212 protein-coding genes, 3 tRNA genes and 5 pseudogenes (1 of these 220 only partly in view) are annotated in these 227,894 nt (G+C 56.3%); 91 read left to right on the top strand and 129 right to left on the bottom strand.

Translation table 11 applies throughout. The features are described from left to right. Positions 1–18: 18 nt before the first annotated feature. Positions 19–864: an N-hydroxyarylamine O-acetyltransferase gene (gene nhoA / locus BN3796_RS14735; protein WP_061709105.1), complete on the bottom strand. Its 846-nt coding sequence runs from the start codon at positions 862–864 to the stop codon at positions 19–21. A gap of 163 nt (positions 865–1,027) precedes the next feature. On the opposite strand from nhoA, the gene BN3796_RS14730 reads away from it, so the two are divergent. Continuing rightward, positions 1,028–1,600: a flavin reductase family protein gene (locus BN3796_RS14730; protein WP_061709104.1), complete on the top strand. Its 573-nt coding sequence runs from the start codon at positions 1,028–1,030 to the stop codon at positions 1,598–1,600. A 41-nt stretch (positions 1,601–1,641) separates the two neighbouring features. On the opposite strand, the gene pptA is transcribed toward BN3796_RS14730, so the two are convergent. The 9 genes and pseudogenes from pptA to BN3796_RS14680 form a co-directional block, all read right to left on the bottom strand. Further along, positions 1,642–1,872, bottom strand: coding sequence for a tautomerase PptA (gene pptA, locus BN3796_RS14725; RefSeq protein ID WP_061709103.1), 231 nt, complete (start codon positions 1,870–1,872; stop codon positions 1,642–1,644). An 82-nt stretch (positions 1,873–1,954) separates the two neighbouring features. After that, positions 1,955–2,836 (bottom strand): transporter substrate-binding domain-containing protein, encoded by an 882-nt coding sequence (locus BN3796_RS14720; protein WP_407681207.1) that lies wholly within the window; start codon positions 2,834–2,836, stop codon positions 1,955–1,957. 15 nt (positions 2,837–2,851) lie between these two features. Beyond that, entirely contained in the window at positions 2,852–3,622 is a 771-nt protein-coding gene (locus tag BN3796_RS14715; RefSeq protein WP_061709101.1) for an amino acid ABC transporter ATP-binding protein, read from the bottom strand. Beyond that, a complete protein-coding gene (locus tag BN3796_RS14710) occupies positions 3,609–4,523 on the bottom strand; it encodes an amino acid ABC transporter permease (protein WP_061709100.1) in 915 nt (304 codons plus the stop codon). Before BN3796_RS14710 ends, BN3796_RS14715 begins: the two co-directional genes overlap by 14 nt. A 9-nt stretch (positions 4,524–4,532) precedes the next feature. After that, complete coding sequence (locus tag BN3796_RS14705; RefSeq protein ID WP_061709099.1) at positions 4,533–5,039, bottom strand: GNAT family N-acetyltransferase; 507 nt, start codon at positions 5,037–5,039, stop codon at positions 4,533–4,535. 9 nt (positions 5,040–5,048) lie between these two features. Continuing rightward, positions 5,049–7,311, bottom strand: a pseudogene (locus BN3796_RS21025) (NtaA/DmoA family FMN-dependent monooxygenase). Between the two features lie 13 nt (positions 7,312–7,324). After that, positions 7,325–8,446 (bottom strand): amidohydrolase, encoded by a 1,122-nt coding sequence (locus tag BN3796_RS14690; RefSeq protein ID WP_061709096.1) that lies wholly within the window; start codon positions 8,444–8,446, stop codon positions 7,325–7,327. Continuing rightward, positions 8,443–9,432 carry an LLM class flavin-dependent oxidoreductase gene (locus BN3796_RS14685; RefSeq protein WP_061709095.1) on the bottom strand — a complete coding sequence of 330 codons (990 nt, stop codon included), beginning with the start codon at positions 9,430–9,432 and terminating at the stop codon, positions 8,443–8,445. The genes BN3796_RS14690 and BN3796_RS14685 overlap by 4 nt, the downstream gene beginning before the upstream one ends. Before the next feature lie 110 nt (positions 9,433–9,542). Beyond that, complete coding sequence (locus tag BN3796_RS14680) at positions 9,543–10,082, bottom strand: shikimate kinase (protein ID WP_061709094.1); 540 nt, start codon at positions 10,080–10,082, stop codon at positions 9,543–9,545. Between the two features lie 171 nt (positions 10,083–10,253). On the opposite strand from BN3796_RS14680, the gene BN3796_RS14675 reads away from it, so the two are divergent. After that, positions 10,254–11,156: a LysR family transcriptional regulator gene (locus BN3796_RS14675; protein WP_061709093.1), complete on the top strand. Its 903-nt coding sequence runs from the start codon at positions 10,254–10,256 to the stop codon at positions 11,154–11,156. A gap of 388 nt (positions 11,157–11,544) precedes the next feature. Continuing rightward, positions 11,545–13,041 carry an L-asparagine permease gene (gene ansP, locus BN3796_RS14670; RefSeq protein WP_061709092.1) on the top strand — a complete coding sequence of 499 codons (1,497 nt, stop codon included), beginning with the start codon at positions 11,545–11,547 and terminating at the stop codon, positions 13,039–13,041. Positions 13,042–13,224: 183 nt separating this feature from the next. Here ansP and yncE read toward each other — a convergent pair whose 3' ends face one another. Beyond that, on the bottom strand, positions 13,225–14,283 hold the full coding sequence (yncE, locus tag BN3796_RS14665; protein WP_061709091.1) for a 7-bladed beta-propeller protein YncE: 1,059 nt from the start codon (positions 14,281–14,283) through the stop codon (positions 13,225–13,227). Positions 14,284–14,543: 260 nt separating this feature from the next. On the opposite strand from yncE, the gene pqqU reads away from it, so the two are divergent. Beyond that, a complete protein-coding gene (gene pqqU, locus BN3796_RS14660) occupies positions 14,544–16,655 on the top strand; it encodes a TonB-dependent receptor PqqU (RefSeq protein ID WP_061709090.1) in 2,112 nt (703 codons plus the stop codon). 79 nt (positions 16,656–16,734) lie between these two features. On the opposite strand, the gene BN3796_RS14655 is transcribed toward pqqU, so the two are convergent. Further along, positions 16,735–17,403, bottom strand: a complete 669-nt coding sequence (locus BN3796_RS14655; protein ID WP_061709089.1) for a GntR family transcriptional regulator — start codon at positions 17,401–17,403, stop codon at positions 16,735–16,737. 298 nt (positions 17,404–17,701) lie between these two features. Further along, positions 17,702–18,739 (bottom strand): NADP-dependent oxidoreductase, encoded by a 1,038-nt coding sequence (locus BN3796_RS14650; RefSeq protein ID WP_061709088.1) that lies wholly within the window; start codon positions 18,737–18,739, stop codon positions 17,702–17,704. Positions 18,740–18,925: 186 nt separating this feature from the next. On the opposite strand from BN3796_RS14650, the gene BN3796_RS14645 reads away from it, so the two are divergent. Together BN3796_RS14645 and BN3796_RS14640 are read left to right on the top strand one after the other, a co-directional pair. Continuing rightward, positions 18,926–19,444, top strand: coding sequence for a GNAT family N-acetyltransferase (locus tag BN3796_RS14645; protein ID WP_061709087.1), 519 nt, complete (start codon positions 18,926–18,928; stop codon positions 19,442–19,444). Further along, entirely contained in the window at positions 19,441–19,890 is a 450-nt protein-coding gene (locus BN3796_RS14640) for a DMT family transporter (RefSeq protein WP_061709086.1), read from the top strand. Before BN3796_RS14645 ends, BN3796_RS14640 begins: the two co-directional genes overlap by 4 nt. 1 nt (position 19,891) lies before the next feature. On the opposite strand, the gene BN3796_RS14635 is transcribed toward BN3796_RS14640, so the two are convergent. Then, positions 19,892–20,125, bottom strand: a complete 234-nt coding sequence (locus BN3796_RS14635; protein WP_061709085.1) for a YdcY family protein — start codon at positions 20,123–20,125, stop codon at positions 19,892–19,894. 271 nt (positions 20,126–20,396) lie between these two features. On the opposite strand from BN3796_RS14635, the gene BN3796_RS14630 reads away from it, so the two are divergent. From BN3796_RS14630 to BN3796_RS14620, 3 genes are read left to right on the top strand one after another with little or no spacing between them, the layout of a single operon-like run. Continuing rightward, positions 20,397–21,695 carry an SrfA family protein gene (locus BN3796_RS14630; RefSeq protein ID WP_061709084.1) on the top strand — a complete coding sequence of 433 codons (1,299 nt, stop codon included), beginning with the start codon at positions 20,397–20,399 and terminating at the stop codon, positions 21,693–21,695. A 4-nt stretch (positions 21,696–21,699) separates the two neighbouring features. Continuing rightward, positions 21,700–24,666 (top strand): virulence factor SrfB, encoded by a 2,967-nt coding sequence (locus BN3796_RS14625; RefSeq protein WP_061709083.1) that lies wholly within the window; start codon positions 21,700–21,702, stop codon positions 24,664–24,666. Further along, positions 24,663–26,816, top strand: a complete 2,154-nt coding sequence (locus BN3796_RS14620) for a virulence factor SrfC family protein (RefSeq protein WP_061709082.1) — start codon at positions 24,663–24,665, stop codon at positions 26,814–26,816. Before BN3796_RS14625 ends, BN3796_RS14620 begins: the two co-directional genes overlap by 4 nt. A gap of 28 nt (positions 26,817–26,844) precedes the next feature. Here the strand turns inward: BN3796_RS14620 and BN3796_RS14615 are convergent, their stop codons facing one another. Further along, a complete protein-coding gene (locus tag BN3796_RS14615; protein ID WP_061709081.1) occupies positions 26,845–27,018 on the bottom strand; it encodes a GhoT/OrtT family toxin in 174 nt (57 codons plus the stop codon). 384 nt (positions 27,019–27,402) lie between these two features. On the opposite strand from BN3796_RS14615, the gene BN3796_RS14610 reads away from it, so the two are divergent. Genes BN3796_RS14610 through BN3796_RS14600 form a run of 3 tightly spaced genes read left to right on the top strand, consistent with a single transcriptional unit; the run spans position 27,403 to position 28,297 of the window. Then, complete coding sequence (locus BN3796_RS14610) at positions 27,403–27,729, top strand: DUF1971 domain-containing protein (protein WP_061709080.1); 327 nt, start codon at positions 27,403–27,405, stop codon at positions 27,727–27,729. A 28-nt stretch (positions 27,730–27,757) separates the two neighbouring features. Beyond that, positions 27,758–28,111 (top strand): DUF1971 domain-containing protein, encoded by a 354-nt coding sequence (locus BN3796_RS14605; protein ID WP_061709079.1) that lies wholly within the window; start codon positions 27,758–27,760, stop codon positions 28,109–28,111. 3 nt (positions 28,112–28,114) lie between these two features. After that, the gene (locus BN3796_RS14600) at positions 28,115–28,297 is read left to right on the top strand and encodes a DUF1869 domain-containing protein (protein WP_061709078.1); all 183 of its coding nucleotides are present in this window, start codon (positions 28,115–28,117) and stop codon (positions 28,295–28,297) included. 48 nt (positions 28,298–28,345) lie between these two features. Here the strand turns inward: BN3796_RS14600 and BN3796_RS21015 are convergent, their stop codons facing one another. Next, a complete protein-coding gene (locus BN3796_RS21015) occupies positions 28,346–28,480 on the bottom strand; it encodes a hypothetical protein (RefSeq protein ID WP_238379231.1) in 135 nt (44 codons plus the stop codon). A 275-nt stretch (positions 28,481–28,755) separates the two neighbouring features. Next, positions 28,756–29,205, bottom strand: coding sequence for a hypothetical protein (locus tag BN3796_RS14590; protein WP_061709076.1), 450 nt, complete (start codon positions 29,203–29,205; stop codon positions 28,756–28,758). 344 nt (positions 29,206–29,549) lie between these two features. Between BN3796_RS14590 and ttcA the strand changes: the two genes are divergently transcribed. Beyond that, positions 29,550–30,485 (top strand): tRNA 2-thiocytidine(32) synthetase TtcA, encoded by a 936-nt coding sequence (ttcA, locus tag BN3796_RS14585; protein WP_061709075.1) that lies wholly within the window; start codon positions 29,550–29,552, stop codon positions 30,483–30,485. Positions 30,486–30,519: 34 nt separating this feature from the next. Here the strand turns inward: ttcA and dbpA are convergent, their stop codons facing one another. The 4 genes from dbpA to BN3796_RS14570 form a co-directional block, all read right to left on the bottom strand. Then, the gene (gene dbpA, locus BN3796_RS14580) at positions 30,520–31,893 is read right to left on the bottom strand and encodes an ATP-dependent RNA helicase DbpA (protein WP_061709074.1); all 1,374 of its coding nucleotides are present in this window, start codon (positions 31,891–31,893) and stop codon (positions 30,520–30,522) included. A 28-nt stretch (positions 31,894–31,921) separates the two neighbouring features. Then, positions 31,922–32,101, bottom strand: a complete 180-nt coding sequence (gene ynaL, locus BN3796_RS21010) for a proline-rich small protein YnaL (protein ID WP_073885233.1) — start codon at positions 32,099–32,101, stop codon at positions 31,922–31,924. A 274-nt stretch (positions 32,102–32,375) separates the two neighbouring features. Continuing rightward, on the bottom strand, positions 32,376–33,359 hold the full coding sequence (gene zntB / locus BN3796_RS14575; protein WP_061709073.1) for a zinc transporter ZntB: 984 nt from the start codon (positions 33,357–33,359) through the stop codon (positions 32,376–32,378). A gap of 121 nt (positions 33,360–33,480) precedes the next feature. After that, positions 33,481–34,608, bottom strand: a complete 1,128-nt coding sequence (locus BN3796_RS14570; RefSeq protein ID WP_061709072.1) for a methyl-accepting chemotaxis protein — start codon at positions 34,606–34,608, stop codon at positions 33,481–33,483. Positions 34,609–35,039: 431 nt separating this feature from the next. Here BN3796_RS14570 and BN3796_RS14565 point away from each other — a divergent pair, with 431 nt between their 5' ends. Next, entirely contained in the window at positions 35,040–37,157 is a 2,118-nt protein-coding gene (locus BN3796_RS14565) for a putative bifunctional diguanylate cyclase/phosphodiesterase (RefSeq protein WP_061709071.1), read from the top strand. Here the strand turns inward: BN3796_RS14565 and BN3796_RS14560 are convergent. The 4 genes from BN3796_RS14560 to BN3796_RS14545 are packed head-to-tail and all read right to left on the bottom strand — an operon-like array spanning position 37,108 to position 40,618. Beyond that, positions 37,108–38,181, bottom strand: a complete 1,074-nt coding sequence (locus BN3796_RS14560; RefSeq protein ID WP_061709070.1) for a DUF2955 domain-containing protein — start codon at positions 38,179–38,181, stop codon at positions 37,108–37,110. The genes BN3796_RS14565 and BN3796_RS14560 overlap by 50 nt on opposite strands. Further along, positions 38,171–39,235: an HlyD family secretion protein gene (locus tag BN3796_RS14555; protein ID WP_061709069.1), complete on the bottom strand. Its 1,065-nt coding sequence runs from the start codon at positions 39,233–39,235 to the stop codon at positions 38,171–38,173. The genes BN3796_RS14560 and BN3796_RS14555 overlap by 11 nt, the downstream gene beginning before the upstream one ends. A gap of 6 nt (positions 39,236–39,241) precedes the next feature. After that, positions 39,242–39,706 (bottom strand): MarR family winged helix-turn-helix transcriptional regulator, encoded by a 465-nt coding sequence (locus BN3796_RS14550; protein ID WP_061709068.1) that lies wholly within the window; start codon positions 39,704–39,706, stop codon positions 39,242–39,244. 51 nt (positions 39,707–39,757) lie between these two features. Next, positions 39,758–40,618, bottom strand: a complete 861-nt coding sequence (locus BN3796_RS14545; RefSeq protein WP_061709067.1) for a helix-turn-helix transcriptional regulator — start codon at positions 40,616–40,618, stop codon at positions 39,758–39,760. Positions 40,619–40,715: 97 nt separating this feature from the next. Between BN3796_RS14545 and BN3796_RS14540 the strand changes: the two genes are divergently transcribed. After that, the gene (locus BN3796_RS14540) at positions 40,716–41,621 is read left to right on the top strand and encodes an SDR family oxidoreductase (RefSeq protein ID WP_061709066.1); all 906 of its coding nucleotides are present in this window, start codon (positions 40,716–40,718) and stop codon (positions 41,619–41,621) included. 184 nt (positions 41,622–41,805) lie between these two features. Here BN3796_RS14540 and BN3796_RS14535 read toward each other — a convergent pair whose 3' ends face one another. Further along, entirely contained in the window at positions 41,806–42,651 is an 846-nt protein-coding gene (locus BN3796_RS14535; protein ID WP_061709247.1) for an MBL fold metallo-hydrolase, read from the bottom strand. Positions 42,652–42,742: 91 nt separating this feature from the next. Between BN3796_RS14535 and BN3796_RS14530 the strand changes: the two genes are divergently transcribed. After that, positions 42,743–43,666: a LysR family transcriptional regulator gene (locus BN3796_RS14530; RefSeq protein WP_061709246.1), complete on the top strand. Its 924-nt coding sequence runs from the start codon at positions 42,743–42,745 to the stop codon at positions 43,664–43,666. Here the strand turns inward: BN3796_RS14530 and BN3796_RS14525 are convergent, their stop codons facing one another. Beyond that, the gene (locus BN3796_RS14525; RefSeq protein ID WP_061709065.1) at positions 43,667–44,569 is read right to left on the bottom strand and encodes a LysR family transcriptional regulator; all 903 of its coding nucleotides are present in this window, start codon (positions 44,567–44,569) and stop codon (positions 43,667–43,669) included. A 128-nt stretch (positions 44,570–44,697) separates the two neighbouring features. On the opposite strand from BN3796_RS14525, the gene BN3796_RS14520 reads away from it, so the two are divergent. After that, entirely contained in the window at positions 44,698–45,630 is a 933-nt protein-coding gene (locus tag BN3796_RS14520; protein WP_061709064.1) for an aromatic alcohol reductase, read from the top strand. 20 nt (positions 45,631–45,650) lie between these two features. Then, positions 45,651–45,857: a YdgH/BhsA/McbA family protein gene (locus BN3796_RS14515; protein ID WP_061709245.1), complete on the top strand. Its 207-nt coding sequence runs from the start codon at positions 45,651–45,653 to the stop codon at positions 45,855–45,857. Between the two features lie 21 nt (positions 45,858–45,878). On the opposite strand, the gene BN3796_RS14510 is transcribed toward BN3796_RS14515, so the two are convergent. Then, positions 45,879–46,757, bottom strand: a complete 879-nt coding sequence (locus BN3796_RS14510; RefSeq protein WP_061709063.1) for an AraC family transcriptional regulator — start codon at positions 46,755–46,757, stop codon at positions 45,879–45,881. A gap of 157 nt (positions 46,758–46,914) precedes the next feature. Between BN3796_RS14510 and BN3796_RS14505 the strand changes: the two genes are divergently transcribed. Further along, a complete protein-coding gene (locus BN3796_RS14505) occupies positions 46,915–47,670 on the top strand; it encodes an SDR family NAD(P)-dependent oxidoreductase (protein ID WP_061709062.1) in 756 nt (251 codons plus the stop codon). A gap of 274 nt (positions 47,671–47,944) precedes the next feature. Here the strand turns inward: BN3796_RS14505 and BN3796_RS14500 are convergent. Next, positions 47,945–48,704, bottom strand: a pseudogene (locus BN3796_RS14500) (SDR family NAD(P)-dependent oxidoreductase). Positions 48,705–48,804: 100 nt separating this feature from the next. Between BN3796_RS14500 and BN3796_RS14495 the strand changes: the two are divergent. Continuing rightward, on the top strand, positions 48,805–49,191 hold the full coding sequence (locus tag BN3796_RS14495) for a VOC family protein (RefSeq protein ID WP_061709061.1): 387 nt from the start codon (positions 48,805–48,807) through the stop codon (positions 49,189–49,191). Positions 49,192–49,194: 3 nt separating this feature from the next. Here BN3796_RS14495 and BN3796_RS14490 read toward each other — a convergent pair. Together BN3796_RS14490 and BN3796_RS14485 are read right to left on the bottom strand one after the other, a co-directional pair. Then, positions 49,195–50,093: pseudogene (locus tag BN3796_RS14490) on the bottom strand (DUF2955 domain-containing protein); the annotation flags it as partial. A 111-nt stretch (positions 50,094–50,204) separates the two neighbouring features. Further along, complete coding sequence (locus BN3796_RS14485) at positions 50,205–51,233, bottom strand: NADP-dependent oxidoreductase (RefSeq protein ID WP_061709060.1); 1,029 nt, start codon at positions 51,231–51,233, stop codon at positions 50,205–50,207. Positions 51,234–51,321: 88 nt separating this feature from the next. On the opposite strand from BN3796_RS14485, the gene BN3796_RS14480 reads away from it, so the two are divergent. Further along, positions 51,322–51,894 (top strand): TetR/AcrR family transcriptional regulator, encoded by a 573-nt coding sequence (locus tag BN3796_RS14480; protein WP_061709059.1) that lies wholly within the window; start codon positions 51,322–51,324, stop codon positions 51,892–51,894. Positions 51,895–52,454: 560 nt separating this feature from the next. Here the strand turns inward: BN3796_RS14480 and BN3796_RS14475 are convergent. From BN3796_RS14475 to BN3796_RS14375, 22 genes and pseudogenes are all read right to left on the bottom strand, one after another. Further along, positions 52,455–53,135: pseudogene (locus BN3796_RS14475) on the bottom strand (contractile injection system protein, VgrG/Pvc8 family); the annotation flags it as partial. A 63-nt stretch (positions 53,136–53,198) separates the two neighbouring features. Continuing rightward, positions 53,199–53,753 (bottom strand): hypothetical protein, encoded by a 555-nt coding sequence (locus tag BN3796_RS14470; RefSeq protein ID WP_061709057.1) that lies wholly within the window; start codon positions 53,751–53,753, stop codon positions 53,199–53,201. Further along, complete coding sequence (locus tag BN3796_RS14465; RefSeq protein ID WP_061709056.1) at positions 53,743–54,627, bottom strand: glycine zipper family protein; 885 nt, start codon at positions 54,625–54,627, stop codon at positions 53,743–53,745. The genes BN3796_RS14470 and BN3796_RS14465 overlap by 11 nt, the downstream gene beginning before the upstream one ends. Then, positions 54,628–57,099 (bottom strand): type VI secretion system Vgr family protein, encoded by a 2,472-nt coding sequence (locus tag BN3796_RS14460; RefSeq protein ID WP_061709055.1) that lies wholly within the window; start codon positions 57,097–57,099, stop codon positions 54,628–54,630. A gap of 4 nt (positions 57,100–57,103) precedes the next feature. Then, complete coding sequence (gene tssJ / locus BN3796_RS14455) at positions 57,104–57,628, bottom strand: type VI secretion system lipoprotein TssJ (protein WP_061709054.1); 525 nt, start codon at positions 57,626–57,628, stop codon at positions 57,104–57,106. 35 nt (positions 57,629–57,663) lie between these two features. Next, positions 57,664–58,746, bottom strand: a complete 1,083-nt coding sequence (gene tssG, locus BN3796_RS14450; RefSeq protein WP_061709053.1) for a type VI secretion system baseplate subunit TssG — start codon at positions 58,744–58,746, stop codon at positions 57,664–57,666. Then, entirely contained in the window at positions 58,710–60,479 is a 1,770-nt protein-coding gene (tssF, locus tag BN3796_RS14445) for a type VI secretion system baseplate subunit TssF (RefSeq protein ID WP_061709052.1), read from the bottom strand. The genes tssG and tssF overlap by 37 nt, the downstream gene beginning before the upstream one ends. Before the next feature lie 33 nt (positions 60,480–60,512). Continuing rightward, positions 60,513–61,437: pseudogene (locus tag BN3796_RS20750) on the bottom strand (type VI secretion system domain-containing protein); the annotation flags it as partial. 239 nt (positions 61,438–61,676) lie between these two features. Then, positions 61,677–65,051 (bottom strand): ImcF-related family protein, encoded by a 3,375-nt coding sequence (locus BN3796_RS14435; RefSeq protein ID WP_061709051.1) that lies wholly within the window; start codon positions 65,049–65,051, stop codon positions 61,677–61,679. Then, positions 65,044–66,252, bottom strand: coding sequence for a hypothetical protein (locus BN3796_RS14430; protein ID WP_061709244.1), 1,209 nt, complete (start codon positions 66,250–66,252; stop codon positions 65,044–65,046). Before BN3796_RS14430 ends, BN3796_RS14435 begins: the two co-directional genes overlap by 8 nt. Positions 66,253–66,254: 2 nt before the next feature. Continuing rightward, on the bottom strand, positions 66,255–66,518 hold the full coding sequence (locus BN3796_RS20255; RefSeq protein ID WP_073885232.1) for a PAAR domain-containing protein: 264 nt from the start codon (positions 66,516–66,518) through the stop codon (positions 66,255–66,257). Between the two features lie 356 nt (positions 66,519–66,874). After that, positions 66,875–67,351, bottom strand: coding sequence for a hypothetical protein (locus BN3796_RS14425; protein WP_073885231.1), 477 nt, complete (start codon positions 67,349–67,351; stop codon positions 66,875–66,877). After that, positions 67,348–70,035, bottom strand: a complete 2,688-nt coding sequence (locus BN3796_RS21000) for a glycoside hydrolase family 19 protein (protein ID WP_061709050.1) — start codon at positions 70,033–70,035, stop codon at positions 67,348–67,350. The genes BN3796_RS14425 and BN3796_RS21000 overlap by 4 nt, the downstream gene beginning before the upstream one ends. Positions 70,036–70,049: 14 nt before the next feature. Then, the gene (locus tag BN3796_RS14415; RefSeq protein ID WP_238379230.1) at positions 70,050–72,491 is read right to left on the bottom strand and encodes a type VI secretion system Vgr family protein; all 2,442 of its coding nucleotides are present in this window, start codon (positions 72,489–72,491) and stop codon (positions 70,050–70,052) included. Next, positions 72,488–75,160, bottom strand: coding sequence for a type VI secretion system ATPase TssH (gene tssH / locus BN3796_RS14410; protein WP_061709049.1), 2,673 nt, complete (start codon positions 75,158–75,160; stop codon positions 72,488–72,490). Before tssH ends, BN3796_RS14415 begins: the two co-directional genes overlap by 4 nt. Before the next feature lie 163 nt (positions 75,161–75,323). Beyond that, a complete protein-coding gene (gene hcp, locus BN3796_RS14405) occupies positions 75,324–75,815 on the bottom strand; it encodes a type VI secretion system effector Hcp (RefSeq protein WP_032611100.1) in 492 nt (163 codons plus the stop codon). Between the two features lie 2 nt (positions 75,816–75,817). Further along, positions 75,818–77,497 (bottom strand): OmpA family protein, encoded by a 1,680-nt coding sequence (locus BN3796_RS14400; RefSeq protein WP_061709048.1) that lies wholly within the window; start codon positions 77,495–77,497, stop codon positions 75,818–75,820. Continuing rightward, complete coding sequence (gene tssL / locus BN3796_RS14395; protein ID WP_061709047.1) at positions 77,497–78,186, bottom strand: type VI secretion system protein TssL, short form; 690 nt, start codon at positions 78,184–78,186, stop codon at positions 77,497–77,499. The genes BN3796_RS14400 and tssL overlap by 1 nt, the downstream gene beginning before the upstream one ends. After that, entirely contained in the window at positions 78,183–79,532 is a 1,350-nt protein-coding gene (gene tssK / locus BN3796_RS14390) for a type VI secretion system baseplate subunit TssK (RefSeq protein ID WP_061709046.1), read from the bottom strand. The genes tssL and tssK overlap by 4 nt, the downstream gene beginning before the upstream one ends. A 12-nt stretch (positions 79,533–79,544) precedes the next feature. After that, positions 79,545–81,086: a type VI secretion system contractile sheath large subunit gene (gene tssC / locus BN3796_RS14385; protein ID WP_073885230.1), complete on the bottom strand. Its 1,542-nt coding sequence runs from the start codon at positions 81,084–81,086 to the stop codon at positions 79,545–79,547. A gap of 33 nt (positions 81,087–81,119) precedes the next feature. Continuing rightward, positions 81,120–81,611, bottom strand: a complete 492-nt coding sequence (tssB, locus tag BN3796_RS14380) for a type VI secretion system contractile sheath small subunit (RefSeq protein WP_061709045.1) — start codon at positions 81,609–81,611, stop codon at positions 81,120–81,122. Between the two features lie 754 nt (positions 81,612–82,365). Then, on the bottom strand, positions 82,366–83,982 hold the full coding sequence (locus tag BN3796_RS14375) for a peptide ABC transporter substrate-binding protein (RefSeq protein WP_061709044.1): 1,617 nt from the start codon (positions 83,980–83,982) through the stop codon (positions 82,366–82,368). A gap of 183 nt (positions 83,983–84,165) precedes the next feature. On the opposite strand from BN3796_RS14375, the gene mpaA reads away from it, so the two are divergent. Then, complete coding sequence (gene mpaA / locus BN3796_RS14370) at positions 84,166–84,879, top strand: murein tripeptide amidase MpaA (protein WP_061709043.1); 714 nt, start codon at positions 84,166–84,168, stop codon at positions 84,877–84,879. On the opposite strand, the gene ycjG is transcribed toward mpaA, so the two are convergent. Beyond that, positions 84,870–85,820, bottom strand: a complete 951-nt coding sequence (gene ycjG / locus BN3796_RS14365) for an L-Ala-D/L-Glu epimerase (protein WP_061709042.1) — start codon at positions 85,818–85,820, stop codon at positions 84,870–84,872. The genes mpaA and ycjG overlap by 10 nt on opposite strands. Before the next feature lie 97 nt (positions 85,821–85,917). On the opposite strand from ycjG, the gene tpx reads away from it, so the two are divergent. Next, entirely contained in the window at positions 85,918–86,424 is a 507-nt protein-coding gene (tpx, locus tag BN3796_RS14360; RefSeq protein WP_061709041.1) for a thiol peroxidase, read from the top strand. 42 nt (positions 86,425–86,466) lie between these two features. On the opposite strand, the gene tyrR is transcribed toward tpx, so the two are convergent. From tyrR to BN3796_RS14345, 3 genes are all read right to left on the bottom strand, one after another. Then, positions 86,467–88,008 (bottom strand): transcriptional regulator TyrR, encoded by a 1,542-nt coding sequence (tyrR, locus tag BN3796_RS14355; protein WP_061709040.1) that lies wholly within the window; start codon positions 88,006–88,008, stop codon positions 86,467–86,469. Between the two features lie 115 nt (positions 88,009–88,123). Further along, the gene (locus BN3796_RS14350; protein WP_061709039.1) at positions 88,124–89,173 is read right to left on the bottom strand and encodes a TIGR01620 family protein; all 1,050 of its coding nucleotides are present in this window, start codon (positions 89,171–89,173) and stop codon (positions 88,124–88,126) included. Then, the gene (locus BN3796_RS14345; protein WP_061709242.1) at positions 89,170–90,567 is read right to left on the bottom strand and encodes a YcjX family GTP-binding protein; all 1,398 of its coding nucleotides are present in this window, start codon (positions 90,565–90,567) and stop codon (positions 89,170–89,172) included. Before BN3796_RS14345 ends, BN3796_RS14350 begins: the two co-directional genes overlap by 4 nt. 151 nt (positions 90,568–90,718) lie before the next feature. On the opposite strand from BN3796_RS14345, the gene BN3796_RS14340 reads away from it, so the two are divergent. Beyond that, the gene (locus BN3796_RS14340; protein WP_061709038.1) at positions 90,719–91,729 is read left to right on the top strand and encodes a LacI family DNA-binding transcriptional regulator; all 1,011 of its coding nucleotides are present in this window, start codon (positions 90,719–90,721) and stop codon (positions 91,727–91,729) included. Positions 91,730–91,758: 29 nt separating this feature from the next. Here BN3796_RS14340 and BN3796_RS14335 read toward each other — a convergent pair whose 3' ends face one another. The 15 genes from BN3796_RS14335 to pspA all read right to left on the bottom strand — a co-directional run bounded on the left by BN3796_RS14335 (position 91,759) and on the right by pspA (position 106,190). Further along, positions 91,759–92,673, bottom strand: coding sequence for an OmpG family monomeric porin (locus tag BN3796_RS14335; protein ID WP_061709037.1), 915 nt, complete (start codon positions 92,671–92,673; stop codon positions 91,759–91,761). A gap of 61 nt (positions 92,674–92,734) precedes the next feature. Next, positions 92,735–93,814 carry an ABC transporter ATP-binding protein gene (locus BN3796_RS14330; protein WP_061709036.1) on the bottom strand — a complete coding sequence of 360 codons (1,080 nt, stop codon included), beginning with the start codon at positions 93,812–93,814 and terminating at the stop codon, positions 92,735–92,737. 10 nt (positions 93,815–93,824) lie between these two features. Next, on the bottom strand, positions 93,825–94,502 hold the full coding sequence (gene pgmB, locus BN3796_RS14325; RefSeq protein ID WP_061709035.1) for a beta-phosphoglucomutase: 678 nt from the start codon (positions 94,500–94,502) through the stop codon (positions 93,825–93,827). After that, on the bottom strand, positions 94,495–96,774 hold the full coding sequence (locus BN3796_RS14320) for a glycoside hydrolase family 65 protein (RefSeq protein WP_061709034.1): 2,280 nt from the start codon (positions 96,772–96,774) through the stop codon (positions 94,495–94,497). The genes pgmB and BN3796_RS14320 overlap by 8 nt, the downstream gene beginning before the upstream one ends. After that, the gene (locus BN3796_RS14315) at positions 96,768–97,826 is read right to left on the bottom strand and encodes a Gfo/Idh/MocA family protein (protein WP_148381807.1); all 1,059 of its coding nucleotides are present in this window, start codon (positions 97,824–97,826) and stop codon (positions 96,768–96,770) included. Before BN3796_RS14315 ends, BN3796_RS14320 begins: the two co-directional genes overlap by 7 nt. Before the next feature lie 11 nt (positions 97,827–97,837). Continuing rightward, positions 97,838–98,626: a sugar phosphate isomerase/epimerase family protein gene (locus tag BN3796_RS14310; protein WP_061709033.1), complete on the bottom strand. Its 789-nt coding sequence runs from the start codon at positions 98,624–98,626 to the stop codon at positions 97,838–97,840. Positions 98,627–98,642: 16 nt separating this feature from the next. After that, complete coding sequence (locus BN3796_RS14305; RefSeq protein WP_061709032.1) at positions 98,643–99,695, bottom strand: zinc-dependent alcohol dehydrogenase; 1,053 nt, start codon at positions 99,693–99,695, stop codon at positions 98,643–98,645. A gap of 29 nt (positions 99,696–99,724) precedes the next feature. Next, a complete protein-coding gene (locus BN3796_RS14300) occupies positions 99,725–100,567 on the bottom strand; it encodes a carbohydrate ABC transporter permease (RefSeq protein WP_061709031.1) in 843 nt (280 codons plus the stop codon). Next, positions 100,554–101,435: a carbohydrate ABC transporter permease gene (locus BN3796_RS14295; protein ID WP_061709030.1), complete on the bottom strand. Its 882-nt coding sequence runs from the start codon at positions 101,433–101,435 to the stop codon at positions 100,554–100,556. Before BN3796_RS14295 ends, BN3796_RS14300 begins: the two co-directional genes overlap by 14 nt. 21 nt (positions 101,436–101,456) lie before the next feature. After that, positions 101,457–102,749: an ABC transporter substrate-binding protein gene (locus BN3796_RS14290; RefSeq protein ID WP_061709029.1), complete on the bottom strand. Its 1,293-nt coding sequence runs from the start codon at positions 102,747–102,749 to the stop codon at positions 101,457–101,459. A gap of 13 nt (positions 102,750–102,762) precedes the next feature. Continuing rightward, positions 102,763–104,448, bottom strand: coding sequence for a sugar phosphorylase (locus tag BN3796_RS14285; RefSeq protein WP_061709028.1), 1,686 nt, complete (start codon positions 104,446–104,448; stop codon positions 102,763–102,765). Between the two features lie 202 nt (positions 104,449–104,650). After that, positions 104,651–104,872, bottom strand: coding sequence for a phage shock protein PspD (pspD, locus tag BN3796_RS14280; protein ID WP_061709027.1), 222 nt, complete (start codon positions 104,870–104,872; stop codon positions 104,651–104,653). A gap of 12 nt (positions 104,873–104,884) precedes the next feature. Then, positions 104,885–105,244 (bottom strand): envelope stress response membrane protein PspC, encoded by a 360-nt coding sequence (pspC, locus tag BN3796_RS14275; RefSeq protein WP_061709026.1) that lies wholly within the window; start codon positions 105,242–105,244, stop codon positions 104,885–104,887. Beyond that, on the bottom strand, positions 105,244–105,468 hold the full coding sequence (pspB, locus tag BN3796_RS14270; protein WP_061709025.1) for an envelope stress response membrane protein PspB: 225 nt from the start codon (positions 105,466–105,468) through the stop codon (positions 105,244–105,246). The genes pspC and pspB overlap by 1 nt, the downstream gene beginning before the upstream one ends. A gap of 53 nt (positions 105,469–105,521) precedes the next feature. Then, positions 105,522–106,190 carry a phage shock protein PspA gene (gene pspA, locus BN3796_RS14265; protein ID WP_061709024.1) on the bottom strand — a complete coding sequence of 223 codons (669 nt, stop codon included), beginning with the start codon at positions 106,188–106,190 and terminating at the stop codon, positions 105,522–105,524. A gap of 166 nt (positions 106,191–106,356) precedes the next feature. On the opposite strand from pspA, the gene pspF reads away from it, so the two are divergent. From pspF to sapF, 6 genes are all read left to right on the top strand, one after another. After that, complete coding sequence (gene pspF, locus BN3796_RS14260; RefSeq protein ID WP_061709023.1) at positions 106,357–107,322, top strand: phage shock protein operon transcriptional activator; 966 nt, start codon at positions 106,357–106,359, stop codon at positions 107,320–107,322. An 87-nt stretch (positions 107,323–107,409) separates the two neighbouring features. Further along, positions 107,410–109,062 carry an ABC transporter substrate-binding protein SapA gene (gene sapA, locus BN3796_RS14255; protein ID WP_061709240.1) on the top strand — a complete coding sequence of 551 codons (1,653 nt, stop codon included), beginning with the start codon at positions 107,410–107,412 and terminating at the stop codon, positions 109,060–109,062. Next, positions 109,059–110,024, top strand: coding sequence for a putrescine export ABC transporter permease SapB (gene sapB / locus BN3796_RS14250; protein ID WP_061709022.1), 966 nt, complete (start codon positions 109,059–109,061; stop codon positions 110,022–110,024). The genes sapA and sapB overlap by 4 nt, the downstream gene beginning before the upstream one ends. Next, on the top strand, positions 110,011–110,901 hold the full coding sequence (gene sapC, locus BN3796_RS14245) for a putrescine export ABC transporter permease SapC (RefSeq protein ID WP_061709021.1): 891 nt from the start codon (positions 110,011–110,013) through the stop codon (positions 110,899–110,901). The genes sapB and sapC overlap by 14 nt, the downstream gene beginning before the upstream one ends. Continuing rightward, positions 110,901–111,893: a putrescine export ABC transporter ATP-binding protein SapD gene (gene sapD / locus BN3796_RS14240; RefSeq protein ID WP_061709020.1), complete on the top strand. Its 993-nt coding sequence runs from the start codon at positions 110,901–110,903 to the stop codon at positions 111,891–111,893. Before sapC ends, sapD begins: the two co-directional genes overlap by 1 nt. Position 111,894: 1 nt before the next feature. Next, positions 111,895–112,701 carry a putrescine export ABC transporter ATP-binding protein SapF gene (gene sapF, locus BN3796_RS14235; protein ID WP_061709019.1) on the top strand — a complete coding sequence of 269 codons (807 nt, stop codon included), beginning with the start codon at positions 111,895–111,897 and terminating at the stop codon, positions 112,699–112,701. 148 nt (positions 112,702–112,849) lie between these two features. Here the strand turns inward: sapF and BN3796_RS14230 are convergent. Both BN3796_RS14230 and BN3796_RS14225 read right to left on the bottom strand, forming a co-directional pair. After that, positions 112,850–112,926 (bottom strand) — tRNA-Lys (locus tag BN3796_RS14230). A gap of 7 nt (positions 112,927–112,933) precedes the next feature. Further along, positions 112,934–113,260: a four-helix bundle copper-binding protein gene (locus BN3796_RS14225; RefSeq protein WP_061709018.1), complete on the bottom strand. Its 327-nt coding sequence runs from the start codon at positions 113,258–113,260 to the stop codon at positions 112,934–112,936. 617 nt (positions 113,261–113,877) lie between these two features. Between BN3796_RS14225 and fabI the strand changes: the two genes are divergently transcribed. The 4 genes from fabI (at position 113,878) to pdeR (ending at position 120,110) form a co-directional block, all read left to right on the top strand. Further along, positions 113,878–114,666 (top strand): enoyl-ACP reductase FabI, encoded by a 789-nt coding sequence (gene fabI / locus BN3796_RS14220; RefSeq protein ID WP_061709017.1) that lies wholly within the window; start codon positions 113,878–113,880, stop codon positions 114,664–114,666. A gap of 147 nt (positions 114,667–114,813) precedes the next feature. Then, a complete protein-coding gene (locus BN3796_RS14215; RefSeq protein WP_061709016.1) occupies positions 114,814–115,794 on the top strand; it encodes a hypothetical protein in 981 nt (326 codons plus the stop codon). An 87-nt stretch (positions 115,795–115,881) separates the two neighbouring features. Then, positions 115,882–117,816: an exoribonuclease II gene (locus tag BN3796_RS14210; RefSeq protein WP_061709015.1), complete on the top strand. Its 1,935-nt coding sequence runs from the start codon at positions 115,882–115,884 to the stop codon at positions 117,814–117,816. 302 nt (positions 117,817–118,118) lie between these two features. Next, the gene (pdeR, locus tag BN3796_RS14205; protein WP_061709014.1) at positions 118,119–120,110 is read left to right on the top strand and encodes a cyclic di-GMP phosphodiesterase; all 1,992 of its coding nucleotides are present in this window, start codon (positions 118,119–118,121) and stop codon (positions 120,108–120,110) included. Here pdeR and BN3796_RS14200 read toward each other — a convergent pair. Continuing rightward, on the bottom strand, positions 120,107–120,976 hold the full coding sequence (locus BN3796_RS14200; protein ID WP_061709013.1) for a crotonase/enoyl-CoA hydratase family protein: 870 nt from the start codon (positions 120,974–120,976) through the stop codon (positions 120,107–120,109). The two genes, pdeR and BN3796_RS14200, sit on opposite strands and share 4 nt — an antisense overlap. Positions 120,977–121,167: 191 nt before the next feature. On the opposite strand from BN3796_RS14200, the gene BN3796_RS14195 reads away from it, so the two are divergent. The 3 genes from BN3796_RS14195 (at position 121,168) to osmB (ending at position 122,651) form a co-directional block, all read left to right on the top strand. Continuing rightward, positions 121,168–121,350: a YciZ family protein gene (locus tag BN3796_RS14195; RefSeq protein WP_061709012.1), complete on the top strand. Its 183-nt coding sequence runs from the start codon at positions 121,168–121,170 to the stop codon at positions 121,348–121,350. Positions 121,351–121,402: 52 nt separating this feature from the next. Continuing rightward, positions 121,403–122,155, top strand: a complete 753-nt coding sequence (gene yciT / locus BN3796_RS14190; RefSeq protein WP_061709011.1) for a DNA-binding transcriptional regulator YciT — start codon at positions 121,403–121,405, stop codon at positions 122,153–122,155. Positions 122,156–122,432: 277 nt separating this feature from the next. Then, complete coding sequence (gene osmB, locus BN3796_RS14185; RefSeq protein WP_061709010.1) at positions 122,433–122,651, top strand: osmotically-inducible lipoprotein OsmB; 219 nt, start codon at positions 122,433–122,435, stop codon at positions 122,649–122,651. A 71-nt stretch (positions 122,652–122,722) separates the two neighbouring features. On the opposite strand, the gene yciH is transcribed toward osmB, so the two are convergent. From yciH to pgpB, 5 genes are all read right to left on the bottom strand, one after another. Next, positions 122,723–123,049 carry a stress response translation initiation inhibitor YciH gene (gene yciH, locus BN3796_RS14180; protein WP_061709009.1) on the bottom strand — a complete coding sequence of 109 codons (327 nt, stop codon included), beginning with the start codon at positions 123,047–123,049 and terminating at the stop codon, positions 122,723–122,725. Beyond that, positions 123,049–123,786: an orotidine-5'-phosphate decarboxylase gene (gene pyrF / locus BN3796_RS14175; protein ID WP_061709008.1), complete on the bottom strand. Its 738-nt coding sequence runs from the start codon at positions 123,784–123,786 to the stop codon at positions 123,049–123,051. The genes yciH and pyrF overlap by 1 nt, the downstream gene beginning before the upstream one ends. Before the next feature lie 185 nt (positions 123,787–123,971). Then, a complete protein-coding gene (gene lapB, locus BN3796_RS14170; protein WP_061709007.1) occupies positions 123,972–125,141 on the bottom strand; it encodes a lipopolysaccharide assembly protein LapB in 1,170 nt (389 codons plus the stop codon). 6 nt (positions 125,142–125,147) lie between these two features. Then, positions 125,148–125,450: a LapA family protein gene (locus tag BN3796_RS14165; RefSeq protein WP_061709006.1), complete on the bottom strand. Its 303-nt coding sequence runs from the start codon at positions 125,448–125,450 to the stop codon at positions 125,148–125,150. A gap of 148 nt (positions 125,451–125,598) precedes the next feature. After that, on the bottom strand, positions 125,599–126,366 hold the full coding sequence (gene pgpB, locus BN3796_RS14160) for a phosphatidylglycerophosphatase B (protein ID WP_061709005.1): 768 nt from the start codon (positions 126,364–126,366) through the stop codon (positions 125,599–125,601). Positions 126,367–126,555: 189 nt separating this feature from the next. On the opposite strand from pgpB, the gene ribA reads away from it, so the two are divergent. Continuing rightward, positions 126,556–127,146: a GTP cyclohydrolase II gene (gene ribA, locus BN3796_RS14155; RefSeq protein WP_061709004.1), complete on the top strand. Its 591-nt coding sequence runs from the start codon at positions 126,556–126,558 to the stop codon at positions 127,144–127,146. 54 nt (positions 127,147–127,200) lie between these two features. Here the strand turns inward: ribA and acnA are convergent, their stop codons facing one another. The 6 genes from acnA to topA form a co-directional block, all read right to left on the bottom strand. Further along, the gene (gene acnA / locus BN3796_RS14150) at positions 127,201–129,876 is read right to left on the bottom strand and encodes an aconitate hydratase AcnA (RefSeq protein WP_061709003.1); all 2,676 of its coding nucleotides are present in this window, start codon (positions 129,874–129,876) and stop codon (positions 127,201–127,203) included. Positions 129,877–130,039: 163 nt separating this feature from the next. Further along, positions 130,040–130,138 (bottom strand): small membrane protein YmiC, encoded by a 99-nt coding sequence (gene ymiC / locus BN3796_RS20995; protein WP_061709002.1) that lies wholly within the window; start codon positions 130,136–130,138, stop codon positions 130,040–130,042. Positions 130,139–130,261: 123 nt separating this feature from the next. After that, a complete protein-coding gene (locus BN3796_RS20745) occupies positions 130,262–130,438 on the bottom strand; it encodes a hypothetical protein (RefSeq protein ID WP_155848010.1) in 177 nt (58 codons plus the stop codon). After that, the gene (locus BN3796_RS14135) at positions 130,435–130,575 is read right to left on the bottom strand and encodes a YmiA family putative membrane protein (protein WP_222860381.1); all 141 of its coding nucleotides are present in this window, start codon (positions 130,573–130,575) and stop codon (positions 130,435–130,437) included. The genes BN3796_RS20745 and BN3796_RS14135 overlap by 4 nt, the downstream gene beginning before the upstream one ends. 330 nt (positions 130,576–130,905) lie before the next feature. Continuing rightward, on the bottom strand, positions 130,906–131,880 hold the full coding sequence (gene cysB / locus BN3796_RS14130) for an HTH-type transcriptional regulator CysB (RefSeq protein ID WP_061709000.1): 975 nt from the start codon (positions 131,878–131,880) through the stop codon (positions 130,906–130,908). 183 nt (positions 131,881–132,063) lie between these two features. Next, positions 132,064–134,661, bottom strand: a complete 2,598-nt coding sequence (gene topA / locus BN3796_RS14125; RefSeq protein WP_061708999.1) for a type I DNA topoisomerase — start codon at positions 134,659–134,661, stop codon at positions 132,064–132,066. 398 nt (positions 134,662–135,059) lie between these two features. On the opposite strand from topA, the gene BN3796_RS14120 reads away from it, so the two are divergent. After that, the gene (locus BN3796_RS14120) at positions 135,060–135,311 is read left to right on the top strand and encodes a YciN family protein (RefSeq protein ID WP_061708998.1); all 252 of its coding nucleotides are present in this window, start codon (positions 135,060–135,062) and stop codon (positions 135,309–135,311) included. Between the two features lie 75 nt (positions 135,312–135,386). Here BN3796_RS14120 and sohB read toward each other — a convergent pair whose 3' ends face one another. After that, a complete protein-coding gene (gene sohB, locus BN3796_RS14115) occupies positions 135,387–136,430 on the bottom strand; it encodes a protease SohB (RefSeq protein WP_073885245.1) in 1,044 nt (347 codons plus the stop codon). 246 nt (positions 136,431–136,676) lie between these two features. Here sohB and BN3796_RS14110 point away from each other — a divergent pair, with 246 nt between their 5' ends. Both BN3796_RS14110 and cobO read left to right on the top strand, forming a co-directional pair. Next, positions 136,677–137,435 carry a YciK family oxidoreductase gene (locus BN3796_RS14110; RefSeq protein WP_061708996.1) on the top strand — a complete coding sequence of 253 codons (759 nt, stop codon included), beginning with the start codon at positions 136,677–136,679 and terminating at the stop codon, positions 137,433–137,435. Further along, positions 137,432–138,019, top strand: a complete 588-nt coding sequence (gene cobO, locus BN3796_RS14105; protein WP_061708995.1) for a cob(I)yrinic acid a,c-diamide adenosyltransferase — start codon at positions 137,432–137,434, stop codon at positions 138,017–138,019. Before BN3796_RS14110 ends, cobO begins: the two co-directional genes overlap by 4 nt. Before the next feature lie 30 nt (positions 138,020–138,049). On the opposite strand, the gene rluB is transcribed toward cobO, so the two are convergent. Beyond that, positions 138,050–138,925 (bottom strand): 23S rRNA pseudouridine(2605) synthase RluB, encoded by an 876-nt coding sequence (gene rluB / locus BN3796_RS14100; protein WP_061708994.1) that lies wholly within the window; start codon positions 138,923–138,925, stop codon positions 138,050–138,052. Positions 138,926–139,180: 255 nt separating this feature from the next. Beyond that, complete coding sequence (smrA, locus tag BN3796_RS14095; protein ID WP_061708993.1) at positions 139,181–139,744, bottom strand: DNA endonuclease SmrA; 564 nt, start codon at positions 139,742–139,744, stop codon at positions 139,181–139,183. A gap of 587 nt (positions 139,745–140,331) precedes the next feature. Here smrA and ogt point away from each other — a divergent pair. The 3 genes from ogt to uspE all read left to right on the top strand — a co-directional run bounded on the left by ogt (position 140,332) and on the right by uspE (position 142,866). Then, complete coding sequence (gene ogt, locus BN3796_RS14090) at positions 140,332–140,847, top strand: methylated-DNA--[protein]-cysteine S-methyltransferase (RefSeq protein ID WP_061708992.1); 516 nt, start codon at positions 140,332–140,334, stop codon at positions 140,845–140,847. A 184-nt stretch (positions 140,848–141,031) separates the two neighbouring features. Further along, a complete protein-coding gene (gene fnr, locus BN3796_RS14085; RefSeq protein ID WP_061708991.1) occupies positions 141,032–141,784 on the top strand; it encodes a fumarate/nitrate reduction transcriptional regulator Fnr in 753 nt (250 codons plus the stop codon). 131 nt (positions 141,785–141,915) lie between these two features. Then, positions 141,916–142,866 carry a universal stress protein UspE gene (gene uspE, locus BN3796_RS14080; protein ID WP_061708990.1) on the top strand — a complete coding sequence of 317 codons (951 nt, stop codon included), beginning with the start codon at positions 141,916–141,918 and terminating at the stop codon, positions 142,864–142,866. Between the two features lie 40 nt (positions 142,867–142,906). Here uspE and BN3796_RS14075 read toward each other — a convergent pair whose 3' ends face one another. The 3 genes from BN3796_RS14075 to pntA all read right to left on the bottom strand — a co-directional run bounded on the left by BN3796_RS14075 (position 142,907) and on the right by pntA (position 147,061). Then, positions 142,907–144,022 (bottom strand): mechanosensitive ion channel family protein, encoded by a 1,116-nt coding sequence (locus BN3796_RS14075; protein ID WP_061708989.1) that lies wholly within the window; start codon positions 144,020–144,022, stop codon positions 142,907–142,909. Positions 144,023–144,131: 109 nt separating this feature from the next. Further along, positions 144,132–145,520, bottom strand: coding sequence for a Re/Si-specific NAD(P)(+) transhydrogenase subunit beta (gene pntB, locus BN3796_RS14070; RefSeq protein WP_061708988.1), 1,389 nt, complete (start codon positions 145,518–145,520; stop codon positions 144,132–144,134). 11 nt (positions 145,521–145,531) lie between these two features. Then, on the bottom strand, positions 145,532–147,061 hold the full coding sequence (gene pntA / locus BN3796_RS14065) for a Re/Si-specific NAD(P)(+) transhydrogenase subunit alpha (RefSeq protein WP_061708987.1): 1,530 nt from the start codon (positions 147,059–147,061) through the stop codon (positions 145,532–145,534). 529 nt (positions 147,062–147,590) lie between these two features. Here pntA and ydgH point away from each other — a divergent pair. The 3 genes from ydgH (at position 147,591) to folM (ending at position 150,862) form a co-directional block, all read left to right on the top strand. After that, positions 147,591–148,535, top strand: a complete 945-nt coding sequence (ydgH, locus tag BN3796_RS14060; RefSeq protein WP_061708986.1) for a DUF1471 family protein YdgH — start codon at positions 147,591–147,593, stop codon at positions 148,533–148,535. A gap of 181 nt (positions 148,536–148,716) precedes the next feature. Continuing rightward, positions 148,717–150,099: an amino acid permease gene (locus BN3796_RS14055; protein WP_061708985.1), complete on the top strand. Its 1,383-nt coding sequence runs from the start codon at positions 148,717–148,719 to the stop codon at positions 150,097–150,099. Positions 150,100–150,139: 40 nt separating this feature from the next. Next, on the top strand, positions 150,140–150,862 hold the full coding sequence (gene folM, locus BN3796_RS14050) for a dihydromonapterin reductase (protein WP_061708984.1): 723 nt from the start codon (positions 150,140–150,142) through the stop codon (positions 150,860–150,862). On the opposite strand, the gene BN3796_RS14045 is transcribed toward folM, so the two are convergent. Then, positions 150,859–151,194 carry a GlpM family protein gene (locus BN3796_RS14045; protein WP_061708983.1) on the bottom strand — a complete coding sequence of 112 codons (336 nt, stop codon included), beginning with the start codon at positions 151,192–151,194 and terminating at the stop codon, positions 150,859–150,861. The genes folM and BN3796_RS14045 overlap by 4 nt on opposite strands. A 129-nt stretch (positions 151,195–151,323) precedes the next feature. Between BN3796_RS14045 and rstA the strand changes: the two genes are divergently transcribed. The 3 genes from rstA (at position 151,324) to tus (ending at position 154,364) form a co-directional block, all read left to right on the top strand. Then, positions 151,324–152,040, top strand: coding sequence for a two-component system response regulator RstA (gene rstA / locus BN3796_RS14040; protein WP_061708982.1), 717 nt, complete (start codon positions 151,324–151,326; stop codon positions 152,038–152,040). Positions 152,041–152,058: 18 nt separating this feature from the next. After that, on the top strand, positions 152,059–153,357 hold the full coding sequence (rstB, locus tag BN3796_RS14035; RefSeq protein ID WP_061708981.1) for a two-component system sensor histidine kinase RstB: 1,299 nt from the start codon (positions 152,059–152,061) through the stop codon (positions 153,355–153,357). A gap of 77 nt (positions 153,358–153,434) precedes the next feature. Beyond that, positions 153,435–154,364, top strand: a complete 930-nt coding sequence (gene tus, locus BN3796_RS14030; protein ID WP_061708980.1) for a DNA replication terminus site-binding protein — start codon at positions 153,435–153,437, stop codon at positions 154,362–154,364. Here tus and fumC read toward each other — a convergent pair whose 3' ends face one another. After that, positions 154,365–155,759 (bottom strand): class II fumarate hydratase, encoded by a 1,395-nt coding sequence (fumC, locus tag BN3796_RS14025; RefSeq protein ID WP_061708979.1) that lies wholly within the window; start codon positions 155,757–155,759, stop codon positions 154,365–154,367. 136 nt (positions 155,760–155,895) lie between these two features. Then, entirely contained in the window at positions 155,896–157,542 is a 1,647-nt protein-coding gene (gene fumA / locus BN3796_RS14020; RefSeq protein WP_061708978.1) for a class I fumarate hydratase FumA, read from the bottom strand. Between the two features lie 199 nt (positions 157,543–157,741). On the opposite strand from fumA, the gene manA reads away from it, so the two are divergent. Then, complete coding sequence (manA, locus tag BN3796_RS14015) at positions 157,742–158,914, top strand: mannose-6-phosphate isomerase (protein ID WP_061708977.1); 1,173 nt, start codon at positions 157,742–157,744, stop codon at positions 158,912–158,914. 99 nt (positions 158,915–159,013) lie between these two features. Continuing rightward, positions 159,014–160,537 carry a YdgA family protein gene (locus BN3796_RS14010; protein ID WP_061708976.1) on the top strand — a complete coding sequence of 508 codons (1,524 nt, stop codon included), beginning with the start codon at positions 159,014–159,016 and terminating at the stop codon, positions 160,535–160,537. 297 nt (positions 160,538–160,834) lie between these two features. Here the strand turns inward: BN3796_RS14010 and BN3796_RS14005 are convergent, their stop codons facing one another. After that, positions 160,835–161,863 carry a Mal regulon transcriptional regulator MalI gene (locus BN3796_RS14005; RefSeq protein WP_061708975.1) on the bottom strand — a complete coding sequence of 343 codons (1,029 nt, stop codon included), beginning with the start codon at positions 161,861–161,863 and terminating at the stop codon, positions 160,835–160,837. Between the two features lie 176 nt (positions 161,864–162,039). Between BN3796_RS14005 and malX the strand changes: the two genes are divergently transcribed. From malX to add, 3 genes are all read left to right on the top strand, one after another. Then, positions 162,040–163,632, top strand: coding sequence for a maltose/glucose-specific PTS transporter subunit IIBC (malX, locus tag BN3796_RS14000; protein WP_061708974.1), 1,593 nt, complete (start codon positions 162,040–162,042; stop codon positions 163,630–163,632). A 48-nt stretch (positions 163,633–163,680) separates the two neighbouring features. Further along, positions 163,681–164,853, top strand: coding sequence for a MalY/PatB family protein (locus tag BN3796_RS13995; RefSeq protein WP_061708973.1), 1,173 nt, complete (start codon positions 163,681–163,683; stop codon positions 164,851–164,853). 96 nt (positions 164,854–164,949) lie between these two features. Further along, positions 164,950–165,951 (top strand): adenosine deaminase, encoded by a 1,002-nt coding sequence (add, locus tag BN3796_RS13990; protein ID WP_061708972.1) that lies wholly within the window; start codon positions 164,950–164,952, stop codon positions 165,949–165,951. A gap of 35 nt (positions 165,952–165,986) precedes the next feature. Here add and BN3796_RS13985 read toward each other — a convergent pair whose 3' ends face one another. Then, complete coding sequence (locus BN3796_RS13985; RefSeq protein WP_061708971.1) at positions 165,987–167,057, bottom strand: oxidoreductase; 1,071 nt, start codon at positions 167,055–167,057, stop codon at positions 165,987–165,989. 234 nt (positions 167,058–167,291) lie between these two features. On the opposite strand from BN3796_RS13985, the gene blr reads away from it, so the two are divergent. The 12 genes from blr to gstA all read left to right on the top strand — a co-directional run bounded on the left by blr (position 167,292) and on the right by gstA (position 177,573). Continuing rightward, complete coding sequence (gene blr / locus BN3796_RS13980; protein WP_187374040.1) at positions 167,292–167,417, top strand: division septum protein Blr; 126 nt, start codon at positions 167,292–167,294, stop codon at positions 167,415–167,417. A 196-nt stretch (positions 167,418–167,613) separates the two neighbouring features. Beyond that, positions 167,614–167,829 carry a transcription modulator YdgT gene (gene ydgT, locus BN3796_RS13975; protein ID WP_061708969.1) on the top strand — a complete coding sequence of 72 codons (216 nt, stop codon included), beginning with the start codon at positions 167,614–167,616 and terminating at the stop codon, positions 167,827–167,829. Positions 167,830–167,914: 85 nt separating this feature from the next. Beyond that, the gene (locus BN3796_RS13970; protein WP_061708968.1) at positions 167,915–168,355 is read left to right on the top strand and encodes a DUF2569 domain-containing protein; all 441 of its coding nucleotides are present in this window, start codon (positions 167,915–167,917) and stop codon (positions 168,353–168,355) included. Between the two features lie 84 nt (positions 168,356–168,439). Further along, complete coding sequence (rsxA, locus tag BN3796_RS13965; protein ID WP_061708967.1) at positions 168,440–169,021, top strand: electron transport complex subunit RsxA; 582 nt, start codon at positions 168,440–168,442, stop codon at positions 169,019–169,021. Then, complete coding sequence (gene rsxB / locus BN3796_RS13960; RefSeq protein ID WP_061708966.1) at positions 169,021–169,599, top strand: electron transport complex subunit RsxB; 579 nt, start codon at positions 169,021–169,023, stop codon at positions 169,597–169,599. Before rsxA ends, rsxB begins: the two co-directional genes overlap by 1 nt. Further along, on the top strand, positions 169,592–171,766 hold the full coding sequence (gene rsxC, locus BN3796_RS13955; protein WP_061708965.1) for an electron transport complex subunit RsxC: 2,175 nt from the start codon (positions 169,592–169,594) through the stop codon (positions 171,764–171,766). Before rsxB ends, rsxC begins: the two co-directional genes overlap by 8 nt. After that, positions 171,767–172,819, top strand: coding sequence for an electron transport complex subunit RsxD (rsxD, locus tag BN3796_RS13950; RefSeq protein WP_061708964.1), 1,053 nt, complete (start codon positions 171,767–171,769; stop codon positions 172,817–172,819). A gap of 9 nt (positions 172,820–172,828) precedes the next feature. Next, positions 172,829–173,449: an electron transport complex subunit RsxG gene (gene rsxG / locus BN3796_RS13945; protein ID WP_061708963.1), complete on the top strand. Its 621-nt coding sequence runs from the start codon at positions 172,829–172,831 to the stop codon at positions 173,447–173,449. Positions 173,450–173,451: 2 nt separating this feature from the next. After that, positions 173,452–174,138 carry an electron transport complex subunit E gene (locus BN3796_RS13940; protein WP_061708962.1) on the top strand — a complete coding sequence of 229 codons (687 nt, stop codon included), beginning with the start codon at positions 173,452–173,454 and terminating at the stop codon, positions 174,136–174,138. Further along, positions 174,135–174,770 carry an endonuclease III gene (gene nth, locus BN3796_RS13935; RefSeq protein ID WP_061708961.1) on the top strand — a complete coding sequence of 212 codons (636 nt, stop codon included), beginning with the start codon at positions 174,135–174,137 and terminating at the stop codon, positions 174,768–174,770. The genes BN3796_RS13940 and nth overlap by 4 nt, the downstream gene beginning before the upstream one ends. Positions 174,771–175,357: 587 nt before the next feature. Beyond that, positions 175,358–176,863 carry a dipeptide/tripeptide permease DtpA gene (gene dtpA, locus BN3796_RS13930; protein WP_061708960.1) on the top strand — a complete coding sequence of 502 codons (1,506 nt, stop codon included), beginning with the start codon at positions 175,358–175,360 and terminating at the stop codon, positions 176,861–176,863. Between the two features lie 104 nt (positions 176,864–176,967). Then, complete coding sequence (gene gstA / locus BN3796_RS13925) at positions 176,968–177,573, top strand: glutathione transferase GstA (protein ID WP_061708959.1); 606 nt, start codon at positions 176,968–176,970, stop codon at positions 177,571–177,573. Between the two features lie 32 nt (positions 177,574–177,605). On the opposite strand, the gene pdxY is transcribed toward gstA, so the two are convergent. The 5 genes from pdxY to anmK form a co-directional block, all read right to left on the bottom strand. After that, a complete protein-coding gene (gene pdxY / locus BN3796_RS13920) occupies positions 177,606–178,466 on the bottom strand; it encodes a pyridoxal kinase PdxY (protein WP_061708958.1) in 861 nt (286 codons plus the stop codon). A 63-nt stretch (positions 178,467–178,529) separates the two neighbouring features. Beyond that, a complete protein-coding gene (gene tyrS / locus BN3796_RS13915) occupies positions 178,530–179,804 on the bottom strand; it encodes a tyrosine--tRNA ligase (RefSeq protein WP_061708957.1) in 1,275 nt (424 codons plus the stop codon). A 125-nt stretch (positions 179,805–179,929) separates the two neighbouring features. Then, entirely contained in the window at positions 179,930–180,586 is a 657-nt protein-coding gene (gene pdxH / locus BN3796_RS13910; RefSeq protein ID WP_061708956.1) for a pyridoxamine 5'-phosphate oxidase, read from the bottom strand. Positions 180,587–180,643: 57 nt separating this feature from the next. Beyond that, the gene (mliC, locus tag BN3796_RS13905; RefSeq protein ID WP_061708955.1) at positions 180,644–180,967 is read right to left on the bottom strand and encodes a C-type lysozyme inhibitor; all 324 of its coding nucleotides are present in this window, start codon (positions 180,965–180,967) and stop codon (positions 180,644–180,646) included. 92 nt (positions 180,968–181,059) lie between these two features. After that, on the bottom strand, positions 181,060–182,184 hold the full coding sequence (gene anmK / locus BN3796_RS13900) for an anhydro-N-acetylmuramic acid kinase (protein WP_061708954.1): 1,125 nt from the start codon (positions 182,182–182,184) through the stop codon (positions 181,060–181,062). Between the two features lie 246 nt (positions 182,185–182,430). On the opposite strand from anmK, the gene slyB reads away from it, so the two are divergent. Beyond that, complete coding sequence (gene slyB, locus BN3796_RS13895; protein ID WP_061708953.1) at positions 182,431–182,898, top strand: outer membrane lipoprotein SlyB; 468 nt, start codon at positions 182,431–182,433, stop codon at positions 182,896–182,898. A 192-nt stretch (positions 182,899–183,090) separates the two neighbouring features. Further along, a complete protein-coding gene (locus BN3796_RS13890; protein ID WP_061708952.1) occupies positions 183,091–184,452 on the top strand; it encodes a sensor domain-containing diguanylate cyclase in 1,362 nt (453 codons plus the stop codon). 30 nt (positions 184,453–184,482) lie between these two features. On the opposite strand, the gene slyA is transcribed toward BN3796_RS13890, so the two are convergent. After that, the gene (gene slyA, locus BN3796_RS13885) at positions 184,483–184,917 is read right to left on the bottom strand and encodes a transcriptional regulator SlyA (protein WP_073885244.1); all 435 of its coding nucleotides are present in this window, start codon (positions 184,915–184,917) and stop codon (positions 184,483–184,485) included. A 186-nt stretch (positions 184,918–185,103) separates the two neighbouring features. Here slyA and BN3796_RS13880 point away from each other — a divergent pair, with 186 nt between their 5' ends. From BN3796_RS13880 to BN3796_RS13870, 3 genes are read left to right on the top strand one after another with little or no spacing between them, the layout of a single operon-like run. Continuing rightward, positions 185,104–185,340 (top strand): DUF1656 domain-containing protein, encoded by a 237-nt coding sequence (locus BN3796_RS13880; RefSeq protein WP_061708950.1) that lies wholly within the window; start codon positions 185,104–185,106, stop codon positions 185,338–185,340. Between the two features lie 2 nt (positions 185,341–185,342). Beyond that, positions 185,343–186,203: an efflux RND transporter periplasmic adaptor subunit gene (locus tag BN3796_RS13875; protein WP_073885227.1), complete on the top strand. Its 861-nt coding sequence runs from the start codon at positions 185,343–185,345 to the stop codon at positions 186,201–186,203. Next, positions 186,203–188,236, top strand: a complete 2,034-nt coding sequence (locus BN3796_RS13870) for an FUSC family protein (RefSeq protein ID WP_061708948.1) — start codon at positions 186,203–186,205, stop codon at positions 188,234–188,236. The genes BN3796_RS13875 and BN3796_RS13870 overlap by 1 nt, the downstream gene beginning before the upstream one ends. On the opposite strand, the gene sodC is transcribed toward BN3796_RS13870, so the two are convergent. From sodC to BN3796_RS13855, 3 genes are all read right to left on the bottom strand, one after another. Next, positions 188,215–188,733: a superoxide dismutase [Cu-Zn] SodC gene (gene sodC, locus BN3796_RS13865; RefSeq protein WP_061708947.1), complete on the bottom strand. Its 519-nt coding sequence runs from the start codon at positions 188,731–188,733 to the stop codon at positions 188,215–188,217. The genes BN3796_RS13870 and sodC overlap by 22 nt on opposite strands. A gap of 79 nt (positions 188,734–188,812) precedes the next feature. Further along, positions 188,813–189,709 carry an aldo/keto reductase gene (locus tag BN3796_RS13860; RefSeq protein ID WP_061708946.1) on the bottom strand — a complete coding sequence of 299 codons (897 nt, stop codon included), beginning with the start codon at positions 189,707–189,709 and terminating at the stop codon, positions 188,813–188,815. A gap of 48 nt (positions 189,710–189,757) precedes the next feature. Further along, positions 189,758–189,997, bottom strand: coding sequence for a DUF1289 domain-containing protein (locus tag BN3796_RS13855; RefSeq protein ID WP_061708945.1), 240 nt, complete (start codon positions 189,995–189,997; stop codon positions 189,758–189,760). 145 nt (positions 189,998–190,142) lie between these two features. Between BN3796_RS13855 and eptA the strand changes: the two genes are divergently transcribed. From eptA to rnt, 5 genes are all read left to right on the top strand, one after another. After that, the gene (eptA, locus tag BN3796_RS13850) at positions 190,143–191,783 is read left to right on the top strand and encodes a phosphoethanolamine transferase EptA (RefSeq protein WP_061708944.1); all 1,641 of its coding nucleotides are present in this window, start codon (positions 190,143–190,145) and stop codon (positions 191,781–191,783) included. 26 nt (positions 191,784–191,809) lie between these two features. Continuing rightward, entirely contained in the window at positions 191,810–192,409 is a 600-nt protein-coding gene (locus tag BN3796_RS13845; protein ID WP_061708943.1) for a TetR/AcrR family transcriptional regulator, read from the top strand. A gap of 54 nt (positions 192,410–192,463) precedes the next feature. Continuing rightward, positions 192,464–193,561 (top strand): alkene reductase, encoded by a 1,098-nt coding sequence (gene nemA, locus BN3796_RS13840; RefSeq protein WP_061708942.1) that lies wholly within the window; start codon positions 192,464–192,466, stop codon positions 193,559–193,561. Between the two features lie 91 nt (positions 193,562–193,652). Next, entirely contained in the window at positions 193,653–194,060 is a 408-nt protein-coding gene (gloA, locus tag BN3796_RS13835) for a lactoylglutathione lyase (RefSeq protein ID WP_061708941.1), read from the top strand. A 94-nt stretch (positions 194,061–194,154) separates the two neighbouring features. Continuing rightward, positions 194,155–194,802: a ribonuclease T gene (gene rnt, locus BN3796_RS13830; protein WP_061708940.1), complete on the top strand. Its 648-nt coding sequence runs from the start codon at positions 194,155–194,157 to the stop codon at positions 194,800–194,802. A 43-nt stretch (positions 194,803–194,845) separates the two neighbouring features. On the opposite strand, the gene grxD is transcribed toward rnt, so the two are convergent. After that, positions 194,846–195,187: a monothiol glutaredoxin 4 gene (grxD, locus tag BN3796_RS13825; RefSeq protein ID WP_061708939.1), complete on the bottom strand. Its 342-nt coding sequence runs from the start codon at positions 195,185–195,187 to the stop codon at positions 194,846–194,848. Between the two features lie 338 nt (positions 195,188–195,525). On the opposite strand from grxD, the gene BN3796_RS13820 reads away from it, so the two are divergent. Together BN3796_RS13820 and sodB are read left to right on the top strand one after the other, a co-directional pair. Continuing rightward, a complete protein-coding gene (locus tag BN3796_RS13820; RefSeq protein ID WP_061708938.1) occupies positions 195,526–196,290 on the top strand; it encodes a C40 family peptidase in 765 nt (254 codons plus the stop codon). Positions 196,291–196,410: 120 nt separating this feature from the next. After that, on the top strand, positions 196,411–196,992 hold the full coding sequence (gene sodB, locus BN3796_RS13815; protein ID WP_061708937.1) for a superoxide dismutase [Fe]: 582 nt from the start codon (positions 196,411–196,413) through the stop codon (positions 196,990–196,992). Between the two features lie 36 nt (positions 196,993–197,028). On the opposite strand, the gene BN3796_RS13810 is transcribed toward sodB, so the two are convergent. Both BN3796_RS13810 and cydH read right to left on the bottom strand, forming a co-directional pair. Further along, the gene (locus BN3796_RS13810; protein ID WP_061708936.1) at positions 197,029–198,192 is read right to left on the bottom strand and encodes an MFS transporter; all 1,164 of its coding nucleotides are present in this window, start codon (positions 198,190–198,192) and stop codon (positions 197,029–197,031) included. Positions 198,193–198,351: 159 nt separating this feature from the next. Further along, complete coding sequence (cydH, locus tag BN3796_RS20740; protein ID WP_061708935.1) at positions 198,352–198,441, bottom strand: cytochrome bd-I oxidase subunit CydH; 90 nt, start codon at positions 198,439–198,441, stop codon at positions 198,352–198,354. A 294-nt stretch (positions 198,442–198,735) separates the two neighbouring features. On the opposite strand from cydH, the gene purR reads away from it, so the two are divergent. Further along, positions 198,736–199,761: an HTH-type transcriptional repressor PurR gene (gene purR / locus BN3796_RS13800; protein WP_061708934.1), complete on the top strand. Its 1,026-nt coding sequence runs from the start codon at positions 198,736–198,738 to the stop codon at positions 199,759–199,761. Between the two features lie 11 nt (positions 199,762–199,772). Here the strand turns inward: purR and punR are convergent, their stop codons facing one another. Next, the gene (gene punR / locus BN3796_RS13795) at positions 199,773–200,684 is read right to left on the bottom strand and encodes a DNA-binding transcriptional activator PunR (protein WP_061708933.1); all 912 of its coding nucleotides are present in this window, start codon (positions 200,682–200,684) and stop codon (positions 199,773–199,775) included. Between the two features lie 116 nt (positions 200,685–200,800). Between punR and punC the strand changes: the two genes are divergently transcribed. After that, positions 200,801–201,994, top strand: a complete 1,194-nt coding sequence (gene punC, locus BN3796_RS13790) for a purine nucleoside transporter PunC (RefSeq protein ID WP_061708932.1) — start codon at positions 200,801–200,803, stop codon at positions 201,992–201,994. Between the two features lie 295 nt (positions 201,995–202,289). Then, positions 202,290–203,438, top strand: a complete 1,149-nt coding sequence (cfa, locus tag BN3796_RS13785) for a cyclopropane fatty acyl phospholipid synthase (RefSeq protein WP_061708931.1) — start codon at positions 202,290–202,292, stop codon at positions 203,436–203,438. Positions 203,439–203,467: 29 nt separating this feature from the next. Here the strand turns inward: cfa and BN3796_RS13780 are convergent, their stop codons facing one another. Then, positions 203,468–204,109: a riboflavin synthase gene (locus BN3796_RS13780; RefSeq protein WP_061708930.1), complete on the bottom strand. Its 642-nt coding sequence runs from the start codon at positions 204,107–204,109 to the stop codon at positions 203,468–203,470. Between the two features lie 225 nt (positions 204,110–204,334). Here BN3796_RS13780 and mdtK point away from each other — a divergent pair, with 225 nt between their 5' ends. Then, a complete protein-coding gene (gene mdtK / locus BN3796_RS13775) occupies positions 204,335–205,711 on the top strand; it encodes an MdtK family multidrug efflux MATE transporter (protein ID WP_061708929.1) in 1,377 nt (458 codons plus the stop codon). A 33-nt stretch (positions 205,712–205,744) separates the two neighbouring features. Here the strand turns inward: mdtK and BN3796_RS20875 are convergent, their stop codons facing one another. Beyond that, positions 205,745–205,885, bottom strand: a complete 141-nt coding sequence (locus tag BN3796_RS20875) for a hypothetical protein (RefSeq protein WP_187374039.1) — start codon at positions 205,883–205,885, stop codon at positions 205,745–205,747. 236 nt (positions 205,886–206,121) lie between these two features. On the opposite strand from BN3796_RS20875, the gene BN3796_RS13770 reads away from it, so the two are divergent. From BN3796_RS13770 to BN3796_RS13760, 3 genes are all read left to right on the top strand, one after another. Beyond that, positions 206,122–206,198 (top strand) — tRNA-Val (locus BN3796_RS13770). Between the two features lie 10 nt (positions 206,199–206,208). Next, positions 206,209–206,285: transfer RNA gene (locus BN3796_RS13765), tRNA-Val, on the top strand. A gap of 194 nt (positions 206,286–206,479) precedes the next feature. Continuing rightward, on the top strand, positions 206,480–208,090 hold the full coding sequence (locus BN3796_RS13760) for an FAD-NAD(P)-binding protein (protein ID WP_061708928.1): 1,611 nt from the start codon (positions 206,480–206,482) through the stop codon (positions 208,088–208,090). Between the two features lie 25 nt (positions 208,091–208,115). Here BN3796_RS13760 and BN3796_RS13755 read toward each other — a convergent pair whose 3' ends face one another. Both BN3796_RS13755 and BN3796_RS13750 read right to left on the bottom strand, forming a co-directional pair. After that, positions 208,116–208,751, bottom strand: a complete 636-nt coding sequence (locus tag BN3796_RS13755; protein WP_061708927.1) for a carbonic anhydrase — start codon at positions 208,749–208,751, stop codon at positions 208,116–208,118. A gap of 71 nt (positions 208,752–208,822) precedes the next feature. Next, the gene (locus BN3796_RS13750; RefSeq protein WP_061708926.1) at positions 208,823–209,605 is read right to left on the bottom strand and encodes an MBL fold metallo-hydrolase; all 783 of its coding nucleotides are present in this window, start codon (positions 209,603–209,605) and stop codon (positions 208,823–208,825) included. Positions 209,606–209,733: 128 nt separating this feature from the next. Here BN3796_RS13750 and BN3796_RS20735 point away from each other — a divergent pair, with 128 nt between their 5' ends. Next, positions 209,734–209,874 carry a hypothetical protein gene (locus tag BN3796_RS20735; RefSeq protein ID WP_061709238.1) on the top strand — a complete coding sequence of 47 codons (141 nt, stop codon included), beginning with the start codon at positions 209,734–209,736 and terminating at the stop codon, positions 209,872–209,874. Between the two features lie 37 nt (positions 209,875–209,911). Here BN3796_RS20735 and BN3796_RS13740 read toward each other — a convergent pair whose 3' ends face one another. From BN3796_RS13740 to BN3796_RS13720, 5 genes are all read right to left on the bottom strand, one after another. Beyond that, on the bottom strand, positions 209,912–211,318 hold the full coding sequence (locus tag BN3796_RS13740; RefSeq protein ID WP_061708925.1) for a DUF1996 domain-containing protein: 1,407 nt from the start codon (positions 211,316–211,318) through the stop codon (positions 209,912–209,914). A gap of 91 nt (positions 211,319–211,409) precedes the next feature. Next, the gene (gene fumD / locus BN3796_RS13735; RefSeq protein WP_061708924.1) at positions 211,410–211,646 is read right to left on the bottom strand and encodes a fumarate hydratase FumD; all 237 of its coding nucleotides are present in this window, start codon (positions 211,644–211,646) and stop codon (positions 211,410–211,412) included. A 106-nt stretch (positions 211,647–211,752) separates the two neighbouring features. Continuing rightward, positions 211,753–212,565 carry a MetQ/NlpA family ABC transporter substrate-binding protein gene (locus BN3796_RS13730; RefSeq protein ID WP_061708923.1) on the bottom strand — a complete coding sequence of 271 codons (813 nt, stop codon included), beginning with the start codon at positions 212,563–212,565 and terminating at the stop codon, positions 211,753–211,755. 26 nt (positions 212,566–212,591) lie between these two features. Next, the gene (locus BN3796_RS13725; RefSeq protein WP_061708922.1) at positions 212,592–213,260 is read right to left on the bottom strand and encodes a methionine ABC transporter permease; all 669 of its coding nucleotides are present in this window, start codon (positions 213,258–213,260) and stop codon (positions 212,592–212,594) included. Continuing rightward, positions 213,253–214,275, bottom strand: coding sequence for a methionine ABC transporter ATP-binding protein (locus BN3796_RS13720; RefSeq protein WP_061708921.1), 1,023 nt, complete (start codon positions 214,273–214,275; stop codon positions 213,253–213,255). The genes BN3796_RS13725 and BN3796_RS13720 overlap by 8 nt, the downstream gene beginning before the upstream one ends. A 229-nt stretch (positions 214,276–214,504) precedes the next feature. On the opposite strand from BN3796_RS13720, the gene ynhH reads away from it, so the two are divergent. The 3 genes from ynhH (at position 214,505) to lpp (ending at position 216,763) form a co-directional block, all read left to right on the top strand. Beyond that, a complete protein-coding gene (ynhH, locus tag BN3796_RS21245; RefSeq protein ID WP_456107076.1) occupies positions 214,505–214,801 on the top strand; it encodes a protein YnhH in 297 nt (98 codons plus the stop codon). Between the two features lie 7 nt (positions 214,802–214,808). Beyond that, positions 214,809–216,221: a pyruvate kinase PykF gene (gene pykF, locus BN3796_RS13715; RefSeq protein ID WP_061708920.1), complete on the top strand. Its 1,413-nt coding sequence runs from the start codon at positions 214,809–214,811 to the stop codon at positions 216,219–216,221. A gap of 305 nt (positions 216,222–216,526) precedes the next feature. Then, the gene (lpp, locus tag BN3796_RS13710) at positions 216,527–216,763 is read left to right on the top strand and encodes a murein lipoprotein Lpp (protein WP_001082307.1); all 237 of its coding nucleotides are present in this window, start codon (positions 216,527–216,529) and stop codon (positions 216,761–216,763) included. A gap of 67 nt (positions 216,764–216,830) precedes the next feature. Here lpp and ldtE read toward each other — a convergent pair whose 3' ends face one another. The 7 genes from ldtE to sufA all read right to left on the bottom strand — a co-directional run bounded on the left by ldtE (position 216,831) and on the right by sufA (position 223,452). Next, positions 216,831–217,841 carry a L,D-transpeptidase LdtE gene (gene ldtE / locus BN3796_RS13705; RefSeq protein ID WP_061708919.1) on the bottom strand — a complete coding sequence of 337 codons (1,011 nt, stop codon included), beginning with the start codon at positions 217,839–217,841 and terminating at the stop codon, positions 216,831–216,833. A 96-nt stretch (positions 217,842–217,937) separates the two neighbouring features. Continuing rightward, positions 217,938–218,354 (bottom strand): cysteine desulfuration protein SufE, encoded by a 417-nt coding sequence (gene sufE, locus BN3796_RS13700; RefSeq protein ID WP_061708918.1) that lies wholly within the window; start codon positions 218,352–218,354, stop codon positions 217,938–217,940. 14 nt (positions 218,355–218,368) lie between these two features. Then, entirely contained in the window at positions 218,369–219,589 is a 1,221-nt protein-coding gene (gene sufS, locus BN3796_RS13695) for a cysteine desulfurase SufS (RefSeq protein WP_061708917.1), read from the bottom strand. Then, positions 219,586–220,857, bottom strand: coding sequence for a Fe-S cluster assembly protein SufD (gene sufD, locus BN3796_RS13690; protein ID WP_061708916.1), 1,272 nt, complete (start codon positions 220,855–220,857; stop codon positions 219,586–219,588). The genes sufS and sufD overlap by 4 nt, the downstream gene beginning before the upstream one ends. Next, positions 220,832–221,578, bottom strand: coding sequence for a Fe-S cluster assembly ATPase SufC (sufC, locus tag BN3796_RS13685; protein WP_061708915.1), 747 nt, complete (start codon positions 221,576–221,578; stop codon positions 220,832–220,834). The genes sufD and sufC overlap by 26 nt, the downstream gene beginning before the upstream one ends. A 9-nt stretch (positions 221,579–221,587) precedes the next feature. Beyond that, positions 221,588–223,075: a Fe-S cluster assembly protein SufB gene (gene sufB, locus BN3796_RS13680; RefSeq protein WP_061708914.1), complete on the bottom strand. Its 1,488-nt coding sequence runs from the start codon at positions 223,073–223,075 to the stop codon at positions 221,588–221,590. An 8-nt stretch (positions 223,076–223,083) separates the two neighbouring features. After that, entirely contained in the window at positions 223,084–223,452 is a 369-nt protein-coding gene (sufA, locus tag BN3796_RS13675) for a Fe-S cluster assembly scaffold SufA (protein WP_061708913.1), read from the bottom strand. Positions 223,453–223,829: 377 nt separating this feature from the next. Here sufA and BN3796_RS13670 point away from each other — a divergent pair, with 377 nt between their 5' ends. Further along, a complete protein-coding gene (locus tag BN3796_RS13670; protein WP_061708912.1) occupies positions 223,830–224,120 on the top strand; it encodes a YdgH/BhsA/McbA family protein in 291 nt (96 codons plus the stop codon). A 228-nt stretch (positions 224,121–224,348) separates the two neighbouring features. Here the strand turns inward: BN3796_RS13670 and BN3796_RS13665 are convergent, their stop codons facing one another. The 3 genes from BN3796_RS13665 to ydiJ all read right to left on the bottom strand — a co-directional run. Beyond that, a complete protein-coding gene (locus BN3796_RS13665) occupies positions 224,349–224,537 on the bottom strand; it encodes a YdiH family protein (protein ID WP_061709237.1) in 189 nt (62 codons plus the stop codon). 83 nt (positions 224,538–224,620) lie between these two features. After that, on the bottom strand, positions 224,621–225,031 hold the full coding sequence (gene menI / locus BN3796_RS13660) for a 1,4-dihydroxy-2-naphthoyl-CoA hydrolase (RefSeq protein WP_061708911.1): 411 nt from the start codon (positions 225,029–225,031) through the stop codon (positions 224,621–224,623). Next, a protein-coding gene (gene ydiJ / locus BN3796_RS20595; protein WP_061708910.1) for a D-2-hydroxyglutarate dehydrogenase YdiJ crosses the window boundary here: on the bottom strand, positions 225,028–227,894 show its 3' portion. Its footprint extends 190 nt past the window's final position; only the last 2,867 of its 3,057 coding nucleotides appear in the window; its start codon lies beyond the right edge, outside the window; its stop codon occupies positions 225,028–225,030. The genes menI and ydiJ overlap by 4 nt, the downstream gene beginning before the upstream one ends.

Genomic DNA, 227,894 nt, shown 5'->3' with positions numbered 1-227,894 from the left:
CGCCCGCCCCTTCCCGTCCTATTTCCCCGCCTGCGGATGGGTTTCGAATCCTGCCATTACCGCCGTCAGTTCCGCCAGCGTAAAGCCGTGTTTCGCATCCTCCACGCCTGTACCAAACCGCTCCTGCATCAGTGCATACAGCGCCGCCGCGTCCGGCAAATTGCTCTGTTCGACCACCTGCGTCCCCTGCCAGTGGGTAAAATGGAAATTGGTTAAGGTCAGCTTGCCGCCGTCCGGCAAATGGCGACACATCAGCAGATGGTGGCGAAAATGAGACTGCGGCCAGTGGGCCGACCAGAAGTTGCCCATTACAAAGTCCGTAAACCAGACGGTGGCGAGGTCGAAACGGTACATGGATTGCCACTGTTCGTGATGGCGGAACTGCAGGATCCAGTCATCCCCCTCGTTCAGCAGGCAATAAAGACCGTGCGGCGTCGCCTGCTCCTCTCGGGCAACCAGCCGGATCGGCGCGGTGAGCGTCTGCCCGCCAAATCCTACGTCAGCGATCCAGTGCTCGTCATTAAGCTCCACCAGCAGCAGCCGGTGGGTGCGCGGCGGCATCTGCGGCGGATTAGCGAGGATCACCCGGCCAAGCAGGCTACGCACCTTAAATCCCACCTCGCGTAGCACGCGCTCAAACAGCCCGTTCTGCTCAAAGCAGTAGCCGCCCCGGCGGGCATCTATCAGCTTGTCGGCCACGCTCTGGTCATCAAGCTGAATCTCACGCGGCAGAACCACATCGATATTTTCAAAAGGGATAGCGCAGTTATGCTGCAGATGCAGCGCCCTGAGCGTAGCGATATCAACCGACAGGGGCAGCGGCCCGCCGGTGCGGGCAAACCAGGCGCTTAACAGAGAGGACATAGCGATTTCCTTAGAGGGTTTTCCTGTTTATACCCCATATTTCTGCCTCCACGTTTCTAAAAGTGCGCTTAAAAGCGCGAGTTAATGCGATCGGCGCGTTGCGTCTTGCTTTCACCCGCCCGTCAGACGTTTAATGCCCTGAATTACCCAAAGAGGACTCTTTATGAGCAGGTTTCGCCCCGTTGAGTTAAAGCACGCCAGCCGCCTGTTGAATCATGGCCCCACCATTCTTATCACCAGCCACGACGCGCGTATCGACCGGCGCAACGTGATGGCCGCCGCCTGGTCAATGCCCGTTGAGTTTGAACCGCCGCGCATCGCCATCGTGGTGGATAAAAGCGCCTGGTCACGGGAACTGATTGAACGCAGCGGCCAGTTTGGCATTGTTATCCCGGGCGTCGCCGCCGCGAACTGGACCTGGGCGGTCGGCAGCGTCAGCGGGCGCGAGGAGGATAAATTCAACTGCTACGGTATCCCGGTAGTAAATGGCCCGACGCTGGGACTCCCGGTGATCGAAGAAAAATGTCTGGCATGGATGGAGTGCCGTCTGCTACCCGTGACCGAAGCCGCAGAAAAATATGACACGCTGTTTGGAGAGGTGGTTTCCGCAGCAGCGGATGAACGCGCGTTCATCGCCGGGCGGTGGCAGTTTGACGACGACAGGCTAAATACCCTGCACCATCTGGGCGCGGGAACTTTTGTGACCAGCGGGAAGATAGTGAAAGCACCGGAATAAGCGACTCAGGCCGGGTAAGCTTCCGCGTTACCCGGCAAAAATTACATCGAATAGCCTGGCTTCTTAATCAGTTCATCCATCTTCGGCGAGATCTCCCGGTCCCAGACCTGCGCTTTCCACTCCGCTTCCGCAACCTCGTTCAGCGCCACGGAAATAGAGCGATCTTTACTGTTCAGATGACGGGTAATCACTTCCGCGATATCCGCCGCGAGGGCGGATTTTTGTTCATCGTTCAGATCGCGGGGAAAACATTTGATATCAATGTGCGGCATGTGCAGGACTCCTGTGATAAGTGAGCGTTTTACACTAGCAGATTATCGCCCCGGCTTTTAGCCTCTTTCACCCGCCGCTGCCTTAGTAGGTGATCCCCGCTGGATTAATCTCCGAATGGGTAACCGCCTCCCCCAGCTCGCCCCAGCGGGCCAGCACCTGCTGATACTCGCCCCGCGCGATGGCGCCGTCGAGCGCCGCCTGGAGCGCATAGACCAGCCCATTGCCCTTTTTGGTGGTCGTGGCGACCCAGGCTTTTTTCGGCCCTAAGCCTACCACCCGGGTTTTACCGGTTAGCGCCGCTTTGTAGGAGGAGACCGCCTGCGGCCCAAAGAAGACATCCGCCCTGCCGGACTGAATATAGAGATTGCCGGAGGCATCGTCGGTCAGATAGACGGGCAGCGCGGTTTCCCGCCCTGCTTTTTTGTTCTCTTCGTTCCAGCCCAGCAGGATGCGCTCCTGGTTCGTGCCGGAGCCGACGATCACTTTTTTGCCCGCCAGATCCTGCGGTCCGGCTATCGCCCTGACCGGGCTGGTGGATTTCACCGAGAACGCCAGGGAATCGACGCGGTAAGTGGCAAAATCAAACTTCTCCTTGCGCTGCTCCGTGACCGCGATATTCACCAGCGCCACGTCGTAACGCCCGGAGGTGATGCCAAGCGGCCAGTCTTCCCACGCCGTCGGCACCAGCTTCAGCTTCAGGCCCAGGCTGCCCGCCAGCAGACGGGCGATATCGGGGTCGCTGCCGATGCGGGTGCGGTTATCGCTGGCGACCAGCGCCAGCGGCGGCGAGTTCAGGGCGGAGATCGCCACCGTCAGCGTACCTGGCTCAACAAACCGATAATCCGTCGGGATCTTCGCCACCGCCTGCGGATCAACCGTCACAGGCAGGGGTTTTTCATTCGCTTTTAAATCCAGACCGGCGTGAGCTGCCGACACGACGCCCAGTAGCGCCAGAAAAGCCATTCTCATGCTTGCTCCTTACAGCACTTTTGACAGAAATTGACGCGTTCGCGCATGGGCTGGGCGATTTAACACCGCGTCACTGCTCCCCTGCTCAACGATTTTGCCATCCACCATAAACACCACCTGATCGGCCACCTCCCGGGCAAAACCGATCTCGTGAGTGACCACCACCAGCGTAGTGCCGGAGCGGGCCAGTTTTTTGATAACGTCCAGTACTTCGCCCACCAGTTCAGGGTCCAGTGCTGAGGTGGGCTCATCGAAAAGCATTACCCTTGGGCGCAGGGCCAGCGCGCGGGCGATGGCGATACGCTGCTGCTGCCCGCCGGAAAGGTGGCGGGACCAGGCATTCGCTTTATCACGCAGCCCTACCACATCAAGAAGCTCCCAGGCGCGCTCGATGGCCGCCTTACGGCTCAGCTTTCTGTGCGCCACCGGCGCTTCGATCAGATTTTCCAGCACCGTAAGGTGCGGGAAGAGGTTAAAGTTCTGAAAGACGTAGCCCACGTTAACCCGCTGGCGGAGGATCTCCCGCTCCTTCAGTTCGTAGAGTTTGTCCCCCTTTCGGCGGTAGCCGATGTAGTCGCCATCGATCTGGATAAACCCTTCATCCACTCGTTCAAGATGGTTAATGGTGCGCAACAGCGTTGACTTACCGGAGCCGGACGGCCCGAGGATCACCGTCACCGTGCCCGGCGGGATCTCCAGCGACACGTTGTCGAGCGCCTTATGGCGACCAAAAAATTTGCTGACGTTGGTGATCGAAATATGTCCTTCAGAGGCTGGCATGGGCAGGCTCCTGTGTGGTGACAGAACGGGTTCGCAGCGTCGCGCGGCGCTGGTTAACCGCCGAGCGGCGCTCGCTGCGGGCAAGCAGACGCTCAACCAGATGCTGAATCACGGAGAGCACGGTGGTGATCACCAGATACCAGACGGCACCCACCATCAGCAGAGGGATCACCTCCTGCGTGCGGTTGTAGATCATCTGGATGGTGTAGAACAGCTCCGGCATCGCCAGTACGTAGACCATCGCGGTGCCCTTGGCGAGGCTAATGATTTCATTGAAGCCCGCCGGCAGGATCGTGCGCAGTGCCTGCGGCAGAATGATGCGCACGGTACGCCGCCAGGCTGGCAGGCCGAGCGCGGCGGCCGCTTCATACTGGCCGTGATCCACCCCTAAAAAACCGCCGCGAATAATCTCCGCTGTGTAAGCGCTCTGTACCAGCGTCAACCCCACCACCGCGGTGGAGAACTGCCCCAGTACGTTGATCGTCTCAAAGCGGCCCCAAGTGATAGTGCTGAACGGCACGCCAAGGGAGAGCGTGTCGTAAAGATAAGAGAAGTTATAGAGTACGATCAGCACGACAATCAGCGGCAGGGAGCGGAAAAGCCAGATGTAGCCAAACGCCATACTGCGCAACAGCCATGAAGACGAGAGGCGAGCCAGCGCCAGCACGCCGCCGAAAAGCACGCTCAGCAGCGTGGCGATAAGCGTCAGCAGCAGGGTCTGCCCCAGCCCCTCCAGAATCACCGGATCAAAGAACCAGCGGGCAAAGACCGCCCACTCCCAGCGGGGATTGAAGGCGACCGATTGCAGCACGACCGCCAGCACAAACAACGCCACGACGCCGCCTGCCGCCCGCAGCGGATAACGGGCCGGGACTACCTTAATGGTTTCCACCGTTTTCATCGTCGCTCCTTATGCCGTTTTGCTGAACGCTTCGCGCACCAGCGTTTTAATAAAGCGCAGCCGTCCGTCAAACGGCGGCTGGCTGTACTCTTCCGGGTCACGCGCGAGATCGAACTGCGCGTCATAGCCCTGGCTCAGGTAGAGCCTGACCGCCTCCGGCTGGCGAAAACCGGTGGTCAGATAGATTTTGCTGTAGCCCGCCAGCACCGCCCGTCGCTCAAGCTCGTGGACCACCCTTCCCGCCAGCCCCTGCTGGCGCAGCGATTTATCGGTCCAGATGCGCTTAATTTCGGCGGTTTCGGCATCAAAGGGTTTATAGGCTCCGGTCGCGATAATGACGCCGTTGCGCTCCAGGACTATAAACAGCCCCTGCGGGGGTAAGTACCACTCGGTCAGCTCCACTTCGGCGTCCCGGGAGAAATAGTCCCCGTAGCGGGCAGCATATTCGCCAAACAACCCGTTTATAATGGGCTGAAGATCGTCATCTTCTGGCGAAACGTCACGAAACAGATCCATATGACCTCCTTAATCGCCAAGCCCGGCCGGGTTGATTTCTGAACCAGGAATACGCTCTACGCTCTCGCCCCAGCGGTTGAGAACCTTGTCGTATGCACCGCTTTTGATCGCACCGTTCAGCGCGGTCTGGACCGGCTCAACCAGCCCGCTTCCCTTCTTCAGCGTGACGGCAATATGCGCCGCTTTCGGCCAGCCTCCATCCACGCTTCCCACCAGGCGAGTTTTGCCGGTCAGCGCCGCTTTCCACGCGCCGATGACGTTCGGGCCAAAAAAGGCATCTGCGCGTCCTGACTGAATAGCCAGGGTCTGCGCCGCATCGTCCTTGGTGTAGATCGGGGTAAACGACTTCAGCCCTTGCTTCACGTTTTGCTCGTTCCAGGCCAGCAGGATCGCCTCCTGATTGGTGCCGGAACCGACAATAATCCGCAGCCCGGCGATATCCGCCGCGCTGGAGATATTCTTGATCGGACTGGTCGATTTCACGTAAAAGCCCAGCGAATCCTTCCGGTAGGTGGCGAAGTCAAACTTCTCTTTGCGCGCTTTGGTGACGGTAATATTGCTGATCGCCGCATCATATTTGCCGGAGGTGACGCCGAGCGGCCAGTCCTCCCACGAGGTAGGTACCACGTTCAGCTCCAGACCCAGGCTGTCGGCCACCAGGCGCGCCACGTCAACCTCGCTGCCGAGCAGGGTTTTGTTGTCATCTGAAAAGAGCGTCAGCGGCGGCGAGTTAAGCGCGGCCACCGCCACGGTAAATTTACCCGGCACCGCAAAGGCGTAATTTTTTGGCAACTGGGCAACCGCTGCCGGGTTTTTAGGGGTATTGATGGGCGCTTTGTTCGCCTCAATGCTGACGCCGGTGCCATTAATGGTGACGCTCTCCGCCCAGACAGCCGGGGTGAACGCCACAGCAAGGGCGAGAAATAACGATCGTTTTTGCATAGCGCGTTCTCTTTTAGGGTTGTGTGAACTGATTAGCAGGAGTCTCTAAACCGAGACTTTCACGCAACGTGGTGCCCGGATATTCGGTCCGGAACAGGCCACGCGCCTGAAGAATGGGCACCACGTGGTCGACAAAGCGCGGGAAGGTATCCGGCGTGCCGCCCTGGATGATAAAACCGTCGGCAGCGCGAGTCTCAAACCACGCCTGCAGACCATCCGCGACCTCGTCCGGCGTACCAGAAAAGCGCGGCCGTGGCGAAGCGGCTTCCAGCGCCGCCTGACGCAGGGTTAAGCCACGCTCGCGGGCGTTGCGCTTGATCTCATCCGTGGTACTGCGGAAGCTGTTGCGCCCGAGGTCGCCCAGCTCCGGGAAAGGTTCGTCGAGCGGATACTGACCAAAGTCATGATGCTCGAAATAGCGCCCCAGATAGTTGAGCGCGTCCTCAATGGAGACCAGCGCGGCGGTGGTCTGGTACTGACGCTCTACATCATCGGCGTCGTCACCCACGATGACGCTCACCCCCTGGAAAATATGCAGCTGGTCGGGCTGGCGGCCGTAGCGCTCCATCTCGTTTTTTACGTCGCGATAGAAGGCCCGGGCCTCATCCTGCGTCTCATGGTGGGTAAAGATGGCGTCGGCATGTTTGGCCGCCAGTTTTTTGCCATCCTCAGACGCCCCCGCCTGAAAGACAATTGGTCGTCCCTGTGGCGTGCGGCCAATGTTTAGCGGCCCGGCGACCTGGAAAAATTCACCCTGATGGTTGAGGGTATGCAGCCTGGCAGGATCGAAAAACTGCCCGGTTTCTTTGTTGCGAATAAAAGCGTCCTCTTCCCACGAATCCCACAGCCCTTTCACTACGTCGAGATATTCATCCGCAATGCGGTAGCGCAGCGAATGCTCGGGGTGCTTATCGCGGGAGAAGTTTTTTGCCGACCCTTCCAGCGGCGAGGTGACCACGTTCCAGCCTGCCCGTCCGTTACTCAGGTGATCGAGGCTGGCGAACTGGCGCGCCACGGTAAAAGGCTCGCTGTAAGAGGTCGATAACGTACCCACCAGGCCGAGGCGCGAGGTGATGCCAGAAAGCGCAGAGAGTACCGTCAACGGCTCAAACCGGTTAAGGAAATGGGGAATCGATTTCTCGTTAATATAGAGACCGTCGGCGACAAACAAAAAATCAAGCTTGCCCGCCTCTGCCTTCAGCGCCGTATCCCTGACGAAGTCAAAATTAATACTGGCATCCGCCCGCGCCGCCGGATGGCGCCACGCGGACATATTGCCGGATGCTCCGTGCAACATGGTTCCCAGCCTCAATTGTCGTAACGCAGACATATTCACCCCTTACTTAAATGTGTTGTAACGCTTCCTCGGCGAGCCGGGCAAAATAGCGTGCCGCTGGCTCAATCAAGGCTTCGTCAGGATTAAAGGCCGGATGGTGCAGACCAAACGGGCTGGCGCTGCCGATACTGACGAACGCGCCGGGAATGTGTTGCAGGTAGACGGCAAAATCTTCTCCGCCCATATGCAGTTCGGCATGTTGCGTTTCATAGCCAGTTTCACGGGCGACCGAGGTGGCAAACGTCGCCCAGCGCTCGTCGTTCACCAGGGCGGTTGGCCCCGCATACCAGGTGATATCGATCTGTGCGTTAAACGCGCTGGCAAATCCGGCGGCAATTTCCCCCACCCGCGCCTTGACGGTCTGCTGGACTTCACCTCGATGGGTACGCAGCGTCCCTTCCAGCTCTACCTGTTCCGGCAGTACGTTCCAGGTATTGCCGCCATCAATGCGCGTGACGCTAAGCACCACGGAATCCAGGGTGTTCACGTTGCGGCTGGCGACGCCATGAAGGGCAGTGACCAGCTGGCTTGAAAGAAGGATGGCGTCGGTGCCTTCATGAGGACGCGCCGCGTGCGCTCCTTTGCCGGTCACCCGGATCACAAAGCGATCGACGTTGGCGTAGAAGGGGCCGCCGCGCGTAGCGAAAGCGCCCACCGGTAAACCAGGCTCATTGTGCATGCCAAAAATGGCGCTGACATTTTCCAGCACGCCCGCCCGAATTAGCCGTTTCGCGCCGCCGAAGTTCTCTTCCGCAGGCTGGAACAGTATACGTACCCGTCCGGGCAGCGAGGCCTCGCGCGCCTTAAGCTGTAGCGCGGCGCCGAGGATGACGCTGGTATGAATATCGTGACCGCAGGCGTGCATAACCCCAGGCGTTTGCGAACTAAACGCCACGCCGCTGCGCTCCTCAATGGGCAGCGCGTCAATATCGGCTCGCAGTGCGATCTGCGGCGCCCCCTGACCGATTTCTGCCACCACGCCGGTCTCCAGATCGTAGGGCAGTAAGGCGATACCCGCCTCCGTCAGCCAGCGGCGCAGGCGGGCGGTGGTAGCCACTTCCTGGCCGGAAAGTTCGGGATACTGATGCAGTTCGCGCCGCCAGGCGATCAGCTGTGTATTAAGGCTCATGCCGTCACCTCCCGTGGCTGTCTGGCTCCGGCCAGCAGGCGCAGGGACTGGCTTCGCAGGTTGCCCTCCGCCACTGGCGTATCAATGATAAATTCATCGATTCCCCAGCGCTGATGCAGCGCCTCAAGCTGCGCCGTTACCAATTCCGGCGTGCCCGCCAGCAGCGACTGGGCGCGGCGAGCGATCCGCAGCGGTTCGCTTCCTGCCTGACGCGCGAAGGCGTAGGCCTGCTCTTCGCTGGCGACCGAGACGCGCTGCCCGTTGACCAGTTCCACGCCCCAGACTTCCACCTTTTGCGCCAGCGCCTCGGCCTGCGCCTGGACCGGCGCGACAATCGCCTGCACCGCCACGATCAGATCGCGCGCGCTATTGGCCCGCCATGCGGTCGCCACGTCGCGCAACAGATCCGTATCGCCGTTTAAATGGGCGGCAAAGACAAAATTCCAGTTAAGCCTCGCCGCCAGCAGCGCGCTCTCCTCGCTCGCGCCCAGCAGAAAACCCTGCGCAGGCGTGGACGGCTGCGGCGTGGCGCGAAGTTCTTCGTCAGCGGCATGAAGCCAGCGGTCAAGCTGCGCTAGCTGTTCCGCGAAGTTGCCCTTCGCCTCCTGATGCAATCCCTGCTGGAGGGCGCGGGTCGCAAGCGGCAGGCCGCCTGGCGCCTTGCCGACGCCTAAATCAACGCGGCCCGGCGCAATGGCGGCCAGCACGTTAAAGTTTTCCGCAACCTTGTAGGGGCTGTAATGCTGAAGCATCACGCCGCCGGAGCCGACGCGGATGCGGGAGGTTTGTCCCAGAATCCAGGCGATGAGCAGTTCCGGCGACGGGCTTGCCAGATGGGGGGTATTGTGATGCTCGGCAATCCAGAAGCGGTGGTAGCCCAGCGCGTCTGCCTCTTTTGCCAGGCTCAGGGTGCGCGCCAGCGCATCGGTGGCGGTATCGTGCTCCGCCACGGGGCTTTTATCCAGAATGCTGATTCGCCAGGACATGTTTTTTTCTCGCTTGACTAAACATGTCGGTATTATTAAAGGGCGATTTCACCACTGAGAAACAATTAATTTACATTTCCATTGCCGGATTTCAGATATAGTGGCGCGGTTCAGAGGGCGGATTTCAGCTCGGCAATCAGCGCCTCGGCCTGCGCGCGGCGGGTAATACGGATAAAGCGGATATGCGCATACCGCGGATCGCGCATATCCGCCTCGTAGCGGGCCCGGTTGCTGCGCCAGGTTTTTATTGTCCAGAGCAGAATGGAGTCGCGGCTGAAAAACGACTGGCGAAAGCTCTCCCGGTTGCCGGTTCCCGGCCATAGTTCCTGCTGCGTCCAGGCGCGTTTGATCGCCCTTCCCACCGCCTGACGGAAGGTGCGCCAAAACCCGTAATCCACCCAGACCACCAGATCCACATCGCGCCATTTCACCGGGCGGGTACGGTTGTAGTTACCGTCCAGCACCCAGCCGGGCGAAGCGTTGAGCGCGGCGTCAACCTTCGCCAAAAACAGATCGTCAGGGGTGCCCTGCCAGCGGGGGCGCCAGAAGAGCGTATCCATCTCGATATAAGGCAGATGGAGTTCTGCCGCAAGCCGTCGGGCAAGCGTCGATTTCCCGCTACCGCTCGTGCCGACGAGGTTAATTTTCATAGTCCGGTTTCGCCTTATTATTCCGGCTGCATCATAACGTTTTATATCGGCCAACGTCATTAGCCGCTTATTCTCCCTGGTGCGCAGCCGGAACAGTAGCGCGGACGGCGCGAGCCGATTAGACTGCAAACGCCGCTTTACTATGAGCCAGATTCATTAATCGGAAATCGCATGCTGAAAGATAATTTTAACGACCTGCTGTCGTTTATGGTGGTCGCCCGCGAGCGCAGCTTTACCCGCGCCGCCGCGCAGCTTGGCGTCTCTCAGTCGGCACTCAGCCACGCCATGCGTAATCTGGAAGCGCGCCTGGGGGTACGGCTGCTGACACGAACCACCCGCAGCGTGGCCCCGACCGAGGCGGGAGAACAGCTCCTTTCGCGGCTCGGCCCGCACCTGCTGGAGATGGAGCAGGAACTTACCGCCCTGCGCGATATGCGTGACAAACCGGCGGGCAATATCCGCCTCACCGCCGGGGAACATGCGGTCAACGCGGTACTGTGGCCGGTGCTGAAGCCGTTCATGGCGCGCTATCCCGATATCAACATTGAGGTGACGGTCGATAATGGCCTGACGGATATCGTGGACGGGCGCTTTGACGCCGGGGTGCGTCTGGGGGAGCAGATCGCCCGGGATATGATCGCGGTCCGCATCGCGCCGGATATGCGCATGGCGGTGGTGGGCTCGCCGGACTATCTGGCTCGCTACGGTGTGCCCGGAACGCCGGAACAGCTGGCGCACCATCGCTGCATCAATATGCGCTTGCCTACCCGGGGCGGGCTTTACGCCTGGGAGTTTGAAAAAGCGGGACGCGAACTGCGTGTCAGGGTGGAGGGACAGCTTACTCTGAACAGCCTGCCTCAGCGCATCGACGCCGCAGAAGCGGGTCTCGGTCTGGCCTACGTGCCGGAGGATTCCGTGGAACACGCCCTGGCAAGCGGGAAGCTGGTGCGGGTGCTGGAGTCCTGGTGCCCCCCGTTTGATGGCTACCATCTCTACTACCCGAGTCGCCGCCAGCATACTACGGCGTTCGCCCTGCTGATTGAGGCGCTGCGGATCGGGCCGGTATCCACTTAATTTTCCCCTGACATCCCTGCTTTTAGTAAGAGGCGCTTAACAGTGCCCTTCCGGTTACCCTCTTCTGCGCCACGGGCCGGTGGCTGAAACCTGCCCATAACGGGGGAAATCCCCTCCGACAACTACAGTTATTCTGGCCAAAAAATCATCAAGCTTCAGCGCGTTATCGCGACCCGATGCAATAACAACAATAAATAGTTCAAAACGCATCACTTTCGCCACGGTTATATTTTGCGTCGCTTATCAATTGCAGGTAGGATGCCTCGCCATGTTTTGCTTTATCCATACGCAGAATGACTGGAAAAGCAGCATGTATTCGCGCAGAGGCAATCGTTTGGTTGGCTGCCTGCCGGGTTAAGATGATTCAGACAGGTAAACAGGTACATTCATGAAAACAAGCAATAAAAGCGCAGCGGAGCACCATGCTGCGAAACGTCGCTGGCTGAATGCCCATGAAGAGGGCTATCACAAGGCGATGGGCAACCGTCAGGTTCAGATGATCGCTATCGGCGGTGCTATCGGTACCGGGCTCTTTTTAGGTGCAGGTGCCCGCCTGCAGATGGCCGGCCCGGCCCTGGCGCTGGTCTATCTGGTATGCGGCATCTTTTCATTCTTTATTTTGCGCGCCCTCGGGGAGCTGGTGCTGCACCGCCCCTCCAGCGGCAGCTTCGTCTCCTACGCCCGTGAATTTCTTGGCGAAAAAGCCGCCTACGTTGCAGGCTGGATGTACTTCGTTAACTGGGCGATGACCGGCATCGTGGATATCACCGCCGTCGCGCTCTATATGCACTACTGGGGCGCGTTTGGCGATGTGCCGCAGTGGGTGTTTGCCCTCGGCGCGCTGGCGATTGTCGGCACCATGAACATGATTGGCGTGAAATGGTTCGCCGAGATGGAGTTCTGGTTTGCGCTGATCAAAGTGCTGGCGATCGTGATCTTTCTGGTAGTCGGCACCGTCTTTTTGGGTACCGGTAAACCGCTGGATGGCAATGCCACCGGCTTCCATCTGATCACCGATAACGGCGGTTTCTTCCCGCACGGCCTGCTGCCGGCGCTGGTGCTGATTCAGGGGGTGGTGTTTGCCTTCGCCTCTATCGAACTGGTCGGTACCGCGGCGGGGGAATGTAAAGATCCGCAGACCATGGTGCCGAAAGCGATCAACAGCGTTATCTGGCGTATCGGCCTGTTCTATGTCGGCTCGGTGGTACTGCTGGTGCTGCTGCTGCCGTGGAACGCCTACCAGGCGGGTCAGAGCCCGTTCGTTACCTTCTTCTCGAAGCTCGGCGTGCCGTACGTGGGCAGCATCATGAATATCGTGGTGCTGACCGCCGCGCTCTCCAGTCTTAACTCGGGCCTCTACTCCACCGGACGTATTCTGCGCTCGATGTCGATGGGCGGCTCCGCGCCGAAGTTTATGTCGAAAATGAGCAAGCAGCAGGTGCCCTATGCGGGTATTCTGGCGACGCTGGTGGTCTATATCTTCGGCGTTTTCCTCAACTATCTGGTGCCGTCGCGGGTGTTTGAGATTGTGCTGAACGTCGCCGCGCTGGGGATTATCGCCTCCTGGGCCTTTATCATGGTCTGCCAGATGCGCCTGCGCAAGGCGATCAAAGAGGGTAAAGCGGCTGAGGTGAGCTTTAAGCTGCCAGGTGCGCCGGTGACCTCCTGGCTGACGCTGCTGTTCCTGTTCAGCGTGCTGGTGCTGATGGCGTTTGATTACCCGAACGGCACCTACACCGTTGCCACCATTCCGCTGCTGGCGGTATTGCTGATTGCAGGCTGGTACGGGGTTCGTAAACGGGTTCACGAAATTCACAGTACCGCGCCGGTGCATCCTGATGATGGAAAGCTGGACGCGCCGCTGGTGGAAGAGACGTCGCGCTAATACGCCGTCAAAAAAAGGGAAGGCATTTAGCCTTCCCTTTTTCTTTTGCCGGGTGGCGGCTTCGCCTTACCCGGCCTACGGTCCTTGGATCGCCACCGTTAGCCTTTCCTTTGCTTTTTGCCGGGTGGCGGCTTCGCCTTACCCGGCCTACGGTTCGCGGGTCGCTACCAGGCAAGACCTGCGTTACAGGGCGATACGGATCACGTCATCCGGCTGGGTGGCTTCCTGCTGACGGGTCGACTTCTGTTTTACGGTGACGTAAAGCGTTTTACCGTCGGCGGAGAGCGCCAGGCTGTTCGGGAAGGTCGGCGTGTCAAAGGTTTTGGTCACCTTATAGGTTTTGGCGTCAATCACGCTCACCTTGCCCGCTTCGCGATGGGTCACGTAAGCTTCGTTACGGGTGGGGTTAAAGAGCACCGCCAGCGATTCCGGCGCGGCCACTTTTTCCAGCACCTTGCCATCCTTCAGGCTGACCACCAGCACAAACGGCTGTTTCGAGTCGGTGATAAAGGCGCGCTGACCGGCGGTGTCGAGGCTCAGGTTAAGGTAAAAGTGCTCCCCCTCCTCCTGCAGCTTTTTACGGCTCAGCACCTTGTTGGTGGCGGTGTCGATGGTGATGAGCTCTCCATCACCGTTGGTGGTGTAAAGGCGTTTAGCCTGCGCGTCCAGCGCCAGACCGGTGCTGAATTTACCCGTACCGGTGATGGTCTCTTTGAGCTTCATCGTATTACCGTCCACCACCCAAATCACGCTCTCTTTGCCAATGCCGGTGATGTAAACCGTATTCGTGGTCTCGTCAGCAACCAGTTCACGCGGCTGCAACGGCTTCACGGTGTCGCTACGCTTGCGATCGTCCAGCACCAGCCGTCCTTTCACCTCGCCGGTTTTCGCGTCAATCGCCGTGACCGCGCTATTAACGGTATTACCGAACCAGAGGGTCTGCGTTGCGTTATTGATTGTTGCGCCAAACGGCTTCAGATCGTTATGAATCGCCTGAGTCACCTCCAGCGTGACCGGATCGAGACGATAAACCACCCCGCCCTTATCCAGCTTACGGCTTTGCGAGGTCGCCACCCACAGGGCATTCTCCTGCTGGCTCACGGCCATCTCATACGCGCCTTTGCCGACCGCCTTGCGCAGCATCTCTTCTGCGGCCTGAGCGTGAAATGCGCCCGCAAACAGCAGGGAACCTAACAGGAGCGAACCGCGCAGGCGCGGCGAGCACAGATGACGTAAAGACATAACAACTCCCTTTCAACTATATGGTGTGGTGCGGACATTGCTTCCGGATGGCGAGGTCCTGGCATCGCCTTTATGGATGAGAATAGTAATCATTATTCATGAGAATGTGGAGTTTTTCTTTTTTGCGTTAACCCTATCCGCCAGTTTTATCTACACTTTTGTTAACGCAACGTGCTGTTAAAGTTTTCAATAAATTTACAAAAGCTTTAACATAGCCCTCCGTATCATTTGGTTCATTTATATTTGATTGGCATACATTCATGAAAATTATTTCCGGAAGCCCGTTGACGCTTCCTTTGTTTGTGGTTCCTTTTGTCTTGTCTCCCGCCGTGCTTGCTGAACAAGAGCAGACAATGATTGTCAGCGCATCGCCACAGACCATCTCTGAACTCGATACGCCTGCCGCCGTCAGCGTGGTGAATGGCGAAGATATGCGCCAGGCGACGCCGCGCATTAACCTCTCGGAATCCCTCGGCAGCGTGCCAGGCCTGCAGATCCAGAACCGCCAGAACTACGCCCAGGATTTACAGCTGTCGATACGCGGCTTTGGCGCCCGCTCCACCTTTGGCGTGCGCGGGATCCGCATGTATGTGGATGGTATCCCGGCCACCATGCCGGATGGTCAGGGCCAGACCTCCAACATCGATCTCACCAGTATTGACAGCGTGGAAGTGCTGCGTGGCCCCTTCTCGGCGCTTTATGGCAACGCCTCCGGCGGAGTTATCAACATTGCCACTGAGACCGGCCAGCAGCCGCCCACTCTTGAGGCAAGCAGCTATTACGGCAGTTACGGCACCTGGCGCTACGGCCTGAAGGCCACCGGCGCCATGGGCGACGGCACCCACGCCGGGGATGTGGATTACACCGTCTCTACCACCCGCTTCACCACCCACGGCTATCGCGACCACAGCGGCGCGCGCAAAAATCTCGCCAACGCGAAGCTCGGCGTACGTATCGATGACGTCAGCAAGCTGACTCTGATTTTCAACAGCGTGGATATGAAAGCGAACGATCCGGGCGGGCTTGACTATCAGGAGTGGCAGAACAATCCGCGTCAGTCGCCCCGCGGCGATCAGTACAATACCCGTAAGACCATCAAACAGACCCAGGCGGGCCTGCGCTATGAGCGTCAGCTCAGCGAGCAGGACGATCTTAGTGTGATGATGTATGCGGGCGAACGGGAAATGACCCAGTACCAGTCGATCCCTTACCAGCCGCAGCTGCGCGAAACCCATGCCGGGGGCGTGATCGACATGCAGCGTCACTACCAGGGGGTGGATACCCGCTGGACCCACCGGGGAGAGCTGCTGGTGCCGGTCACCGTGACCACCGGTCTGAACTACGAGAACATGAGCGAAAATCGTCGCGGTTATGAGAACTTCGTGATGAACAACGGTGCTCCGGAGTATGGCGTGAAGGGCGACAAGCGCCGCGACGAACGTAACCTGATGTGGAACGTCGATCCCTATCTGCAAAGCAGCTGGCAGCTGACGCAGAAGCTCGCTCTGGATGCGGGCGTGCGCTACAGCTCCGTCTGGTTTGACTCAAATGACCACTACGTGCAGGGTGCCAACGGCGACGACAGCGGTGAGGCGAACTACCATAAATGGCTGCCTGCAGGGTCGCTGAAGTATGCCGTTACCGACGGCTGGAACCTTTACGCCGCCGCAGGTCGCGGCTTTGAGACGCCTACCATCAACGAACTCTCCTATCGCTCCGGCGATCAGAGCGGTCTCAACTACGGCCTGAAGCCCTCCACCAACAACACCTATGAGGTGGGCAGCAAGACGCGCATCGGCAATGGCCTGCTGACCGCCGCCCTGTTCCGTACCGACACGGATAACGAAATCGTTGTAGATGCCAGCTCGGGTGGACGCACCAGCTATAAAAATGCCGGGAAAACCCGCCGGGAAGGTTTTGAACTGGCGCTGGATCAGCAATTTGCCGAGAACTGGAAGCTGAAAATGGCCTGGACCTGGCTGGATGCGACCTACCGTACCGACGTCTGTTCAGACGGCGACTGTAAAGGCAATCGCATGCCGGGCATCGCGCGCAATATGGGCTTCGCCTCCTTCGGCTGGGAGCCGGAAGAGGGCTGGTACGCCGGAAGCGATGTGCGTTACATGAGCGATATCATGGCCGATGATGAAAACACGGCGAAAGCGCCCTCCTATACCGTGGTTGGCCTCAATACTGGCTATAAGCTCAACCACGGCAACTGGGGCATGGATATCTTTGGCCGCGTGGATAACCTCTTTGACAAAGAGTATGCCGGATCGGTCATCGTTAACGAATCGAACGGTCGTTATTATGAGCCGGCCCCCGGTCGTAACTACGGCGTAGGCCTCTCGGTCTCATATCGCTTTCAATAAGCGTAAACCCGGCAGTAATTTACTGCCGGGTTTACTTTAAACGTTATTTACCGCAAATTATAAATATATCTCCTGATATTTACTCCCGATATCGCGATAATATTAGCGAGGTCGCCTCATCTATCAGTTTATCTATTTCTTTTTCGCTTGCCGTTGCATCCCGTTTTGCCAGCGCCACAAGTAATGCCTCATAGTGATAACTTCCATCGGGAATATTATCGATCAGTTCATATAAACAGTTAAAGCACGGGCCAATACGTACCCAAAGCTGTTCGATTAATGCCAGCAAGGTGGGCATCTGCGCATAGCCGTACAGGGTAAAACGAAACTGGCGGTTGGCATGTAACGCCCGGGGGACATCGCCCTCGCGCATCGCCTCGTGAAAACGATCCGCCAGCTTATGCAGTTCCTCGAGCCTGCCCGGCGACATATGCTGGCAGGCGACGGCCACCGCCATTGTCTCCAGCCGCTTGCGCAGAAGGGTCACTTCGTGGTAGCGCTCAAGGCTGATTTCCGGTACCAGAAAGGCCTGCGCAGGGGTGGCATGAAGCGCGCCAGCGGAGACCAGACGCAGAAGCGCCTCGCGAACGGGAGTGATACTCGTGCCCAGTTTATTTGCAATTTCTTTTGTAATCAGCCTGGCGCCAGGTTTTAATGCGCCGACGATCAGTGCGCTCTTAAGACTCATCTCAACCTGCATGGTCAGGCTCAATCGTTGCGCCTTTTCCAGATGTTCCAAATCAAGCATGTTTTAATCCTGTAGCTAAAACAAAATGCTGTTCACCTCATCAGCAAAATATGAGCTGACGTTTTCATGATATATCCTGTATTGCATGCCTGGTATCGAGAGTTAAATGATCGATCCATCGCTTCTTTTTGCGTCGTTCCTCACCCCGACGCGGAAGCTTAAGCGCGTAACGCAAAATTTAAGATATTATAGCTAAAGTTACAGAAATAATTATGGCGGGAAACCAAAAGAAAAAAAAATTAAAGATATTATAGATAAAGTAACAGAAATAATTATGGCGGGAAACCCGCCATTATTATCAGGATTCATCGTTCGCGACGCGTATCACGACTTTACCGAAGTTTTTCCCCTCCAGCATCCCTTTAAAGGTGTCAGGCGCATTTTCCAGCCCCTCGGTGACCTGCTCCCGGTAGTGGATTTTACCCTCTTTAACCCACTCTCCCATCTCGCGCTGAAACTCTTCGATACGATGGCCATAATCCTGATTGATGATGAAACCCTGCATGCGAATGCGTTTCTTCAGGATCGTCCCCATCAGCAGCGGCAGGCGATCCGGCCCCGCCGGCAGGTCTGTGGCGTTATAGCCGCTCACCAGGCCGCAAACCGGCACGCGCGCGGAGGTGTTCAGCAGCGGCAGCACCGCGTCGAAAACCGCCCCGCCCACGTTTTCATAATAGATATCGATCCCGTCCGGACAGGCGTTTTTCAGCTGGCTGGCGAAATCGTCCGCGCGGTGATCGATGCAGGCGTCAAACCCCAGCACCTCGACCGCGTGGCGGCACTTCTCCGCGCCGCCCGCCACACCAACGACCCGGCAACCTTTGATTTTGCCGATCTGCCCCACCGTCGCCCCGACCGGGCCAGTTGCGGCGGCAACCACCAGCGTTTCGCCCGCTTTCGGCTGGCCGATATCCAGAAGCCCCATATAGGCGGTGAAGCCGGGCATGCCAAGAATACCGAGCGACCAGGAGGGGTGCTCCGTCTCGCCGAGCTTCACAAGATCCTTGCCGTCCGAGAGCGCATACTCCTGCCAGCCGTTATAGCTTAAAACCCAGTCACCCTCTTTATAATCAGGGTGATTCGATTGCGCCACGCGGCTGACCGTTCCGCCCACCATCACCGCGCCAATCTCCACCGGCGGCGAATAGGAGGGCTCATCGCTCATCCGCCCGCGCATATAGGGATCGAGCGAGAGCCAGATGGTACGCAGCAGGATCTCATTCTGCCCGGGTTGAGGCAGCGGCTGCTCCTCCAGGCGGAAGTTGTCGGCAACCGGCGCGCCCTTCGGGCGGGAGGCCAGCACCCAGCGACGGTTTCGCGTAGTCGATTGGTTCATAGAGAGCTCCTTATAACAAGAATGTCATTAGAGACTAGTCGTTTATGCGCATCTGCGCCTTAACATTACGCGCTCTATACAATTCTGAGACGAAACGTGTTTAGCCGTAGCGGTTTGGCCTCACGCTTGTGTAATATCGGAAAAGATCAGACCCACTGCCGTGAACCAACACAACAAGGTAAAAGCATGCTTATCCGTCACGCCTGTAAAGAGGATTGCGCCGCCATCGGTGAAATTTACAACCACGCGGTTGTTCATACCGCCGCTATCTGGAACGATACCACCGTCGATACGCAAAACCGCATCGCCTGGTTTGAAGCCCGCACCCTGATGGGCTATCCGGTGCTGGTGAGCGATGAGAACGGCGTGGTGACAGGCTACGCCTCCTTTGGCGACTGGCGGGCGTTCGAGGGGTTTCGCCATACGGTGGAACACTCCGTCTACATTCACCCGGACCATCAGGGAAAGGGGCTTGGCCGCCAGCTGATGAAGCAGTTGATCGAAGAGGCGCGCGCCATCGGGAAGCATGTGATGGTGGCGGGCATTGAGGCGCAGAACCACGCGTCCATTCACCTGCATGAGACGCTGGGCTTTACCCTAACCGGCCAGATGCCGCAGGTGGGCACCAAGTTTGGCCGCTGGCTGGATCTCACCTTTATGCAGCTGCAGCTCGATCAGCGCACCGACCCGGACGCCATCGGATGAACCAGGCGCTGACGCTCGCCTTCCTTGTCGCCGCCGGCATTGGCCTGGTGGTGCAGAACACATTGATGGTCCGCATCACCCAGAGCGCCTCCACGATCCTTATCGCCATGCTGCTCAACTCGCTGGTGGGCATCGTGCTGTTTGTCACTATTCTTCTGATTAAACACGGAATGGCCGGGTTTAACGAGCTGGCGACGACCGTCCGCTGGTGGACCCTGATCCCCGGGCTGCTGGGCTCGTTTTTCGTCTTTGCCAGTATCAGCGGCTATCAGTATGTGGGCGCGGCGACCACCATCGCGGTGCTGGTCGCCAGCCAGCTCATCGGCGGGCTGGTGATGGATGTGCTGAAAAGCCAGGGAATACCGCTGCGGGCGCTGATTGGCCCGGTCTGCGGCGCGGTGCTGCTGGTGGTTGGCGCCTGGCTGGTAGCCCGGCGTCAGTTCTGAATTAAAGGATCACGCCGCCTCTGGTCAGATGCTCCTGGCGTGCCTCCAGCTCCTCTTTATGGTGTTTACCATGATGGGAGATGGCGGTGCGCAGGCGCTGCTGTTGGGTATAGCGCTCCTCCCGGCTTAACTCCGCATCGTCGCTCAGTTCAATCAATAGCTCATTCATATGGGCAATCACGCTCTCTTCCAGCGTGGCGTCTACGCGTTTAATAACCTCATCTAAATGTGACACTGTCACTCCTCCTGTCAATCTCCGGCGCAGGCCGGGATAATGTTGAGCTTCGCTTCAGAGAAATCGCCTTCTCTCCCCCCGCATCATAGTCTTTATCGCAAGGTTTTCACACCCGCCTGAAAACGCAGATTTGCCTTAAGTTCCGTTTGCGTCAAGCACAACCGTTCTTCTCAATAGTGCAAGGACTCGCCGCTTTTTACCTCTCTTTCGCCGTTTGGCCTTTTCCGGGTTCATTAGAATAGAGGCGTGAAAAAGTCTACAGGACCAAAACGTGGCAAAAACTCTTTTACGCAGCGGCAATCTTGATGATTATCAGGCCGTGGGCGGCGGCGGTCAGGCCGTTTTTGACTCTGCGCTGCAGATCCGTGAAGCGCTGCGTCTGCGCAGGCAGCAGCCTCTCGTCGACTGCCTGGCGATCCCCCAGATTAACGACAGCGGCGACCGCGTGGACTGGTACTCCCCCCTGGAAGGGGAAGTTGTAAGCTGGAAAGCCGCCGATAAAGAGGCACGACTGCGCGCCCTGCGCTATCTGGAAAATAGCCTCGCCAGCGTGAGTTCCCTGAGCAAAAAAGCGCGCCAGTCGCCCAAAACCGCCCAGCAGCTTTTTGGCTCTTTACTGGCTAAAGCTTTCCAGTTTCCCGGGGAGAACTTTCTTTACCTGGTGGATGGCAAACCGGTTATCACATTCTGGGGCTTTGTTAACCTCAATGAGAACGCGCGCGACGATATCCTCGACTGCCTGCGCGAGTCGCTGCTGCCGGAGCCACCCCCGCGTGTGGAAACCGAGCCGGAACCCCCTGCGCCGGTCATCACCGTTGAGCCACTCGACGCGTTGCCAGAGCCCTCTCCCGCGCTACGCGCCCGGGTGGAAGAGCGCTACCGCCCTGAGCCGCAACCCGAGCCGCAGCCAGCCATGACAGCGCCTGCTCCTGAACCCCTTAAAAAGCGCCGCCTGCCGCGCCGGGCGCTGCTGGGGGCAGCCGCGATAATTATCGCTATCGCCGTGCCGCTGCTGTGGCCAAAAGCCACTCCGGTCGCCGCCGTTGAGCCCGTCGCCCTTCCCCGCGTCGGTAAGCCCCTGCCCGAACTGACCCGCACGCTGCCACTGCGCCACGCGGAGGTGGTGCCGGTTGAGACCGCGACGCCTGCCCCGGCCCCGGAAGCGGAAGCCGTTGCGCCGGTAGCGAAGGATCTGCTGGTGATGGCGGCCAGCCAGGTCAAAGCGGGGTCCACCCGTTTTCTCAACGGCAGCTGGCGCGTCATGCTGGATGTGAAAGATCCGATTACCGGCAAGCCGCCGTCGCTTCGCTATCAGATCCAGAACAACAAAGGTACCGCCCGGGTGGTTCATGGCGACAATATCATCTGCCGCACGGAGATCTTCTCCGGGCTGCACAGCAACGGCGAACTGCTGATTAAAACCCGCGGCAACGCGCGCTGTACGGATGGCTCGCGCTACCCCATGCCGGAGATCGCCTGTAAAGCCGGTAGCAACGACGTGGCGGAGTGTACCGCCCGTTACGATGCCCATACCGTCGTTCCGTTGACGTTCAAAAAAGCAGGTGTCTGATCCTATGCTGGTAACTCTTTGCGACTACAAACAGAGCGTGACGCTTATCGCCAACAGCGGCGTCCAGTTTCTGGACTTTGGTCTCACGCCCCAGGAGTCGGCAAGCCAGGGCCGCTTTGTGCGGAAAACCGCTAACGGCCCCCTGCTGCGGCTCGACTACGATCTGGTGAATGGCCGTTATACCCTGCCCGCAGGACGTGGCGGCCAGCCGGAGGTGGTGAAACCTGAAAGCACCGTGTCGCTCCTCCACTCCCTGGCGGTGCTGGACGGCGTCTGGCTGCCCGTTCCTTTTCTGCGCTTTAATCCACCCCGCACCTTTGTCGAAGGGCCGGATAACTGGGCACGGGTGCAGATACGCAGGCTTCAGAGGCCAGACAGCGCGGGCAACAGCCACCGCATTACCCTGGCGCTCGATAGCCAGATCGCCCCGCACGCTACGCCGGGCCTTTCGCCGGTGGAAAACGATATTCTCAACGGCACCCGTTTTGCGCTGGCGTGGCGGGATGACGAGGTGCAGGATTTTCTCGATCAAACCTGGGTTGACGGCTGGCTGCGCGAGGCGTTTACCACCTGGGCCACCGAGGAGAATCTTGCCGGGCGCGACCTGCAACAGGCGATGCGCAGCTTTGAGTATCAGGCCCACTGGCTGAATTTACTTACGCTGCTGGGCGAGCAGCTCGCCGTCCCGGAGGTGAAATTCGTTACCCATACCCTGAGCACCCCGCCGATTGAGGTGGATCTCGTTCTGGATGTAGGCAATACCCACACCTGCGGCGTAATTATCGAAGATCATGGCGACGCCAATGACGGCCTGCGCCAGACGGCGGAGCTACAGGTGCGCTCGTTAAGCGAGCCGCAATATCTTAATGAGCCGCTCTTTACCAGCCGTCTTGAGTTTTCCGAGGCCCGCTTCGGCAGGCAGCATTTTTCGGTGGAGAGCGGGCGCGAGGATGCGTTTGTCTGGCCCTCCATCGTGCGGGTGGGCGATGAGGCGCGTAAGCTGGCCATGCGGCGGATGGGAACCGAAGGCAACAGCGGCATCTCCAGCCCGCGCCGCTATCTGTGGGATGAGACCCCGGTGGTACAGGACTGGCGTTTCAGCCAGATCAACGCCAAAACCCAGCGCGAACCGCTGGCGACCGCTTTCCCGCTGATGAATCTGATGAATGATGACGGCCAGCCGCTCTTTACCCTGCCGCAGGATGAGCGGCTGCCGGTCTTCTCCCCCCAGTACAGCCGCAGCACGCTGATGACGCATATGCTCTGCGAGCTGTTAGCGCAGGCGCTGGGGCAAATCAACAGCGTCGCCACCCGTTTGCGGCTTGGCTTTCCCGCCTCCCCGCGCCAGCTCCGCACCCTGATCCTGACCCTGCCGTCGGCGATGCCGAAGCAGGAGCGCGAAATTTTCCGTCGCCGCATGTTCGAGGCGATCGCCATCGTCTGGAAGGCGATGGGCTGGCATCCGCAGGACGAGGATTTCACCGGTCGCAAACAGCAGGAAAAGAGCGTGGTGCCGGTGCCCGCTATCCAGATGGATTGGGATGAGGCAAGCTGCGGCCAGCTTGTCTGGCTCTACAACGAAGCCATCGCCCGTTTTGGCGGTCAGACCGACGCCTTTTTCGCCTCCCTCGCCCGTCCCGACCGCGCGGCCAGCCCGGAGCGCGCCCTGCGCGTCGCCTCGGTCGACATCGGCGGCGGAACGACCGATATGGCAATTGTCCACTATCAGCTCGACGACGGCGTGGGCAATAACGTAAAAATCACGCCGCAGCTGCTGTTCCGCGAAGGCTTTAAAGTGGCGGGAGATGACACCCTGCTGGATGTGATCCAGCGCTACGTGCTGCCCGCCCTGGAGACCCGGCTTGAGAAAGCAGGCATCCCTGACGCCTCGCGGCTGTTAGCCTCGCTCTTTGGCGACTCCGGGCGTATCGATACCCAGGCGGTGCTGCGCCAGCAGGCCACTCTGCAGCTCTTTATGCCGATCGGTCACGCTATTCTCTCGGCATGGGAAAGTAGCGATGTCGACGATCCGTTGGCTGGCGTATACGCCACTTTCGGCGATCTGCTGCCGCAAAGGCCGACCCGCAACGTGATGAATTACCTGCAACAGGCCATCGATCATGCGCTGCCTGCAGGGTCGCCCCCGTTCGATCTCTTTGCCGTCCCGCTGCACCTCACCTTCCATGAGATGCAGGAGGCGATGCTGGCGGGCGAGTTTACGCTGGCGGCACCGCTTCACGCGGTCTGCGAGGCGATTTCGCACTACGCCTGCGATGTACTGCTGGTTACCGGCCGTCCCGGCAGCCTGCCCGGTGTACAGGCGCTGATCCGTCATCTGCAGCCAGTACCGGTCAGCCGCATGGTCTGGCTGGATAAGTACAACGTGCACGCGTGGTATCCCTTCAGCCAGCAGGGGTGCATCGGCAATCCAAAATCGACCGCCGCCGTGGGCGCCATGCTCTGCAGCCTGGCGCTCGATCTTCGCCTGCCGCGCTTTAACTTTAAGGCGGCCGATATCGGCGCCTGGTCAACGGTGCGCTATCTGGGCGTGCTCGACAGTACGGTGAATACCCTGCGCGAGGAGAATGTCTGGTATGCCGGAATCGACCTCGATAAGCCTGGCGCGACGCTCGACGCCCGGCTGCACTTTCCTCTGCGCGGTAACGTCACTCTCGGTTTTCGCCAGCTGGAGAACGCCCGCTGGCCCGCCACGCCGCTTTACACCCTGAGCATTAACTCCGCCTGGCTGGCAAAAGCGATCGCGGGCGACGGCGTGCTGAATGTGCGTTTACAGCTCTGCGGGGGGAGCCGTCAGGAGGGGCCTGACGCGTTCGAGCTCAGCGACGCCTGGCTGCAGGACGGTACGCCGGTACCGACGGATGCCTTGACCTTCAAACTTAATACCCTGGCCGACCGCCGTCACAGCGGCAGCCATTACTGGATCGACAGCGGGAGCGTATACCTGAAATGAGAGCGATGACATCCCCCTCCCGGGCCTGTATGGAGTGGATCAACGAGACGCGCGCGCTGTCGCCGATGCTGGATGATGATGCCGACGCGCTGCTGGCGAGACTCAATAGTGTCCAGGCGCGCGAAACCGCCCTCCATCACGCCCGGGCCGCCCGTCGCACCGTCGGTCTGTATGGTCATTCGCAGGCGGCCAAAGCCTGGCTGCTGACCGTGCTGTGCGGGGATGACGCCCGTCTGGAGGTGACCCTCGGGCCACGAACATTTGACTACTTCACCCATATCAATCCGGGCCACGCGCCTGCCCGCATGGCGCTGCGCTTCACCCCGGCGCGTGCGCAGTACGCCGACGACCCCTTTCCTCTGCGTCTGCGGATACTCTCCGAGGCCGAGCTGGTGCAACTTTTTATCGCCTTCGCTGCCCGCAATCCGGCGATTCGCCCGGTGGAGCGTGCGATTATCGACGCGCGGCTGGAAAAGTGGCGCGGGCTCTGTCAGGCGCAACCGGTCGCAGGGATCACCGCCAGCGAAACAGCGGCGATTGCCCGCTTCTGGCAGGCGCAGATGCCCGGCGGCGTTCAAGCTGTTGATGACGCCCTCTGGCATCAGTTCGCCACGCTTGCTCCCTGTCTCGATCTGAGTACCCGCGCCTCGCTCTGGGGTTTGCTCTGGGGAGAACAGCATGAACTTACGCAGCAGTGGCTCCGGCTGGCGCAGGTGCTGCATCAGACCAGTCACGCCCGCGAGCTGGCCGCGCCGCTTAGCCTGCTGGTGGATAATTTTGGCCTGCCGGGGGAATTTCTTACGCGCGGGGAGCTGACCGGCGCAGAGAGCCAGGAGGCAGCGCTGCATCCTCTTACCGCTGACGGCATGCTGAGCGCGGTCAGTATCCCGCTGGATACGCTGGCGCTGTTGACCTGCGAAGTGGTGTTGCCGGTGGAGAATGCCCTTATCGGCGACGTTGATATTATCGATATTCCCGCCCCCGGCGAGGGCCAGTCCATGACCCTCGCCGGAATAAAATACCAGTGGCTGCTGGAACACTATCGTCAGGCGCTGGAGCCTGACGTGCTGGCGATCTGTAACGCCACCACTCGCCACGAGCAAACCGCCGACGCGGCAACGGCGCTGATGCGCTGGGCCAAAGAGACGCAGCCCGCCGCGCCGTCCGCCCTTCCCGGGCTGGTCTGGGCGATCACGCCACACGACGCGAGGCTGGTGACGGGCGTCAATCTGGATGAAGCGGTGCAGCAGCTCCTCAGCCAGGTCGGCCAACGCTGGGGAACGCTGCAGGCGCTGGACGGCCACAGCATTCGTCAGGTGGTGGAGTGGCTTTCGCAGGCAACTCTCCCTGCCCGGCGGCTGGCGCGCCTGCAGGAGGTGGAGGAGCGGCTGCGGGAGACGCGCCGTTCGCTGATGAAGGGATATGGCGCGGCGAAAGGGCTCACGGTCGAGGACGCGCAGACGCTGGTGCGCACCCTGCAGCAGAACGCCGCCCGACACGGGGAACTGCTGTGCGCCCTGCTCCCGCCGCTGACGGCGTTCGAGACGCTGCTGGCGGTGCAGCCGGGTCGCGAGGAGCAGGTCACCACCCTTTTTAGCGAAACCATCGATCTCTTTGCCGATGCCTGCACACAGGGTGCGAAGGCCACACCGACTAAAGATAAGGGACGGCTGGCGCATCGGATCTGGGTTAATCACCTGCGCCAGTGGAGCCGCAGCGAGGCCGCCGCAGCCCGGCTCGGGCTGGATACCATGCTCACGCAACAGCTCGCGGATGTGCTGATTACCACCAGCTATCGTCTCAGGCTGCCGGGGCAGCTTCAGGCTATCGTGGAGGAGGATAACAGCGCCGCCCGACTGCACGCCGCAATGGGTAATTTTATCGGCTGGCTGGGCTACGGGCAGACGCCAGCCGGGGAGCGCCCCGCCAGCCGGGTGCGTAAAGGCGAGGCTATCTTTGCCACTCCGGTCGTCAGCTGTACCGCCCCAAGGCTAACGCGCCTGGGAGAGCAGCCGCTCCACGCCGCAACGACCTATGTCTACGACTGGCTGGTGGCGCTCTATACCCGGGCGACGGAAAATGGCGATGCGCCGGTAACGGGAGAGATACCGCCCGCAGCCCGGCAAACGCTACAGGGGCTACTGACGTAACGCACTGCGCCCGCATCAGCGGGCCAGATCAGAAAAGCGAGATTAACAGCGCGACAGGGAAGCTCATCGGCCAGGTTGAGCCGATCAAAAAGGCGCTCAGAAAACGGATGCGCTTACGATCCCGGGTCAAAAACCAGGTAATAAGCGCGCACAGCAGCGCCATAACGGCGTAAAAAACCAACATTTTTTGGTAGAGTGTCATTTCTCGTTCCCTGACGGCCTGGCATAATCGCGCGCAATATGCGGCAATATTTGATGCAGATCAAGTTTTTTGTTACAAAATAACCACTCAATCTCCGAGGCTAATCCTTAAGTAGAATCTGTTGCTGAATTTAGCGTTTGAAAAAGGCCGCCGCAGCGACCTTGTGTTCCGGCTCTATTTTTTGTCCGGCTGGGGCTTTTTATCACCCGATTCAGGTGCTTCTCGAGGATCGTCTTTATCAATAAAATTCATATTTGCCTCCATATTGCCTCAGGAATTAATAAGTATAGACCATCCTGAAGCTGGCCTTATAAGTTGCATATTAAATGCAACTTATGCATAATGGTTCTGCCCAAACGCGGTTGTATGGCGAGAGGAGAAACGATGTTACGCATTCCACCAGGCTGTATTCATACCCGGTCCACCCCTTTCTGGAACAAAAGCACCGCCCCTGCCGCCATTTTCCAGCGCCATCTGGATAAAGGCACGCGTCAGGGCGTCTATCCCCGGCTCAGCGTGAGTCACGGTGCGGTTCGTTACCTGGGCTACGCCGATGCATCTACGCCGGAGCCAGACAGCGAGATGCTCATTGAGGCGGGCCGCTTCGGCGTATTCCCCCCGGAAAAATGGCATCACATAGAGGTCATGAGTGAGGATACCGTGTTCAGCATCGATTTTTTTGTTGAACCCGAGGTTCTTAGATCACGTTAAGCGCCCGGACGCTTAGGAGAACTCAACTATGCTACGTATTCCTGATAATTTTGTTCATACCCGCTCTACCCCCTTCTGGAATAAAGAAACCGCGCCCAAAGCGCTCTTTACCCATCACAACACTAAAGCACATGTTTATGGCCGCCTGAGCGTAATGCAGGGCGCGGTGCGCTATTTTGGCTTCCCGGACGGCGACGCCACCGAGCCGGATATGGAATGCGTGATTGAAGCCGGATCGTTTGGCATTTCCCCGCCGCAAAAATGGCATCGTATCGAGCTTCTGACCGACGACACTTATTTCAATATTGATTTCTTTGCCGATCCTGAGGCGGAACTGCAGGGTGCCGGTCTTGGAAAAGTGGTCAACACACACAAGGAGTAAAAAATGGGCAAGCCGACCTGGACCCTCTCCGTCACCAATAACAGCAACGGCGTGTCGGTTGATTATGAAACGGAGACGCCCGGTGAATTATTAATTCCCGATGTGGCGACGGACGTTGTTAAAGATCTGGTCAATACCGTGCGTGCTTATGATACTGAAAATGAGCACGACGTCTGTGGCTGGTAATATATCCACAAAACAATAAACCGCCAGCGGCGGTTTATTGTGACTGTGCTACAACGGTTTATTTATTCCGTCAGGATCCTCGGGGGAGAGTGGATCGTTTTCATCAGGAATATCCGGCACGTCATCGCCCGGAAGAGGGTCATTTTCAGGAAGAGGATCAACGACATCAGGACGATCAACCATAAAACCTCCGGCAAACGGGTCTATTTTTTCGGTTTTTGTTTACTTTCATCCCTGGGCATTTTTTGCGGCTGTTTAGGCTGCTCCTTATTGACGCTCAGTATTAAGGATTTCATAAAACGCTCCGCCAGGACAGGCAGCTTGCTGCTGCTTTAAAATTATACGCAGAGGGGTTGATTTACTCGAGCGGGACGGTGTCGCTTTTATCGCAATCGACTCAAAAGACAATGAATTTAGTTTTTGTTTTTTTACCCGCGCATGGATGGCTGCAGCAACTTTTAAAATCGGGGAGCGATGCCAAATTTCGGCGCTTTAATATTCGCCGCCCAGACCTTGATATCATGCTGTAAGAGCAGCGTAAAATCTGACTCAAGGTGCCGGTAGATAGCGTTGACCTCTTTTGCGTCTTTTACTGCGAAATGCTCAATTTTAAATCGTTCGTACTGACTACAGCGGTAGGCTGCCGGCACTTCCCTGCCATTCACGCGCAGCTTCTGCTTCTGCGGCAGACAAGCTCCCTCGGACAGATAGGAAACCAGCATATTGGCTGTATTGCGTCCCGGCTGGGAGAGGCTAAACATCACCGGCAGACCTGCTGCTGTTTGGGTCATATCATAGAGAACGGCGTTTTTGATGTACCAGGTATTGTACTCTCTTTGCTGCAACGCTCCCCAACTGGCTGCAGAAAATAAGGTCAGCGTTATGGATACAATAGCCTGAATATTCATAGGTTTTATTTTTTACCGTTTCGTTTCCTCCATTATGTTGAGCCAGACAAAACACGCAACAGGTTAAGATTAATCCTACTAACTTTGACAGTCTGCATCGCATATGTCGGGCCAGAGTTGCAAATCATGCTGGCATTCGTCGCCGCAATCCGTACCATACACGCACACTTTCGCATGCTGATGACTTCCGCAGGCGCAAACCTGTCTAATCAGATGGGGCACATGAACGCGCCGAGGGTGTATAAATCTATGATTAACGGTGAGCAGGGGTAACGCGCACTCCGTACTGACGCGTTGTAAAGGTTGCCCTCCCGGTGCCCCATTTGAGATTTGAGTAAGAATAAATGTCTACTAATCAAGAAATTACAAAGAAAGAACAGTACAACCTGAACAAGCTGCAGAAACGCCTGCGCCGTAACGTTGGCGAGGCGATTGCGGACTTCAACATGATTGAAGAAGGCGACCGCATTATGGTTTGCCTCTCAGGGGGCAAAGACAGCTACACCATGCTGGAGATCCTGCGCAACCTGCAGCAAAGCGCGCCGGTCAACTTCTCTCTGGTGGCGGTCAACCTTGACCAGAAACAGCCTGGCTTCCCGGAGCACATCCTGCCGGAATATCTGGAGCAACAGGGCGTCGAGTATAAAATCGTGGAAGAGAATACCTACGGCATCGTTAAAGAGAAGATCCCGGAAGGTAAAACCACCTGCTCGCTCTGCTCTCGCCTGCGCCGTGGCATTCTCTATCGTACGGCCACCGAGCTTGGCGCGACCAAAATCGCGCTGGGTCACCACCGCGACGATATCCTGCAGACGCTGTTTTTAAATATGTTTTATGGCGGCAAAATGAAAGGTATGCCACCGAAGCTGATGAGCGATGACGGCAAGCATATCGTTATTCGCCCGCTGGCCTACTGCCGTGAGAAGGACATTGAGCGCTTCGCCGAAGCCCGCCAGTTCCCAATCATTCCGTGCAACCTCTGCGGCTCGCAGCCAAACCTGCAGCGTCAGGTGATTGCCGATATGCTGCGCGACTGGGATAAACGCTACCCCGGGCGTATCGAAACCATGTTCAGCGCGATGGAGAACGTGGTCCCTTCCCACCTCTGCGATACTGAACTGTTCGATTTCAAGGGGATTACCCACGGGTCAGAAGTGGTAGATGGCGGCGACCTGGCGTTCGACCGCGAAGCAATTCCGATGCAGCCCGCAGGCTGGCAGCCAGAAGAAGAAGAGGCGCAGCTAAATGAGATGCGCCTCGACGTGGTGGAAGTAAAATAAAATCTGGCGTCTCAGCAAAAACTGAGACGCTTTTTTATTTCAGCAGCCTTACGCGGCAGGTTTTGCCTTTGATCTTACCGTTTTGCAACCCCTTCCAGGCTTTTTGCGCCACCGACTGACGAACGGCAACGTAAACGTGCGCTGGATGGACGGTGATTTTGCCGATCTCTGCGCCATCCAGACCGATATCACCGGTCAAGGCTCCCAGCACGTCGCCGGGGCGCATTTTGGCTTTTTTGCCGCCGTCGATGCAGAGCGTCGCCATCTCCGCGTCAAGCGGGACCAGGCTGACCGCCCCCGGCGCGCTCACCCAGTTAAGCGTAAGCTGCAGCATCTGTGAAAGAATGTTGGCGCGCTGCGCCTCTTCCGGCGCACAGAGGCTTAACGCCAGCCCGCTGTTGCCCGCCCGCGCGGTACGCCCGATGCGGTGAACATGGACCTCCGGGTCCCAGGCCAGCTCAAAGTTGACCACCATCTCCAGCGATTTGATATCCAGACCACGGGCGGCCACGTCTGTTGCCACCAGCACTCGCGCGCTGCCGTTAGCAAAGCGTACCAGCGTCTGATCGCGATCGCGCTGTTCCAGATCGCCATGCAGCGCCAGAGCGCTCTGTCCGGCGGCATTGAGCGCGTCGCATACCGCCTGGCAATCCTTTTTGGTATTGCAAAAGATGACGCAGGAGGCGGGCTGATATTTGCTGAGCAGTTTTTGCAGCAGCGGAATTTTCCCCTGCTGGCTGACCTCATAAAACTGCTGTTCGATAGCTGGCAGCTCGTCGACCGTGTCTGTCTCCACCGTCTGCGGATTTTTTTGCACCCGCCCGCTCATGGCGGCGATCGCCTCCGGCCAGGTGGCGGAAAAGAGCAGCGTCTGGCGGCTGGCAGGGGCAAAACGGATAATTTCATCGATGGCGTCGCTAAAGCCCATATCGAGCATACGGTCCGCTTCGTCCATCACCAGGGTTTGCAGCGCCTCCAGCGATACCGTCCCTTTCTGCAGATGGTCGACGAGGCGCCCCGGCGTGGCGACGATGATATGCGGCGCATGCTGCAAAGAGTCACGCTGCGCGCCAAAAGGCTGGCCGCCACAGAGGGTCAGAATTTTGGTGTTCGGCAGAAAGCGCGCCAGACGTCTTAACTCCCCCGCGACCTGGTCCGCCAGCTCTCGCGTCGGGCAGAGAACCAGGGACTGCGTCTGGAAGCGAGAAGCATCAAGATGCTGCAACAGCCCGATTCCGAACGCGGCGGTTTTTCCGCTGCCGGTTTTGGCCTGGACGCGAAGATCGCGCCCTTCCAGGATGGCCGGTAGCGCCGCAGCTTGTACCGGGGTCATCGCCAGATAGCCCAGCTCGTTAAGGTTGGCGAGCTGAGCATCGGGCAGTGCGTTCAGAGTTGAAAAAGCGGTCACAGTCTATTCTCGGGGTCAAAAGTCACAGTCAGGCGCGTATCCTCGCAGATCTCGCCTGCCGATGCGACAACTTAATCGGCTCCTCATCCGGCGGCGGGTCGGGCATAGGCTGCGGACGTGGGATCGGGTCAGGAATCGGGTTGGGATCGGTTGGGACCGGATCGGAAAAGCGCGTGGAAAGCGCCGTTAATGTAGAAAAATTGCGCATATTGCCCTCCATTTTCTGGGTGTACACTTTTTAGGGTAGACGCTGAGGCTCTGCAGGCAAAAAAAAAGCCGACTTATTCAGTCGGCGTCGTACGAATCAATTGTGCTATGCAGTAATTCAAAAAAGGAAGTAAGACAATATGGAGCGCAACGCCCATCGCTTGACGTTGCATTCACCTGCGGGAGTAATCATGCACCTAACGGGGTAGACGTTTATTGACTTCGCTCAAATAAAAACGCGTTTTAAAAACTTAAAAAACGTAAAAAGCGTAAATTTACAGCCATTTACTCCGATGCAACCACCATGTAACACCGCCAATGACAACCACTAACATGATGCAAAAGAGGGAGAAACCGAAGCGATATTCGCCGCCCGGGATCCCCCCCAGATTGACGCCGAAAAGCCCGGTCAGAAAAGTGCTGGGCAGAAAAACCATCGCCATCAGCGACATGGTATAACTGCGCCGCGCCAGCGACTCCTGGGTGACCTGCGCGATTTCGTCCGCCATCACCGCCGTACGGGCTATACAGGAGTCGATCTCATCCAGCCCGCGGCCCATACGGTCGGCGATATCCTGCATACGGCGGCGCTGATCGTCATTCATCCAGTTCAGCCGTTCGCTGGCCAGCCGGGCGTAGACATCCCGCTGAGGCGTCATATAACGGCGCATTACGATAAGCTGTTTGCGCAGCAGCGCCAGAAAGCCGCGCGGCGGGATCTGCTGATCGAGCAGATTATCTTCCAGGTCGATAATTTTATCGTGCAGCTCTTCGATAAATTCGCTGGCATGATCGGTTAACGCATCGCAGACATCCACCAGCCAGGAGCCACAGTCGGTGGGCCCGGTCCCCTCTTTCAGATCGTTGACCACATCGTCCAGCGCCAGTACCTTTCGCTGGCGCGTCGAGATGATAAGCTCCTCGTTCATAAAAAGGCGCATCGCCACCAGCTGATCGGGACGCTCATCGGTGCTGCCGTTTATGCAGCGCAGCGTTATCAGCGTCCCCTCCCCAAGCCTGCTGACGCGCGGGCGCACGCTATCGCCCGCCAGCGCATCCCGCACGCTGTTGGGCAAAAGCGGTGTGGTCGCCAGCCATTGCGCGCTGTCAGGATGGGTATAGTTAAGATGCAGCCAGCAGGGATTCGTCGCGTCGATAACGTCGCTGTCCTGCAGCGACCGCGCCCTGCCTTTACCGTCCAGCACCCATGCAAAAACCGCATCCGGTACGTTAATATCGGCCCCGTTAATGGCTTCCACAGCGTCTCCCTTTGTTTCGCTTAGACGTTGTCAGTCTAGCGGGCCTTAAAGGGGAATCAATAGTTATCAGCGGGATAAAGGTGAATTTCAGAAACGGCGCCAGTCACTCCCGACGCCTCTTTCAGAGAGGATGAGCCGTCAACGCCTGCCGCTCACCGGTAAGGGTCGCTCCGCCCTCGAGCCGGAAGTTGCGGGTGCGCGCCTGAAGTTCGGTGACCTGGTTTTTCAGTACGTCGGACGACCCCGATAGCTCGTCCACCATCGCCACGTTACTTTGAGTGAGGCGCTCTAATTCGGAAAGCGCCTGAGTGATCTGGTAGATGCCCTTCTCCTGTTCGGCGGTGGAGACCGTGATCTCATCCATCAGCTTGCTCACCTGGCCGGAGCCGTTAACGATCTCCTGCATGTTGTTTTCCGCTTCCGCCACAATATTCACCCCCTGGGTGACATTATTGCTGGTGACGTCGATGAGCGACTTGATGCTTTTCGCCGCTTCCGCGCTGCGATGCGCCAGGTTGCGCACCTCTCCTGCCACCACAGAGAACCCTTTGCCGTGATCCCCCGCCCTCGCCGCTTCTACCGCCGCGTTGAGCGCCAGGATATTGGTCTGGAAGGCGATACCGTCGATAAGGGTGATGATTTCCGTCATCTTCTGTGCGCAGTCGGTAATGGACTGCATATTGTTTGCGACCTCTCCCATCAGTTCGCCGCCCTTGCGCGCATGTCGCGTCGCGATGGCGGCGCGCTCGCTGGCGAGGCGCGTGTTGTCGGCATTATTTTTCGTGCTGACAGCCATCTGCTCCATGCTGGCCGCCGTTTGAATCAGCGAAGCGGACTGTTGCTCCGTCTTTACCGTCAGCTCTGCGCTGCGGTTAGAGAGCTTTTCCGAGAGCGACATTGCCGTATGGGCGGAAGCGCGAATTTCCCGTACCAGTGACGCGATATTCGCCGATAAGCTGTTGATACCCGGAATGAGTCGTCCTGCGCAATTATTGCCAAATTCCGAAATAGTGAGCGCAAGATTACCCGCCGTGACCTCTTCAATACTGTTTTTCACCGTATTGATCGGCGTCACAAGATATTTGGTCATATATAACCACAGAATGATAAGCGCCAGCGCGTTAATACTATTTACCGCGATAAAAAGCGGAATATTTTTCGATATCGCAATCATCACCCCGGCATTTAAAACAAGTACAACAAGAAGAAAACCAATAATAAAGCTTCTTACGCTGATATTTCTGAACATAATTTATTCCAGACGATATTGTGCAGGGGACACTCTATTTATATCACCCGCCATCTCTTTTTCCATCACAATTTACGCGTGTAACTTTCTTCGCTCGCAGCGGCCAATAATTTACATTAAGGGAAAACAGATACGCTGCAATACAACATTTGCAGTATAAAACCCCAGAACCTCCGAATTTTTCGCTGTTAAGCAACAGAAACAATGAGTTTACTGATGCTTTATAGTGGTTAATAGTAAAGCAGCTTTAAGTCAGTCGCTGGCATCGATTTAGCATGGCTTAAACCTTTGGCACTATTGCTGAGGTAAGCGCTTTCTATAATGCTAAACATAGCCTTTTGACATAATTATTGCTTAACTCTGTATGGCTCATTATTGTTAAACAGATTCTGCCGTTCTACTCAACTACGCAATATGCGTTGGATCACAGTATGCTGACTGTCACCTGGCACCCTTTACTTATTGCGACCTCGTACCTGGTTGCTTTTATTGCCTCTTTTGTCGCATTAGAGAGTGCAGCTAAGATGACGATGGTGACCCGCAGGGCAGCGCTGTTCTGGCGTCTCGCCGGAGGGGTGACGCTGGGGATTGGGATCTGGTCCATGCATTTTATCGGGATGCTGTCGATGAACATGCCGATACCGATGAGCTACCATCTGACGCTGACCATCGCTTCATTGCTGATCGCTATTTTCGCGGCGACGCTGGGGCTGAATATTGCGGTCTCCGGGAACCGGCGCTCTCCGCTTCGGCTGGCGATTGCGACGCTGATTCTGGGATCGGGCGTGGTGGCGATGCACTACACCGGCATGGCCGCCCTTATGCTTAGCGAGCCTGTCCGCTGGAATAGTACTCTCGTGGCGCTCTCGATCGTCATCGCCATGCTGGCCGCAGGGGTGGCGCTCTGGCTCGCCTTTCATTTACGTAACCAGCATAGAGGGGTCGTGATAAACCGCATCGGCGCTGCCGCGGTGATGGGGCTGGCGATTTGCGCGATGCACTACACCGGCATGCATGCCGCCCATTTTCCTCATGAGAGCCAGCCCCTGCCGGGCGGTATCGGTGAAACCGGCCTCGCGATGTGGGTTAGCGTCACCACCCTGACGCTGCTCGGAATAATGCTCGTGGTATCGATGGTCGACTCTCATTTTCGGGCGCTACGCTTAATGGAAAATCTGCGGCAGTTAAATAAACAGTTGGAGCAGCAGGCACGTTTTGATCCGCTGACCGGGCTGGCTAACCGTTATCAAATGGATCTCTCCATGCAGGCCTGTCTGCGTGACGCGCTGCAAAAGCGCACCTCGTTTGCGGTGCTCTTTATCAACGTCGACCGTTTCAAAGAGGTGAACGATGTGTGGGGCCATTATGTAGGAGACGCGCTGCTGCTGGGCATCGCGCAGCGGATCGCCGCCAGACTCACCCCTGAAATGACCCTTGCAAGGCTTGGTGGCGATGCGTTTATTCTCCTGCTGCCCGACAGCGACGCCGAAAAAGCAACTGCGCTGGCCGCCGCCCTGCTGGAGGCGATGCGCCCTTCTCTTACGATCGGGAATCATCAGATTAACGTCACCCTGAGCATGGGCATCAGCGTCTGGCCGGAGCATGGAGAGACTCTGCACGAACTGACATTTAAAGCCGACGCGGCGATGAGCCATGTCAAGCAGGAGGGGCGCAACGGCTGGGCGGTATGGCGCCCTGAGATGTCAGGCATTTTCACCACCGACCCTGGCTTTCATAAAGATTTAAATCTGGCGCTTGAGCGCCAGCAGTTCGAACTCTGGTATCAGCCTCTCTATCTGGCTGAGCGGCATGAAATACACGGTTTTGAAGCCCTGTTGCGCTGGAACCATCCGGAAAAAGGCGTGCTGGCGCCGGACGCCTTTTTGCCGACGCTGGAAAAAACCGGGCTGATTATACCGGTTGGCGTATGGGCGATTGAGCAGGCCTGCCGCCAGCTTCGCTTCTGGACCGATCAGGGTTTTCACCACTGGACGCTCTCGTATAATTTATCCGCCGTTCAGTTTGAGCAGCCCGATATTTTCGAGGTTATTACCCGTACGCTGGCGAAATATGATCTTGCCCCCTCCCGCCTTATTCTTGAAGTGACCGAAAGCACAGCGCTGAAAAATCTTGAACGCAGCATCGAACTGCTTAACGCATTTAGCCACGCCGGATTTACCATCTCGCTTGATGATTTTGGTACCGGCTATTCGAACCTGCTGATGCTCAGCGTATTGCCCGCCCGCGAGCTAAAAATTGATAAAAGCTTTATCGCCAGCATGCCCGAGAATGATAAAAGCCGCAAAATTGTGCTGACCATTATTAACGTTGCCCGTTCGCTGGAGATGAAAGTGGTGGCCGAAGGCATTGAGAACGAAGATCAAAAAGCGATGCTGATTGAGATGGATTGCGACTACCTGCAGGGCTATCTTTTTTCCCGCCCCATTCCCGCAAGTCAGGTGCCGTGGCGGGTATTACAGGATAAGTCAGATCGGCAGATTATTGCCCCGGCGGTGACGGAATATAGCGCGTCGCCGCAAAGCGATTAAGCAGCAGATGAATTATAAATACCAGCGTCAGCGTGATCAAAATACTTCCCACAACCGAAATTATTCGCCAGAGGTCGCTGAATACCAGGTCGTTCCCCGGATGCAGGCTTTGACCAAACATAATGGCGATGGTGGTAAAGCAGGAGAAGCCCACTCCTGCCCCCACTTTTTCAATAACATGCAATCGCACGCTAAACGCCAGCCCGATAGCCACCAGCGGCATCATCAATAAGAGATGACCGTCGTTACTGTAGAGTAGCAGTTGCGCCAGCAGAACATACATGCCGCCAAGCGTCGCGCCCACGACCCGCCAGAGTGAACTCAGCACCGCCCCGCGATAGTGCATTGGAAAGAGAACCAATACGCCGGCCATCAGCGCAGCCAGGGAATCGCTAAGATCGCATATCTGAAAAACAATAAAGATAAGCGTGGCCACCGTCGCGGCCAGCAGCGATTCGTGGCGCACGCGCGCGGGATCTTTCACGATGAGCGGCGGACGCCCCCGCGGCTCAACATCCGGCAGCACGGTATACATCACCGCGCTCAGGCCAAGCGCCATCACGCTCGCTTCGATAATGGAAAAGATCAGCGTGTGCCAGTCGGTTGTGGGGTAACTCATAAAATTGAGCAGCGCGCTCTGGCACACCACCCCGATAGAGCCTAACAGAAACAGCGTGCCCTGGCTCATCAGGCGGAAAAAGAGAACGTACAGGCTGAACACCGCCAGCGTCATGATTAGCGGCCACTGAGACAGACAGCCGACAAACAGCATGGTCATCATGCAGCTCAGCATAGCGCCACAAAGAAACTGTTTTACCACAAAGCGGTTAAACACCGGCACCAGGGAGAGCAGCATCATCGGATAGATGACATAAAAAACGGTATAGGTGGTGTTATAAAAACAGGAGATGCCAAGGGCGATCATTCCTGCCAGCACGATCCGCAGCGTCTGGCGAAAATCATTCGCCGTATAGAGGCGCTGACCATGGAGAGTCAGCGCCTGCCTCAGGGTATCAATAAACATAATGTAACCAGCTCACCAGGTGGATTTGCACTCCGGAGAAGAAACGCGCCAGCATCCCTTCGCTGTTGTAAAGCTGGACCGTGGCGCGTGCGCCGGTTGGCAGATGCTGTGGCAACGGATCATCCAGCGTTACGTGAATCCGCATCCGCTGCGCGTCTCTTACCCAGCGGCTGGAGCTTTCCGGCTGGGATAACTGACCATTAACCGCCTGCTGCCCCGCGAGGATACCCGCATCGCTGCTGACAACATGGGCGTGAAAAACCTTGCCCGGTAAAGCATCGAAGACCACCGAGGCATCGGTGCCCTCACGGGTATGGCGCAGGCTTTTTTCCCGGAAATCGGCGACGATATCGGTCTGATTATTGACCAGCGCCAGCGCTGCCGAGCCGGAGAGCGCATAAAAGCCCGAGCTGAGCTGCAGGTTACTGACCGTGCCGTCCGTCTGCGCGTAGACCTTTGTCCATGCCAGGTTAAGCTGCGCCTCTTCCAGCGCATTGCGGTATTTTTGCAACGTAACGTTGCGTTTCTCGTCGCGTTCGCCGCGCTGAATCAGCAAATTATCGATTGTCGCATTCAGTGAACTGACCGTCTGCTCGCTGCTCTGCCAGGCGGTGCGGACCTGATCGAGTTCCTGCTGCGAGACGTTCTGCATAGCGCTGAGCCGTTGATAACGGTCGAACGTTACCCTGTCGTTGCGGGTGGTGATTTGCGCTGTTTTCAGATTGGCCCGCGCGGCGGCGATCTGCGCGTCGAGCTGTTGATTAGCCAGCCGCGCCTGCTCAAGTGCGATCTGCGCCGCCTGAACCTTATTAATAAAGGGGGTCGGGTCCAGTTCAAACAGCAAATCGCCTTTTTTAACCTGGCTGTTGTTATGGACATACACTGACGACACGTAGCCGGAGACGCGCGCCGAGACCGGTGTAACCACGCGCATTACGGTGGAATCAGGCGTCAGCGGGATCCAGAGATCGGCAAAAATAAAATAGAGAAAAAGCAGCAGAAAAAAGGCAATAGTGGCCCTTACCCAATGGGCAAATTTTTGTTCGGCGGTCATGGTTAATTACCCCTGGCGATCGTCTTCGCGCATTTTCCGTAAATTGCGGGCGATGTGGTTTAACGTCGTGCTAAATACCGCAAGGTTATCTGCAGGAATATCCTGCGTTACGCGAGTCTGGCAATTTTCAATCACCGTCCTTACTCGTTGCAGTACCGCATTTCCCTCTGGTGTTAGCGTGAGCAGCCGGATGCGTTTGTCATATGGGGAGATGACGCGCAGCAGATAGCCCTGCTTTTCCAGCTGTGCGAGCGTGCGCATCAGCGGCGGCAGCTCAATACCCTGCACCTCCGCCAGTTCGCTGACCGAGACGTTATCCCCTAGTTGACTAAGCTGCATCATGACCGTCCAGCTCGACTGGGTTAACCCCGTGTCGGAAATGGTCTCGTCAATGACCGCGCGAAACTGCCGCACCACCATTGCCATCCGCATCCCCATCGGCCTGCGGGCAAACAGCGCTTCTTCATCCATAGGATCTCCTCTTCTCGCTCACCAGTAAGATAATAGTTATCAGGGTAAGTATCAAAGAACGGATGGTTTAAAAGCAGGAATTGCCAAATGCGAGAACTGATGGATCTGCTGTTCCATTTTGCTGCGGCTTTCTTCATTCGCCGGGTTAAAAACCAGCATCTGCAAATCGCTCCGCCCCTCTATCGCAAGGGTGGAGAACTCCAGATCGATTGCGCCTGCCTGAGGATGCCAGATGCGCTTGACCCCTTCGCCGTGGCTGGCGACATCATTGCTGCGCCACCACGCCTCAAATTCGGGACTAATACGGGAAAGTTCGACAATCAGGCTGTCGGTTTGCGCCGATTTTTCCGTCCGGGCCATATCGGCACGAAACGTATTGACCACCAGCCGCGCCACGGTTTGCCAGTCTTCCTGGGCGTGGCGAACCGCCGGATCGGTAAAGAGCAGGCGCAGCACGTTACGCTCCTCCACAGGACGTGCTCCATAATCGGTTAATATGCAGGTCGCCGCGCGGTTCCAGGCAACCACATCCCAGGAGATGGTTTTGATAATGGCCGGGATAGTGAACGCATCCAGCAGGCGTTGCAGTCTTGGGGTGATATCGGTGGAAAGGATAACCTGTGCTTCAGGGCGGTGGCCAAATGCCAGAATAAACAGATGGTCCCGCTCTGTTGGGGTCAGGCGCAGTCCGCTGGCGATGCGGTTTAAAACCTCCTGCGAAGGTGCGCCTCCCCGCCCCTGCTCAAGCCAGGTATACCAGACAGGGCTGATACAGGCGAGCTGGGCTACCTCTTCGCGGCGTAACCCTGGCGTGCGCCGTCTGCCAGCGATAAAACCAAAGTCAGCGGGATCGAGACGCAGGCGCCGCGCCCGCAAAAAGTCGCCAAGCGACTGCACAGTCGTTTGCATCATCGTTATCCTGTTAAGGTTTATACCCTGATAATGTTTCTACTTTTATCGTATGACTATAGCGCTACCCTGAGCATGAATCCTAATCTCGAGGTGTGCTATGCGTATTTTTCTCACCGGCGCCAGTGGCTTCATTGGCTCCCGGATCCTGACGGAACTACTGGCAGCCGGGCATCATGTTACCGGCCTCGCCCGCTCGGAAACCAGCGCGCAAACGATCATAAATGCGGGCGCTGACGTTTATCGCGGTACACTGGAGGCGCCCGACTCTCTCGCCCCGGCACTTCAGCGCGCTGACGCAGTTATTCATACCGCGTTTGATCACGATTTTCACCATTTTGCACAGAGCTGCGAGAAGGACAGGCGCGTTATTTACACGCTCGGCCAGGCGCTGAAGGGAAGCAGCCGGCCGCTGATTATCACTTCCGGTACCGGTATCGGAGATGACAGCCCCACTGCTTTTTCCCGGGAGGATCAGTTCAAAGCCGATAATGTTAATCCCCGCGTCGCCTCTGAAATAGCAGGCAATGCTCTCCTCAACGAAGGGGTGAACGTCCGTGTCGTCCGCCTGCCCCAGGTTCACGATACTCACCGCCAGGGTCTCATCACCTTCTATATTGAGCATGCTGTTGCGAAAGGCACGGTGGCGTACCTTGGTGCTGGCGGTAACCGCTGGTCGGCAGCGCATGTCACTGATGTCGCAACCCTTTACCGGCTGGTGCTGGAGAAAGGTGAGCAAGGAAAACGCTACCATGCGGTGGCAGAAGAAGGCGTTCCTTTCCGGTATATCGCCGGTGTAGTGGCGCGAAAACTCAGTCTGCCGTTAATTTCGCTCTCGCCAGCAGAAGCTGAATCCCACTTTGGCGGATTTGCGCATTTTGTCGCTATGAATTTGCATGCCTCATCTGCCTGGACTCGTCAGCAGCTGGGATGGCGGCCAGTCGGCCCCGGTCTGCTCGAGGATTTAGAAAATATGGATTATGCGCCGCTGTTATTATCCCGATAGTCCCTTGTCCCGGGCCCGTTTGCGGCCCGGGAATAAAGGTTAACGGTTAAACGCCCAGTCGGCAGAGGTTGAACGCTTACGGGAAAGGCTCACGCCGCGTTCCCGTCAGCCCTGATTGAGCAATGCTCTCGCCACCGAGCCGCCCTGCTGAGCCGGGGCGCCGAGAACCAGTATAAGAGGCCGATTATTTATCATCGATACCCTCTGCCTCACTCCAGCTATAGCGCCCGTGCTCTCTGTTCAGCCAGCCGCAGGAGCTCCCGGCGAAATGGGCGCTAAACCACAGAGCCTGATGTTCCTCACACCAGGCCATCGCCCGGCGACGTGACTCTTCCGCTAGCCGGGGATCGCCGCAGAACACCGAATGCCATTCCGGGTGGCTAAACTGCAACGGTGAATGCGCGATATCGCCGGCAAAAAAGCCATATTCCCCGCCGGAGGAGAGAATCAACGCCGCATGATCGGGACTGTGTCCCGGCGTTGGCATATAGCGTAATCTGCCGCCAAACACCGGTTGCGTGGCGACATCAATTGTTTCCAGCTGGCCCGCATCGATAACCGGCAACAGGCTGTCGAGCCATAAATTCCGGTAGCGGTCGCTGTTTTTAACCCGTATCAACTCTTTTTCAGAGCAGATATAGCGCGCGTTGGGAAAAAGAGGTACCCAGCGATCGTCACGCCAGACGGTATTCCAGCCGACATGGTCGGTATGAAGGTGCGTCATTAATACCAGCGTAACCTCTTCTGGCTGAATACCTGACGCCAGAAAATTTTCCAGAAAAGGCGTTTTTAACTGATGAAATAAAGGGTTATTCCCCCGTTCCCGATCGTTACCGGTCCCCGTATCGATCACAATAACATCGTCGGGAGTGCGTACAACCCAACTGTGGATGGAAAGAGGGATCGGCTGGCAGGCTTCAACTGAATCTGCTACACCGGCATTATCAGGATATAAATCCGCAGCAGGCATGTGAATAACACGCTCCTGCACTTTAAAAATAAGGCTGTCACCTGTTCGATATTGTTGCATCATGCCCTCCGCGCACCAGGCGCCCGGTTGATTTATCAGGATGATGTTCACTATCCTGCTGACAGAGATAACATTCAAATCGATTATTATGATGAAGAAAATCATTGAAAATGATTTCAGTCGGATTGATTTAAATCTGCTGACGGTCTTTCTGGTGTTATACCGGGAGGGCAGCGTTACCTCTGCCGCAGAAGTTCTCCATCTGGGGCAGCCTGCCGTCAGTGGGGCGCTAAAACGGCTGCGGAAGATGTTCAACGATCCGCTGTTCGTACGCAGCGCCAGAGGAATGCTGCCGACGCCACGCGCCGACGCGCTGATGACCCATGTGCAGCCGCTGATGGAAAACCTGCATGGAGTAATGTTTGGTGCTCAGGAGTTTTCTCCCGCTACGGCTAAACATACGTTTCGGATCGGCATGAGCGACTGGAGTGAACACTGGCTGATGCCGGGGTTATTACCTGATATCGCAGAGGAGGCGCCGGGCGTCGGTCTACATGTCATCGCCGCCGATCCCTTTCAGGTCCGTCGGTTGCTGGAAGAAGATGCCGTAGATATTGCCGTTTCGCTAAATAAACCGAGTACGGGTGAAATCGTCAGCCAGCCGGTGATGAAGATGGAAATGACGACGCTCTGGTCACCACAGCAGATCCCTCATAAAGGCCCGTTATCCATAAACGATTTTATTGCTTATGAACACCTTATGGTGTCGTATCGCGAATCAAATCATAGTGAAATTGATCGACAGCTTCTGAGCCAGGGATTGCAACGGCGGGTACGTTACGTTACGCCCAATTTTTCAACCTTTCCCCTGATGCTAAAAGCGATGCCGGTATTTGCCACGGTTCCACAAGGGCTCGCCCGGCGCTGGCAGCAGCATTTCGATTTACGATCCAGCGTGACGCCTGTGGCCTATCCCGCGTTTACGCTGTGCATTATGCGTCACAAACGCCGGGCGCAGGATCCGGCGCTAAACTGGATGATGGCGCGGCTGGTACAAGCGATGCAGCGCTTTTGACTATAAGCTGTCGGGCTGCTGTAACACCGTCCGGCTCCAGTCATAAAACGCGCGCACCGTCATGGGTAAATATCGGTTCTGCGGATAAACCAGCGAAAGCGGTAATTCATAAGAGAGGTTATCCAGACAGGAGATTAGAGCTCCGCTTTGCAGCCAGGGCCTGGCCAGGTAGCTGGCTATGCGAATTAACCCAAGTCCCTGAACACCAGCCTGGATGTAGGCGTCGGTATCATCCACCACCAGCGTTTCCCGCATACGGAGCGCGTAATCCCCCTGATCCAGCTTAAAAAGCCACCCGGTGGTACGCCCCGTGGCGTGATTGAGATAGCCAACGGCGTGGTGACGCTCCAGATCGTCTAGCCGTTCTGGCTTGCCGTAAGTTTTGATGTAGGCAGGAGAAGCGAGCACCTTCCACGAAAATGTGGCCAGCGGACGGGCAACCAGCGTTGTAGAATCTTCAATTCTGCCGCTGCGGATCACACAGTCATACCCTTCCTGAATAATATCCTCCACATAATCGCTCGAACAAAGAATCAGATTCAGTGCGGGGTAGCGCTGCAAAAATTCAGGCAGCCGGGGAAGAATGCAGTGCCGGGCAAACGAGTGCGGCATACCCACTTTAAAACGCCCGGCGGGTTCTGCTGACCGACCGGGAAAGGATGATTCCAGAGTTGCGATATCCGCCAGTACCCTTTTGCACTCCTCATAGTAACGCCGCCCTTCTGCGGTCACGCTGAGCTTGCGGGTGGTGCGCTGCAAAAGCTGGCTTCCAAGCCACGCCTCCAGCTCCTTAACCACTCTGGAAACCGTTGAGCGCGGCACTCCTAGTACCTCCGCCGCCCGGGAGAAACCATGCGCATCCACCACGGCGACAAAAAGCTGCATTGATTCGAGTTTGTCCATCTCAGCCTCATATTATCCCACTCATGCGAACAGTCTAACCCGTAACGGTGATCTTATCGACCTGCCGCCCTTCTCATAAACTCGCTTTACACGCCAGAAATAAAGGCTTAACAGAGTGAGGATGTATGATGAAAAAAGATAACGTCACAACCGATCAAAACGTATTGGTGCTGGGAGCAGGACAACTGGGTGCTGCGGTCCTTGAGTCGCTGGTTCCCGCGGTCACCGCGCAGAACGGCAGCGTCTGCGTCATAGTTTCTCCTGGCTCTTTTGATGAAGATGGGAATTTAATTTCCGAAACGCATCAAAAGCTCGCCGACGCAGGCGCTAAATTTATCGCTGTCGACGTCGCAGACAGCTCCATCGCCGCGTTAAAACCCCACTTTGCCGGCTTTGACACCGTTATCAACTGTATGGGTTTCGTCGCCGGGCCGGGAACGCAGCTAAAGATCACCAGCGCGGTGCTGGAGGCGGGTGTAAACCGCTATTTCCCGTGGCAGTTTGGCGTTAATTACGATGTGGTGGGTAAAGGAAGCGGTCAGCCCGTATGGGATGAACAATATGACGTCAGAACGATGCTGCGGGCGCAAAACCAGACGGAATGGGTAATTATCTCAACCGGTATGTTCACCAGTTTTCTTTTCGAACCCGCGTTTGATGTGGTGAATTTGTCGGAAAAAACGATTCACGCGCCAGGTGGATGGGACACCCGGGTAACCGTTACCTCGCCGCAGGATATTGGCCGCCTGACAACCGCGATTTATTTACATCAGCCAAAAATCCGCAATGAGGTGGTATTTGTAGCGGGTGAAACGACCTCCTACGGGGAGCTGGCGGAAACGGTCGAGCAGGTCACAAAGCAGACCTTCACGAAAAAAGCGTTCCCTCTGTCGGTGCTGCTGGATCAACTGCGTCTGCAACCTGACGATCAGATGCTGCGCTATCGCGCGGCTTTTGCCCGGGGCGACGGCATGTGGTGGCCAATAAGCGACACATGGAATGCACAAAATAATATTCCGACTCAGGATATCGCCTCCTGGCTTAGGGCATATTTTCATTAATGTATTGGGGTGTTAATTTCATGAAAATATTGAATATTATTGTATTTATCAGTTCTGTTATGCCGTTTTGCCTGTTCGCCCAAACCATCACCGCCACGGGCGACACGCTTGAGCATGCGGAAAGCCAGATTCGCCAGCAGGCGCACAAAGACGGGGGCAAGACTTATAAAATCATAGAGGCGCGCATGGGAAATAAAGTGCATGTCACTGCGGAAATATTCCCGTGACTCACCCCCCTTTCTTTTGCTTTATGCTTCCGCTTTCGCTATTCGCCTGTCGCGCCCGGGAGGCGTACCAAACATCCGGGCGTAGTCACGGGTAAATTGTGAAACGCTGGCATACCCTACCAGGCTGGCGGTTCGGGCAATCCCCGCCCCTTCCGCCAGCAATTCACGACGAGCCTCGATCAGGCGTAGCTGCTTTTGAAACTGTACTGGAGAAAGCGTGGTGATCGCCCGAAAATGGTGATGAAAAACCGATACGCTCATTCCTGCCGCGCCAGCCAGCTCCTCCACGCGCACGGCGCGCATATACTCTTTACGTAAAATCGCCACCGCCCGGCCAATTCTGGCAGCGTGGCTATCCACTGCGCCAAGAGCGCGAATAGCCGGGCCATGTACGCTCTGCAATAACCAATAATGCAACTCACGTCGTAATCCTTCCCCGAGAAGCGCCAGCGCCTGCGGCTGGTCAAAAAGCCCTGCCAGACGACGGGCTGCATCCGTCACGTCACGATCGAAGGGCTGAATGCCTATAGCAGGAGTTTTTGTCGGCAAGGCAGGCACGACGTCCTGCAGTTCACGCAGGATAACGGGATCAAACTCCAGCACCAGCGCGTAATAGGGATGACGCTGGCTGGCCTGCACGATCTGGCTGGTGGTCGGAATATCCGCTGCGATAACCATCGCCTCACCGGGACCATATTCGAACCCACTGGCACCCGTGGTCACGCGTTTTCGCCCCTGCAGCAGCATGGCGATAAGAGGCCTGGCGATAGCCACCTGCAGCTCGCCGGGATGCATAGCACGCACAATGGTCAGCCCGGCAACCGGCGTGGCGGCAACACCACACTGGCTGACGTGGGCATCGGCATAACGACGGCAAAGTTCAAATAGCGTGGCGTCCATAAAATCCTTTCAGGCAAGTTTCGATGCTTCAGTATGCACTGTTTTGCTGGTTTGCGACCCCCTTCAGGAGGAATGAGCAAAAAATAAAAAGAATCAGGCAAAGCAGACGAAAAGCTTCCGCCTAGAGTAGGAACACACACAACAAAGGAGAGTTAACATGTCTAAAATCGCACTGATTACCGGCGCCAATCGTGGCCTCGGACGCAACACTGCACTCGCCATCGCCCGCCAGGGCAGCGATGTTATCGTCGCTTACAGAGGAAATACCACCCAGGCTGAAGCGGTTGTCGCGGAAATCCGTACCCTTGGTCGGAAGGCGATCGCGCTTCAACTGGATATGGCCGAGACTACGAGTTTTCCAGCATTTGCTAAAACGCTGCGTCAACAACTCGCCGAGGTCTGGCAACGCGACACCTTCGACCACCTGATAAATAACGCAGGTCATGGCGAGTTTGCCGGGGTAGCCGAGACCACCGAAGCGCAGTTCGACGGGCTGTTCAATGTCCATGTCAAAGGGGTATTTTTCCTGATCCAGACCCTTTTACCACTGCTGGCGGACAGCGGGCGCATCATCAACTTCTCGTCCGGCCTAACCCGGGTATCGTACCCTGGATTCTCCGCTTACGCTGCGGCAAAAGCAGCTGTGGAAATGCTCAGCGTTTATCTGGCACGCGAGCTGGGCGCGCGCGGCATTACCGTCAATACCATCGCACCAGGCGCCATTGAAACCGATTTTGGCGGCGGTCTGGTTCGCGACAACGCGGATGTAAACGCGCAGTTTGCCGCCATGACCGCGCTTGGCCGCGTGGGCGTGCCGGATGATATCGGGCTGATGGTGGCAAGCCTGCTGCGTGACGACAACCGGTGGGTAACTGCCCAGCGGATAGAGGTGTCGGGCGGTCAGAATATCTGATTGCTTTGCTGGGCTGGCGCCTCATGCTGCGCCAGCCCAGCAGCGGCTGACATCAGTGCCTGGTTATGTACCTGGTTATGTACCCGTGCTGTAACACCATACCTGATAATGGTTTTTTCTTATCTGCATAAACTGATACCGACATTTTTACCGCAGGCAAAAAAGTTTTCTGTTTTGTGATCTGGTTCATTACTTCCCCATCAAAGATAGCGGATAAGCCAATCCTGAGAATGAGATATCTACTTCACTTTATCTAATTTTATTAAGAATATGCTCATATGCGCATACCGCCCGAGACTTCAATACGCTGTGCGTTGACCCAACGATTGTCTTCCGAAAGCAATGAGGCAATCATCGGGCCAATGTCGTCAGGCAGCCCGGGACGTCCGAGCGCCGTCATGGCGGAGATGGCTTTAGGAACCTCAGGATTATCGCGTGCTACCCCACCGCTGAAATCGGTGGCAATCGCGCCCGGCGCAACGCAGTTCACCGCAATACCGCGGCTGCCCAGCTCGAATGCCATGTATTTCGTCATGGTTTCGACGGCAGATTTCATGATCGCGTAAGGTGCGCGATTCGCCATAACGATACGGGTAAGGCCGGATGAAATATTGACGATCCGCCCCCTATCGACCATCAGCGGCACCAGTTTTTGCGTAAGGAAAAAGACGCCTTTCACATGGATGTCGTACAGCGCATCAAATTCTGCCTCAGTAGCATTTAGAAACCCCATCCCGCTGGAGTTACCTGCGTTATTGACAAGATAATGAAATTTATCGGCTCCCAACTCCCTGAGTGCAACCTTAAATTGCTCGATGAAAGCGTCAAAAGTGACCCTTTCCCGTACTGAGTTGCAGCGGGATCGCCGTTGCGCCGAGAGATTTAACCCGTTCGACAACCTTATTGGCTTCGGCGTGATTCGCTTTATAGGTAAAGAGAGTGTTGACGCCCCGGCGAGCCAGCGCTTCTACCGTAGAACGGCCCAAACCACGACTCCCACCGGTAACAAGTGTAATTGTTGCGTTATTGCTCATAATTATCTCCAGTGTTTTTGGGTTAAAACAACGGTGATACAGGAATCCCTTTCCCCCTGTGCTGCTACGCTATTTCTGTGGAAATCACGAAGGAGGCATGATGAAAGTTCTGAATATACTGACCCGTCAATGCATCATGATTAGTCGTTTTGACGAAACGGTTGCCTTTTATGAAACCTTGATTGCGCAGGAGGCAAGACTGCGCTTCGACTATCCCGAATACGATCTCAAACTGGCCCAGGTGGGTTCGGTGCTTTTAATCGGAGGAACCGATAAGAGCCTGGCGCCTTTTCGCGCCACCCAGGCCACTTTTCTGGTCAACGACATTGCCGCCTGGGAGAAACACCTGCCCTCTACCGGCGCGACGATTATCAATCCGGTGAAGCGCGTCCCCACTGGCTGGAACATGCTGGTTCGCCATCCGGACGGCATGATTGCCGAATACGTTGAGCATCAAAGCAAAAATCCAGCAGATGAGATCTTCTGATGTTTATTCTCCTGGCGGTGCATTCATATAGCGCGTCGCCGCAAAGCAGTTGAGCACCAGATCCAGCACAAACACCATTGCCAGCGTCGCGAGCAGGCCAACGACCACCAAGATCATACGATAGAGGTCGCCAAACATCAGATCGCTGTCAGACCGCAAGCTCTGCCTGAACAAAATGCTAATGGTGGTGAAACAGGAAAACCAACGCCCGTCCCCACCTTTTCCATCACATGTAGCCGCACGCCGAATGCCAGCCCGATACCCACCAGCGGCATGGTCAGCAGCATATGGCTACTGTTGTCGTAGAGAAGCAGTTGTATCAGCAGGATGTACAGGCCGCCCAGCGTCGCACCAACCACGCGCCAGATGGCACTCAGCACCGCGCCGCGATAGTTCATGGGAAACAGGATCAGCACACCCGCCATCAGCGCCGCCAGAGAGTCGCTGAGCTCGCAAAGCTGGAAAACCACAAAAATAAGCGTCGCTATCGTGCCCGCAAGCAGCGATTCATGACGCACCGGGGCGGCATCTTTCACTACCCGCGGCGGGCGCAAACGAGGTTCAACATCCGGAAACAGAAAATACATCAACGCGCTTAAGCCTAATGCCATCACGCAGGCCTCAATAATGGAGAACAGTAGCGTGTGCCAGTCGGTGGTCGGGTAACTCATAAAATTGAGCATCATGCACTGACACACGACGCCTATTGAGCCGAACAAAAATAGCGGCCCTTGGCTCATCAAACGGAAAAACAGCACGTACAGGACAAACACAGCCAGCGTCATTATCAGCGGCCACTGCGACAGATAGCCGTTGATCAACACCATCACAACGCAGTTCAGCGCGGCGCTAAACACAAACTGTGCCGCCACATGGCGATTGAATACCGGCACCAGCGACAGCTACATCATTGAGCAGGAATTGCCAAACCGCAAAGCGCCGGGCATCAGGCCCCGGCGCGAACAGGCATGGTGATTAATTAAACAGACTATAGCCGTATCGCTCCCGTCACATCATTCCGGGTTAATGACCGAAAGCACGATTTTCCCCTGAATATGTCCCCGAGCCGCCCGCTCATGCGCTTGTTGCGCGTGCGCAAGGGGGAACGTACTGTCGACAGCGACCTGAATGACCCCCTTATCCAACAACTCGGCAAGCTGGGCGAGCTGTGCGCCGTTGGAACGCACCTGCGTAGCCGAGACGATAACGCCCAACTGCTGGGCCTCTTCAGCGCCTGCAAACCCCAGAGGGTAAATCGGAAACAGCGCGCCGCCGCGCCTGAGAGTGCGCAAGAAACGGCCTGCTGAAGGGCCGCCAACCGCATCGATGACGAGATCTGCATTGCGTACTACATCCTCGGCAGCCTGTTTCGTGTAATCAATAAATTCATCAGCGCCAAGGTTAAGCAGGAACACTTCATGTTCGCCGGAGGCGACCGCGATAACATACGCCCCCTGCCATTTCGCCAACTGTACGGCGAAATGGCCGACACCACCTGCCGCGCCGTTAATCAGAACGGTTTGTCCCGCCAGCGGCACCGGCTTATGCGCGGTTGCCTGAAGCGGATTTTGCACATCATGCCCTTGTTCAATCATAAATTGCCATGCGGTCAGCAGCGACATGGGTGTGGCGGCGGCGTGAATATGGTCAAGGTGACGAGGTTTACGTGCCACCTCCGTTGCCGCTACGCTGACGTATTCGGCATAGGCCCGGCTACCGCCAGCCGCCCCGTCGGGGAAACGCACCATCGAAAAGACTTCATCCCCGACAGAGAACGACGTGACGTTGTCACCCAACGCAACGATCACCCCCGAAATATCCGTTCCCAGGATCACAGGGAAAGCGATTTTGGGTTGCCATTCCGGCGGCAACATTCGATAGCCATCGCGAAGATACCAGTCAGGAGGATTGAGGCCGACCGCATGCACGCGGACAAGCACTTCGTTAGGCTGAAGATCTGGCACGGAAACCTCTTCATAGCGAAGTACCTCCGGCCCACCGAACGCATACTGCTGAACTGCCTTCATCACTTTAATCGACATGGCTTCCTCCTGGGACGGGAATACGGTATATTTAACGGAGCACTGCTCCGAATATATGGAGCACTGCTCCGCTTGTCAAGGAGACACCATGCGAGCCGATGCGAGAAAAAACTACGACCACCTTATTACCGTCGCGCGCGACGTCTTCATTGAGCAAGGCGCCGATGCGTCATTGCGCGACATTGCCCGCAGAGCCGAAGTCGGCCTGGGTACACTCTACCGCCACTTCCCGAGCCGCGAAGCGTTGCTTGAAGTGCTGTTGCGTTCAAGCTTTGATGCACTGGCGACCAGAGCCGAAACCCTGCGGACCAGGGCCGATTCAGCCGAAGCCTTGATGTTGTGGTTGCAAGAGATTATTGCCTTCACTTATGAACATCGTGGCGTTATTGCGCCGATGATGAGCGCCATCGAAGATCCCAATTCCGCACTCCATACATCGTGCGTCACGCTACGTGCTGCCGGAGCCTCGCTTCTGGCCCGCGCTCAGGCCGATGGCAAAGCACGAGCCGATCTTGATGGCGCTGAGTTGTTTGACCTTATCGCCGCGCTCGCCTGGTTGCGTGGACACCCCTCGCACGCACCTCGCGCCGAACGGATTTTCAGCGTGATTACAGATGCTATTCTGGTGACTAAAACAGCCAACGCTACAGATGAAAAATGACCTCAGTGGACGCCGATGCCTGTCGGAAACAGCTCAACCAGATGGGCAATACGCGATCAGGCTCATTATCCTGCTCAGTTGCATGTGAAATCACGTTGGCCACATATCGTCAAAGGTCACTTCAGTCGCGTACCGGATGCGTCGGCTTACTCATTTCATCGCGTAGCGCCATAAACTGTGGCAGTGAAAGCCGATCGCCGCCGGTTCTCTCCTGGCATAGTTGTTCGTCATGCATGTTTAATTTTCCGGGCGGAAAGCGAGCCAGAGTCTGGTTCAGGGTTTACTCGGGAAGCAAAGGGGTAATCATCGTAAAGAATGCCCCTTCATCAAACCGGGCGGGATTACCGCCCTGCACACCGACCGGACACCAGGTCCAGTCATTCTGCCCGCCACTGCGCATAAACAGACGGTACAGGGGCCGGATATCATCCGAAGCATACAGACAGACCTCAATACACCCGGTCACACCCTGCCCGTACAGAAAAATGGGGGTAAACCGGATACTCCGCTGCGCGTAGCGCAGAGTGATACCCGGAACCGAAAACGCGCTTTCGCCAATCATCACCGTTGCTGTAGGCAATCGCCACTTCGGTGCCGTCCGTGAGCGGCGTATGCCAGCCCAGCGTTTCACCGGCATAAGGTTTCGCCATCCGCAGCCACAGGTAGCCGTAACCGGGTTCCGTCCCCTCCCGGTTGAAGTCGAGCTTCACCCGGTAGCGCCCCTGCCCGTCCAGGTGAGCGTAGATATCGTTCTTCTCACGACTCTCCACCCGGGCCGGAAGTGTGCCGTGAAGTTCCGGACGCGGCACTTCCGCCGGGCGTAAACAGTAACGTTCGGTATAAGGCATTCCCCATACCGATACATGCAGACGGGAATCACGGGCGCCCCGGAAGGTCACCAGGGTGAGGATAACGCCCTCTTTCAGGGCAGTAATGACATCGCCCTGCGGCTCCAGTACCTGCCCGGGTGAGAGGTGCGAAGCATTGCTGAACAGATGAATGCGGGCCGTTTTGTTAAGTTCCCGCTCGTGATGAAGGCGGGCGTAAAACGCGCCGGATTCGGTTTCCGGCTCAGGGCTGGTGTCATCCCCCGCGTCACGGTAAGGCGCTGCGTAGCGGTAATGCTTCCCGGTGGTGACAGCATCACTGCGCACGCTGACCGTCGCATCCATCGGCGTGGTGGCGGTCCGGTAGTTGTAATCCCGCGTGGTGACGGTGCCGGTGGCTATGTTGTACCAGGTTATACTCTAACCAATTTTCAAACTCAAATTTCCAGCACGGGGAGACAGTTCGGTTAATAAAAATTAACCATGACGTATCAAAAATTCTCTCAATTCACTAGATATGTTATTACGATCTAAGTAATTAGCTTTCTCTTCTTCCGATAGAGATATCCAAAAAGGAGACCAATAAACATTCCACCACATTTCCATCTGCCCTTGCAAACTGCCAACTGACTCAAAATCACAATATGGGAAAACAGTATCGGGGGCGGGTGGTTCAATGTGCTCATTGCACAAGCTTTTAATAAAATAGTTATCATTGGTGATTATATCAATCACTGCTTGACCAAGTTCATTGAATTTAAAATAATGCAAGGCCTTCTCTTTATAATGCAAGCATTCCTTTTCTTTGGTTATTTTTTTTCGGAAAGAAGACTCTACTATATTTTCTATTATTTCTACATCACCAGGCTTAACCATAAACCTTGATGAATATGCATATACATTGTTGCCTTCAAGACACAAAAACAATGGATATACATTTTTAGATTTTGACAAGACTTCAAAGCCAGAGTATGGGTAAATTTTCTGAAGGTCATTCCCTTTCCTGAAAAAAACAAACAAATTAATTTTCATCTATGTAATCCGCAATCCAATCTGCACCATAACACCCAGCAGCGCCGAATATTATTCCACCAACAAGTCCTGTAATAACTGCACCTGGACCTGTTTCCACTCCCACTGCCGCACCAGCAACGGTTCCTATTTTAGCTCCAGCGACAAATCCGCCCCAGCCACCTGCTTGTCGTATAACTTCCGCGCTGATAGGTTTTACACTGCCGATCTTTATCGATTTTTCAGTTGCTTGTTCAAGATCATACGCTGTTAACACTATACCTATGACCTGAACTACGCGACCAGCTTTCGCCATACCTTTTACTAATCTAAGAGATTCTGGGGTAAAAATGGCTTTCGCAGGTATTTTTTCACCTTTAATCAAGATTTCCTTATCAACATCTCTTACATATGCTGCAATTTTATCGACACGTTTAGCCAAATGTGGATTTTTAACTTTGTATTCATCAAGTGCTTTCAAAATTTCATCAGTCGTGACTAACTCCGCTCCTGATTTTAATGCTTTTTCGACATCAATATATATTGACTTACCGTCAAACCTAGGGGAGCCCTCAGGAAAAATAGAACTTGTAGAGATGTAAGGTGATTTATTTTTACCCATGACATGTTCAGCAATATTAACTGTTGAGTCATAACTTTTTGGAAGTAAGCCATACCGTTCAGGATCTGTCTCAGAAAGTAATCTTAGTGGCGATAGATTCATTTGGGATAGATAAGGATTCGATGTCGAGGCATATATTTTCCTAACAAGAAAACCGTCTTTCCCTGGCTCATCGACAACGATAAAGAAAAACGCACGAGCTGGCATTAACATACCAGTTACATCGTACGTTGAATGTGGAGTATCATTAGTTAAAGTTGAATGCTCAGTCATCTACCATTTCTCCAGAGCCTGGACACCTAGCCAAACGGTAAGTTTGGACGATTCCTTTGAAAAAACACGTTTGCATAGACCTTGATTGTCTGTGATACCTTTAAATGTTTCACCACTTTCACTAGAGATAAAATACGGAACATTGGCCATAGGCTTACCACTATCATTTAAGATCCGGAATTGTTCATCGAAGAATCCAATCCTGATTAAATCTTCAACTAATGGCATTGATATTGATGACGTTGGTGTTGAATTTGCACCAGCAAACATCGTCCGCTTCACTTTACGCATATACGTCGCCGTCGTACCATATTCGACCTTCCCCGCCTCAAGCCGCAGATAGCTTCCGCCGCCAATCAGCGTGATACGTTTTTTCCCGGCAAACGAGATGTCACTTTCTGAGCTCATCGTCAGTTTCTTCTCTGCAAAGAGCCGCATATTGCCGTTCTGCGCCTGCGCCTCCACGGGACCCTCCCCGGATTTCAGGCTCAGTTGCCCGGTGCGGGAAAACAGACCGAGCTTTTCTCCGGCGAGGGCGGTCATGTTACCCATGACGCCAGTGCTGATGTCCCCGCCCGCACTGATGGCGACGTTTTTGCTGGCGGCCATTTGCAGATGCTCACCGCTGGTCAGCGCCATCCCTGCCGGGGCCGAGAACAGCACGGCTTCACTGAGCGGTTTCAGCCGCTCCTCAAACATCTGTATCTGGCTGTCGACATCCGCCTTCAGCGCCTGAGCCTGCTCTGCCGCTATTTCCAGCTGCTGCAGTTGCTGATTAAGCCTGTCGATTTCCTTCAGCGCGGCATCCATGTCCAGTGCGTCACCCTGCGCCTTCGGCTGCGCATCCGCACTGACAAACAGTCCCTTCCCGGCCCTCAGGGTTCCCCACTCATCGGTGCGCAGCTCAGTTCCCTGACCGCGACGTTGCCCCTTGCCGTCCACCAGATGCCCGGTATTGAGCTGGGTTTTCCCGTACTCCGTGGCGAGCTTGATGTGCTCCTCACCGCGCTTATCCTCCATCCGCAGCTTGTTGTTTGCGGGCGTGCGCAGGACATTGCGGGTGTGGTTGTCGCGGGTGACATGGTCCGGGTGTTCAGAATCGTGCAGGGCATGGGAGATATACGGCAGGTCAATATCACCGTTGCTGTACGCTATCGCCACTTCGGTCCCGTCGGTGAGCGGCGTATGCCAGCCCAGCGTTTCACCGGCATAAGGCTTTGCCATCCGCAGCCACAGGTAGCCGTAACCGGGTTCCGTCCCCTCCCGGTCGAAGTCGAGCTTCACCCGGTAGCGCCCCTGCGCGTCCAGGTGAGCGTAGATATCGTTCTTCTCACGACTCTCCACCCGGGCCGGAAGTGTGCCGTGAATTTCCGGACGCGGCACTTCCGCCGGGCGGAAACAGTAACGTTCGGTATAAGGCATTCCCCATACCGATACATGCAGACGGGAATCACGGGCGCCCCGGAAGGTCACCAGGGTGAGGATAACGCCCTCTTTCAGGGCCGTAATGATATCGCCCTGCGGCTCCAGCACCTGCCCGGGTGAGAGGTGTGAGGCATTGCTGAACAGGTGGATACGGGCTGATTTATTGAGTTCCCGCTCGTGATGAAGCCGGGCGTAAAACGCGCCGGATTCGGTTTCCGGCTCCGGGTCACTGTCGTCGCCTGCTTCCCGGTACGGCGCTTTGTAGCGGTAGTGTTCACCCGTCGTCACCGCATCACTGCGTACGCTGACCGTCGCATCCATCGGCGTGGTGGCTGTCCGGTAGTTGTAATCCCGCGTGGCGACGGTGCCGGTGACAATCCTGTGCCAGGTCCGCACATCCCAGACCGATTCCACCGCGCCGTCAAACAGACCCGATGGTTCGCGGTACGGCAGGCGCACGTCAAACCGGTAGTTAAGCTGGCTGTCGGCAAAAATGTACGTATCCAGACCGCGCACATCATCCATCTCCGTACGCCAGTAAATCCCCACCTCTGACAGAATGCGCTGGATAAACTGTAAATCCGTTTCCCGCCACTGGGTGATAATTTCCCGCGGCGGGTAGGTGCGCTCCAGCCGGAAGTCAAAATCTGGTCCTTCCAGACCGTGTTTACGCAGCACCTGCCCCACCACAACAGGAACGGACTGGTTCTGATATACCGCGCACTGTCGGGTGTGACCCAGCAGCGCCAGGCGCGAACTGAGCGTAAGCCGGTAACGGGACTGGTCTGCGGAGATGGAAAGCCATTCCAGGCGGGTCACCATGCCGTGAACATTTTTACCGCTCCGCATCCGGAAAGAGGCATATTTCATCAGTACCTCTTCCGGGACGATGTTGCCCTGCGGGGTGGTGAACTCGATGTCCCATCTGAACGGCTCGCTCAGTGCTTCCCTGCCGCGAAAGCGCAGAACATCCGGCTTCACCGAACTGTCATTGATATCCAGAAAGTAACGGGTCTGTCCGTCAAAAAGCGCTGACCAGTTATCCATCACGTCACTCCTTCACCGGCACGAGGCTTAGCCAGCCATCACCCAGTTCAATCGTGCGGGGTGTGTCCGGGTCAAGGTCATCACGGGTCAGCACCAGGCGCCAGCGATTGTCCTTCTGATCCGGGCGGTTAAACAGCCCCACCACAGCCACGAACTGAGCGTCTTCATCCATGGGCATATTGAGCGTCACGCTGCCGCCGGGCATCACTAGCAGCGATTTTGACGCCAGCACGCCATCCTTAAGTACCGTATCGGCCTTGCGCAGCAGTGTCTGGTAATCAGCGGCATCAACCGCTTTACGATCCCTGAGCTGATAGACTCTCACCATGGTCGCCAGCGGAGTCTGTGCACCATCGGCGTTAATGGCCATGCGCGGAGTAAAATCCAGATGCAGCGTTTTAATTTTCTTGTAGAAGATGGATTTCGTGATGCTGATGGTGCCGTCCGTCACGGTCTGCGTCAGACCGCAGCCTGCGAGCAGACCACAGGCAATAAGCGTCAGCGCCCACCAGCGGGTTACTGTTGCCATTCAAAAGTTCCTTTATTGAGAGAGGGAATACGTGATTAGCCGAAACGGTAATGCCCGTCTTCAGCGGGGGGTAAAACAGAGCATTGCAACCCTTCATAGCGGCCCAGGTTGACGGTCAGGCTCTCCCGGTTATGGCTGAGTTTGCCTGCGTTCAGCCCCAGCAAACCAGTACGGCCCAGCTGAATACGCCTGCCTTTGCCAAGGTGGGGCTCAGGCAACAACCGTACCGGTACAGTGAGGCGCAGTCGGGCGTCGCTACGGTAGCCGAGATAGACGCGCAACAGGACCAGCAAATCGGTATGAAGGACTCCACCGGGTAACCAGCCTTCGGCTTCGTCCGGATCCTCAGTCTTCAGCGTCACCAGTATCCGGCTGCATGCTTCCTTTGCCGTTTTACCCAGCGTGGCCCGCTGCGAAAGACGGATGCGGTTTCCGGCACCCAGCCCGCTACGGTTATCGATATGGACCTTCACCGGATCGGGTTCGGTGATAAATGCCCGGGTATTCGGTGCCAGCAGGCTCACCAGAGCCCGAATGCCTTCGGCATTACGGGTGGGTAATCGCATGGTGCCCAGCAGGGCCAGGAAGCGGGAAACCGGCGTCGCCACATGCTCTGCCGTGCCCGGTATACCGAGTCCGATCAGTCCCAGCAGACACTGCGATGTGGCATCGCGGCCACCGGCCTCGAAAGTCGCCGGATACGCGTATTTTCGCCAGATCCGGTAATACTGTGTGGTGATGCGGTGGCTGAAAATGTCCAGAAACGAGGTGACCGCCTCATGGCCTTCCCGGTGCCGTGCAATGTCATCCAGATACGCACCCGGCAGCGGTGAATCCACGCCGTACATTCCCAAAAAGGTGGTGCGCACGGTCGGAGGTAACTCCGGACTTTCCTCATCGGTCTCAACCGTCCGCAGTTCAGTGACCGGAAACCCCATTCCCTGCCAGGGTCTGAATCGAACCGGCTCATCGCCCGGATGGCTGGTGGTGCCCAGTTTCGGCGCGTCCGGATTTTCCTGCTCCAGCAGCTGGCAGAAACGGTAGAAATTGGCCCGCCAGATATCTTTGTTAAGGGCCAGTGTCAGCCCGGTACGTGCTGGCTGTGATTCTCGCGCCATCTCAGTCGTTTCCCTGTCGGTTGCAGTACCAGCGTGAGCTGGTTAAAGAGGTGAATATCGGCATAGAGCGCGAAGAACCGGTGCAGCATTTCACCGAAGAGATTCACATCGCCCTCGCCTGCAAAATTATCCATATTCAGCGTGACCTCAATGTCCACGCCCCGGAGCATAAAACCCTTCTCGAAACGGCGGATTAGGGTGTGCTTCACGGCGACGATTGCTTCAAGCCGACGGCGGTTCATTTCATCGTCAGTCCAGTCATAGAGCGCCAGCGTGCCGCGCAGGACCTCCGGATTGTCCATCATGCTGAGGAAGTTTGAACCGAGGTGACTCATCACTCGCCAGTGAAAACGGTCGTTTGCCGGGGGATACAGCGGCATCGTCGGTGCTGTGACGTTCAGGACCCTTACGGGCACCTTGCCGGTTTTCACCACCCTGTCCAGCAGGGTACTTTCCAGTGCCTTACGCGGAAGCTGGCCGTTGGTGCCGGTTATTCGCATCGAGAGTGACTCCGGTTTATCGGACAGCTGCTCCAGCTCGAACGAGCGCCCGCCGAGGATTAACCAGGTGTCATACAGGCCAGAGGGGCCGCGTTTCACGCGGGTGTGGTAATAACGTTCAGGGGCATCGTGACGCATCATACCGCCCCGGTGCCGGAAGCTGGTGAACGGCACCCAGGGGTGTTTGCCATTCTTCATTGCGCCATGGATATTATCGACGCTGTAGATCTCTGTGTGGCCATCCTGAAGACGCAGTGGTCTGAGCAGGTATTCGTTATCCAGCGGATTAAGCGTCAGCGGATCGGCTTCGAGGGTAAAAAGATTGATGACCGGCGCACAGTGCAGCCGGAAGTTTTCTGTCTCAAAAGGCAGGTCGGATGACCAGGCTTCACTGAGCACAATGTCGATTTCAAACCAGGTACTGGCCGCAGTGAGCCCAATGGCGTCGAGGCCGCGCAGTTCAACAAACATAAACTTCGGACGGAAGCTGAAATACTCCAGCAGCAGCTGGTAACCACTGAAGGCAGTATCGGCTTTCTTCCACAGGCCGTCATTGTCATCAAAACCCATGGGTTTACACCAGCCATCAAATTTATGACGTTCGGTGTGGGTTCCGGCATGACGGGCATACATGGCGTGGACACGCCGGGTCATTGCCAGATGCAGCGCAGAGCTAACCGGACTCTCTGCGTTAAGGAATATGGCGACCTTGTCGATCCCGGCTTTGTGCCAGTCCACTTTTTCAGGGCATTCGAAGCGCAGGCGAAGCGCAGAGCGGCCATCGGTTTCGGTGTGCAGGCGGGCGTCCGCAAGATGCAGCGGTTGTAGCGGCACATCGCGGGTCGTCCGATACTGACAGGCGGTTTTTTGCGGCCCGACAGGTCGCGATAGTACTGAGAAGCCTTCAGCCAGCATTTCGGCCTGACGCAGGCTGCGCCAGTCAGGCGAGAACTCGACGATGGCCAGCGACGGGATGGTCCGCATATAGTGTGGCCACAACAGACTCACCAGCCCTTCGGTGAGCTCCGGCAGATCATCATCCAGTTTTTCTCGCAAACGGCCCATCAGGAAGGCAAAGCCTTCGAAAAGGCGTTCCACATAAGGGTCGCGGGCACCGGGTTTATCCAGATTAAGCATCGCTGCACGATCCGGGTGGGCACGGGCAAACTCTTTACCCGCTTCACGCAGGTAGCGCATCTCAGCTTCGTAATAGCGAAGGGTTAAATCATCCATGCACGGCATTCCTGGAAATTGTTAATAAGAAAATTAGCCATAGAGAACCATGGCACGGGCCGGATCGATGGCAATAAGTCCGGCAAGTAATAACTCCATCTCAGGTATCAGACGGGCTTTATCGGACTCGTTGCGACCGGCTTTCATACGTAGCAGCTTCAGTCGGCGGGCCTGAACTTCAAACAACAGAGTCGGCTCCCAGTCTTCGAGCGTCAGCAATGACGCACGGGTGGTCAGTTCGCCAGGCAGATAAAGCGCCATATCGTTTCGGCCATACTGCTCTGCCATCCGGGCCATCAGCTGGCGTATCAACCAGCGGAGCAGCACATCGTCAGCCTGACCATTAACGACGGTCGCGGATTCATCGCTGTACATCAGGCCTTCTTCATTCACTTTTTCAGCAATCCAGGCGGTGGTGACTTCGTCTGCAAAGGGGGTACCGTCATTCCATGCCAGGCCTTCAAGACCTGGTAGGCGTTTAAGCAGCAGCCGCAGATCGAACAGGACGGAGTCAGCCCAGGCATCCCATGGTTGATCGGCATGGCTGAGCCCCCCTGAAGATCGAGCCAGAAATGGTTAACCCCTTCGCAATACATCTGGCTGGCCTGCTCAATCAATTCGGTCCATTTTTCTGAAGCCAGAGCCGCTTAAGTTGAGTGCGATACTCGGGCTTCGGCGGTACCAGGCGGGGGCGCCCGCTACTGTCGAGTGTGGGGTTCTGATCGACCGTATCCCTCCGCACGGTCTTTATCAGCCTGTGAGAAGTAAGCCAGCCCTGAGGTTGTTCGCTCAGCCAGCGGGAAAGTAACTTTGCCCGGTCGGGTAAATCGCGGCCCGATTTCACTGCTGACAGTTGCGGTGCATCCGAATGGGCTGGATCACGCCCGTGCCCCTGAGCGCTGCTCTGGGGGGCCAGTACTTCCATGCCGCCTGAGCGTGCCAGACGGTTTTCAAGAGCGATAAACGATATGCGGCGGGAAACGTTTCATAATTACGGGACAAAGGAATCCTTCATCTGGCGCTGAATTATGCTTCAACCAGTAACTGAGCCACGCCCGACACTGCCGAAAGGTCATAAACTGCCACGGGGATGAGGATTCAGTTTCGCATCATCGATCTACTTTGCTGAAAATACCCGGGGACCAGCCTTCCACCTGTTTTGCAAAAGCCAGTGCCGGGTGAAGTTTCCCCTCGTTGTTACTGAATCTCTTCTGTGCCGCCTGAAGCGACGCTGAAGATAGCGTCGGGCAGCGTGAATCCCTGAAGCTTCAGTAATGCGAGAGGGCCGTCCCCCAGTTCACTACGCATTACAAACTTCAGCGGGTTCCCGTCCGGCGTGATCCACACCAGTTGCGTGCGGCTGGCATCGAGTGGAGTGATCAGGGCTTTGCCCAGCAGGCGAATGAAACCCCAGTTACCCTGGTTACTGGCGTAGAGTTGCATACCGCTGTTTACGCTACGCCAGCTGAGCGATACGCCTGGATAATAAGTATTCCCCGGCCAGGCGAAACTCTGCCAGCTTTCCATCTGATTGAAGTAGTCCAGATTTTGCTCATCAAGAGTAAGTTGCACTCTGGCAACATCCTTTGAAGGACGCGCCATCAGTTCAAAATGGACACCCGCATCACCCTGAGAGAAGACAATATCTGACAGTTCTGCCAGCTGGTTAATCGCCCGGAGGAAATCCGGGCTCACCACCATTCCCTGACTTGCAGAAAGGTCAACGATCCAGCGATTTCCTTCCTGGTGAAGGATCCCGCCAAGGTTGGTTTTCAGGAAGGTAGTGATTCGCCCCGAGTCGCTACGCAGGAACTGTGCCAGCAACGGCAGGGAGGCATCGCTGCCGGTGGCTTTAAACGGATAGCGACCGGCAAAGGCCTTATTCCACTGATCGACAATTGTTGTCTGCCAGCGAGCATTGAGGCTACCCGCAGCCGGGGCAAGTACCTGCCGCCAGGCCAGATCCAGCGGTTGTACAAACAACGACTGACCAAATCCATTCCACTCCTGTCCAAGACTCGCCGCAACCAGACTGCCGTAGTCGCGCGTGTCGGTCAGGTCGATGGCTTTGCCCTGGAATACGGTCTGGGCCAGCATCTGAGACATAGCCTGTGGATCCGGGGCGCTGGTGACCTGCTGAAGCTTCAGCCTTACCTGAGTAACGCGGGCGAGCCAGGACTGGAAACTGAGGTTACCGTTGGTACCGGTGCCCTCTTTACCTTCCATCAGCCCCATTAGAGGCCCAAACACCCCATCGAGCGGACCTTTAGGGCCCTGTGCCTGCTCTATAAACTGTCTGGCATTTTTTTTCTGACCGATCAGCTTTTTCGCTGAATCCACTATCGAGTCGGCCAGAGCCTCGCCCTTCTGCCCTGTTTTCCCCTGCCAGGCCAGCGTGTTCATCAGGGCAACCAGCGGGGACTGGCGGACATCACCGATCAGCGTGAGCTGGGCAATCGCCTCAGAAAGAGAAGTGGCTTCCTGCCACTGAATGCTGTTGACCATGTTCAGCCAGGCGTTACCAAAATCGGTAAAATAGCGTTCTGTCAGGCGGGCCCTCAGCGCCTCCGGGGAGATATCGCTCCCTGTCTGGTGCGTCTTATCCGTCAGTACCCAGTCAATTTCATCGCGGCGTGTCTTGACGACCTCGTTAATCGCTTCCTGAACCTGCTCTTCCCAGGCCTGACGCGTAAACATACCCGGGACGACTTCGTCTGTGCTGAATACCGTTGAGGAATCGGTGTCGCCGGTCATATCGGCAAGCGTTAAGTCAGGCCAGTTGCTGGCAACGCGCTTAAGCATCTCCTGATATAACCCGGACTCAGCGTTCCGCTGGCCAATCTGTTTGAGCAGGATCTGACGGACCGTGCTGATTAATTCAGCATCAGGCTTAATTTTCCATTCAGGATGAGCCGGGAGGTTTTGCGCATAAAAGCCCAGCAGTTTCGGTGCTATATCTTGCCATGTGCCATCCGGCACATTCTGGCGTTTAGGTAAGACTTTCAGCACGTTTTTTGCCAGCCAGCCTGCGTCCGCTTTATCAGGACGGGCCAGCATCAGATAACTTTTGAGCACGTCGTAGGTATGCTGTGTGCCCTGCGCTCGGGCATCACTGGCAGGAGGAAGTTGCACAAACGCATTCAGCTGCTGCCTGAGACTATCTGCTGTGGCATCCCTCATCAGCTGTGCGTTATTTTTCGCATACAGGGGCCAGAGGGCGGCCAGCGTGTCGCTGTCCTGATTAAGACCAAAACGGGTGTACCATGGAGCGCCGGTCGCCTCACGATGTTGCAGACGGGCAATCGCTTGCTGGAGTACGAGCTGGTTGTGCAAACGTTCGGTCAGCGGTTGTCGGGTATCGGCGGCAAGGCGGGCGGTGCTCTGCGCCTGGTAAATCTGCGCCCGGTTGACAGTAAGAGACACGACTGTACCGGCCCCCCAAAGGACAATCAGGCCAAGCAGCAGTAAACGCAGCCCTTTAAGCCAGTCGAAGGTCAGTTTTCTGGCACGTACCGTGACACAGTCATCAATAACAGCTGTCCAGCCAGGGGTATCGAGCCGGGTATTGGGCACTGAGCCGGCAACGGTCAGCTCAGGACTGAACATCATTCCCCGCAGACGGTATGCTGCCGTTCCCTGCATCAGTTCGCTCAGCAGGATGTTCAGGCCTGCTTTCAGGTCGCCCTGCAGGCGGGAGGAGAGCTGCAGTAGCCAGTTGTGCTGCGGGTTGTTCAGCACCTGAGACATTCCGGCCTGACGTAAACGCGGGATCAGCCTATCCAGCGTGCTGAACGCATTCTGCGGGGTGGCTCCAGGGCCGAACAGCGCGCCGGTAGCCACCGGTTCACTCTTATCATCGGTAGCCGTTTCTTTGTCGATCAGCCATATCCAGACGGGAGCCTGCCAGCCAAGGAGATAATCGGCCTTTTGGCGACAACGTAAGAAGGCGTCACGCTCAGCGTCGGTTGGCAGCGCTGAGGTATTTATTACCTGGATGATGCCGTCCACAGGTTTACCCGAACGCAGATGTTTTAACCGGGACAGGAAAATTTCATCCGGCTTTGACTGCGCATCGCCACCATAGATAAGCACATTGCCGTCACCTTCCTGCCAGAGATCGCAGCAGAGCCCCGGCACCACCTTCTGAATCTCATCTTTATTGCCCATAACGAGCAGGATCCTGACCTGACGCTGCCAGCGACGCCCGTACCGCAGGCGCAGATGCTCTGCTACCGGTTCATGCAGGAAAACAGGCTCACTGTCATCCTCTGCCCCTGCAATAACCTGTGCTATCGGGGCGATAATCTGCTTTTTATTCTGATTCCAGTGGATGTACAGACCTGATTTACCCGCAAAATCGAATGCCCTTTCCACCAGCCATCCCAGGAGTAACAACGCAGCCACCAGCACTGCACAAAATGTGAGTATTCGTTGTCCGTCATACGGGCCTAACCCGGTGGACGAAGCCACATTTTCCGGAAAGGCGTATAACAGAAATGCAACGATGACTGTCAGGAAAAAAATGACAGTAACAACAGAGCCGATAAGTGTTTTGATTTTGACCTTAGACATTCCCTGACGATCCCTTGCGAACTTCTTCTTTGGTGATTACGGTGACCCAGACATCATCTTCATTTGAGGCAGGCTGCGCCGCGATAACCTGAGGGCCATTGTCGATACAGGCAGCAGAAGCGAGAATAATGGCAAGCCAGGGCGCGGCACGACCGGCATATCCCAGCGCGGGATCAATACTGCGGTTATCTTTCGACAAACTAAATGCAACCCCGTTATTCTCACAGGCCAAATTCCATCCACTTCCGCTGGCTATCGCCGGGCCTGTATGCCAACCAGCTTTCAGTGCTACAGAGTCTGTTGCGGCCCATAACAGCGCTCTGTTTAGCGTTTTTTCAAGCCCGGCTTCCTGGCCCTTTTCAGGCCGGTGGAGACACACAGCCTCAGGCCAGGCGACAGCCTTACGGTTGCTGAGTACCAGAAGCGTGATGGCGTCGGCATCACCTTCACTTGGCTGCGCTGGCAACGAAAATGTCACTGCTACAAGAATGCCCGGTTGCTCCCAGCGCTGGTCGAGCCAGGCATCAAACGCCGCCAGGCCTTTGCCAGCCAGAAGCGTGAAAAGCCGCCCGGTTTTGGCTGAGAGTTCATTTCTGAAATTTGCCTCTACCCTGGAGCGCATATCATCATCGCAGTCCAGCATGAGACAGCAGGGAATATCTTTCGGGAGCAATTCCGTTATCTTCTGCACCCGGGCGACGAGTGTTGACGTCGTGGAGATAATTTCTGCATCTAAATCGGTCTGGAAGGCATTCAGGGCTGCATACCTGACAGCAGACAAACTACCGCGAGGGGTTGAAACCTTTGCCGCCAGCGAAGAGTTCTCTACCGCTTTAATCAGTACACCCGTTTTATTTCCTGTAATATGCTGAACGCTGGTACCCAGTATCCACGCACAGCGCTGACCCCGCTGAATTTCACGCTCAATCAAAAGCTCACGCTCTGTATTGCGGGAATCCGCTCCAGTCTGTTCCGCCTTATAGGCGAACCGGCGAAGCCCGAAAATGAGCCCCCATGAGCAGAACGGCAGACCCAGTGCAGTAAACCAGAATACGAACCCCGTACGCTCAGCGGCCCATCCCCACAGCGTCAGGGCAATACCGCTCAGCATGATAAATACCAGAAACAGCAGCCAGCGACGGGTATCAGGACGCGGAACTTTCGCCGCCTTTTCAGGAACGGCATCCAGCCAGACGGGCATAATCAGGCGACCTTTGCAGGTGCAAAAGAACTGATCAATGTGCAGCCACACCCACATCTGTGTCCATGAAAGGCAACCGGGATCCCGTTATCAAGATAATTCGGGTTACCTTCGATGATCGTTGTTGGGCCATGTCCAGGTATCGGGCAGGAAACCATATCACCTTTACGCGCCACGCCAATCCCGCCAAATATCATGGTGCCAGAACAGGTCATGACTGAACCGCCGTGAGTGGTTTTGTCGCCTTTTCGAATAATCTTGAGCATTATTTAAAGCCTCATTGTTCATTTACAGATGATTTACTATTCTCTTATTAATCATACGAGATTTTAATTTATTTAAAAAATAAAATGTGATGTGTAATATTTTTATTTACACATCAAAATTCACATTAATTTTCTCATCGGACTTTGAGGTAAATGTTTATTTAATTACAGAGTCAGCCTTAACTCAGCATTCCAACCAAATGCTTTCATATGACGCACTTCCACACCCCGGGGTTTGGAAACTAAACTTACACTAGGCTATATCATTCACCGTTTTGATAATGAAAAAATCATTAACGTTAACTCAAAGGTTTCGATAAAAACAGAGAGAATTCACGTTGATTATAAAAAGATGGTTACGGGAAAACAAATTTTTTCTCATTCATGTAAGGAACATTGATTATATACTCACTTATAATATTATCGCTTCTGAACGAACTTGGTAAGCAATCACTGGATTGAATAATTTTTTCATTTTTTTTAATATCAAACGACATGGTATATTCGTTTTTTTCAACCCCCTCGATTACATCAATAATGTAACTATATTTACCGCGTTTGAATCCATAATAAGTAACACTCATTTTGCTATCTTTGAAACGTCTCAGTTTATTTCCTTCGTTAAAAACAACACTTAACTCTGCTTTTCCATTCCTTTTAAAATTATAATTAATTTCTTTTGTAACGTTATCTATGAAGAATGAAACTTCTTTGCTTCCCTCACCAGGTAATAAGCAGGTGATAATGTTAGTCATCTTCTGTTCTGCTGTCACGGCACCTGCCGACAAAAAAAAGCAAAGAGCCCCTTCCAAAAATACTTTATATGTTTTCATTGAAATACTTGTTCGCATAATGAGTAAGCCTCTTGTCGCTCTGCCAATCCCATGTTTCCACCGTTTACCCTTTTTGTAACAGCAACAACATCACTAAAACCGTTGCCTTGATCTAATGAATAGACTTCGTAATGCAACCAAAACCATAAAGCGCTTCGAATTGCATAAGGCATTATATTTATTTTTTCAGGTTCCGAAACAGTGTCTGGCACTTCATCATTCCAATGTTCACGATACCCCTCCATAAAACCATTATATTTTTCATATCCTGTAATTTGAATTAGCCCTCGCCCTCTAAAATTATAGCCATCATCTGGATTGCTCTGCCTATTCCCATTCAACCTTAAATAATGTTTTCGACCTATAGCCTCTTCATCCGCACGACGGATTATTCTTCCCGCAGAATTTTTCTCATAGCCATCAGTTTCTGATTCTGTTGGATGCTCTCGATAATACCGGCTAAATGACCTTAAAGTTGCTGGTGAAAATTGAAATCCTTCCGTTTTCCCTTTCATTTGAGGTCCAACCTCACCTTTAATTTGGGAGAAGAAATGTCGTAGCCTTGTTGGAGTATCTAACTTAAACGCCTCCAGTCTCCCTTGCAGTTCAGCAACTACTATATTTAAATTAGCATCAGAAGCTTGTGGAAAAATAGTTTTTAGCTGAGTATAAGTTACACCATCACTAATACCTATAGCCGTAAGAAAAACAATCGGATGCATATGCCACGGCTCCGGTCCCAGCGCAACGCCCTTTTCAGATACTTTCTTCATCCACGTCATTTTATCCAGAAACGTTTCCAGATACGTCTTCCATAACGGTGCATCTGTGGTTAATGTATCCAGGTATGCCTTCCACAGCGGGTCATCCTTGCCGCAGTACCATTCACTCCCGTGCTTCGCAATTACACGGTATAAGCGGTCGCGATAGGAGACATTATGCACCGCCTGAAGATACTCCTGCTCCGAGTAAGAGCCGTCATGGTTGCTGTCAATCAACTCCAGCAATCGCTGGTAGTTATACTTGTTCAGTGCGTGAGTCGTACGGGTTTCATCCTGCGCCGCTTTATGCAGCTGCTCCAGGATACCCTTCACCACGTTATCCGGTTGTTGTATACCATCAATCAGTTCAAAGCTTGCAGGTGCCCTGTTCAGCGCGACAAACCCGAGCGCGCCTAACGCATACCGAGACACTTTCTTAACACTGGCTGCAGGTAACCAGCCTCCTTCAGGGCGTATCTGATACCAGTCCGCGTCCTGATTACCGGTCAGTGCATTTCCTGCCGCATCAGCACCGGGCACATTTGCAAGCGTCAGAATACCCGGGGCCTTTGTTTTACGGCTGCCTGGTGTTATTCCCGTATCGCTCTTATCAGATAACGGCGCATCCTTCTGCCAGGTCAGGTATGCCGGGGCATCGTCCCCCGCCTTTCCGGGGTTAGTAATAAACGTTTCCATATCATCCATACTCAGGCACTCGATGTGCACCTGGTAGCGCGAACGGCTACCGTTTTCTTCCGGCAGCTGATAAAAACCCATATGTCCGAGACTGTCTCCGGCACTGACAGGTACTGGCGTGGAGGGGACATGCACATCATTGAAAACAGGCTCACTGCCGGATGCTGCCGGTGCAACCGTCAGGCTGTCACCGTCTGACACCACCCACACCCGGTCACCCTTTTTCAGCTTATCCTTATCCCGGCCCAGGGTGACCAGACTGAATGTTCTTGCTGCATCGCCGGCGTTCTTGCCGGGCCGAATGACCTGCTGCGCGGTATTACCGGGCTCGTAAGAAAGCGGGAAATCAGCCGCCAGTCTGCCTGCATTTTTATACTGCAGCACATCTTCACGACTCAGATAGTATGACCAGTCAGTACGCGAGGTGCAGTTCACGATACCTTCTGACTGAGGGCTATAAGCCGGAGCGCATTTTGACCACCAGGAGGGAACGGGCGCTGACGCCGCCGCTTTCAGTGAGTCCCGGTCAGACACCGTCCAGATTTTCGTCCCTGCTGCCAGCGTTTCTCCTGCGGTATTTTTCGTCTCACTGGTAATGGCCACTTCGGTAAATTGTCGCCGGTCACTGCTGCGGGTCACGATGGTGTCACTCAGCGTGACGGGCGTGTCTTTAGCCAGTTTTCCGGCTTCGCGCCCCGCCTGCAAATCTTCCACGCAGGTGTAATAACGCTGGACTCCCGCCACTATTCTGTCCGACAGACAGCCTTGTTGTTTATAAGCAGCATAGGGCGCCAGATTCATATACAGCGTGAAAAATGTCAGCCCACTTTCTGCCGCATCACCCGGCTGAATATAATGTTTCACCAGCACAAAGGAGTTCGAAAGGAACAGCTTTTCACCTCGCCATTCAATCGCGGCACTCTCATAATCCTTACATACGCGCCAGGCAACAATCTCACCATCCGCCATACAGCGAATAGATTGTTCTCCTTTATAAAGTTCACGACAATGTTCTCTTTCGGCCTCACTATCTGTGCTAAGGGCACACCAGGGGATGGTGGCATCAGTAATATGAATACCGCCATGCCACATTCCCTGACTTCCCACTAAATACAGTCCCGAGCTTTCACGTTCAAGCTTCGATAATAGCTCTTCAGCAGAAGTGAACTCCTGGCCTTTAGCATCTGCAGGGACGGGAAAACTCTGTTTAGGTATAACTACTGCCATAAAAAACCTCCGTGTTAATCACATGCCCGTTTTGCAGAACCTTTGGCTGAATCCTTTTCAGGCTGATTCTGTCGATGTTGACCATCATTTTTCGATGAGTTCGAATTATCCGTTCCTGGCTCGCTATTTATGTCATAGCTTAAGGAGGTTAAGGGAAAATCGGGAGTATCGTAAGGAAGACTCGCAGGAGTACCTGGAACCAGATACGTCGCCACTTTCATTATCATCATCCCTTCCGAGCCATGCTCTATCCCGTTCTTACTCAGCTTCATATACGATCCGCCGCCGTTCAGCGTCAGCGTTTCCGGGGTGCTGATAATAATTTCGTCTTCACTACTGGTCACCGTCAGCTGTTTTTCAGAAAACAGCGCCATCGTGTTGTGCTGAGCCTGAATTTCGATGTCTCCCTGATTCGCGACCAGCTTCGCCCCTTCTTTATTCACAAACAACCCCAGCGCTTTTTCAACGCTCACGGACAGATTTTTCATCGCCCCGATATCAAGATGCTGACCGGCATTGATCATGGTATTGCGGGTACTGCTGAGCTGAAGGTGTTCCCCTGAAGTCAGTGCCACCCCCTGCGGCGCACTACCCAGCAGGACCGCAGACTGGAGATCTTTGATTTTGTCGGTCACAAAATTTATCTGGGTACTGATGTCACAGACCAGGGCTCCGGCGGCTTCAGCGGCGCTGTTCAGGGCCTGCATCTGGCTGTTGGCCTGGTTAATCTGACTTATCGCAGGCGCCATTTCCAGCACCGGGCCCTGCGCTTTGGCCTGGGCATCCGCCGTCAGAAACAGTCCCTTTGCCGCACGGACAGCGCCATGCTCATCCGTTCGCAGTTCGAAACCGGCCCCGCGCTTTTCACGCTGGCTGTTGACCAGATGCCCCATGTTCAGCTGCGTTTTGCCGTATTCCGTCGCGAGCTTGATATGCTCTTCCTGCCGCTTATCCTCCATCCGCAGCTTATTGTTCGCCGGAGTGCGCCACACGTTCCGCGTATGATTATCACTGGTGACATGATCCGGATGCTCTGAATCATGCAGGGCATAGGCAATGTAGGGACGATCCGGGTCTCCGCCGTCAAATACGACGGCAACTTCAGTTCCGTCGATAAGCGGTGAGTGGAATCCGTAAGTATCACCGGCATAGGGTTTCGCCAGCCGCAGCCACATACAGGCATAACCCTGTTCAGAACTGCTGCGGTCGAAGTCAAGTTTCACACGGTAGCGCCCTTCCGTATCCAGCCAGGAATAGGTGTCGCCTTTCTGTATGCTTTCCACCCGGGCAGGCAGCGAGCCGGATATCACCGGGCGACTGAGCAGTGCCGGACGCCAGCAGACGGTTTCGCTGTAGGGGATCCCCTCAAACGTCAGCGTAAAGCTACGTTTGCGTGAACCACCAGAGCGCACCGTGGTGATGACGATGCCTTCCCTGACGGCATCGGGAAGCGTTCCGTCCGTTTCCAGTACCTGCCCCGGAACCAGATGAGGGCTTGAGGAATGCCCGGTGACATGATACTGCGTGTTCAGAATGCGTTCGTGACGCAGGCGGGCGAAGTATGCGCCGGACTCTGTACTTTCAGCGTCACCTGCTGTCAGGAAGGGTTCCGCATAATGGTACGTTTCCCCGGTGATGATCCCTTCCTTGCTGAAAATGCTTTCGGAACTGTCCTGCGGCGACAGCGCCTCACGGTAGTTGTAGTCACGGGTGGCCACACTCCCGCTCACCACGTTATATGCGGTCTGAATATTCCAGATGCTCTCCTGCCCGCTGTCATTCATCCCGGCCTGGTTGCGTAACGGTAGCGTGACGCCAAATTCATACTGCTGCTGGCTGTCCTGAAAAATCACCACATCCTGCTCAAGATGGCTGTCCATTTCATAGCGCCAGTAAATGCCCACCTCCGCCAGCAGGCGCTGGATAAACTCAAGGTCAGTTTCCCGCCACTGGGTGATGAGCTCCCGGGAGGGATATTCCCGTGAGAGGCGGAACTCAAAATCATGCCCTTCCAGGCCATGTTTACGCAGTACCTGTTCAACCACTTCAGTGACCGACTGGTTGAGGTAGATCTCGCTCCCTTTCGTATAGCCCAGAAGGGCGATACGGGGAACGATCGTCAGTGCGTAATGGGTCTCATCATTCGAGGTGGACACGCGGCGGAACGACTCGACCACGCCGAATACTGTCCTGACCGGCAGCGCCGGTGTTCCGTCAAACACTGGTGTCTGGAAAGTGAATGACGCGGGCTTCAGCAGTAACGCGTCGCAGACAATATCCGCAGAAGAGCAGGTGACCGCCACATCATAGCGCCAGGGCTGGCTGAGTGATTCAACGGCGCTGTAACGCAACACATCCAGGAAATGGTCGCATTCATGCACATCAACCCGGTACCGTGATTGTCCTAAAAGCTGATGTACCAGGCTGGTAACCTTGTTGGAGAGGGAATTGTTCATGACGGCTCTCCTTCTGCCTGTGCATCAAACGCCAGCACAATGCCCTCTTCATCATCCCAGGTCAGATGTAACGAGGACGGTTTTTGTTTTGCCGCCATATGGCTTAATAACTGCTGACTCAGCACCGGCAGGATCTGCTGGTTAAGCAGACTGTCCACGTTGCGGGCACCGGTATCCGGCAGCAAACACGCCGTCGTCAACGTGTCGATAAAACTTTCGCCAATGTGAGTGGAAATGCCGTAGTGGCGTTGCAGACGCGTGCTCACCTGCGCCAGTTTCATACCGACAATGGTGCGCATGGCATCCATTGCCAGCGGGCGGTATATCACCGTCTGGAAGCGAGCCAGCAGCGCGGGCTGGAAATGATCGCGCAGCAGCGGGCGCAGCAGTTCGTGCAGTTCCGGTTCTGTCGCCTCCGGCTGTTCGTCCAGCATCTGCATGATGTGGTCGCTGCCGAGATTCGAGGTCATCAGAATGACGGTGTTGCGAAAATCAATTTCCCGCCCCTCGCCGTCGCGCATAAAGCCGCGGTCAAAAACCTGGTAGAAGAGGTTCATCACATCCCGGTGCGCCTTCTCCACCTCATCCAGCAGCACCACGCTGTATGGCCGCTTACGGACAGCCTCGGTGAGAATGCCGCCCTGGCCGTAGCCGACATAGCCCGGCGGCGACCCCTTGAGCTGGGAGACGGTATGCGGCTCCTGGTATTCGGAGAGGTTGATGGTAATCAGGGATTTTTCACCGCCGAAGAGCGCGTCCGCCAGCGCCAGCGCGGTTTCGGTTTTGCCGGTACCGCTCGGACCGGTCAGCAGGAACACGCCCTGCGGGCCGTTCTCCGGCGCCAGACCGGTTTTACTGGCGCGCAGGCGCTGCGCGATGGCGTGCAGCGCCGCCTCCTGGCCCACCACACGTTTACCGAGGCTCGCTTCCAGAGTCAGCAGTTCCGTCTGTTCATCCTTCATCAGGGTAGAGAGCGGGACCCCGGTCCAGTCGGCAATCACCGTGGCGACGGTACGTGCGTCCACGTCCAGACCCAGCAAAGGGTTACCCTGCTGAACGTCACTCAGTTGCTGTTGCAGGTCTGCAGTTTCTGCCTGGCGGGAGATATCCGCGCGGCAGGCGAGCAGTGCTTGCGTAAGTTTCAGCTCCTGGCCGTACTGCGTTTCCAGTTCGTCGAGCTGTAAAATAATCCGGACTTCTTCCTCTTCTATCGACGCCAGACGCTCACCGTGGGTGGCGCTACCCGCTGAGATATCCTCCAGCAGCGCCTGCTTCTCCATGGCAAGGGCCGTCAGCTGCGCCTTCATCCGGGTCAGCGGCTCCGGCACGGTGTCGAGGCTCATGCGGATACGGGCGGAAGCCGTGTCCAGCAGGTCCACCGCCTTGTCCGGCAGCTGGCGACCGGTCAGGTAACGTCTGGACAGGGTGACCGCCGCCCTGACCGCCTCATCGGTGATATGCACCCCGTGGTGCTGCGCGTAGCGGGATTTCAGGCCGCGCAGCATCAGACAGGCGGTGTCGTCGTCCGGCTCGTCCACCTTCACCATCTGGAAGCGCCGCTCCAGCGCGGCGTCGCGCTCGAAGTACTGCTTGTACTCGCTCCAGGTGGTGGCGGCGATGGTTCTGAGCTCACCGCGGGCGAGCGCGGGCTTCAGCAGGTTGGCCGCATCCGCGCCCCCCGCCTGGTTGCCCGCGCCGATAATGGTGTGGGCCTCGTCTATGAACAGCAGCACCGCCAACGGCGACTGCTGTACGGCCTCAATGATGTTTTTCAGGCGCTGTTCAAACTCCCCCTTCACCCCGGCTCCGGCCTGCAGCAGACCGAGGTCAAGGCTGCGTACGGAGACAGCTTTCAGTGCGTCCGGGACGTTGCCCTCCGCAATACGCAGCGCCAGTCCTTCCACGAGCGCGGTCTTGCCAACGCCGGGGTCACCCACAAGGATCGGGTTGTTCTTCCTGCGTCTGGAGAGAATATCCACCATCTGACGGATTTCGTTATCCCGTCCAAAGACCGGGTCAATCTTTCCTTCCCGGGCACGGGCGGTCACATCGACCGTAAAACGATTGAGAATGGACTCTTCCTGTGAAACGGCAGGCTGCGCACTTCCTCCTTCAGCCTGGTTTTGTGCTTCATCTTGTAATGGCGCCGCCCGACCAATAATGGTGGCATTGCCAGCCTGCTCGTTGAGCGTAATGTCATATCGCTCGTCCGACTGCGCTTCCAGTAAGGGACGTAACCTTTCCAGTTGGCTGGTGGTCAGCGTCATTAAAGGCCAGAGACCATCACAGCGCGTCAGCCCTGACGTATCAATCATGGCCGTAAGCAAATGAATGCTGCGGATCCGCTCATCTCCGGCGAGCGTGGCGGCAAGCCAGGCCTGTTTCAGCAATGTCTGAAGTGACGTAGAAAGCTCTGGTCGGGTGCACAATGAACGAGGCTGTGCATCCAGCCAGCTCAGGAGTGACTGCCAGATGGCATCCATATCCCAATCATAGCGGCGAGCGAGAACCGTCAGATCACCTTCGCCCTGCTCCAGCAACTTTAATAACCAGTGCTCCGGCGTAATTACTGCATGTGCACGGGTCTGACATAAAGAAGCCGCACCTTCCAGTGCTCTGGCGCAATAAGGATTTAGTCGTCGTAGCAGGACTGCTGAATGATGTTCCATGTCGTTCCCTCTAGTTCAGGCACGCTACCGCCCCTGGCCGTCAACCGATGCCCATAAGGTTCATGCCGATAAGTTGTAAAACTGCTCTGCAAAGCGTCCGTCTGACAGGCGCTGTGCAGAGCAGAGCAAGATGGCGGACAGAGGGGATCTGTCCGCCAGGGTCTTACGCAGTGGTACGTTCGTTCCAGGAATCGGAATGAATGATGTTGCCGTCTTTGTAGGTCCAGGTGATTTTTTCGTAACGCAGCTCGATCTGCTCGAGATGGTTGTGCTTCTCGAACGCCGGGTCCTTGATGTCATGCATCTTCGGGTTCACTTTCACCAGCTTCACGTTCTCAAGCTTCGTGTTGAAGTACTCCACTTCCTGGCCCGCGTCGTTGATTCTGTACCACTTAAATTCAGCCGACTTCAGGGTCTGCCCGGTGGTCACTGCTTTGTAGAGGTACGGGCTGGAAGAGTCGATTTCTTTGGTAAACAGGAACGGCGTGTGGATACGCGTACCGGTCAGTTTGCCGGTGTTATTATCGGTCGGGATGTACAGGTTGTGTTCCTGAGCAACAACTTCGATGCTTCCTTCGCGATCTTTCACATCTACGGAACCTTTAATATCAGCGCCGCCATCGTCTTTCAGCCACAGATAAACTGGGATTGCCATGTTTACTTCTCCATTTCTTTAGTTGAAACGTCACGTACATCCTGTGACGCGTGTTTTGCGCCTGGCAAACGACAGGCGTCAGCCTGTGGTACCAGACTGATCTCGACACGCCGGTTATGCGCACGGCCATCAGGCGTGTCGTTTGATGCAATTGGTCGGCTGTCACCGTAACCCTGCACGGCAAAGCAACTTTCCGGTACGTCCCCGGTATCACGCATCCAGTTACGGACGGCCTCAGCTCGTTGTAAAGACAGGGTCTGGTTGAGCTCAACGCTGCCGGTATTGTCTGTGTGGCCGCTGACCACGATGAGCCAGCCTGGCCTGGCTTTGATTCCGACCAGCGAGTTGACCAGCATTTTGGTGGAGCCCGGTTTCAGCACGGACTTACCGGAATCAAACAGCGACATGCTGTCGAGTCGTACAATTTTTGGTAACGGTTTTGGTTCAGGGGCAGGTGGAGGTGTCCAGGTATCGATAGCCTGTTGCAAGGCCAGCCACAGGCGTTGCCCTGGGTAATAGCCCAGGCTGTAACGCAAAGGCTCACCCTGGCGCTGCCAGCGTTCAAGCAGGAGCGCATCCTGCTTCAGGGCGGCCAGTGATTCTGCCTTAGGGCGATAATGGTTCATCGGGATTGCATTCCAGCGCTGTAAATCGGTACTCACCTGACGGATCAGGTCACGGTTATTGAGCGCAGAAATACCCAATGCGGTCAGGGCACACAGCCACATCAGCAGGATCAGGCGACGGGTACGCTGGCCCCCCTGCACAGTTGATGCAAAAGGTGCCAGCAGCGGCAGAACAGCATCCGGAAACAAACTTGCCGGTGCTATCTGCCCTGGTTTTCGGGAAAACTGCAAACAGGTGCGGGTATATAGCCAGTCGGCCCAGACTGACTCTGTACCGGGAAGGACGGTACCGAGGCGCATTGCCACGGAGAATGCTCGTTCAGGAGGCGTTAACCGATCAGGCTTTTCCAGCTCATCAGCCAGCGTATTACGGATAAAGGAAAATGCCTCGCTGACGGCTGGCAATGCCAGGATATTGTCTTCCGCCTGCTGCCAGTCGATGAAAGCCTGCGGCGAATCATTTACCGGACAGACAATCGGCTTATCACCCCGAACGATTATCCAGGGCGTTTCTGGCCCGGAAAATTCTGCACTCAACACAACCGGCAGTGGGAAACCCGTCAGGGATTTAATCTGCTTACACTGCTGGCGGAGCGTTTTCAGCGTCGAGCGCAGAACGGCTTCATCCTGATGATGGTCTGGCAGGCAGCGGTACATTACCGAGAGCTGACCGACCTGGCGCGGGAACTGCGTCTGGATACTGCGGACAACGTCAGTTAACCGGTTGACGTCACCGGCCCGCAGCCACCACCCCTGGGCTGTTTTGCGAAGCGGGCCTCCATGAAACAACGCTTCCAGCATGTCACCACACACCAGTACGACGGGGCCCTGGGTGTCGGGTAGTGGCAGTTCCGCAGCCGGGAGGGTAACGTCGGATGTGGGCTCTTCGCTCCGACAGTTTTTAAAAACATACCAGCCTGCCAGAAGGAGGATCAGCAGGGTGGTCAGGCCGTTAAAAACGTTGCCCGTCGGGATGAAATACCACAGCAACCACAGCAACGTGGCAACGGCTACCAGGGCGTGCAGGACTACCGGAATGATGACTGATCTACGCATTAGCCATGCAACTCCGGTATTTGTGCTGACAAAAGAGACTGGAGCCAGAGGTGACCACCCCACCAGATAACGCCGGTAAGAATGACGGCGAGCACTATCCAGAACCAGACTGAGCGCATCAGACTCCAGCGATGTTTTCCCATCCGGTGAACAACCAGTGACAGACCTGCATCAGGTGGAGAAACCCGCTCATAAAGGGCTTTCACTACCTCATCACGCTGCGCCTGGCTGACCGCTTTCAGGCTGTATAATCCCTGAAAACCCAGCGCTATCACCCGGTGATAGCAGGTTAAAACGGCCGGATTCGGTGAAGGCTGACGCAGAACCTCTGCTATCCGATCCCATAGCGCTTCACCTGCACGAAGTGAGCCAAAAAAACGGGCCTGAAGCGGCGCTTTACGCCAGGCTACCTGGCCTTCATCACTTTTACACTCCTCTCCTTCCTCGCTTTTTTCAGGCTTACGGCTCATCACCGTTTCGTCCAGCAAGGCACATTGTGCGTAGGAAATATGTTCAACACTGGCGTCGTCATAACCGGCACGCTCCAGCGCTTCCCGCACAGTTTCAACCTGTTTAACGCATTTGTCGTAGAGTGCGCTGCCATTGTGGGAGACGGCCCCTTTCTTCAGCATGGTGACAGTAAGCCAGGTTTCTGCCATCAGCTGGTCAATATCGATTTCCTGTCTCATGAGCGCAGCACCGCAAACAGTTCAAGCTCCAGGGCACCAAGTAATTCGGGCACATAGAACATACACACCCCTTGTTCCTGCATTTCACGCGCAGCAGCGCTTTCCATATCAAGCGCGAAATACTGGTTTTCCATACGTACCGGCAATGCCGCAGGGACCCTGCTTACCGGGATCAATGGAATACCCCTGAGCGCCGCGCCGTAAATGGTATTGACCTCATCAGGGGACCCGGCCTGACAGAGAGCAGGGAATTGCTCGGCGACCTGCCAGGCAGGGACACTTGAGCGCACAGAGAGATAAAGGTCGGCCTCTTCGCGCAGACGGATATCGTGAAGGTTTGCTTTCCAGGTCTGTCCGTCTGGTCGGGACATTTCCAGGGCAATAACACGTGAGGGCAGACTGGCTTCCAGAAGCTCTGTGACCAGGTCAAAGAGTGGAGGAAAAGCGTTAACCGGTTCCGCATGGTCATAGCCCGGGATAGCATCAAGGTCATGTTCAAGTGAGAAAGTCAGCATGCTACCTGCCAGACGGGCGAGTTCAGCCCATACCTGTTCAGGTGGCCGTGCCGGGAAGCGCTCGTATTCCGTCAGAACTCTGGCGTGCGAATTCAGCGCATTCAGCAACCAGAAGAGAGAGACATCGGCAACCGCAAAATCGGCAAGTCTTTCGTTACTTTCACGGCGCATTGTCATCAGACGCTGGCGTCGGGAGCGTAACTGACGATTGAGCAGCGTCAGACGTTCGCGCAGGACCGGGCTTGCGCCAAATGATGCCACTGGAGGAATAAAAGACGGATCCTGTCGCCACGCATTTTGCCCATCCCGGATCAATCTTGCTACCGGGCAAACTTTCCAGGAATCATTGCTTTCATGGGCAAACCGGATGGTGAAATTAAACCGGGCAACCGCCATGGATTCTTCTTCAGACCCAAAAGCATCCTGCAACGTCACCCATTCTTCACGATAGCGGAGCGGCCGGTCTGGGCTGACGCCTTCTTGTTCAACGTTGATCACACCTGGCTGCATGTGAGGCAGTGCGATGACGACAGTTACCGCATCACGACCTGCCAGTTGGCTGGCGTCTAACTCACGCGGCGCCGGAGGCAGATCGCTCCTTTGCGCATCAATCAGCGAACCATCTTCCAGCCAGAGGCGTAACTGCGTAATCTGGATCAGACCGGATGAAAGAAGGCTGTCATTAAACTCAATCTTTTCTACACCCCAGGGAAACGGGCATGCCAGTGCTGATGCACCGGCACTGCGAAAAGACTCCCATTCAGCCTGTTGCTGGAACTGCTGAGGGGACAGTAAAGCCCCCTCGTTCCACAGTGGACGATAAATTTTCATCCCTGCGCCGCCTTACGCTTTCGCCTTCGGCATCTGAGAAACCAGCGACAGGTTCACGTCCATGCCTTCCACCTGGAAGTGCGGCACCGCAAAGAGCTTCATGCGGAAGAAACCCGGGTTGTCCTCGATGTCTTCCACCACCACCTTCGCGTCGCGCAGCGGATGGGAGGCCTGCAGCTCGTCGCCCGGATCGGTCATCTCGGTCACCAGCGTGCGCACCCAGGTGTTCAGCTCCAGCTCCAGCAGGCGGCGGTCCTTGGTGGTACCGATGTTCTCGCGCTGAATCAGCTTCAGGTAGTGGGCGATGCGCGACAGCAGGAAGATGTACGGCAGGCGCGCGTTGATGCGGCTGTTGGCGGTGGCGTCAGCGGTGTCGTACAGCGCCGGTTTCTGGGCGGAGTTGGCCGAGAAGAAGCAGGCGTAGTCGCGGTTTTTGTAGTAGGAAAGCGGAATAAAGCCGAGGCTGGCAAACTCAAACTCGCGGGTTTCCGGGATCATCACCTCAGAGGGGATTTTCACCTGGTTGCCGGTGCCAAGGTCATACAGGTGGATCGGCAGATCTTTCACTGCACCACCCGCCTGCGGGCCGCGGATTTGCACGCACCAGCCGTTACTGATAAAGCTCTTCACCATGTTGGCCGCAAAGGCAAACGACGCGCTGGTCCAGAGGTATTTCTCGTGGTCCGGGCCTTTCACCTGCTCAACGTAGTTGAAGCTGCGTACCGGCACGGTGTCCGGACCGTACGGCAGGCGGCCGAGCACACGCGGCATCACCAGGCCGATATAGCGGGCGTCGTCGGTGTCGCGGAAGGCTTTCCACTTGATGTACTCGGCGCGGTCAAAGTAGTTGCCGATATCCTTGATGGCCGCCACCTCTTCCATGGCGTCCTTCAGGAAGAAGGCCGGACCAACCGCGCCGATAAACGGCATGTGCGCCGCGGCGGAGACTTTCGAGATATTGCGCAGCAGCGCCACGTCCTGCGGGCTGGCATCAAATTCGTAAGCGGAAATCACCGAGCCAATCGGCTCGCCCCCCGGGGTGTCATATTCGGCGGTGTAGGTGTGCCAGTAGAGGCCGCTCTGGATGAGCTCCGGCGCATCCTCGAAGTCCTGGCGCAGGTCGTCTTTCGCCACATCCAGAATTTCGGTTTTCACATTCTGGCGGTAGTCAGTGTTGTCCACCAGATGCTTCAGGCCGCGCCACAGGGATTCGACTTTCTGAAATTCCGGATGGTGCATGACCGCGTCCAGCTGACGGCTGATTTGATAATCCAGCTCCGCGATATGGTGGTCAATCAGCGTCTTGTCGAGCTTCTCCACCTGCCGGCCCGATTTACGGATGCACTCCATAAAGACCTGCATCGCCGCCGTCAGCCGTTCCCCTGCCGGGGCGTCGGAGAGCGCCGCATCATCCAGAAAGTCATTGATATCGCCCAGGCGGGAGGCCGGGGTCAGGTTAATTTTTTCAAACAGGGAGGCGTAAACGCCCTCTCTGGTAAGGAAGGTGGTCTGCCCCTGCGCGGAGGCGGTTTCACTATTTACAGACATCAGCATATTCCCGGTTAATCCATTAAAAACGCACGCCGCTTATTTCGGGGCCAGCGCACTCATTTCGTCGCGTAATTCCTGAGAGAGCGCCGGGTCCTTAAGAATTTTCTCGAGCTCTTTTCTGAAAGTGGCGTTGTCCAGCAGGTTAGACTTGAGGTCGCGCAATAAATTACGCATCGCCAGCATGGCGCGAAGCTGGGGGATCTGGCGGGCCACCTGTTCAGGCTCGAAATCCTTAATATCGGAAAAACGCAGCTTCAGACTTTCTTCCGTGCCATCGCCTGCCAGCGTGTTCTGTACAGTCAGATTTACTTCCGGGCTAAATTCCGAAAGTACGCTGTTAAAGTTATTTTTATTGACGTTGATTTTTTCTCTTTCAGATAATGGACGACTCTCTTTGCCATTACTGAAATCACCCACGGTGAGGAGTTTAAGCGGCAGCTCGACTTTCTTCTGCGCTCCCCCAGTATGCAGGCTTAATTTTAAATTAATGCGTGCCTTAGGCACCTCGTTCTGGAATGTATCAGCCATAGCAGTCCCTTTCCTTGAGAAATGTTTGTTAAATGAACGGCTTTCTTTACAGAGCAATATTAGAACAAAACACCATAGTAGATCAACTATATAGATCTATAGCCTGGGATGAGACTTTCCTTAAGAATTTTACTCTGCAAACAAACTACAAAGATTACTGAACAGGCACTACACGTACGAAATACTGACTATTTGTTTACAAAAATGCAGAGTGAAAGTCTGCTGCATAGAGAAATGTCAGACTTATATTTAAGTAGACCTTTTTTGTTGATACAGATCAATGCAACAAGGAGGTGATGATTATGATTGAATCTGGCAGGATGACGTATATCAGAATTAACAATTAAATTTGTTTGTTACAGGCCTAAGCTGAGAAATAAATCCAGATCTGGACATTAAATTTTCTTTTTATCCATTATCAATCAATTACTCTCTGAGAAAATTTTGCATTAAAAACGCAATATTCAATCGGTTCTATGACCCGCTATCCAGACTATACCGGTTGTTTCATTGCTGTGCTTCCCGCACTATTAACTACCCCGGCTGTTTTACCCCGTTTCCATGACTGTTAATCACAAACAAACCTTTACGGCCTCGCCAGACCTGGGAAAATAACTTTATCCATTCTTCTTTTCTGATTGCTGCACGCATGATTCTGTTCAGAAGATGGTCAGAAGGAGAAACTGGCGCTGCAAGCCGCGCCAGCTCCGGGTTTAGCAATGGTTGCCTGACATCATCAGGCAACCGGTACCGATCAATGCTTAATGATATACATTGTGCGGCTGTAAGCCACATCCTCAGCATTATTAATAGGATAGCCTTTTACCCAGGGTTTAATCAGGCGGCCGTTGGTATACTGGTAGATCGGTGCTATCGGCGCTTTTTCTGTGATGATCTTCTCGGCGGCGTTGTAATCTGCGTTACGCGCCTCCGCCGTCGGCTCCATTGCGGCCTGCTTCATAATTTTGTCATAGGCGGGATCGCTGAAGCGTGAAATGTTGCCGGTATGGGTGGAGGTCAGCAGCGAGAGGAAGGTGGACGGCTCGTTGTAATCGCCCACCCAGGAGGCGCGGATCACGTCAAAATTACCGGTGTTCCGGCTATCAATGTAGGTTTTCCACTCCTGATTCTGCAGCTTCACGTCAACGCCGAGATTTTTCTTCCACATTGAGGCGATGGCGATGGCAATTTTTTGATGGTTTTCAGAGGTGTTATATAAAAGCGTCAGCTTAAGCGGGCGCTGCGGGCCATAGCCTGCGGCCTGAAGTAACGTTTTCGCCTGCGCGTTAAGCTCCGCCTGCGACTGCTGCTCAAAGGGCGAAGCCTCTGGCGTGAAGCCGGCGGTCACGTCGGGGGTGAAGTGCCAGGCCGGTTTTTCCCCGGTGCCCAGCACTTTCTCAGCCATAATGCGGCGGTCGATGGTCATGCTCAGAGCCAGACGGACGCGGGCATCCGCGGTGGGGCCCTTCTGCGTGTTAAAGGCGTAATAGTAGGTCCCCAGTTGCGGCGGGGTATAAACCTGGCCGGGGATCTCTTTTAACAGCTTTTGATACATATTTTTGGGGAAAGATTCCGTGATATCGATATCCCCTGCCAGATAACGTTTGGTGGCGGAAGATTCCTGATTAATCGGAATAAAGGTGACCTTTTTCAGCACCGTTTTGGCGTTATCCCAGTAATTGGTGTTAGGAACCAGCACCAGCTTCTCATTCACTACCCGATCCTGTAAGACCCAGGCGCCATTGCCCACCAGCGCTCCCGCACGGGTCCACTCTTTTCCGCTCTCCACGTTCGCTTTCTGTACCGGATAAAAGGCGAAACTGGCGGTCAGATTGGCAAACCAGGGCAACGGTTTGTCGAGCTGTACGCGAAGCGTATGAGCATCCACGGCGGTAACGCCAAGAGTAGCGGGCTGCGCTTTGCCGTCGATAATCTGCTGCGCGTTATTAATTCCCGCCAGCGCCGCAAACCAGGCAAACGGCGAAAGCGTTTTTGGATCGACCAGACGCTGCCAGCTGTAGACAAAATCCTGAGCTGTTACCGGCGAGCCGTCTGACCAGCGGGCGTCATCCCGCAGGGTAAAGGTCCAGATCCGGTTGTCGTTGGTCTGCCACTTCGTCGCCACGCCAGGCACCAGACCGCCCTTTTCATCCTGATTAACCAGCCCTTCGAAGAGATCGCGGATCACCTGAATTTCCGGCAAACCCACCGCTTTGGCGGGATCAAGCGAAGCTGGCTCATCTTTGATATGGCGGACCAGCTCCTGTTTGGGCGCCAGGGCGGTTCCCGGCGGGACATCCGCCGCCTGAGAGAAAGATGAGAGTCCACACAACCACAGCGCGGTACAAAGCAGTGAAACAGGATGCTTCATGAGATCCCCTTAAAATTGATAACAGCAAGCAGATGCGTAATTATTTGTTTCGACACGGAGAAATGCAAATGCCACGCTCCGGAAAGTTGATATCAGGCAATTCTTAACATTGACTCAAACTATTTGATTAAGCCCGGGTTTTGCACAACACTGCCAGTATCCTTCTCGCCAACAGGATTTCTTATGTCATTGACTCGCCCACGCACCGAACGAGGAGCTTTCCCGCCGGGAACAGAACATTACGGACGCTCCCTGTTGGGCGCGCCGCTTATCTGGTTTCCCGCGCCGCAGGCCGATCGCAACAGCGGACTGATCATCGCCGGCACGCACGGAGATGAAAATTCCTCGATTGTTACTCTCTCCTGCGCCCTGCGAACCCTGGCACCGGAGCGTCGCCGCCATCATGTGATCCTGACCGTTAACCCGGACGGCTGCCAGCTTGGGCTGCGCGCCAACGCCCGCGGGGTCGATCTTAATCGTAACTTCCCGGCGGCAAACTGGCGGGCGGGGGAAACGGTCTACCGCTGGAACAGCGCGGCGCCGGAACGGGATGTGGTATTGCTGACCGGGGAGAAACCCGGTTCAGAGCCCGAAACGCAGGGGCTTTGCAAGCTTATCCACCAGCTCAAGCCCGCATGGGTGGTCTCCTTTCACGATCCGCTGGCCTGTATCGAAGATCCGCACGAGACGCGGCTCGGCGTCTGGCTTGCCGATGCGTTTTCCCTTCCGCTGGTGAAAAGCGTCGGTTACGAAACGCCCGGCTCGTTCGGCAGCTGGTGCGCCGATCTGGGTCTTAACTGCATCACCGCCGAGTTTCCGGCGATCTCCTCTGACGAGGCGAGCGAGAAGTATTTGCAGGCCATGACTGACCTGCTGTGCTGGACGCCTCAGAGATAAAGCGTGCCGGTGGTAAAACGCAGGGCTGGCGTGACATCCACCGCCAGCCAGGTGGGACCATCCAGATCGGCGTAGCTGACCTGATTGACCAGCGGCAGCGCGGCGCTGATAGCCCGGGAAGTGCAGAGCATGCAGCCCAGCATCAGGGCGAATCCCTGCTCGCGAGCCTCTCTGGCCAGCGCCAGCGCCTCCGTTAAGCCACCGGTCTTATCCAGCTTGATGTTGACCATCTCATAGCGTCCCTTGAGCGCCGGCAGGCTCTCCCGGGTATGACAGCTCTCATCCGCGCAAATCGGCAGCGGATGGATAAAAAGCGACAGCGCCGCGTCATCCCCCGCGGGCAAGGGCTGTTCCAGCATGGCCACCCCGAGGTCCGCCAGCAGCTGGCAGCGCGCGGCCAGTCCTTCGCTTTTCCAGGACTCGTTGGCATCGACAATGAGGGTCGCCTGCGGCGCGGCGGCACGGATCGCCACCATCCGCTCGCTTATCAGCCGGTCGTCGAGCTTCACCTTCAGAAGCTGCGCGCCTGCCTCACAGAGGGCTTTCGCACTGGCGGCCATCTGTTCCGGCTCGCCGATAACCACCGTTTGCGCGGTGATGACGCTTGCAGGGAGGGCTTCCTGCGCAACTGCATTCTGCTGTTTTTCCAGCGACCAAAGCGCGCAGTCGATGGCGTTGCGCGCGGCGCCCGCCGGCAGCGCCTGCTGGAGCGTTTCGCGGCTCATTCCGGCTTCGAGATCGTTTACCACCGTCATGATTTGCGCCATTACGGAGGCGACGCTTTCGCCATAGCGGGGATAGGGGGTACATTCTCCTGTCCCTTTTATCCCCTCTTCCTCTATTTCAACGACCACCACGGTGGCTTCGCTGCGGCTGCCGCGCGAGATAACAAAAGGCGTATGCAGCGGCCATGCTTCTTCATAGACCTTAACGGTTCTCATTACTCGCTCCTTTACGGTCAAAATTTGGTTTGCCGTGTTATCTGCTGATGTCATACACTAGCTGCGACGTTAACTATATGTAAACAGGAAGATATCCATGTCACAACTCGTTCATTTCCAGGGCAACCCCGTTTCTGTAGCAGGCAACCTTCCGCAGGCGGGCAGCAAAGCGCAGCCTTTTACCCTTGTGGCAAAAGATCTGTCTGACGTAACGCTGGGTCAGTTCGCCGGAAAACGCAAAGTTCTGAACATTTTCCCGAGCATTGATACCGGCGTTTGCGCCGCCTCCGTGCGTAAGTTCAACCAGCTGGCAACCGAAATGGACAACACCGTTGTGCTGTGCATTTCCGCCGACCTGCCGTTCGCCCAGTCCCGCTTCTGCGGCGCGGAAGGGCTGAGCAACGTCATTACACTCTCCACGCTGCGTAGCGCGGATTTCCTCGCAAACTACGGCGTCGGCATTGAAGAAGGTGCGCTGAAGGGCCTGGCGGCGCGTGCCGTGCTGGTGCTGGATGAAAATGACAACATCGTATTCAGCCAGCTGGTCAACGAAATCACCACCGAACCGGATTACGCTGCGGCGCTCGACGCGCTGAAGGCCTAAGCGGTAAAAAAATAAAGCCTCTTAACCGAGGCTTTATTTTCTTTATTCATCCCCTTTCTTCTGGCTCAGGCCATACTCGCGCAATTTATTCGCTATTGCAGTATGGGAAACGCCCAGGCGTTTTGCCAGCTTACGCGTGCTGGGGTAGCTGCGATAGAGCTGGGTCAGCACCGAGCGCTCGAACCGGCTGGTAATATCATCCAGCGAACCTTCCATCGCCTCCTCGCCCACCGAAACCGTACCCGCATCATGATCCGGCAGCAGCACATCCTGAGGACGTAGCTCATATCCCTCAAGCTGCGTCAGCGCACGGTAAATGGCATTTTTCAGCTGGCGGATGTTACCCGGCCAGGCGTAGCGGGTCAGCACGGCGCCGAGATCGGCAGAGAGCTTCGGACGCGGCACACCCTGTTCGTCGGCAAAACGCGCCACAAAGAGTTCGGTCAGCGGCATGATATCCTGCGGACAATCGCGCAGCGGTGGAATATTCAGCGTCAGCACGTTGAGCCGATAGTAGAGATCCTCCCGAAAGAGCCCCTTCTGGACCAGATCCATCAGATTTTTTTGGGTCGCGCAGATCACCCGTACGTCGACATGCACCTCATGATCTTCCCCCACGCGCCGGAACGTGCCGTCGTTGAGAAAACGCAGCAGCTTGGCCTGCATGCGCGGCGACATTTCGCCTATCTCATCCAGCAGGACCGATCCGCCGTTCGCCTGTTCAAAGAAGCCTTTCTTGCCTTCCGGCGCGTGGCCAAACAGCTCGCTTTCAACAGCATCTTCCGGGATAGAGGCGCAGTTCAACGCCAGATAGGGCTTCGCTGCACGCGGCCCTGCGGCGTGAACGGCGTGCGCCAGCAGATCCTTGCCGGTTCCGGTATCGCCGGTTATCAGCAACGGCGCGGTAAGATTGGCCAGCTTGCGGGCCTGATCCACGACGTGGCGCATTTTCGGGCTGACGGCGACAATCTGGCTAAAGGCGCCCACATCCTGGCTGGAGAGGTTCTGCAGCTGGCGCCCCATGCGCAGAGTGGAGCGCAGCATGATGACCGCACCGGTCAGTACGCTGGTATCATTTTCCCCTTTCAGCTGTACCGGCGTGATCTCCATCAGGAAATTCTGCCCGTTAATCACCACATGTTCGCTGTGGGTCGTCTGGGGATTCGCGTCGAGCCAGCGCTGAAAATTAAAACCGGGGATCAGCGCAGCCGCATGATGATTGCGCAGTTTATCCTGGCTCTGGGCGAAAAGCTGGCAGCTGGCGGAGTTTACCCGCTCCACTTTGCTCTTCAGATCCAGAGAGAGAAAGGGCTCCGGCATCGCCTCCAGCAGGGCGCTGAGGGCCAGGTGTTCGCGTTCGGAGGGCATCCAGGGGATGGTGCGTACATCCGTAACGCCAGCGATACGGCGGATTTCCGCCATCAGGCTACTGAAGGTATCAAATTCAATTTCGGCAAAATTGAGGTAAATTCGCCCGATAGGGTCGATCTCAATGCCACGCAGATCAATGCTACGTAAAACAAGCAGATCGAGTAGTTCGCGGGTCAGGCCGAGACGGTCCTGACAAAAGACTTCCAGACGCATGGGAAATTCACCCTTTAAGCCAATAACATTAAAATAATATGTCAGACGGGGTCGCTCTGGAAGATGGCTGTCAACAAAAATTGACAGCCAGCACAATTAGCAGACGATGTATCGGTTACTGCGGCTTTTTATGGAGCGTCTCCTTAAGCTGGCCAATCAGTTCCCGACGAAAATCATTCAGCCTCGGCTTATCGCCGTCAATCCAGGGTAACGGACGGCAGAGCGCCATCGCCTTAATACCAAGTCGCGCGGTAAGCAGGCCGGCGCCAATCCCCTGCGCGGCGCGGGCGGAGAGGCGCGCGGCAAGATCCTGCGACATCCAGTCCATCCCCACTTCACGTACCAGTTCGCTCACCCCCGCAAAGGCCATATTTAACAGCACCAGCCGAAAGAGACGCAGCCGACTGTAGTAGCCCAGCTCGATACCATAAATCGCCGCAATACGATTTATCAGCCGTATGTTACGCCATGCGATAAAGGCCATATCCACCAGCGCCAGCGGGCTGACGGCTATCATCAGCGTTGATTCCGCCGCGGAGCGGCTGATTTCCCGCCGCGCCTGGGCATCCAGCACCGGCTGCACAATATGGGCATAGAGCGTGATCACCTCCCGATCGTTCTGCGTCTCGTGGATCGCCGCGTACCAGCGCTGCAGTGCCGGATGTGACTGATCGATACCTGCCTGAGCCGCCAGCTTTTCGCAGAAACTGCGCCCTTTTCCCGCCGCGTGGCTCTGCAACAGATGGCGCGCCTCATCACGCTCGTGCGCGCGCTGGCGCAGCCGCCAGAGGCGACGCCACTCCGTCGTGAGCGAGCCGACGCCTGCGCCAATAATCAACGCGCCGGCAGCACAGCCTCCCAGCGCCACCCAGTCCTGAGTCTGCCAGGCATTCATGGTCCACTGTACGCCCTGCCCGACCACGCTCGCGCCAAAGAGCGTCAGGCCTGCCATCACCATTTTTCGCCACAGGCTGCGTTTGGGGCGCAGGGCGGATTCGACTACCGCCTCCGCCGTACCCTCTTCTTCGGTGAGAACCGGTTCGGCGACCGGGGCGAAATGTTCTGCCGGTTCACCGCTGAAAGCCTGCGCGGGGCGATATTTCTCTTCCTGCGCCTGCGTCAGGGCGTCCGTAAAATCGATACGCGGTTTGAGAGGTTCCGTCATCGCAATTTATCTCCAATCAAAAATTCCAGCGCCGCATCCAGCCGGATATGGGGCAAAGGCCGATCGACGCTCATACTCAGCGGGCGAAACGACTCAAAATGGAAGCCCTGGTTTTGCCAGAAAGCGTTTCCCGGCAGACGGGCTGGCACTTCGCCGGGAAAGAGGGTTAACGACTCTCCGTCGCTTAGCCGGTGGCCGCGCAGCGCCGGAATTTTATCGCCATTAACGTCGATAAGCCCGCTCTCGGTTGCCTGTACAGAGGCCAGCCCCAGACAGTCCATATCGATCCCTTCAAAGGCAGCGTTTTGCCAGGCATCCTGTACCAGCTGCTGGAGCAGCGAAACCAGGCTGGCGTGCTGGTCGACCGTGACGTGATCCGCTTTGGTCGCCGCAAAGAGCAGCTTGTCGATGACCGGCGAAAAGAGACGGCGAAACAGCGTGCGCTGTCCATAGTGAAAGCTTTGCATCAGCTGGGTCAGCGCAAGACGCATATCGTTGAAAGCCTGTGGCCCGCTGTTGAGAGGCTGCAGGCAATCCACCAGCACAATCTGGCGATCGAAGCGCAGGAAGTGGTTTTTATAGAATCCCTTCACCACCTTCTCGCAATAGTAGCGGTAGCGTTCGCGCAGCATCCCGGCGTTGGTGTTTTTCTCCGCCTGCGCCAGTTTCGCCTCCCCGATCGCATCCACCTCCGGCCAGGGAAAAAACTGCAGCGCGGGGGCGCCAGCCAGCTCGCCCGGCAGGACAAAACGACCCGGCTGAATAAAGTGCAGCCCTTCCTGCTTGCAGCGGTGAAGATAGGCGGTCCAGGCGTCGGCAATGGCGGCGAGCCGGTTTTCATCGGCAGGAGCCAGAGGGTCCAGCCCGGCGCAGAGGTTACGCCATTGTTCAGACCAGTTCGCGCGATCGCCCTGCAGCAGGCCGGTCATCTGACGCGACCAGCTGAGGTAATCCTGCGCCAGCATCGGCAGGTCGAGCAACCATTCGCCGGGGTAGTCCACAATCTCCAGATAGAGCGTGGAGGTCTCTTTGAAATGACGCAGCAGGGAATCCTGAGAACGAAAGCGCAGCGCCAGGCGCATCTCGCTCACCCCGCGGGTGGGGGTCGGCCAGGCCGGAGGGTCTCCGTAAAGCTGGGCCAGTCCCTCATCATAGGTAAAACGCGGGATGCCGAAATCGCGTTGGGGAACACGTTTTACTCCCAGCAAGCGCTCCTCGCGCGCCGCGCTGAGGAGCGGCAGGCGGGCACCGGCGTGGATATTGAGCAGCTGGTTGACCATAGAGGTGATAAAGGCTGTTTTACCGCTGCGGCTGAGTCCTGTGACAGCCAGCCGCAGATGGCGATCAACCCCACGATTAACCAGTGAATTAAGTTCGTTCCTAAGCCGTTTTATCGCCATCCTGTTTCGCCCTTTTACGCCCTGGTTCCCGGAGAGAATACATGAAATTGGGGCAGTTCGTTGTTTTTCAATTCATTGTTCTGTTATTCCCTTTTTTTCTCCAGTAAGATAACCCCACTACCGCTATGATGGAGTCGTAAGGTGTATGTCACCCACCATTTATGATATTGCACGCGTTGCCGGTGTATCGAAATCAACCGTATCCCGGGTTCTGAATAAACAAACCAATATTTCTCCGCAAGCGCGTGACAAAGTGCTAAAAGCGATTGAAGAACTCAACTATCAGCCAAATAAACTCGCGCGGGCGCTGACCTCCTCCGGTTTCGATGCCATTATGGTTATTTCGACGCGTTCAACCAAAACCACTGCGGGCAACCCATTTTTCTCCGATGTGTTACATGCCATCACCGCTAAAGCCGAAGAAGAGAATTTTGACGTCATATTACAAACCTCACGAAACAGTGAGGATGATTTACAGAAATGTGAAAATAAAATAAAACAAAAGATGATCAAAGGAATTATTATGTTAAGTTCCCCGGCAGATGAAACTTTTTTCGCCAGGCTGGATGCTTACGCTATTCCTGTGGTCGTCATCGGCAAAGTCGAAGGTCATTACAATAATATTTATTCGGTCGATACCGATAATTTCCGTGACAGCATCACCTTAACCGATACGTTTATCCGTAACGGCCATCAAAAAATAGCCTGCCTGCACGCGCCGCTTGATTACCATGTCTCCATCGATCGTCTGGCGGGCTATAAGGCAAGTCTGCAACGTCATAACATTTCCGTGAATCCCGCGTGGATTGTCGACGGCGGCTATACCCACGAAAGCGCGCTGGCGGCGGCCCGGGCGCTTCTCTCCTCCGCCACGCCCCCTGAGGCCGTCTTTGCGACCGACAGTATGAAACTGCTTGCGCTCTACCGCGCAGCCGAAGCGCTGGGGATAAACATACCCGGTCAGTTGGCGGTCGCGGGCTACAGCGACCCGATGCTCTCTCTGATCCTCGCCCCGGCGCCGGGCGGCTTTGACATCCCGACCCGCCGTCTGGGAGAAGAGAGCTGCAACCTGCTTTTTCAGCGGATGGCGGGCAAGGATGTGCCGCAGCATGTGATGGTGGAAACGCATCTGTCGCTTACCGCATCGCTGAAATGACAAAGGGGCCGAAGCCCCTTTTTCTCTGCTCAGAAAGCGTAATTGAACCCTACGCCCGCATAGTGGAAACGGTCGTTTTTCCCTTCGTCATGATTCTGCCACTCGTAGGCATACTCAAGCGTGGTGGAGAAACCGTTACCAAAGTCATAGGCATACTGTAAGCCGAGGCGGTTAAAGTCGTGCCCTTCCCGCTCCGGGTCATCCTGCCAGTTCCAGTTCGACCAGCGGTCCAGCCCGATGCGGGTATAGGGTGTCAGCGTGGTGCTACCTAAAGAGATGGGGAGATAGGCACGGATCTCCTGCGTGGAAAATTCGCCGTTATCACGCGAACTGTCCATATTAAAGCCGCGCTCCAGATAGTAATTGGTTTTTAAAGAGAACGTCTCATTGATGGTCCAGGTAAAACCGATCTCCGTTTCAACACGGCTGTCGGAATAACCCGTTTTCGACAGATCGTTAGCGAACTGATACATGGCTAACCAGCCGCTGAAGCGCCAGTCATCGCTCAGCCTGATATCCCAGTCTGGCTGGACTTTATAACGCTGCATATTCGCGCTGCCGACCCTGGCGCCGGTCTCGTCCTTAAAATGGTAGCTGTAATTGCGAAAGCCGCCGGTCAGGCCGAAAGTAAAGTCATCGCTGTCAATAAAACGATAGCGTAATTCCAGTTCCGGGCGATCGAAATAGGTGCCGCGCGTCATGCTGCTGTAATCCACCGGCCCCTCCTGATACATCGCGACGGAGATAGTCCAGGCATCCCAGCTGGCGTTAAACCAGACGGAGGGTTCATATAATCCGTCTTTATCTTCACCCTGCCCTTCAACGTTTTCTATTTCATACATTGCGCCAATATTAAAAGCCCATTTTTTCTCTTCGTCTGCCGCCTGGGCACAGGAGACACCTGCGCATAACAGCAGCGCAGCACTTCGTAATAGAGTACTCATTAATATATTCCTTTATAATAAAAAACCAAAATGCCGGGAAACTCCCGGCGGACCTGCTTTTTTAAATAGCGACTTCGCTATCTGCATCAAAGAAATGGCATTTATCCATCTCAAACTGAATGGCGAGATTATCTCCGGCCTGATAGTCATTATCGGCACTGGCGCGAACCACTAATTCATGTCCACCCACGGTGGCATAAAGCATAAATTCGGCGCCGGTGAGTTCGGCTACGCTAATTTTCGCTGTGGCATCGCTAACGTTATCTGGCGTGGTTAAAATATTTTCCGGTCTGATGCCGAATATTACCGCCTTGCGCTGATACCCTTTCGCCGTCAGGGCTGCCCGCTTTTCCTGCGGAATTTCAAGACGCAGCGTTTCGGTGACAAAATAGTGACCATCGATAGCGCCGCGAATAAAATTCATGGCCGGCGAACCAATAAATCCGGCAACAAACATATTGGCGGGGTGGTGATAAACCTGCTTTGGCGCACCCACCTGCTGCACAATCCCGTCCTTCATAACGACGATGCGCGTTGCCATCGTCATCGCCTCGGTTTGATCGTGCGTAACGTAGATCATGGTGGTGTTCAGCTTCTGATGCAGCTTACCGATCTCCGCGCGCATCTGTACGCGCAGCCTGGCGTCAAGGTTTGAGAGGGGTTCATCCATAAGAAATACGCCCGCTTCCCGCACAATGGCCCTGCCGAGCGCTACGCGCTGGCGCTGCCCGCCCGACAGCGCGCCCGGCTTGCGCTGCAGATAGTCGCGCAGGCCGAGGATCTGCGCCGCCCAGTTGACCCGCTCCTCGATGACCGACGCGGGGATTTTCTGCATTTTCAGCCCGAACGCCATGTTGTCGTAGACCGACATATGCGGATAAAGCGCATAGTTCTGGAACACCATCGCGATGTTACGCGCTTTGGCCGGCACATCATTCATTCGTACGCCGTCAATCATCAGATCGCCTGCGCTGATCTCTTCCAGTCCGGCGATCATCCGCAGCGTGGTGGACTTGCCGCAGCCCGATGGCCCGACGAAGACGATGAACTCCTTATCTTCGATCTCCAGGTTAAAGTCCTTCACCACGTGGACCTGGTTGTCGTAAATTTTTTGAATATGTTTAAGAGAGAGTTGAGCCATAGTGGTTTCCTTATCGATGCGCTTTTGGGCGGCGACCGGCGGCCCAGAAATCAGCTAAACAGTGCCATGAGAGTTGGTCGGTGGAGGTAAGCCGCAGCCCGGCGCGTTGCAGCCCCTCGCCAATGCCTACCGACATCATTCCCGCCGCGTTAATGGCGTCGATGCCCGCCTGCGCATCCTCTATACCGATGGCCTCTTGCGGCTTAACCCCCAGCCCCTGACAGGCGGCAAGGAAAATCTCCGGGTCAGGCTTGGAGCGCGCAATACGCGAGGCGTCAGCGCAAAAATCGAACGCCTCGCTCATCCCCAGCGCGCGCAATATCGTCGGTGCGTTAAGGGATACCGACGCCAGCCCGATGCGTACCTTTGCCTGGCGTAACTCCGCGAGCGTGCGCGCGATGCCCGGCAGCAGCGCCTGAGCGGTGATGGTGCGGAGCGAATCGACGTAGAGCGCGTTCTTCGCCTGCGCCAGCGTCTCGCGTTCATCGGCGCTGAATACCGCCTCTTTCCCGCCGTGACGCAAAATGCGCATCAGGGAGTCCATGCGGCTTATTCCCTTCAGGCTGGCGTTAAAGGCTTCATCAATTTCAATGCCGATGGCGGCGGCGACGCTTCGCCACGCCTGAAAGTGCAGATGCGCTGTGTCGGTAACAACGCCATCCAGATCGAAAATCACCGCCTTAAGCATCGTCGCCCTCCTTCCTGGTAGCGGTCCCATTAACAGATAAATGAAAATCCTTGCGTAGAAAGGTCTGCTGACCCGCAAGCGTAAATGTGACGCCCCAAACCGTAACCTGTACCGGTTCCGTCGTGACGATAGTCAGCGCCTCGCTATCCACCGTTATTTCCAGCGACGCGTTACGCCACTTCAGCGGGAAATGAAGCTGCTGCCATGCCTGCGGCAGCGCGGGAGAGAGATGCAACTCCCCGTCTTTGATCTGCACTCCGGCGAATCCCTGAATGGCGCCAGACCAGATGGCGCCGGTAGCCGCCGCGTGGATCCCCTCGTCGCTGCTATGGGGGTCGTCCCCGAGATCAATGGCAGTTCCGTCACGCCAGTAGCGCCAGGCCATTGCCAGGTCGCCGCAGCGCGCCGCGACGATGCCATGTATCGCCTTGCTCAGAGAGGAGTCATGGATGGTACGCGGTTCATAAAAGGCAAGGTTCGCCGCACATTCGCGCCGGTCGAATTTCTCGGGCAGCAGATAGTTCAGCATCACCACATCGGCCTGCTTAAGGATCTGCATCTCATTCACTTCCGCGCGGGAGTAGTCCAGCAAGATGGTCTGTTTTCCGGCCTTCGCGCGGTAAGAGGTCAGATCGATGGCGGGCTTGCTCATGAAGGTGTCATCCTGCGGGATCACCCCCTCGTCATTCGCTTCAGGCAGCCACAGCTGCGTCAGAAAACGCGCGGCGGATTCGCTAAAGCGGCTCTCTTCGCAGCCAAACTGGCGCATAAAGGTCAGCGCGCTCGCGACGTTATACCAGGCCATATAGTTGGTATACGCGTTGTTATTCACATGCTCGGTATATTCGTCCGGCCCGATAACGTCATGAATCTCCAGGCGTCCGTTGACCTCCACGGCACGTCCCATCCAGAACGTGGCGGTTTCCATCAGCAGCGTAAGTCCTTCGTGGCGCATAAAGGCGTCATCGTGGGTCGCCTGCCAGTAAGCCACCACCGCCCAGGCGATATCCGCGACGATATGGTGCTCCGCCAGGGCGGAAGCGACCTTCTGCCTGACGCCGGTGCGGATATTGATGGCGGCAAACTCCGGGGTCTCCTCCTGTCCGCTCGCGGCGCTCTCCCAGGGGAATAAGGCGCCTGGCCAGCCGTTGCGCCGCGCCTTTTCCCGCGCGCCGGAGAGGTTGAGCCAGCGGTAGCGCAGCAGGTTGCGTGCCGTAGCCGGGCGGGTAAAGAGATGGAACGGCAGCAGGAAAATTTCCGTATCCCAGAAAATATGGCCTTTATATCCCTCGCCTGTTAACCCTTTCGCCGCGATGCTGCAACGTTCGTCATGGGCGGGGGTCATGGCGGTGAGATGCCATACGGCATAATCGAGCGCCATCTGATCATAGGGGTTGTCAGCCTTTACCGTGACCCGACTGTTTAACCAGACTGTCTGCCACGCCCGGGCAGACTCCGCCAGCAACGCGTCATAGCCCTGCTGCACGCATCTCTCCAGCTGCTGCATACAGCGGCGGGCAAACGTCTCCCGGGAGAGCGCTCTTTCGTTGCGCCAGGCAACCCAGACTATTTTCTCCAGCGTCACGGTTTCGCCCTGCTGTACCGTCAGGAGATGATGACAACCAAGACGGCGGTTTTTCGCGCTAAAGCAACTCCCGGCGGGAGCGGAGAGCCGACACGACGCGGAGATCACTACTTCGCTGGCGCGATCCTGCGTTTCGTAAATCCCCTGCAGGCCGGTTTCGCCGATCACCCGCACCGAGATTTCATCCAGATGCTGTCGGCCGCTGTTGGTCTGGGTTGCGTCAATCCCCGTATTCAGGCTGACCTGCGCCTGCCCGTCGAGCGGGGTAATGCTGTACTGCATTGCCATTAACGGCAGTTGCGCCAGGGAGACAAAACGGCGGCTGTCGAGACGAAAACGCGCGCCCTTCGGCGAGCGCCAGATGACGCTGCGGCGCAGCTCGCCGTTTTCGAAGGCCAGCTCCCGCTGCCAGCTGAGCGTCTCGCCGGCCAACAGCGTAAAGATCTCCCCATCAAGCTCCAGCGCTATACCCGTCACGTCCGGGAGATTTACCAGTTCGTTGGTTTCGTTGCGTCCGGCGCGGTGATAGAGCCCCGCCAGGTACATCCCGCGCGTCTGCCGGGTGTAGTCCTCCTCATGCGTGGCGCGGATCCCCATATAGCCGTTGCCGCAGGCCATAATCGAGGCATATTTATTCAGGCTGTGCGGATTAAAACCAGGATCGGTCAATACGGAAAGATTCAGCATAACGTTACGCTCTCCCCTTTTTCCGCCGACTCATAAAGGGCCGCCACCAGCTGCTGGATAACCCAGCCCTGCTCACCATCGGCGATCATCACCGGCTCACCCATCACATGGCGTACAAACGCCTCCATGCTGCGCAAATGACGCTGATCGTCCGCCACCTCCCGCTGGATAAGCGTGTGCAGTTCACCGTCGGTATCGTTATAAATGTGTGCCGGGAAAAGGGTCGCTCCCGCCTTTTCGCCACAGAAAGCGACATTCATGATGGATTGCTCGCGAATATTCAGGGCGAAAGAGGTGTCGAGACGCAAAATGCCCCCGTTACAGAACTCAACCGTGCCGAACAGGGCATCCTCCACGGTGTAGTTTGCCGGGTCCCACTCGCCAAACTGCCCGCTGTTTTTGCGGGTGCCGATCTTCTGGAAGCTGTGCGCCGTAACCCGTTTCACCGTCGGAAAGCCGAGCACATACATGGCGACATCCAGCATATGGATGCCGATATCAATCAGCGGCCCGCCGCCCTGCAATGCTTTGTTGGTAAAAACGCCCCAGCCCGGCACGCCGCAGCGGCGCAGCGCCTGGGCGGTGGTGACATAGATCTCGCCAAAGGTGCCGTTGACAACCGCATTACGCAGCAGCTGCGCATCGCTGGCGAAACGATGGTGGAAATCGTAGGCCAGCACCCGGTTGGCTTTGCGGGCCGCCAGCCGCATCCGGTCCGCCTGCTGCGGGGTCATGGCGGGCGGGTTCTCGCACATCACGTGGCAACCCGCTTCCAGCGCGGCCATCACATGTTCAAAGTGAAAGCGGTTAGGCGAACAGACACTGACAATGTCAGGTTTCGCCTCCTGTAACAGTTGCCGGGTATCCTGATACGCCGCGGGGATACCGTGGCGTTCAGCGAAGGCCTGCGCCTGCTCAAGGCGGCTGTCCATGACAGCCACCATCTGCAGATCGTTGCGCGTGGCGTAATACGAGGCATGTACTTTATCCGCCACCTGGCCGGCGCCAATAATGGCGACGCGCAGCGGCGAAGAGGTTAAAGCACTCATCACGCTCGTCATCCTTAACACTCACGTAACCAGGTCAGTGAATCCTGATAGGCGCGCGCCGGGTCGTCCGCGCGAACGCGGCATTCATACACCACATACCCCTCGTAACCATCCTTGCGCAGCTGATCGAACAGCGAGGCGAAATCCAGGCTGCCGCTGCCCGGCTGATAACGATGGTTATCGGCGATATGCACATGACCCAGCAGATCGCGGTTAGCGTGCAGCGCCCCGGTAAGAGAATCCTCTTCGATGTTCATGTGATAAAAATCGCCGATGATCTGCACATGTTGCAGATCGTTCTCTTCGATATAGCGCCGGGCATCCGCCAGGGTGTTGATCATATGATCCTGGTAGCGGTTGAGCGGCTCCAGGTAAATGGTCGTTCCCGTCCGGGCAGCAGCTTTGTCCAGCTGGCGTAAGGAGTCGCTGACCGCGTGGCGATCGCCTTCCAGGCTGCGCGGGGAGGTCATCGGCGGCAGACGGAAGGTAAACATCCCCCACGCCGCAGGCACAATTATGCCTTTACCCCCCACTTCGCTCAGTGCTTCCAGAATGCGTTCAATTTGCTTAAGCCCGTTGAGGCGGCGTTCTTCGATAAAGTCGCCGATCCAGCCGTCGTAACCGCCGCAGGCGGTAGTGACCGGCAGACCCGTCTCCTGGATTGCCGCTTTTACCGCCGGCAGATTCTCCACCAGCAGCCTGCCGTCAATTTCATAGCCATCAAAACCCATTGCTTTGATGTATTTAAACTTTTCCAGAATATCTGTCGGGAAAAAGGCCTGGTTCTGCGTTGCAATTTTCATCTCTGCTCTCCGTAGCTTAAAAGGTGACGCCCATTTTGATGCTCAGTTCCGGGTGCTGATCGACATACTTCATGTAGCTCTCCGCACTGTTGTGGAAGGTGACGACCGGGTCGATCAGATCGTCGCAGTTGAGGTAGCCGTTCATCAGCAGCTCCCAGCAGGTCTCCTCAATGCGCTTACGGCTCCAGCGCGGGTAATCCGGGTTTGGTTCGCTACAGGCGCGGGAAAAGACGATTCTGGCGTTGTTGAAATGCGCTTCGCGACCGAGGTTAAAGCCTGCGGCAAAGGGTTTAGCAAAGGCCACGTAGGAGATGGTGCCGCCGTAAGCCAGCCCGCGCAGGGCCGATTGCAGCGCATCGGCAAAGCCGCTGGTTTCGATAATCACATCCGCTCCCTGCTTGCCGGTGAGCTTTTTGATCTCAAGACCCACGTCCGTGCCGATCGGGTTAAGACAGTGGTCAGCCCCGTGGCGGCGGGCAATATCGCAGCGATGGGCAATCGGATCGACGCCAATCACCACCGACGCGCCCGCGCGCTTCGCCAGCTGAATAGCGATCTGGCCAATCGCGCCCAGGCCAACGACCACAACGAAATCCCCCACCCGAACGTTCGCATCGCGCACGCCGCTCATGGCAAACTGCGCGGGATCGTAGCAGACGGCGTTTTTCCAGGAGGCGCCCTGTGGCATTTTGCGCAGCTTATAGTTATTGACCGCGTTAACAATGACGCTCTCCTGCAGCGGACCATAGGTGCAAACGTTATCGCCCGGCTGATAGTCGGTGACCTCTGCGCCGCGCTCAATCACCTCGCCAACCACCATGTTGCCGAGCTGGAATTTACCGAACTCAATGCCGCGCGCGCTCCCTTCCGGGCGCGGGGAGAAAAGCTGCCATTCCGCGTTAAACTCTTCATCAATAAAGGGGCTGGCCGCACGGAAGTCCACCACTTCGGTACCGTGTTTCGGCGCGCCAAACTTCACGCGAATTTTGACCTCATTGGCCGCAACGGGACGATCTTCATACTCCACCAGCGCCGCCACACGCGGGGCGCTTGCTACTAATTTTTTCATGACTGACTCCTTGTTAAATACTGGCCGCCTCAGCCCTTCACGCCGCCGGCGGTCAAACCACTCTTAATAAAACGCTCCGAGAGCGCATACATGACCACAACCGGCAGCGCCGTCACCAGCGATGCCGCCATCATGCGGCCCCAGATATAATCTGGTGTGCTGAACAACGTGTTGAGTCCGACCGGCAGCGTGAAATTGCTGGCGCTGGAGAGAAAAATGGAGGCGAACAGATAGTCGTTCCACGCCACCATAAAGCAGTAGACAAAGACCGATACCAGCCCGGAAATCGCCAGCGGCACGGTGATGCGAAAGATAATTTGCAGGCGATTCAGCCCATCCATCATCGCCGCCTCTTCGATCTCATCCGGAATGGTGTCGAAATAGCTGCGCAGCATAAAAATGGCGGTCGGCAGCGTCTGGGTCACCATGGTGATAATGAGCGCCAGCTCCGTGTCATAGATCCCGAGCGCGGTGATGATTTTGAACAGCGGCACCACCAGCAAAATGCCGGAGAACATATAGACGGTGTAGAAACTGGCGTTAATGGTCATTCGCCCCTTAAAGCGCAGCTTCGACAGCGCATAGGCGCCGAGCGTCCCCAGAAAGACGGCGATAACCGAGGCGCTGAGCGACACCACCATGCTGTTACGGAAGTAATCAACGAATGGGAAGATCAGCGGATTAAAGATGTCGACATAGTGCTGCAGCGTCCAGGCCTGCGGCAGAATGGTCGGATGCAGCGAGATCGCCTCTTTCGCGCTCTTAAATGAGGTCATCAGCATCACGAAAAACGGAAACAGCGTGACGATCAGAAACAGCGCCAGCCCGATATAAAAGCCAATGCGGCTCAGAATGCGTTTATTTGTTGCCATTGAGGTTTACCCTTTTTCTGGTCAGCAGAATGACGGCGAAGATAATGACAAACAGCACCACAGAAATGGCAGCCGCTTTCCCCAGGTCATTGAAGGCAAAGGCGGTTTTGTAGAGATAGACGCCCAGGATGTCGACTTTGGTGGTCAGCAGCCAGACGTCGGCGAACATATAGAACATCCAGATGGTGCGCAGCGTTACCACCGTCGCCAGCACCGGCATAATGGCGGGCAGCGTGACGATGCGAAAACGTTGCCAGCCATTGGCCCCATCCATCTCCGCCGCTTCATAGAGGGATTTATCGATGGTCTGTAAAATGGCCAGAAAAGAGATAAAGGCATACGGGAAGTAGCGCCAGATGGCGAAGAGCACCACCAGTACAAAGCTGCTGCCCGGGTTATCGAACCACAGCGGCGCCTGCTCATAGAGATGCAGCAGATCGACACCCAGGTAGTTCACGATCCCATAGCCGTTGTTGAACATATATTTCCACGCAAACACCAGCGAGATGGAGGGCGTTACGTAGGAGAGGATCACCAGCGACCGCGCCGTTTTACGCAGCCGGAACTCACGATTAAAGAAAATCGCCACCGCCAGGCCGAGTACGGTACTGCCCAGCACCACCAGCGCCGTATACCAGAAGGTCATCCACAGCGAATGCCAGAATGCCGCATCGCTCAGAATACGCACATAGTTCTCAATGCCGACGAATGTGGCCTGGATCCGCGGATTCAAAGGCAGACGTAAAAAGCTGATTTCGATGTTGGAGATCATCGGCCAGGCCACCAGGCCCCCCAGCAGTATCAGGCTGGGGGCCAACAGCAGCATGGCGAAAGGCATATCTGAACGACCAGAAAACAACGTTTTCATAATTCCCTTCGCGGTGCGCTCCTATCGTTGAGAGACCAGTTCGGCCAGACGCGTCTGGCTGTCACTTAACGTGCTGCCGAGATCTTTTTTACCGACGGTGACTTCATGCACCATTGAGCTGATGATGCCGGAGCCGGTCACATCCCCCATGCGCGTAAAGTTTTTATCCCCCACCGCGCCAAAGACCTGCACGTTCGGGAACTGCGCGATAAGTTCGTAGGGCAGCTGGCCGAACGCGTTGATCACGTCGTTCTCTTTCCAGGATGCGGTTTCCACCACCAGCTTATTAACCGGCAGCGCGGCTCCCGGCGACATCATCACCCAGTCGGCCGCGTTCTGAGCCTGCTCCATCCAGGTGACAAATTTCTCCGCCGCCTGCGTCTCCTCTTCCGTCTGGCCGCTGGTAATGGTCAGGGAGGTCACCATGCCGTAGACGGCGGAAGAGGTTTCGGTCGGCACCACAAACCCGAGATCGGCTGGATTACCCTCTTTAAAGACCGCCGGAAGAATGTAGGTGGAGTAGATCGCCATCGGCGCGGTGCCGTTCATAAAGGCGTCTTTGATCTCCATGACGTCGTTGGAGCCGGGCATGGTGGTTTTTGCCAGCTCGCGGTAGAACGCCAGCGCGCGTGTCATTTCAGGGGTGTCGATAACGATGTCGCCCTTCGCGTCAAAGACGTTGGCGCCGCCCGACAGGGCAAACTGCGAGAAGGCCTGCTCGGTCATCACGCTCTCCGCGGTCGGCAGCGCGATGCCATAGTGTTTCTTCGCCGGGTCAGTCAGCGTCTGGCTGGCCTCCAGCAGTTGCGCCCAGTTATGCGGCTCGTCGATACCCGCTGCGGCGAGAACCGATTTGTGATACCAGATACCCGAGAGCCAGGCGCTGACCGGTACGCCAGTCCAGGCGGCGCCATCTTCGGTACGCACTACCCGCAAAATGCCGTCATAAAAGCGATCCTGCCCCACGGCATTGATGGCGTCACGGATCGCATCCCTGTCCAGCAGTTGCTCTTTATCCATCACCTTGGCGTAGTCGTGACTCACCTCTATCACTTCCGGCAGCGCGCCGGTGCGAGCAAGCGTAATCACTTTGGTGTTATAGGCATCCTCTTCGACCGGCACCTGCTTGATGTGGATGCCGGGGTTCTCTTTCTCGAAACGGTCAATCAGCTGGGTAATAACCGCCTGACGCTCCTGTTCAACCGAGGAGTGCATAAATTCGATGGTGACAACGGAGGCTTTGTCATCCTTACAACCCGACATCAGGGCGCACGAAACCAGTGCTGATATCAGCACAATCTTGGGCATTTTCATTTTTTCCGTCCTTTTAGTTTTCTTTAATCCACATGACCTGCCATGGATTGAGGGTCAGAGAGGAGCCGCAAACAGGGGTTTCGGTAATTAACTCTCTTCCGTTTTTAGTCGTTGAAGCGATATTTTGTGTTGTATCGGTAAAGTTAAAGAGTGCCGTAATACGCTCGCCCGATGACGACACGCGAATAATGCGCAGCACATGCTCATTAGCCATATCAAAACAAGCGTCGCTGGCAGGATGAAAAGACGATTCACCCCGACGAATCGCAATTAATCGCGTTAATGCCTGATAAATGAGATGCCGCAGGCTTTGCGTATTTTCGAGTTCACCATCAATTTCTCCGTCACGGTATTTCCGTCGGTTAATGGCGCGGTTATATCCCAGGCGCTCCACTCCCGCGTAATCGTTACGCGAACCAAGAATACTCTGAATATAAATCGCCGGAACGCCCGGGAAACTTAATAAGACCGCGTGCGCCAGAATAAAACGCGCTGCTCTTTGCTGGTCACTGCTCTCTTTCTTGTTTAATGCATCCAGATAGGTGACATTAATTTCATAAGGGCTACGCGTACCGTCGGGGTTATTTTTCCAGTTAACCAGCGCCCCCTCCTGCTGGACTTTTTCCAGCAGCGAGAGGATCTCTGGCTCGGGCAATATGCCGCGCAACGGGTTCAGTCCGATGCCGTCATGGGAAGCCAGGAAGTTAAACCAGGTGGTCTTGTCTGAAGGCAACGATAGCCCACGCGCCCAGTCGCACAGCACCCGCACGCTTCCCGTGTGGACGGCGTGAAGCACCAGCGGCGGTAAAGAGAACTGATAGACCATCTGAGCTTCGTTATGGCCGTCGCCAAAATAGCCAATGTTGTCTTTGTGCGGCACGTTGGTTTCAGTAATCAGCACCGTTCCCGGCGCCACTTCATCAGTAATCGCGCGGAATAACTGAATCAGCAGGTGCGTCTGCTCAAGGTGAATGCAGGGCGTGCCGGGTACTTTCCACATAAAGCCTACCGCATCGAGACGCACGTAGTCCGCCCCCTGGGTCAGATAGTGAAGCAGAACATCCACCATCGCCAGCAGGACTTCCGGGCTGGCGAAATTAAGATCGATCTGGTCTTCGCTGAAGGTGGTCCAGAGGTGGCGCACCGAGCCATCCGCCAGGGTAAAAGGCGTCAATAACGGCAGTGCGCGAGGGCGCGTGACGTCGGATAAATCCGTAGCCGGATCGACAGCAATAAAGAAATTTTCATAACCTGGTTGTTGCTGCAAATAACGGGAAAACCATTCGCTTTTGGCCGACATATGGTTGCAGACAAAATCGAACATCAGGCTGGCCGTCTTTTTTAATTCGGCAACGTCACTCCACTCACCTGTTTCCGGCGCGACCTTATGGTAATCAATAACGGAAAATCCATCATCAGAGGACCACGGATAAAAAGGCAGAAGATGGACATGTGAAAATGAAGAGGCGAGCCAGCGATTATAAAAGCGGGTAAAGAGAGGCAACCCCTTTTCACCCGGGGAGAAGAATTGATCAGCGTAGGTGATAAGGACAACATCTTTTTCGTCCCACTGTTTCTTACGCTGATGGCTAATTGTACTTTTAGCCTTTTCTATTTTTTCTGAAAGCATATGTAATGCAGCGGAGGAAAATGTCTCCCCGTACACACGCTTAACGATATCGGTAATTTTCCTGTTCACATTAGATTTCCATGGTAGCGGTCCCACGGAATGGCAATCTACTCTCGACAAAATAATCTGTCAACGCGAGAAAGTCTGGAAAAAGAGCTGAAAAAGCGGCGCTAATCAGTTATGTGAGCTAACGCAAATAATGGAGGGAGTTAATACAACAGGCAGGAAATAGCCCAGCTCCTCCGCAGGGAGGAGCGGTTCGGGCGAGAAGTTAGCGCGAAAAGCGCTTAGAAACCCGGCGCGCAGCGCGTGTCAGCAGCGGCTCCAGCGCAACGGCCAGAAGCATTCTGACTGGCTTGCGGGCAACCGATTTGACCGCCCACCCTGCCACGCCTGCCGGGCCGTAACGCAGGGCGGTCAGTAAGACCAATTTGCCGGCGATTTTGAGGCCCGGTTTCACTTTCCGACCGGCCTGTTGCCACTTTTGACTCATCTTTTCACTCCTCTAAAGCTGGCGAAAACGGCTGCGCAGCGTAAAGGTATCGGATGTCACGTAACGTTCCATATCGCGCAACCGCCGCTCTCCCGCTGTCAGTTCGGCGTCAACCGCGTCCAGCAGCTCGCTGCTGGTGGGTTCCGCTTCGCCGTTCTCGGCCCCTTCGGGCATGGGATCCAGCACAAACGCCAGCGCGACATAGGCCACCAGGGTAAAGAAGGCCAGTCCAAAGAAGATGGAGAGCACCGTCACCACCCGGACCAGCTTCACCGGCACATCCAGATAATGCGCGATCCCGGCACAGACACCGCGCACCATTCCCTGCTGGGGGATACGCCACAGTTTCTTTTTCAAGTTTAGTCCAGCCATTAACGTTCCCTCCAGTTCGGATGTTCCGCGTCCAGAATCGCCTCCAGCGCCTGGATACGCTCGCGCATTCTGCCCGCCTCTTCCGTCAGCTGCGCCAGGCGCTGCTTTTCGTTTTGCGTCAGGTCACGGCCGGAAGATCGATTGTTATAGTGCAGCCATAACCAGATCGGCAGCACAAACAGCACGAAGAGGGTCAGGGGTATGGCCAGAAAAAGGGCGCTCATAGGTACTCCTTGTCTTACGATGCGTTGCGGCACGCGAGGTGCCGCCTCAATTATTATTGCTTATCTTGCTGCATTTTGGCCTTGAGCTGGGCGAGCTGCTCGCTAATGGCATCATCCGCTTTCAGCTCGGCAAACTGCTGATCCAGCGATTTTTGTTTGCCAAAGCTGTGGCTTTCAGCCTCCGCTTCCATCTGATCGATGCGGCGTTCGAACGATTCAAAACGGGCCATCGCCTCATCCAGCTTGCCGCTGTCGAGCTGACGTCGCACGTCGCGAGAGGAGTTGGCCGCCTGATGACGCAGGGTCAGCGCCTGCTGGCGGGCCCGCGTTTCGCTCAGCTTGTTCTCAAGCTCGGCAATCTCTTTTTTCATGCGCACCAGGGTTTCATCCACCAGCGTCACTTCATGCTCCAGCGTGGCGACAATGTCGGTCAGCTTCTGCTTTTCAATCAGCGCGGAACGCGCCAGATCGTCTTTATCCTTGCGCAGCGCCAGCTCCGCTTTCTCCTGCCATTCGGCCTGCTGGGCGGTCGCCTGCTCAATGCGGCGCGTCAGCTGTTTCTTTTCCGCCAGGGCGCGGGCGGAGGTGGAGCGAACTTCAACCAGCGTGTCTTCCATCTCCTGGATCATCAGTCGCACCAGTTTTTGCGGATCTTCCGCCTTCTCCAGCAGCGAGTTGATATTGGCGTTCACGATATCGGCGAAACGAGAAAAAATACCCATAATCAATTCCTCTTGGTTCTGTAATTGGGCGATGCCCTGCTGTTACGTTAATACAAACTGCGTGCCAACTTTTTATCTTATTGATTTTAAAGAATCTGGTTGATTTTACGCCAGCCCGAACCTAAGCTTACCTGGTCAATATCACTAACGGATGGCGAATTTCATCATGGCTGAGTTTAAAGATACGCTGCTGGGAGAAGATAACGTTTTTCTGGAGATGCTGGAGCAGGTCTCCCGCCTGGCGCCGCTTAATAAGCCGGTGCTCATCATCGGAGAGCGCGGCACCGGCAAGGAGCTTATCGCCAACCGGCTGCACTACCTGTCCCGGCGCTGGGATGGGCCGTTTATCTCCCTCAACTGCGCCGCGCTGAATGAAAACCTTCTCGACAGTGAACTGTTTGGCCATGAAGCGGGGGCCTTTACCGGGGCGCAAAAGCGCCATCCTGGCCGCTTTGAACGGGCCGATGGCGGCACGCTGTTTCTGGATGAGCTGGCCACCGCCCCGATGCTGGTACAGGAAAAGCTGCTGCGGGTGATCGAGTATGGCGAACTGGAACGCGTGGGCGGCAGCCAGCCGTTGCAGGTCAACGTCAGGCTGGTGTGCGCCACCAATGAAGATCTGCCGCAAAAGGTGGCAGAAGGAATGTTCCGCGCCGACCTGCTTGATCGGCTGGCCTTTGACGTGGTGCTGCTGCCGCCCCTTCGCGAACGCCAGGGGGATATCATGCTGCTGGCGGAGCAATTTGCCATTCAGATGTGCCGCGAGCTGGGCCTGCCGCTGTTCGCGGGCTTCAGCGAGCGGGCGCGTGACACGCTGCAGCACTATCGCTGGCCCGGAAATATCCGCGAGCTGAAGAACGTGGTCGAGCGCTCTGTCTATCGCCACGGCAGCAGCGATTCACCGCTGGATGAGATAATTATCGATCCGTTCAGGCGTCCGGCCGCGCCGGAGCGCTCCCCCGACGGTCCCACCCTGCCGCTGAATCTGCGCCAGTTTCAGCATGAGCAGGAAAAAACGCTGCTTGAGGCGAGTCTGGAGACGGCCCGCTTTAACCAGAAGCGGGCGGCGGAACTGCTCGGGCTCACCTACCATCAGCTGCGTGCATTGCTGAAAAAACATCAGATCCGCTGACAATATCAACAGTTATCGCAGACATTTTTACGAAGCAGGCGTAAGTGCGATACACTTTGCAGATTGAACCTAAAAACCTTAAAAAATATGCGTCTGGTTTTATCGTCTCTGATTGCGCTCTGCCTGTTCAGCGGCCAGGCTTTTGCTGCCCCGCAGCAGGAAGCGCTGCCTGATATCCGCGACAGCGGCTTCGTCTATTGTGTCAACGGACAGGTGAATACCTTCAATCCGCAAAAGGCAGGAAGCGGATTGATCGTCGACACCCTTGCCGCCCAGCTTTACGATCGTCTGCTGGATGTTGATCCCTATACCTATCGACTGGTGCCTGAACTGGCGGAGAGCTGGGAGGTGCTGGATAACGGCGCCAGCTACCGCTTTCATCTGCGAAAAGATGTGCAGTTCCAGACCACCCCCTGGTTTAAACCGAGCCGCAGGCTCAACGCCGACGACGTAGTCTTTACCTTCCAGCGTATCTTTGATCGCAACCATCCCTGGCATAACGTCAACGGCGACGCCTTCCCCTATTTTGACAGCCTGCAATTTGCCGATACGGTAAAAAGCGTGCGTAAAATCGACAGCCATACCGTGGAATTTACCCTCGCGCGCCCGGATGCCTCCTTCCTCTGGCATCTTGCCACCCACTACGCGTCGGTGATGTCCGCAGAATATGCAACGCAGTTGGCGAAGCAGGACCGCCAGGAACAGCTTGATCGTCAGCCGGTGGGAACCGGCCCGTTCCAGCTGGAGGAGTATCGTGCGGGCCAGTATATTCGCCTGCAACGCCACGACCATTTCTGGCGCGGCAAACCGCTGATGCCGCAGGTGGTGGTCGATCTCGGCTCCGGCGGCACCGGCAGGATTTCAAAACTGTTAACCGGCGAATGCGACGTCCTCGCCTGGCCTGCGGCCAGCCAGCTCACCATCCTGCGCGACGATCCGCGTCTGCGCCTGACGCTGCGCCCCGGCATGAACATCGCCTACCTGGCCTTCAATACCAATAAGCCGCCGCTCAACAATCCGGCGGTGCGCCACGCGCTGGCGCTGGCGATTAATAATCAGCGGCTGATGCAGTCGATCTACTACGGTACCGCCGAAACGGCCGCCTCGATCCTGCCCCGCGCCTCGTGGGCCTACGACAGCGAAGCGACAATCACGGAATATAATCCGGCGAAAGCGCGGGAACAGCTTCATGCCCTGGGCGCCGACAATCTGACGCTCCAGCTGTGGGTGCCTACCAGCTCCCAGGCGTGGAACCCGAGCCCGTTAAAGACAGCCGAGCTTATCCAGGCGGATATGGCTCAGGTGGGCGTGAACGTAGTCATCGTCCCCGTGGAGGGCCGCTTTCAGGAAGCGCGTCTGATGGATATGAATCACGACCTGACCCTTTCAGGCTGGTCGACCGACAGTAACGATCCTGACAGCTTTTTACGGCCGCTGCTGAGCTGCGCCGCCATCGACTCGCAGACCAACTACGCGCACTGGTGTCACCGCCAGTTCGATAGCGTGCTGCAGAAAGCGCTCTCCTCCCAGCAGCTCGCCTCCCGCATTGAGGCCTACGATGAAGCGCAGGATATTCTGGCGACCGAGCTCCCCATTCTGCCGCTGGCCTCCTCGCTGCGTCTGCAGGCCTACCGTTACGATATTAAGGGACTGGTACTGAGCCCGTTCGGTAACGCCTCGTTTGCCGGGGTGTCGCGCGAGAAAGAAGTAAAAGAAGTAGAAGAGGCGAAAAAACCATGATCATTTTTACCCTGCGTCGTCTGCTGCTGTTGCTGGTCACCCTCTTTCTGTTGACCTTTGTCGGCTTTAGCCTGAGCTATTTTACTCCGCACGCGCCGCTACAGGGCTCCTCCCTGGGAGATGCGTGGCTCTTCTGGTTTGAAGGGGTTCTGCATTTTGATTTTGGCGTCTCAAGCATTAACGGCCAGCTTATCTCCGAGCAGCTGAAAGAGGTCTTTCCGGCGACCATGGAGCTCTGCATCCTGGCGTTCAGCTTTGCCCTGCTGGTGGGTATCCCGGTGGGTATGCTGGCGGGTATCACGCGTAATAAATGGCAGGACAAGCTCATCAGCGCGCTGGCGCTGATTGGCTTTTCCATCCCGGTGTTCTGGCTGGCGCTGCTGCTGACGCTCTTTTTCTCCCTGACGCTTGGCTGGCTGCCGGTCTCCGGGCGTTTTGATCTGTTGTACACGGTTAAAAGCGTGACCGGATTCGCCATCATCGATGCCTGGCTCTCCGACTCTCCCTGGCGTCACGAGATGATTGTCAGCGCCGTTAGCCATATGGTGCTGCCGGTTCTGACGCTTGCCGTCGCCCCCACCACCGAGGTGATCCGCCTGATGCGCATCAGCACCATCGAGGTGTTTGATCAAAACTACGTCAAAGCCGCCGCCACGCGCGGGCTGTCGCGCCTCACCATTTTGCGCCGCCACGTGCTGCATAATGCGCTGCCGCCGGTCATCCCCCGCCTGGGCCTGCAATTTTCCACCATGCTGACGCTGGCGATGATCACCGAGATGGTCTTTAGCTGGCCCGGGCTGGGCCGCTGGCTGATCAACGCCATTCGTCAGCAGGACTACGCCGCTATCTCAGCCGGTGTGATGGTGATTGGTTCGCTGGTCATTATTGTTAACGTGATTTCCGATATTTTGGGTGCTATGGCCAACCCGTTGAAACATAAGGAATGGTATGCCCTACGATAGCGTCTACAGAGAAAAGCGTACCCCCGGCGCGCTACGCACCGTCTGGCGCAAGTTTTATAGTGACGCCCCGGCGATGATTGGCCTCTACGGCTGCGGCGGGCTGGCGCTGCTCTGCCTCTTTGGCAGATGGTTTGCGCCTTACGGTATCGATCAGCAGTTTCTCGGCTATCAGCTGCTGCCGCCCTCCTGGTCGCGCTACGGGGAAGTGTCGTTCTTTTTAGGCACCGACGATCTGGGGCGTGATGTGCTGAGCCGCCTGCTCAGCGGCGCGGCGCCCACCGTCGGGGGCGCATTTATGGTGACGCTGGCCGCCACGCTCTGCGGGCTGGCGCTGGGTATCGTCGCGGGGGCCACGCGCGGCCTGCGCTCGGCGGTGCTGAACCATATTCTCGATACCCTGCTCTCCATCCCTTCCCTGCTGCTGGCGATTATCGTGGTCGCCTTTGCCGGGCCGCATCTGTCGCACGCTATGTTCGCCGTCTGGCTGGCGCTGCTGCCGCGCATGGTTCGTTCGGTCTACAGCATGGTTCATGACGAGCTGGAAAAAGAGTATGTCGTCGCCGCGCGACTCGACGGCGCCACCACGCTCAATATTCTCTGGTTTGCCATTCTGCCGAACATTGCGGCGGGTCTGGTCACGGAGATCACCCGCGCGCTGTCGATGGCGATTCTCGATATCGCCGCGCTCGGCTTTCTCGACCTGGGTGCCCAGCTTCCGTCACCGGAATGGGGCGCCATGCTGGGCGACGCGCTGGAACTTATCTACGTCGCCCCCTGGACGGTCATGCTGCCGGGCGCGGCCATTATGGTCAGCGTACTGCTGATAAATCTGCTGGGCGATGGTATCCGCCGGGCCATCAACGCGGGGGTGGAATAATGCCGTTACTTGATATCCGCAACCTGACCATCGAATTTAAGACCTCTGAAGGCTGGGTTAAAGCGGTCGACCGCGTCAGCATAACCCTTAGCGAAGGGGAAATACGCGGGCTGGTGGGCGAATCGGGCTCCGGTAAAAGCCTGATCGCCAAGGCGATATGTGGCGTTGCCAAAGATAACTGGCGCGTGACGGCGGACAGGATGCGCTTCGATGATATCGATCTGCTGCGGTTGTCGCAGCGTGAACGCCGTCGTCTGGTGGGCCATAACGTCTCCATGATCTTCCAGGAGCCGCAATCCTGTCTCGACCCCTCCGAGCGCGTGGGTAAACAGCTGATGCAGAATATCCCCGGCTGGACCTACAAGGGGCGCTGGTGGCAGCGCTTTGGCTGGCGCAAGCGTCGCGCCATCGAACTTTTGCACCGCGTCGGCATAAAAGATCATAAGGATGCGATGCGCAGCTTTCCCTATGAGCTGACCGATGGCGAGTGTCAGAAGGTGATGATCGCCATTGCGCTGGCGAACCAGCCGCGTCTGCTGATTGCGGATGAACCGACCAACGCCATGGAGCCGACCACCCAGGCGCAGATTTTCCGTCTGCTGACGCGTCTTAACCAGAACAACAACACCACCATTTTGCTGATTAGCCATGACCTGCAGATGCTGAGCAAATGGGCGGATAAGATCGATGTAATGTATTGCGGGCAGACGGTCGAGACCGCCGGCAGCGAGGAGCTGATTGCGATTCCGCACCACCCTTACACGCAGGCGCTGATCCGCGCTATCCCCGATTTTGGCAGCCCCATGCCGCATAAAAGCCGCCTGAACACGCTGCCGGGGGCGATTCCGCTGCTGGAATCGCTGCCCATAGGCTGCCGTCTGGGGCCACGCTGCCCTTACGCCCAGCGCAAATGCATCGAAACGCCCCGGCTTGCTGGCGCAAAGAATCACCTTTTCGCCTGTCATTTCCCGCTGAACATGGAGAAAGAGTGAGATGGTAGAAACGCTGCTGGAAGTGCGTAACCTGGCGAAAACGTTCCGCTATCGCACCGGCCTGTTCCATCGTCAGTTGGTGGAGGCGGTGAAGCCGCTCAGCTTCACCCTGCGGGAAAAACAGACGCTGGCGATTATCGGTGAAAACGGTTCAGGAAAATCGACGCTGGCCAAGATGCTTGCTGGCATGGTGGAGCCAAGCGCTGGCGAGGTGGTGATTGATGACCACCTGCTGTCGTTTGGCGACTACTCCTTCAGAAGCCAGCGCATCCGCATGATTTTTCAGGATCCTTCCACCTCCCTTAATCCGCGTCAGCGCATCTCGCAGATCCTCGACTTCCCGCTGCGGCTGAACACCGATCTGGCGCCAGAAGCCCGCCGCAAGCGGATAGTGGAGACGCTACGCATGGTTGGCCTCCTGCCGGATCACGTCAGCTATTACCCGCACATGCTGGCGCCGGGTCAGAAACAGCGTCTGGGGCTGGCACGGGCGCTGATTCTGCGCCCGAAGGTGATTATCGCTGACGAAGCGCTGGCCTCGCTGGATATGTCGATGCGCTCGCAGCTGATTAACCTGATGCTGGAGTTGCAGGAGAAACAGGGTATTTCCTATATCTATGTCACCCAGCATCTCGGAATGATGAAACATATCAGCGACCAGGTACTGGTGATGCATCAGGGAGAAGTGGTGGAGCGCGGCAGCACGGCGGATGTCCTCGCCTCACCTCTGCACGATCTGACAAAACGGCTGATTGCCGGTCATTTTGGTGAAGCGCTGACCGCCGATGCCTGGCGTAAGGATCGGTAAAACGCCGATAAATAAAAGCCTGAGGTAACTCAGGCTTTTATTTACGCGTATGCCAGGATCGTGTTAATAATCGCGTTCCTGTCGGCCTGGCCTATTTCAATGCGCCAGACGTTGCGGCGCGAAAATAATAATGCAGGCATCAGAAAATTGGTCCGCCATCGAGGATTCGAACCTCGACCCAGAGAGGAAGAATCTCCTTGCTCTACCCCGTTAAGCTAATGGCGGTTTTTCATTACGCAGCCATCTGATGGCAGGCTTCAGCACATTCGCGGCACATCTTCGCGCAATACTGGCAATGCTCATGTTCGTGGCGGGCGCACTCCTGCGCGCAGGCTTCACAGGCGGTTGCGCAGAGCTTGCAGAGCTCTGCACTGTACTGGCTGTCCATCGCCATTAGCTGGGCGGAGAGGCGACACAGGGCGGCGCACTCCATATCGGTGCGGATGCAGTTAGCCATCATCGCTACGTTTTCTTCACCCAGGCAGGAGGTCGCGCAGTTGTCGCAGGCAGCAGCACATTTATAGCAAAGCTCAATACAGTTCTGATAATTCTTGTTCATATAATTCTCCATTATTGGACTACAGGAGCAATTAATTATGATCGGGAATTTGAACAGAGCCAAGCGGCAGGAGAAAATTATCCGCAGCAGGGTCCAGAAAAATATAATCACCCCAAAAGAACTAAAAAATATTTTGCGCAAAAACATAAAATTAAATGTCTTACCGCTTATTGTGACTCACGATAAATAAAGGTTATTTTAAAATTGCCACATGATTTAAATTCCTTGTATGTAATAGTTACAGCGCGTTAATTTCAGAAAAAAGCGGTCCCTGAACCCTTTTGTGAAAAGAAAAACCGCATTCTCCGCGCTGGTTGGAGGAGGCTAACCTGAAGCCCGGTGATATACTCATCGAATGCCAGACGATATCGACAGGCCAGTCCCCTTCCTGCGGCGAAGCGGATAGCTTCCCTGTCCGTACCCCGAACAATCCTGCGAAACCGCCCGATGAAATGGCCTGTCAGAAGGCAAGTCACGGTAATGAATGAGAAATAGCGTGACACAAAGGGCAGAGAGTGGGATATAATTTCGGGCTAATTTCGAATGATTTTGAAATACTGCCTGTAATGCTATGATTTACAAGGCAAAAACAAGCAATGAATATAAGGATTAAAGCTATGGGTTTTCTTTCCGGTAAGCGCATTCTGGTGACTGGCGTTGCCAGCAAGCTCTCCATCGCCTACGGTATCGCACAGGCTATGCACCGCGAAGGCGCTGAGCTGGCGTTCACCTACCAGAACGACAAGCTGAAAGGCCGTGTGGAAGAGTTCGCCGCGCAGCTGGGCTCCAGCATCGTGCTGGAATGCGACGTAGCCAAAGACGAAAGCATCGACGGCATGTTTGCTGAACTGGCAAAAACATGGCCGAAATTTGACGGTTTCGTTCACTCCATCGGTTTCGCCCCGGGCGATCAGCTGGATGGTGACTATGTTAATGCGGTAACCCGCGAAGGCTTTAAAATCGCGCACGATATCAGCTCCTACAGCTTTGTCGCGATGGCAAAATCTTGCCGCAGCCTGCTGAATCCGGGCGCTGCGCTGCTGACCCTCTCATACCTGGGCGCCGAGCGTGCTATCCCTAACTATAACGTAATGGGTCTGGCGAAAGCATCTCTGGAAGCGAACGTGCGCTATATGGCGAACGCGATGGGGCCGGAAGGCGTGCGCGTTAACGCGATCTCTGCTGGCCCGATCCGCACCCTGGCGGCATCCGGCATCAAAGATTTCCGTAAAATGCTGGCGCACTGCGAAGCGGTAACCCCGATTCGTCGTACCGTTACCATCGAAGATGTGGGTAACTCCGCTGCATTCCTCTGCTCCGATCTCTCCGCGGGTATCTCCGGCGAAGTGGTTCACGTTGACGGCGGCTTTAGCATCGCGGCCATGAACGAGCTTGAACTGAAATAATCTCCATCGCCCTTCCTCTTCGGAAGGGCGTTTTTCTCCTGCCCCCGCGTTATTCCGTTCCGCTATTTGTTATCACCTAACAATCTTTTTCCGTACCTGTGTGTTACGCCAGGATAACGATCGCTATGTTGAGATCAAGGAAAGCCCATGGAACAACGCCGTTTTGCCGGCAAAGGCCACTGGTATCATGAAACCCAGTCGAGCAGGAGTCCTGCGGATGTGCTCCCCCTGGTGCCCGAAGCGGCGCGCGTTAATGACCGCTTCCTGCTGGATTTAGCCATCCCTGACGGAATTTTCGTCGCCAGTGGCGACTGGCTCGCTCCCGCCAGAGCGCTGTGCATCCACCTTTTTCCGCTCGATCTGCCGGTTACCCGACTCTGTACCCTCAGCGCCTATGACAGAGTCAGCGCCGCGCTGACCGTTGCCCAGGCCTGCGGCGTACAGCGGCTCTGTAATTACTATGCCGCCCTTCTCGCCCCGCTTCCCGGCCCGGACTCCTCCCGCGAAAGTAACCGACGCCTCGCCCAGATGACCCAGTACGCCCGTCAGCTTGCCTCTTCTCCCGACGTTATCGACGCCCGGGCGCAGCAGCAGCTGGATGAGGTGGGGCTGACGACAAATGACATCATTCTTCTCAACCAGATTATCGGCTTTACCGGCTTTCAGGCGCGGACGGTGGCCGCGGGCCAGGCGCTGCTGGGCTACCCGGTACGCTGGCTGCCCGGCCACACTATCCAGCCCCATACGCATCCCTTTAACGACGAGATGGTCGCCTCCGCGCTTCCCCCGGTGGAGCTTCGCTACGCCACGGCGGCGCAAAATGAGGCGCTGGTGCGCTGGCAGGCAGAGCCAGAACTGCGTGCGCTAACGCCGGTGCTCTGCCACGACGTCGGGAGCCTCGACCTCACCGGCGCCCTCCTGCAGAGCGGTCTTCGCCCGGCGCTCACGCAGCCTCTTAGCGAACCGCTGGAGCTTCTGCTCATCTCCCCCGATCGCTTTAGCGCCGCGCATTTTGCGCTTTTGCGACAGGAGGGAATGAGTGACGGAGAGGCATTCGGCCTGCTGGCGGGAATTGGCTATCGCGGCTGGCTCGCCCGCCTGCGCGTTGGCCTGCGCGGCGGCGAATAACCATACTATTTACCTAAACAGCGCTTGCTGAAGCAGCGAGATTCGCGTAAAACTGTCAGCCGCTCAATGGCTACGAAAAAGAACACTATGTTTCAGGACAACCCGCTGCTAGCGCAGCTAAAACAGCAACTGCATTCCCAGACGCCGCGTGCAGAAGGGGTCGTAAAAGCCACGGAAAAGGGTTTTGGCTTCCTTGAGGTTGACGCGCAGAAAAGCTACTTCATCCCGCCTCCGCAGATGAAGAAAGTGATGCATGGCGATCGCATCACGGCAGTGATCCACACTGAAAAAGAGCGTGAATCCGCTGAACCTGAAGCGCTGATCGAACCGTTCCTCACCCGCTTTGTGGGGAAGGTACATAAAAAAGACGATCGACTCTCTATCGTGCCAGACCATCCGCTGCTGAAAGATTCCATCCCCTGCCGCGCTGCGCGTGGCGTTGAACATGATTTCAAAGAGGGCGACTGGGCGGTTGCGGAAATGCGCCGTCATCCTTTAAAAGGCGATCGCGGCTTTTATGCCGAGCTGACCCAGTTCATCACCTTCGGAGACGATCACTTCGTGCCGTGGTGGGTGACCCTTGCCCGTCACAATCTCGAAAAAGAGGCCCCGGACGGCGTGGCCACCGAAATGCTCGACGAAGGGCTGGAGCGTCGCGACCTGACCGCTCTGGCGTTTGTCACCATCGACAGCGCCAGCACCGAAGATATGGATGATGCGCTCTACGTTGAAGAAGGGAGCGACGGCAAACTGCACCTTACCGTTGCGATTGCCGATCCTACCGCGTGGATTGCCGAAGGAAGCAAGCTGGATGAGAGCGCGAAAGTGCGCGCCTTCACCAACTACCTGCCGGGCTTTAACATCCCGATGCTGCCGCGCGAGCTTTCTGACGATCTCTGCTCGCTGCGCCCCCGTGAAGTACGTCCGGTGCTGGCCTGCCGCATGACCATCGCCACGGATGGCACGATCGAGGAGGATGTGGAATTTTTCGCCGCAACCATCGAATCGAAAGCCAAGCTGGTTTATGACGAAGTTTCTGACTGGCTGGAGAACAGCGGCAGCTGGGCGCCGGAGAACGACGTCATTGCCGGGCAGATCCGCCTGCTGCACCGCGTCTGCCTGAGCCGCAGCGAGTGGCGTCAAACCCACGCGCTGGTCTTTAAAGACCGTCCAGACTACCGCTTTGTGCTGGGCGAAAAAGGTGAAGTGCTGGATATCGTCGCTGAGCCGCGCCGCATTGCCAACCGCATCGTTGAAGAGTCGATGATTGCAGCCAATATCTGCGCCGCACGCGTGCTGCGCGACAAGCTCGGCTTTGGTATCTATAACGTTCATACCGGCTTCGACCCGGCTAACAGCGAAGCGCTGGCCGCTCTGCTGAAAACCCACGACGTTCACGTTGATCCGCAAGAGGTGCTGACGCTGCAGGGCTTCTGCAAGCTGCGCCGTGAACTGGATGCTCAGCCTTCTGGTTTCCTCGACAGCCGCATTCGCCGTTTCCAGTCTTTTGCCGAAATCAGCACCGAGCCGGGGCCGCACTTTGGTCTGGGGCTGGAAGCGTACGCCACCTGGACCTCACCGATTCGTAAGTATGGCGATATGGTGAACCATCGTCTGCTGAAAGCGATTATTAAAGGCGAGTCCATCCCCCGTCCGCAGGATGAAACCACCCTGCAGATGGCGGAGCGCCGTCGGCTCAACCGCATGGCGGAGCGCGACGTGGGCGACTGGCTCTATGCCCGCTTCCTGAAGGACAAGGCCGGAAGCGATACCCGCTTTGCCGCTGAAATCATTGATATCAGCCGCGGCGGTATGCGCGTTCGCCTGGTGGATAACGGCGCGGTCGCCTTTATCCCTGCCCCGTTCCTGCATGCGGTTCGCGACGAGCTGGTCTGCAGTCAGGAAAACGGCTCCGTTCAGATCAAAGGCGAAACCGTCTTTAAGGTGACCGACGTCATCGATGTCACCATCGCTGAAGTGCGTATGGAGACGCGCAGCATCATTGCGCGCCCTGCTCTCTAAACGCCCTCTCCCTGGCCATTCCGTCCGGAATGGCCAGCCTTTCTCCGGCGCATAAATTTCGTATTCATCACTTTTTCTTAATATTTCCCTCGCAACGCCGCAAAACCGCTCACAATTATCTACAGTGAGATAAAAGTTTTTCAGCAAAGTCCGGCATGTTTATGCAGTGGGTGTAGCGTCGCCGTTTCTCGCTTTTAAAATAATCCACGCCAGAACATCGGGTTGCTATCGGCTGCGTGCCGGTAGGCTTCGGCAGAATCGAATAACTTTGCCATTGCGCTGTTAGTCGTCCGGGAGAGAGCATGATTGACGATCTGGAGCATAATTTACTGTTCCGCTATATGGGCACCCATAGCCCCTGGTGGCGTCTGACCACTGACAGCAACGCGCTGCATCTTTCCGCCAGCGAAAGCGCCGACAGCTCTCAGGTGGTGGCGCTGCGCGACGAGCAGGCCGATCAGATTCGGCAGCTGACCGTTATTACCTCCAGCATTACCATGACGATCTCCCTTTACGGCGCGGAAATTCCGGTCCATCTGGTGGGCCGGAAAATCACTAAAACCGAATGGGCGGGCACCGCCTCCGCCTGGAACGATACGCCCTCCGTCGCGCGCGATCTGGTTCAGGGGCTCTCCTTTGCGGAGCAGGTCGTCTCCGAGGCCAACTCGGTTATCGTGATCCTCGATCAGCAGGGCAATATCCAGCGCTTCAACCGGCTCAGCGAAGAGTATACCGGCCTCAAGGAGCAGGAGGTGATCGGGCAAAACGTCTTTAAGTTATTTATGAGCCGCAGCGAGGCGGCGGCATCCCGACGCAATATTACCGGTTTTTTTCGCAACGGCAGCTCCTACGAGGTGGAACGCTGGATCAAAACGCGCAAAGGCCAGCGGCTGTTCCTCTTCAGGAATAAATTTGTCCACAGCGGTAGCGGTAAAAACGAAATTTTTCTGATTTGTTCAGGCACCGATATCACCGAAGAGCGGCGCGCGCAGGAGCGCCTGCGCGTGCTGGCCAATACCGACACCATTACCGGCTTGCCCAATCGCAACGCCATTCATGAACTGATCAGCGACGCCATCGCCACCCGGGACGAGAGCCAGGTGGGAATCGTTTACCTGGATCTGGATAATTTTAAAAAGGTCAACGACGCCTACGGACATATGTTTGGCGATCAGCTGCTGCAGGCCGTTGCGCTGGCCATTCTCAGCTGTCTGGAGGAGGGTCAGGTGCTTGCTCGCCTGGGCGGGGACGAATTTATCGTGCTCGCCACCCGCACCTCGCAAAGTTCGCTGGAGGCGATGGCGTCGCGCATCCTGACGCGCCTGCGCCAGCCCTTCCGCATCGGTCTTATAGAGGTTTACACCGGCTGCTCGCTGGGGATTTCGCTGGCTCCCCAGCACGGCACCGACCGGGAGAGCGTCATCCGTAATGCCGATACGGCAATGTATACGGCCAAAGAGAGCGGGCGCGGCAAGTTTTGCGTATTTTCGCCGGAGATGAACCAGCGGGTTTTTGAGTATCTCTGGCTGGATACCAACCTGCGTAAGGCCCTGGAGAAGGATCAGCTGTTAATCCACTATCAGCCGAAGATCACCTGGCGCGGGGAGATAAGAAGCCTGGAGGCGCTGGTGCGCTGGCAGTCGCCGGAGCGCGGGCTGATTCCGCCTATGGAGTTTATCTCCTACGCGGAGGAGTCGGGCCTGATTGTCCCGCTTGGACGCTGGGTAATGCTGGACGTGGTGCGCCAGGTCGCGAAGTGGCGCGATAAGGGCATTCAGCTGCGGGTGGCGGTGAACGTTTCTGCCCGTCAGCTGGCGGATCAGACCATCTTCAGCGACTTAAAGCAGGCGCTGAGCGATCTTAATTTTGAATACTGCCCCATCGACGTGGAACTGACGGAGAGCTGTCTTATCGAGAATGAAGAGCAGGCTCTGTCGGTGATCCAGCAGTTCAGTAGCCTCGGGGCGCAGATCCACCTCGATGACTTTGGGACGGGTTACTCTTCCCTCTCCCAGCTTGCCCGTTTTCCTATCGACGCCATTAAGCTTGACCAGGCTTTTGTCAGGGATATCCATAAGCAGTCGGTTTCCCAGTCGCTGGTGCGCGCCATTGTTGCCGTCGCACAGGCGCTCAATTTACAGGTGATTGCCGAAGGGGTGGAGAGCGCGAAAGAAGACGCCTTTCTGACCAAGAATGGCGTCAATGAACGGCAGGGTTTTTTATTTGCTAAACCGATGCCCGCTGCCGCCTTCGAGCGTTGGTTGAAACGGTATCAGGCTAAACAAATGCGCTAGCTCGCCTTGCGCATACCCACAGCGTGATGGCGAGTCTGTAGCGCCACCAGCCGCTCCATGTAGGCGATATCTTTAGGATCCAGACAGAAAGCGGCATCCACCCAATCCTCGGTAATATCCATCAGCTCGCTGCGGGGAAGCTGCAATACGCGCTGACGGGCGCGAAGCATCGCCCTGACGCCGTTAAGCTTCGGCTGAAGCGTATCGATGAAGGTACGCAGCGCCACATAGCTCTGGCCGGGTTCGAAAAGCTGATCCACCAGCCCGCGCTGCTCATGCCACTCCGCCGTATGGGACTCTCCTTTGTAGATCAACTCCTCCGCCAGCTTCATGCCCGCCCGGCGCGCCACCAGAGAATAGCCGCCCATCCCCGGAAAGAGGTTAAAAGCGATCTCGGGGAAGCCCAGCCGCGCATCGCGTTGCGCCAGCACGAAATGATGGGCCAGCGCTGCCTCAAAACCGCCCCCCAGCGCGCTGCCATCCACCATCGCCAGCGTTACGGCGCCGGTATCAAATCCGCGTGACGCGGCATGGACGCAGTCAACGCAGGCGCGGGCATAGGCGCGGAGCGCTTCGCGGCGGCCGTTCTGAATACATTCCACGAAAAAACGCAGATCGCCGCCCGCGTTATACATACCGGGTACCAGCGAGCCGGTGACCCAGAAATCCACCTTAAAACCGGACTGGCGCACCAGCCACGAAAGGTTCATGATCTCCTCGATGAGCGCGTGATTGAAGCTGGGGCGCGGCTGCGCGCGTAACATCATCCAGACGGTACGCCGCTCCTCTTCATAATAACCCGCAAGCTGGGTGAATCGTTCAGAATCGGTAAACAGTCTGCAGGTGGTCTGATTAGTCAGTGTCATAGCCTTTTTCCTCATATAAAAAAGCGCCTTGCGCGCAGTTTTAGACTAATCCACCGCTCAGAAGCCTCGCGAAATTGGATGAAATTTATCACTTCCATTTATGTAATTACCTGGGGGCATTTTTCCCTTCTCTTTTGTCGGCAATTTTAGCATCATTGAAATCATTAACTTTTTGCTTTGAGGAGTAACGGATGTCTGACATTGACGCACGACAGGTAGCACAACGTATTGATACGGTGCTGGATATTCTGGTTGCGGGCGATTATCACTCGGCCATACGTAATCTTGAGATCCTCAAATCTGAACTGCTGGCGCAGGTGAATAGAGGTAACCCTTCCGATTCCACGCCACCGAAAGCGCCGTGGGAAGTGTAAACCTTCTCTTGATTTTTCAACACGCGGCATCAGCCGCGCCAATATGGATGCTATGAATTCCCGACAACAAATTATTTTGCAGATGGTGATCGACCAGGGGCGCGTGAGCGTGGTCGATCTGGCGAAAGCGACCGGCGTGTCAGAGGTGACCATTCGCCAGGATCTGAACGTGCTGGAAAAACAGAGTTATTTGCGCCGCGCCCACGGCTACGCTGTCCCTCTGGACAGCGAAGATGTGGAGACGCGCATGATGAATAACTTTGCCCTCAAGCGCGAGCTGGCGGAGTTTGCCGCCTCGCTGGTGAGTAACGGCGAGACGGTCTTTATTGAGAACGGCAGCAGTAACGCTCTTCTGGCACGAACGCTGGCGGAGCAGAAAGAGGTGACCATTGTTACGGTCAGCAGCTATATTGCCCATCTGCTGAAAGAGACGCGCTGCGAGGTTATTCTGCTTGGCGGGATCTACCAGAAAAAGAGCGAAAGCATGGTCGGTCCGCTGACCCGCCAGTATGTCCAGCAGGTGCATTTCAGCAAGGCGTTTATCGGCATCGATGGCTGGCAGCCCGAAACGGGTTTTACGGGCCGCGATATGATGCGTGCCGATGTGGTCAATGCGGTGCTGGAGAAAGGCTGCGAAACCATTGTGCTTACCGATAGCTCGAAATTCGGCGCGGTACACCCTTACACCCTGGGGCCGCTTGCCCGCTTCAGCCGGGTGATCACCGACGATCGTCTTAAAGAGGAGCATCGCGCCCGGCTGCAGCACGATGGCCTACAGGTGGATATCGTCGCCAGCCCACATTAATACGCTTCTTTTCCGCTGCGCCTGCACCCGCCGCGGGTGCAGGCTCTTTTGACGCTTTCTGAGATTTTTCCTGGCATTTCTTTAAGACTATTTACCTGTTGTTTCAAAGCGAAAAAATTAAAATTATTTTCAGCGATATAACAGGAAGTCATTATCACCTGCGTGATTTTAATCGCCTGCGCGACCAGGTTACATGGAAAAAAGGCTTTAAGTATTTAAATTGTCTATACTTAAAATGAACTTATTTCCATGGATCGTTTATTCAGGAGAAAGTATTATGATTTTAACCAGCAAAAAATTAACCGCAGCTGTACTGGCCGTCACTCTGGCAATGTCTTTGAGCGCATGTTCTAACTGGTCCAAACGTGACCGTAACACCGCTATCGGCGCGGGTGCTGGTGCGCTGGGTGGTGCAGTGTTAACAGATGGTAGCACCCTGGGTACCTTAGGTGGTGCAGCAGTGGGTGGTATTATCGGTCATCAGGTCGGTAAATAACGCGCTGGCAGTGAATACTAAAGCCACGGCCTGATGCCGTGGCTTTATCTTTTCAGGCCACAACCGAACGATTATCCCCCCGCCAGTTTGACCTTCATCCCTTTCGCTTCAAGCAAAGTCTTTATCAGATCGCGTTTGTCGCCCTGAATTTCAATAACGCCCTCTTTAACTGCCCCACCGCAGCCGCATTTCTTTTTTAGCTCCGCCGCGATTTTGGCCAGGGTGGCATCATCGGCATCAATGCCGGTAATCAGGCAGACCCCTTTACCCTTACGCCCACTGGTCTGACGCTGAATCCGGACAATGCCGTCACCTTTAGGGCGCTCTGTAGCGGCTTTCGGCTCGTCAATACGTCCGGTCTCAGTCGAATAGACCAGACGGCTGTTTGAATCGCTCATTATGCCCCCTTGCTCAGTGATGCGTTAATGGCTTTCAGCGTCTGCGCTGGATCGGCGGACTGTGTAACCGGTCGGCCAATCACCATATAATCCACTCCGGCGGAAAGCGCCTCCTGCGGCGTCATAATGCGGCGCTGATCGCCCGCCTCGCTCCCCTGTGGGCGAATACCCGGGGTGACAAGCCTGAAGCCATGCCCGAGCTCGCGTTTGAAGCGCACCGCCTCCTGAGCTGAGCAGACTACCCCATCGAGGCCACAGTTTTGGGTCAGTCGAGCCAGTCGTTCCGCATGGTCCGCCGGAGAGAGTGTTATCCCCAGGTCCGCCAGATCGCTCGCCTCCATGCTGGTTAAGACGGTGACCGCGATCAGCAGCGGCGCCTCTTTACCAAATGGCAGCAGCGCTTCGCGGGCGGCAGCCATCATGCGGGCGCCGCCGGAAGCGTGGACATTCACCATCCAGACGCCAAGCTCCGCCGCAGCCGCAACCGCATGGGCCGTGGTGTTCGGGATATCATGGAATTTCAGATCAAGGAAAACGTCAAAACCACGCTGCTGCAAGTCGCGCACGATTTGCGGGCCGAACAGGGTAAACATCTCTTTACCGACCTTGAGGCGGCAGTCGCTCGGGTCAATACGATCGACGAACGCCAGCGCGCTGTCGCGATTGTTATAGTCGAGCGCGACAACGACCGGAGATGCGGTTACTACGCGGGAAGAGGAGGAATTTACTGAGGTCATGACCAGCCCTTTTCGTCTATGGGCGCCGGGCGGCGCGGGACAGATAAACGGCGAGCATTCTACCTGTCAGCCGCCAAAAATGACAGGCGCGATTTCTCTCCTGCCAGACGCGTGGTGGCACGATGCTGCGGTGATATCCGCTTTGACAATAGTATGTTGTAACTAAAATGGGCGCTTTTAAAAAATTACTGCCCATCCAGGCCGCGAATAGGCTTGATGGTGGACCACGCCCGACAGGAGGGACAGTGCCAGTAGAGCGAGTAGGCGGTGAAGCCGCATTTCTGGCAGCGATAGCGCGGCTTGCTGCGGACCTGCTCGCCCACCATATCGCGCAACACCATCAGGCTCTCTTTGGCGCGCCCTTCTTCCGCGTCGTTCAGGTGATAGTCCATCAGCTTGTGAAAGACGCGCATGGTTGGGTGCCGCTGAAGCTGGCGGTTGATGTATACCTGCGCCGTTTCGCTCCCTTCATGACGTTCGACAACGTCAGCCAGCATCAGCTCCGCCGTCGCGCCGGTATTTTCCTCCACGGCGCGGCGTAAAAAGGCGACCCACTCCTCTTCTTTTCCGAGGTGCTGATAGCATGCCTGAAGCATCTCCAGGATTTCGCTTACCAGCTCTTTATCCTGCTCAATGACGCGCAGCAGACACTCCACCGCTCTGGCGTACTCCCCTTTCGCCATATAGACGCGCCCCATCATGATGGAGATACGCGCGCTGTTGCGATCGGCGGCCGCCCCTTTTCTCAGCAGCGCCATCGCCTTTTCCATATCGTCATTGCCCATCTGCTGCAACGCCAGCTCGCAGTAGAAGTGGGCAATTTCCACGCGCTGTTTGTCTTTACCTAATTTAACCAGACGCTCAGCGGTATCGATGGCCTTCTGCCAGTCGCTGGTGGCCTGGTAAATTTGCAGCAGCTGCTGCAGCGCGCTGATACGAAAGTCGGTTTCGTCGGTGAGCTGGTTGAACATATCTTCGGCGCGATCGTAAAGGCCTGCCGCCATATAGTCGCGGCCCAGCTGCTGAACGGCCAGCAGACGCTGATCGTAGGTCAGGGAGGCGCTTTCCATCAGCGTCTGGTGAATACGGATCGCGCGATCGACTTCACCACGCGAACGGAACAGGTTGCCCAGCGTCAGGTGGGCCTCCACCGTGCCGGTATCCTCCTTGAGCATATCCAGGAAGAGATCGACCGCTTTATCCTGTTGGTTACTCAGGAGGAAGTTGACCCCTGCGACATAGTCACGGGAGAGTCGGTTAGCCTCGTCCTGCTTTGTTTGTTGCGCACTTCTGCGGCCCATATACCAGCCATAGGCTGCCGCTACAGGCAAAAGCAGAAACAACAACTCCAGCATGGTCGATTATTCCTTCGTTACCGGTACAGTCGCCGGTACATCGTTCGAAGGCGCAATATTTTGTTCAAGACGTTTGATTTTACGCTCCGCGCGGGCAAGAGAAACACGGACTTTCAGCCAGAACAGACCACAGATAAGCCAGCCGATTACGAATCCTGCGCCAAACAACACGGCAAGCAGACTGGAGATCCGATAGTCACCCTGCGCCAGCAGATAGTTGAAGGTAACCTGCTGATCGTTCTGCGCACCCAGCGTGACGGAAATGACGAAAATCGCCAATACCAGTAAGAAAATGAGTAAATATTTCACATTACTTCCCGTTATGTGGTTCAAGCGAATAAAGTCTGTCCAACTTACCGCAATCAGCCCTATAAACTACCATTTTAGTGACGAACGCGAAACGGAAAAAGTGACGCGTTCGTAGAGGATCTATGGGCTATGCGACGAATATCAACCGTCAGACGCCCTCTTCCTCCCGTTGGGCTATTTCTTTGTCTTCCTGCGGCGGCGGCGTGAGTGGGCCGCATAGCCGTTGCGCGAGCCATGTGGCACAGGTGACAAGCAGCCAGGAGAGCAGCGTGGCCACAACCAGATCGCGCGGCCAGTGCATCCCCAGCAGCAGTCGGCTACCCATCACGCTTATCGCCCATACCAGCACAATAGCGATGGTAAGGGTGCGACGCCGGGGCCAAAGTAGCCCTATCGCCAGCATCGCCCAGCTTGCGGCAAACATCGTGTGGCCGGAAGGAAAAGCGAATCCCGTCTCTTTTTGCCAGTGTTTGCGAAGAAACGCGGGGATGGTTTGTTCCTGCGCAAGCTGCTCTTTGACCAGTTCGCCGCGCGCTTTACGTTTTAAAGTGTAGAAGGTATCTACCGGAATATGATGCGTTTTTTCAAGCCAGACGACAAAAGGCCGCGGCTCCTGAACCCATCCTTTCATCCATGATTTCACCCCTTGCCCGGCAAGGATCGCGCAGGCAAGGATCGCAAAAAGCACAATCGCGGGCCGCAGTCGAAAACGCAGGCACCAGAGGAACCAGGCGCAGAGCACCCCATGGGTGATGATGCCCCAGGGCTGGGTCACCGTCTCGGTGATGGCGTAGAGCAGTTTGAGCCAGCCGGTATCATGTCCGGGCTCCCACGCCCAGCCCGACAGCCATACGATGAGAGGCATAATCAGTAAAATGGCGGCTCCTGCCGCGGTGCGACGGACAATTGCAAGCATGACTTCTCCTTTTTCACCTAATCCAACAATCATAACTGAAATTGTTTAGTCGCGTTGATATGTCGGATTGTGCGTTTAACCATCGGGTAGCATGACGGTGACTAGGTGACAACTGTCGCTTGTGGCAAAATAGCGGAAAAGCCAAAGGGCAACAGACACGAAACGTGTCAGCATACTCTGGAGAATCACATGCAGCTTAAACGTGTGGCAGAAGCCAACCTGCCAACCCCCTGGGGCGACTTCCTGATGGTGGGATTTGAAGAACTGGCAACCGGGCAGGATCACGTCGCGTTAGTATTTGGCGACATTTCGGGGCAGACGCCGGTGCTGGCGCGCGTCCATTCAGAATGTCTGACCGGCGATGCCCTCTTTAGCCTGCGCTGTGATTGCGGTTTCCAGCTGGAGGCGGCACTCTCCCGCATCGCTGAAGAGGGGCGCGGCGTACTGCTCTACCATCGTCAGGAAGGACGTAACATCGGGCTGCTGAATAAAATCCGCGCCTATGCGCTCCAGGATCAGGGCTACGATACCGTGGAAGCAAACCACCAGCTCGGCTTTGCCGCAGACGAGCGCGACTTTACCCTCTGCGCCGACATGTTCAAGCTGCTTGGCGTGGATGAGGTGCGGTTACTGACCAATAATCCCCGCAAGGTGGAGATTCTCACCGAAGCCGGCATCAACATTGTTGAACGCGTATCGCTGATTGTGGGGCGTAACCCCAATAACGCGCACTACCTTGATACCAAAGCCGCCAAGATGGGCCATCTGCTCGATAAATAAAAAAACAGGGCCGGGAGAAGTCTCCCCCGGCCCCGCTCCTGCGCATTACCCGCCTTAGTTCAGCATACTGCGGATCACATAATGCAGAATACCGTCGTTGCGGTAGTAGGTCAGTTCCGTTGCGGTATCGATACGGCAGCGGCACGGCAGCGTTTCGCGAGTGCCGTCGGCGCGGGTCAGTTGCACCGGCACGGTACAGCCCGGCTCAAGCGCCTGCAGGTCGCTGATATCAATCTGCTCCTCCCCGGTTAACCCCAGCGTCTTGCGCGTCACACCCTGCGGAAACTCCAGCGGCAGGATCCCCATCCCGATCAGGTTAGAGCGGTGAATACGTTCAAACGATTCGGCAATCACCACGCGAACGCCCAGCAGACGCGGCCCTTTCGCCGCCCAGTCACGGCTTGAGCCAGAGCCATACTCTTTACCGGCAATGACCGCCAGCGGCGTCCCCTCCTGCTGATATTTCATGGCGGCGTCATAGATGGAAATGACCTCACTCTCCGGGAGGTGTCGCGTCATGCCCCCTTCCACTCCCGGCACCATCTCGTTGCGGATACGGATGTTGGCAAAGGTACCGCGCATCATGACTTCATGATTACCGCGTCGTGAACCGTAGGAGTTGAAATCCCCACGTTCGACGCCACGGCTTTGCAGATAGCGTCCCGCCGGGCTTTCCGCCTTGATGCTGCCCGCAGGCGAGATATGGTCGGTGGTCACCGAGTCGCCAAGCATGGCCAGCACCCGTGCGCCGTGGATATCCACCAGCGGTTTCGGCTCCGCCAGCATATCGTCAAAGAAAGGCGAGAGGCGGATATAGGTGGAATCGTCCTGCCAGTCGTAGGTATCGGAGCGCGCCACCTCGATGGACTTCCACTCCTCGGTGCCTTCGAAGACTTCGGCGTACTCTTTGCGGAACATATCGGTAGAAACCTGCTCCACCGCCCGGGCAATCTCTTCCGCCGAAGGCCAGATATCCTTCAGATAAACGGGATCGCCTTTACGGTCGTGGCCGATCGGATCGCTTGTCAGATTGATATTCATATTCCCGGCCAGCGCATAGGCGACCACCAGCGGCGGCGAGGCGAGCCAGTTGGTTTTCACCAGCGGATGAATACGTCCTTCAAAGTTTCGGTTCCCCGAGAGTACCGCGCCGACCGTCAGATCGCCCTGACGGATCGCCTGTTCGATCGGTTCCGGCAGCGGTCCGGAGTTCCCGATACAGGTGGTGCAGCCATAGCCCACCAGATTAAAGCCCAGCTCATCCAGATAAGGCGTCAGCCGCGCCTGGGCGAGATAATCGGATACCACCTTCGAGCCGGGCGCCAGAGACGCTTTTACCCACGGCTGGCGTTTCAGGCCCAGCGTAACCGCTTTTTTCGCCAGCAGTCCCGCTGCCATCAACACGCTGGGGTTGGAGGTGTTTGTACAGGAGGTGATAGCCGCAATGACCACCGCGCCATCGGGCAGCTGATAAGGATGACCGTTCATTGTATAGTCAACAGGATGGTGATCTTTCGGCGAGGCGTTGACCTCCAGCTCGGTACTGGCGGTGAAAGCGCGCGGTACATCGCCAAGCGCCACGCGATCCTGAGGACGCTTCGGCCCGGCCAGGCTCGCCTCAACGTCGCCCATATCCAGCTCAAGCGTGCTGCTAAAGACCGGCTCGTCGCCCGTCTCACGCCACATGCCCTGCGCCTGCGCATAGGCCTCCACCAGCGCGACCTGCTCTTCGCTGCGCCCGCTCAGACGCATGTAGTCCAGCGTGACGGCATCGATGGGGAAGAATCCGCAGGTTGCGCCATACTCCGGCGCCATGTTGGCGATGGTCGCGCGATCCGCCAGCGGCAGGGAGTCGAGACCGTCACCGTAAAATTCGACAAATTTACCCACCACGCCATGTTTACGCAGCATCTGGGTCACGGTCAGCACCAGGTCAGTGGCGGTAATGCCCTCTCGCAGCTTGCCCATCAGCTTAAAGCCAACGACATCCGGGATAAGCATGGAGACCGGTTGCCCCAGCATCGCCGCTTCCGCTTCGATTCCCCCTACCCCCCAGCCCAGTACGCCAAGGCCGTTAATCATGGTGGTATGGGAGTCGGTGCCGACGAGGGTGTCCGGATAGGCGACCCACTCTTTATCCTGGAGTTCGCTCCAGACCGCCCTGCCGAGATATTCCAGATTCACCTGGTGGCAGATGCCGGTACCTGGCGGTACGACGCTGAAACGGCTGAACGCCTGCTGCCCCCATTTCAGGAACATGTAACGTTCGTGGTTACGTTCCATCTCCAGGCGGACGTTCTCTTCAAAGGCATCGTCATCGCCGAAGTGGTCAACGGTAACAGAGTGGTCGATCACCAGATCGACGGGGGAAAGCGGGTTCACTTTGGCGGTATCGCCGCCGAGGCGTTTCACGGCTTCACGCATGGCCGCGAGATCGACCACGGCAGGTACGCCGGTAAAATCCTGCATCAGCACCCTCGCCGGGCGGTAGGCGATCTCCCGGTCAGCGTGCGCCTTTTCAAGCCATCCCGCCAGGGCCCGGATATCCTCTTCCGTAACGGATTCACCATCCTGCCAGCGCAGCAGATTTTCGAGTAAGACTTTCAGAGACTTGGGTAAACGCGCGATATCCCCAAGCGTCCTGGCGGCCAGCGGCAGGCTGTAATAGTGATAGGTTTTGTTCCCGGCCTGCAGCGTGTCCTTACTGGCTTCGCGTAGGGTTAACGACATAAGCTCCTCCTTTATTACAGGGATACCCCGACAAACGTCGAGGCTGTAATTAAAGATAACACAAAGATGTCGTAACGTTTTGATAACAACCCATATTGATAAAATTGGGGAAATCTCTGAATCACCACAAACAAAAAACCTCGCCGGAGCGAGGTTTTGCGGGTTAGTGTGTCGCCAGCCAGAGAAGCTGGCACCAGAAGAGGATCGACACGCTGAAAGCGCCGAGCCAGGACCAGTATTTTACGCTCTGTAGGGTATTCATATCGTTACACCAGAAGTTAAATAAACCGCCGGGGTCATCCCCGATTCTTTATTGCTGATATGTATTAATTAACGAGTACAAAAGCGCAGCGAGAATAAACTGCAAATAAGGCGTTGGCTGTGATTATTGTTTTTTAGGTTCGTCGTCAGCGAACAGATCGATAAAGGCCTGCTGCTGCGGCGACAATTTCCAGGTGGACGGCAGTTGCGTGGAGGGCGCTATGCGCACCTTACGGCTGGCATCACCGGAGTGACACATTTTTTTAACCGACGCAAAACGCACCTGAACGGTCATTGTCATCCCCAAAATTTCCAGATTAACAGTGCCACAACCACCCAAAACAGGGCAGAGCCAAGGAATACCGCCAGCCAGGCTTTACGTTTGAGCTCCGGGTCCCTTTGCGGTTCTTCACTTCCTGCTGGCATTACTAACCTCATACAATCGATTCTGCTTATCATTTTCAACCAAACAATCGGTACAAGCAATCATGTCTTGAGATAAATCCTAAAGAAACTTTAGCTAAAAAGCCAGCGAATTTACCAATCCGTCCAGTGAAATATTCAATCTTTTGACCAGAAATAAATTATTGAAACGCAGAATTTGCGAAGCGGGAAATTCGTTTCTACTTTTGTCGCAGCCTGACGACGGTAAAAGAGAAACGCGGCAAAATGTATCGGGGTGATGAACCGGCGCAGATGATGATAATTCTAATTTCGCTAAAGGGAGATATATCGGTATCTTTCCGCGGGGAAAGATACCGGCAGGAATTATTTTTCGGGGAGCTTAATATCTTTAAACATCGCCTCGATATCTTCATTAGAGCGCAGCGCGACCGCAGTATCCACGACGTCACGGGTTAAATGCGGCGCAAAGCGTTGAATAAAATCATACATATAGCTTCGCAGGAAGGTGCTGCGGCGAAAGCCTATCTTAGTCGTGCTGTGGCTGAAAATATCGTGCGCGTCAAGACGCACAAGATCCGGATCGGAGACCGGATCTACTGCCATGCTGGCAATCACCCCCACCCCCAGACCCAGGCGAACGTAAGTCTTAATGACGTCGGCGTCGGTGGCGGTAAAGACGATGCGCGGAGTAAGCCCGGCGCGATTAAAGGCAGTATCTAGCTCAGAGCGGCCGGTAAAGCCGAAGGTGTAGGTGACCAGCGGATATTGGGCCAGCTCTTCGATAGAGACATTCCCCTTGCCCGCCAGCGGATGGTCAGGCGTCACCACGATGGAACGGTTCCAGTGATAGCACGGCAGCATTACCAGATCGTCATAAAGGTGCAGCGCCTCAGTGGCGATGGCGAAATCGGCATTGCCTTTTGAGACCGCCTCGGCGATCTGAGTAGGCGATCCCTGATGCATGTGCAGGGATACGCGCGGGTAGCGCTCAATAAAGCCTTTAATTACCCCCGGCAGCGCATAACGTGCCTGGGTATGGGTGGTGGCGATATAGAGCGAGCCTTTATCCGGCCAGGTATGCTCCCCCGCTACCGATTTAATCGCATCGACTTTGGAGAGTACTTCCCGGGCAATGCGGATGATCTCCTGGCCTGCTGGTGTCACCTGGGTGAGATGTTTACCGCTGCGGGCAAAAATCTGAATGCCCAGCTCATCTTCCAGCATACGAACCTGCTTACTGATGCCGGGCTGAGAGGTATAAAGACCTTCTGCAGTGGAAGAGACGTTGAGGTTGTGGTTCACCACCTCAACGATATAGCGAAGCTGCTGTAGTTTCATGCCACTCCATCCGATTTAGCGCACTGGGGCAATCGCTTAATACGATTTCATAATAAGAAAGGGGTTAACTATAACCACTATATCATTTATAGCCGGGGTGTATAGTACGGAAGAGAAAATAATAATACCCAAAAAAAAGGGCCGACATGTCGGCCCTTAAGCGTTAAGTTGCGATAAACTGGACTATTTTTTGCCTTCGACCCATTTGCCGTCGACAAAGAAAGCTGACCAGCCGGTCGCTTTACCCTCTTTCTCAGCAGCCACATACTGCTGCTTTGTTTTGCGGCTAAAGCGAACCACGGTTTTGTTGCCTTCAGGATCCTGCTGCGGCGCATCGGCCAGATAGCGGAGCTTTTCCGGCAGCCGGTCGCGAAAGCGATGTAGCTCTTCAACTCGCGGCGCACGCGTTTCGCGCGATTTCGGGAAGGTGTTGGCCGCCAGGAATACTCCGGCAGCGCCGTCACGCAGCACGAAATACGCGTCTGACTTCTCGCACGGCAGCTCAGGAAGCGGAACCGGATCTTCCTTCGGCGGCGCAACTTCACCGTTACGCAGGATCTTACGGGTGTTCTTACACTCTTCGTTGGTGCAGGCCATGTACTTACCGAAGCGTCCCATTTTCAGGTGCATTTCGGAACCACATTTCTCACACTCAACGATTGGACCGTCATAGCCCTTAATGCGGAACTCACCTTCTTCGATCTCATAGCCGTCACAGGTCGGGTTATTGCCGCAAACGTGCAGTTTGCGTTTTGGATCGATCAGATAGCTGTCCATCGCCGTGCCGCATTTCTTACAGCGGCGTTTGGCGCGCAGTGCGTTGGTTTCCGCATCATCACCTTCCAGCACGTTGAGAACTTCGTTCTCCGGCACGAGGTTGATGGTGGTTTTGCAACGCTCTTTCGGCGACAGCGCATAACCAGAGCAACCGAGGAATACGCCCGTGGTCGCGGTACGGATCCCCATCTTACGGCCACAGGTTGGGCAGTCGATGCTGGTCAGTACCATCTGGTTAGGCAACATCCCGCCCTCTTCAGGATCTTTTTCCGCTTTTTCCAGCTGGTGGGTAAAGTCGCTAAAGAAGCTGTCGAGCACGTTTTTCCATTCGGCCTGATGGTTAGCCACCTGATCGAGGCTGTCCTCCATCTGCGCGGTAAAATCGTAGTTCATCAGTTCGCGGAAGTTCTCTTCCAGACGATCGGTGACGATTTCACCCATTTTTTCCGCGTAAAAACGGCGGTTTTCCACCCGCACGTAGCCACGATCCTGAATGGTCGAGATGATTGAGGCATAGGTGGACGGGCGGCCAATGCCGCGTTTTTCCAGCTCTTTAACCAGCGAGGCTTCGCTAAAGCGCGCGGGCGGCTTGGTAAAGTGCTGGGCCGGGGTCAGTTCCGTCAGCGACAGCATGTCGCCTTTGTTGACCGCAGGCAGGGTCCGATCTTCATCCCCTTTGCGCAGCGCCGGCATAACTTTGGTCCAGCCGTCGAAGCGCAGGATACGTCCGCGCGCCTTCAGGCGGAAGTCACCCGCGGCTACGGTCAGTGTCGTGGAGTCGTACTGCGCCGGCGTCATCTGACAGGCGACGAACTGACGCCAGATCAGCTGATAAAGCTTTTGCGCATCCGCTTCCATATCTTTCAGCGTTTCCGCCAGCACCGAGACATCGGAAGGACGAATAGCCTCGTGCGCTTCCTGGGAGTTTTCTTTGCTGGCGTACTGATTGGCGCTCTCCGGGAGATATTTCTTACCGTAGTTGCCGCCGATGTACTCCCGCACCATATTGATGGCGTCCTGACTCAGGTTGGTGGAGTCGGTACGCATGTAGGTAATGTAGCCCGCCTCATAAAGACGCTGCGCCATCATCATGGTTTTCTTCACGCCAAAGCCCAGACGGGTGCTGGCGGCCTGCTGGAGCGTCGAGGTAATAAACGGCGCGCCCGGCTTGCTGCTGGTGGGTTTGTCCTCGCGCTCAACAACCTCGTAGCGCGCTTTCTCCAGCAGCGCAACGGCAGCCATGGTGAGATCGCGGTTTTCCGGGCGGAACGGTTTATCGTGCTGGTGAGTTACCTGTAACGGCAGGGCATCGCCGCCCGGCGTGGTGACGCTGGCATTAATTTCCCAGAACTCTTCCGGCACGAAGGCTTTGATTTCGCGCTCGCGCTCTACCACCAGGCGTACGGCGACGGACTGCACGCGCCCCGCCGAGAGGCCGCGGGCGATTTTTTTCCACAGCAACGGCGAAACCATGTATCCCACCACGCGGTCCATAAAACGGCGCGCCTGCTGGGCGTTAACACGGTCGATATTCAGTTCGCCCGGCTTTTCAAAAGCCTGACGAATCGCATTTTTGGTGATTTCGTTAAACACAACGCGGCTATAGCGTTTATCGTCGCCGCCGATGATCTCCCGCAGGTGCCATGCAATGGCCTCCCCTTCGCGGTCAAGGTCGGTTGCGAGATAGATATGATCGGCTTTTTCAGCAAGCTGTTTCAGTTCGTTAACGACTTTCTCTTTGCCAGGCAGCACTTCGTACTGGGCCTGCCAGTTATGCCACGGGTCAACACCCATGCGGTTAACGAGCGCACTACGTTCATCCTTTTTAGGCTTTTTAGCCCCTTTGGTGGAGGTAGAGTCTGCGCTCTTTTTACTGGCTGAGCCACTGGTCGGCAAATCGCGGATATGACCGACGCTGGACTTAACCACGTAGTCACTACCCAGATACTTATTGATCGTTTTGGCTTTTGCCGGGGACTCAACGATAACGAGAGCTTTACCCATGTTCACCTTTACCTAATTTGATTCTTCCAGGAATACGCCGCACGTTGATTTCCGTTCCACCGGCGATGTGCCCACTATATTGCGACGCCGCCAGGGGATATCAACCCTCTTTACTGCTCCGGGGTCAGAACAATTCACCCAGTTGGTTGAATTTTAGGGCATTTTGTGACTTCAGAACCACAATGCGCCGTGTTTTCGGTCGAATGTCAAGCAATTCTGTTACCAGAATGACGAAAGCGCACACTCTACCTGATAAAATTCGTTAAGCAACTTTATTAGCATGCAAAAGCCATTCACGCCAGCCCCGCCCCGATCCGCTATCCCCTCAAAAGTTCGGGAAAATTTGCCCGGTAATCCCTTCAGGCGTAGACTAATATCACCAGTAAAGGAGTGGAAATATGCAGCAAAATACTCAACCAATCGACCGCGAAACATTACTCATTGAAGCGAACAAGCTCATTCGTGAACATGAAGATACGCTGGCGGGAATCGAAGCGACCGGTGTGGAACAGCGCAACGGCGTGCTGGTATTTAGCGGGGAGTACTTTTTAGATGAGCAGGGCCTGCCGACGCCCAAAAGCACAGCGGTATTTAATATGTTTAAATACCTGGCCCATACGCTTTCTGAGAAGTATCACCTGGTGGATTAATGAATCCATGATGCAGAGCCGCGTCCTTGTGGCGCGGCGGTCGGACGCGAGGCAAACGCCTCGCGTTTTTGTCTGTCAGAGCAGCGGTTTCTGTCCACGCTGCAGCCAGCGCATCAGTAGCCGATCGGCGCTCTCTGCGGCGCTGCCGGTGAAACGATCGAGCAGCTTTTTACGCTGCGCGAACCGCACCCCTACCAGCTCATACTCTTTCATCAGCTCCAGCAGCAGATCGTCGCTGGTGCCGATCTTATCCACCAGCCCTTTCTCCAGCGCCTGGGCGCCGTACCAGTGCTCGCCTGTGGCGACCTCTTCCACGTTCAGGCCGGGACGCATGCGTTTAACAAAATCCTTAAAGAGATGGTGAGTCTCATTAAGATCTTCGCGGAATTTTTGCCGCCCTTCGTCGGTATTTTCCCCCAGCAACGTCAGGGTTCGTTTGTACTGGCCGGCGGTATGCAGCTCAATATCGATCTCCCGGTTCTTCAGGAAGCGGTTAAAGTTGGGGATCTGAGCAACCACGCCGATGGAGCCGATAATGGAGAACGGCGCGGCGACAATCTTATCCGCCACGCAGGCCATCATATAGCCGCCGCTCGCCGCGACCTTGTCGACCGCCACCGTCAGGGGGATCTGCTTCTCCCGCAGGCGTTGTAGCTGAGAGGCGGCCAGACCGTAGCCGTGCACCACCCCGCCGGGGCTCTCAAGACGCACCACAACCTGATCCTGCGGTTTCGCCACCGCCAGGACAGCCGTAACCTCTTCGCGCAGGGAGGCCACCTCATGGGCATCCATACTGCCTTTAAAATCGAGCACCCAGGCGCGGGGCTTACCGGCTCCCTGATGCGATTCCCGGGCCTTCGCTTTAGCCGCTTTGGCCTCCTGCTTACGCTTTTTCTTCTCCGCTTTGTGCCAGAGCTTCTGTTGATGCGCGTCGAGCAAAGAGACCGCCATCGTCTCCTGCATCTCCTGATACTGCTCGCTCAGGCGCGTAAGCCGTAGTTCCCCGCGCTGACGCTTGCGCTGGCTCAGGTTAACAATCAGGACAGCAACCGCCGCGATGGCGATTACCACCGTCGCGATCTTGGCCAAAAACAAACCATATTCAGAAAGTAATTCCACGCATTTCACCTTAACTGGTCCCAACATTTCCTGCCCAGTGTACAACAGCGGCTCTCAGGCGTCTCCTCCGGGCGGATCCCGTTGCGAGCCGCGTCCAGGCTCTCTTTTTCGGTTGAAATCGTTGCAAATTGTTAATTGCGAAGCGCTCTCTCCTGCAGGCCGATTGAAATCGGACGCTGTTTCGTGCATAAAGCCAAAAGCGTAAGCATCAGGCGCCACCTTAATTTCTGCGCCGAAGGAGTCACCGTGCACTATCAACCGCAAAAAAATTTACTACAGCAACGCATTATTCTGGTCACCGGCGCCAGCGACGGTATAGGCCGCGAAGCCGCATTAACCTATGCCCGCTATGGGGCAAACCTCATTCTGCTGGGGCGCAACGAAGAGAAGCTGCGCGACGTTGCGCAAGAGATTGAAGCCAGCGGCGGCGCGCCTGCCCGCTGGTACACGCTGGATCTGCTGACCTGCACCCCCACCTCCTGCACGGAGCTGGCCCAGCGTATCGCCACGCACTATCCCCGCCTTGACGGAGTGCTGCATAATGCCGGCCTGCTCGGCGAAGTCCGCCCGATGGCGGAACAAGACCCGGCCATCTGGCAGCAGGTAATGCAGGTCAATATCAACGGTACGTTCTTCCTCACCCAGGCATTGCTTCCTTTATTACTGCAATCGGATTCGGGCTCGCTGATCTTCACCTCTTCCAGCGTGGGACGTCAAGGCCGGGCAAACTGGGGCGCTTATGCCGCCTCGAAGTTTGCCACCGAAGGGATGATGCAGGTCCTGGCGGAGGAGTATCAGGGCCGTCTGAGGGTTAACTGTATCAACCCCGGCGGTACGCGCACCAAAATGCGCGCCAGCGCCTTCCCGACGGAAGATCCGCAGAAGCTCAAAACCCCCGCCGACATTATGCCCCTCTATCTGTGGCTGATGGGCGATGACAGCCGCCGGAAAACCGGTATGACCTTTGATGCCCAGCCGGGCCGTAAAGCGGGAATTGCACAATGAGCGACCGCCATCAGCAGCGTCAGCAGCGTCTTAAGGAACAGGTGGATGCCCGGGTAGCCGCCGCGCAGGACGAGCGCGGCATCGTCATCGTCTTTACCGGCAATGGCAAGGGCAAAACCACCGCCGCGTTTGGCACGGCAACCCGCGCGGTGGGACATGGACAGCGCGTCGGTGTGGTGCAGTTTATCAAAGGGGAGTGGCCCAACGGCGAGCGTAACCTGCTGGAGCCGCACGGCGTCGAGTTTCAGGTGATGGCGACCGGCTTCACCTGGGATACGCAGAACCGTGAGAGTGATACTGCCGCCTGCCTTGCGGCCTGGGAACATGCGAAACGTATGCTCGCCGACCCGACGCTCAACATGGTGCTGCTCGATGAGATTACTTATATGGTGGCCTACGACTATCTGCCGCTTGAAGAGGTATTACACGCCCTGAAAAACCGCCCTGTGCACCAGACGGTGATCATTACCGGACGGGGCTGCCACCGGGAACTGCTCGACTATGCCGATACGGTAAGCGAGCTTCGTCCGGTGAAGCATGCGTTTGATGCCGGTATCAAGGCGCAGGCGGGGATCGACTATTAAGAAAAAACCCGGCCTGAGCCGGGTTCTATATTAGCCGTTATTGTTGCGGCCAGAGGAGCGTCGGGCGCTGTTCACCTGGCTGTGACGTTTTACCGCCCGGCGGATCTGATTCGCCTTCATCCGGCGACGATCTTTTTCCACCGCCACTTTCGAACTGGTTTCCGGCTTCAGGCCCACCAGCTCGCGCAGGTAGTTAGTCTGGGTCAGGTCCAGCTCCGTATAGCCACCACGCGGCAGACCTTTCGGCAGCAGAATATCGCCGTAGCGAACGCGGATCAGGCGGCTGACCTGTACCCCCACCGCTTCCCACAGACGGCGCACCTCACGGTTACGACCCTCTGTCAGGGTGACGTTATACCACTGGTTAATCCCCTCGCCGCCGGTAAATTTGATGGTCTTGAACGCCGCCGGGCCATCTTCCAGCTGCACGCCGCGCGACAGTTCACGCAGCTTATTCTCATCCACCTGGCCGAACACGCGCACAGCATATTCGCGCTCCACTTCACGGCTGGGGTGCATCAGGCGGTTTGCCAGTTCACCGTCGGTGGTAAAGAGCAGCAGGCCGCAGGTATTGACGTCGAGACGCCCTACCGCGATCCAGCGCGCGCCGCGCAGTTTAGGCAGACGGTCAAACACCGTCGGGCGGCCTTCAGGGTCGTTGCGGGTGCAGAGCTCGCCTTCTGGTTTATAGTAAGCCAGCACGCGGCAGATCTGCTCGGCGGACTCTTTTACCGAGATAAGATGGCCGTCGAGACGGATTTTCAGTCCCGGAACGATCTCGACGCGATCGCCAAGCTTCGCCACTTTACCGTCGACGCTGACGCGGCCCGCTTCGATGATGGATTCGATTTCACGGCGTGAACCGTGGCCAGCACGGGCCAGCACTTTCTGTAATTTCTCGCTCATTGAGCTTCCTTCAGGTGTCGCCTTCACAGGCGTCTTATAGACTTGCAAAAACAGCGAGCGAGCCTTTAAAAGACTCCCTCACTGACAGATATCTCTTTCATGATACACAGCAGGGCAACGCGTATGGCGCCCATGACGATCCGTGGGCGCACATACTACACGAATTTTAGACCAAATGGGTTATCTAGTTGCTACACCCGACAAGCATTTGTTTAGCGCGGGCGCGTATGGCCCGCCAGGTGAAAAGTGAAAGGATTAACGGCTGCGCCTGGCGTGCCGCTCCCAGTTCTCCAGACGGGCCTCGTTTGATTTACGCAGCGCAACGTAACACGCCCCGCTGCCGCCGTGGTGCGGGAGAGCGGCGCAAAACGCCTGCACTTCTTCAAACTCGGTTAACCAGCGCGCCAGATAACTGCGCACGATGTTAGGGTGCGACTGTGCCTCACGTCCTTTGCCATGAATAATAATCAGGTTTCGCATGCCCTCTTTCTGCGCCTGCTTAATAAAAGAAAACAGCATTTGTCGGCACTGTTCTACAGGCTGGCGCAGCAGGTTGAGGCTGGCCTGCCGGGGGTACTTACCGCTGCGAAGCTTCTCAATCACTCCCCGCTGCACGCCCGTGCGCTGGAAAAAGAGCGGCTCAGCAAGCGGCAGCACATCCAGAAAGCCGGTCGTTAAAAAGTTGTCGAGCTGCGCGATATCGATCGTCCGTCTGGCGCGCTGATTGCGGTTTGGCTGCCAGTGTATATCCGTGCAACGTTTCAGGGGCTGGACATCTTCCATGGCGTCAAGAAAGAGCGATTTGTCGTCAGGGTTCATGGCAATCCTCCGTCTGCAACTGAAGCAGTACTATACCTGCGCGCGACGACCGCCTCAATGGCACGGTGTCGGATGTAGAAAACGTACCGGTCAGGGGCGTAATAATTACATTATGAAAAGAATGACAGGGCTAATAAAAAATCGTTGGGCTTATTAAACTAAATATGAACAGAGCGGAAAAGGAAATGTAAGTTAAAAAATCGTGAAATCAATCACCCCTTGCGCTTTATTTTTAATTAAAAGCTGTTATAAATGGATAAACCTGCGACCCGGAGAAAAGACGTGGGAATGCGAAGGGATGCACTGCTGTGTGGACTGTAGAGCCTGTCCGATGTCGGCAGGCTCTAATTTTTTATTTAACCTCTCTCTTACGCGCCTGATTTAACCTTTCTGTAATGCAAAATAGATAATGATGATTCTCGCCGAAAATTTAATCGCCCATCCCTTTGTGACCGGATAAATATTGCGCCGCGATTTTCATTATTTTATATCATCCAAAAGGCGTACTCCGGAATTTGCGCCGCGAGACTTGCTTCCGCTATTCAATATAGCGATGATTTACCCTCAACATACCGAGGGAAGATCGCATGTTAACGTTATTACAGGAACTCATCCCCACTCCGCTTGGACCGCTGTGGGTAATTTGCGATGAGCGCTATCGCCTGCGGGCGGTAGAGTGGCAGGAGCACAGCGCCCGCATGGAGGAGTTACTCCATATCCACTATCGCGCCGAAGGCTATGAGCGGGTGAACGCCGTCAACCCCGGCGGCCTGTGCGATAAACTCACCGCCTATTTTGAAGGGGAGCTGAGCATTATCGACGATCTTCCCACCGAAACCGGCGGTACCCCTTTCCAGCGTGAGGTGTGGAAAACCCTTCGCACCATTCCCTGCGGCCAGGTGATGCATTACGGCCAGCTTGCAGAGCAGCTTGGCCGGGCCGGTGCCGCCAGAGCCGTAGGCGCCGCTAACGGCTCTAACCCGGTCAGCATAGTGGTGCCTTGCCATCGCGTGATCGGACGTAACGGCACCATGACCGGCTACGCCGGCGGCGTCCAGCGCAAAGAGTGGCTGTTGCGCCATGAAGGCTATTTATTGCTGTAAAAAACCAGGCATTTAGTGCGGAATTTTTCGCATCCGGGAGGGCAATCCCCCAGTGAACCTGTGGAATTTCAAGAAGATGGGCGCATACTATTCCACAGCGCTTGCATTGATAGTCTGCCAGGCTTACGCCCGCACTAAAAAGATGTTAAAATTGACCAATATCAATTAAGGCTTGAGCAGACTTATGATCCCGGAAAAGCGAATTATACGACGCATTCAGTCTGGCGGTTGTGCTATCCATTGCCAGGATTGCAGCATCAGCCAGCTCTGTATCCCGTTTACCCTGAATGAGCATGAACTCGATCAGCTTGATAATATTATCGAGCGCAAGAAGCCTATTCAGAAAGGGCAGACGCTGTTCAAAGCGGGAGACGAACTGAAATCGCTCTATGCTATCCGCTCTGGCACGATCAAGAGCTACACCATTACCGAACAGGGCGACGAGCAGATCACCGGTTTCCACCTGGCAGGCGATCTGGTGGGCTTTGACGCCATCGGTACCGGCCATCACCCGAGCTTTGCGCAGGCGCTGGAAACCTCGATGGTGTGCGAAATTCCTTTCGAAACGCTCGACGATCTGTCAGGGAAAATGCCCAACCTGCGCCAGCAGATGATGCGCCTGATGAGCGGCGAAATCAAAGGCGATCAGGATATGATCCTGCTGCTCTCCAAAAAGAATGCGGAAGAGCGCCTGGCGGCCTTTATCTATAACCTCTCCCGCCGTTTTGCCCAGCGCGGCTTCTCGCCGCGTGAGTTCCGCCTCACCATGACGCGCGGCGATATTGGCAACTATCTGGGCCTGACCGTGGAAACCATCAGCCGTCTGCTGGGCCGTTTCCAGAAAAGCGGCATGCTGGCGGTTAAAGGGAAGTACATCACTATCGAAAATAGCGATGCGCTGGCAATCCTCGCCGGACATACCCGTAACGTCGCCTGATTTCTCTCCCCCTGCCGGATCGATAAATTTTTTGATTTATTGATCTGGCAAAAACTTCTCCCCTGTTTCATTCACCATATATAGGTTACTCTCTTTATTACAGACTGAGGTGCAGTTGTAAGGAGAACTGTATGGCAAATTATCACAATATGCTGGTCGCCATCGATCCTAACCAGGACGATCAACCGGCCTTGCGGCGAGCTGTATATTTACATCAACGGATTGGTGGCAAAATCAAAGCATTTTTGCCGATTTATGACTTCTCATACGAAATGACCACCCTTCTGTCGCCTGACGAACGCACCGCAATGCGTCAGGGAGTGATCAGCCAGCGTACCGCGTGGATCCGCGAGCAGGCAAAATATTATCTCGAAGCCGGTGTCCCCATTGATATTAAAGTGGTGTGGCATAACCGTCCTTTTGAAGCCATTATTCAGGAAGTGGTCAGCGGGGGTCACGATCTGCTGCTGAAGATGGCGCACCAGCATGACAAGCTGGAAGCGGTAATTTTCACCCCTACCGACTGGCACCTGCTGCGTAAATGCCCTTGCCCGGTCTGGATGGTGAAAGATCAGCCGTGGCCGGAGGGAGGCAAGGCGCTGGTGGCCGTAAACCTGGCCAGCGAAGAGGATTATCATAATTCTCTGAACGAAAAACTGGTGAAGGAGACCCTGCATCTGGCCGATCAGGTCAACCATACCGAAGTTCATCTGGTGGGCGCCTACCCGGTTACCCCTATCAACATCGCTATCGAACTGCCTGAATTTGATCCAAGCGTCTATAACGACGCTATTCGCGGTCAGCATCTGCTGGCGATGAAGGCGCTGCGCCAGAAATTCGGCATTGACGAGAAAATGACACACGTCGAGAAAGGGTTGCCAGAAGAGGTTATCCCGGATCTCTCCGAGCATCTTCAGGCGGGGATTGTGGTGCTGGGCACCATTGGCCGCACCGGTATCTCTGCCGCCTTCCTCGGCAATACCGCCGAACAGGTGATCGATCACCTGCGCTGCGACCTGCTGGTCATCAAGCCCGATGAGTACCAGACGCCAGTCGAGCTGGATGACGACGAGGACGACTAACCGTACGCAAGCTAAAGCCCGCCTGATGGCGGGCTTTTTTTTAGCTTTCCGTTACCGGCTGTGGCTGCGGCTGCGGACGTTCTCCTTTTTTCATCCACGGCGCATGGAGCACCATGCTCGGCAGCGCCAGTTCCACATCCTGTTCACGTAGCCCTTCCAGAATGCGAATATTGATCTCCTGCTGAATATCCATGTATTTGTTGTAGTCGGCGGTATTGACAATATGCACCACTTCAAAGGTCAGGCGGTCGGTGTCAAAGCCGAGGAAGTGGGCGCGATCGAAGTTCGTCTCACCGACATCGGTGATAATCTGCTTCACCATCCCGCCGATGAGGCGCAGCTTCTCTGCGGGGGTATTGGTGGCGACGCCAAAGGTAAAGACGATACGTCGCGTCTGCATCCGCTTGTAGTTATGCAGCGTCTGCTGCAGGAGGATGGCGTTACCGCAGACGATCTGCTCCCCGCTCAGGCTGCGAATACGGGTGGTTTTCAGGCCAATGTGTTCCACCGTACCCGCCACATCGTTAAAGACCACGAAGTCGCCAATTTCAAAAGGCTTGTCAAAGCCGATGGACAACGAGGCGAAAACGTCGCTGAGGATAGTCTGCACCGCCAGCGCGATGGCGATACCCCCTACCCCCAGACTCGCCACCAGCGCGGTGATATTTACCCCGGCGTTGGCGAGAATCGAAAGCAACATCACCGACCAGACGATAGCGCGCAGGATCAGGCCGGTAATGACCAGCGTAACGGGATTTTTATGGCTGCCCGGCGCACGCATTACATGGCGAAGCCACGAGACGACACCCTGATCGAACCACAGGGCCACCTGTATCGCCAGCACCAGGAACCACGCGTGGCTCAGCGTGCCGTAAAGCCTGTCCGGCAGATCGACGAAACGCAGGCTGAAGAGAAAAGCGACCACAAAAAGGAGGAACCGGCTGGTACGGTTGAGGATATCGGTCAGGATAAACCGCATCCTGTTAGTAGTGGGATGTTTATCCCCCCAGGTAGCGATCCCTTTCTTGGCAAACCCCACCAGACGGTTGAGCAGCCAATAAACCAGAAACGTCAAGATAATGACGGTGGCGACCCCCACCCAGAACTGTGGCGTCATGGCCAGTTCTATGATGTTGAAACGTGACAAAAATTGCATTATTCCTCCTCGCGCTACGCAAAATTAAAAGTATAGACAGAAGGAATGAGCAGACGGCGGAATTAAGAAAAACCGCCCTGTCGGGCGGTTAGATAAGCGGCAGCGCGGTTTACAGCGCCTTCAGGATCGCATCCACGCTGGCTTTGGCGTCGCCAAACAGCATCTGGGTGTTCTCCTTAAAGAAGAGCGGGTTTTGCACTCCGGCGTAGCCGGTATTCATGGAGCGCTTAAAGACGATAACGTTCTGCGCCTTCCAGACTTCCAGCACCGGCATACCGGCAATAGGGCTCTTCGGATCGTCCTGCGCCGCCGGGTTGACGGTGTCGTTGGCGCCGATAACCAGCACGGTATCGGTATCGGCGAAATCATCGTTGATCTCATCCATCTCCAGCACGATGTCATAAGGCACTTTCGCCTCGGCTAACAGCACATTCATATGGCCCGGCAGACGTCCGGCAACCGGATGGATGCCAAAGCGTACCTTGATACCGCGCGCGCGCAGCTTCTCGGTGATCTCCGCTACCGGATACTGCGCCTGGGCGACCGCCATGCCGTAGCCCGGGGTAATGATCACCGAATGGGAGTTTTTCAGCATCTCTGCCGTCTCTTCTGCGGTAATTTCGCGGTGCTCGCCCACCTCTTCGTCGCCGCCAGAGGACGAGCCGTCGGTACCGAAGCCACCCGCGATGACGCTGATAAAGGACCTGTTCATCGCCTTACACATGATGTAGGAGAGAATTGCCCCCGACGAGCCCACCAGCGCACCGGTAACGATCAGCAGGTCGTTGCTGAGCATAAAGCCCGCCGCCGCCGCCGCCCAGCCGGAATAGGAGTTGAGCATCGAGACCACCACCGGCATATCCGCCCCGCCGATAGAGGCCACCAGGTGCCAGCCAAACGCCAGCGCGATAAGGGTCATAATCAGCAGCGCAAAGACCTGCAGACCGACGCTCTCGGTACGCACAAAGACCAGCAGCAGCAGGAAGGAGACCACCAGCGCCGCAAGGTTCATCTTGTGGCGGTTGGGCAGCATCAGCGGCTTCGAGGAGATTTTGCCGCGCAGTTTGCCAAAGGCCACAATTGAACCGGTAAAGGTGACCGCCCCGATAAAGATACCGAGGAACACTTCGGTCAGATGGATGTTAACCAGAATCGGCTCCATCCCCGGTTCGTGGTAGAGATAGCTGTTAAAACCAACCAGCACCGCCGCCAGGCCGACAAAGCTGTGCAGAATCGCCACCAGCTCCGGCATCTCGGTCATTTCCACGCGCTTCGCCAGGCGAATACCAATCGCCCCGCCGATGATCATCGCCACCAGGATCCACGCCACGTTGCCGGTATCCGGCCCGAAGATGGTCGCAATCAGCGCAATCGCCATCCCGGCGATACCGAAGTTATTCCCCTTCTGGGAGGTTTCATGTTTTGAGAGCCCCGCCAGGCTGAAAATAAACAGGATCGCGGCAACAATGTATGCAGCTGTAACTAATCCTCCAGACATGTTGTTACCCCTTATCCCTTACGAAACATTTTCAGCATGCGCTGAGTGACGGTGAAACCACCAAAAATATTGATGCTGGCGATCAGCACGGCGATAAAGCTCAGGAAGCTTATCCAGCCGCCATGACCAATCTGCAACAACGCCCCCACCACAATGATCCCGGAGATGGCGTTAGTTACCGACATCAGCGGCGTATGCAGGGCGTGCGAGACGTTCCACACCACGTAGTAACCCACCACGCAGGAGAGCGCAAAGACGGTGAAGTGGCCAAGGAACTCTTTGGGCGCCACATCCGCCAGCCAGCCAAAGAGGATAATCGCCAGCGCCATCAGCGCATATTTGCGCCACGGCGAGGCGGGCTCGGCCACCGGCGGGGGTTCTGCTGCCTTCGGCGCTGCCTGTTGCGGCTGGGCAGAAACCTGAATCGGTGGCGCAGGCCAGGTGATCTCACCATCACGAATGACCGTAACGCCACGCACCACTACATCTTCAAAATCAATAGTGACGTTGCCATCTTTCTCTTTGCAGAGCAGCTTCATCAGGTTAACAAGGTTAGTACCGTAGAGCTGGGAGGACTGAGTCGGCAGACGCCCCGGCAGATCGGTATAACCAATCACCTTCACGCCGTTGGCGGTGGTGACCACTTCATTGGCCACGGTGTATTCACAGTTGCCGCCGTTCTGCGCCGCCAGGTCGACAATGACGCTGCCGGGCTGCATGCTGTCCACCATTTCACGCGTGATGAGCGTCGGTGCCGGTTTACCCGGGATCAGCGCAGTGGTGACGATAATGTCCACCTCTTTCGCCTGTGCGGCAAACAGAGCCATCTCCGCCTTAATAAAGGCTTCTGACATTACCTTCGCATAGCCATCCCCGCTGCCCGCCTCTTCTTTGAAGTCGAGCTCCAGGAACTCGGCGCCCATGCTCTGCACCTGCTCTTTCACCTCCGGGCGGGTATCAAACGCCCGCACGATCGCCCCCAGGCTATTGGCCGCCCCGATAGCCGCCAGGCCCGCCACGCCCGCGCCTATGACCATCACTTTCGCCGGCGGCACTTTGCCCGCGGCGGTGATCTGCCCGGTAAAGAAGCGACCAAACTCGTGAGCGGCTTCCACAATGGCGCGGTAGCCGGCAATGTTCGCCATGGAGCTGAGCGCATCCAGCGACTGAGCGCGGGAGATACGCGGCACGGAGTCCATCGCCATTACTGTCACGTTACGCGCCGCCAGTTTTTCCAGCAGCGCCGGATTCTGTGCCGGCCAGATAAAGCTCACCAGCGTCGTGCCCGGGTTCAGCTTCTCAATCTCCTGCTCATCCGGCGCGTTCACTTTCAGAATGATCGGTGACTGCCAGACCTCCGCGCTATCCACCACCTGCGCGCCTGCAGCTATAAAGGCCTCGTCATCGAAGCTTGCCAGTTTGCCCGCGCCGCGCTCAACCGCGACGGTAAAACCCAGCTTCAGCAGCTGCTCCACCGTTTTCGGCGTGGCGGCGATGCGGGTTTCATTGGCTAACCGTTCTTGAGGTATTCCAATACGCATACTCTTTCCCTTCCATCGGTTCTTGATGATGGTCTGTCGACATGGATCCGCGCGCTGCCTGGCCCGACCTCTGACCGGCGGCAATATTGATCGCGGAAAAAAATAATCGGTAACAAACTTTCTATAACCTACTGAAAATAGCGCCTGTGATCTACCGCCAGTAAAAACTATTTATGGCTTTATCCCGTAAAATTCAGCCTTTGCCCACTCTGACAGGGATAATTCCCTTAAATTTAGCCCGGGGGCCGAGATATCGCTCAGGCGGAGCGGGAAAAACATGATATAGCGCCATAACAAAACAACTATTTAACATTAAATTAACTTGTGAAAGCGGTAAGGATTATCACTTTTATTGTTCAAATGCGCATTTCTTCAACATTTTAGCAATTGTGATGAGATGGAGCTCCCTTCTCGCCACCTGTGTGAAAAATCGCGCAGACAGCGGTAAGGTTTAAATGCCATAATCGGCTTCTTTTCAAATTAACAACAACACCAGTACCTGGTTTGCGCAAGGCGAAGGATTATTTTTATGAAGCTTAAGAACACTCTCCTGGCGTCCGCACTCCTTTCTGCGACCGCTCTGTCTGCTAACGCCGCGACAGAGTTAACGCCGGAGCAAGCGGCAGCGTTGAAACCTTATGACCGCGTGGTGATAACCGGTCGCTTCAACTCCATTGGCGATGCCGTGGACGCGGCCTCACGTCGTGCGGATAAAGAGGGCGCCGCCTCTTTTTACGTGGTTGATACCTCTGATTATGGCAGCGGTGGCAACTTACGTGTGGTCACCGATCTCTATAAAGAAGATGCGCCAAAAGCGGATGCGCCTAAAAACCGTATCATCAACGGCGTGATGGAGCTGCCCAAGGATCAGGCCATTGAGCTTGAACCCTTCGACACGGTGACCGTGCAGGGCTTCTACCGCAGCCAGCCGGAAGTGAACGACGCCATCACCAAAGCCGCGAAAGAGAAAGGGGCCTACGCCTTCTATATTGTGCGCCAGGTTGATGCCAACCAGGGCGGCAACCAGCGTATCACCGCGTTTATCTATAAAGCCGACGCCAAAAAACGTGTGCTGCAGAGCCCGGATGCCATTCCGGCTGATTCTGAAGCCGGACGTGCAGCGTTAGCCAAAGGCGGGGAAGAGGCGAAGAAAGTGGAGATCCCTGGGGTCGCCACCAGCGCAGCGCCGAGCATGGAAGTAGGTCGTTTCTTTGAAACCCAGGCATCGAAAGGTGGACGTTACACTGTCACCTTACCGGATGGCACCAAAATTGAAGAGGTGAACAAAGTCACCGCGGCGCAGATGGTACCGTTCGATAGCGTCACCTTCACTGGTAACTATGGCAACATGACCGAGATCTCCTATCAGGTCGCCAAGCGCGCCGCGAAGAAAGGGGCGAAATACTATCACATTACCCGTCAGTGGCAGGAACGGGGCAACAACATCACCATTAGTGCCGATCTTTACAAGTAATCACTCCGAAAAAGGCGGCGCTGGCCGCCTTTTTTAAACGATTTATTCGAATTTCTGCTACATATCATTGCATGCGTTCCTGACACTCCGTAAAATTCCGCGCCTTAGCGTAACCCACCATTTTTATGCGCTTACGCAAAATAATTATTCGGGATTTACCCCCTTTCACAACAGGAAGCCAATGGAAAAGAAACTTGGCCTGAGCGCTTTAACCGCGCTTGTTTTAAGCTCCATGCTGGGGGCAGGCGTCTTTAGCCTGCCGCAGAATATGGCAGAAGTGGCCAGTCCCGCCGCGCTGCTGATCGGCTGGGGGATTACCGGCGTCGGCATCCTGCTGCTGGCGTTTGCCATGCTGCTGCTGACGCGCATTCGCCCCGATCTGGATGGTGGCATTTTTACCTATGCCCGCGCAGGTTTTGGCGAGCTGATTGGCTTTTGTTCCGCCTGGGGCTACTGGCTGTGCGCGGTGATCGCGAACGTCTCCTATCTGGTTATCGTCTTTTCGGCGCTGAGTTTTTTTACCGACACGCCGACGCTGCGTATCTTCGGCGATGGCAACACCTGGCAGTCGATCGTGGGCGCTTCTCTACTGCTGTGGCTCGTCCACTGGCTGGTGCTGCGCGGCGTGCAGACCGCTGCCAGCATTAACCTGGTGGCAACGCTGGCGAAGCTTCTGCCGCTGGGACTCTTTATCGTGCTGGCGATTATGGCGTTTCGTCTGGACATCTTCAGCCTCGACTTTAGCGGCGTCGCACTGGGCGTACCGGTCTGGGAGCAGGTAAAAAATACCATGCTCATCACCCTGTGGGTCTTTATCGGCGTCGAGGGCGCGGTGGTGGTCTCCGCCCGCGCCCGTAACAAACGCGACGTCGGCCGCGCCACGCTGCTGGCGGTGCTGGCGGCGCTGGGCGTTTATCTGCTGGTTACCCTGCTTTCGCTGGGCGTTGTAGCCAGGCCGGAGCTGGCGGAAATGCGCAACCCGTCAATGGCGGGATTGATGGTGAAAATGATGGGGCCATGGGGCGACGTGGTGATTGCCGCCGGGCTTATCGTCTCCGTCTGCGGCGCCTATCTGAGCTGGACCATTATGGCCGCTGAAGTCCCCTTTCTGGCGGCGACTCATAAAGCCTTCCCGCGGCTGTTCGCCCGTCAGAACAAGAATAACGCGCCCTCGGCGTCGCTGTGGCTGACCAATGCCAGCGTGCAGATCTGCCTGATCCTTATCTGGCTGACCGGTTCGGACTATAACACGCTGTTAACCATCGCCTCCGAGATGATTCTGGTGCCCTACTTCCTTGTTGGCGCTTATCTGGTAAAAATCGCCACCCGCCCGCTTCATTATGGGGTGGGTATCGGAGCCTGTATTTATGGCTTATGGTTATTGTATGCTTCCGGCCCGATGCATCTGCTGCTTTCGGTTGTGCTTTACGCGCCCGGGCTGCTGGTCTTTATCTACGCTCGCCGTTCGCACCAGCTTAAAACCGGCTTAACGCATCGCGAAAGGATCGTGATTGGCCTGTTACTGGTTGCTGCCGTGCCGGCAACGTGGATGTTAATGGGATAAGCGCCCGCTTTCCCATTGTTACTGTAAAAAGGAGAACGCAATGGGAAATTCGCCGCAACGCCCGATTCTGATTACCGGGGCAGGCCGACGTATCGGCCTCGCCCTCGCCCACCACTTTCTCTCGCTACAGCAGCCTGTGATAGCGAGCTATCGCTGCGAGTATCCCTCCATTGAGGGGCTAAGAGAGGCAGGGGCGACCTGCATTCAGGCCGATTTTTCTGACGATGAGGGGATTCTGACCTTTGCGGAGCAGGTTAAATCCATCACCGGCGGGCTGAGAGCGATTATCCATAACGCCAGCGCCTGGATGGCGGAAAAACCGGGCACACCGCCCGGCGATACGCTCTCCTGCATGCTGCAAATCCACGTCCATGCCCCCTATCTGCTCAACCACGCCCTCTGCGATTTGCTGCGCGGGCACGGCCACGCCGCCAGCGACATCATCCACTTTACCGACTACGTAGTGGAGCGCGGCAGCGAGAAACATATCGCCTATGCGGCCAGCAAGGCGGCGCTGGATAATATGACGCGCTCCTTTGCCCGCAAGCTCGCACCGGAAGTGAAAGTGAACGCCATTGCCCCCTCGCTTATTTTGTTTAACGACGAGGACGATGCCGACTATCGTCAGAAGGCGCTGAATAAATCGCTGATGAAAATCGCCCCTGGCGAGAAGGAGATCATCGATCTTACCGACTATCTGTTGACCAGCTGTTACGTCACCGGCAGAACCTTTGGCGTCGACGGCGGCCGCGCACTCTGCTAGTGAAAGCGGCTCCAGAAAAAGATGAGCACCCAGGCGCTGAGGCTCCAGCAGACCACCGCTCCGCCCAGCGCCACCGGCAGCCGCAGAAAGCCGGTAAAATACCAGAGCGACAGCAGATAGAGGAAATAGGGAATAATTGACCACATTCCGAAGACAATCGTGGCGCGCAGCGCCTCAATGCCGCGTTCAGAGGCGACGATATAGTGGGCGATAAGAGCAAACGTCGGAAAAAGCGGGATCAGCCCGGCGATATAGTAATTTTTTGTCTTTGCCAGTATGCCAATCAACAAGACAACCAGCGCACCCAGCGCAGCTTTGAGCAGCAGCCCCATGCTTTTCCCTGTAACAACTAAATAACAATTCCGCACAGCATAACGGAACCCGGCCCGATTTAAAAAAGATTAATGTAAGGTTTAGGTCAGAGGGTGTATGTTGGCGTTTTTTACAAATACAGTAGCACTATGAACAAGATCGTTTTTGTTGAGGATGAACCTGAAGTTGGCCAGCTGATTGCCGCCTATCTGGGCAGGCATGATATGGAGGTCATCGTGGAGCCGCGCGGCGACCGCGCGCAAGCGGTGATTATGTGCGAACAGCCGGATCTGGTGCTACTGGACATCATGCTGCCCGGCAAGGATGGCATGACCCTCTGTCGCGACCTCCGTGCCCAGTGGAATGGCCCGATAGTGCTCCTGACCTCCCTCGACAGCGATATGAACCACATCCTCTCGCTTGAGATGGGCGCGAACGACTACATTCTTAAAACTACGCCCCCCGCCGTGCTGCTTGCGCGCCTGCGTCTGCACCTGCGCCAGCACGCCGCCGCCAGCGGCGAAGCGTTCGCTCCGGCACTGACGCCGCATAAGGTGATGACCTTCGGTACCTTGTCTATCGATCCTGTCAACCGGCAGGTGATGCTGGGCGGTGCGGAAGTGTCGCTCTCCACCGCCGATTTCGATCTTCTCTGGGAGCTTGCCACCCACGCCGGACAGATCATGGATCGCGACGCCCTGCTGAAAAACCTGCGCGGCGTGAGCTATGACGGTCTCGATCGCAGCGTGGACGTGGCGATTTCACGCCTGCGTAAAAAGCTGCTCGATAACGCCACGGAGCCGTTTCGCATTAAGACGGTGCGCAATAAAGGCTACCTTTTCGCCCCCCACGCCTGGGAAAGCTAATCGCTAACGGATACCTTTATGAAAAAGCTGTTCGTGCAGTTTTATCTGCTGCTGTTCGCCTGCTTCCTGGTGATGACCATGCTGGTCGGGCTGGTCTACAAATTTACCGCCGAACGTGCCGGACGGCAGTCTCTTGACGATTTGATGAAAAGCTCGCTCTACCTGATGCGCAGCGAGCTGCGGGAGATCCCGCCCCACGATTGGGCGCGGACCTTAAAAGAGCTTGATTTGAACCTGTCGTTTGACCTGCGTATCGAGCCGCTGAAGAAGTTTGCTCTCGACGCGCCGACCATGCAGCGCCTGCGCGCCGGGGAGATCGTGGCGCTGGATGAGAAATACACCTTTATCCAGCGTATTCCGCGCAGCCATTACGTCCTGGCCGTCGGCCCGGTCCCCTATCTCTATTTTTTGCACCAGATGCGGCTGCTGGATATGGCACTCCTCGGTTTTATCGCTATCTCACTGGCGCTGCCGGTATTTATCTGGATGCGACCGCACTGGCAGGAGATGCTACGGCTCGAGGCCGCCGCCCAGCGCTTTGGCGAGGGCAATCTCAACGAACGCATACATTTTGACAGCGGCTCCAGCTTCAAACGACTCGGCGTGGCGTTTAACCAGATGGCGGATAATATCAATGCGCTAATCGCCAGCAAGAAGCAGCTAATAGACGGCATCGCCCACGAACTGCGCACCCCACTGGTACGCCTGCGCTACCGGCTGGAGATGAGCGAGAATCTGAGCGAAGCAGAATCCCAGGCGCTGAATCGCGATATTGGCCAGCTGGAAGCGCTGATTGAGGAGCTGCTGACCTACGCCCGACTCGACCGCCCGCAAAACGAACTGAAGCTCAGCACCCCCCATTTACCCGCCTGGCTGCAGAGCTACATTGATGACGTCCAGAGCGTCAATCCACAGCGCACGCTGCGGCTGCAGACGCAGCCCGGCGACTACGGTGCGCTGGATATGCGGCTGATGGAGCGTGTGCTGGATAATCTGGTGAATAACGCCCTGCGCTACAGCGAACAAACCCTGCATATCGGCCTGGGTCTTGAAGGGGCGCAGGCAACGCTTTGGGTGGAAGATGACGGCCCCGGTATCGCCCCGTCAGAGCGTCAGCGAGTGTTTGAGCCATTCGTGCGTCTCGATCCCAGCCGCGACCGCGCCACCGGCGGATGCGGGCTGGGGCTGGCTATTGTCCATTCCATCGCCCAGGCGATGGGCGGCAGGGTGAGCTGTGAAGAGAGCGCCTCCGGCGGGGCGCGATTTTGCTTTAGCTGGCCGGTTTATCATCAGATCGCCCTCCCTTCCCCTGCCTGACCTTTTTGTGGTGGCAGGATGGTCTGGTTCGCAAAAGCGTGCTATAAATTAAGTATGTTGTAACTAAAAGGTGTGCTATGGCCGCTTACGATCTTATTGAACGCTTAAACTCCACCTTCAGGGAGATGGAACAGGAGCTGGCTGGTCTGTCCGACGCGCTTCAGCGCTGTCGTCTGCTGGCCGCGCGCGTCTTCACGCTGCCGGAGGTGGTTAAGGGGGCGGAGCACGATCCGCTGAACACCATCGAGGTTAAACAGCATCTGAGCCGCGAAGCGCTGGCTTTAACCCTGCAACATTACCGCCACCTCTTTATCCAGCAGCAGTCGGAAAACCGCAGCAGCAAAGCCGCCGTGCGTCTGCCGGGGGTCATCTGCCTGCAGTGTGACGTCGCCACGCGCGAGCAGCTGGAGGCGCAGATCGCGCGGATCAACACGCTTAAGGCGGAATTTGAGAAGATCGTTACCGAAGAGTCCGGCCTGCCCCCCGCGGCCCGTTTTGAGTGGGTACACCGCCAGCTGCCGGGGCTTATCACGCTTAACGCCTACCGCACGCTGACGGTGCTGCGCCATCCCGCCACGCTGCGCTTTGGCTGGGCCAATAAGCACATCATCAAGAATCTGACCCGCGACGAGGTGCTGGCGATGCTGGAAAAAAGCCTGAAGGCGCCGCGCGCCGTCGCGCCCTGGTCGCGTGAACAGTGGATCGAGCGGCTGGAGGCGGAATATCAGCAGATTGCCGCCCTGCCGGAGGGAACCCGGCTCAAGATCAAGCGGCCCGTGAAGGTGCAGCCAGTGGCCCGCGTCTGGTATTCGGGGCAGCAAAAGCAGGTGCAGTACGCCTGTCCCACGCCGCTTATTGCGCTCTACGAGGCGGATCAGGGCGCGGTTATTCCCGATATCGGCGAACTGCTCAATTACGATGCGGAAAATATTCAGCACCGCTATAAGCCACAGGCGCAGCCGCTGCGGCCGATTATTCCGCGGCTGCACCTCTACGTGGCAGAGTGACTATTTCAGCGTGCCGACCATCGCTTCCGGCCTCACCCAGCTGTCAAATTCCGCTTCGGTGAGATAGCCCAGCGCCAGCGCCGAGGCCTTCAGCGTCAGCCCCTCCTTGTGGGCTTTTTTGGCAATTTCCGCCGCCCTGTCATAGCCGATATGGGTATTCAGGGCGGTGACCAGCATCAGCGACTCGTTCAGCAGCTGGCTGATGCGCTCACGATTCGGTTCGATACCGACCGCGCAGTGTTCGTTAAAACTCGCCATCCCGTCCGCCAGCAGGCGCACCGACTGTAAGAAGTTGTGGATCACCATCGGGCGATAGACGTTGAGTTCAAAGTTACCGGAGGCGCCGCCCATATTGACCGCCACGTCGTTGCCCATGACCTGACAGCAGAGCATGGTCATCGCTTCGCACTGGGTAGGGTTAACCTTGCCCGGCATAATAGAGCTGCCCGGCTCATTTTCCGGGATAGCGATCTCCCCGATGCCGCAGCGCGGACCGGATGCCAGCCAGCGCACGTCGTTGGCGATTTTCATCAGCGACGCTGCCAGCCCCTTCAGCGCCCCGTGAGCATGTACCAGCGCATCGCAGGTCGCCAGCGCCTCGAATTTGTTTGGCGCGGTCACAAACGGCTGCCCGGTGATGTTTGCCAGCGCCTCTGCCACACGGACCGCATACTCCGGATGGGTGTTTAACCCGGTCCCCACCGCCGTACCGCCGAGCGCCAGTTCCGTCAGGTGCGGCAGGCTCTGGTCGATATGCTTCAGATTGTGCTCCAGCATCGCCACCCAGCCGGAAATCTCCTGGCCGAGGGTGAGCGGCGTGGCGTCCTGCAGATGGGTGCGGCCAATTTTCACGATATCGCGGAAGGCCTCCGCTTTCTCCTGCAGGGTCTGCTGCAATACCTTTAGCTCAGGAATAAGCGCTTCGCGCAGGGCAATCACCGCCGCAACGTGCATGGCGGTTGGAAAGACGTCGTTGGAGCTCTGGCTCTTGTTCACATCGTCGTTGGGGTGCACCTTGCGCCCCATTCCCCGCTCGCCGCCCAGCAGTTCGCTGGCGCGGTTGGCCAGCACCTCGTTCATGTTCATATTGCTCTGGGTGCCGGAACCGGTCTGCCAGATGGCGAGAGGAAATTCCTCAGGATGTTTTCCCGCCAGCACCTCATCGGCGGCGTTAATGATGGCGCGGGCTTTATCCGCCTCGAGCAGCCCCAAATCGAGGTTCACCTGCGCGGCGGCGCGTTTGGTCAGGGCCAGCGCGTGGATCAGCGCGACGGGCATTTTCTCGGTAGAAATACGAAAATGTTCCAGCGAGCGCTGGGTTTGCGCTCCCCAGAGCTTATCGGCCGGGACGTCGATGGCGCCCATAGAATCTTTTTCCTGGCGTACCGTGGTCATTACTTTCTCCTTGATAACAATGAAGGGGGTTGCTCACACGTTAAAGAGATAAGTATTGATGGCTTATACATTACTGCATGGCGCTTTGTGCGCTCTTGCTATGTCGGGTGGCGGCTGCGCCACCCGGCTTTTTATCTTACTTCACACATGCCGAGCACTGAGAGGACTGGATCTGTTTGAAGAAGTCGTTCCCCTTGTCATCCACCAGGATAAAGGCCGGGAAATCTTCCACTTCGATTTTCCAGATAGCTTCCATACCCAGCTCCGGGTACTCCACACACTCCAGGCTCTTAATGCTGCCCTGCGCCAGTACCGCCGCCGGGCCGCCGATGCTGCCCAGATAGAAGCCGCCATGCTTATGGCAGGCATCCGTCACCTGCTGGCTGCGGTTGCCTTTTGCCAGCATAATCATGCTGCCGCCGTTAGCCTGCAGCTGATCGACGTAGGAGTCCATGCGCCCGGCGGTGGTGGGGCCTAACGAGCCGGAGGCATAGCCTTCCGGTGTTTTAGCCGGACCGGCGTAATAGATCGGGTGATCCTTGATGTACTGCGGCAGCCCTTCGCCATTATCCAGCCGCTCTTTCAGCTTCGCGTGGGCGATATCGCGCCCGACGATAATGGTGCCGTTCAGCGACAGGCGGGTAGAGACCGGATATTGCGAAAGTTGTGCCAGGATCTCGCTCATCGGCCGGTTCAGGTCAACGCGTACCGCCTCGCCCTCGCCCGCCTTGCGCAGCGCTTCCGGGATATATTTGCCGGGATTATCCTCCAGCTTTTCGATCCAGATGCCGTCGCGGTTGATCTTCGCCTTGATGTTACGATCCGCAGAACAGGAGACCCCCATCCCCACCGGACAGGAGGCGCCGTGACGCGGCAGGCGGATCACGCGGATATCGTGAGCGAAATATTTCCCGCCAAACTGCGCGCCAAGACCGAGGTTTTGCGCCTCCACCAGCAATTCCTGCTCAAGCTGCAGATCGCGGAAGGCCTGGCCGTGCTCATTCCCTTCGGTCGGCAGTTCGTCATAGTATTTGGTCGAGGCGAGCTTGACGGTCTTAAGGGTGCTTTCCGCCGAGGTGCCGCCGATGACAAAAGCGATATGGTATGGCGGGCAGGCTGCGGTACCGAGGGTGCGCATCTTCTCTACCAGGTAGTTTTTCAGCTTACCCGGGGTGAGCAGCGCCTTCGTCTCCTGCCAGAGGTAGGTTTTGTTTGCCGAGCCGCCCCCCTTGGCGATACAGAGGAATTTGTACTCCTCACCGTCAACGCTGTAGAGATCGATCTGCGCCGGCAGGTTGGTGCCGGTATTCACCTCTTTGTACATATCCAGCGGCGCATTCTGCGAATAGCGCAGGTTATCCTGGGTGTAGGTGTTATAGACCCCCTGCGCCAGCGCCGCTTCATCGCCGCCGCCGGTCCAGACGCGCTGGCCTTTTTTACCCATAATGATGGCGGTGCCGGTATCCTGGCAGGTAGGCAGAATGCCTTTCGCGGCGATATCGGAGTTACGCAGGAACTGCAGCGCCACATATTTGTCGTTTTCGCTCGCCTGCGGGTCGCTGAGGATATCCGCTACCTGCTGCTGGTGCGCCGGGCGCAGCATGAAGGAGGCGTCGTGGAAGGCGTGCTGCGCCAGTAAGGTAAGCGCCTGCGGCTCAACCTTGAGGATCGGCTGACCTTCAAATTCAGAGACAGAGACGTGGTCACGGGTTAGCAGATAGTATTCGGTGCGATCCTTCGCCAGCGGAAAAGGATCCTGATAATGAAAGGGTTTATTTGACATTGTTCTCTCACTTACGACATTGCTGATTTCTGTTCAGGCAGATGTTCCGTTGCCCTGCTTAAAAGCGAGTCAGCATATCCTACACAATTTTTTAACAAAAACTGAGACAAGTACGACTTTTTGCATGCGCAGGTTACTTCCGCCCGGTTTATTGCTTTAATACCCGCAGTTTATTCCACATTGAAAACAGGGCTTGATAATGCAAAAACTCATTAACTCAGTGCAGAACTACGCCTGGGGAAGTCAAACTGCGTTAACGGAACTCTACGGGATCGCCAATCCGGACCAGCTGCCGATGGCGGAGCTGTGGATGGGCGCTCACCCGAAGAGCAGCTCAAAGATTACCGATGCCAGCGGCGAGCGCTCTTTGCGCGAAGCGATCGAGGCAGATAAAACCCGTCTGCTTGGCGCGCAGGTCGCGGAGCGTTTCGGGGAACTGCCGTTTCTGTTCAAGGTGCTTTGCGCCGATCAGCCGCTCTCTATCCAGGTCCATCCGAATAAAAAAGCCTCCGAAATCGGCTTTGCCAAAGAGAACGCGGCGGGTATCCCGCTGGATGCCGCAGAGCGTAACTATAAAGATCCCAACCATAAGCCGGAGCTGGTCTTTGCGCTGACTCCCTTCCTGGCGATGAACGCTTTCCGCGAGTTTTCGCAGATTGTCTCCCTGCTGCAGCCGGTGGCCGGAGCGCATCAGGCGATCGCCCATTTCCTCGAAAATCCGAATGCGGAACGTTTAAGCCAGCTCTTTGCCAGCCTGCTCAACATGCAGGGGGAAGAGAAATCCCGCGCGCTGGCGATCCTCCAGGCGGCGCTGGATAAAGAGACGGGCGAGCCGTGGGAGACCATTCGCCTGATCGCGAAGTTCTACCCGGACGACAGCGGTCTCTTCTCGCCGCTGCTGCTGAACGTGGTGAAGCTCAATCCCGGCGAGGCGATGTTCCTCTTTGCCGAAACGCCGCACGCCTATCTGCAGGGGGTGGCGCTGGAGGTAATGGCCAACTCCGACAACGTACTGCGCGCCGGCCTGACGCCGAAATATATCGATATTCCGGAGCTGGTCGCTAACGTGAAATTTGAAGCGAAACCCGCCAGCGAGCTGCTCACCCAGCCGGTGCAGAACGGTGCAGAACTCGACTTTCCGATTCCGGTGGCCGATTTTGCCTTCTCCCTGCATCAGCTCTCCGATAAAGAAGAATCTCTGGCGCAGACGAGCGCGGCTATTCTCTTTTGTGTGGAAGGCGAAGCCACGCTCAGCAAGAATGACACCCGGCTGCAGCTGAAAGCGGGTGAATCGGCATTTATTGGCGCGGACGAGTCGCCGGTGACTGTAAGCGGTACGGGCCGCCTGGCCAGAGTTTTTAACAAGATTTAGTCATCTACTGAATTTTACAGCAACTTTTGCTAAGCTATTCATAGCCTTTTTACTCCTCCAGGCGGTCTGACCGCCTGTTTCATTTTATGGATAAACATGATGAAAAAGTCTGTCGTAGCGGTTAGCGTAATTGTCGCCTTAGGCGTGGTATGGACAGGTGCGGCCTGGTTTACCGGTAAACAACTGGAAACCCGCATGGCGGAAATGGTGGCCCAGGCGAATAGCGAGATGAAACGCACCGCGCCAGAGGCGGGCCTGGAGCTGAGCTATCAGAACTATCAGCGCGGCGTGTTCCGCAGCCACCTGCAGTTGGTGGTGAAATCGGTCGCCGGCAGCCAGGAGGGCTGGCTGAAGCCGGGGCAGAGCGTGGTATTGAACGAAGTGGTCGATCATGGTCCCTTCCCGCTGGCGCAGCTGAAAAAATTCAACCTGATCCCCTCTATGGCATCGGTGAATACCACCCTGGTAAATACCGAGGCGTCAAAACCGCTCTTTGATTTAGCCAAAGGCCAATCCCCCTTTGAGGCCAATACCCGTATCACCTATGGCGGCGATACCCGCTCGGATATCGATCTGAAAGCGCTGAACTATGAAAACGGTGACGAGAAAGTGGCGTTCAGCGGCGGTAATTTCCAGCTGGATGCAGACAAAGATGGCAACGTCTTTAAACTGACCGGCGAGGCGCAGAGCGGCCTGGTGAACGCGGTTAACGAATATAACCAGAAAGTGCAGCTAACCTTCAATAACCTGAAGGCTGACGGCAACAGCCGCCTGACCAGCTTTGACGAGCGCATCGGCGATCAGAAAATATCCCTCGATAAAGTGGCTATCGCCATTGAAGGCAAAGAGATGGCGGTGCTGGAGGGGATGGATCTGGACGGTAAGTCTGACATCGCAAAAGATGGCAAAACCATCAACAGCCAGCTCGACTATAGCCTTAAAAGCCTGAAGGTGCAGAGCCAGGATCTGGGCAGCGGTAAGCTCTCCCTGAAGATTGGCAATATTGACGGTCAGGCCTGGCATCAGTTCAGCCAGCAGTATCGCGCCCAAAGCCAGGCGCTGCTCGCCGATAAGACGCTGATGGAAAACCCGGAGCTCTACCAGCAAAAAGCGATGGAGGCCTTTTTTGGCAATCTGCCTGTCCTGCTTAAGGGCGAGCCGGTGATCACCGTGGCGCCGCTGAGCTGGAAAAACAGCAAAGGCGAATCCACCTTTAACCTCTCCCTTTTCCTGAAAGATCCTGCCGCGACCACCGAAGCGCCGCAGACGCTGGCGCAGCAGCTTGATCGTAACGTCAAATCCCTCGACGGCAAACTGGCCGTTCCGGTGGATATGGCGACTGAGCTGATGACCCAGATCGCGAAGCTGGAAGGTTATAACGAAGACGACGCGGAAAAGCTGGCTTCACAGCAGGTGAAAGGGCTGGCGGCAATGGGCCAGATGTTCCGCATCACCACCCTTGAGGATAACGTCATTGGCACCAGCCTGCAGTATGGCAACGGCCAAGTGACGCTCAACGGCCAGAAAATGCCGCTGGAAGAGTTTGTCGGTATGTTCGGCATGCCGACGTTAGGTCTGCCTGAACCGACCGAGCCGGCCGCGCCGGTTGTACCGCAACAGTAAGCAACGAAGCCCCTCTTTGAGGGGCTTTTTTTTGACCTTTTTGTTTTAGCCCCAGAGGCTTGTGCTCAATACGAGTTTAACCGTTCTGCGTTACGGTGTAACGCATGTAAGGCTTGTCAATTGCGGCTTAGGCCCGTAGAGCGCGGGTACCCAGCCATAGCCACTCTCGCGCTGCATGATATGCCCCATCCCGGAAACGGCCGATGCGCCGCCGCAACCCGGTCGTCCTCTTTTACCAGCGCGATAAACGCTTTCGCGCGCGCCTTATCGCCGCGCTGAACCTGACAACGCCCCCTGCTATTTCTGCCTGACCAGCCGCGCTGACATGATTTGCTGCCCCAGCGGCGTCTCTGTTTTTTCGATACGCTGCAGTATCCGGTCCGCCAGCATATAGCCCATCTCACGGGCCGGGGTGACGGCCCAGACGATAGGCAGGTCGTCCAGCGTGTTTTCGGGAAGATCCGCAAAGGCCGCGAGCGCCACCTGCTGTTCAAAAAAGGTCTCCACGCTCCCTTCGCCGCTCTGGCGACCGGCACGTAATAACCCGAACCAGGCCCCCATGGCGATGGTCTCGTTATAACAGATCACCGCGCTGATGGTGGGGTTACGGCGCAGCAGCGCACCGATCGCTTCGGCGGCGAGCTTCTGGCTGTTATCGCACTCCACCACCCAGTCGCTGTGAAACGGCAGGCCATATTTCAGCAGCGTGGCGCAGTAGCCGCCAACGCGCTCGGCACGCGTTAACGACGAGCTTTTCCCCCCCAGCCAGGCGATGCGCTGATGACCCCGGCGAATCAGGTGTTCGGTTAACATCTGTGCCGCCTGCATATTGTCGGGACGCAGGGTATCAGCCTCGTCGAGATAACTCGCGCGCGAAGCAAAGAGCAGCGGAACACCTTTCTGCGCCGCACGTTCGCACAGGCCAACATCAACGCCAGAGGCACCCGCGATAATTATCCCGTCGACGCCCTGGTTCAGCAGCGTCTCCAGCCGGTGCAGGAGATGCTCTCCCTGACGGCCGCCGTGGAGCAGAAAGACCATTCTCCCCTGCGCCTCCAGCGCCTCGGTCAATCCGGCGGTGAGTTCGGCATAAAAGGGGGCGGCGAGATCGCGCACGATAAGCCCGATAACCCCGCTCTGCCCGCCGCGCAGCGCGGCGGCCTGCCGGTTGCGCACAAACCCCAGCTGCTCGATCGCCTCGTTGACGCGCTGACCGGTAGCCGACGAGATGCGCCCTTTTCCGCTCAGCACCAGCGACACGGTACTGGCCGACACCCCTGCCGCCAGTGCTACATCGTTGATCGTTATCTTTTTTTCATTTGCCATAGAACTGGCAGGCTCCTGCTTTCACACTTTTGATAAAACGTTTTATCTGGCGGTTACAGTTATACCGTCTGGCTTTGTTCGATAATGTGACCGGGTGCGCACTAAAGTTTGATAAAACGTTTTATCTTCTCGTTCCGTTAGTATGACACAGCCTTAACCCTATAAGGAGTCGTTTTATGACGGCCAAAACTACACCAAAAATCACGTTATGGGAGTTTTTCCAGCAGCTTGGCAAGACCTTTATGCTGCCGGTCGCTCTGCTCTCTTTTTGCGGCATTATGCTCGGCATCGGCAGCTCACTCAGCAGCCACGATGTCACCACCCTGATCCCGGCGCTCAATACCCCTTTTTTACAGGCGATCTTTATCTGGATGAGCAAGGTCGGTTCATTCGCCTTTAGCTTCCTGCCGGTGATGTTCTGTATCGCCATTCCGCTGGGGCTGGCGCGTGAAAACAAGGGCGTCGCGGCCTTTGCCGGCTTTGTCGGCTACGCGGTGATGAACCTGGCGGTAAACTTCTGGCTGACCGCCAAAGGTATTCTGCCCACCACCGATGCGGCTATCCTGAAGGCCAACAACATCCAGAGTATTCTCGGTATCCAGTCGATTGATACCGGTATTCTCGGGGCGGTGATTGCCGGCGTGATCGTCTGGCTGCTGCATGAACGGTTCCACACTATCCGCCTGCCCGATGCGCTGGCCTTTTTCGGCGGCACCCGTTTTGTGCCGATTATCACTACCGTGGTGATGGGGCTGGTCGGTCTGGCCATCCCGCTGATCTGGCCGGTATTTGCCATGGGCATTAACGGGCTGGGGCATGCCATTAACAGCGCGGGTGAATTTGGGCCAATGGTATTCGGCACCGGCGAACGTCTGCTGCTGCCGTTCGGCCTGCACCATATCCTGGTGGCGCTGATCCGCTTTACCGAAGCGGGCGGCACTATGGATGTCTGCGGTAATACCGTCAGCGGGGCGCTGACTATCTTCCAGGCGCAGCTCAGCTGCCCGACCACCCACGGTTTTGCGGAAAGCGCCACCCGCTTCCTGTCGCAGGGTAAAATGCCCGCCTTCCTGGGCGGCCTGCCGGGCGCGGCACTGGCGATGTATCACTGCGCGCGCCCAGAAAACCGTCATAAAATTAAAGGACTGCTGATTTCCGGCGTTATCGCCTGCGTGGTGGGCGGCACCACCGAACCGCTGGAGTTCCTCTTCCTTTTCGTGGCGCCGGTCCTCTATGTTATCCATGCGCTGCTCACCGGTCTGGGCTTTACCATCATGGCCGTGCTGGGCGTTACCATCGGCAACACCGACGGCAACGTGATCGACTTTGTGGTGTTCGGCATCCTGCATGGCCTGTCGACCAGGTGGTATATGGTCCCGGTGGTCGCCGCCGTCTGGTTTGCGGCTTACTATGGCATCTTCCGCTTTGCCATTACCCGCTTTAACCTCAAAACGCCGGGACGTGACCTCGATGTCGCCAGCAACATTGAGCAGGTGGTTGCCGGCCCGACCGGCAAGTCCGGCTACAATGTACCGGCGATTCTGGCGGCGCTGGGCGGCGCGGAGAACATTACCACGCTGGATAACTGCATCACCCGCCTGCGTCTGTCGGTGAAAGATATGTCGCGGGTGGACACCAACGCCCTTAAGGCCAACCGCGCCATTGGCGTGGTACAGCTTAACCAGCACAACCTGCAGGTGGTCATTGGCCCGCAGGTCCAGTCGGTGAAAGATGAAATGGCCACCCTGATGCGCACGGTGGAAGCCTGATGATTCGCCCCCTTTTGCGTAAGGGGGCCTCTCTTTAAAGGAACGAGTATGTTTGATTTTTCGCGCACGGTAGATCGCCACGGTACCTGGTGCACGCAATGGGACTACGTTGCGGACCGCTTTGGCGCAGCCGATCTGCTGCCCTTTACCATTTCAGATATGGATTTCGCCACCGCGCCCTGCATCATTGAGGCGCTGCATGAACGTATCCGTCATGGCGTCTTTGGCTACAGCCGCTGGAAGAATGACGAATTTCTGCAGGCCGTCGCGCGCTGGTTTGTACAGCGTTTCGACAGCCATATTGATAAAGAGAGCCTCGTTTATGGCCCGTCGGTTATCTATATGGTTTCTGAACTGGTCCGTATCTGGACCAAACCGGGGGATGGCATCGTCATCCATACCCCCGCCTATGACGCCTTTTATAAAGCAGTGGAGGGCAACCAGTGTCGCCTCGTGCCTGTGCCGATGGAAAAAAACGACAACGGCTGGTTTAGCGACATGAGCAAGCTGGAAGCCGCCCTCGCCAGGCCGGAAAATAAGGTGCTCCTGCTGTGCAGCCCGCAAAATCCCACCGGTAAAGTCTGGACGCGCGAGGAGCTGCAAACAATGGCGGATCTCTGTTCCCGCCATAATGTGGCGGTGATCAGCGATGAAATTCATATGGATATGACGTGGGGCGACCATCGTCATATTCCCTGGTGCGAGGTGGCGAAGGGAAGATGGGCGCTGCTCACCTCCGGCTCCAAGAGCTTTAATATTCCCGCGCTCACCGGCGCGTACGGGCTGATAGGCGATGACGCGAGCCGCGCCGCTTATCTGCAGGCGCTGAAGGGTCGCGACGGGCTCTCCTCTCCCTCGGTGCTCGCTCTGGTGGCCCATATTGCCGCCTATCAGCAGGGCGAAGCCTGGCTTGACGCGCTGCGTCACTACCTGGAGGCGAATCTGCGTTACGTGGCAGAGCAGCTTAACGCCGCTTTCCCTGAGCTTAACTGGCAGCCGCCAGAGGCGACCTATCTGGCGTGGATCGATCTTCGCCCGCTGAAGATTAACGACGAAGCGCTGCAAAAAGAGCTGATTGAGCGGCAAAAAGTGGCCATCATGCCGGGAACGACCTATGGCGTTGAAGGAAAAGGATTTGTTCGCCTGAACGCGGGCTGTCCGCGCAGCAAACTTGAACAGGGGGTGCAGCGGCTGATTGCGGCTATTAACGCGTTGCGCTGATCCGTTTGCGCAATGGATTATTCTATTGCGCAAATAGATTTTTACCGTGAAATGTTTTTATAATATGGCGCACTGTAACCAAAAAAGAGTGCGACCATGATTGACTTAAGCCTTCCCCTGACCGATATCCATCGTCATCTTGACGGCAACATCCGCGCCCAAACCATCCTCGATCTTGGCCGCCAGTATAATTTACCCCTCCCGGCAGAGAGCCTTGAATCGCTTATCCCTCACGTGCAGGTCACCGCCAGCGAGCCGGATCTGGTGCATTTTTTGAGTAAACTCGACTGGGGCGTAAAGGTACTGGCAACGCTGGATGCCTGCCGCCGCGTGGCGTTTGAAAATATTGAAGACGCGGCACGCAACGGCCTGCACTACGTTGAGCTGCGCTTTTCGCCGGGCTATATGGCGATGAACCACGGTCTGCCGGTTGCCGGTGTGGTGGAAGCCGTTATCGAAGGGGTTCGCCAGGGGTGCGCCGCGTTCGACGTTCAGGCCCGCCTGATCGGTATTATGAGCCGCACCTTTGGTGAATCAGCCTGCCTGCAGGAGCTGGAAGCGCTTCTCGCCCATCGCGACAGGATCGCCGCCATCGACCTCGCGGGCGACGAGCTGGGCTTCCCCGGCAGCCTCTTCCTGTCGCACTTTAATCGTGCCCGCGACGCTGGCTGGCATATCACGGTTCACGCGGGGGAAGCGGCGGGCCCGGAGAGCATCTGGCAGGCAATTCGTGAGCTGGGCGCCGAACGCATCGGCCACGGTGTGAAGGCGGTGGAAGATCCCGCGCTGATGGATTTCCTGGCACAGCAGCGTATCGGTATTGAATCCTGCCTCACCTCCAATATTCAGACCAGCACCGTTTCGTCGCTGGCGGCGCATCCGCTTAAAACGTTCCTCGAGCATGGAGTGCTGGCCTCCCTGAATACCGACGATCCAGCGGTACAGGGGGTCGACATTATTCATGAATATAATATCGCCGCACCGCAGGCAGGACTGAGCCGGGAGCAGATCCGTCAGGCGCAGATTAACGGTCTGGAGATGGCGTTCTTAACGCCCGCTGAGAAGCAGGCGTTGCGTGATAAGGTCGCCCGCAGCTAAGGGGCCGGGTGGCGCAGCGCGCCACCCGCTTCATCTCAGGCCAGGGAGAGCGTTGCCCGCTGTTTTGCCGACTCAATGCCCAGCTCGATCAGCTCCATAATCTGTATCGCCTGGCTTGCTGGTACCGGGTTTTCTCCCACCCCGTTAAGGGCATCGCGGATCGCCGCATAATAGGCCGGGTAGTTGCCCGGCCGCGTGAGCCAGCTCTCCTCGATCTGCTCGTCCCCTTCCATACGCGTCAGAATGCCGTCGCGCATGTCATAACCCCACTCCTGCTGGGGCGGCCGCTCGCCGCTTTTCAGCCTCTCCTCCTGCGGATCGAGGCCATACTTGACGTAGCTGCCGCGGGTGCCATGGATGATATAGCGGGCCGATTCAGCCGCCGCCAGTAGCGTGCCGTGTAGCACCACGCGACGCTGCGGGTAGCTGAGAATGGCGTGAAAATAATCTGTTGCCTGTGCACCCGGGCGAAGTTGCGCCAGGTCCACCGTCACGCTCACCGGCAGGCCAAAAAGATTGACGGCCTGGTCGAGGAGGTGCGGCGCCAGATCGTACCAGATGCCGCTGCCCGGCCCCGCCTGTTCGCGCCAGCGGTCGCGCACCTGCGGACGGAAACGGTCAAAGTGCGATTCAAAGAAAGCCACTTCGCCCAGAATGCCCTCCTCAAGCAGCGCTTTCACCGTCAGGAAATCGCTGTCCCAGCGGCGGTTATGGAATACCGACAGCAGACGTCGGCGGTTATGGAATACCGACAGCAGACGTCCCAGGCTTTTCGCCAGCGCGTCCAGTTCACGCGCCTGTGACAACGTCACGGTAAATGGCTTATCGACCACCACATGTTTTCCCGCCTCCAGCGCCGCTTTCGCCAGCGGGAAATGGGTATCATTCGGAGTCGGTATGACGATTAAATCGATATTAGGATCGTTAAACAGATGCTTTGGTTCAGAAACAACGGGCACGCCCGGCCAGTCCGCCTGTACCTTTGCCGCATCGCTACTGGAGACCGCCGCCAGCGTCATTCCCGCCGTGCCTGCAATCAGCGGGGCGTGAAACGTTTTACTGGCATACCCATAACCTATTAATCCTACTCGGATATTTTCACTCATCTCTTCGCCTCTCGTCGTCTCCTGAGCCGATTTTTACGCCAGGAGGGTGGTTGACGCAACCGCGTGGCATCTCATTCACCCACAGGGGTTGTCTCATGGTTTTATTACATCTTCATAACTTACTAAATTATCAGACTAAATCCCTGTGCAAAGCCCTTGTCGACAGCGCGACCCCACTGTAACATTTATCTTCTGTATTTATGGACAAATGACAACAGAATTATGACTGCAATCATCAATCGGATCATTGAATTAGCGGGCTGGATTGTATTAGGGATCTCCGTCATTTTGCTGGGCGTCGCCAGCCATATCGACAACTATCATCCCCCTGAGCCTGTCCAGGTAGCCCATCCGAAGTAAGCTGCTCTGCCGCAGGCCTGCTCGTTATTGCCAGCCTGTCTGAACAGCGATAACCTTCATGCCAGGCGCCACAAGGCGCCGGTTTAATCCAACAAAAAATGTGCCTTTCGGCACTCCGTTTGTTATTCATTTATCCGATTATTATTCAATCGAATTACCCTGCGGGTATGACTTACTTTTATATGGAAGCGTATTAATGACCGTTCAGGACTATTTATTAAAGTTTCGCAAAATTAGTTCCCTTGAGAATCTTGAAAAACTCTTTGATCACCTTAACTACACCCTGACCGATAGCCAGGAGATTATCAAGATGTATCGGGCTGCGGATCATCGTCGCGCGGAGCTGGTTTCCGGCGGCCGTTTGTACAATATCGGCGAGGTGCCGAAATCGGTCTGGCGCTATGTGCTCTGAAGGGTCGCCATCGGCGCGAAATGTTATATACTCACGCCCGGCTTCACGGCCTGACCCCTTTTCGCGCTGATTTACGGGAGACAAAATGACGCCAACATCTGGAGAAAGAATCGGAGGCTGGTTAATTGCCCCGCTGGCCTGGCTGCTGGTGGCATTATTAAGCGCCTCGCTGGCGCTGCTGCTCTATTCCACGGCCCTTATCACGCCGCAGGCCTTAAAAAACCTGACGGCTCAGAATACCCTGAATATTGCCCTGTGGTTTATCTCCTTCGCCTGCGCTATCGCGATGTGGTACTATACGCTCTGGCTGACCATCGCTTTTTTCAAGCGTCGTAAAAGCGTGCCGAAACACTATATTATCTGGCTGCTTATCTCGGTGCTCCTGGCGCTGAAAGCCTTTGCATTTTCACCGGTTTCTGACGGCCTGGCCGTGCGCCAGCTGCTGTTTCCGCTGTTGGCGGCTGCGCTTTTCGCCCCCTATTTTCGCCGCGCTGAGCGTGTAAAAAAGACCTTTGTGAATCCGTAATAACCTTACAGTTAACCTGTTGTCGCCCGTTGTGGTTTATCCGATAATAGGCGGCTTTTTTCATTTCAGGCTTAATGCTCAATAATGACTGATTATCTTCTGCTCTTTGTCGGAACCGTGCTGGTTAACAACTTCGTGCTGGTGAAGTTCCTCGGCCTGTGCCCGTTCATGGGGGTCTCCAAAAAGCTGGAAACCGCAATGGGCATGGGGCTGGCGACAACGTTCGTTATGACGCTTGCCTCTGTTTGCGCCTGGTGGATCGACAACTGGATCCTGATTCCGCTGGGTTTAACCTATCTGCGCACGCTGGCCTTTATTCTGGTTATCGCCGTGGTGGTGCAATTTACCGAGATGGTGGTGCGTAAAACCAGCCCCGCGCTCTACCGTCTGCTCGGCATATTCCTGCCGCTGATCACCACCAACTGCGCCGTGCTCGGCGTGGCGCTGCTCAATATCAACCTTGGGCATAATTTCCTGCAATCCGCACTGTACGGTTTTTCCGCTGCGGTCGGCTTTTCGCTGGTCATGGTGTTATTCGCCTCCATTCGTGAGCGTATGGCTGTGGCCGATGTCCCTGCCCCGTTTCGCGGCAACGCCATCGCGCTGGTGACCGCGGGCTTAATGTCTCTGGCCTTTATGGGCTTTAGTGGTCTGGTGAAGTTGTAATGAATGCTATCTGGATTGCCATCGCCGTGCTCGCCGTGCTTGGGCTGGTATTTGGCATCATTCTCGGCTATGCCTCGCGCCGCTTTGCGGTAGAGGAGGATCCGGTTGTTGAAAAAATCGACGCGCTGCTGCCGCAGAGTCAGTGCGGGCAGTGCGGTTTTCCCGGCTGCCGCCCTTACGCTGAAGCGGTCGGGTTACAGGGTGAAAGCATCAACCGCTGTGCGCCCGGCGGCGAGGCGGTGATGTTAAAAATCGCCGAGCTGCTTAACGTCGATCCGCAGCCGGTAGATGGTGACGAAAGCGCCCGTGAGCCGGTCCGCGCGCTGGCGGTGATTGATGAAGCCAACTGTATCGGCTGCACAAAATGCATCCAGGCCTGCCCGGTAGACGCCATCGTTGGCGCGACGCGCGCCATGCACACGGTAATGGCGGATCTCTGCACGGGCTGCAACCTCTGCGTCGCGCCCTGCCCGACCCAGTGCATCACGCTGCGTCCGGTCGCAACGACTCCCGATAACTGGAAATGGGATCTTCAGACCATTCCGGTTCGCATCATTCCTGTGGAACAACATGCTTAAGTTATTTTCTGCTTTCAGAAAAGAGAAAATCTGGGATTTCGACGGCGGTATCCATCCGCCGGAGATGAAAACCCAGTCCAGCGGCACGCCGTTGCGTCAGATCCCTCTGGCGAGTCGCTTTGTCATCCCGCTCAAACAGCACATCGGCGCTGAGGGCGAGCTGTGCGTGCAGGCAGGAGATCGCGTGCTGCGCGGTCAGCCTCTGACCCTGGGTCGCGGACGGATGCTCCCGGTCCATGCCCCCACCTCCGGTACCGTGACGGCGATTGCGCCTCATACCGTAGCCCACCCTTCCGCGCTGGCGGAGCTTAGCGTCCTGATCGAGCCCGACGGCGAGGACCAATGGATCGATCGCGATGGCTGGAGTGACTACCGCGCCCACAGCCGCGAAGCGCTGATTGAGCGTATTCACCAGTTTGGCGTGGCGGGTCTGGGCGGCGCGGGCTTCCCCACCGGCGCGAAGCTGCGCGGCGGCGGCGATAAAATTGAGACGCTAATCATTAACGCCGCCGAGTGCGAACCCTATATCACCGCCGACGATCGTCTGATGCAGGACTGCGCGGCGCAGGTTGTGGAAGGGATCCGCATCCTTGCCCATATTCTTCAGCCGCGCGAAGTCTTGATCGGCATTGAGGATAACAAGCCGCAGGCGATTTCCATGCTGCGGGCGGTGCTGGCAGGGAGCCACGATATCAGCCTGCGCGTTATCCCGACCAAATATCCCTCCGGCGGAGCGAAACAGCTTACCCAGATTTTAACCGGCAAACAGGTGCCGCACGGCGGGCGCTCCTCTGATATCGGGGTGCTGATGCAAAACGTCGGCACCGCTTTTGCCGTGAAACGGGCCGTTATTGACGGCGAGCCGCTGACCGAGCGCGTTGTCACACTCACCGGCGAATCGGTCTCCCGCCCGGGAAACGTCTGGGCGCGGCTGGGAACCCCTGTCAGCCATCTGCTGGAGCAGGCGGGCTTTTGCCCGGGCAGCGAGCAGCTGGTGATCATGGGCGGTCCGCTGATGGGCTTTACCCTGCCCTGGCTCGATGTGCCGGTGGTCAAAATCACCAACTGCCTGCTGGCCCCTTCCGCCAGCGAAATGGGAGAACAGCAGGAGGAGAAAGGGTGCATTCGCTGTAGCGCCTGCGCCGACGCCTGCCCTGCCGATCTTCTCCCGCAGCAGCTGTACTGGTACAGCAAAGGCCAGCAGCATGATAAGGCCACCGCGCATAACCTGGCCGACTGTATAGAGTGTGGCGCCTGCGCGTGGGTCTGCCCGAGCAACATCCCGCTGGTGCAGTACTTCCGCCAGGAGAAAGCGGAAATTTACGCTATCTCCCTGGAAGAGAAGCGCGCCGCCGAAGCGAAAGCCCGTTTTGAGGCGCGTCAGGCGCGACTTGAACGCGAAAAAATCGCCCGTCAGGCTCGTCATCAGCAGGCTGCCGTCCAGCCGGGCGGGAAAGATCAGGATGCGATTCAGGCTGCCCTGGCCCGCGTACGTGAGAAGAAGGCCAGCGCGACCGAAACCGTCGTGATTCCAGCCGGTGCAAAACCTGACAACAGCGAGGCGATTGCCGCCCGCGAAGCGCGTAAGGCCCAGGCCCGCGCCCGTCAGGCGGAAAAAGCGCAGCAGGAGAACGACCCGCGCAAAGCCGCGGTAGAAGCCGCTATCGCCCGCGCCAAAGCCCGCAAGGCGGCTACGCAGGAAGAGACGCCAGCCGAAGCGGTCGACCCACGGAAAGCGGCGGTGGAAGCCGCCATTGCCCGCGCTAAAGCCCGCAAGGCAGCCGCGCAGGAAGAGACGCCAGCCGAAGCGGTCGACCCGCGTAAAGCTGCTGTGGAAGCCGCTATCGCCCGCGCTAAAGCCCGCAAGGCGGCTACACAGGATGAGACGCCAGCCGAAGCGTTAGACCCACGGAAAGCGGCGGTAGAAGCCGCTATCGCCCGCGCTAAAGCCCGCAAGGCGGCCGCGCAGGAAGAGACGCCAGCCGAAGCGGTCGACCCGCGTAAAGCGGCAGTAGAAGCCGCCATCGCCCGGGCGAAGGCGCGTAAGGCGTCTCATCAGGAAGCCGAGCCTGCCGCCAATGACGATCCGCGCAAAGCCGCAGTCGCCGCTGCGATTGCGCGGGTACAAGCCAGGAAAGCCGAACAGAAGGCAGTTAACGAGGATTAAATGGTTTTCAGAATCGCAAGTTCCCCTTACACCCACAACCAGCGCCAGACGTCACGCATTATGATGCTGGTTTGCCTGGCCGCGCTGCCGGGCATTGGCGTTCAGCTCTGGTTTTTTGGCTGGGGGACGCTTTTTCAGATCCTGCTGGGCTGCGCGAGCGCCCTGGCTGCGGAAGCGCTGGTGCTGAAGCTTCGCAAAAAGGCGGTCTCCCGCACGCTGGCGGATAACTCCGCGCTGCTGACCGGCCTGCTGCTGGCTATTAGTATTCCCCCTTTTGCGCCGTGGTGGATGGTGGTGCTGGGGACCGTTTTCGCGGTTATTATCGCCAAACAGCTTTATGGCGGCCTGGGCCATAACCCCTTCAACCCCGCCATGATTGGCTACGTGGTACTGCTGATCTCTTTCCCGGTGCAGATGACGAGCTGGCTGCCGCCTCAGCAAATTGCCGCGACGGTGCCAGGCTTTATGGATGCGCTGCAGATGATCTTTACCGGCCATACCGCTGCCGGGGGGGATATGACTACCCTGCGTATGGGCGTGGACGGCATCAGTCAGGCCACGCCGCTGGATACCTTTAAAACGTCCCTGCACGCCGGAAAAAGTGTGGATGAGATTATGCAGTCCGCCATTTATCACGGCATGCTCGCGGGCGCGGGCTGGCAGTGGGTCAACCTTGCCTATATGTTGGGCGGCATGCTGCTGCTCTGGAAAAAGGCCATTCGCTGGCATATCCCGGTCAGCTTCCTGGTCACCCTCGCCCTCTGCTCTGCGCTGGGCTGGGCGTTTTCCTCCCAGCCGCTGGCCAGCCCGCAGATGCACCTCCTCTCCGGCGCAACCATGCTGGGGGCGTTTTTTATTCTGACCGATCCGGTGACCGCTTCGACCACTAATCGCGGGCGATTGATCTTCGGCGCGCTGGCAGGCCTGCTCGTCTGGCTTATCCGTAGCTTTGGCGGCTATCCCGACGGCGTCGCTTTTGCCGTCCTGCTCGCCAATATTACCGTTCCGTTAATTGATTACTACACTCGCCCGCGCGCGTACGGTCACCGTTAAGGAGTCGCCATGCTAAAAACGATGCAAAAACATGGCGTAACGCTGGCACTTTTCGCCGCGGCGCTGACGGGACTTACCGCGCTGGTCAATTCCCTGACCAAATCAACCATCGATGAGCAGGCCGCCAGCCAGCAGAAGGCGCTTTTCGATCAGGTGATCCCCGCCAGCTTCTATGATAATGAGCTGCAAAAAAGCTGTTTTATCGTTCAGGATCCCCAGCTCGGCAAAGGGGAGCACCGTGTCTATATCGCCCGCAAGGGCGACAAGGCGGTGGGTGCCGTTCTGGAAGCCACTGCGCCAGACGGTTATTCGGGCGCGATTCAACTGCTGGTTGGCGCAGATTTCTCTGGCACTATACTGGGCACCCGCGTTACGGCGCACCATGAAACGCCGGGGCTGGGGGATAAAATCGAGCTCCGCCTCAGCGACTGGATTTTGAGTTTCGCCGGTAAGGTGATTCATGGCGAAAACGACCCCGCTTTCGCGGTCAAAAAGGATGGCGGCGAATTTGATCAGTTCACCGGGGCAACCATTACCCCGCGCGCCGTGGTCAACGCCGTGAAGCGCGCCGGGATCTTTGCCGGGACGCTGCCCGCGCAAATCAACAATCTTCCTGCCTGTGAGGAGTAATCATGAGCCAGGTTAAAGAGGTTATCGTTCAGGGGCTGTGGAAGAACAACTCCGCACTGGTCCAGCTTCTGGGGATGTGTCCCTTGCTGGCGGTCACCTCCACCGCCACCAACGCGCTGGGTCTGGGGCTGGCCACTACGCTGGTGTTGACGCTGACCAATTTTTCGATTTCGGCGCTGCGTCGCTGGACCCCTTCTGAAATTCGTATTCCCATTTATGTCATGATCATCGCCTCGGTGGTAAGCGTGGTGCAGATGCTGATCAACGCTTACGCCTTTGGCCTCTATCAGTCGCTCGGGATTTTTATCCCCCTTATCGTGACCAACTGCATCGTGGTGGGTCGCGCCGAGGCCTTTGCGGTAAAAAACGATCCGCTTATCTCGGCGCTGGACGGATTTTCTATCGGCATGGGGGCCACCGGCGCGATGTTCGTGCTGGGCTCAATGCGTGAAATCCTCGGCAACGGCACGCTCTTTGACGGCGCGGATGCTCTGCTGGGTGGCTGGGCAAAAGCGTTACGCATTGAAGTCTTTCATACCGATACCCCTTTCCTGCTGGCGATGCTGCCGCCGGGGGCGTTTATCGGTCTTGGCATGATGCTGGCGGTCAAATACCTGATTGACGAGAAACGTAAGCGCCGCGCCGCAGAACGTCAGTCGCAAGAGGCGGTGCCGGAGAAAGCGGTATGAATAAAGAGAAGCGCCTGGAGATCCTCACGCGCCTGCGCGAAAACAACCCGCACCCGACGACGGAGCTAAACTTCTCCTCCCCGTTTGAGCTTCTGATCGCGGTGCTGCTCTCGGCGCAGGCAACCGACGTCAGCGTCAATAAAGCGACGGCGAAGCTCTATCCTGTGGCCAATACCCCGCAGGCAATGGTTGACCTGGGCGTGGAGGGGGTGAAGTCCTACATTAAAACCATCGGCCTTTTTAACAGTAAAGCGGAAAACGTGATTAAAACCTGCCGCATCCTGCTGGAAAAGCATGGCGGAGAGGTGCCGGAAGATCGCGCCGCGCTGGAGGCGCTGCCCGGCGTGGGCCGTAAAACTGCCAATGTGGTGCTCAATACCGCCTTTGGCTGGCCGACCATTGCCGTCGATACGCATATTTTCCGCGTCTGTAACCGCACCCAGTTCGCCCCGGGGAAAAACGTAGAGCAGGTGGAAGAGAAGCTTCTCAAGGTGGTCCCCCCTGCATTCAAGGTAGACTGCCACCACTGGCTGATCCTTCATGGCCGTTATACCTGCATTGCCCGTAAGCCCCGCTGCGGCTCATGTATTATCGAGGATCTGTGTGAATATAAAGAGAAAGTTTATTCCTGAGAACCGGTTCAGATTCTGATAGTGCTTTTTTTGGGGACAGATAGTCCCCTTTTCTTTGCCCGACTGTGGCTACACTCGCGGACTATCATCTGGCCAATTAACACCCAAACAGGTCAATCCTTTTTTTTCCAACAGAATTTTCTATATATATGTGATGATGATCACATAGAAAACGACTTGTTATAATTCTGTTGAAAATATGCGAGCGCGTACCGCGTAGCACAAGCTTGATACGCTTTTTAGCAAAAGAATCGTCCAGACATTTTTCAGATAAAGGGGAATACCACTGCCATAAACGCCATTTAGCAGAAGATATCGCCTAAACCCCTCTCTCCCCCGGATCAGGCAGTGAAAAAAACCATGAATTTTACTGGCGTGAAATTTAACGCTGAATAACATTTGGTTAATCCGAGCATTATCCCGGTAGAGTTAAATGTAACAGAGTATTGCAAATCTATTGCCAGATGCCTCAGGATAGTGAACATTACCCGCCGTTTCCCCTCCCACTATAAAAATAATGCGGATGGACATGCGCCATCACGCTATGAACACCCCCGTTAATATGGGATGTAAAAAAAGAGGTATATGTGTCAACTGCAAACAAAAAACCAGCGGATGAAAGCGTAAGTCTTAACGCTTTCAAACAGCCGAAAGCGTTCTATCTCATTTTCTCGATCGAATTATGGGAGCGTTTCGGCTTCTACGGCCTGCAAGGGATTATGGCCGTTTACCTCGTGAAACAACTGGGTATGTCAGAAGCGGATTCTATTACGCTCTTCTCTTCCTTTAGCGCGCTTGTATACGGCCTGGTTGCCGTCGGCGGCTGGTTAGGGGATAAGGTTCTTGGCACCAAACGTGTAATCATGCTGGGCGCTATTGTGCTGGCTATCGGTTATGCCCTGGTCGCCTGGTCTGGTCACGATGCAGCTATTGTTTATCTGGGTATGGCGACCATCGCGGTCGGCAATGGCCTCTTCAAGGCGAACCCCTCCTCCCTGCTCTCAACCTGCTATGAGAAAAACGACCCGCGTCTGGACGGTGCATTTACCATGTACTACATGTCCGTGAACATCGGCTCCTTCTTCTCCATGCTGGCGACGCCGTGGCTCGCGGCGAAATTTGGCTGGAGCGTCGCTTTTGCGCTTTCCGTAGTGGGTATGGTGATCACCGTCATCAACTTCGCCTTCTGCCAGAGATGGGTGAAACAGTACGGCTCTAAACCTGACTTTATGCCGGTCCATATGGGCAAGCTGCTTGCGACCATCGTCGGCGTTGTGGTGCTGGTTGCGATTGCCACCTGGCTGCTGCATAACCAGTCGATTGCGCGTGCTGTGCTGGGCGTCGTGGCGCTGGGTATTATTATCATCTTCGGTAAAGAAGCGTTTGCCATGCAGGGCGCAGCGCGTCGCAAGATGATCGTAGCCTTTATTCTGATGCTTGAGGCGATCGTGTTCTTCGTGCTCTACAGCCAGATGCCGACCTCCCTGAACTTCTTCGCGATTCGTAACGTTGAGCACTCGATTCTGGGTCTCGCCTTCGAACCAGAACAGTATCAGGCGCTGAACCCGTTCTGGATCATGGTGGGTAGCCCGATTCTGGCCGCTATCTACAACAAGATGGGCGACCGTCTGCCGATGCCGCACAAGTTCGCTATCGGTATGGTGCTCTGCTCTGGTGCGTTCCTCGTACTGCCGCTGGGCGCGAAATTCGCCAGCGACGCGGGTATCGTCTCCGTTAACTGGCTGATCCTGAGCTATGCGCTGCAGTCTATCGGCGAGCTGATGATCTCCGGCCTGGGTCTGGCAATGGTTGCACAGCTGGTGCCGCAGCGTCTGATGGGCTTCATCATGGGTAGCTGGTTCCTGACCACCGCGGGTGCCGCGATCATCGCTGGCCGCATTGCAAACCTGATGGCGGTACCGGAAAACGTAACCGACCCGCTGATCTCTCTCGAAGTCTACGGCCGCGTCTTTATGCAGATTGGTATCGCCACCGCCGTTATCGCCGTGCTGATGCTTCTCACCGCGCCTAAGCTGAACCGCATGACGCTGGATGATGATAAAACCGTGAAGGCGAACGCCGCCAACGCGTAACCGTCGCCGGGAAACCTCGTTAAAAGCCGCTAAGTAATTAGCGGCTTTTTTTTTGCCCTGGTCCGCACTAACATAGCTGAAACCTCAGCAAAAAGGAGTTACCGATGAAACTGTTCTACAAGCCGGGTGCCTGCTCTCTTGCTTCACACATCACCCTGCGTGAGAGTGGAAAGGATTTCACCCTCGACAGCGTGGATCTGAGCCAGAAACGCCTTGAAAACGGCGATGACTATTTTGCAGTTAATCCCAAGGGACAGGTTCCGGCGTTGCTGCTTGACGACGGCACCCTGCTTACCGAAGGGGTCGCCATCATGCAGTTCCTGGCAGATAACGTACCGGATCGCCAGCTGCTGGCGCCCACCGGCACTATCGCCCGTTATAAGACGCTGGAGTGGTTGAACTACATCGCGACCGAGCTCCATAAAGGCTTCACCCCGCTCTTCCGTCCGGATACCCCGGAAGAGTACAAGCCTGCCGTTCGCAGTCAGCTGGAGAAGAAGTTGAGCTATGTTAACGATGCGCTGAAGGAAGATCACTGGATTGGCGGCTCCCGCTTTACCGTAGCCGATGCCTATCTCTTTACGGTTCTGCGCTGGGCGCGCGCCGTGAAGCTTAATATGGACGGATTAGACCATATCGCCTCTTATATGGACCGTGTCGCGGCGCGCCCGTCCGTGGCGGCGGCGCTTAAAGCGGAAGGACTGAATTAATGCAGACCGGGTAGCGTACGCTACCCGTTTTTTTACAGCAGAGTGGCGCTGAAATAGTGCTCCGGCTTCGCGATGCGGTCCTGCGCCGCGACGACCTGTAGCTCATACTCCTGCATCGCTTTGGTGGTCACCATGATTTCATAGACCGCTGCCGTCACGTGCTCCAGCGCATCACGCAGGCTCGCGCCCTGCAACAGCTTCACCAGCAGCAGCCCGCTGGTCACATCCCCCACGCCTACCGGATGACGCGCGCCAAAATCGACCAGCGGACGGCTGATATGCCAGGCTTCATCACCCGTCACCAGCAGCATCTCAAAGCGATCGCGGCTGAGCCCGGCGCGCGCAAGATGTTTAACCAGCACAATCTTCGGCCCTTGGGCGATTAGCTCCCGGGCGGCGAGAACCGCCTCCTCAACGGAGTTCACCGGGTGTTCGCAGAGAATTTCAAGCTCGACCAGGTTTGGCGCGATAATGTCGCTCGCGGGCAGCGCGTGGCGCTGATGGAACTCCGCCACGCCAGGCGCGACGAAACAGCCCTTCTCAGGGTGTCCCATCACCGGATCGCAGAAAAACTTCGCTGCCGGATTGGCCGCTTTTACCTGGCGAACGATGGCGAGAATATGCTCACCCTGCTCGGCCGAACCCAGATAGCCGCTCAGCACCGCGTCGCAGCGCTTCAGCTGGTCGATATCAGCGATGCCCTGGACTATCTCGGTTAAATGCGACGGCGGCATAACGCACCCGGTCCATTTGCCGTATTGCGTATGGTTTGAGAACTGTACGGTGTTGAGGGGCCAGACGTTGGCGCCCAGGCGACGCATGGGAAATTCTGCGGCGCTATTGCCAGCGTGTCCAAAGACGACATGGGACTGGATGGCGAGGATATTCTTCATTTTACACAAAACCCTGAATAGTAAAGGGGCGCGGTCTCCCGCGCCCCTGCATGCTTCTTTTGGTTATTTCCAGCAAACCAGGCAGTAGTTTTTCTTACCGCGACGCAGCAGCGTATAGCGGCCAAAAAGACGATCGCTGTCGGTAAAGGTATATTCCGGATCGGACTGCTTTTCGCCGTTAATGGTGATGGCGTTGGAGGCGATGGTTTTGCGCGCCTGGCCACGGGAAGGCTGCAGCTCGGAATCGACCAGCGCCTGCATCAGATCCGCCCCTTTTTCCATCTCAACCATCGGCACACCATCCTGCGCCAGCTGCTCGAAATCCTCTTCGCTCAGATCGCTCAGCGTGCCGTTGAAGAGACTTTCGGTGATGCGTTTCGCCGCCGCCAGCCCCGCTTCGCCGTGCACCAGACGGGTGACCTGCTCGGCCAGCACATACTGCGCGCGTGGCGCTTTACCGCTGTTTTTATCCTCTTCTTCCAGCGCATTGATCTCTTCGAGCTCCATGAAGGTAAAGAACTTCAGGAAGCGGTAAACATCCGCATCGGCGGTGTTGATCCAGAACTGGTAGAATTTGTACGGGCTGGTTTTCTTTGGATCGAGCCAGACCGCGCCGCCTTCAGTTTTACCGAATTTGGTGCCATCCGCTTTGGTGATCAGCGGAACGGTCAGGCCGAATACCTGCTTCTGATGCAGACGACGGGTCAGGTCGATACCCGAGGTGATATTACCCCACTGGTCGGAGCCGCCAATCTGCAGCGAAACATTGTGCAGTTTGTTCAGGCAGGCGAAGTCGTAACCCTGCAGCAGGTTATAGGAGAACTCGGTAAAGGAGATACCCTGATCGTCACGGTTCAGACGCTGCTTCACCGCTTCTTTATTGATCATCTGGTTTACGGAAAAGTGTTTACCGATATCCCGCAGGAAAGTCAGGACGTTCATACCGCCAAACCAGTCGTAGTTATTAGCGGCAACGGCGGAGTTTTCTCCGCAGTCAAAATCGAGGAACGGAGCGACCTGCTTGCGGATTTTATCCACCCACTGCTGTACGGTCTCTTCGGTATTAAGCTTACGCTCGGCGGCTTTAAAGCTTGGATCGCCAATCAGACCGGTCGCGCCGCCAACCAGCGCAACCGGCTTGTGGCCCGCCTGCTGGAAGCGTTTCAGGCATAACAATGGAACAAGATGCCCCAAATGCAAGCTGTCAGCGGTGGGATCGAAGCCGCAATAGAGCGCGATCGGGCCTTGCGCCAGCAGCGCAGCTAACGCTTCCTCATCCGTCACCTGGGCTACAAGGCCCCGCTCTTGCAATTGTTTAATCAAGTTACCGCTTGCCATCAAATTCTCCATGTATAAACGACTGCACCTCTGTCGGTACACGACTTTTCGCCAGACGCGAAAGGTACATAGAATAAAGCGCCAGCGCTGCGCGCGCTAGCGCTTAAGAGAACAAATTTAGGGGTTCAGGGAGCCAGGCGGTCGATTTTCCACGCATCGCTCTCGCGCTGGTACAAAAAGCGGTCATGCAGGCGATGTTCTCCCCCCTGCCAGAACTCCATCTGCTCAATGGAGACGCGGAAGCCGCCCCAGAAGCTCGGTAACGGGACTTCGCCCTGCTGGAATTTCTGCTTCAGCTCAAGGAACTTACTCTCCAGCACGCCGCGCGCCGAAATGCGGCTCGACTGCTTTGAGACCCAGGCGCCGATCTGGCTGTCGCGCGGACGGCTGTGGAAATATTTCACCACCTCCAGGGTCGACAGGCGCTGGGCCTGGCCGATGACCATTACCTGCCGCTCCAGCATATGCCAGGGGAAGAGGAGACTGATGCGGGGATTGTTTTCAATCTGATGAGCCTTACGGCTGCCGAGGTTGGTGTAAAAGACCAGCCCGCGCTCATCATAGTGTTTAAGCAGGACGATACGCTGATAGGGTTGACCGTTTTCATCGACGGTGGCAACCACCATCGCGGTCGGGTCGGCAAGCCTGGCGTCGCAGGCCTGTTTCAGCCAGCGTTCAAAAAGGGGTAGCGGTTCGGCAGGCAGATCCTGGCGACGCAGGCCGCCTTTGGTGTATTCACGGCGCAGATGCGCGATTTGCTGCAAATCATCGTTGTCTGACATGGCGTTAGCTGACGTTAACAGTGGGTGGCGCTATTGTGCGCCGCCCCCTGAAAAATCTCAACGCTTCGGATTCTGCAGCACGCAGTTATTGAGCACGATACGGTCGCGTTTATAGACGGTAGCGGTGTCGCCTTTCGACCACAAAACCCAGATGCCGTCGGTATAACGCGTACCCGAGGCTGACAGCCCCTGCTTCAGGTTCAGCAGCTTATTGTCATAGATAAAGCTTGCTTCCTGTTGGGAGGCGTTGAGTTTGACGGTAAGGGGTTTTTCGTCACAGCGATATTCCAGCGTATCGGTGCTCATGCGCTCGACGAACTGGTTGTAGTAGCTACATCCTGCAAGTAAGAAAGGGAGAGCAAAAATCAGGCTTTTTTTCATCTGTCTGTTCCGACGACTTTGGATTGTCAGGGGCAAAACCTGCCCCTCTCTTTTCGTCGATTTTAACCATCATACGCACGTATGAAATTCAGTTAACTCTGATTATGTCGCGGATTGGCCGGAAAAATCGCTCCCAGGACCGTCGCTTCCCGCGCGCCGGTCACGGAGGGAAGATTTCCCGGAAGCCCCGCCAGGGTGCGCCAGGCAAGCCAGGCGAAAGCCAGAGCTTCCATGTCGTCGCCGCTGATCCCGGCGGCCTCCGTTGTTGCCACCTCGGTACCGGGCAATAGCGCGGCAAGCCGCGCCATCAGCAACGGATTTCGGCTCCCGCCGCCGCAGACCAAAAGCCGCTCGCATCCGCCGCTCAGCATGACCTGTTCCGCGATGGAGACGGCGGTGAGTTCCGCGAGGGTCGCCTGCACGTCCTTCGCACTAATGCCGGGGAAATGGACCAGCTGTCGCTCCAGCCAGCCGTAGTTAAAATATTCTCGCCCCGTGCTTTTGGGCGCCGGCGCGGCAAACCAGGGATCGCTTAGCATGCTTTGCAGCAGCGGCAGAACAACTTTCCCCTCTGTCGCCCAGCGGGCGTCTTTATCGTACGGTTTTCCGCACTGGCGCCAGATCCAGGCATCCATCAGCATATTGCCAGGCCCGGTGTCATAACCGCGCACCGGCTGACCGGGGATCAGCATGGAGAGATTTGCGATGCCGCCGATATTAAGCACTATCCGCCGCTCAACCGGATGGGCCAGCAGCGCCTGATGAAAGGCGGGCACCAGCGGCGCCCCCTGCCCGCCCAGCGCCATATCGCGACGGCGGAAATCACCTACCACCGTCACGCCGGTCATCGCCGCTATCTGGTTGTTATCGCCGATCTGCAGCGTATGCGGCGCCTCGCCCCCTGGCTCATGCCAGACCGTCTGCCCGTGACAGCCAATCGCCACGATATCCTGCGCCTTGAGCTTCTGCTGATCCATGAGCGCGACAACCGCCTCGCCAAAAAGACGACCCAGCCGGGTATCGAGACGGCCAAGCCGGGACAAGGTGAGCTGCTGTCCCTGGCAAATGCTGAGGATCTCCTCTTTTATCGCCAGGGGAATAGGCCAGCTCAGGCTGGCCTGCTGCGCCACCATATTTTCATCAATAGCAGCCAGTACCACATCCACGCCATCGAGGCTGGTCCCCGACATAACGCCTATATAACGACCCGATATCATGCCTCTTCCTTTATCGCTGGGCTCATCTCTCCACTCCACCACAAACCGCGCGCTAATGCCATGAGGGATTTATCATTTATGATATTGAGCAGGCCCGGCTACCGCCTGCTGTTGACCTGCGGTTAAACCTGATTCGCCTAAAATTTTTTTTTGTCCAGTTGTGAAGATATGATCTATGGCTGCCGATGCCATATACTTGGGGCATATGGATGCTCTGTCGAGCGTTTAAGTGAACAGGAGATTCAAATGATTTTACGTGTACTGGCCATATCCATGATCGGTTTTACGCTTGCAGGCTGTGTCAATAACGACTCGCTGTCGGGAGATGTTTATACCGCCTCTGAAGCGAAGCAGGTGCAAAACGTCACCTACGGTACCATTGTTAACGTGCGACCGGTGCAAATTCAGGGTGGCAACGATAATAATGTCATCGGCGCGCTTGGTGGCGCAGTCCTGGGCGGCTTCCTCGGCAATACCATAGGCGGCGGCACAGGCCGTTCTCTGGCTACGGCGGCAGGCGCGGTGGCAGGCGGCGTTGCAGGACAGGGCGTCGAGGGTGCGATCAACAAAACGCAGGGCGTCGAACTGGAAATCCGTAAAGATGACGGCAACACCATTATGGTGGTGCAGAAACAGGGCAACACCCGTTTCTCAGCCGGTCAGCGCGTCGTGCTGGCAAGCAACGGCAGCCAGGTTACCGTTTCCCCGCGTTAATGTTAAAAAGAGCGTGACAAATCGTCACGCTCTTTTTACGCCACTTAACCAAATTCTTATTCTTAATAATTAAAATAACTTTTCACCCCGAACTATTCTGCGCGATTTTGTTTCTGCGCAAAGTTACGGACATTTTTTTAAACTATCCTTTCACAATTGTTCTCTTTTTTTTCCCGATGGCGTGAAAGTACTATGCCAGCAATAGACGACGTAATAAAAAATCGTTTTTTTGTCTTTATCTGCGGATGTATAGCTGCAATCGCTGCGCTGCAGTTTGGCCTTTCCAGTATGGCAGGGTTCGTCTCTTCCTTTTCGCCGCTTCTTTTTCCGACGTTAACCATATTTTTATTGGTCTTTCATCTCTTTATCGCCTGTTTTATGGCGATGCGCTACTGGTGCGACCGGCGCCGGCTTTATCTGGTCGCCCTTGCCTTTGCGTTTGCGGGGTCGTCATGTCTGATGGTAGGCACGCTGAGCAGTTTTCCCGCGTGGTTTGAGCTTTATCAGTTCACGGATAATAACTATAACGACGCGATGATCTTCTTCATGTTCCGCCACCTCATGATGGCGGTGCTGATCATCGCGGCCACGGTCCTCTATACCCTGCGACATCAGCCCCTCTCCCGGACGATACATCTTATCGTCATTGGTACCGTTGCGATATTCACCACCTGTATGATCATCCTGGCATGGTGCTATTCCAGCCACTGCACCCTGTTCGGTATCGACCTCGTCGATAATGAAACTCGCCAGTTTATGATGCTATGGGATCAGGTCATTAATATCATTTTGATTATGATTTGGCTTGTTGCATTCACCACAATGATGGTTATTACCCGTCTGCGTAATCTTTTCTGGGTAAGCGGCACTTTTTTATGTCTGAGTTATCTGGTCTCACTCTCCATATTGCTTTTTTCGGGACAGGTAGAAGGGTTAGGCTGGTATCAGGCGCGTATATTTGAAACCACCGCAACGTTATTAATTATTTTCGTCTTGTTATGCGATGTATTTAGTCTCTACCGCGATTCAAATTCCAGGTATCAACAATCTTATCAAAACGCTATTCGCGATGCGCTAACTCGACTTTATAACCGCAGCTATTTCTATGATGCCCTGAAGCAGGCCCTGAAAACCGCGTCTGACGTCAGTCCGGTTTCGGTCATTGTCAGCGATTTAGATCGCTTCAAGCGCATTAATGATACCTACGGTCATCTGCAGGGGGACAAGGTCCTGCAGTTCGTCGCCACGCTACTCACGGAGTCCGTTCGCCCGCAGGATATCGCCGCCCGTATTGGCGGCGAAGAGTTTGTCCTGCTCCTGACCCATACCGCGTCGGCAGACGCGCATCAGGTGGCGGAACGGATCCGCGTCAAGCTAAACGGCTACGATCGCGCCACCAGCAACAATCAGCTCCCCGAGAAGATCTCCATCAGTATGGGGGTCTATACGGCGACCTCAGCGCAGGTGACAGAAGAAGAGTGTGTAGAGCGGGCGGATAAGGCGTTGTATCAGGCGAAAGAGACAGGACGAAACCGGGTGGTGGTCTGGCAATAAAAAAGCCTTGCTAAGCAAGGCTTTTACAGGTTAACCGCGTGTCTGGAGCTCGTGAATATTCTGCTCCAGCCGCGAGATAAGCCCCGCCAGCTGTTCCAGCTCTTCAGCCGAAATGCCTGACAGGATCTCTGCGCGGGTTTTACTGATGACCGCTTCCATCTCTGTGATGATCGGCGCGGCTTTTTCAGTCAGTCTGATACGTTTGGCACGGCGATCGTTAGCGCAGGTTTGTCGGGAGATTAATCCCTTCTCTTCCAGCTGATCGAGTGTACGAACCAAAGATGGCTGCTCAATGCCTATCGCTTTTGCCAGTTGAATCTGCGACTGGTCGGGCGGTAACTGATGAATGTTATGCAGCGTAACCCAGTGCGTCTGCGTCAATTCCAGAGGTTTCAGGCGATGGTCAATCAGAGCACGCCAGATGCGTACTAACCTTGCCAGATCAGAACCTAGTGGCGATTCCAATTTCATCTCCTTATAATTAGCTTGCTAAGTTATTATACTCATTTTAGAATAGTGTGCAGCATTTATATTGCTAAAACAAACGCAATGCTGCATTTATGGAGATTGAAAAGTATGATTTATGTCGTTAATCGCTCTCCTGATTAGCGACTTGATCAAGGCTCTTACCATGGCGAAGGATCTCTGCTCGTGACATTCCCCCTAAGCTCCGCCGGTGTACCTCTTCAGGATCTGATTTTCGGCGCATCCATCTATTTACCCCCTGTTTTCAAGGCGGTACTGTTGGGATTCCCCCTCTGGCTGCTGGTGCATCGCCTGGTTCGCGACTGGCTCTACGCGGGTGAAATCTGGCATCCAACCCTGATGGATCTCTCTTTGTTTGTTCTCTCCGTTTGCCTGGGTATGGCGTTGTTAACTGCGTGGTGACGTTGTCGATGAAAACTCTTAAATACTTTTCGACTCTGCTGGTTCTGACGCTGGCTGTGGTGGCAGGCTGGTGGATGTGGAATTTCTATATGCAGTCGCCCTGGACCCGTGATGGTAAGATCCGCGCCGAGCAGGTGAGCGTTACGCCGCAAGTCTCCGGGACTATCAGCAGCCTGCTGGTGAAAGATAATCAGCGGGTAAAGCAAGGCGAGGTCCTTTTTCGCATTGACGATACCCCCTTTCGCATCGCCGTGCTGAACGCCCAGGCGCAGCTTGCAAAAGCGCAGTCCGATCTGGCGAAGGCAAATAATGAGGCCACTCGCCGTCGGCACCTTTCCAGAAACTATATCTCCGCAGAAGATCTCGACACCGCGAACCTTAACGTTAAGGCGATGCAGGCGAATCTGGAGGTGGCGCAGGCCACGCTCAAACGCGCCGAATGGGAGCTGAGTCAAACCGTGGTGAAAGCGCCGGTCGACGGCTGGATAACTAACCTATCGACGCGCACAGGCAACTATGCCAGCACCGGTCAGCCGCTGTTTGCGCTGGTGGACAGCCACTCCTTCTACGTCATTGGCTATTTCGAAGAGACCAAGCTGCGTCATATTCGCGTCGGCGCACCGGCGCAGATCACGCTTTACAGTAATTCGCAAAAGTTACAGGGTCACGTATCCAGCATCGGACGCGCGATTTACGATCAGAGTGTCGAAACCGATTCCGGGCTGGTGCCTGACATTAAGCCTAACGTCCCCTGGGTGCGTCTTGCCCAGCGGGTGCCGGTGCGGTTTACCTTCGATAGCCTGCCGACGGATATCACGCTGGTCTCCGGCACGACCTGTACCGTATCAATTGGAACACGCTGATGGGGCTGCAGGCCATCTCCTGGCGTAACGCGCCGTGGATCAAAGCGACGCGCCCTCAGTGGCGTTACGCGCTGCGTAACGGTATTGCCATCTGTCTCGCCCTGAGCATCGCCTATTACCTGGATCTGGACGAACCGTACTGGGCAATGACCTCCGCCGCGGTGGTCAGCTTCCCGACCGTCGGCGGCGTCATCAGTAAAAGTCTGGGACGTATCGCGGGCAGCCTGGTCGGCGCGACCGCGGCGCTTATTGTTGCAGGACATACGCTTAACGATCCGTGGCTCTTTTTGCTGAGTATGTCCCTCTGGCTGGGAATGTGCACCTGGGCCTGCGCCTGGTTTACCAATAACGTCGCCTACGCCTTTCAGCTGGCGGGCTATACCGCCGCGATTATCGCTTTCCCCATGGTCAACGTGCTGGAGACCACGGAGCTGTGGGATCTCGCCCAGGCGCGCGTCTGCGAGGTGATTGTGGGGATTCTCTGCGGCGGTATCATGATGATGATTCTGCCCAGCACCTCGGATGGTATCGCGCTTATCACCGCCCTGAAAAATATGCACGCCCGACTGCTGGAACACGCCAGCCTGCTCTGGCAGCCCGATACCAGCGACGAGATCCGGCTTGCCCACGAAAAGGTGATTGCTCAGATCCTGACCATGAACCTGCTGCGTATCCAGGCCTTCTGGAGTCACTACCGCTTTCGACGTCAGAACGCCCTGCTTAACGCGCTCCTGCATCAGCAGCTGCGTATGACCAGCGCCATTTCGAGCCTGCGGCGCATGCTGCTGAACTGGCCGAATCCACCCGCCCATACCCGTGTAACCATAGAGAATTTACTGACTCTGCTTGCCAGCCCCGGCGCGGATGCTTATAGCGTCGCGCGTGTTATCGCCCCGCTGGCTCCCGTTGATAAAGAGGATTACCGGCATCGCGCTTTCTGGGAGCGGCTTAACTATTTTTGCCGCCTCTATCTGCGCGGCAGCCGCTGGATCCGTAGCGTGGAAAACGCCACGCCCGTCACGGAGATCAGCCTCCCCCGCGCCCCGGCGCTGGCCAGACACACGGACAGTATGGAGGCGCTGTGGAGCGGTTTTCGCACCTTCTGCGCTCTGATGGTGGTTGGCGCCTGGAGCATTACCACCCAGTGGGATGCGGGTACATCAGCCCTCTCCTTATGCGCCATCAGCTGCGTACTCTACTCCATCGCCGCCTCGCCTTTTAACTCGCTCACGCTGCTGCTGCGCACGCTGGTGCTGCTTTCGCTCTTTAGCTTTCTGGTGAAATTCGGGCTGATGGTGCAGGTGACCGATCTGTGGCAGTTTCTGCTCTTTTTATTCCCGCTTATCACCACCATGCAGCTGCTGAAGCTGCAAATGCCGAAGATGGCGGGTCTGTGGGGGCAACTGATCGTCTTTATGGGATCGTTTATCGCGGTGACCAACCCGCCGGTCTATGATCTTGCTGATTTCCTGAATGATAACCTGGCAAAAATCCTCGGCGTGGGGCTGGCCTGGATGGCCTTTGCCGTACTCCGCCCGGGCTCTGATGCCCGTAAAAGCCGACGGCATATCCGTGAGCTACGGCGCGGTTTTGTCGACCAGCTCAGCCGCAAACCGCACCTTCTGGAAAGCGAATATGAGTCGCTGGTTTATCACCACGTCAGCCAGCTTAACAACAGCAAGGATTCCCTTTCCCGCCGCTGGCTTCTGCGCTGGGGCGTCGTGTTGCTGAACTGTTCGCATGTGGTGTGGCAACTGCGCGCCTGGGAGACCCGTTCCGATCCGCTTTCACGGGTACGGGATGTCTGTATTGCCCTGCTGCGCGACGTAATGAGCGAACGTGGCGTGCAGCAGCGGCCGCTGGCGGTAACGCTGGATGAGCTTCAGCGGATCTGTGAGGTGCTCGCGCGCCACCCGCAACCGGCAGCGCGCGATCTGGCAGGAATTATCTGGCGCCTGCACTGCTCCCTTTCGCAGCTGGAACAGGCCCCGGCACCCGGTACCATCGGCGATCAAATCACGCCGCAGGCATAGCGCTCCCCGCCGCCGCCAAGCGGCTTGGGCGAATCAGACATGTTGTCGCCACCCACGTGGATCATTAGCGCCTTGCCTTTGACCTCATCCAGCTTTTTCAGGCGCGGCGCCACCACGGCGTCGGTCGCTTTACCATCGTTATTGACCACCAGCGGCGGCAAATCGCCCGTGTGGCCCATCCCTTCGGGTCCTTCATGCTTACCGGTATTATGCGGATCGAGGTGGCCCCCCGCCGCTTCAGCGGCTGACGGTTTACCCTCTTTCATAGCGGGCTGACAGCTGCCTTTGGCATGAACATGAAAACCATGTTCGCCCGGAGGAATGGCTTTCAGGTCGGGAGCAAATTCCAGCCCTTTATCGGTTTCGGTGATCTTCACTGTGCCAATAGACTGGCCGATCCCCTGGGCGGTGACGAGATTCATTTCAACTTCTTCGCTGGCCGCCTGCGCACCTGCGCAACAGGCCAGCGTCACTAACGCCAGAGCAAAACGCTTCATAGGACCTCCATGGGTTATTTTTGCCCCTTAAGTTTATACCAGGGGCAACGATTTCACCGGGAGGCCTGGCGTGGGAGGGTTAAGGCACGTCGTAGCCCAGCGCCGCTTTACGAATACGGAACCACTGCTGGCGCGTCATTTCCAGCTCTTCTGCGCCCGTCGCAGCGCGCACGCGCTCGATTTTGCCCGAGCCGATAATCGGCAACGGCTTAGACGGCAGACGCATTACCCAGGCGTAAACCACCTGCTCGATGGTGGCGGCGTTAAGCTCCTGCGCCACCGCCGCAAGCTCGTCGCGCAGCGGCCCGAACGCCTCATCGTTAAACAACCGCCCGCCGCCAAGGCAGGACCAGGCCATCGGATGAATGCGCAGTTGCTGCAGCTGATCGAGCGTTCCGTCCAGCAACAGCGGCTGGTGCACCGGGGAGATCTCCACCTGGTTAGTGGCAAGGGTAAAGGGCAGCCGCGACTGCAGCAGGGCAAACTGGGCAGGGGTAAAGTTGGAGACGCCAAAATGACGCACCTTGCCGCTCTGGTGAAGCGAGAGGAACGCCTGCGCCACTTCATCAGCATCCATCAGCGGATCGGGACGGTGAATAAGCAGCAGATCAAGACGATCGGTCGCCAGGTTTTTCAGCGACTGTTCAGCGCTTTTAATAATGTGATCGGCGTCGGTGATGTAGTGTCCCAGAGCATGTTCCGGCTTCGCGGTGGTGGCAATACCGCATTTGGTGACTATCTCCATCCGCTCGCGCAGCGCGGGTGCCAGCTTAAGCGCCTCGCCAAATGCCGCTTCGCAGAGATAGCCGCCATAGATATCGGCGTGATCGACGGTGGTGATACCGAGGTCGAGATGTTCCTCGATGAAGCTGACCAGCTGGCGCGGGGAGAGCTGCCAGTCCATCAGCCGCCAGTAGCCCATCACAAAGCGGGAAAAAGTGGGGCCCTGGGGCGCAAGGGTAATACGTTGAACCATAACAGTTTCCTCAAGGTAGTTATGGGACCAGTATACGCAATTGCGCAGCTAAAAAAGTGAGGGCTGCTGAGGTTCTTCGGTTTGAGCAGGTTTATTCACGCGTAATTTACGCAGCAAACGCTGCCTGCACAGGCGGATCACCTCCTGCTTTTGCGCGTCGCTCATTTTTTGCCAGTTAAAACGTTCGTCGCGACTGCGCATGCAGCCCCGGCAAAAACCGCGTTCATCCGACTGGCAAATTCCCCGGCACGGGCTCTGGATGGGGAAAAACTCCAGCTGCTCTGCCACTGTCACCTCCTTTATTCGCTGTCAGTTACAGTCAAGACGTTAAACGCGTTGTGCGCAAGGCCTTTTGTGACCAGCAGGCGCTAAGGTTTCACTAATCTTCGCTCTCTATACTCGCCTCATTATTTCGGTAAACGGTTTAATGACAATGCGACTCCCCAAGAAGTTACAGTGTAACGACAATCTTTTCACGCTGGCCTGCGCCCTCTTTTTTACGCTAATCAATGCGCTTTTTATTCAGCGCAGCTGGGCGATTATTTCGCCCGCCACGCTTCATGGCATTCTTTTCGCCGCCACGGTGCCGGTCGTACTGTTTTGCGGCTGGACGATAGTCTTCAGCCTGCTGAATATTCCCTTTATCCGTAAGCCGCTATTGATCATCCTGACCGTCGGCTGCGCGGCAGCCACCTGGTTTATGTACGCTTACGGGACGGTTATCGATCAGAACATGATGGTGAACGTCTTCGAAACCAATTCCCAGGAGGCGACGGCCCTTATCACGCCGCAGCTTATCGCATGGGTGGCCCTGGCGGGACTAATTCCCTCCGTCGTGCTGCTGATGATAAAGATCCGCTCCGGCCGCTGGTGGTACACCCTGCTGATGCGCCTGGCCTCGATTCTCGGCGCCCTGCTGGTCATTATTCTTATCGCCGCTCTCTTCTATAAGGATTACGCCTCGCTGTTTCGTAATAACAAGAGCATCGTCAAAATGGTGACGCCCGCAAATTACGTCAGCGCACTAATCAAATACAGCGAAACGCGCTGGTTTGCCGGCAGTCAGGCGTTGATTCGCATCGGGGAGGATGCACATAAAGGCGCCATTATCTCTGGACAGCACAAAAAAACCGTACTGGTGCTGGTCGTGGGCGAGGCGTCCCGCGCGGATAACTATTCCCTTAATGGTTACAGCCGGGAGACAAACCCGGAGCTGAAAAAGCAGGATATGATTAACTTTCCGCACGCCTCCTCCTGCGGTACCGAAACGGCGGTATCAGTACCGTGCATGTTTTCCGGGATGCCGCGCAAAAGCTATGACGCAAACCTGGCGCACCATCAGGAAGGGTTACTTGATGTGCTTAACCACGCGGGAATTAACCTGCTGTGGCGCGAGAACGACGGTGGCTGCAAAGGCGCGTGTAATCGCATCCCGCATACCGATATGACCCAGTGGCAACTTAACGCGTTCTGTAAAAATGGCTCCTGTCTCGACGAGGCCAATTTGTATCGTCTGGATAATGTGCTGGATGGGCTGAAACAGGATTCAGTGCTGGTGATCCACCTGATGGGCAGTCACGGTCCCGCCTATTATCAGCGCTACCCTCAGGCCTTCCGGCACTTTACACCCACCTGCGACACCAACCAGATTCAGGATTGCGACCGTCAGGCGCTGATAAATACCTATGATAATACGATCCTCTATACCGACAGCGTGGTAAGTCGCACTATTGACGCCCTCAAAGCGCGTCAGGCGACGATGAATACGGCGCTTATCTACCTCTCCGATCACGGGGAATCATTAGGGGAGAATGGCCTCTATCTGCACGGCACGCCCTATTTGCTGGCCCCCTCGCAGCAGACGCATATTCCGTTTATGTTCTGGCTTTCGCCGGACTACGTTAACAACTACGGCATCAGTCAGCGCTGCCTGCGGGATGAAGCGGCGAACAGCGCGGTTTCCCAGGATAATTTATTCTCAACGGTGCTGGGGATGATGGACGTGAAATCAACGGTTTATCAACCAAAGATGGATCTCCTTGCCCGCTGTCGGCAGGCAGAGGGGTTGCATTAGACCGACTGGTCTATTAGAGTAGCGCCATGAGCAAAAATACCGAACACGACACTCGCGAACACCTACTGGCAACCGGGGAGCAGCTTTGTATGCATCGCGGCTTTACCGGCATGGGTCTGAGCGAGCTGTTAAAAACCGCTGACGTGCCCAAGGGCTCCTTTTACCATTACTTTCGCTCCAAAGAGGCGTTTGGCGTGGCGATGCTTGAGCGGCACTTTGCCCGTTACCATCAGCGTCTGACCGACCACTTCTGTCACGGCGAAGGCAATCACCGCGATCGGGTGTTGAACTACTATCAGGATACCCTGGCGCAGTTTCGCCAGCAGGGCATCATCAGCGGCTGCCTGACGGTAAAACTTTCCGCCGAAGTGTGCGATCTCTCTGAAGATATGCGCACGGCGATGGATAACGGCGCGAAGGGTATTATCGCCCTCCTCGCCCGGGCGCTGGAGAGTGGCCGCGCGGAGCAGACGCTGTCGTTTCCCGGCGAGCCGCTCATCGAGGCGCAGGTGCTTTATGCGCTCTGGCTGGGGGCCAATTTGCAGGCCAAAATGTCCCGCAGCGCGCTGCCGCTTGAGAACGCGCTGGCGTTTGTCACCCAATACTTAACGGCGCCTCGCCCTTAAGAGGCGCTTTTTATTTCTCTGTTTACTAGTCGACTGGTCTACTCAGGAGTTTTTATGTCCACAGAAAAACTATTTACCCCGCTGAAAGTCGGCGCGGTTACAGCACCTAACCGCGTATTTATGGCCCCGCTTACCCGTCTGCGCAGCATTGAGCCGGGCGATATCCCGACGCCGCTGATGGGGGAATACTACCGCCAGCGCGCCAGCGCAGGGCTTATCATTTCCGAAGCGACCCAGATCTCCGCTCAGGCAAAAGGCTACGCGGGCGCGCCGGGTCTGCACAGCCCGGAACAGATTGCCGCGTGGAAAAAGATCACTGACGGCGTACACGCTGAAGCGGGGCGTATCGCCGTACAGCTCTGGCACACCGGTCGCATCTCCCACAGCAGCCTTCAGCCTGGCGGCCAGGCGCCGGTAGCCCCTTCCGCAATCAGCGCAGGCACCCGCACCTCCCTGCGTGATGACAAAGGCCATGCCATTCGCGTCGATACCTCCATGCCGCGCGCCTTAAATCTGGAAGAGATCCCGGGCATCGTGAATGACTTCCGCCAGGCGGTCGCTAACGCGCGCGAAGCGGGTTTTGATATGGTTGAGCTGCACTCCGCGCATGGTTATCTGCTGCATCAGTTCCTCTCTCCAGCCTCCAACCAGCGTACCGATCAATACGGCGGCAGCGTGGAAAACCGCGCCCGTCTGGTGCTGGAAGTTGTAGACGCCGTCTGCGCCGAGTGGGGAGCGGATCGTATCGGTATTCGCGTCTCGCCGATCGGCACTTTCCAGAACGTGGATAACGGCCCGAACGAAGAAGCCGATGCGCTTTACCTGATTGAAGAGCTGGCGAAACGCGGCATTGCCTATCTGCATATGTCCGAGCCGGACTGGGCGGGGGGTCAGCCTTACACCACCGCTTTCCGGGAGAAAGTTCGCGCCCGTTTCCAGGGGGTGATTATCGGTGCCGGGGCCTATACGCCGGAGAAAGCGGAAGATCTGATTAATCAAGGTCTGATCGACGCCGTGGCATTCGGGCGCGACTATATCGCCAACCCGGATCTGGTAGCCCGCCTGCAGCGCAAAGCCGAGCTGAACCCGCAGCGCCCGGAGAGCTTCTACGGCGGCGGCGCGGAAGGTTATACCGACTACCCCTCTTTATAATCCCTGCATTGATAGCGGCGAGGATTCGCCGCTATACTAAAACTTCGTTTTTGTTCAAACAGATAATTCAATTACTGGTTACGAGGAAATTATGCGCCTACTTCACACCATGCTGCGCGTCGGCGACCTGCAACGCTCCATCGACTTTTACACTAACGTGCTGGGCATGAAACTGCTGCGCACCAGCGAAAACCCGGAATATAAATATTCGCTGGCGTTTGTCGGCTACGGCCCGGAAAGTGAGGAAGCGGTAATTGAGCTGACCTACAACTGGGGTGTCGACAGCTATGAGCTGGGCACGGCCTATGGGCATATCGCGCTGGAAGTGGATAACGCCGCGCAAGCCTGCGAACGTATTCGCGCCAACGGCGGGAATGTGACCCGTGATGCGGGCCCGGTAAAAGGCGGGACGACCGTTATCGCTTTTGTGGAAGATCCTGACGGCTACAAAATCGAACTGATTGAAGCCAAAGACGCTGGACGCGGCCTCGGCAACTGATCCTGCGGGCGCGTCACGCGCCCGTTGTTTTACTGCATCGCCCCGCAAAATTTGCCATAATGCGCACTGCTTTTTCCCCTTGTAAGAGATCCTGATGTCCGATAACGCTCAATTTAGCGGTCTGTGCGACCGTTTTCGTGGTTTTTATCCTGTGGTCATTGATGTTGAAACGGCAGGATTTAACGCAAAAACCGATGCGCTGCTTGAGATTGCCGCCGTCACGCTGAAAATGGATGAGGGCTGGCTTGTACCGGATACCACGCTGCATTTTCATGTTGAACCCTTTGAGGGGGCCAATCTCCAGCCGGAGGCGCTGGCTTTTAACGGCATCGACCCGCATAACCCGCTGCGCGGCGCGGTCAGCGAATATGAAGCGCTGCACGCCATTTTCAAAATGGTGCGTAAGGGTATCAAAGAGAGCAACTGTAACCGCGCGATTATGGTGGCGCATAACGCCACGTTTGATCACAGCTTTATGATGGCAGCCGCGGAACGCGCCTCGCTCAAACGTAATCCGTTCCACCCTTTCGTCACTTTTGATACCGCCGCGCTCAGCGGTCTTGCGCTCGGTCAGACGGTGCTGTCAAAAGCCTGCCTCACGGCGGGTATCGATTTCGACGGCAGCCAGGCGCACTCGGCCCTGTATGACACTGAACGCACGGCGGAGCTCTTCTGTGAAATCGTCAATCGCTGGAAGCGCCTTGGCGGCTGGCCGTTGCCGATGGGTGAGCAAGCAGAATAAAAAAAGCGACCACAGGGTCGCTTTTTTGTCAGCTACAGAAAGATTATTCTGCGTCTTCTGATTTGTATTTTGCTGCCGTCTCTTTAATAAGCGTCTGCAGCTCGCCGCGCTGATACATTTCAATCAGGATATCGCAGCCGCCAACCAGTTCGCCATCCACCCACAGCTGCGGGAAGGTCGGCCAGTTGGCATATTTCGGCAGCTCAGCACGGATGTCCGGGTTTTGCAGGATATCCACATAAGCAAAACGTTCGCCACAGGCAGAGAGCGCCTGAACCGCCTGTGCAGAGAAACCGCAGCTTGGCAGCTTCGGAGAACCTTTCATATAGAGAAGGATCGGGTTTTCAGCGATCTGGCGCTGGATTTTTTCAATAGTGGTGCTCATGTTTTGCTTCCTTAAACTTCTGTTACGGCAATCGTCTGACATTGTAGCGGCTCAGAGCGGCCTGGGAAAATAACATTTTTGTCACGTCTACAGAGTTTAACGATTGTCATGTAAAGTTGCATTACTAATAACGGTTATCCTCTCCCTTCCTGCCAGGAGTGCTTACTGAATAAACAAAAATATGACAAAGCAGTCCGCTTTTTTTGCACTTGCTAACGAAACACACATTACGCATTAAAAAGAGTATTAACTTCTGCGGATTTTATGGATTAGAATCGTCGGGTTTGTAAATCTTCGCAGGCACGCTGGAACGCCTGCATCATTCAGGGGACTGGCCAGTGGCGCGGATAAATAAATTCTCGATCACGCTCTGTGCTTTACTGTTTACATCACTCTCATTTTCGCATGTGGCGCACGCCTCCGGGCAGACGCGGCATACGGCCACGCATAAAACGCATCTGGCCAAAACGACAGAGCGGAAAAAGAAAACCGCCCGCAAATCTGACAGCCGAAAAACCGCCGCAAGCAAAAAAACGCATACCGCGGTGAAAACGGCGAAAACCCGCTCCTCCCGGCGCGCCTCGGTAAAAACTGCCAGCGCCGTCAGCGCAAGGTGCACGACCCGTAAAGGCTATAAATCCCGCTGCGATCGGCCGATCAAAACCGCGAAACTCTCCGACTTACATAAGGCCCGAATGCAGAAAGCGAAAACGACGGCCATGAATAAGCTGATGGACCAAATCGGCAAACCCTATCACTGGGGCGGCACTTCGCCGCGAACCGGTTTCGATTGCAGCGGGCTGGTCTATTACGCCTATAAGGATCTGGTGAAGTTCCACATTCCGCGTACCGCCAATGAGATGTACCATCTGCGCGATGCCGCGCCGGTTAACCGAAGCGAGCTGCAAAGCGGCGACCTGGTCTTCTTCCGCACCCGGGGGCGCGGCACTGCCGATCATGTCGGCGTCTATCTGGGTAACGGCAAGTTTATCCAGTCTCCCCGCAGCGGCCAGGACATCCAGATTACCTCCCTGAGCGAAGATTACTGGGTGCGCCATTACGTCGGCGCACGCCGGGTCATGACGCCCACTACCATCCGCTAATCCCCCGCCCTGCCGCCTGTCGGCAGGGTAAACCCCTCTTCTGCTTACGCTTTTATTTTGTTACCCTACCCTTATGCTCAGTAAGGTTATTGAGCAGATACAATAATAAGGAGTGAAGCAATGTCGTTCGAATTACCTGCATTACCATATGCTAAAGATGCGCTTGCCCCGCATATCTCCGCGGAGACCCTGGAGTATCATTACGGCAAACACCATCAGACCTATGTCACCAACCTCAACAACCTGATCAAAGGCACCGCGTTTGAAGGTAAAACGCTGGAAGAGATCGTGCGTAACGCTGACGGCGGCGTGTTTAACAATGCCGCTCAGGTCTGGAACCACACCTTCTACTGGCACTGCCTGGCGCCGAATGCTGGCGGGGAACCGACCGGCGAGCTGGCTGCTGCGATTAACGCGACATTTGGCAGCTTTGCGGAATTTAAGGCGAAATTTACCGATGCGGCCATCAAGAACTTCGGTTCCGGCTGGACCTGGCTGGTAAAAGAGGCGGATGGCACGTTAGCGATCGTCTCTACCTCCAACGCCGGTACGCCGCTTACCACTCGCGCAACGCCGCTGCTGACGGTGGATGTCTGGGAACACGCCTATTACATTGACTACCGTAACGCCCGTCCCTCCTATCTGGAGCATTTCTGGGCGCTGGTTAACTGGGAGTTTGTGGCGAAAAACTTTGCCGCATAAAACAAACAGGAGGGGTTTTCCCCTCCTGTTTCTCTCTTATTCCGCTACGCAGACCGCCGCCTGCCGTTTACCGGACGTCATCACCAGTAACAGCCCCAGCGCGGCGATGATAGCCCCCATCACCGGTACAAAACTGTAGCCCAGCCCGCCTGAGATCACCGCTCCCCCTGCCGCCGCGCCAAGTGCGTTGCCCAGGTTAAAGGCGCCAATATTGACCGAAGATGAGAGGCCCGGCGCTTCGCTCGCGACGCGCATCACCCGCATCTGCAGCGGTGGCACTACCGCAAAGGTCGCCGCTCCCCAGACCACCATTGCCAGCGCCGCGCCATACTCATTGCGCGCCAGCCACGGAATCGCCAGCATAATCACGATCAGCAGCAGCAGGAACCCTTTCAGCGTACCGCTCACGGAGCGATCCGCCAGCCTGCCCCCCAGGTAGTTTCCGATTGAAAATCCTACGCCAATCAGCACCAGCATGGCGGTAACAAAGACCGGCGACGCGTGGGTGATCTCATGCAGCACCGGGGCAATATAGGTATAAAGGGTAAACATCGCCCCGGCCCCCAGCACGGTGGTCAGCAGCGCCGACAGCACCTGCGGACGGACCAGCACCGCCAGCTCCTTGCGCACCTCGGGCTTTTCTCCCGCGCTCCCCTTCGGCAGGGAGAAGAAGAGCGCCACCATCGCCACCACGCCCAGCAGGGCGGTGGCGAAGAATGACATGCGCCAGCCGATGGTTTCGCCAAGCCAGGTGGCCGCTGGTACGCCGCCTATATTGGCGATGGTCAGCCCCATAAACATGGTCGCAACCGCGCTGGCCTGCTTATGTTTCGGCACCACGCTCGCCGCCACCACTGACCCCAGTCCAAAGAAGGCGCCATGGTTGAGGCTGGTGAGAATACGCGAGAGCATCAGTGTTGTGTAATCGGGCGACAGCGCCGACAGCACGTTGCCGACGGTAAAAATAGCCATCAGGAAGATAAGCGCGTTGCGCCGCGCGCGATGCGACAGCAGCAGCGTCATCAGCGGCGCGCCGACCATCACGCCGATGGCATAGGCGCTGATTAGCATGCCCGCCGCCGGAATGGAGACATCGACGCCTTTCGCGATAACCGGCAGTAGCCCCATCGGGGAAAATTCGGTGGTGCCAATCCCAAAAGCGCCAATCGCCAGGGCCAGCAGGGGAAAATTGATTTTCATAATTCAGCTCCGCACGCTGTGTCGCCGTACGACACAGACCAATGAAGCCGAAAGCATGACATCAATCACAAAAATTGAGAAGTTAACAATCCTGCAAAAGTTTTTTGCGCGGCGGGGAACAATCTGGCGAGACGGGGGAGACGCTGCTCCCCCGAAAAATCAGTGCAGTGCGGCCGTCAGACCTGCGGCGACAATCAGCGCCAGGACAATGATGGTGGTGCATAGCGAAAACTTAAGATCGGTGTTCATCAATTTTTCTCCTTATCGTCCCCACACAAAAAGTGAGCCTGCTCATTTTTGCACAGGTGGCCCTAAAAATCTTGCTGGATTTAAGGTGATATGCGTATTTGCTCTTCCCCTTTTCCTCAAGATCAGACAAAATTCCACGCTAAATTTATTAGCGTACCGGCCATTGACCCCCTCCTGACGTCCTGTGTCGTTTTCCCGGCGTACCGCAAAGCAATTTGCGAATCAGGGTGAGAGAAGGCAAACGTTTACCTCTCAACTTAGCAGGACATCAGTTTAGGGTCTGGAGCGAATTTAATGGCAACTATCAAAGACGTAGCAAAACGCGCAAACGTTTCCACTACAACAGTATCACATGTTATTAACAAAACCCGCTTTGTAGCGGAAGAGACCCGCAACGCCGTCTGGGCAGCGATCAAAGAATTGCACTATTCGCCAAGCGCGGTGGCACGTAGCCTGAAGGTCAACCATACCAAGTCTATCGGTTTGCTGGCGACCAGCAGCGAAGCGGCCTACTTTGCAGAGATCATCGAAGCGGTAGAAAAAAACTGCTTTCAGAAGGGGTACACCCTGATTCTGGGCAACGCCTGGAACAACCTTGAAAAACAGCGCGCTTATCTGTCGATGATGGCGCAAAAGCGCGTCGATGGCCTGCTGGTGATGTGTTCCGAATACCCTGAGCCGCTGCTGGCGATGCTGGAAGAGTACCGTCATATCCCGATGGTGGTGATGGACTGGGGCGAAGCGCGCGCAGACTTTACCGACTCGGTTATCGATAACGCTTTTGAAGGCGGCTATATGGCGGGGCGTTACCTGATTGAGCGCGGCCATCGCGATATCGGCGTTATCCCGGGACCGCTGGAGCGCAACACCGGCGCGGGCCGTCTGGCGGGCTTTATGAAGGCAATGGAAGAGGCGCTGATCACCATTCCGGAAAACTGGATTGTGCAGGGCGACTTCGAGCCGGAATCGGGCTATCGCGCCATGCAGCAGATCCTCTCTCAGCCGCATCGACCTACCGCTGTATTCTGCGGCGGAGATATTATGGCGATGGGGGCGCTCTGTGCCGCCGACGAGATGGGGCTTCGCGTGCCGCAGGATATCTCCGTGATTGGCTACGATAACGTGCGTAACGCCCGCTTCTTTACCCCGGCGCTGACCACTATCCACCAGCCTAAAGATTCGCTGGGCGAAACTGCCTTTAACATGCTGCTCGATCGCATCGTCAACAAGCGCGAAGAGTCGCAGTCCATCGAGGTGCATCCGCGCCTGATTGAGCGCCGCTCCGTGGCGGATGGTCCGTTCCGCGACTACCGCCGTTAATCCTGAGCCGGTTAATCCGGCTCCCTGAGCCACTCCCGGTTGAGCGTCTCGCTGTCGCCCAGATAATCAAGCAGCCAGGCGAGCGCCGGGGAACGGTCGTTCTGCTGCCACGTCAGGCAGCAGGCGGCGTCCGGGAAGGGATTTTCCAGCGTTAGGGCCACCCACTCCCCGCTGTCGATCCGCGGGCGGGCAAAATGGACCGGCACCATGCCGACGCAAAGCCCGGCGGAGAGGCAAAACGCCGACGAGTCCCAGTCGGGCGCCACTCCCCGCCGCTGGTTATCCAGCAGCCAGGTGATGCGCTTCGGCAGCGAACGGGAGGTATCCTCCAGCACCAGCGACGGCCAGTTGCGCAACGTATCGTCGCTCAGCGGCCCTTCCAGCGCAGCGAGTGGATGATCCCGGGAAACCACGCAGGCCCAGCTCAGCATCCCCATATCACGAAAAGCGTAGCGCCCGCCCACCGGAATCGCCTGTGTCGCGCCGATGGCTAACGCCACCCTGCCGTCCGCCAGCGCATCCCAGACGCCGTTGAATACCTCCTGAGAGACGCGAAGCTCCACATCAGAAAAATGGCGGTAAAAATCGACGATCATCTGCCGGGTTCGCTCGGGTCTGACGATATTGTCCACCGCGATGGCGAGATGCCCGCGCCAGCCGTTGGCAATCTGCTGACATTGCTCGCGGGTGATCATCATTTTTTTGATAACAGAACGGCCTTCTTTTAAAAACCAGACGCCGGCAGGCGTTAATTCCACGTCCCGGTGCCGTCGCTCAAACAGCGGCACCGCCAGCCACGCCTCCAGCTGACGCACCGTATAGCTGACTGCAGAAGGGACGCGGTGGAGCTCCTGCGCCGCGCCGCTAAAACTGCCGTTACGTGCTACAGCATCCACCACTTCAAGCGAGTATTCTGACCACATTTTCTGCCTGCAAAAAATTTGAATGCAATCGCCAAATATTAGCGTTTCACAAGGCAGTTTGCACCTCCTACACTCTGGCGCGGATCACCCTCTGCCCTTATCAGGAGAATTTAACAGTGCAACCCAGGAAAGGATTTTTAGCCTGGCTCGGCGGCTTAAGCGTGCTGGGCTTTCTGGCAACCGACATGTATTTGCCCGCATTTGCCGCCATGCAGGCGGATCTGCAGACCCCCGCGGCGGCCATCAGCGCCAGCCTGAGTCTTTTTCTGGCGGGCTTTGCCTTTGCCCAGCTTCTCTGGGGGCCTCTCTCCGACCGTTTCGGCCGCAAGCCGATCCTGCTGGCCGGGCTGACCATTTTCGCCCTGGGCTGTATCGGTATGCTCTGGGTACGTGATGCCACCTGGCTGCTGGCGCTGCGCTTCATTCAGGCCGTGGGCGTCTGCGCCGCCGCTGTTACCTGGCAGGCGCTGGTGACGGACTATTACCCGGCGAACCGCACCAACCGTATCTTCGCCACTATTATGCCGCTGGTGGGGCTCTCCCCTGCCCTGGCGCCGCTCCTTGGCAGCTGGATCCTCGCCCATTTCGACTGGCAGGCGATCTTCGCCACGCTCTTTATCATTACGCTTGCTCTGATGCTTCCCGCCCTGACCCTCAAACCGGCGCCGGTAAAAAAGGCGGAGAGCCAGCAGGCGCGGGTAACCTTCTTCTCGCTGCTACGTTCTCGGGCCTATAACGGGAATGTGCTGATTTACGCCGCCTGTTCCGCCAGCTTTTTTGCCTGGCTTACCGGCTCGCCCTTTATCCTGCATGATATGGGCTACAGCCCGGCGGTGATTGGCCTGAGCTATGTTCCGCAGACCATCGCCTTTCTGGTGGGCGGCTACGGCTGCCGCGCTGCCCTGCAAAAATGGCAGGGTCAGCAGATGCTGCCGTGGCTGCTGGTTCTCTATGCGCTGAGTGTGATCGGCACCTGGGCGGCAGGCTTTATCCCGCAGGTGGGGCTGACGCAGATCCTCCTGCCGTTCTGCGTCATGGCGATTGCCAACGGCGCCATCTATCCCATCGTGGTCGCTCAGGCGCTGCGTCCCTTCCCGCATGCAACGGGCCGCGCTGCCGCGCTGCAAAACACGCTGCAGCTGGGTCTCTGCTTTGTGGCGAGCCTGGTGGTTTCGACGCTTATCGCCACGCCGCTCCTGACGACCACCAGCGTAATGCTGGCTACCGTTCTCCTTGCGGCGCTGGGTTATCGTCTGCAGGCGACGGCGCGACATGAGAGCTGCGGCGAAGCGCGCTCGTCCCATGCCTGACTCTTTGTGAAATTATGTTACGTTTCAGTGGTTAGCCTGCTAACAATTTTCTGTTGAACCACTGAATTTTGAGGCCTATACTGAATTTGGTTCGGATAAATACATAATTATTATGAGTTAACGGGAGCCGGAGTGCTCCCGTTTTACCATGGAAGGCATTTCGGCAAGGGATATCTCCCTTCCTCTGTTCTACGTCGGATATCAGCCTCACGGGTCTTGCCGTGAGATTTCTCACAAACCAAAAAAAGCGTCTACGCTGTTTGAAGGTTCTGATCACAAAGGTGATGGAGAAGCTATGAGTTCATCGTGTATAGAAGAAGTCAGCGTTCGGGAAGATGACTGGTTCCGTATCGCTAAGGAAATGCTGGGGCGCGCAGGTATTACTATTAACGGTTCTGCGCCTTCTGACATTAAGGTCAAGCATCCCGACTTTTTTAAACGCGTGTTGCAGGAAGGTTCGCTCGGTCTGGGCGAAAGCTATATGGACGGCTGGTGGGAATGCGACCGGTTGGATCTCTTTTTTACCAAAGTCATCCGCGCGGGTCTGGAAAGTCAACTCCCCCATCATTTGAAGGATACGCTGCGTATCGCCTCTGCGCGCATTTTTAATCTACAGAATAAAAAACGCGCGTGGATAGTCGGTAAAGAGCATTACGATCTCGGCAACGATCTCTTTAGCCGGATGCTCGATCCCTATATGCAGTACTCCTGCGCTTACTGGAAAGAGGCCACCACGCTTGAAGCGGCGCAGGAGGCCAAGCTGCGGCTTATCTGTGAGAAGCTGCAGCTGCAGCCGGGCATGCGCGTACTGGATATCGGATGTGGCTGGGGCGGGCTTGCCGCCTATATGGCTAAAAATTACGATGTCAGCGTGGTGGGGGTAACTATCTCCGCCGAGCAGCAAAAAATGGCGCAGGCCCGCTGTGAAGGGCTGGACGTGACGATATTGCTCAAGGACTACCGCGATCTGAACGATCATTTTGACCGTATTGTTTCCGTCGGTATGTTTGAACATGTCGGGCCGAAAAATTACAAAACCTATTTTGAGGTGGCTGACCGTAACCTGAAGCCGGAAGGTATTTTCCTGCTGCACACTATCGGCTCGAAAAAAACCGATAATAATGTCGATCCCTGGATTGATAAGTATATTTTCCCCAACGGCTGCCTGCCTTCCGTTCGCCAGATTGCAAACGCCAGCGAACCTCATTTCATTATGGAAGACTGGCATAATTTCGGGGCAGATTATGACACAACGCTGATGGCATGGCATGCCCGTTTCCTGGCCGCCTGGCCGGAAATTGCAGATAACTACTCGGAGCGTTTCAAAAGAATGTTCTGCTATTATCTGAACGCCTGCGCTGGCGCCTTCCGCGCCCGCGATATTCAGTTGTGGCAGGTGGTATTTAGCCGCGGCATTGAAAATGGCCTGCGTGTAGCCCGATAAATAATAACCCCGGCGAGCCGGGGTTTATTTTATTCTTCGCTGGAGGCCAGCTGCGCGGCGGCCTCTTTCGCCGCCATCACCCGTTCAACGGTATCGACGACTGCCTGGGTTTGCGGATCGATCTCAATATTGACCCGCTGGCCCAGCTTTTTAATACCAAGCGTGGTGCGCTGTAGCGTTTCGGGGATCAGATGGACGCAAAAACGGGTAGGCGTCACCTCACCAACCGTCAGGCTGATACCATCCACGCCGATAAAGCCTTTATAAAGGATATATTTCATCAGCAGCGGATCCTGGACTTTGAACCAGATTTGACGGTTATTTTCCGACGCCAGAATTTTGACTACTTCGGCGGTGGTCATAATATGGCCCGACATTAAATGTCCGCCAATCTCATCGCTAAATTTCGCCGCACGTTCAACGTTGACCACATCCCCCGGCACCAGCTCGCCAAGATTGGTAATTCTCAGCGTCTCTTTCATTAAATCAAAGCTGACGCGATTACCGTCAATTTCGGTCACGGTGAGACAACAGCCGTTGTGCGCCACTGATGCCCCCGTCTCCAGCCCGTCAAGCATATAGTCCGGCAGTTCGACGACATGGGTGCGGAAATTAGGTTTTTCATCAATGGACACCACGCTGGCGGTGCCCTGCACAATACCCGTAAACATACATCCAGCTCCTGTTTTCCTGACGGTAGTGATACCGCGTAATCGCACAACTTTAACAGCAGTAAATAGAGGTTGCCAGTAAAGCCCCCCGACTGGCGCTTTTTTCACTAGATTAATCGTTAAACCCCGCTACAATAGCTGACATTCCCCCTGCATTTTCTTCTTGCTGCCTGTTACGGCGGCTTTTTTACTCTCATAAATAACAACAATAGAATAGGTGTTCACGTGCAGAAGTACATTATTGAAGCGCGGCAATTACTCGCCCTGGCGATACCGGTTATTCTTGCGCAGATTGCGCAAACCGCGATGGGCTTTGTCGATACGGTGATGGCGGGCGGCTACAGCGCCACCGATATGGCCGCCGTCGCTATCGGCACCTCTATCTGGCTACCGGCTATTCTTTTTGGCCATGGCCTGCTGTTGGCCCTGACGCCGGTCATTGCCCAACTGAACGGCTCTGGTCGCCGCGATCGCATAGCGCATCAGGTGCGTCAGGGCTTCTGGCTGGCGGGTTTTGTCTCAGTGTTAGTGATGATCGTGCTGTGGAATGCCGGCTATATCATCCGTTCCATGCACAATATCGATCCTGCCCTGGCGGACAAAGCGGTCGGTTATCTGCGTGCCCTGCTCTGGGGCGCGCCGGGCTATCTTTTCTTTCAGGTAGCGCGTAACCAGTGTGAAGGGCTGGCAAAAACCAAACCCGGCATGGTGATGGGTTTTATCGGCCTGCTGGTCAATATCCCGGTGAACTATATCTTTATCTATGGTCATTTTGGCATGCCGGAGCTGGGCGGTGTCGGCTGCGGCGTGGCGACGGCGGCGGTCTACTGGGTGATGTTTGTCAGCATGCTCTCCTGGATCCGTCGTGCTCGCGCCATGCGCGATATTCGCAACGAAGAGCCGGGCGTGGGTAAACCCGACAAAGCGGTGCTGCTGCGGCTTATTCAGCTTGGTCTGCCCATTGCGCTGGCGCTGTTCTTTGAAGTCACACTCTTCGCCGTGGTGGCGCTGCTGGTTTCGCCGTTGGGCATCGTGAACGTTGCGGGTCACCAGATTGCGCTTAACTTCAGCTCCCTGATGTTCGTCCTGCCGCTCTCACTCTCGGCGGCGGTGACCATTCGTGTCGGGTTTCGTCTCGGACAGGGCTCCACGCTCGACGCGCAAACCGCCGCGCGTACCGGGCTGGGCGTTGGCGTTTGCATGGCGGTCTTTACTGCCCTTTTTACCGTTTCGCTACGCGAACAGATCGCGCTGCTTTACAACGACAACCCCGAGGTCATTACGCTGGCGTCGCAGCTGATGCTGCTGGCCGCTATCTATCAGATCTCCGACTCTATCCAGGTGATAGGCAGCGGGGTGCTGCGCGGGTATAAAGATACGCGCTCGATCTTCTTTATTACCTTTATCGCCTACTGGGTGCTGGGGCTGCCGAGCGGTTATCTTCTCGCCCTCACCGATCTGGTGGTACCGCGGATGGGGCCCGCCGGGTTCTGGATGGGCTTTATCATCGGCCTTACGTCGGCCGCCATTATGATGATGTTGCGCATGCGCTTCCTGCAACGCCAGCCTTCAAGCGTGATTTTACAGCGCGCCGCCCGCTAAAATTTAGCCGCCTCTTAGCAGGCGGCTTTTTTATTATTTTTTCTCCCGGTAAGGGCTTTTTTTATCATCTTCGCTGTCGTCGCGGGTACGCGGGATCTCCCCCTGTTTTTTCGGCTCGTCTTTTACCGGATGGACATTTTCATCCTGTTTCTCGCTTAATTCGTGCTTAGCCATCTGTGACTCCTTTTTTGTGATGTCAGGCTAAGTTTAGCGTTAATTGCTCTGGGGACCGTCCAGGCGGTAGAAAATTTCGGCAAGTGTCGAGAATTTATGCTTTTGCATCAGTACAATAATATCGTTTTGTGTAAAAGTTCCGCAGTCGGAAGGGATTGCGCAGAAAATTGCATTTTGCCTCTTGCCACCTTCCCGCCATGCCGCTAATATTCGTCCCCGTTGTCACCTACAACGTTGCGTTCATAGCTCAGTTGGTTAGAGCACCACCTTGACATGGTGGGGGTCGTTGGTTCGAGTCCAATTGAACGCACCATCTCTCTTGTGCGTCCGTAGCTCAGTTGGTTAGAGCACCACCTTGACATGGTGGGGGTCGGTGGTTCGAGTCCACTCGGACGCACCATTCAGTTTTTTCTTTCCTGTCACTCTTTTTCATAGCAACTAAACTGCGCAATCCACTCTATTCTGTCGCCGCTCATATATTTCTGGCAAACCTCTGCACGCTCCGCACCCGGTTGGATCTTCCTCTGTTTTCATACCAAACTTTAAGCGTTACGTTCTCAAACAATCCGATAAAGATGATTAGGGTGAATAATAATGAAAAAGATCGCGATTATCGGTGCCGGGCCAACGGGGATTTATACCTTTTTTTCCCTTCTGAAACATGCAGAACCGCTGTCGGTCACGGTATATGAAAAAGGGGCTGAAGCAGGAGTGGGGATGCCCTACAGTGATGAAGAGAACTCCCGCATGATGCTGGCCAATATCGCCAGTATTGAAATCCCGCCGCTTTTTTCCACCTATATCGACTGGCTGCGCCAGCTGAGCGACGCACATCTGGCGCGTTACGGTGTCGCGCGCGACTCGCTGCATGTACGTCAGTTTTTGCCCCGCATTCTGCTGGGAGAATATTTCCGCGATCAGTTTTTACAGCTGGTTGAAAAGGCCCGTCAGCAAGGCTTTACGGTGGCGGTGCATGAGTCCTGTCAGGTTACCGATCTGGAGGTGACGCCCGATGGGGTCAGGCTCTGGGCGCAAGAGGATCTGGCGCCTGAGATCTTTGATTTGGCAGTGATCGCTACCGGCCACGTCTGGCCGGAGGAAGAATCGACGACACAGGCTTACTTCCCCAGCCCCTGGTCCGGGTTAATGGAGGCCTCTATTCCCGCCTGCCGGGTCGGCATTATGGGCACCTCGCTCAGCGGTATCGACGCGGCGATGGCGGTCGCCGCGCAGCATGGCGTCTTTACGGAACAGCCGGATGAACATATCCGCTTTGAACGGCGTGCTGGCAGCGAGGGCTTGTCCCTGACGCTCATGTCGCGCTCAGGTATCCTGCCGGAGGCTGACTTTTACTGTCCTATTCCTTATGAACCGCTGACCGTGGTGACGAACGAGGCGATGGAGAAAGAGAGGGAGGCCGGCGCAGAGGGTCTGCTCGACCGTATCTTCGCGCTGATGGTGGAGGAGCTCGCGCAGGCCGATCCGCGCTGGTGCGAGCGAATCAATCTGCGCTCCCTCACCCCCGACACCTTCCGTGACGCCTGGTTTGCCGATCGCGAGCGCCACGGTCCCTTCCGCTGGGCGCACTATAATCTGCAGGAGGTGGAGCGTAACAAGCGTGATCGTATAACCGTTCCCTGGCGCTACACCATTCTGCGCCTGCACGAGGCGGTCCAGCCGTGTGTGCCTTTCCTGAATGAAGAAGATCGGGCACGCTTTGATAACGGCCTCGCCCGCATTTTTATTGATAACTATGCGGCGATCCCGTCACAATCCATCCGCCGTCTGCTGGCGCTTCGCGAGGCGAATCTTATCCGCATTGTGCCGCTGGGTCCCGATTACGAACTTGATATCCAGCCTGACCGGACGGTGATCTACGCACAAGGAGAGAGGCTGGAGTTTGACGTATTTATCGATGCGCGCGGACAGCAGCCGCTGAAAACGCGCGATCTGCCCTTTCCCCGCCTGCGCCAGCAGCTTCAGACGACGGGAGAAGAGATCCCCACGGTGGGTGACGACTATACGTTACAGGAGCCGGAGTGCGTGCGCGGGCGAATCGCCTTTGGCGCGATCCCTTATCTGATGCACGATCACCCCTTTGTTCAGGGGCTGACCGCCTGCGCAGAGATTGGCGCGGCGATGGCGAAAGCGATAGCGGAACCGCCCAAACGCCTTCGCGGTCGGCTGCCGTTTATAGTGGATTGATCGGAGCCTCCCTGCCCCGGGAGGCTTACTCGAAGTAAACCTGCGGATTTTCGGAGAGCGAAACGAAGGTTTTGCTGTTTTTATCCAGCGCGCGGATCTCGCCGCTCTCAATGTCATACACCCAGCCGTGCAGGCGGATCGCGTTATCGCGCAGTCCCACCGCCACGGACGGATGGGTTTTGATATTGTTAAGCTGCGCGATGACGTTTTCCTGCACCATGGCGTTTACTTTATCAATCTCGTTATCCCAGCTTTTCTTCTCCACTACCGCTTTTGCCGCGTCGGCATAGCGCAACCAGTGGGAAACAGCCGGCATCGGCTCCAGGTTCTGGTTATCGGCAATCGCCTTCATAGCGCCACAGTTAGAGTGGCCGCAGATCACGATATCGGTCACGCCCAGCGCCACAACGGCATATTCGATAGTAGCGGACACCCCACCCGGCTCCGGCCCGAAGGAAGGGACGATATTCCCGGCGTTACGAATGACAAAGAGCTGTCCTGGCTCCTGCTGTGTTACCAGCTCTGGTACCAGGCGGCTGTCGGAACAGGAGATGAAAAGCGCTTTGGGATTCTGGCTGGACGCTAAACTACGAAAGAGCTCTTTACGTTGCGGGAAAATCTCTTTTTGGAAATTGAGAAATCCTTCAATGATATGTTGCATAGCAGTATCTCTTTTTCTGTTTTCGTTAAAACATGATCTGGATCATGCAACTGAAGTGTAACTAGCCACCTTCACTTCAGACAAGCAATATATTTCTGGCCCGAGCGCAAAACCGCATCCCAGGCATTAGCGCGAATATTCTGCCCCTCAAACGCGCCATAGAGTCTGTCGAAGAAAACGGGACGCAGCCGTTCAACGATCTCATGCACCACCTCTGCCGACAGCGGCAGCATGTTAGGGTAGCTCCACATAAACGAAACCGCGTCTGCACCGGGCGTTACCTGCAAAATGTCGCCTGCCAGCAAAACGCCGCGGCCATCATCCCGGTGCAGCACCGTGCCGCCGGCAAAGTGGCCGCCAAGCCGGAGAAGTTTAACCGTGGGCATAATCTCCAGCACATCCCCCTCCCAGAAATGGATCGCCGGGCTGTCGCGCATCACCCACTCGCGATCGCTGGCGTGCAGAAAAATCGGCGCCTCAAAAACCTGCGCCCACTCCTGCATCGTGGTGTAGTAGTGAGGATGTGAGATGGCGATTGCTTTAATGCCCCCCAGCGCTTTGATAAGCGTGACGGTGGCTGGGTCAAGATTTGCCACACAGTCCCAAAGAATATTGCCGTGAGGCGTATTGAGAAGCAGCGCCCGCTGGTTAATCGCAAATTTGGGTACCGTCTTAATACTAAGCAGGCAGGGTTCAAGCTGCTCCCATTTGTTGGTATGCGACGCGGTAAGCGCAGCGAAATCAACCCACTCCTGCCCGCCGACCGGAATATACTGACGCTCGTCCTCGCAAATCGGGCAGTTATCGCGCGCCGTCTCAAAGGATGTTCCACATGCCTTGCACACTTTACTCATCAATTCACCCTCTTCGCCTTTAATCCTTGAGTATGGCAGGGGTTATCGTTCCGTGCTGAACAATGCCGCACCGCTCCTTTTTGGCTTATACTGGCGTCTGAGACAACACGAACACAGGCAGGACAATGATGGAAATCGATCTCGATAATCTGGTATTTGACGGGCTGGAAGAGGCGCAGGAGCGTAACGCTGAACGTCTGGAGAATGCGGATAACAAAGCACGCTCGGTTGAGGCGGATGACGACTGCGGCGATGCCTGCAAGATCTGACAAAAGCGGCAACCTCCGGGTTGCCGTTTTGCTTGCCTCAGATTTCCGGCGTTTTCGTAAAACCACTCAGCATCAGCACCAGTCCCTCTTTTGAACCTGCCGGTTCAAACTGATAGTGATTTCCCTGACGGTCGCCGCCGATATACCAGGAGATCTCCGTTTTCCCCTGCGCCAGCGCTTTACGCACCGCTTTATCGACATCCACCATGCGATATTGCCGGGTATGGTTGAGATAGAGTACCGCGTCGGAGCGATAGTTGCATACCGGGCGCGACGCCCATGTGACGGTTGCCGGGTCCCAGTCGTTGCTCGCCGGATAGAAGAAGATCTGATCCGCGCCGTTGGTTTCCACTTTGCCGCCATAGATGCGGATACGGTACTTAAAGTGCGAGGCATCCTGGCCTTTTGGCAGCGGTGGAATGGAGAATTTCACCAGCGAAAGCGTTTCGCTGTTGTGCGTGCGCCCGCCGTTCTGCCAGTTGTCCTCCACCAGCAGGCTGCCGGGTGCGGGAACTGCGGCGTCGGGCTCCCGGCTGCTCAGCCAGACGTTGGCCTTCGCCTGAGAATAGCCGTAAGGGATGGTCGTGCCGCAGTCCATTCCCTGATTCATGCACAGATCGGTCATAAAGCGTGCCCCCTCTTCAGTCCAGCCGTTTATAAAATCGGCATGGGCGGTATAGAGGCTGCCCCACCGCTCCTCGCGTTCGTCGCCATGCATAAGCGGATCGAGTGAAAGCTGCGCTCTGGCGGTATCAAGCGAGGTGATGCCGGGCAGCACCCAGGCCACGTTCATATTGACGGTCGGGATCTTTACCGGGAAAGCAGATGGGCACTGGCCCTTCACATCGTAGGTGGCGTTAGCCATGCCGTGAGACGGTTTCAGGTTGACGCCATCCCAGCAGTTCGGAAACTGGATGCCAATATTAAATTGTACCGCGTCCCCGGCCTTGCGCAGCCCGCACACTTCGCCCAGCTTGTGGGTATATCCTTTGCCGTTGGCGCAAAGAAAGGTGATATGGGGATTGGGCGCCGAACCGTGGTGATCCCCCGCCAGCAGCGAGAGGCCTGGCGGGAACGGCTGCAACGGATAGAGATCCACTTTCGACGCCTGGTAGTAGGTCTTTTGATAAGCCGGCTTCACCTCTCTGCCGTCCGGCAGGCGCAGGGTGGGAACCCAGTAAGCAGAGCTGTCCGCCTTATTATCGCAGGTCGTACTCTCCTGCGCGCGCAGCGTCTTGCCGGTAGAGGTAGCGTCGGTATGTTGATTGCCAAAAAAATCGTGCCACATCGCCTGATGCGGCATGCCGAACATCATGATGGCGTCATCGCCGAGGGTGTGGGAATACGCGCATACCACATGCGCCTGCGGCCCGGCATGGGCGGCCTGCAGAAAGAGGAGAAAACCCGCGCCGGTAAGCGCGGTCGTTAACGTGGTCCGTTTCATTGTAAGCTCCATGAATGAAAGACCACATTGGTAGCAAAATCTCAGGAATCCACCGACCTTTTCTGCGGTCAGTTTTCTCCTGGCTGGCGCTTTACCCTTCCCGCGATGCGCTGACAGGCACGCCCGAGAGCGCTTTTACCACCGTCTCCATCGCCTGGGTGGTCAGTTCGCTGCGCTGAATACGCGAGTTCGCAAGCGCGGTCCGCAACACCCCGGCAATCACGATATGCTTCGGCTCCTGGCCTAAATCCCGCATCTCCAGTACCACCTTGCCCACCACACGGCACATCTCCTGATACAGCGCTTCGTCTTTGGTCACATTGCCCATGGTCGTCCCTCCATCGCCTTAAACAGTCAGCTTACTGGATCCTCCCGGGGGATACAAAAAAGAAGCCCGGCGAAGATCTCGCCGGGCCTGCATGTCAGCCGTAAAATCAGTTATTTACCGGGATGACGGCGCCTTTGTATTTGGTGCGGATCCAGTCCTGAATCTCTTTGGAGTGCAGCACATTCACCAGCGCCACAATATCCTTTTTCTTCTCATCGCCGCGATGGACGGTAATGATGTTGGCGTAAGGGTTGTTTTCACCGCTCTCCACCGCGACAGGATCGTGAACCGGATCGAGGCCAGCGTCGATGGCGTAGTTAGCGTTAATCACCACCGCGTCGCCCTCGTCGTTGTTGTACATCTGCGGCAGCAGGGAGGCTTCAACGTTCGGCTGGAAGACGAGTTTTTTCGGGTTCTCGACAATATCGCTGATGCGGGCGGTCACTTTGTCGATGCCTGGTTTCAGCTTAATCACCCCTTCTTTCTCAAAAATAGAGAGGATGCGTCCCTCTTCCGACACGGCGTCGCGCATAATGATTTTGCCGCCTTCCGGCAGATCCTTCAGCGTCTTATATTTTTTGGAGTAGATACCGATAGGCTCGATATGGATCGCGCCCGCGCTGACGAAATCGTACTCTTTATCCCCGGCGTGATCTTTTAGCACGCTGTTCAGATAGGGGATATGCTGGAAATAGTTGGCGTCAATGTCACGCCCCGCCAGCGCGGTGTTCGGCAGAATGTAGTCCTGGAACGGTTTGATCTCCAGATCGATACCCTGTTTCGCCAGAATCGGCTTCGCCTGCTCGAGGATCTCAGCGTGCGGCGTGTTGGAAGCGCCTACGGTCAGGGTGTCGGCCCAGGCGGTCAGGCTCAGGGCGCTAAGGGTGGCGGCAGCTATCAGCGTTAACGTTTTTTTCATGATGTTGGTTCCTGTGTTATCAGAGATTATCTTTTATCTAACAGTGAAGTGAGGATGTCGCCGCAGAACTGGATAATGAAAACGATGATTAAAATCGTCACCGTCGCCACCAGCGTGACATCGTTATGGTTGCGCTGAAAGCCCTCCAGATAGGCCAGGTTGCCCAGCCCGCCCGCACCGATGACCCCCGCCATGGCGCTGTAGCTCACCAGCGCAATCAGCGTCACCGTAATGCCGGAAACCAGCGCGGGGGAGGATTCCGGCAGCAAAACCCGGAAAACCAGCGTACTCATCCGCGCCCCCATCGAACGCGTCGCCTCGATAACCCCTTTGTCCACCTCCCGCAGGGCAATCTCCACCAGGCGGGCATAGAACGGCGCGGCACCCACGATCAGGGCGGGCAGCGCGGCGTTCGCGCCAAGAATGGTGCCCACAATGGTTTTGGTAAACGGGATCAACAGCACAATCAGAATGATGAACGGAATGGAGCGAAAGACGTTCACCACGATGGAGATTGCGCTGTAGAGCAGACGGTGCTGGAACAGCCCGCCGCGCGCGGTCAAAAAGAGCGCCAGCCCGAGGATAATCCCCAGCACAAAGGTGGCGATGCCGGAAAGCGCCGTCATATAGAGCGTCTCCTGGGTGGCGGCCCAGAGCTGCTCCCACTTCAGATGCGGAAAAAATGTCTCAGCCATGTTTGATCACCTCGCCGTCGATATCGCTGTGCTGTAAATCGGCGAGGATATTGTTCAGCTGCTCCTCCGTTGCCGTCACATGTACCCAGAGCTGGCCGAAGAGACCGTGGGCGGTTTGGGTCATTTTGCCGTGCAGGATATTAAACGGCAGGCCGTAGCGCAGGGTTAACTCCCCTACCACCGGCCTGTGGGTGCTCTGCCCGGTAAAGGTCAGGCGGATAACCGTCCCCGGCAGTTCGCGGGCCAGATCCGGGTTGAAGGCCTCCTCTTCGGCATACTGACTCACCTGGCGCACAAACTGGCGGGTGATCGGCTGCTGCGGGTGGGTAAAGAGGCTTAGCACATCCCCCTCTTCCACCACTTTACCGTTCTCCATCACCGCCACACGGTCGCAGATTTTGCGCACCACATGCATTTCATGGGTAATGAGTACGATGGTCAGCCGGAAACGGCGGTTAATGTCTGAGAGCAGGTCGAGAATTTGATCGGTGGTCTGCGGGTCGAGCGCCGAGGTGGCTTCATCGCAAAGCAGCACATCGGGGTTATTGGCCAGCGCGCGGGCGATACCGACGCGCTGCTTTTGCCCACCGCTGAGCTGGGAAGGCCAGGCGTTCTCACGCCCCTTCAGACCGACCAGTTCGATCAGCTCCGCCACGCGGCGTTTGATCTGCGCTTTCGGCACGCCGGCAATCTGCATGGAAAAGGCGATGTTTTCACTTACCGTTCGTGACCAGAGCAGGTTAAAGTGCTGAAAGACCATGCTGATTTTGAGTCGCGCCTGGCGCAGCGCTTCACCTTTCGCAGATGAAATTGTCTGTCCGTTAATCGTCACGCTGCCGGCGGTCGGTTTTTCCAGACCGTTCAGCAGACGAATCAGCGTGCTTTTACCGGCACCGCTGTAGCCGATAATGCCGTAAATCTCCCCCTGTTCCACCGTCAGACTGACGTTATCAACGGCCGTCAGCGCAGCCTTACCGTTGTCAAAAACCTTCGAAATATTCCTGAGTTCAATCATTCTGGCTGTTGTCCGTCACGCAAATAGCGGTTTAGCAGTATGGATGTCCAAATGATAGTAAACAGGCGTTATCATGTTTTAAATGACTAAAATGGAATGGCTTATAACTTCTGGCACTATAGACCTCGCTGTGCGCTTTTCTGCGCTGGTCGCCCGCTTCGCCCGCCGAAGTTGCGCAACGCGGGATAAAAGCAGCCGGTCGAACTTAACGCATTGATAACAATCTTATGTGAAAGTGCACAGATTCTTTTTGAAACGCTGTTTTCATTTTCCTTTTATAGGAAATTCAGCGTATAATACGCGCCAAATCCCTGGTGAATGGTTTCAGCGTTTGGAATACAAAAAACAACGTACAATCTCTCCTCTCTCCCGCTGGGCTGACACACAGGCACACTTTCTTCTGCACGCTCATTTGATGTCACCTATTCTTAGTGCGTGGCACCCAAAATCTCGCAATACCGGTTTGACTCCGCGGCGGTGCGCCCCCGGAGCGCGATGTTCATATCCTTCCCAACTTAAAGACTAAGACTGTCATGAAAAAGACGAAAATTGTTTGCACCATCGGCCCAAAAACCGAATCTGAAGAGATGCTGAGCAAAATGCTGGACGCCGGCATGAATGTTATGCGTCTGAACTTCTCCCACGGTGACTATGCTGAACACGGCCAGCGTATCCAGAATTTGCGCAACGTGATGAGCAAGACCGGTAAAAAAGCGGCTATTCTGCTTGATACCAAAGGTCCGGAAATCCGTACGATCAAGCTGGAAGGCGGTAACGACGTTTCGCTGAAAGCGGGTCAGACCTTTACCTTCACCACGGACAAATCCGTAGTGGGCAACAACGAAATCGTGGCGGTAACCTATGAAGGTTTCACCAGCGATCTCTCCGTTGGCAACACCGTTCTGGTGGATGACGGCCTGATCGGCATGGAAGTGACCGCTATCGAAGGTAACAAGGTCATCTGTAAAGTGCTGAACAACGGCGACCTAGGCGAAAACAAAGGCGTTAACCTGCCGGGTGTTTCCATCGCCCTGCCGGCGCTGGCGGAAAAAGATAAACAGGACCTGATCTTTGGTTGCGAACAGGGCGTTGACTTTGTTGCTGCTTCCTTCATCCGTAAGCGTTCCGATGTGGTTGAGATCCGCGAGCACCTGAAGGCGCACGGCGGCGAAAACATCCAGATCATCTCCAAAATCGAAAACCAGGAAGGCCTGAACAACTTCGACGAAATCCTCGAAGCCTCTGACGGCATCATGGTTGCGCGTGGCGACCTGGGCGTTGAGATCCCGGTTGAAGAGGTTATCTTCGCGCAGAAGATGATGATTGAGAAATGCATCCGCGCGCGTAAAGTGGTTATCACCGCGACCCAGATGCTGGACTCCATGATCAAAAACCCGCGTCCGACCCGTGCGGAAGCAGGCGACGTGGCGAACGCCATCCTCGACGGTACCGATGCAGTTATGCTGTCCGGTGAATCCGCAAAAGGTAAATATCCGCTGGAAGCGGTCTCCATCATGGCGACCATCTGCGAACGTACCGACCGCGTGATGACCAGCCGTCTGGACTTCAACAACGACAGCCGTAAGCTGCGCATCACCGAAGCAGTTTGCCGCGGCGCGGTTGAAACAGCTGAAAAACTGGAAGCGCCGCTGATCGTCGTGGCGACTCAGGGCGGTAAATCGGCGCGTGCCGTACGTAAATATTTCCCGGATGCCACCATCCTGGCGCTGACCACCAATGAACTGACTGCGCGTCAGCTGGTGCTGAGCAAAGGCGTTGTGCCGCAGCTGGTGAAAGAGATCTCCTCCACTGACGACTTCTACCGTCTGGGTAAAGAGCTGGCGGTTACCAGCGGCCTGGCGCAGAAAGGCGACGTGGTTGTAATGGTTTCCGGCGCGCTGGTTCCAAGCGGCACTACCAACACCGCATCCGTACACGTTTTGTAAAATTTCTGATCTATTTAATTTTTCTAAGCGCCCTGCGGGGCGCTTTTTTATTACCGCTGTTAGCCAGTTCTAATGAAAAAGCAAATCGGGTTTCTCTATTTAATGACGATTTATTTAAGGCGAACCCGATGAAAAAAGCCTGTTTTCTCACACTTTTTTCCATTTTTCCGGTCATTTCGATTGTTCTTTGAGCGAACGATCAAAATTAGGCGCATTCCCATCAAAAAAATATTCTCAACCCAAAAAAGTTTGTGTAATACTTGTAACGCTACATGGAGATTAACTCAATCTAGAGGGTATTAATAATGAATCGTACTAAACTGGTACTGGGCGCGGTAATCCTGGGTTCTACTCTGCTGGCTGGTTGCTCCAGCAATGCTAAAATCGATCAGCTGTCTTCTGACGTTCAGACTCTGAACGCTAAAGTTGACCAGCTGAGCAACGACGTGAACGCAATGCGTTCTGACGTTCAGGCTGCTAAAGACGACGCAGCTCGCGCTAACCAGCGTCTGGACAACCAGGCTACTAAATACCGTAAGTAATAGTACCTGTGTTAATAAAATGGCGCACATTGTGCGCCATTTTTTTTACCCGCTTTTTACCGCCCCTCTACTGTACCGCCACTTCCTTTTGACTTTCCGCTAACGCAGCAGCGTTACGGCTGTTTTGTACCGACTGTACGCTCTGGCTGGACGCCGCAGCGCCGTTATTTGAAACCAGCACCGGTATCCCTGCCCGACGGTAGAGCGCCTTATCCACCAGCGTTTTATCGCTGCCCTGCGCCACAAAGGCGGCAAAATCCCCGGATGGCTTAATCGGCGTGGTTTGCGGGTTCTCCCCCTCTACCTGCGCCAGAGGACGATGCACCTCAACGTAGCGCCTGCCGTCCGGCTCTACGGAGTACTTCACCGGCTCATTGATAATCTGTACCCGGGTGCCGACCCGCACCTGTTCAAACAGCGCTTTGATATCCGGCGCGTTCATGCGCATACAGCCGGAGCTTACGCGCAACCCCACGCTGTCCGGCGCGCTGGTGCCGTGAATCAGATATTCGCCGTTGCCTATCCCCAGACGCAGCGCATAGCGCCCCAGCGGGTTATTAGGCCCTGCAGGCACTACGGCGGGCAATTTTATCCCCTGCGCCAGCGAGCGCGCCCGGATGCCCGGCGTCGGGGTCCAGGTTGGATTAGGGATTTTCTGGCTCACGCGGGTGGTGCTGACCGGCGTTTCCAGCCCCAGCTGGCCAATTCCCAGCGGGAAAACCTGAACAATATTTTCTCCCGGCGGATAATAGTAGAGACGCAGCTCTGCGAGGTTAACGACGATCCCCTCCCGTGGCGCATCGGGGAGCAGCATTTGCGAGGGAATGGTGATGGTCGTGCCCGGCGCGGGATAGACCGGGGCGATAGTATTATTGGTTTCCAGAATTAACTGCGCCGCCGTATTAAAACGCCGGGCAATCGTCTGCAGGTTTTTATCCCCTTCCTGAATAACATAGCTCTGGTTCTGACCAATCAACCGGCTGCCTTGCGGCGGCAGGGGATAATCCATCGCCCGGGCTGAATGAAAAGCGCCGAGCGAACCTAAAAGCAAAAGTGTAATAACAGACGCGCGCTTCATGCTGAGATTCCTTATTCACTGGCACGAGACCAGAAAGCTGAAAAAACAGCGAGGCGTCAAGCGCCTCGCAAGCAGAATGAGAGCTGTCTTAAGAGTTTAGCTAATCGTGGCGGCTTTGGAGCGGATTGCGCGAATCATCGCTTCCAGCCCCTGGGAGCGGGAGGGGGTGAGGTGCTGGGTGAGCGCCATTTTTTCAAACCAGGGGCGCACGTCAAAGGCGACAATATCCTGCGCCGACATCTGGTGGTAAAGAATAAAGACCACGGCGATCAGCCCTTTGACAATCGCCGCATCGCTGTCTCCCTCAAGCTCGATCATCCCCTCCGGGTTCTGGCGCATGACAATCCAGACCTGGCTCTGGCAGCCCTGAATGATATTGTCGGGGCTGTGCGCCTCTTCGCTCAGGGCGGGCAGACGCTGACCCAGTTCAATGATATAGAGATACTTCTCTTCCCAGTTTGCGCAACGACTAAAGTTACGCAGCAGTTTTTCTTTATCCGGCAACGCGGCCATCTTTTGCCTCTCTCTTAGCCCAGCAGCTGGTGGATGCGTTTAAGCCCCGCCACCAGCCTGTCGACCTCTTCCGTTGTGTTATACATGACAAACGACGCGCGGCACATGGCGGGCACCTTGTAGAAGGCCATCAGCGGCATCGCGCAGTGATGTCCCGTACGTACCGCCACGCCGTAGTTATCGAGGAAGCTTCCCACGTCATAGGCGTGATGCTTGCCGAGGTTAAACGCGATAACCCCCAGCCGCTCTGCGGGCCCGTAAAGGGTGAGTTCCGGCACGCTGCGCAGCTCCTGCAGCGCATAGCGCATCAGCGACGCTTCATACTCCGCAATCGCCTCCAGACCAATAGCGTTGACATACTCTATCGCTGCCCCCAGCGCGATGATCCCGCCGGTGTTAGGCGTTCCCGCCTCAAAGCGCCACGGCGCCCGGGCGTAGGTGGTTCCCTCGCTCAGGCTGACGCTGGCGATCATCGAACCGCCCCCTTCCCACGGCGGCATCGCCTGCAGAATCGCCTCTTTAACATAGAGTACGCCAATACCGGTGGGGCCGTAGAGCTTATGTCCCGAGAAAACGTAAAAATCGCAGTCCAGCGCCTGAACGTCGACGGTATGGTGCATCACCGCCTGGGCGCCATCCACCAGCACTTTCGCCCCCGCCTGATGCGCTCTGGCGATAATCTCCGCAACGGGGTTTTCGCATCCCAGTACGTTGGAGACCTGGGTCACCGCCACCAGCCGCGTGCGCGCATCCAGGAGCGTATCGAGTTGCTCCAGCCGCAGCGTGCCGTCCGGGTTTAGCTCCACCACGCGTAGCTGCGCGCCGGTGCGCTCACAGAGGAGCTGCCACGGCACGATGTTGGCATGATGCTCCATCTGCGTGATAACGATATTATCCCCTGCCCCCACCTCAGCCGAGCCCCAGCTGTTGGCGACAAGGTTAATCCCTTCGGTGGTGCCACGCACAAAGACCAGCTCTTCGGGCGAGCCGGCGTTGATAAACGCGGCGACCTGATTACGCACCTGCTCCATACGCTGCGTGGCTTCGGCGCTGAGGGTATGAATGCCCCGGTGGACCGCGGCGTAGCCCCCGCGGTAAAAATCGGCCTCGGCGTCGATGACCTGATTTGGTTTCTGCGCGCTGGCGGCGCTGTCGAGATAGGCTAGCGGCTGACCGTTCACCTCCCGGCTAAGGATCGGGAAATCCGCCCGCACTTTCTCTATCGGAAAATTCATGCGCCACCTCCGGGCAGACGCTGGCCAATACGCGCCAGCACCTGCTGTTGTAAGGCCTCGTCGTCGATCGCTTCCGTCAGCTCTGCGGCAAAGGCATAGATAATCATCTTCTGCGCCGCCTGCTGGTCGATCCCGCGCGAGCGCAGATAGAACATCTGTTCTTCATCGATCCGGCCCACGGTCGCTCCGTGGCTGCACTTCACATCATCGGCGTAGATTTCAAGCTGCGGCTTGGTGTCCACCTCCGACAGCTTGCCCAGCAGCAGGTTGTTATTGGTCATCTGCCCGTCGGTTTTGATGGCGTGTTGCGCCACGTTAATCAGGCCGTTAAAGACCGCCCGCCCTTTGTCACTGACGATAGTCTTATGCAACTGCCGACTGGTGCAGTAGCCCTTGTTGTGTGCAAGCCATGTGCGGGTGTCGCACACCTCCGATTTCACCGGCATCGCCAGGCTGTTGATATTCAGCGTGGTGTTTTCCCCGTTAAGCTGGGTGCTGGTATGGTGGCGTAACACCACGCCGCCCAGCAGGAAGCTGTGGCTGCTGGCCGACGCATCCGCCGCCAGCAGCAGATCGTTATGGGCGAAGTGGTGGCTGACCGGGTTCTCGAAGGCCAGCTTGAAATGGCGCAGATGAGCATTCGGCGCGACATTCATGGTCAGTCGCGCGCCGGTAAAGTGCTTCGCGTCGCTCAGGCTGACGTAGTGCTCTATGATGGTCGCCTCGGCCCCCGCCTCCAGCTCCAGATGGTGACGATAGTGCGCGGTATTCACCTCATCGCCCTCCGCCCCCTGGGTGATATGCATCAGCAGCAACGGCTTAGCGGGCCGCTGGTTACGCTTCACGCGGATATGGGTTACGGTTTGCGATAGGCTTTCGGTGAGGTGAAGGAAAACTTCCGGCTGAACCGGTGCGGGCAGGTCGCGACGCTCGTCATTCACCGCCAGAATCACGTCATGCTGATCCAGGCTGTCGCTCAGATCGGCCCGAAAAGCGCCATCGACAAAGACCAGCCGGATGGCGTCAAGGGTTAACGCCAGCGCGTCCCGCTGCTGCGGCGTCACCGCCGTCTGACGGGCGACGAACTGGCTGTTAACCAGCCCTTCCAGCGGCGTATATTTCCAGTTTTCCTGTTTGCGGGTCGGCAGGCCGAGGCGCAGCATCTGCTGAAGGTGCTGCTGCGCCTGCCCGGAACGTGCCTGGCCCTGCGCTTCAAAGAGGCGATGCCACTGCTGCAGCGCGTTACTGCTGTTCGGTAAGCCAGCCATAGCCCTGCTCCTCCAGCTGTTTCACCAGCGTAAAGTCGCCGGATTTCACAATGCGGCCCTGATAGAGCACGTGAACATGGTCCGGCTTGATATAGTCAAGAATGCGCTGGTAGTGGGTGACGATGATAAAGGCACGTTTGCCGTCGCGCAGGGCATTCACCCCTTCCGCAACGATCTTCAGGGCATCGATATCCAGCCCGGAGTCGGTTTCATCGAGGATGCAGAGTTCAGGCTCCAGTACCGCCATCTGCAGGATATCGTTGCGTTTTTTCTCGCCCCCGGAAAATCCAACGTTGACCGAGCGGGTGAGCAGATCTTCCGGCATCTTCAGCAGCTTAATCTTCTCTTCCATCAGATCCTGAAAATCGAAACGATCCAGCTCCTCCTGCCCGCGGTATTTGCGTACCGCGTTAAGGGAGGTCTGCAGAAAGAATTGATTGCTGACGCCGGGAATTTCCACCGGATACTGGAAGGCCATAAAGATGCCTTCCCCGGCGCGCTCTTCCGGGGAGAGCGCCAGCAGATCTTTGCCCTTAAAGTCGACCGTACCGCCGGTGACCTCATAATCTTCCCGTCCCGCCAGCGTCGCGGAAAGGGTACTTTTGCCGGAGCCGTTCGGCCCCATAATCGCGTGCACCTCGCCCGGACGGACCTCAAAATTAAGCCCACGGAGGATCGCTTTATCTTCCACGCTGACCTGTAAATCTTTAATGCTTAACATGTCAATTCCTTAACCGACGCTGTGCTCAAGACTGATGGCTAACAATTTTTGCGCTTCAACGGCAAATTCCAGCGGCAGCTCGGAAAAGACGTCTTTGCAAAAGCCGTTAACAATCATGGATATCGCATCTTCTTCGCTGATGCCGCGCTGCAGACAGTAGAACAGCTGATCCTCCCCGATACGGGAGGTGGTCGCTTCGTGCTCCAGCTGGGCGCTGTTGTTACGACACTCTACATAAGGGAAGGTGTGCGCGCCGCAGTCGGCGCCAATCAGCATCGAGTCGCACTGGGTAAAGTTGCGGGCGTTCGTGGCGGTCGGCATAATTTTGACCAGTCCGCGATAGCTGTTCTGGCTGTGCCCGGCTGAGATCCCCTTGGAGATAATGGTCGAGCGGGTGTTTTTGCCGATATGGATCATCTTGGTGCCGGTATCGGCCTGCTGATGGCCGCTGGTCAGCGCCACGGAGTAGAACTCGCCGATGGAGTTGTCGCCACGCAGAATGCAGCTGGGGTATTTCCAGGTGATGGCCGAGCCGGTCTCCGACTGCGTCCAGGACATTTTGCTGTTTTCCCCTTCGCATAATGCACGCTTGGTGACGAAGTTCAGTATGCCGCCGGTGTTGTTATCCCCCGGGAACCAGTTCTGTACGGTGGAGTATTTTACTTCAGCATCTTTGTGAATGATGACTTCCACCACCGCCGCATGCAGCTGGTAGCTGTCGCGTACCGGGGCGGAGCACCCTTCGATGTAGCTCACATAGCTGCCTTCATCCGCCACCAGGATGGTGCGCTCGAACTGGCCGGTCTTTTCAGCATTGATGCGGAAATAGGTAGAGAGCTCCATCGGGCAACGCACCCCTTTCGGCACATAGATAAAGGTGCCGTCGGACGCGACCGCCGCGTTGAGCGCCGCAAAGAAGTTATCGTTGCCGGGCACCACGGTGCCGAGATACTTCTGGACCAGTTCAGGGTGATCGTGAATTGCCTCCCCGAAGGAGCAAAAGATGATCCCCTGCGCGGCGAGTTTTTCGCGGTAGGTGGTGGCAACCGACACGGAGTCGAAAATGGCATCTACCGCCACCTCTTTCCCTTCGCGGACCGGCACGCCGAGCTGCTCGAAGGCCTCCTCCACCTCTTTACTCAGGAAGCTGTTGGCGCCGGTCTGCTGTACCGCCCCCGGCTGGGAAGCGCAAGTGTCGTCGCAACTCCCGCAGGAGGGCGCGGAGTAGTAGCTGTAATCCTGGTAGTTGAGCTTGTCATAATGGGCCTTCAGCCAGTGCGGCTCTTCCATCTCAAGCCACGCGCGGTAAGCGTTGAGACGAAACTCCAGCATCCACTCCGGTTCATTGCGACGCGCGGAGATGGCGCGCACCACCTCTTCGCTGATCCCTTTCGCCAGCTCGTCGGTCTGCAGACGGGTGAAGAAGCCCTCTTTATAGTTGAGGTGCCCGCCGCTCCAGGTGTTGACATCGTCAGTTGCTTCACTATTACGAGACATAGTACCGCCTATACCCCAAAGCTTTCGCCGCAGCCGCATTCGTTCTGGGCTTTTGGGTTATGAAATTTGAAAATCTGATTTAAACCTTCGCGAACGAAGTCGACTTCCGTGCCGTCAATAAAAGGCATCGCCTGAAGCGGCACATAGAGCTTCGCGCCGTCGGTTTCGAACAGCAGATCGTCTTTCTGCGGCTCGGTCACCGTATCCAGCACATAGCCAAAGCCCGCGCAGCCGGTCTGCTTAACACCGAGACGCAGGCCAAGCATCTCCGGTTGTTTCGCCATCAGCTCGTGAATATGCGCCGCCGCCGCGGGCGTAAGCGTCAGGCCACGCCAGGTAAAATCAGCCGGGTTAAAGGTTTCTGATTGCAATTCCATAGGTTCACCTCATCTGTTGAGCCTCAGGGCATAACATCATGTTAGTGATAACGATTATCACTTCAACCCCCTGAGAGCAGGGGCTTTCCTCCTCCCTGCCCTTTTTAACGGCTTTCATTAAGCATAGACCCTGCATGACGAGAGGAAAGCACTGTAACCAATTGATTAATGCATTGAATAGAAAAGGATTTTCATGATTCGCAGGTCGCAAATAAAAGAAAAGGAAAAGATGTATCGAAAACACCTATTTTTGAGATAGGGGGTAAGCCGGACGGGAAAATCATGGTCAAGAGAGGTGGCGTTTCGCTCGATAAAGAATGGTCTACACTTAACGGGCGTAGTGCAAACGCTAATTCCCATCAACAAGGATGCATACAATGAAAAAATATACTCTGGTTGCTTCTCTGCTCATCTCCGCAGTTTCCTCCGGCGCTATGGCGGCCGATTCGGTCTCTAAGGAAGAGGTCGATCATTTTAAACTGGTGAAAATCGGCACCGTGAACGTCTCTCAGTCTGGCGGAGCTATCTCCTCCCCGAGCGATCTGAAAGATAAGTTATCCGATCTGGCGGATGAAAAAGGCGGGAAATACTATCACATCGTAGCGGCGCGCCAGCATGGCCCAAACTTTGAAGCCGTGGCGGACGTCTACAAAGATGCTGATAAGTAATAAAGCTTTATAAAACAAACGGCCAGAGCTGCATAACAGTTCTGACCGTTCGTTATCCCACCCGGCGCTTATCTCCGGCACTCATCTGGCTTAGCTCTTGAAGGGATGTAAGAATATTCTCATAAACCGGCGAGGCAGATTTAACATAAACTGCTATCCGCGCAATTTTTCGCCTGCAAGAACGACAAAAGGCCGCCGGGGCGACCTTATACCTGTACTCTCACGCGCTTAATGGACGCCCATCCGCCATGCGAAGTAGATCTCTTCTTTCAGCTCCATGGAGGAGAGCGCCAGCAGATCGGCAAACTCCAGCTCAAGCTGTCTCAGGCGCTTAAGGTACTGCGCCGGGGAGAGATTGCTGTTATCGCGGCGTAAAAACTCAATCGCCAGTTGGGTCGGGTTTAGCTCGGTATCCATAATTTCCTCGTTCATGTACAAAACCTGACCAGTATATCACGTTTTCATGCGCGTTTTTTGACCAGATGCAAAACAAACCGCATTCACACCACGGCGGTGGTGAGTCGCGACGTGCAGCACAGCCTTCCCTGCTCGTCAAAAATGTCGATCTGCCAGACCTGATGTCGGCTGCCGGTATGGAGCGCGCGGCAGACGCCGCGCACGCGGCCGCTGCGCACCGCGCGGAGGTGGTTGGCATTCACCTCCAGCCCCACCACCTTCTGCTCATCCTCGGTACAGAGATAGCCTGCGACCGAGCCGAGTGTTTCCGCCAGTACCACCGACGCGCCGCCGTGCAGCAGGCCAAACGGCTGCTGCGTCCGGCTGTCGACCGGCATGGTGGCTTCCAGTTCGTTGTCACCGATGCGCGTAAACTGAATATCCAGCAGCCCGACCATATTGCCCTCGCTCATGGCGTTCAGCGTCGGGAGGGTGACCGCGCGTTTCCAGATCATCCGGCTATCTCCAGCAGGGCCTGTAGCGGATGGCGCACGCCGTTGCCCTCAAAGCGTTTCACCTGGCTGCGGCAGGAATAGCCGGTTGCCAGGCAGCGGTTACGCGGCAGACGCTGCATCGCCTGGTGCCAGGAAAGTTCATAGATGCCGAGCGAACTGGCGTGATTTTTCACCTCATGTCCGTAGGTACCCGCCATTCCGCAGCAGCCGACGCTCACGTTCTCAAGCTTCGCCCCGAAGCGGGCGAAGATGGCGGCCCACTGCGCCGGCGCACCGGGTACGGCGGTGACTTCGGTGCAGTGGCCGAAAAGATACCAGGGCTCGCCACTGACCGTTTGCGGCGCAACGTTATCCCCGAGCGCAGCCAGCCACTCCTGAACCAGCAAGACGTGAAAATCACCGCGCTTCTCCCCCAGCGTCTGGCGATACTCATCGCGATAACAAAGCACCAGCGCCGGATCGACGCCGACCATCGGCATCCCCAGCGCCGCTACCCGGTTGAGGAAATCTGCGGTTTTTTGCGCCGTTCTGGCGAAGCGGGTCAGGAAGCCTTTGATATGCTGCGCCTTACCGTTTGGCGAGAAGGGCAGCACCACCGGCTGATAGCCGAGCTTTTCTGCCAGACGGACAAAATCGGCCACCACCTGCGCCTCGTAATAGCTGGTGAACGGGTCCTGTACCACCAGCACGGTTTTTGCTTTCTGCTCGTCGCTCAGCGCCTCAAGCTGCTCCAGCGTCATGTTGGCGCTGGCGTGCCCCACCAGCTGGCGCTGCAGCGAAGGGGTGGAGAGCAGCGGCAGATCCACCATACCGATATGCTTCTCGGAGAGCTTGCGCACCAGCGGCTGGCTGATAAAAAAGTTGAAGGTTTTCGGCGCGCGCGCCATCAGCGGCGCATAGCTCTCCACCGTCGCCACCAGATGATCGCGGACCGGGCGCAGATAGCGAGTGTGGTAAAGCTGTAAAAAGCGTGAGCGGAACTCCGGGACGTCGATCTTAATCGGGCACTGGGTCGAGCAGGCTTTGCAGGCGAGACACCCGGACATCGCCTCTTTTACCTCATGGGAAAAATCATACTCCCCTTTGCGCGCGTGCCAGCTGTTACGGGAGCGCTCGATCAACGTGCGCAGGCTGGCGCGCTTTTCCGGCAGATTTTTTTCGAGAGTCAGGGGATCGACGCCGCGATCGGCCAGCAGCCGCAGCCATTCGCGTACCAGCGTCGCGCGCCCTTTCGGGGAGTGGATACGATTGCTGGTGATTTTCATCGACGGACACATGGGGCTTTTCACATCGAAGTTAAAGCAGAGACCGTTACCGTTGCACTCCATCGCGCCGCGCCAGGCAGTACGCACCGCAATCGGGATCTGCCGATCAAAGGTGCCACGCTTGACGGCGTCGACTTTCATCATCGGCGCGTCAACGCCTGCCGGGGGGCAGATCTTGCCGGGATTAAGCCGGTTTTGCGGATCGAATGCCGCCTTCACCTTACGCAGCTCCCCATACAGCCGCTCGCCGAAAAAGGCCGGGCTGTATTCGGCACGAAAACCTTTACCATGTTCACCCCACAGCAGGCCGCCATATTTCGCGGTCAGCGCCACCACCTCATCGGAGATCTGCTTCATCAGCATCTCCTGGCGGGGATCGCACATATCCAGGGCGGGGCGTACATGCAGCACGCCGGCATCCACATGACCAAACATACCGTAGCTCAGGCCGTGACCGTCAAGCAGCGCCCGGAACTCGGCGATATAGTCGGCCAGATGTTCTGGCGGTACGCAGGTATCTTCGGCAAAAGGAATCGGTTTGGCGGCGCCCTTCGCGTTACCGAGCAGGCCGACCGCTTTTTTACGCATCGCGTAGATCCGCTCGATACCAGCGAGATCGCTGCAGAGCTGCCAGCCAATCACCCCGCCCTCTTCCCGCGCGATCAGTTCATCGAGACGGCGGCAGAGAGCCGCCACCTGGCCGTCAATCAGTTCAGCATCATCGCCGGCAAATTCAACGATATTCAGACCCAGCATCTCTTTATCCGGAACATCGGTGATCAGCTCGCTTACCGAATGCCAGACAATATCCTCCCGCGCCAGGTTTAGCACTTTGGAGTCGACGGTTTCCACTGACAGCGCCCGGGCTTCCACCATAAAGGGGGCGTTACGCAGCGCGGAGTCGAAGGAGCGGTATTTAACGTTAACCAGCCGACGCACTTTCGGCAGGCGGGTAATGTCGAGCCGCGCCTCGGTGACGAAAGCGAGCGTTCCTTCCGAGCCGGTGATAATGCGGGTCAGGTCAAACTGGCTCATCTCGTCGTTAAAGACGTGGCGCAGGTCGTAACCGGTGAGAAAACGGTTAAGTTTCGGAAAGCTCTCGAGGATCAGCTGACGGTTGTCGCGACAACTCTCCAGCACGCTGCGGTAGATGCGGCCCGTAGCCGTATTCTCTTCAGCCAGCGTTTCAGCCAGCGCAACCGGCATCGGCTGCGTATCAAGTATATCGCCCCCCAGCAGGACGGCCCGGATGCCCATCACGTGGTCGGACGTTTTGCCGTAGACCAGCGAGCCCTGGCCCGAAGCGTCCGTATTGATCATCCCGCCCAGCGTGGCGCGGTTGCTGGTGGAGAGCTCAGGTGAGAAGAAGTAGCCGTAGGGCTTCAGAAACTGATTAAGCTGATCTTTAATGACGCCCGCCTCAACGCGCACCCACCCCTCTTCAGCATTCATCTCGATAATGCGGTTCATATAACGCGACATATCGATAATGATGCCCTGGTTAAGGGACTGGCCGTTGGTGCCGGTACCGCCGCCGCGGGGGGTGAAGATTAAAGAAGCGAAACGCTCCTGCGCCGCCAGCCGGGCGATAAGCGCCA

This window comes from Pseudenterobacter timonensis, from assembly GCF_900021175.1.
In the GTDB taxonomy this organism is placed as follows: Bacteria; Pseudomonadota; Gammaproteobacteria; order Enterobacterales; family Enterobacteriaceae; genus Enterobacter; species Enterobacter timonensis.
Note: the sequence above shows the minus strand (reverse complement) of the source record. Positions and strands in the feature narration are given on the sequence as shown.

Coding starts and splice junctions, on each gene's coding strand:
- nhoA (WP_061709105.1), bottom strand. CDS start 864: ATGTCCTCTCTGTTAAGCGCCTGGTTTGCCCGCACCGGCGGGCCGCTG.
- BN3796_RS14730 (WP_061709104.1), top strand. CDS start 1,028: ATGAGCAGGTTTCGCCCCGTTGAGTTAAAGCACGCCAGCCGCCTGTTG.
- pptA (WP_061709103.1), bottom strand. CDS start 1,872: ATGCCGCACATTGATATCAAATGTTTTCCCCGCGATCTGAACGATGAA.
- BN3796_RS14720 (WP_407681207.1), bottom strand. CDS start 2,836: ATGGCTTTTCTGGCGCTACTGGGCGTCGTGTCGGCAGCTCACGCCGGT.
- BN3796_RS14715 (WP_061709101.1), bottom strand. CDS start 3,622: ATGCCAGCCTCTGAAGGACATATTTCGATCACCAACGTCAGCAAATTT.
- BN3796_RS14710 (WP_061709100.1), bottom strand. CDS start 4,523: ATGAAAACGGTGGAAACCATTAAGGTAGTCCCGGCCCGTTATCCGCTG.
- BN3796_RS14705 (WP_061709099.1), bottom strand. CDS start 5,039: ATGGATCTGTTTCGTGACGTTTCGCCAGAAGATGACGATCTTCAGCCC.
- BN3796_RS14690 (WP_061709096.1), bottom strand. CDS start 8,446: ATGAGCCTTAATACACAGCTGATCGCCTGGCGGCGCGAACTGCATCAG.
- BN3796_RS14685 (WP_061709095.1), bottom strand. CDS start 9,432: ATGTCCTGGCGAATCAGCATTCTGGATAAAAGCCCCGTGGCGGAGCAC.
- BN3796_RS14680 (WP_061709094.1), bottom strand. CDS start 10,082: ATGAAAATTAACCTCGTCGGCACGAGCGGTAGCGGGAAATCGACGCTT.
- BN3796_RS14675 (WP_061709093.1), top strand. CDS start 10,254: ATGCTGAAAGATAATTTTAACGACCTGCTGTCGTTTATGGTGGTCGCC.
- ansP (WP_061709092.1), top strand. CDS start 11,545: ATGAAAACAAGCAATAAAAGCGCAGCGGAGCACCATGCTGCGAAACGT.
- yncE (WP_061709091.1), bottom strand. CDS start 14,283: ATGTCTTTACGTCATCTGTGCTCGCCGCGCCTGCGCGGTTCGCTCCTG.
- pqqU (WP_061709090.1), top strand. CDS start 14,544: ATGAAAATTATTTCCGGAAGCCCGTTGACGCTTCCTTTGTTTGTGGTT.
- BN3796_RS14655 (WP_061709089.1), bottom strand. CDS start 17,403: ATGCTTGATTTGGAACATCTGGAAAAGGCGCAACGATTGAGCCTGACC.
- BN3796_RS14650 (WP_061709088.1), bottom strand. CDS start 18,739: ATGAACCAATCGACTACGCGAAACCGTCGCTGGGTGCTGGCCTCCCGC.
- BN3796_RS14645 (WP_061709087.1), top strand. CDS start 18,926: ATGCTTATCCGTCACGCCTGTAAAGAGGATTGCGCCGCCATCGGTGAA.
- BN3796_RS14640 (WP_061709086.1), top strand. CDS start 19,441: ATGAACCAGGCGCTGACGCTCGCCTTCCTTGTCGCCGCCGGCATTGGC.
- BN3796_RS14625 (WP_061709083.1), top strand. CDS start 21,700: ATGCTGGTAACTCTTTGCGACTACAAACAGAGCGTGACGCTTATCGCC.
- BN3796_RS14620 (WP_061709082.1), top strand. CDS start 24,663: ATGAGAGCGATGACATCCCCCTCCCGGGCCTGTATGGAGTGGATCAAC.
- BN3796_RS14615 (WP_061709081.1), bottom strand. CDS start 27,018: ATGACACTCTACCAAAAAATGTTGGTTTTTTACGCCGTTATGGCGCTG.
- BN3796_RS14610 (WP_061709080.1), top strand. CDS start 27,403: ATGTTACGCATTCCACCAGGCTGTATTCATACCCGGTCCACCCCTTTC.
- BN3796_RS14605 (WP_061709079.1), top strand. CDS start 27,758: ATGCTACGTATTCCTGATAATTTTGTTCATACCCGCTCTACCCCCTTC.
- BN3796_RS14600 (WP_061709078.1), top strand. CDS start 28,115: ATGGGCAAGCCGACCTGGACCCTCTCCGTCACCAATAACAGCAACGGC.
- BN3796_RS21015 (WP_238379231.1), bottom strand. CDS start 28,480: ATGGTTGATCGTCCTGATGTCGTTGATCCTCTTCCTGAAAATGACCCT.
- BN3796_RS14590 (WP_061709076.1), bottom strand. CDS start 29,205: ATGAATATTCAGGCTATTGTATCCATAACGCTGACCTTATTTTCTGCA.
- ttcA (WP_061709075.1), top strand. CDS start 29,550: ATGTCTACTAATCAAGAAATTACAAAGAAAGAACAGTACAACCTGAAC.
- ynaL (WP_073885233.1), bottom strand. CDS start 32,101: ATGCGCAATTTTTCTACATTAACGGCGCTTTCCACGCGCTTTTCCGAT.
- BN3796_RS14570 (WP_061709072.1), bottom strand. CDS start 34,608: ATGTTCAGAAATATCAGCGTAAGAAGCTTTATTATTGGTTTTCTTCTT.
- BN3796_RS14565 (WP_061709071.1), top strand. CDS start 35,040: ATGCTGACTGTCACCTGGCACCCTTTACTTATTGCGACCTCGTACCTG.
- BN3796_RS14560 (WP_061709070.1), bottom strand. CDS start 38,181: ATGTTTATTGATACCCTGAGGCAGGCGCTGACTCTCCATGGTCAGCGC.
- BN3796_RS14555 (WP_061709069.1), bottom strand. CDS start 39,235: ATGACCGCCGAACAAAAATTTGCCCATTGGGTAAGGGCCACTATTGCC.
- BN3796_RS14550 (WP_061709068.1), bottom strand. CDS start 39,706: ATGGATGAAGAAGCGCTGTTTGCCCGCAGGCCGATGGGGATGCGGATG.
- BN3796_RS14545 (WP_061709067.1), bottom strand. CDS start 40,618: ATGATGCAAACGACTGTGCAGTCGCTTGGCGACTTTTTGCGGGCGCGG.
- BN3796_RS14540 (WP_061709066.1), top strand. CDS start 40,716: ATGCGTATTTTTCTCACCGGCGCCAGTGGCTTCATTGGCTCCCGGATC.
- BN3796_RS14535 (WP_061709247.1), bottom strand. CDS start 42,651: ATGCAACAATATCGAACAGGTGACAGCCTTATTTTTAAAGTGCAGGAG.
- BN3796_RS14530 (WP_061709246.1), top strand. CDS start 42,743: ATGAAGAAAATCATTGAAAATGATTTCAGTCGGATTGATTTAAATCTG.
- BN3796_RS14525 (WP_061709065.1), bottom strand. CDS start 44,569: ATGGACAAACTCGAATCAATGCAGCTTTTTGTCGCCGTGGTGGATGCG.
- BN3796_RS14520 (WP_061709064.1), top strand. CDS start 44,698: ATGAAAAAAGATAACGTCACAACCGATCAAAACGTATTGGTGCTGGGA.
- BN3796_RS14515 (WP_061709245.1), top strand. CDS start 45,651: ATGAAAATATTGAATATTATTGTATTTATCAGTTCTGTTATGCCGTTT.
- BN3796_RS14510 (WP_061709063.1), bottom strand. CDS start 46,757: ATGGACGCCACGCTATTTGAACTTTGCCGTCGTTATGCCGATGCCCAC.
- BN3796_RS14505 (WP_061709062.1), top strand. CDS start 46,915: ATGTCTAAAATCGCACTGATTACCGGCGCCAATCGTGGCCTCGGACGC.
- BN3796_RS14495 (WP_061709061.1), top strand. CDS start 48,805: ATGAAAGTTCTGAATATACTGACCCGTCAATGCATCATGATTAGTCGT.
- BN3796_RS14485 (WP_061709060.1), bottom strand. CDS start 51,233: ATGTCGATTAAAGTGATGAAGGCAGTTCAGCAGTATGCGTTCGGTGGG.
- BN3796_RS14480 (WP_061709059.1), top strand. CDS start 51,322: ATGCGAGCCGATGCGAGAAAAAACTACGACCACCTTATTACCGTCGCG.
- BN3796_RS14470 (WP_061709057.1), bottom strand. CDS start 53,753: ATGAAAATTAATTTGTTTGTTTTTTTCAGGAAAGGGAATGACCTTCAG.
- BN3796_RS14465 (WP_061709056.1), bottom strand. CDS start 54,627: ATGACTGAGCATTCAACTTTAACTAATGATACTCCACATTCAACGTAC.
- BN3796_RS14460 (WP_061709055.1), bottom strand. CDS start 57,099: ATGGATAACTGGTCAGCGCTTTTTGACGGACAGACCCGTTACTTTCTG.
- tssJ (WP_061709054.1), bottom strand. CDS start 57,628: ATGGCAACAGTAACCCGCTGGTGGGCGCTGACGCTTATTGCCTGTGGT.
- tssG (WP_061709053.1), bottom strand. CDS start 58,746: ATGGCGCGAGAATCACAGCCAGCACGTACCGGGCTGACACTGGCCCTT.
- tssF (WP_061709052.1), bottom strand. CDS start 60,479: ATGGATGATTTAACCCTTCGCTATTACGAAGCTGAGATGCGCTACCTG.
- BN3796_RS14435 (WP_061709051.1), bottom strand. CDS start 65,051: ATGTCTAAGGTCAAAATCAAAACACTTATCGGCTCTGTTGTTACTGTC.
- BN3796_RS14430 (WP_061709244.1), bottom strand. CDS start 66,252: ATGCCCGTCTGGCTGGATGCCGTTCCTGAAAAGGCGGCGAAAGTTCCG.
- BN3796_RS20255 (WP_073885232.1), bottom strand. CDS start 66,518: ATGCTCAAGATTATTCGAAAAGGCGACAAAACCACTCACGGCGGTTCA.
- BN3796_RS14425 (WP_073885231.1), bottom strand. CDS start 67,351: ATGAAAACATATAAAGTATTTTTGGAAGGGGCTCTTTGCTTTTTTTTG.
- BN3796_RS21000 (WP_061709050.1), bottom strand. CDS start 70,035: ATGGCAGTAGTTATACCTAAACAGAGTTTTCCCGTCCCTGCAGATGCT.
- BN3796_RS14415 (WP_238379230.1), bottom strand. CDS start 72,491: ATGAACAATTCCCTCTCCAACAAGGTTACCAGCCTGGTACATCAGCTT.
- tssH (WP_061709049.1), bottom strand. CDS start 75,160: ATGGAACATCATTCAGCAGTCCTGCTACGACGACTAAATCCTTATTGC.
- hcp (WP_032611100.1), bottom strand. CDS start 75,815: ATGGCAATCCCAGTTTATCTGTGGCTGAAAGACGATGGCGGCGCTGAT.
- BN3796_RS14400 (WP_061709048.1), bottom strand. CDS start 77,497: ATGCGTAGATCAGTCATCATTCCGGTAGTCCTGCACGCCCTGGTAGCC.
- tssL (WP_061709047.1), bottom strand. CDS start 78,186: ATGAGACAGGAAATCGATATTGACCAGCTGATGGCAGAAACCTGGCTT.
- tssK (WP_061709046.1), bottom strand. CDS start 79,532: ATGAAAATTTATCGTCCACTGTGGAACGAGGGGGCTTTACTGTCCCCT.
- tssC (WP_073885230.1), bottom strand. CDS start 81,086: ATGCTGATGTCTGTAAATAGTGAAACCGCCTCCGCGCAGGGGCAGACC.
- tssB (WP_061709045.1), bottom strand. CDS start 81,611: ATGGCTGATACATTCCAGAACGAGGTGCCTAAGGCACGCATTAATTTA.
- BN3796_RS14375 (WP_061709044.1), bottom strand. CDS start 83,982: ATGAAGCATCCTGTTTCACTGCTTTGTACCGCGCTGTGGTTGTGTGGA.
- mpaA (WP_061709043.1), top strand. CDS start 84,166: ATGTCATTGACTCGCCCACGCACCGAACGAGGAGCTTTCCCGCCGGGA.
- ycjG (WP_061709042.1), bottom strand. CDS start 85,820: ATGAGAACCGTTAAGGTCTATGAAGAAGCATGGCCGCTGCATACGCCT.
- tpx (WP_061709041.1), top strand. CDS start 85,918: ATGTCACAACTCGTTCATTTCCAGGGCAACCCCGTTTCTGTAGCAGGC.
- tyrR (WP_061709040.1), bottom strand. CDS start 88,008: ATGCGTCTGGAAGTCTTTTGTCAGGACCGTCTCGGCCTGACCCGCGAA.
- BN3796_RS14350 (WP_061709039.1), bottom strand. CDS start 89,173: ATGACGGAACCTCTCAAACCGCGTATCGATTTTACGGACGCCCTGACG.
- BN3796_RS14340 (WP_061709038.1), top strand. CDS start 90,719: ATGTCACCCACCATTTATGATATTGCACGCGTTGCCGGTGTATCGAAA.
- BN3796_RS14335 (WP_061709037.1), bottom strand. CDS start 92,673: ATGAGTACTCTATTACGAAGTGCTGCGCTGCTGTTATGCGCAGGTGTC.
- BN3796_RS14330 (WP_061709036.1), bottom strand. CDS start 93,814: ATGGCTCAACTCTCTCTTAAACATATTCAAAAAATTTACGACAACCAG.
- pgmB (WP_061709035.1), bottom strand. CDS start 94,502: ATGCTTAAGGCGGTGATTTTCGATCTGGATGGCGTTGTTACCGACACA.
- BN3796_RS14320 (WP_061709034.1), bottom strand. CDS start 96,774: ATGCTGAATCTTTCCGTATTGACCGATCCTGGTTTTAATCCGCACAGC.
- BN3796_RS14310 (WP_061709033.1), bottom strand. CDS start 98,626: ATGAAAATTGCAACGCAGAACCAGGCCTTTTTCCCGACAGATATTCTG.
- BN3796_RS14305 (WP_061709032.1), bottom strand. CDS start 99,695: ATGAAAAAATTAGTAGCAAGCGCCCCGCGTGTGGCGGCGCTGGTGGAG.
- BN3796_RS14300 (WP_061709031.1), bottom strand. CDS start 100,567: ATGGCAACAAATAAACGCATTCTGAGCCGCATTGGCTTTTATATCGGG.
- BN3796_RS14295 (WP_061709030.1), bottom strand. CDS start 101,435: ATGAAAACGTTGTTTTCTGGTCGTTCAGATATGCCTTTCGCCATGCTG.
- BN3796_RS14290 (WP_061709029.1), bottom strand. CDS start 102,749: ATGAAAATGCCCAAGATTGTGCTGATATCAGCACTGGTTTCGTGCGCC.
- pspD (WP_061709027.1), bottom strand. CDS start 104,872: ATGAGTCAAAAGTGGCAACAGGCCGGTCGGAAAGTGAAACCGGGCCTC.
- pspC (WP_061709026.1), bottom strand. CDS start 105,244: ATGGCTGGACTAAACTTGAAAAAGAAACTGTGGCGTATCCCCCAGCAG.
- pspB (WP_061709025.1), bottom strand. CDS start 105,468: ATGAGCGCCCTTTTTCTGGCCATACCCCTGACCCTCTTCGTGCTGTTT.
- pspA (WP_061709024.1), bottom strand. CDS start 106,190: ATGGGTATTTTTTCTCGTTTCGCCGATATCGTGAACGCCAATATCAAC.
- pspF (WP_061709023.1), top strand. CDS start 106,357: ATGGCTGAGTTTAAAGATACGCTGCTGGGAGAAGATAACGTTTTTCTG.
- sapA (WP_061709240.1), top strand. CDS start 107,410: ATGCGTCTGGTTTTATCGTCTCTGATTGCGCTCTGCCTGTTCAGCGGC.
- sapB (WP_061709022.1), top strand. CDS start 109,059: ATGATCATTTTTACCCTGCGTCGTCTGCTGCTGTTGCTGGTCACCCTC.
- sapC (WP_061709021.1), top strand. CDS start 110,011: ATGCCCTACGATAGCGTCTACAGAGAAAAGCGTACCCCCGGCGCGCTA.
- sapD (WP_061709020.1), top strand. CDS start 110,901: ATGCCGTTACTTGATATCCGCAACCTGACCATCGAATTTAAGACCTCT.
- sapF (WP_061709019.1), top strand. CDS start 111,895: ATGGTAGAAACGCTGCTGGAAGTGCGTAACCTGGCGAAAACGTTCCGC.
- BN3796_RS14225 (WP_061709018.1), bottom strand. CDS start 113,260: ATGAACAAGAATTATCAGAACTGTATTGAGCTTTGCTATAAATGTGCT.
- fabI (WP_061709017.1), top strand. CDS start 113,878: ATGGGTTTTCTTTCCGGTAAGCGCATTCTGGTGACTGGCGTTGCCAGC.
- BN3796_RS14215 (WP_061709016.1), top strand. CDS start 114,814: ATGGAACAACGCCGTTTTGCCGGCAAAGGCCACTGGTATCATGAAACC.
- BN3796_RS14210 (WP_061709015.1), top strand. CDS start 115,882: ATGTTTCAGGACAACCCGCTGCTAGCGCAGCTAAAACAGCAACTGCAT.
- pdeR (WP_061709014.1), top strand. CDS start 118,119: ATGATTGACGATCTGGAGCATAATTTACTGTTCCGCTATATGGGCACC.
- BN3796_RS14200 (WP_061709013.1), bottom strand. CDS start 120,976: ATGACACTGACTAATCAGACCACCTGCAGACTGTTTACCGATTCTGAA.
- BN3796_RS14195 (WP_061709012.1), top strand. CDS start 121,168: ATGTCTGACATTGACGCACGACAGGTAGCACAACGTATTGATACGGTG.
- yciT (WP_061709011.1), top strand. CDS start 121,403: ATGAATTCCCGACAACAAATTATTTTGCAGATGGTGATCGACCAGGGG.
- osmB (WP_061709010.1), top strand. CDS start 122,433: ATGATTTTAACCAGCAAAAAATTAACCGCAGCTGTACTGGCCGTCACT.
- yciH (WP_061709009.1), bottom strand. CDS start 123,049: ATGAGCGATTCAAACAGCCGTCTGGTCTATTCGACTGAGACCGGACGT.
- pyrF (WP_061709008.1), bottom strand. CDS start 123,786: ATGACCTCAGTAAATTCCTCCTCTTCCCGCGTAGTAACCGCATCTCCG.
- lapB (WP_061709007.1), bottom strand. CDS start 125,141: ATGCTGGAGTTGTTGTTTCTGCTTTTGCCTGTAGCGGCAGCCTATGGC.
- pgpB (WP_061709005.1), bottom strand. CDS start 126,366: ATGCTTGCAATTGTCCGTCGCACCGCGGCAGGAGCCGCCATTTTACTG.
- ribA (WP_061709004.1), top strand. CDS start 126,556: ATGCAGCTTAAACGTGTGGCAGAAGCCAACCTGCCAACCCCCTGGGGC.
- acnA (WP_061709003.1), bottom strand. CDS start 129,876: ATGTCGTTAACCCTACGCGAAGCCAGTAAGGACACGCTGCAGGCCGGG.
- ymiC (WP_061709002.1), bottom strand. CDS start 130,138: ATGAATACCCTACAGAGCGTAAAATACTGGTCCTGGCTCGGCGCTTTC.
- BN3796_RS20745 (WP_155848010.1), bottom strand. CDS start 130,438: ATGACAATGACCGTTCAGGTGCGTTTTGCGTCGGTTAAAAAAATGTGT.
- BN3796_RS14135 (WP_222860381.1), bottom strand. CDS start 130,575: ATGAGGTTAGTAATGCCAGCAGGAAGTGAAGAACCGCAAAGGGACCCG.
- cysB (WP_061709000.1), bottom strand. CDS start 131,880: ATGAAACTACAGCAGCTTCGCTATATCGTTGAGGTGGTGAACCACAAC.
- topA (WP_061708999.1), bottom strand. CDS start 134,661: ATGGGTAAAGCTCTCGTTATCGTTGAGTCCCCGGCAAAAGCCAAAACG.
- BN3796_RS14120 (WP_061708998.1), top strand. CDS start 135,060: ATGCAGCAAAATACTCAACCAATCGACCGCGAAACATTACTCATTGAA.
- cobO (WP_061708995.1), top strand. CDS start 137,432: ATGAGCGACCGCCATCAGCAGCGTCAGCAGCGTCTTAAGGAACAGGTG.
- rluB (WP_061708994.1), bottom strand. CDS start 138,925: ATGAGCGAGAAATTACAGAAAGTGCTGGCCCGTGCTGGCCACGGTTCA.
- smrA (WP_061708993.1), bottom strand. CDS start 139,744: ATGAACCCTGACGACAAATCGCTCTTTCTTGACGCCATGGAAGATGTC.
- ogt (WP_061708992.1), top strand. CDS start 140,332: ATGTTAACGTTATTACAGGAACTCATCCCCACTCCGCTTGGACCGCTG.
- fnr (WP_061708991.1), top strand. CDS start 141,032: ATGATCCCGGAAAAGCGAATTATACGACGCATTCAGTCTGGCGGTTGT.
- uspE (WP_061708990.1), top strand. CDS start 141,916: ATGGCAAATTATCACAATATGCTGGTCGCCATCGATCCTAACCAGGAC.
- BN3796_RS14075 (WP_061708989.1), bottom strand. CDS start 144,022: ATGCAATTTTTGTCACGTTTCAACATCATAGAACTGGCCATGACGCCA.
- pntB (WP_061708988.1), bottom strand. CDS start 145,520: ATGTCTGGAGGATTAGTTACAGCTGCATACATTGTTGCCGCGATCCTG.
- pntA (WP_061708987.1), bottom strand. CDS start 147,061: ATGCGTATTGGAATACCTCAAGAACGGTTAGCCAATGAAACCCGCATC.
- ydgH (WP_061708986.1), top strand. CDS start 147,591: ATGAAGCTTAAGAACACTCTCCTGGCGTCCGCACTCCTTTCTGCGACC.
- BN3796_RS14055 (WP_061708985.1), top strand. CDS start 148,717: ATGGAAAAGAAACTTGGCCTGAGCGCTTTAACCGCGCTTGTTTTAAGC.
- folM (WP_061708984.1), top strand. CDS start 150,140: ATGGGAAATTCGCCGCAACGCCCGATTCTGATTACCGGGGCAGGCCGA.
- BN3796_RS14045 (WP_061708983.1), bottom strand. CDS start 151,194: ATGGGGCTGCTGCTCAAAGCTGCGCTGGGTGCGCTGGTTGTCTTGTTG.
- rstA (WP_061708982.1), top strand. CDS start 151,324: ATGAACAAGATCGTTTTTGTTGAGGATGAACCTGAAGTTGGCCAGCTG.
- rstB (WP_061708981.1), top strand. CDS start 152,059: ATGAAAAAGCTGTTCGTGCAGTTTTATCTGCTGCTGTTCGCCTGCTTC.
- tus (WP_061708980.1), top strand. CDS start 153,435: ATGGCCGCTTACGATCTTATTGAACGCTTAAACTCCACCTTCAGGGAG.
- fumC (WP_061708979.1), bottom strand. CDS start 155,759: ATGACCACGGTACGCCAGGAAAAAGATTCTATGGGCGCCATCGACGTC.
- fumA (WP_061708978.1), bottom strand. CDS start 157,542: ATGTCAAATAAACCCTTTCATTATCAGGATCCTTTTCCGCTGGCGAAG.
- manA (WP_061708977.1), top strand. CDS start 157,742: ATGCAAAAACTCATTAACTCAGTGCAGAACTACGCCTGGGGAAGTCAA.
- BN3796_RS14010 (WP_061708976.1), top strand. CDS start 159,014: ATGAAAAAGTCTGTCGTAGCGGTTAGCGTAATTGTCGCCTTAGGCGTG.
- BN3796_RS14005 (WP_061708975.1), bottom strand. CDS start 161,863: ATGGCAAATGAAAAAAAGATAACGATCAACGATGTAGCACTGGCGGCA.
- malX (WP_061708974.1), top strand. CDS start 162,040: ATGACGGCCAAAACTACACCAAAAATCACGTTATGGGAGTTTTTCCAG.
- BN3796_RS13995 (WP_061708973.1), top strand. CDS start 163,681: ATGTTTGATTTTTCGCGCACGGTAGATCGCCACGGTACCTGGTGCACG.
- add (WP_061708972.1), top strand. CDS start 164,950: ATGATTGACTTAAGCCTTCCCCTGACCGATATCCATCGTCATCTTGAC.
- BN3796_RS13985 (WP_061708971.1), bottom strand. CDS start 167,057: ATGAGTGAAAATATCCGAGTAGGATTAATAGGTTATGGGTATGCCAGT.
- ydgT (WP_061708969.1), top strand. CDS start 167,614: ATGACCGTTCAGGACTATTTATTAAAGTTTCGCAAAATTAGTTCCCTT.
- BN3796_RS13970 (WP_061708968.1), top strand. CDS start 167,915: ATGACGCCAACATCTGGAGAAAGAATCGGAGGCTGGTTAATTGCCCCG.
- rsxA (WP_061708967.1), top strand. CDS start 168,440: ATGACTGATTATCTTCTGCTCTTTGTCGGAACCGTGCTGGTTAACAAC.
- rsxB (WP_061708966.1), top strand. CDS start 169,021: ATGAATGCTATCTGGATTGCCATCGCCGTGCTCGCCGTGCTTGGGCTG.
- rsxC (WP_061708965.1), top strand. CDS start 169,592: ATGCTTAAGTTATTTTCTGCTTTCAGAAAAGAGAAAATCTGGGATTTC.
- rsxD (WP_061708964.1), top strand. CDS start 171,767: ATGGTTTTCAGAATCGCAAGTTCCCCTTACACCCACAACCAGCGCCAG.
- rsxG (WP_061708963.1), top strand. CDS start 172,829: ATGCTAAAAACGATGCAAAAACATGGCGTAACGCTGGCACTTTTCGCC.
- BN3796_RS13940 (WP_061708962.1), top strand. CDS start 173,452: ATGAGCCAGGTTAAAGAGGTTATCGTTCAGGGGCTGTGGAAGAACAAC.
- nth (WP_061708961.1), top strand. CDS start 174,135: ATGAATAAAGAGAAGCGCCTGGAGATCCTCACGCGCCTGCGCGAAAAC.
- gstA (WP_061708959.1), top strand. CDS start 176,968: ATGAAACTGTTCTACAAGCCGGGTGCCTGCTCTCTTGCTTCACACATC.
- pdxY (WP_061708958.1), bottom strand. CDS start 178,466: ATGAAGAATATCCTCGCCATCCAGTCCCATGTCGTCTTTGGACACGCT.
- tyrS (WP_061708957.1), bottom strand. CDS start 179,804: ATGGCAAGCGGTAACTTGATTAAACAATTGCAAGAGCGGGGCCTTGTA.
- pdxH (WP_061708956.1), bottom strand. CDS start 180,586: ATGTCAGACAACGATGATTTGCAGCAAATCGCGCATCTGCGCCGTGAA.
- mliC (WP_061708955.1), bottom strand. CDS start 180,967: ATGAAAAAAAGCCTGATTTTTGCTCTCCCTTTCTTACTTGCAGGATGT.
- anmK (WP_061708954.1), bottom strand. CDS start 182,184: ATGATATCGGGTCGTTATATAGGCGTTATGTCGGGGACCAGCCTCGAT.
- slyB (WP_061708953.1), top strand. CDS start 182,431: ATGATTTTACGTGTACTGGCCATATCCATGATCGGTTTTACGCTTGCA.
- BN3796_RS13890 (WP_061708952.1), top strand. CDS start 183,091: ATGCCAGCAATAGACGACGTAATAAAAAATCGTTTTTTTGTCTTTATC.
- BN3796_RS13870 (WP_061708948.1), top strand. CDS start 186,203: ATGGGGCTGCAGGCCATCTCCTGGCGTAACGCGCCGTGGATCAAAGCG.
- sodC (WP_061708947.1), bottom strand. CDS start 188,733: ATGAAGCGTTTTGCTCTGGCGTTAGTGACGCTGGCCTGTTGCGCAGGT.
- BN3796_RS13860 (WP_061708946.1), bottom strand. CDS start 189,709: ATGGTTCAACGTATTACCCTTGCGCCCCAGGGCCCCACTTTTTCCCGC.
- eptA (WP_061708944.1), top strand. CDS start 190,143: ATGCGACTCCCCAAGAAGTTACAGTGTAACGACAATCTTTTCACGCTG.
- BN3796_RS13845 (WP_061708943.1), top strand. CDS start 191,810: ATGAGCAAAAATACCGAACACGACACTCGCGAACACCTACTGGCAACC.
- nemA (WP_061708942.1), top strand. CDS start 192,464: ATGTCCACAGAAAAACTATTTACCCCGCTGAAAGTCGGCGCGGTTACA.
- gloA (WP_061708941.1), top strand. CDS start 193,653: ATGCGCCTACTTCACACCATGCTGCGCGTCGGCGACCTGCAACGCTCC.
- rnt (WP_061708940.1), top strand. CDS start 194,155: ATGTCCGATAACGCTCAATTTAGCGGTCTGTGCGACCGTTTTCGTGGT.
- grxD (WP_061708939.1), bottom strand. CDS start 195,187: ATGAGCACCACTATTGAAAAAATCCAGCGCCAGATCGCTGAAAACCCG.
- sodB (WP_061708937.1), top strand. CDS start 196,411: ATGTCGTTCGAATTACCTGCATTACCATATGCTAAAGATGCGCTTGCC.
- BN3796_RS13810 (WP_061708936.1), bottom strand. CDS start 198,192: ATGAAAATCAATTTTCCCCTGCTGGCCCTGGCGATTGGCGCTTTTGGG.
- cydH (WP_061708935.1), bottom strand. CDS start 198,441: ATGAACACCGATCTTAAGTTTTCGCTATGCACCACCATCATTGTCCTG.
- purR (WP_061708934.1), top strand. CDS start 198,736: ATGGCAACTATCAAAGACGTAGCAAAACGCGCAAACGTTTCCACTACA.
- punR (WP_061708933.1), bottom strand. CDS start 200,684: ATGTGGTCAGAATACTCGCTTGAAGTGGTGGATGCTGTAGCACGTAAC.
- cfa (WP_061708931.1), top strand. CDS start 202,290: ATGAGTTCATCGTGTATAGAAGAAGTCAGCGTTCGGGAAGATGACTGG.
- BN3796_RS13780 (WP_061708930.1), bottom strand. CDS start 204,109: ATGTTTACGGGTATTGTGCAGGGCACCGCCAGCGTGGTGTCCATTGAT.
- BN3796_RS20875 (WP_187374039.1), bottom strand. CDS start 205,885: ATGGCTAAGCACGAATTAAGCGAGAAACAGGATGAAAATGTCCATCCG.
- BN3796_RS13760 (WP_061708928.1), top strand. CDS start 206,480: ATGAAAAAGATCGCGATTATCGGTGCCGGGCCAACGGGGATTTATACC.
- BN3796_RS13755 (WP_061708927.1), bottom strand. CDS start 208,751: ATGCAACATATCATTGAAGGATTTCTCAATTTCCAAAAAGAGATTTTC.
- BN3796_RS13750 (WP_061708926.1), bottom strand. CDS start 209,605: ATGAGTAAAGTGTGCAAGGCATGTGGAACATCCTTTGAGACGGCGCGC.
- BN3796_RS20735 (WP_061709238.1), top strand. CDS start 209,734: ATGGAAATCGATCTCGATAATCTGGTATTTGACGGGCTGGAAGAGGCG.
- BN3796_RS13740 (WP_061708925.1), bottom strand. CDS start 211,318: ATGAAACGGACCACGTTAACGACCGCGCTTACCGGCGCGGGTTTTCTC.
- fumD (WP_061708924.1), bottom strand. CDS start 211,646: ATGGGCAATGTGACCAAAGACGAAGCGCTGTATCAGGAGATGTGCCGT.
- BN3796_RS13730 (WP_061708923.1), bottom strand. CDS start 212,565: ATGAAAAAAACGTTAACGCTGATAGCTGCCGCCACCCTTAGCGCCCTG.
- BN3796_RS13725 (WP_061708922.1), bottom strand. CDS start 213,260: ATGGCTGAGACATTTTTTCCGCATCTGAAGTGGGAGCAGCTCTGGGCC.
- BN3796_RS13720 (WP_061708921.1), bottom strand. CDS start 214,275: ATGATTGAACTCAGGAATATTTCGAAGGTTTTTGACAACGGTAAGGCT.
- pykF (WP_061708920.1), top strand. CDS start 214,809: ATGAAAAAGACGAAAATTGTTTGCACCATCGGCCCAAAAACCGAATCT.
- lpp (WP_001082307.1), top strand. CDS start 216,527: ATGAATCGTACTAAACTGGTACTGGGCGCGGTAATCCTGGGTTCTACT.
- ldtE (WP_061708919.1), bottom strand. CDS start 217,841: ATGAAGCGCGCGTCTGTTATTACACTTTTGCTTTTAGGTTCGCTCGGC.
- sufE (WP_061708918.1), bottom strand. CDS start 218,354: ATGGCCGCGTTGCCGGATAAAGAAAAACTGCTGCGTAACTTTAGTCGT.
- sufS (WP_061708917.1), bottom strand. CDS start 219,589: ATGAATTTTCCGATAGAGAAAGTGCGGGCGGATTTCCCGATCCTTAGC.
- sufD (WP_061708916.1), bottom strand. CDS start 220,857: ATGGCTGGCTTACCGAACAGCAGTAACGCGCTGCAGCAGTGGCATCGC.
- sufC (WP_061708915.1), bottom strand. CDS start 221,578: ATGTTAAGCATTAAAGATTTACAGGTCAGCGTGGAAGATAAAGCGATC.
- sufB (WP_061708914.1), bottom strand. CDS start 223,075: ATGTCTCGTAATAGTGAAGCAACTGACGATGTCAACACCTGGAGCGGC.
- sufA (WP_061708913.1), bottom strand. CDS start 223,452: ATGGAATTGCAATCAGAAACCTTTAACCCGGCTGATTTTACCTGGCGT.
- BN3796_RS13670 (WP_061708912.1), top strand. CDS start 223,830: ATGAAAAAATATACTCTGGTTGCTTCTCTGCTCATCTCCGCAGTTTCC.
- BN3796_RS13665 (WP_061709237.1), bottom strand. CDS start 224,537: ATGGATACCGAGCTAAACCCGACCCAACTGGCGATTGAGTTTTTACGC.
- menI (WP_061708911.1), bottom strand. CDS start 225,031: ATGATCTGGAAACGCGCGGTCACCCTCCCGACGCTGAACGCCATGAGC.